201 protein-coding genes, 4 tRNA genes, 1 other RNA gene, 2 pseudogenes and 1 riboswitch (1 of these 209 cut by a window edge) are annotated in these 230,686 nt (G+C 44.7%); of the genes and pseudogenes, 113 read left to right on the top strand and 95 right to left on the bottom strand.

Features of this window, described 5'->3' with window-relative positions:
* From AAA942_RS18715 to purN, 3 genes are all read left to right on the top strand, one after another.
* On the top strand, positions 1 to 1,216 hold the 3' portion of the coding sequence (locus AAA942_RS18715) for a glucosamine-6-phosphate isomerase (protein ID WP_338221829.1). 1,112 nt of this gene lie to the left of the window's left edge; the window shows 1,216 of its 2,328 coding nt (coding positions 1,113-2,328); its start codon lies beyond the left edge, outside the window; it ends in the stop codon at positions 1,214 to 1,216.
* 61 nt (positions 1,217 to 1,277) lie between these two features.
* Positions 1,278 to 2,141: an ROK family protein gene (locus AAA942_RS18710; RefSeq protein ID WP_338221828.1), complete on the top strand. Its 864-nt coding sequence runs from the start codon at positions 1,278 to 1,280 to the stop codon at positions 2,139 to 2,141.
* A gap of 113 nt (positions 2,142 to 2,254) precedes the next feature.
* Positions 2,255 to 2,812, top strand: a complete 558-nt coding sequence (gene purN, locus AAA942_RS18705) for a phosphoribosylglycinamide formyltransferase (RefSeq protein WP_338221827.1) — start codon at positions 2,255 to 2,257, stop codon at positions 2,810 to 2,812.
* Between the two features lie 28 nt (positions 2,813 to 2,840).
* Here purN and AAA942_RS18700 read toward each other — a convergent pair whose 3' ends face one another.
* From AAA942_RS18700 to AAA942_RS18690, 3 genes are all read right to left on the bottom strand, one after another.
* Complete coding sequence (locus AAA942_RS18700) at positions 2,841 to 4,112, bottom strand: serine hydrolase domain-containing protein (RefSeq protein ID WP_338221826.1); 1,272 nt, start codon at positions 4,110 to 4,112, stop codon at positions 2,841 to 2,843.
* A gap of 91 nt (positions 4,113 to 4,203) precedes the next feature.
* A complete protein-coding gene (locus AAA942_RS18695; RefSeq protein WP_338221965.1) occupies positions 4,204 to 5,703 on the bottom strand; it encodes a S1C family serine protease in 1,500 nt (499 codons plus the stop codon).
* A gap of 161 nt (positions 5,704 to 5,864) precedes the next feature.
* Positions 5,865 to 6,293, bottom strand: a complete 429-nt coding sequence (locus AAA942_RS18690; RefSeq protein ID WP_338221825.1) for an Hsp20/alpha crystallin family protein — start codon at positions 6,291 to 6,293, stop codon at positions 5,865 to 5,867.
* A gap of 197 nt (positions 6,294 to 6,490) precedes the next feature.
* On the opposite strand from AAA942_RS18690, the gene AAA942_RS18685 reads away from it, so the two are divergent.
* Complete coding sequence (locus tag AAA942_RS18685; RefSeq protein WP_338221824.1) at positions 6,491 to 9,007, top strand: mechanosensitive ion channel family protein; 2,517 nt, start codon at positions 6,491 to 6,493, stop codon at positions 9,005 to 9,007.
* A gap of 9 nt (positions 9,008 to 9,016) precedes the next feature.
* Here AAA942_RS18685 and AAA942_RS18680 read toward each other — a convergent pair whose 3' ends face one another.
* Complete coding sequence (locus AAA942_RS18680; RefSeq protein WP_338221823.1) at positions 9,017 to 9,208, bottom strand: cold-shock protein; 192 nt, start codon at positions 9,206 to 9,208, stop codon at positions 9,017 to 9,019.
* 88 nt (positions 9,209 to 9,296) lie between these two features.
* Between AAA942_RS18680 and AAA942_RS18675 the strand changes: the two genes are divergently transcribed.
* Complete coding sequence (locus tag AAA942_RS18675; RefSeq protein WP_338221822.1) at positions 9,297 to 9,788, top strand: SixA phosphatase family protein; 492 nt, start codon at positions 9,297 to 9,299, stop codon at positions 9,786 to 9,788.
* On the opposite strand, the gene AAA942_RS18670 is transcribed toward AAA942_RS18675, so the two are convergent.
* Entirely contained in the window at positions 9,785 to 10,507 is a 723-nt protein-coding gene (locus AAA942_RS18670; RefSeq protein ID WP_338221821.1) for an SDR family NAD(P)-dependent oxidoreductase, read from the bottom strand. The genes AAA942_RS18675 and AAA942_RS18670 overlap by 4 nt on opposite strands.
* Positions 10,508 to 10,785: 278 nt before the next feature.
* Between AAA942_RS18670 and AAA942_RS18665 the strand changes: the two genes are divergently transcribed.
* Positions 10,786 to 12,570 carry an aryl-sulfate sulfotransferase gene (locus tag AAA942_RS18665; protein ID WP_338221820.1) on the top strand — a complete coding sequence of 595 codons (1,785 nt, stop codon included), beginning with the start codon at positions 10,786 to 10,788 and terminating at the stop codon, positions 12,568 to 12,570.
* 119 nt (positions 12,571 to 12,689) lie between these two features.
* On the opposite strand, the gene hslU is transcribed toward AAA942_RS18665, so the two are convergent.
* The 6 genes from hslU to AAA942_RS18635 form a co-directional block, all read right to left on the bottom strand.
* A complete protein-coding gene (hslU, locus tag AAA942_RS18660) occupies positions 12,690 to 14,087 on the bottom strand; it encodes an ATP-dependent protease ATPase subunit HslU (protein WP_338221819.1) in 1,398 nt (465 codons plus the stop codon).
* 66 nt (positions 14,088 to 14,153) lie between these two features.
* Entirely contained in the window at positions 14,154 to 16,631 is a 2,478-nt protein-coding gene (gene lon / locus AAA942_RS18655; protein WP_338221818.1) for an endopeptidase La, read from the bottom strand.
* A gap of 140 nt (positions 16,632 to 16,771) precedes the next feature.
* Positions 16,772 to 18,829: a hypothetical protein gene (locus AAA942_RS18650; RefSeq protein ID WP_338221817.1), complete on the bottom strand. Its 2,058-nt coding sequence runs from the start codon at positions 18,827 to 18,829 to the stop codon at positions 16,772 to 16,774.
* A 3-nt stretch (positions 18,830 to 18,832) separates the two neighbouring features.
* A complete protein-coding gene (locus AAA942_RS18645; RefSeq protein ID WP_338221816.1) occupies positions 18,833 to 20,089 on the bottom strand; it encodes a hypothetical protein in 1,257 nt (418 codons plus the stop codon).
* Positions 20,090 to 20,484: 395 nt separating this feature from the next.
* Positions 20,485 to 21,798 (bottom strand): RIP metalloprotease RseP, encoded by a 1,314-nt coding sequence (gene rseP / locus AAA942_RS18640; RefSeq protein WP_338221815.1) that lies wholly within the window; start codon positions 21,796 to 21,798, stop codon positions 20,485 to 20,487.
* Positions 21,799 to 22,965, bottom strand: coding sequence for a 1-deoxy-D-xylulose-5-phosphate reductoisomerase (locus tag AAA942_RS18635; RefSeq protein WP_338221814.1), 1,167 nt, complete (start codon positions 22,963 to 22,965; stop codon positions 21,799 to 21,801).
* Between the two features lie 220 nt (positions 22,966 to 23,185).
* On the opposite strand from AAA942_RS18635, the gene AAA942_RS18630 reads away from it, so the two are divergent.
* The 4 genes from AAA942_RS18630 to AAA942_RS18620 all read left to right on the top strand — a co-directional run bounded on the left by AAA942_RS18630 (position 23,186) and on the right by AAA942_RS18620 (position 25,726).
* Entirely contained in the window at positions 23,186 to 24,625 is a 1,440-nt protein-coding gene (locus tag AAA942_RS18630; protein ID WP_338221813.1) for a S1C family serine protease, read from the top strand.
* A 35-nt stretch (positions 24,626 to 24,660) separates the two neighbouring features.
* On the top strand, positions 24,661 to 24,864 hold the full coding sequence (locus AAA942_RS20375) for a nucleotidyltransferase domain-containing protein (protein ID WP_445083356.1): 204 nt from the start codon (positions 24,661 to 24,663) through the stop codon (positions 24,862 to 24,864).
* A gap of 100 nt (positions 24,865 to 24,964) precedes the next feature.
* Positions 24,965 to 25,192, top strand: a complete 228-nt coding sequence (locus AAA942_RS18625; protein ID WP_338221812.1) for a HepT-like ribonuclease domain-containing protein — start codon at positions 24,965 to 24,967, stop codon at positions 25,190 to 25,192.
* A gap of 117 nt (positions 25,193 to 25,309) precedes the next feature.
* Positions 25,310 to 25,726: a nucleotidyltransferase substrate binding protein gene (locus AAA942_RS18620; protein WP_338221811.1), complete on the top strand. Its 417-nt coding sequence runs from the start codon at positions 25,310 to 25,312 to the stop codon at positions 25,724 to 25,726.
* A 244-nt stretch (positions 25,727 to 25,970) separates the two neighbouring features.
* Here the strand turns inward: AAA942_RS18620 and AAA942_RS18615 are convergent, their stop codons facing one another.
* Entirely contained in the window at positions 25,971 to 27,023 is a 1,053-nt protein-coding gene (locus AAA942_RS18615; protein ID WP_338221810.1) for a YncE family protein, read from the bottom strand.
* A complete protein-coding gene (locus tag AAA942_RS18610) occupies positions 27,020 to 28,993 on the bottom strand; it encodes a TonB-dependent receptor plug domain-containing protein (RefSeq protein WP_338221809.1) in 1,974 nt (657 codons plus the stop codon). Before AAA942_RS18610 ends, AAA942_RS18615 begins: the two co-directional genes overlap by 4 nt.
* Positions 28,993 to 29,233: riboswitch (cobalamin riboswitch) on the bottom strand. Its footprint overlaps the gene before it by 1 nt.
* Before the next feature lie 232 nt (positions 29,234 to 29,465).
* Here AAA942_RS18610 and AAA942_RS18605 point away from each other — a divergent pair.
* A complete protein-coding gene (locus tag AAA942_RS18605; protein ID WP_338221808.1) occupies positions 29,466 to 30,500 on the top strand; it encodes an ABC transporter substrate-binding protein in 1,035 nt (344 codons plus the stop codon).
* A 180-nt stretch (positions 30,501 to 30,680) separates the two neighbouring features.
* Here AAA942_RS18605 and AAA942_RS18600 read toward each other — a convergent pair whose 3' ends face one another.
* On the bottom strand, positions 30,681 to 31,055 hold the full coding sequence (locus AAA942_RS18600) for a hypothetical protein (protein ID WP_338221807.1): 375 nt from the start codon (positions 31,053 to 31,055) through the stop codon (positions 30,681 to 30,683).
* 215 nt (positions 31,056 to 31,270) lie between these two features.
* Here AAA942_RS18600 and AAA942_RS18595 point away from each other — a divergent pair, with 215 nt between their 5' ends.
* The 5 genes from AAA942_RS18595 to AAA942_RS18575 all read left to right on the top strand — a co-directional run bounded on the left by AAA942_RS18595 (position 31,271) and on the right by AAA942_RS18575 (position 37,251).
* Positions 31,271 to 32,290 (top strand): iron ABC transporter permease, encoded by a 1,020-nt coding sequence (locus tag AAA942_RS18595; protein ID WP_338221806.1) that lies wholly within the window; start codon positions 31,271 to 31,273, stop codon positions 32,288 to 32,290.
* 3 nt (positions 32,291 to 32,293) lie between these two features.
* Complete coding sequence (locus AAA942_RS18590) at positions 32,294 to 33,277, top strand: ABC transporter ATP-binding protein (protein ID WP_338221805.1); 984 nt, start codon at positions 32,294 to 32,296, stop codon at positions 33,275 to 33,277.
* Positions 33,278 to 33,292: 15 nt separating this feature from the next.
* Positions 33,293 to 33,937, top strand: coding sequence for a tetratricopeptide repeat protein (locus AAA942_RS18585; RefSeq protein WP_338221804.1), 645 nt, complete (start codon positions 33,293 to 33,295; stop codon positions 33,935 to 33,937).
* Positions 33,938 to 34,147: 210 nt separating this feature from the next.
* The gene (locus tag AAA942_RS18580; RefSeq protein WP_338221803.1) at positions 34,148 to 35,086 is read left to right on the top strand and encodes an alpha/beta hydrolase; all 939 of its coding nucleotides are present in this window, start codon (positions 34,148 to 34,150) and stop codon (positions 35,084 to 35,086) included.
* A gap of 119 nt (positions 35,087 to 35,205) precedes the next feature.
* Positions 35,206 to 37,251 carry a family 20 glycosylhydrolase gene (locus AAA942_RS18575; protein ID WP_338221802.1) on the top strand — a complete coding sequence of 682 codons (2,046 nt, stop codon included), beginning with the start codon at positions 35,206 to 35,208 and terminating at the stop codon, positions 37,249 to 37,251.
* Here the strand turns inward: AAA942_RS18575 and AAA942_RS18570 are convergent, their stop codons facing one another.
* The 4 genes from AAA942_RS18570 to AAA942_RS18555 all read right to left on the bottom strand — a co-directional run bounded on the left by AAA942_RS18570 (position 37,252) and on the right by AAA942_RS18555 (position 43,548).
* The gene (locus AAA942_RS18570; RefSeq protein WP_338221801.1) at positions 37,252 to 37,725 is read right to left on the bottom strand and encodes an acyl-CoA thioesterase; all 474 of its coding nucleotides are present in this window, start codon (positions 37,723 to 37,725) and stop codon (positions 37,252 to 37,254) included.
* 126 nt (positions 37,726 to 37,851) lie between these two features.
* Positions 37,852 to 40,614 carry a TonB-dependent receptor gene (locus AAA942_RS18565; RefSeq protein WP_338221800.1) on the bottom strand — a complete coding sequence of 921 codons (2,763 nt, stop codon included), beginning with the start codon at positions 40,612 to 40,614 and terminating at the stop codon, positions 37,852 to 37,854.
* Between the two features lie 18 nt (positions 40,615 to 40,632).
* Positions 40,633 to 41,724, bottom strand: coding sequence for a phytase (locus tag AAA942_RS18560; protein WP_338221799.1), 1,092 nt, complete (start codon positions 41,722 to 41,724; stop codon positions 40,633 to 40,635).
* Positions 41,725 to 41,916: 192 nt separating this feature from the next.
* Complete coding sequence (locus AAA942_RS18555; RefSeq protein WP_338221798.1) at positions 41,917 to 43,548, bottom strand: tetratricopeptide repeat protein; 1,632 nt, start codon at positions 43,546 to 43,548, stop codon at positions 41,917 to 41,919.
* A gap of 339 nt (positions 43,549 to 43,887) precedes the next feature.
* Between AAA942_RS18555 and AAA942_RS18550 the strand changes: the two genes are divergently transcribed.
* From AAA942_RS18550 to AAA942_RS18540, 3 genes are all read left to right on the top strand, one after another.
* Positions 43,888 to 44,274 (top strand): heme-binding domain-containing protein, encoded by a 387-nt coding sequence (locus tag AAA942_RS18550; protein ID WP_338221797.1) that lies wholly within the window; start codon positions 43,888 to 43,890, stop codon positions 44,272 to 44,274.
* Position 44,275: 1 nt separating this feature from the next.
* A complete protein-coding gene (locus AAA942_RS18545) occupies positions 44,276 to 44,743 on the top strand; it encodes a heme-binding domain-containing protein (RefSeq protein ID WP_338221796.1) in 468 nt (155 codons plus the stop codon).
* 198 nt (positions 44,744 to 44,941) lie between these two features.
* Positions 44,942 to 46,003 (top strand): alkane 1-monooxygenase, encoded by a 1,062-nt coding sequence (locus AAA942_RS18540; protein ID WP_338221795.1) that lies wholly within the window; start codon positions 44,942 to 44,944, stop codon positions 46,001 to 46,003.
* On the opposite strand, the gene AAA942_RS18535 is transcribed toward AAA942_RS18540, so the two are convergent.
* The 3 genes from AAA942_RS18535 to AAA942_RS18525 all read right to left on the bottom strand — a co-directional run bounded on the left by AAA942_RS18535 (position 46,000) and on the right by AAA942_RS18525 (position 48,541).
* Positions 46,000 to 46,734, bottom strand: coding sequence for a class I SAM-dependent methyltransferase (locus AAA942_RS18535; RefSeq protein ID WP_338221794.1), 735 nt, complete (start codon positions 46,732 to 46,734; stop codon positions 46,000 to 46,002). The genes AAA942_RS18540 and AAA942_RS18535 overlap by 4 nt on opposite strands.
* Positions 46,735 to 46,813: 79 nt before the next feature.
* Positions 46,814 to 47,905: an endo-1,4-beta-xylanase gene (locus AAA942_RS18530; protein WP_338221793.1), complete on the bottom strand. Its 1,092-nt coding sequence runs from the start codon at positions 47,903 to 47,905 to the stop codon at positions 46,814 to 46,816.
* A 93-nt stretch (positions 47,906 to 47,998) separates the two neighbouring features.
* Positions 47,999 to 48,541, bottom strand: a complete 543-nt coding sequence (locus AAA942_RS18525) for a hypothetical protein (RefSeq protein WP_338221792.1) — start codon at positions 48,539 to 48,541, stop codon at positions 47,999 to 48,001.
* 151 nt (positions 48,542 to 48,692) lie between these two features.
* On the opposite strand from AAA942_RS18525, the gene AAA942_RS18520 reads away from it, so the two are divergent.
* The 10 genes from AAA942_RS18520 to AAA942_RS18475 all read left to right on the top strand — a co-directional run bounded on the left by AAA942_RS18520 (position 48,693) and on the right by AAA942_RS18475 (position 61,203).
* A complete protein-coding gene (locus AAA942_RS18520; RefSeq protein ID WP_338221791.1) occupies positions 48,693 to 49,271 on the top strand; it encodes a hypothetical protein in 579 nt (192 codons plus the stop codon).
* A gap of 79 nt (positions 49,272 to 49,350) precedes the next feature.
* Complete coding sequence (locus AAA942_RS18515) at positions 49,351 to 49,782, top strand: VOC family protein (RefSeq protein ID WP_338221790.1); 432 nt, start codon at positions 49,351 to 49,353, stop codon at positions 49,780 to 49,782.
* A 163-nt stretch (positions 49,783 to 49,945) separates the two neighbouring features.
* Positions 49,946 to 50,899: a carbon-nitrogen hydrolase family protein gene (locus tag AAA942_RS18510; protein WP_338221789.1), complete on the top strand. Its 954-nt coding sequence runs from the start codon at positions 49,946 to 49,948 to the stop codon at positions 50,897 to 50,899.
* A gap of 191 nt (positions 50,900 to 51,090) precedes the next feature.
* Positions 51,091 to 52,269, top strand: coding sequence for a hypothetical protein (locus tag AAA942_RS18505; RefSeq protein ID WP_338221788.1), 1,179 nt, complete (start codon positions 51,091 to 51,093; stop codon positions 52,267 to 52,269).
* 92 nt (positions 52,270 to 52,361) lie between these two features.
* Positions 52,362 to 52,976 carry a DUF4230 domain-containing protein gene (locus AAA942_RS18500; RefSeq protein ID WP_338221787.1) on the top strand — a complete coding sequence of 205 codons (615 nt, stop codon included), beginning with the start codon at positions 52,362 to 52,364 and terminating at the stop codon, positions 52,974 to 52,976.
* Positions 52,977 to 53,084: 108 nt separating this feature from the next.
* On the top strand, positions 53,085 to 56,060 hold the full coding sequence (locus AAA942_RS18495) for a type I restriction endonuclease subunit R (protein WP_338221786.1): 2,976 nt from the start codon (positions 53,085 to 53,087) through the stop codon (positions 56,058 to 56,060).
* Between the two features lie 264 nt (positions 56,061 to 56,324).
* Positions 56,325 to 56,720, top strand: coding sequence for a GxxExxY protein (locus AAA942_RS18490; RefSeq protein ID WP_338221785.1), 396 nt, complete (start codon positions 56,325 to 56,327; stop codon positions 56,718 to 56,720).
* 145 nt (positions 56,721 to 56,865) lie between these two features.
* Complete coding sequence (locus AAA942_RS18485) at positions 56,866 to 58,134, top strand: restriction endonuclease subunit S (protein ID WP_338221784.1); 1,269 nt, start codon at positions 56,866 to 56,868, stop codon at positions 58,132 to 58,134.
* Positions 58,135 to 58,159: 25 nt separating this feature from the next.
* Positions 58,160 to 59,782 carry a type I restriction-modification system subunit M gene (locus AAA942_RS18480; protein WP_338221783.1) on the top strand — a complete coding sequence of 541 codons (1,623 nt, stop codon included), beginning with the start codon at positions 58,160 to 58,162 and terminating at the stop codon, positions 59,780 to 59,782.
* 422 nt (positions 59,783 to 60,204) lie between these two features.
* Positions 60,205 to 61,203 (top strand): type II TA system antitoxin MqsA family protein, encoded by a 999-nt coding sequence (locus tag AAA942_RS18475; RefSeq protein ID WP_338221782.1) that lies wholly within the window; start codon positions 60,205 to 60,207, stop codon positions 61,201 to 61,203.
* A 326-nt stretch (positions 61,204 to 61,529) separates the two neighbouring features.
* Here the strand turns inward: AAA942_RS18475 and AAA942_RS18470 are convergent, their stop codons facing one another.
* Positions 61,530 to 62,900 (bottom strand): Gfo/Idh/MocA family protein, encoded by a 1,371-nt coding sequence (locus tag AAA942_RS18470; protein WP_338221781.1) that lies wholly within the window; start codon positions 62,898 to 62,900, stop codon positions 61,530 to 61,532.
* A 149-nt stretch (positions 62,901 to 63,049) separates the two neighbouring features.
* Between AAA942_RS18470 and AAA942_RS18465 the strand changes: the two genes are divergently transcribed.
* The 5 genes from AAA942_RS18465 (at position 63,050) to AAA942_RS18450 (ending at position 67,585) form a co-directional block, all read left to right on the top strand.
* The gene (locus tag AAA942_RS18465) at positions 63,050 to 63,907 is read left to right on the top strand and encodes a geranylgeranylglycerol-phosphate geranylgeranyltransferase (protein WP_338221780.1); all 858 of its coding nucleotides are present in this window, start codon (positions 63,050 to 63,052) and stop codon (positions 63,905 to 63,907) included.
* A 389-nt stretch (positions 63,908 to 64,296) separates the two neighbouring features.
* Positions 64,297 to 64,524 (top strand): type II toxin-antitoxin system RelE/ParE family toxin, encoded by a 228-nt coding sequence (locus AAA942_RS20370; RefSeq protein ID WP_445083358.1) that lies wholly within the window; start codon positions 64,297 to 64,299, stop codon positions 64,522 to 64,524.
* A 259-nt stretch (positions 64,525 to 64,783) separates the two neighbouring features.
* Complete coding sequence (proB, locus tag AAA942_RS18460; protein WP_338221779.1) at positions 64,784 to 65,866, top strand: glutamate 5-kinase; 1,083 nt, start codon at positions 64,784 to 64,786, stop codon at positions 65,864 to 65,866.
* The gene (locus tag AAA942_RS18455) at positions 65,859 to 67,100 is read left to right on the top strand and encodes a glutamate-5-semialdehyde dehydrogenase (RefSeq protein ID WP_338221778.1); all 1,242 of its coding nucleotides are present in this window, start codon (positions 65,859 to 65,861) and stop codon (positions 67,098 to 67,100) included. The genes proB and AAA942_RS18455 overlap by 8 nt, the downstream gene beginning before the upstream one ends.
* Before the next feature lie 71 nt (positions 67,101 to 67,171).
* Positions 67,172 to 67,585 (top strand): rhodanese-like domain-containing protein, encoded by a 414-nt coding sequence (locus AAA942_RS18450; protein WP_338221777.1) that lies wholly within the window; start codon positions 67,172 to 67,174, stop codon positions 67,583 to 67,585.
* Position 67,586: 1 nt separating this feature from the next.
* Here the strand turns inward: AAA942_RS18450 and AAA942_RS18445 are convergent, their stop codons facing one another.
* Both AAA942_RS18445 and AAA942_RS18440 read right to left on the bottom strand, forming a co-directional pair.
* Entirely contained in the window at positions 67,587 to 68,042 is a 456-nt protein-coding gene (locus tag AAA942_RS18445; RefSeq protein WP_338221776.1) for a hypothetical protein, read from the bottom strand.
* Between the two features lie 131 nt (positions 68,043 to 68,173).
* Positions 68,174 to 69,280: a Gfo/Idh/MocA family protein gene (locus AAA942_RS18440; protein WP_338221964.1), complete on the bottom strand. Its 1,107-nt coding sequence runs from the start codon at positions 69,278 to 69,280 to the stop codon at positions 68,174 to 68,176.
* 94 nt (positions 69,281 to 69,374) lie between these two features.
* Between AAA942_RS18440 and AAA942_RS18435 the strand changes: the two genes are divergently transcribed.
* Positions 69,375 to 69,827, top strand: coding sequence for a GlcG/HbpS family heme-binding protein (locus AAA942_RS18435; RefSeq protein WP_338221775.1), 453 nt, complete (start codon positions 69,375 to 69,377; stop codon positions 69,825 to 69,827).
* A gap of 218 nt (positions 69,828 to 70,045) precedes the next feature.
* Here AAA942_RS18435 and AAA942_RS18430 read toward each other — a convergent pair whose 3' ends face one another.
* On the bottom strand, positions 70,046 to 71,083 hold the full coding sequence (locus tag AAA942_RS18430) for a patatin-like phospholipase family protein (RefSeq protein ID WP_338221774.1): 1,038 nt from the start codon (positions 71,081 to 71,083) through the stop codon (positions 70,046 to 70,048).
* Positions 71,084 to 71,299: 216 nt separating this feature from the next.
* On the opposite strand from AAA942_RS18430, the gene AAA942_RS18425 reads away from it, so the two are divergent.
* From AAA942_RS18425 to AAA942_RS18410, 4 genes are all read left to right on the top strand, one after another.
* Positions 71,300 to 71,671, top strand: a complete 372-nt coding sequence (locus tag AAA942_RS18425; RefSeq protein ID WP_338221772.1) for a VOC family protein — start codon at positions 71,300 to 71,302, stop codon at positions 71,669 to 71,671.
* A gap of 77 nt (positions 71,672 to 71,748) precedes the next feature.
* Positions 71,749 to 72,900 carry a retropepsin-like aspartic protease gene (locus tag AAA942_RS18420; protein WP_338221771.1) on the top strand — a complete coding sequence of 384 codons (1,152 nt, stop codon included), beginning with the start codon at positions 71,749 to 71,751 and terminating at the stop codon, positions 72,898 to 72,900.
* Between the two features lie 57 nt (positions 72,901 to 72,957).
* Positions 72,958 to 73,755: a CHAD domain-containing protein gene (locus AAA942_RS18415; protein ID WP_338221770.1), complete on the top strand. Its 798-nt coding sequence runs from the start codon at positions 72,958 to 72,960 to the stop codon at positions 73,753 to 73,755.
* 11 nt (positions 73,756 to 73,766) lie between these two features.
* The gene (locus AAA942_RS18410; protein ID WP_338221769.1) at positions 73,767 to 74,732 is read left to right on the top strand and encodes an NAD(P)-dependent alcohol dehydrogenase; all 966 of its coding nucleotides are present in this window, start codon (positions 73,767 to 73,769) and stop codon (positions 74,730 to 74,732) included.
* Positions 74,733 to 74,755: 23 nt separating this feature from the next.
* Here AAA942_RS18410 and AAA942_RS18405 read toward each other — a convergent pair whose 3' ends face one another.
* The gene (locus AAA942_RS18405) at positions 74,756 to 76,423 is read right to left on the bottom strand and encodes a formate--tetrahydrofolate ligase (RefSeq protein ID WP_338221768.1); all 1,668 of its coding nucleotides are present in this window, start codon (positions 76,421 to 76,423) and stop codon (positions 74,756 to 74,758) included.
* Between the two features lie 205 nt (positions 76,424 to 76,628).
* On the bottom strand, positions 76,629 to 77,990 hold the full coding sequence (locus AAA942_RS18400; protein WP_338221767.1) for a M20/M25/M40 family metallo-hydrolase: 1,362 nt from the start codon (positions 77,988 to 77,990) through the stop codon (positions 76,629 to 76,631).
* Between the two features lie 248 nt (positions 77,991 to 78,238).
* Here AAA942_RS18400 and AAA942_RS18395 point away from each other — a divergent pair, with 248 nt between their 5' ends.
* From AAA942_RS18395 to AAA942_RS18380, 4 genes are all read left to right on the top strand, one after another.
* Positions 78,239 to 81,049: a PQQ-dependent sugar dehydrogenase gene (locus AAA942_RS18395; protein WP_338221766.1), complete on the top strand. Its 2,811-nt coding sequence runs from the start codon at positions 78,239 to 78,241 to the stop codon at positions 81,047 to 81,049.
* 200 nt (positions 81,050 to 81,249) lie between these two features.
* Positions 81,250 to 83,637, top strand: coding sequence for a DUF1549 domain-containing protein (locus tag AAA942_RS18390; RefSeq protein WP_338221963.1), 2,388 nt, complete (start codon positions 81,250 to 81,252; stop codon positions 83,635 to 83,637).
* 180 nt (positions 83,638 to 83,817) lie between these two features.
* Positions 83,818 to 85,245, top strand: a complete 1,428-nt coding sequence (locus tag AAA942_RS18385) for a DUF1501 domain-containing protein (protein ID WP_338221765.1) — start codon at positions 83,818 to 83,820, stop codon at positions 85,243 to 85,245.
* Between the two features lie 145 nt (positions 85,246 to 85,390).
* Positions 85,391 to 85,975 (top strand): YceI family protein, encoded by a 585-nt coding sequence (locus AAA942_RS18380; RefSeq protein ID WP_338221764.1) that lies wholly within the window; start codon positions 85,391 to 85,393, stop codon positions 85,973 to 85,975.
* 58 nt (positions 85,976 to 86,033) lie between these two features.
* Here the strand turns inward: AAA942_RS18380 and AAA942_RS18375 are convergent, their stop codons facing one another.
* A complete protein-coding gene (locus AAA942_RS18375) occupies positions 86,034 to 87,554 on the bottom strand; it encodes a Fic family protein (RefSeq protein WP_338221763.1) in 1,521 nt (506 codons plus the stop codon).
* Between the two features lie 287 nt (positions 87,555 to 87,841).
* Between AAA942_RS18375 and AAA942_RS18370 the strand changes: the two genes are divergently transcribed.
* Entirely contained in the window at positions 87,842 to 90,256 is a 2,415-nt protein-coding gene (locus AAA942_RS18370; protein WP_338221762.1) for a penicillin acylase family protein, read from the top strand.
* A gap of 5 nt (positions 90,257 to 90,261) precedes the next feature.
* Here AAA942_RS18370 and AAA942_RS18365 read toward each other — a convergent pair whose 3' ends face one another.
* Complete coding sequence (locus tag AAA942_RS18365) at positions 90,262 to 92,937, bottom strand: TonB-dependent receptor (RefSeq protein ID WP_338221761.1); 2,676 nt, start codon at positions 92,935 to 92,937, stop codon at positions 90,262 to 90,264.
* A 153-nt stretch (positions 92,938 to 93,090) separates the two neighbouring features.
* Positions 93,091 to 93,927: a GLPGLI family protein gene (locus AAA942_RS18360; protein WP_338221760.1), complete on the bottom strand. Its 837-nt coding sequence runs from the start codon at positions 93,925 to 93,927 to the stop codon at positions 93,091 to 93,093.
* Between the two features lie 118 nt (positions 93,928 to 94,045).
* On the opposite strand from AAA942_RS18360, the gene AAA942_RS18355 reads away from it, so the two are divergent.
* Positions 94,046 to 95,578: a sensor histidine kinase gene (locus AAA942_RS18355; protein WP_338221759.1), complete on the top strand. Its 1,533-nt coding sequence runs from the start codon at positions 94,046 to 94,048 to the stop codon at positions 95,576 to 95,578.
* Positions 95,575 to 96,255: a response regulator transcription factor gene (locus AAA942_RS18350; RefSeq protein ID WP_338221758.1), complete on the top strand. Its 681-nt coding sequence runs from the start codon at positions 95,575 to 95,577 to the stop codon at positions 96,253 to 96,255. Before AAA942_RS18355 ends, AAA942_RS18350 begins: the two co-directional genes overlap by 4 nt.
* A gap of 178 nt (positions 96,256 to 96,433) precedes the next feature.
* On the opposite strand, the gene AAA942_RS18345 is transcribed toward AAA942_RS18350, so the two are convergent.
* The 12 genes from AAA942_RS18345 to AAA942_RS18290 all read right to left on the bottom strand — a co-directional run bounded on the left by AAA942_RS18345 (position 96,434) and on the right by AAA942_RS18290 (position 109,689).
* Positions 96,434 to 97,159, bottom strand: coding sequence for a hypothetical protein (locus AAA942_RS18345; RefSeq protein WP_338221757.1), 726 nt, complete (start codon positions 97,157 to 97,159; stop codon positions 96,434 to 96,436).
* Between the two features lie 4 nt (positions 97,160 to 97,163).
* Positions 97,164 to 98,375: a hypothetical protein gene (locus AAA942_RS18340; protein ID WP_338221756.1), complete on the bottom strand. Its 1,212-nt coding sequence runs from the start codon at positions 98,373 to 98,375 to the stop codon at positions 97,164 to 97,166.
* 382 nt (positions 98,376 to 98,757) lie between these two features.
* Positions 98,758 to 100,167: a sulfatase gene (locus AAA942_RS18335; protein WP_338221755.1), complete on the bottom strand. Its 1,410-nt coding sequence runs from the start codon at positions 100,165 to 100,167 to the stop codon at positions 98,758 to 98,760.
* A 57-nt stretch (positions 100,168 to 100,224) separates the two neighbouring features.
* Positions 100,225 to 100,377 (bottom strand): hypothetical protein, encoded by a 153-nt coding sequence (locus AAA942_RS18330; protein WP_338221754.1) that lies wholly within the window; start codon positions 100,375 to 100,377, stop codon positions 100,225 to 100,227.
* 35 nt (positions 100,378 to 100,412) lie between these two features.
* Positions 100,413 to 101,108, bottom strand: a complete 696-nt coding sequence (locus AAA942_RS18325; protein WP_338221753.1) for a DUF2490 domain-containing protein — start codon at positions 101,106 to 101,108, stop codon at positions 100,413 to 100,415.
* Positions 101,109 to 101,133: 25 nt separating this feature from the next.
* Positions 101,134 to 101,913, bottom strand: a complete 780-nt coding sequence (locus AAA942_RS18320; RefSeq protein ID WP_338221752.1) for a carbonic anhydrase — start codon at positions 101,911 to 101,913, stop codon at positions 101,134 to 101,136.
* 252 nt (positions 101,914 to 102,165) lie between these two features.
* Positions 102,166 to 102,483 (bottom strand): hypothetical protein, encoded by a 318-nt coding sequence (locus AAA942_RS18315; RefSeq protein ID WP_338221751.1) that lies wholly within the window; start codon positions 102,481 to 102,483, stop codon positions 102,166 to 102,168.
* Between the two features lie 93 nt (positions 102,484 to 102,576).
* Positions 102,577 to 103,443: a sugar phosphate isomerase/epimerase family protein gene (locus AAA942_RS18310; RefSeq protein WP_338221750.1), complete on the bottom strand. Its 867-nt coding sequence runs from the start codon at positions 103,441 to 103,443 to the stop codon at positions 102,577 to 102,579.
* 105 nt (positions 103,444 to 103,548) lie between these two features.
* Positions 103,549 to 105,246, bottom strand: a complete 1,698-nt coding sequence (locus AAA942_RS18305) for a GMC family oxidoreductase (RefSeq protein ID WP_338221749.1) — start codon at positions 105,244 to 105,246, stop codon at positions 103,549 to 103,551.
* Between the two features lie 12 nt (positions 105,247 to 105,258).
* Positions 105,259 to 105,798, bottom strand: coding sequence for a gluconate 2-dehydrogenase subunit 3 family protein (locus tag AAA942_RS18300; RefSeq protein ID WP_338221748.1), 540 nt, complete (start codon positions 105,796 to 105,798; stop codon positions 105,259 to 105,261).
* 98 nt (positions 105,799 to 105,896) lie between these two features.
* A complete protein-coding gene (locus AAA942_RS18295) occupies positions 105,897 to 108,257 on the bottom strand; it encodes a patatin-like phospholipase family protein (protein WP_338221747.1) in 2,361 nt (786 codons plus the stop codon).
* A gap of 7 nt (positions 108,258 to 108,264) precedes the next feature.
* On the bottom strand, positions 108,265 to 109,689 hold the full coding sequence (locus AAA942_RS18290) for an amidohydrolase (RefSeq protein ID WP_338221746.1): 1,425 nt from the start codon (positions 109,687 to 109,689) through the stop codon (positions 108,265 to 108,267).
* A gap of 217 nt (positions 109,690 to 109,906) precedes the next feature.
* Here AAA942_RS18290 and AAA942_RS18285 point away from each other — a divergent pair, with 217 nt between their 5' ends.
* The 13 genes from AAA942_RS18285 to AAA942_RS18225 all read left to right on the top strand — a co-directional run bounded on the left by AAA942_RS18285 (position 109,907) and on the right by AAA942_RS18225 (position 124,945).
* Positions 109,907 to 110,890, top strand: coding sequence for a c-type cytochrome (locus AAA942_RS18285; protein ID WP_338221745.1), 984 nt, complete (start codon positions 109,907 to 109,909; stop codon positions 110,888 to 110,890).
* 184 nt (positions 110,891 to 111,074) lie between these two features.
* A complete protein-coding gene (locus AAA942_RS18280; RefSeq protein WP_338221744.1) occupies positions 111,075 to 112,748 on the top strand; it encodes a bifunctional metallophosphatase/5'-nucleotidase in 1,674 nt (557 codons plus the stop codon).
* Between the two features lie 153 nt (positions 112,749 to 112,901).
* Positions 112,902 to 114,983 carry an acylase gene (locus AAA942_RS18275; protein WP_338221743.1) on the top strand — a complete coding sequence of 694 codons (2,082 nt, stop codon included), beginning with the start codon at positions 112,902 to 112,904 and terminating at the stop codon, positions 114,981 to 114,983.
* A gap of 81 nt (positions 114,984 to 115,064) precedes the next feature.
* Positions 115,065 to 115,733: an N-acetylmuramoyl-L-alanine amidase gene (locus tag AAA942_RS18270; protein ID WP_338221742.1), complete on the top strand. Its 669-nt coding sequence runs from the start codon at positions 115,065 to 115,067 to the stop codon at positions 115,731 to 115,733.
* A 192-nt stretch (positions 115,734 to 115,925) separates the two neighbouring features.
* Positions 115,926 to 117,383 carry a glycoside hydrolase family 10 protein gene (locus tag AAA942_RS18265; protein ID WP_338221740.1) on the top strand — a complete coding sequence of 486 codons (1,458 nt, stop codon included), beginning with the start codon at positions 115,926 to 115,928 and terminating at the stop codon, positions 117,381 to 117,383.
* On the top strand, positions 117,380 to 117,859 hold the full coding sequence (locus AAA942_RS18260; protein WP_338221739.1) for a GNAT family N-acetyltransferase: 480 nt from the start codon (positions 117,380 to 117,382) through the stop codon (positions 117,857 to 117,859). The genes AAA942_RS18265 and AAA942_RS18260 overlap by 4 nt, the downstream gene beginning before the upstream one ends.
* A complete protein-coding gene (locus AAA942_RS18255; protein ID WP_338221738.1) occupies positions 117,856 to 119,118 on the top strand; it encodes an MFS transporter in 1,263 nt (420 codons plus the stop codon). Before AAA942_RS18260 ends, AAA942_RS18255 begins: the two co-directional genes overlap by 4 nt.
* A gap of 89 nt (positions 119,119 to 119,207) precedes the next feature.
* Positions 119,208 to 120,701, top strand: a complete 1,494-nt coding sequence (locus tag AAA942_RS18250) for a glycoside hydrolase family 3 protein (RefSeq protein WP_338221737.1) — start codon at positions 119,208 to 119,210, stop codon at positions 120,699 to 120,701.
* A 132-nt stretch (positions 120,702 to 120,833) separates the two neighbouring features.
* Positions 120,834 to 121,400, top strand: coding sequence for a hypothetical protein (locus tag AAA942_RS18245; RefSeq protein WP_338221736.1), 567 nt, complete (start codon positions 120,834 to 120,836; stop codon positions 121,398 to 121,400).
* A 66-nt stretch (positions 121,401 to 121,466) separates the two neighbouring features.
* Positions 121,467 to 121,766: a type II toxin-antitoxin system RelE/ParE family toxin gene (locus AAA942_RS18240; protein ID WP_338221735.1), complete on the top strand. Its 300-nt coding sequence runs from the start codon at positions 121,467 to 121,469 to the stop codon at positions 121,764 to 121,766.
* Entirely contained in the window at positions 121,767 to 122,048 is a 282-nt protein-coding gene (locus AAA942_RS18235) for an addiction module antidote protein (RefSeq protein ID WP_133556189.1), read from the top strand.
* Positions 122,049 to 122,223: 175 nt separating this feature from the next.
* Positions 122,224 to 123,708 (top strand): phage tail sheath family protein, encoded by a 1,485-nt coding sequence (locus tag AAA942_RS18230; protein ID WP_338221734.1) that lies wholly within the window; start codon positions 122,224 to 122,226, stop codon positions 123,706 to 123,708.
* Between the two features lie 127 nt (positions 123,709 to 123,835).
* Positions 123,836 to 124,945, top strand: a complete 1,110-nt coding sequence (locus AAA942_RS18225; protein ID WP_338221733.1) for a sterol desaturase family protein — start codon at positions 123,836 to 123,838, stop codon at positions 124,943 to 124,945.
* Positions 124,946 to 124,957: 12 nt separating this feature from the next.
* Here AAA942_RS18225 and AAA942_RS18220 read toward each other — a convergent pair whose 3' ends face one another.
* From AAA942_RS18220 to gndA, 3 genes are all read right to left on the bottom strand, one after another.
* On the bottom strand, positions 124,958 to 126,094 hold the full coding sequence (locus AAA942_RS18220) for an aldose epimerase family protein (RefSeq protein WP_338221732.1): 1,137 nt from the start codon (positions 126,092 to 126,094) through the stop codon (positions 124,958 to 124,960).
* 119 nt (positions 126,095 to 126,213) lie between these two features.
* Positions 126,214 to 127,581 (bottom strand): amidohydrolase family protein, encoded by a 1,368-nt coding sequence (locus AAA942_RS18215; RefSeq protein ID WP_338221731.1) that lies wholly within the window; start codon positions 127,579 to 127,581, stop codon positions 126,214 to 126,216.
* 194 nt (positions 127,582 to 127,775) lie between these two features.
* Positions 127,776 to 129,674 (bottom strand): NADP-dependent phosphogluconate dehydrogenase, encoded by a 1,899-nt coding sequence (gene gndA, locus AAA942_RS18210; protein WP_338221730.1) that lies wholly within the window; start codon positions 129,672 to 129,674, stop codon positions 127,776 to 127,778.
* Positions 129,675 to 129,842: 168 nt separating this feature from the next.
* Here gndA and AAA942_RS18205 point away from each other — a divergent pair, with 168 nt between their 5' ends.
* The gene (locus AAA942_RS18205; RefSeq protein WP_338221729.1) at positions 129,843 to 131,477 is read left to right on the top strand and encodes an ABC-F family ATP-binding cassette domain-containing protein; all 1,635 of its coding nucleotides are present in this window, start codon (positions 129,843 to 129,845) and stop codon (positions 131,475 to 131,477) included.
* Between the two features lie 109 nt (positions 131,478 to 131,586).
* On the opposite strand, the gene AAA942_RS18200 is transcribed toward AAA942_RS18205, so the two are convergent.
* From AAA942_RS18200 to rpsT, 11 genes are all read right to left on the bottom strand, one after another.
* Complete coding sequence (locus AAA942_RS18200; RefSeq protein ID WP_338221728.1) at positions 131,587 to 132,621, bottom strand: Gfo/Idh/MocA family protein; 1,035 nt, start codon at positions 132,619 to 132,621, stop codon at positions 131,587 to 131,589.
* 2 nt (positions 132,622 to 132,623) lie between these two features.
* On the bottom strand, positions 132,624 to 132,890 hold the full coding sequence (locus tag AAA942_RS20365) for a type II toxin-antitoxin system RelE family toxin (RefSeq protein WP_445083355.1): 267 nt from the start codon (positions 132,888 to 132,890) through the stop codon (positions 132,624 to 132,626).
* Entirely contained in the window at positions 132,887 to 133,087 is a 201-nt protein-coding gene (locus AAA942_RS18195) for a hypothetical protein (protein WP_338221727.1), read from the bottom strand. The genes AAA942_RS20365 and AAA942_RS18195 overlap by 4 nt, the downstream gene beginning before the upstream one ends.
* A 90-nt stretch (positions 133,088 to 133,177) precedes the next feature.
* Positions 133,178 to 133,924, bottom strand: coding sequence for a zinc-dependent peptidase (locus tag AAA942_RS18190; RefSeq protein WP_338221726.1), 747 nt, complete (start codon positions 133,922 to 133,924; stop codon positions 133,178 to 133,180).
* Positions 133,925 to 133,986: 62 nt separating this feature from the next.
* Entirely contained in the window at positions 133,987 to 135,552 is a 1,566-nt protein-coding gene (gene rny / locus AAA942_RS18185) for a ribonuclease Y (protein ID WP_338221725.1), read from the bottom strand.
* Positions 135,553 to 135,619: 67 nt separating this feature from the next.
* Positions 135,620 to 135,904 (bottom strand): cell division protein ZapA, encoded by a 285-nt coding sequence (locus AAA942_RS18180; RefSeq protein WP_338221724.1) that lies wholly within the window; start codon positions 135,902 to 135,904, stop codon positions 135,620 to 135,622.
* A gap of 1 nt (position 135,905) precedes the next feature.
* The gene (locus AAA942_RS18175; protein WP_338221723.1) at positions 135,906 to 136,190 is read right to left on the bottom strand and encodes a hypothetical protein; all 285 of its coding nucleotides are present in this window, start codon (positions 136,188 to 136,190) and stop codon (positions 135,906 to 135,908) included.
* 2 nt (positions 136,191 to 136,192) lie between these two features.
* A complete protein-coding gene (gene pheT / locus AAA942_RS18170) occupies positions 136,193 to 138,607 on the bottom strand; it encodes a phenylalanine--tRNA ligase subunit beta (protein ID WP_338221722.1) in 2,415 nt (804 codons plus the stop codon).
* A 103-nt stretch (positions 138,608 to 138,710) separates the two neighbouring features.
* Positions 138,711 to 139,328 carry a DUF1684 domain-containing protein gene (locus tag AAA942_RS18165; RefSeq protein ID WP_338221721.1) on the bottom strand — a complete coding sequence of 206 codons (618 nt, stop codon included), beginning with the start codon at positions 139,326 to 139,328 and terminating at the stop codon, positions 138,711 to 138,713.
* A 3-nt stretch (positions 139,329 to 139,331) separates the two neighbouring features.
* Positions 139,332 to 140,027, bottom strand: a complete 696-nt coding sequence (radC, locus tag AAA942_RS18160; RefSeq protein WP_338221720.1) for a RadC family protein — start codon at positions 140,025 to 140,027, stop codon at positions 139,332 to 139,334.
* A 99-nt stretch (positions 140,028 to 140,126) separates the two neighbouring features.
* Positions 140,127 to 140,381, bottom strand: a complete 255-nt coding sequence (rpsT, locus tag AAA942_RS18155; protein ID WP_338221719.1) for a 30S ribosomal protein S20 — start codon at positions 140,379 to 140,381, stop codon at positions 140,127 to 140,129.
* Between the two features lie 211 nt (positions 140,382 to 140,592).
* Here rpsT and AAA942_RS18150 point away from each other — a divergent pair, with 211 nt between their 5' ends.
* Positions 140,593 to 141,528: a zinc dependent phospholipase C family protein gene (locus tag AAA942_RS18150; RefSeq protein WP_338221718.1), complete on the top strand. Its 936-nt coding sequence runs from the start codon at positions 140,593 to 140,595 to the stop codon at positions 141,526 to 141,528.
* Between the two features lie 47 nt (positions 141,529 to 141,575).
* Positions 141,576 to 141,926 (top strand): four helix bundle protein, encoded by a 351-nt coding sequence (locus AAA942_RS18145; protein ID WP_338221717.1) that lies wholly within the window; start codon positions 141,576 to 141,578, stop codon positions 141,924 to 141,926.
* A 36-nt stretch (positions 141,927 to 141,962) separates the two neighbouring features.
* Here the strand turns inward: AAA942_RS18145 and AAA942_RS18140 are convergent, their stop codons facing one another.
* A complete protein-coding gene (locus AAA942_RS18140; protein ID WP_338221716.1) occupies positions 141,963 to 143,273 on the bottom strand; it encodes a pyridoxal phosphate-dependent aminotransferase in 1,311 nt (436 codons plus the stop codon).
* A 226-nt stretch (positions 143,274 to 143,499) separates the two neighbouring features.
* Here AAA942_RS18140 and AAA942_RS18135 point away from each other — a divergent pair, with 226 nt between their 5' ends.
* On the top strand, positions 143,500 to 144,732 hold the full coding sequence (locus tag AAA942_RS18135; RefSeq protein ID WP_338221715.1) for a metallophosphoesterase: 1,233 nt from the start codon (positions 143,500 to 143,502) through the stop codon (positions 144,730 to 144,732).
* A 112-nt stretch (positions 144,733 to 144,844) separates the two neighbouring features.
* Here the strand turns inward: AAA942_RS18135 and AAA942_RS18130 are convergent, their stop codons facing one another.
* The 4 genes from AAA942_RS18130 to ettA form a co-directional block, all read right to left on the bottom strand.
* The gene (locus AAA942_RS18130; RefSeq protein ID WP_338221714.1) at positions 144,845 to 145,018 is read right to left on the bottom strand and encodes a hypothetical protein; all 174 of its coding nucleotides are present in this window, start codon (positions 145,016 to 145,018) and stop codon (positions 144,845 to 144,847) included.
* A complete protein-coding gene (locus AAA942_RS18125; protein ID WP_338221713.1) occupies positions 145,015 to 145,419 on the bottom strand; it encodes a hypothetical protein in 405 nt (134 codons plus the stop codon). The genes AAA942_RS18130 and AAA942_RS18125 overlap by 4 nt, the downstream gene beginning before the upstream one ends.
* 226 nt (positions 145,420 to 145,645) lie before the next feature.
* On the bottom strand, positions 145,646 to 145,843 hold the full coding sequence (locus AAA942_RS18120; RefSeq protein WP_338221712.1) for a hypothetical protein: 198 nt from the start codon (positions 145,841 to 145,843) through the stop codon (positions 145,646 to 145,648).
* A 121-nt stretch (positions 145,844 to 145,964) separates the two neighbouring features.
* Positions 145,965 to 147,644 (bottom strand): energy-dependent translational throttle protein EttA, encoded by a 1,680-nt coding sequence (ettA, locus tag AAA942_RS18115; protein ID WP_338221711.1) that lies wholly within the window; start codon positions 147,642 to 147,644, stop codon positions 145,965 to 145,967.
* 131 nt (positions 147,645 to 147,775) lie between these two features.
* Here ettA and AAA942_RS18110 point away from each other — a divergent pair, with 131 nt between their 5' ends.
* Both AAA942_RS18110 and AAA942_RS18105 read left to right on the top strand, forming a co-directional pair.
* Positions 147,776 to 149,023 carry a DUF349 domain-containing protein gene (locus AAA942_RS18110; RefSeq protein ID WP_338221710.1) on the top strand — a complete coding sequence of 416 codons (1,248 nt, stop codon included), beginning with the start codon at positions 147,776 to 147,778 and terminating at the stop codon, positions 149,021 to 149,023.
* A 74-nt stretch (positions 149,024 to 149,097) separates the two neighbouring features.
* Entirely contained in the window at positions 149,098 to 149,319 is a 222-nt protein-coding gene (locus AAA942_RS18105) for a DUF2795 domain-containing protein (RefSeq protein WP_026952747.1), read from the top strand.
* Positions 149,320 to 149,375: 56 nt separating this feature from the next.
* On the opposite strand, the gene AAA942_RS18100 is transcribed toward AAA942_RS18105, so the two are convergent.
* The 5 genes from AAA942_RS18100 to queA form a co-directional block, all read right to left on the bottom strand.
* Complete coding sequence (locus AAA942_RS18100; protein ID WP_338221709.1) at positions 149,376 to 150,104, bottom strand: LytR/AlgR family response regulator transcription factor; 729 nt, start codon at positions 150,102 to 150,104, stop codon at positions 149,376 to 149,378.
* A gap of 16 nt (positions 150,105 to 150,120) precedes the next feature.
* Positions 150,121 to 151,155, bottom strand: coding sequence for a sensor histidine kinase (locus AAA942_RS18095; RefSeq protein ID WP_338221708.1), 1,035 nt, complete (start codon positions 151,153 to 151,155; stop codon positions 150,121 to 150,123).
* A gap of 33 nt (positions 151,156 to 151,188) precedes the next feature.
* The gene (locus AAA942_RS18090; RefSeq protein ID WP_338221707.1) at positions 151,189 to 152,034 is read right to left on the bottom strand and encodes a LiaF transmembrane domain-containing protein; all 846 of its coding nucleotides are present in this window, start codon (positions 152,032 to 152,034) and stop codon (positions 151,189 to 151,191) included.
* Between the two features lie 126 nt (positions 152,035 to 152,160).
* Positions 152,161 to 152,841, bottom strand: coding sequence for a 2-C-methyl-D-erythritol 4-phosphate cytidylyltransferase (locus AAA942_RS18085; RefSeq protein ID WP_338221706.1), 681 nt, complete (start codon positions 152,839 to 152,841; stop codon positions 152,161 to 152,163).
* A 78-nt stretch (positions 152,842 to 152,919) separates the two neighbouring features.
* The gene (queA, locus tag AAA942_RS18080; protein WP_338221705.1) at positions 152,920 to 153,969 is read right to left on the bottom strand and encodes a tRNA preQ1(34) S-adenosylmethionine ribosyltransferase-isomerase QueA; all 1,050 of its coding nucleotides are present in this window, start codon (positions 153,967 to 153,969) and stop codon (positions 152,920 to 152,922) included.
* Between the two features lie 248 nt (positions 153,970 to 154,217).
* Between queA and AAA942_RS18075 the strand changes: the two genes are divergently transcribed.
* Positions 154,218 to 155,465 carry an ABC transporter permease gene (locus AAA942_RS18075; protein WP_338221704.1) on the top strand — a complete coding sequence of 416 codons (1,248 nt, stop codon included), beginning with the start codon at positions 154,218 to 154,220 and terminating at the stop codon, positions 155,463 to 155,465.
* A 46-nt stretch (positions 155,466 to 155,511) separates the two neighbouring features.
* Here AAA942_RS18075 and recA read toward each other — a convergent pair whose 3' ends face one another.
* A complete protein-coding gene (gene recA, locus AAA942_RS18070) occupies positions 155,512 to 156,540 on the bottom strand; it encodes a recombinase RecA (RefSeq protein WP_338221703.1) in 1,029 nt (342 codons plus the stop codon).
* 153 nt (positions 156,541 to 156,693) lie between these two features.
* Between recA and AAA942_RS18065 the strand changes: the two genes are divergently transcribed.
* From AAA942_RS18065 to AAA942_RS18025, 9 genes are all read left to right on the top strand, one after another.
* On the top strand, positions 156,694 to 157,500 hold the full coding sequence (locus AAA942_RS18065) for a DUF3108 domain-containing protein (protein WP_338221702.1): 807 nt from the start codon (positions 156,694 to 156,696) through the stop codon (positions 157,498 to 157,500).
* A 146-nt stretch (positions 157,501 to 157,646) separates the two neighbouring features.
* Complete coding sequence (locus tag AAA942_RS18060) at positions 157,647 to 158,336, top strand: response regulator transcription factor (RefSeq protein WP_338221701.1); 690 nt, start codon at positions 157,647 to 157,649, stop codon at positions 158,334 to 158,336.
* Positions 158,337 to 158,339: 3 nt separating this feature from the next.
* Positions 158,340 to 159,422, top strand: a complete 1,083-nt coding sequence (locus tag AAA942_RS18055; protein WP_338221700.1) for a sensor histidine kinase — start codon at positions 158,340 to 158,342, stop codon at positions 159,420 to 159,422.
* A gap of 75 nt (positions 159,423 to 159,497) precedes the next feature.
* The gene (locus AAA942_RS18050) at positions 159,498 to 160,208 is read left to right on the top strand and encodes an RluA family pseudouridine synthase (RefSeq protein WP_338221699.1); all 711 of its coding nucleotides are present in this window, start codon (positions 159,498 to 159,500) and stop codon (positions 160,206 to 160,208) included.
* Between the two features lie 180 nt (positions 160,209 to 160,388).
* Positions 160,389 to 160,832 carry a 50S ribosomal protein L13 gene (gene rplM / locus AAA942_RS18045; RefSeq protein ID WP_338221698.1) on the top strand — a complete coding sequence of 148 codons (444 nt, stop codon included), beginning with the start codon at positions 160,389 to 160,391 and terminating at the stop codon, positions 160,830 to 160,832.
* 10 nt (positions 160,833 to 160,842) lie between these two features.
* Positions 160,843 to 161,229 (top strand): 30S ribosomal protein S9, encoded by a 387-nt coding sequence (gene rpsI / locus AAA942_RS18040; protein ID WP_187176960.1) that lies wholly within the window; start codon positions 160,843 to 160,845, stop codon positions 161,227 to 161,229.
* 38 nt (positions 161,230 to 161,267) lie between these two features.
* On the top strand, positions 161,268 to 162,029 hold the full coding sequence (gene rpsB / locus AAA942_RS18035; protein WP_338221697.1) for a 30S ribosomal protein S2: 762 nt from the start codon (positions 161,268 to 161,270) through the stop codon (positions 162,027 to 162,029).
* A 183-nt stretch (positions 162,030 to 162,212) separates the two neighbouring features.
* Complete coding sequence (tsf, locus tag AAA942_RS18030) at positions 162,213 to 163,043, top strand: translation elongation factor Ts (protein ID WP_338221696.1); 831 nt, start codon at positions 162,213 to 162,215, stop codon at positions 163,041 to 163,043.
* 128 nt (positions 163,044 to 163,171) lie between these two features.
* Positions 163,172 to 163,588 carry a hypothetical protein gene (locus AAA942_RS18025; RefSeq protein ID WP_338221695.1) on the top strand — a complete coding sequence of 139 codons (417 nt, stop codon included), beginning with the start codon at positions 163,172 to 163,174 and terminating at the stop codon, positions 163,586 to 163,588.
* A gap of 96 nt (positions 163,589 to 163,684) precedes the next feature.
* Here the strand turns inward: AAA942_RS18025 and AAA942_RS18020 are convergent, their stop codons facing one another.
* Positions 163,685 to 164,974, bottom strand: coding sequence for an aminopeptidase P family protein (locus AAA942_RS18020; protein WP_338221694.1), 1,290 nt, complete (start codon positions 164,972 to 164,974; stop codon positions 163,685 to 163,687).
* Positions 164,975 to 165,085: 111 nt separating this feature from the next.
* Between AAA942_RS18020 and AAA942_RS18015 the strand changes: the two genes are divergently transcribed.
* From AAA942_RS18015 to AAA942_RS18000, 4 genes are read left to right on the top strand one after another with little or no spacing between them, the layout of a single operon-like run.
* Complete coding sequence (locus tag AAA942_RS18015; protein WP_338221693.1) at positions 165,086 to 166,315, top strand: M16 family metallopeptidase; 1,230 nt, start codon at positions 165,086 to 165,088, stop codon at positions 166,313 to 166,315.
* A gap of 3 nt (positions 166,316 to 166,318) precedes the next feature.
* On the top strand, positions 166,319 to 166,966 hold the full coding sequence (locus AAA942_RS18010) for an O-methyltransferase (protein WP_338221692.1): 648 nt from the start codon (positions 166,319 to 166,321) through the stop codon (positions 166,964 to 166,966).
* 59 nt (positions 166,967 to 167,025) lie between these two features.
* Complete coding sequence (locus AAA942_RS18005; RefSeq protein ID WP_338221691.1) at positions 167,026 to 168,603, top strand: LysM peptidoglycan-binding domain-containing protein; 1,578 nt, start codon at positions 167,026 to 167,028, stop codon at positions 168,601 to 168,603.
* Positions 168,604 to 168,625: 22 nt separating this feature from the next.
* Positions 168,626 to 169,618, top strand: coding sequence for a DUF3078 domain-containing protein (locus AAA942_RS18000; protein ID WP_445083354.1), 993 nt, complete (start codon positions 168,626 to 168,628; stop codon positions 169,616 to 169,618).
* Here the strand turns inward: AAA942_RS18000 and AAA942_RS17995 are convergent.
* Both AAA942_RS17995 and AAA942_RS17990 read right to left on the bottom strand, forming a co-directional pair.
* A complete protein-coding gene (locus AAA942_RS17995) occupies positions 169,615 to 170,061 on the bottom strand; it encodes a hypothetical protein (RefSeq protein ID WP_338221690.1) in 447 nt (148 codons plus the stop codon). The genes AAA942_RS18000 and AAA942_RS17995 overlap by 4 nt on opposite strands.
* Before the next feature lie 125 nt (positions 170,062 to 170,186).
* Positions 170,187 to 171,329 (bottom strand): DNA polymerase III subunit gamma/tau, encoded by a 1,143-nt coding sequence (locus tag AAA942_RS17990; RefSeq protein ID WP_338221689.1) that lies wholly within the window; start codon positions 171,327 to 171,329, stop codon positions 170,187 to 170,189.
* A gap of 246 nt (positions 171,330 to 171,575) precedes the next feature.
* Here AAA942_RS17990 and ssrA point away from each other — a divergent pair.
* Positions 171,576 to 171,977: a transfer-messenger RNA gene (ssrA, locus tag AAA942_RS17985) on the top strand.
* A gap of 122 nt (positions 171,978 to 172,099) precedes the next feature.
* On the top strand, positions 172,100 to 172,453 hold the full coding sequence (locus AAA942_RS17980) for a hypothetical protein (RefSeq protein ID WP_338221688.1): 354 nt from the start codon (positions 172,100 to 172,102) through the stop codon (positions 172,451 to 172,453).
* Positions 172,454 to 172,468: 15 nt separating this feature from the next.
* On the opposite strand, the gene AAA942_RS17975 is transcribed toward AAA942_RS17980, so the two are convergent.
* Both AAA942_RS17975 and AAA942_RS17970 read right to left on the bottom strand, forming a co-directional pair.
* Positions 172,469 to 173,164 carry an ABC transporter ATP-binding protein gene (locus AAA942_RS17975; RefSeq protein WP_338221687.1) on the bottom strand — a complete coding sequence of 232 codons (696 nt, stop codon included), beginning with the start codon at positions 173,162 to 173,164 and terminating at the stop codon, positions 172,469 to 172,471.
* Positions 173,161 to 174,654, bottom strand: a complete 1,494-nt coding sequence (locus tag AAA942_RS17970) for a DUF5687 family protein (RefSeq protein ID WP_338221686.1) — start codon at positions 174,652 to 174,654, stop codon at positions 173,161 to 173,163. The genes AAA942_RS17975 and AAA942_RS17970 overlap by 4 nt, the downstream gene beginning before the upstream one ends.
* A gap of 88 nt (positions 174,655 to 174,742) precedes the next feature.
* On the opposite strand from AAA942_RS17970, the gene AAA942_RS17965 reads away from it, so the two are divergent.
* On the top strand, positions 174,743 to 175,474 hold the full coding sequence (locus AAA942_RS17965) for a nitroreductase family protein (RefSeq protein ID WP_338221685.1): 732 nt from the start codon (positions 174,743 to 174,745) through the stop codon (positions 175,472 to 175,474).
* 13 nt (positions 175,475 to 175,487) lie between these two features.
* On the opposite strand, the gene AAA942_RS17960 is transcribed toward AAA942_RS17965, so the two are convergent.
* Positions 175,488 to 175,919, bottom strand: a complete 432-nt coding sequence (locus tag AAA942_RS17960; protein WP_338221684.1) for a VOC family protein — start codon at positions 175,917 to 175,919, stop codon at positions 175,488 to 175,490.
* Positions 175,920 to 176,029: 110 nt separating this feature from the next.
* Positions 176,030 to 177,673, bottom strand: a complete 1,644-nt coding sequence (locus AAA942_RS17955) for a S41 family peptidase (RefSeq protein WP_338221683.1) — start codon at positions 177,671 to 177,673, stop codon at positions 176,030 to 176,032.
* Between the two features lie 158 nt (positions 177,674 to 177,831).
* Between AAA942_RS17955 and AAA942_RS17950 the strand changes: the two genes are divergently transcribed.
* The 5 genes from AAA942_RS17950 (at position 177,832) to AAA942_RS17930 (ending at position 182,750) form a co-directional block, all read left to right on the top strand.
* A complete protein-coding gene (locus AAA942_RS17950; protein WP_338221682.1) occupies positions 177,832 to 178,590 on the top strand; it encodes a hemerythrin domain-containing protein in 759 nt (252 codons plus the stop codon).
* Positions 178,590 to 179,003: a Holliday junction resolvase RuvX gene (ruvX, locus tag AAA942_RS17945; protein WP_338221681.1), complete on the top strand. Its 414-nt coding sequence runs from the start codon at positions 178,590 to 178,592 to the stop codon at positions 179,001 to 179,003. Before AAA942_RS17950 ends, ruvX begins: the two co-directional genes overlap by 1 nt.
* Positions 179,000 to 179,554, top strand: coding sequence for a peptide deformylase (gene def, locus AAA942_RS17940; protein WP_338221680.1), 555 nt, complete (start codon positions 179,000 to 179,002; stop codon positions 179,552 to 179,554). The genes ruvX and def overlap by 4 nt, the downstream gene beginning before the upstream one ends.
* Complete coding sequence (locus AAA942_RS17935) at positions 179,554 to 180,354, top strand: amidohydrolase (protein WP_338221679.1); 801 nt, start codon at positions 179,554 to 179,556, stop codon at positions 180,352 to 180,354. Before def ends, AAA942_RS17935 begins: the two co-directional genes overlap by 1 nt.
* 167 nt (positions 180,355 to 180,521) lie before the next feature.
* Positions 180,522 to 182,750, top strand: coding sequence for an NADP-dependent isocitrate dehydrogenase (locus AAA942_RS17930; protein ID WP_338221678.1), 2,229 nt, complete (start codon positions 180,522 to 180,524; stop codon positions 182,748 to 182,750).
* A gap of 84 nt (positions 182,751 to 182,834) precedes the next feature.
* Here the strand turns inward: AAA942_RS17930 and AAA942_RS17925 are convergent, their stop codons facing one another.
* Positions 182,835 to 183,764 (bottom strand): S1 family peptidase, encoded by a 930-nt coding sequence (locus AAA942_RS17925; protein WP_338221677.1) that lies wholly within the window; start codon positions 183,762 to 183,764, stop codon positions 182,835 to 182,837.
* Positions 183,765 to 183,961: 197 nt separating this feature from the next.
* Here AAA942_RS17925 and gap point away from each other — a divergent pair, with 197 nt between their 5' ends.
* A complete protein-coding gene (gap, locus tag AAA942_RS17920; protein ID WP_338221676.1) occupies positions 183,962 to 184,966 on the top strand; it encodes a type I glyceraldehyde-3-phosphate dehydrogenase in 1,005 nt (334 codons plus the stop codon).
* A 101-nt stretch (positions 184,967 to 185,067) separates the two neighbouring features.
* Positions 185,068 to 185,688, top strand: coding sequence for an LON peptidase substrate-binding domain-containing protein (locus AAA942_RS17915; RefSeq protein ID WP_338221675.1), 621 nt, complete (start codon positions 185,068 to 185,070; stop codon positions 185,686 to 185,688).
* A 43-nt stretch (positions 185,689 to 185,731) separates the two neighbouring features.
* On the opposite strand, the gene AAA942_RS17910 is transcribed toward AAA942_RS17915, so the two are convergent.
* The 4 genes from AAA942_RS17910 to AAA942_RS17895 all read right to left on the bottom strand — a co-directional run bounded on the left by AAA942_RS17910 (position 185,732) and on the right by AAA942_RS17895 (position 186,218).
* Positions 185,732 to 185,804 (bottom strand) — tRNA-Lys (locus AAA942_RS17910).
* Between the two features lie 42 nt (positions 185,805 to 185,846).
* Positions 185,847 to 185,920: transfer RNA gene (locus AAA942_RS17905), tRNA-Arg, on the bottom strand.
* A 27-nt stretch (positions 185,921 to 185,947) separates the two neighbouring features.
* Positions 185,948 to 186,021, bottom strand: a tRNA-Pro gene (locus tag AAA942_RS17900).
* Positions 186,022 to 186,145: 124 nt separating this feature from the next.
* A tRNA-Lys gene (locus AAA942_RS17895) sits at positions 186,146 to 186,218 on the bottom strand.
* Between the two features lie 144 nt (positions 186,219 to 186,362).
* Here AAA942_RS17895 and AAA942_RS17890 point away from each other — a divergent pair.
* Positions 186,363 to 187,031, top strand: a complete 669-nt coding sequence (locus AAA942_RS17890; protein WP_338221674.1) for an SH3 domain-containing protein — start codon at positions 186,363 to 186,365, stop codon at positions 187,029 to 187,031.
* A 118-nt stretch (positions 187,032 to 187,149) separates the two neighbouring features.
* Here AAA942_RS17890 and AAA942_RS17885 read toward each other — a convergent pair whose 3' ends face one another.
* From AAA942_RS17885 to AAA942_RS17870, 4 genes are all read right to left on the bottom strand, one after another.
* Positions 187,150 to 187,893, bottom strand: a complete 744-nt coding sequence (locus AAA942_RS17885; protein ID WP_338221673.1) for a 3-keto-disaccharide hydrolase — start codon at positions 187,891 to 187,893, stop codon at positions 187,150 to 187,152.
* Between the two features lie 4 nt (positions 187,894 to 187,897).
* The gene (locus AAA942_RS17880) at positions 187,898 to 188,323 is read right to left on the bottom strand and encodes a c-type cytochrome (protein WP_338221672.1); all 426 of its coding nucleotides are present in this window, start codon (positions 188,321 to 188,323) and stop codon (positions 187,898 to 187,900) included.
* A gap of 26 nt (positions 188,324 to 188,349) precedes the next feature.
* On the bottom strand, positions 188,350 to 189,402 hold the full coding sequence (locus AAA942_RS17875; protein WP_338221671.1) for a sugar phosphate isomerase/epimerase family protein: 1,053 nt from the start codon (positions 189,400 to 189,402) through the stop codon (positions 188,350 to 188,352).
* A 98-nt stretch (positions 189,403 to 189,500) separates the two neighbouring features.
* A complete protein-coding gene (locus AAA942_RS17870) occupies positions 189,501 to 190,670 on the bottom strand; it encodes a Gfo/Idh/MocA family protein (protein WP_338221670.1) in 1,170 nt (389 codons plus the stop codon).
* A 247-nt stretch (positions 190,671 to 190,917) separates the two neighbouring features.
* Here AAA942_RS17870 and AAA942_RS17865 point away from each other — a divergent pair, with 247 nt between their 5' ends.
* The 4 genes from AAA942_RS17865 to AAA942_RS17850 are packed head-to-tail and all read left to right on the top strand — an operon-like array spanning position 190,918 to position 195,312.
* Positions 190,918 to 192,153: a nucleoside permease gene (locus AAA942_RS17865; RefSeq protein ID WP_338221669.1), complete on the top strand. Its 1,236-nt coding sequence runs from the start codon at positions 190,918 to 190,920 to the stop codon at positions 192,151 to 192,153.
* Between the two features lie 2 nt (positions 192,154 to 192,155).
* Positions 192,156 to 193,028 (top strand): hydroxypyruvate isomerase family protein, encoded by an 873-nt coding sequence (locus AAA942_RS17860; protein WP_338221668.1) that lies wholly within the window; start codon positions 192,156 to 192,158, stop codon positions 193,026 to 193,028.
* Between the two features lie 28 nt (positions 193,029 to 193,056).
* A complete protein-coding gene (locus tag AAA942_RS17855; RefSeq protein WP_338221667.1) occupies positions 193,057 to 194,736 on the top strand; it encodes a GMC family oxidoreductase in 1,680 nt (559 codons plus the stop codon).
* A 21-nt stretch (positions 194,737 to 194,757) separates the two neighbouring features.
* Positions 194,758 to 195,312: a gluconate 2-dehydrogenase subunit 3 family protein gene (locus tag AAA942_RS17850; protein ID WP_338221666.1), complete on the top strand. Its 555-nt coding sequence runs from the start codon at positions 194,758 to 194,760 to the stop codon at positions 195,310 to 195,312.
* Positions 195,313 to 195,529: 217 nt separating this feature from the next.
* On the opposite strand, the gene AAA942_RS17845 is transcribed toward AAA942_RS17850, so the two are convergent.
* Positions 195,530 to 196,180 carry an MCP four helix bundle domain-containing protein gene (locus AAA942_RS17845; RefSeq protein WP_338221665.1) on the bottom strand — a complete coding sequence of 217 codons (651 nt, stop codon included), beginning with the start codon at positions 196,178 to 196,180 and terminating at the stop codon, positions 195,530 to 195,532.
* Positions 196,181 to 196,276: 96 nt separating this feature from the next.
* Positions 196,277 to 197,143, bottom strand: a complete 867-nt coding sequence (locus AAA942_RS17840; RefSeq protein WP_338221664.1) for a glycoside hydrolase family 16 protein — start codon at positions 197,141 to 197,143, stop codon at positions 196,277 to 196,279.
* A 68-nt stretch (positions 197,144 to 197,211) separates the two neighbouring features.
* Between AAA942_RS17840 and AAA942_RS17835 the strand changes: the two genes are divergently transcribed.
* Positions 197,212 to 198,375 (top strand): homogentisate 1,2-dioxygenase, encoded by a 1,164-nt coding sequence (locus tag AAA942_RS17835; protein ID WP_338221663.1) that lies wholly within the window; start codon positions 197,212 to 197,214, stop codon positions 198,373 to 198,375.
* Between the two features lie 38 nt (positions 198,376 to 198,413).
* On the opposite strand, the gene AAA942_RS17830 is transcribed toward AAA942_RS17835, so the two are convergent.
* Together AAA942_RS17830 and pafA are read right to left on the bottom strand one after the other, a co-directional pair.
* Positions 198,414 to 198,824 carry a transposase gene (locus tag AAA942_RS17830; protein WP_338221662.1) on the bottom strand — a complete coding sequence of 137 codons (411 nt, stop codon included), beginning with the start codon at positions 198,822 to 198,824 and terminating at the stop codon, positions 198,414 to 198,416.
* A gap of 215 nt (positions 198,825 to 199,039) precedes the next feature.
* Positions 199,040 to 200,677 carry an alkaline phosphatase PafA gene (gene pafA / locus AAA942_RS17825; protein ID WP_338221661.1) on the bottom strand — a complete coding sequence of 546 codons (1,638 nt, stop codon included), beginning with the start codon at positions 200,675 to 200,677 and terminating at the stop codon, positions 199,040 to 199,042.
* A 139-nt stretch (positions 200,678 to 200,816) separates the two neighbouring features.
* Between pafA and AAA942_RS17820 the strand changes: the two genes are divergently transcribed.
* The 9 genes from AAA942_RS17820 (at position 200,817) to AAA942_RS17780 (ending at position 210,587) form a co-directional block, all read left to right on the top strand.
* Positions 200,817 to 202,520 (top strand): hypothetical protein, encoded by a 1,704-nt coding sequence (locus AAA942_RS17820; protein WP_338221660.1) that lies wholly within the window; start codon positions 200,817 to 200,819, stop codon positions 202,518 to 202,520.
* A 111-nt stretch (positions 202,521 to 202,631) separates the two neighbouring features.
* Entirely contained in the window at positions 202,632 to 204,464 is a 1,833-nt protein-coding gene (locus AAA942_RS17815; RefSeq protein ID WP_338221659.1) for an ABC transporter ATP-binding protein, read from the top strand.
* A gap of 28 nt (positions 204,465 to 204,492) precedes the next feature.
* Positions 204,493 to 204,861, top strand: a complete 369-nt coding sequence (locus tag AAA942_RS17810) for a hypothetical protein (RefSeq protein ID WP_338221658.1) — start codon at positions 204,493 to 204,495, stop codon at positions 204,859 to 204,861.
* A 68-nt stretch (positions 204,862 to 204,929) separates the two neighbouring features.
* Positions 204,930 to 206,468, top strand: a complete 1,539-nt coding sequence (locus tag AAA942_RS17805) for a YifB family Mg chelatase-like AAA ATPase (RefSeq protein ID WP_338221657.1) — start codon at positions 204,930 to 204,932, stop codon at positions 206,466 to 206,468.
* 58 nt (positions 206,469 to 206,526) lie between these two features.
* Positions 206,527 to 207,015 (top strand): IS200/IS605 family transposase, encoded by a 489-nt coding sequence (gene tnpA, locus AAA942_RS17800; protein WP_338221656.1) that lies wholly within the window; start codon positions 206,527 to 206,529, stop codon positions 207,013 to 207,015.
* A gap of 230 nt (positions 207,016 to 207,245) precedes the next feature.
* Positions 207,246 to 207,545 (top strand): GIY-YIG nuclease family protein, encoded by a 300-nt coding sequence (locus AAA942_RS17795; protein ID WP_338221655.1) that lies wholly within the window; start codon positions 207,246 to 207,248, stop codon positions 207,543 to 207,545.
* Between the two features lie 312 nt (positions 207,546 to 207,857).
* Entirely contained in the window at positions 207,858 to 208,727 is an 870-nt protein-coding gene (locus AAA942_RS17790; RefSeq protein WP_338221654.1) for a restriction endonuclease, read from the top strand.
* 27 nt (positions 208,728 to 208,754) lie between these two features.
* Complete coding sequence (locus tag AAA942_RS17785; RefSeq protein WP_338221653.1) at positions 208,755 to 209,066, top strand: HNH endonuclease signature motif containing protein; 312 nt, start codon at positions 208,755 to 208,757, stop codon at positions 209,064 to 209,066.
* A 192-nt stretch (positions 209,067 to 209,258) separates the two neighbouring features.
* A complete protein-coding gene (locus AAA942_RS17780) occupies positions 209,259 to 210,587 on the top strand; it encodes a Zn-dependent hydrolase (RefSeq protein ID WP_338221652.1) in 1,329 nt (442 codons plus the stop codon).
* Between the two features lie 43 nt (positions 210,588 to 210,630).
* On the opposite strand, the gene AAA942_RS17775 is transcribed toward AAA942_RS17780, so the two are convergent.
* Positions 210,631 to 211,035, bottom strand: a complete 405-nt coding sequence (locus AAA942_RS17775; RefSeq protein WP_338221651.1) for a DUF2784 domain-containing protein — start codon at positions 211,033 to 211,035, stop codon at positions 210,631 to 210,633.
* Positions 211,036 to 211,274: 239 nt separating this feature from the next.
* Between AAA942_RS17775 and AAA942_RS17770 the strand changes: the two genes are divergently transcribed.
* A complete protein-coding gene (locus AAA942_RS17770; RefSeq protein ID WP_338221650.1) occupies positions 211,275 to 212,063 on the top strand; it encodes a DUF3050 domain-containing protein in 789 nt (262 codons plus the stop codon).
* 26 nt (positions 212,064 to 212,089) lie between these two features.
* Here the strand turns inward: AAA942_RS17770 and AAA942_RS17765 are convergent, their stop codons facing one another.
* Both AAA942_RS17765 and AAA942_RS17760 read right to left on the bottom strand, forming a co-directional pair.
* Positions 212,090 to 213,280, bottom strand: coding sequence for a GTP-binding protein (locus AAA942_RS17765; protein ID WP_338221649.1), 1,191 nt, complete (start codon positions 213,278 to 213,280; stop codon positions 212,090 to 212,092).
* A 6-nt stretch (positions 213,281 to 213,286) separates the two neighbouring features.
* On the bottom strand, positions 213,287 to 213,736 hold the full coding sequence (locus AAA942_RS17760) for a hypothetical protein (protein WP_338221648.1): 450 nt from the start codon (positions 213,734 to 213,736) through the stop codon (positions 213,287 to 213,289).
* A gap of 104 nt (positions 213,737 to 213,840) precedes the next feature.
* Here AAA942_RS17760 and AAA942_RS17755 point away from each other — a divergent pair, with 104 nt between their 5' ends.
* From AAA942_RS17755 to AAA942_RS17725, 7 genes are all read left to right on the top strand, one after another.
* Entirely contained in the window at positions 213,841 to 214,539 is a 699-nt protein-coding gene (locus tag AAA942_RS17755) for an ABC transporter ATP-binding protein (protein WP_338221647.1), read from the top strand.
* Between the two features lie 381 nt (positions 214,540 to 214,920).
* Positions 214,921 to 216,324, top strand: a complete 1,404-nt coding sequence (locus AAA942_RS17750) for a DUF3526 domain-containing protein (protein WP_338221646.1) — start codon at positions 214,921 to 214,923, stop codon at positions 216,322 to 216,324.
* Positions 216,321 to 217,625 (top strand): hypothetical protein, encoded by a 1,305-nt coding sequence (locus tag AAA942_RS17745; RefSeq protein ID WP_338221645.1) that lies wholly within the window; start codon positions 216,321 to 216,323, stop codon positions 217,623 to 217,625. The genes AAA942_RS17750 and AAA942_RS17745 overlap by 4 nt, the downstream gene beginning before the upstream one ends.
* Before the next feature lie 17 nt (positions 217,626 to 217,642).
* Complete coding sequence (locus AAA942_RS17740) at positions 217,643 to 219,838, top strand: carbohydrate binding family 9 domain-containing protein (protein ID WP_338221644.1); 2,196 nt, start codon at positions 217,643 to 217,645, stop codon at positions 219,836 to 219,838.
* A gap of 141 nt (positions 219,839 to 219,979) precedes the next feature.
* Positions 219,980 to 220,711: a hypothetical protein gene (locus tag AAA942_RS17735; protein WP_338221643.1), complete on the top strand. Its 732-nt coding sequence runs from the start codon at positions 219,980 to 219,982 to the stop codon at positions 220,709 to 220,711.
* Between the two features lie 4 nt (positions 220,712 to 220,715).
* A complete protein-coding gene (locus tag AAA942_RS17730) occupies positions 220,716 to 222,191 on the top strand; it encodes a hypothetical protein (RefSeq protein ID WP_338221642.1) in 1,476 nt (491 codons plus the stop codon).
* 11 nt (positions 222,192 to 222,202) lie between these two features.
* Entirely contained in the window at positions 222,203 to 225,058 is a 2,856-nt protein-coding gene (locus AAA942_RS17725; protein ID WP_338221641.1) for a CHAT domain-containing protein, read from the top strand.
* Positions 225,059 to 225,125: 67 nt separating this feature from the next.
* Here AAA942_RS17725 and AAA942_RS17720 read toward each other — a convergent pair whose 3' ends face one another.
* The 4 genes from AAA942_RS17720 to AAA942_RS17705 form a co-directional block, all read right to left on the bottom strand.
* Positions 225,126 to 225,959: an MBL fold metallo-hydrolase gene (locus tag AAA942_RS17720; protein WP_338221640.1), complete on the bottom strand. Its 834-nt coding sequence runs from the start codon at positions 225,957 to 225,959 to the stop codon at positions 225,126 to 225,128.
* Positions 225,956 to 226,351 carry a PAS domain-containing protein gene (locus AAA942_RS17715; RefSeq protein WP_338221639.1) on the bottom strand — a complete coding sequence of 132 codons (396 nt, stop codon included), beginning with the start codon at positions 226,349 to 226,351 and terminating at the stop codon, positions 225,956 to 225,958. The genes AAA942_RS17720 and AAA942_RS17715 overlap by 4 nt, the downstream gene beginning before the upstream one ends.
* A 175-nt stretch (positions 226,352 to 226,526) precedes the next feature.
* Positions 226,527 to 227,852, bottom strand: coding sequence for an acetylxylan esterase (locus tag AAA942_RS17710; RefSeq protein ID WP_338221638.1), 1,326 nt, complete (start codon positions 227,850 to 227,852; stop codon positions 226,527 to 226,529).
* A 34-nt stretch (positions 227,853 to 227,886) separates the two neighbouring features.
* Positions 227,887 to 228,978, bottom strand: coding sequence for a 6-phosphofructokinase (locus AAA942_RS17705; RefSeq protein ID WP_338221637.1), 1,092 nt, complete (start codon positions 228,976 to 228,978; stop codon positions 227,887 to 227,889).
* A 191-nt stretch (positions 228,979 to 229,169) separates the two neighbouring features.
* Here AAA942_RS17705 and AAA942_RS17700 point away from each other — a divergent pair.
* Positions 229,170 to 230,120, top strand: a pseudogene (locus AAA942_RS17700) (polyphosphate kinase 2 family protein).
* 310 nt (positions 230,121 to 230,430) lie between these two features.
* On the opposite strand, the pseudogene AAA942_RS17695 reads toward AAA942_RS17700, so the two are convergent.
* Positions 230,431 to 230,686, bottom strand: a pseudogene (locus AAA942_RS17695) (IS256 family transposase, variant Zn-binding type); the annotation flags it as partial.

Here is a 230,686-nt window from a genome sequence, read left to right as displayed (position 1 = left end):
TAAATATACCCGTCTCATCCCGGGACTTTCCGAGGACACGGTAAATCAGGTAATGCAAAGTGTTGAGGCTAAGTTGAGCAAAGGCTTGGAAAAGGAGACTGATCAGGTTCTACTTCATACCGGCCCACATCATGACGATATTTCATTGGGCATTCTTCCCCATATCACCAATCAGCTCAGCGAACCTACTAACGAAGCCCATTTTTCAGTTCTAACCTCAGGGTTTACAGCTGTGACCAATACTTTTGTCATTGACACCCTGATCTATACCCGCAAACTTTTGGATGAGGGTAAGATTCAAATGGTAAACTATGAGGACTTTTTCCAAATCGGATATAGTCTGAAGACTGACAAAGATGTCTACCACTACCTGACCAACGTGGCCTCAGAAAATGCAGATGCCAGAAGAAGAGGCCTTTCTCACAGAGTAGTTCGCGCCTTGGTAATCATCTGGTCCATCAAAAACAAAGCTCAACTGAGGGAGACGATCAATGATGTAATCAGTATCCTCAGAAACTCTTACGATGGGGAGAAAAACCCATCTAAGATTCAAACCCTCAAAGGAATGATCCGGGAGTTTGAAGAGGAATTGGTCTGGGGATATTTTGGGGTACAGGTGAAAAATGTACACCACCTAAGACTTGGATTCTATACAGGTGACATCTTCACTGAGCAGCCGGACAAAAATCGGGATGTGGAACCGATCGTGGAAATGTTCAGAAAAGTAAAGCCTACAAAGATTAGTTTAACACTCGATCCAGAAGGTTCTGGCCCAGACACCCACTACAAAGTACTTCAAGCCACTGCGGCGGCGGTGAAAAAATGGGGAGAGGAGCACGATACAAGTAAATTGAGAATCATTGGATATCGGAATGTTTGGTTCAAGTTTGAGCCTCATGAGGCCAATGTCATCGTACCAGTGTCCCTAGGAGATATGTCAGTAATGGAAGACTCATTCACCAATTGCTACCTGAGCCAGGTCAATGCTTCATTCCCAAGCTATTCTCACAATGGGAAATTCAGTACTGTCGCTAAAAGAACTTGGGTAGGCCAGCTCAATGACATTCAGCTTTTGCTGGGCAAAAACTATTTCTATATGCATGAAAGAGCCAAAGTACGAGCAAGCCACGGGTTGATTTTCTTTAGAGATATGAGCGTGGATGAGTTTTTGGCGACAGCAAGAGAATTGGAAAAATCCATCGAAGGAATGCTTTAAGTTTAGCATCTTCTCCGATTGAAAATTTAAAATAAATAAACCTATTAAATAACCTAAGCCTATGGGAAAGGCCATTCTGGGATTGGATATTGGAGGCACCGGAATCAAGGGAGGTGTCTTAGTCGACGGACATCTCGAAGATATACGGTCGATCCCTACTCCCGCTATGGAGAGCAAGGAGTATATCTTGGAGACAATAGCAGCCTTCATCCAATCCTACGAATCCTATGACCTAATGGGAATCGGAGTGGGTATTCCCGGACTGGTAGAGACAGAGTCCGGAATAGTGGTTGGACTTTCTAACATTCCTTCATTTCAACATGTGGAGTTGAAAAAATTCCTTACTGAACGATTCAGCCTTCCAGTATTTGTAAACAACGATGCCAACTGCTTTGCGATTGGCGTACACAAATTTGGCGTGGGAAGACCATTCAAAAATCTGGTAGGCATCACCTTGGGAACTGGTACAGGAGGTGGAATCGTAATAAACGGTCACTTGTATTCGGGTGTAAATTCCGCCGCTGGCGAATGGTGTAGTGCTCCTTATCTTGACAACAACTACGAGTATTATTGCAGCGGCAAGTTTTTTCTGAATTTCTACTCCAGCAAACCCAAAGCCCTAGCCAAAAGAGCTATTTCAGGCGATCCTGTGGCAATAAAAGCTTTTGAGGAGTTTGGCGCCCATCTTGGCGAATTGCTCAAAATGATCTTATATTCTTTGGCTCCGGAAGCGATTGTTCTAGGCGGATCTATCCGAAAATCCTATCCCCTGTTCAAAAAATCCATGTACCGTTCACTGGAATCTTTTGCCTATCCTACTGTACTTGAGAATTTAAAGATTCTTATTTCTGAATTGGACGAAACGGCCATTCATGGTGCTGTGGCATTGGTAGACGTGGAAGAAGACTTGGTAAAAGTTTCTTAACAAAAGATTTTGTCTTTTTATCAGTTGAAAAGTCTCCTTTTGCTTTCCCTTTAAAAAAATACGACTGGGTTAGCTAAATCAGTTATTTTTGGACCAATCTTCATTCATCACCTGTGATTCGACTGGCTATACTTGCATCCGGAAGCGGAACCAACGCTGAGAAAATAATGGAATATTTTAAGAACTCTTTCAAAGGAAAAGTGGCCTTAGTAGCTTCCAACAACCCGGACGCTTATGTCTTGGAGCGAGCAAAAAAATTCAAGGTTCCAACTTTCACTTTTTCAAAAAAAGAGATGGATGCTGGGCTTTTGGAAGAAAAACTCAAACAGGAAAAAATCGATTGGGTGATTCTCGCAGGCTTTCTTTTAAAAATTCCCGAAAGCCTCATTCGCTCTTTCCCGGATCGAATTGTCAACATCCACCCTGCCCTATTGCCCAAATATGGAGGAAAAGGCATGTATGGGGCTCACGTACACCAAGCGGTAAAAGAAGCCGGAGACAAAGAAACCGGGATTACCATCCATTTGGTAAATGAACACTACGATGAGGGGAAGATCATTTTTCAGGCTGCAACCTCAGTCAGCGAGGAAGACACCCCTGAAACTATCGCTGAAAAAGTTCATGCTTTGGAGCACAGGTTTTTCCCCCAAGTGATTGACAGCCTTCTTTGATTGATCTTTTCTCGGATTTTTGCCAGAATTATTCCACAAGGGTAAAAACCATCTGTCTGAACTTCCAGCCAGTCTCATCCCCATTTCCAGCTCCTGAGGTTTGCTTGAAGATCAAGCCAATGAGTTTCTCTTGGGGTGCTGCAAAATATTGAGTATTGAAATAGCCACCCCAATCAAAAGTACCGAGGCTACCAATCCCTCCAACTTGCACTCCTTTGGCATCCACCAGTCCAAAGGCCAAGCCATAATCTTTTCCTCCATCACCCAAGAGATCGCCCACCTGATTGGTCATGATGGTCTCGATGGTGGTTGGGCTCAGGATTCTTTTTCCATTGTAGATTCCTCCATTGAGATACATCTGAAGGAATTTGGCATAATCTTCCACTGTACTTGACAAGCCTGCACCTCCTGAGAAAAAGGCCTTTGCCCCGGTTTTGGGATAATCCGGGTCGTAGAAAGTCACTGGAAAGGACACCCATTGATTGTCTTTTCGGGTGTGGACCGTCACCAATCTCGGGGCTTGGGCTTCATTCAAATAAAACCGCGTATCATTCATTCCCAAAGGATCAAAAATCCGCTCTTTCAAAAAGACATCGAAGGGCATTCCTGAAATGATTTCGACCAAATATCCCAAGACATCCAAGCCTTCGCTATAGGTATACTTGGCTCCAGGCTCATGATGCAAAGGCAGTTTGGCCAGCCTCTTTACACTTTCACCGATAGTGACATTTTCTGTAGTGAATAAGTCAACTACTCCAGCCTTGTGATAAATCATCTTCATCCGTTCATCTCCATCAATGACCCCGTACCCAAGACCGGAGGTGTGGGTCAAAAGGTGTCTGATGGTAATTTCCTTCGAGCTTGGTTTGGTGGTGTAGGTAGTATCTCCGTAGCGAAAGTTCTGCAGAACCTGCGGGTTTTTGAATTCCGAAATGAATTTGGAGATCGGATCATCCAGTCGGAACTTTCCCTCTTCCCACAATATCATCACGGCAGTAGAAGTAATTGCCTTTGTCTGTGAGGCAATTCGGAAAATGGAATTTTTCTCCATTTTTTTCCCAAAAGCCATATCAGAAAGCCCCTTGGCTTCGTGATAGACGATCTTTCCATCCTTGACTACCATAGCCACCAAGCCCGGAACTTGCTGTCTGGAAACCGCTTCCTCGAGCATAGCATCAAGTTTATTTATTCTCTCTTTGGAAATTCCTGTTAATGAATTATTTCCTGCCGGACTCAAGATTTGAGCTTGGAGAGGATTCAGGAGAAATACGAGCAGGATAATTGCAAGGATTGGTTTCATGTTTTGAGTTTTGCTATCCATGAAAATAGCAAAAAGGTGCAACAAAAAAGCCGGCAAATCAGATTTGCCGGCTCCAAGCTGATAAGTTCTTCTAGTTCAGCTCCAATTCGAAATAATATTCGGTTCCATCCGGGAACATACCCAAGACAACGATCTCTTCTCCCTGATGATCAGAAAGGAAGTCGATCAGCTCCTGAGCATTGTTGATTCTTGAGCGACCATTGTCCGCGATCACTGAAGTAATAATGAATCCATTTCTTGCTCCTGCCCTTCTCCAATCTTCATTGCCATTCATTTTAATCACAGCACCTCCGGAGATATTAAGCTGCTCTTTCTGGCTCTCTTTGAGATCTTCAAATTGAACTCCTTCAAAGGCATAGGATTTAGGAACTTCACGCTTGATGATATTGGTGTCACCGGAGAAATTTTTCAAAGTTGCAGTGACTTTTTTGGTCTTGCCGTCACGGATGTATTCTACCTCAACCTGATCACCAGGTCTCTTTCGAGCTACCATTTCCTGAAGCATGGCCACATTATTTACTTGGCGACCATCAACGGCAATGATAATATCTCCTTCTTGAAGGCCTGCTTCCTTTCCGGCAGAGTTCTCATTCACACCACCGATGTAAACCCCCTGCTCCACAGGGAAAGTTTTATTCAGTAGATCGGCCAACTCAGGAGAAACACTTTGGATATTGACTCCCAAAAGGCCTCTTTGAACTGCCCCATATTTCATCAGGTCATCCATTACCTTTTTCACCAAAGTACTTGGCACTGCGAAAGAATACCCTGAAAATGTACCTGTGCGAGTTGCAATCGCCGTATTGATCCCAATTAGTTCACCGGCAAGGTTAACCAAAGCTCCTCCTGAGTTTCCGGGATTAACCACCGCGTCTGTTTGAAGAAATGATTCGATTTGAAGATTGTTTTCAACCCCCTGAAGGATCCCAATATTTCTGGCTTTAGCCGAAATGATTCCCGCAGTCACGGTAGAGTTCAAATCAAAGGGATTTCCGACTGCAAGTACCCATTCTCCAATACTGGTTTGATCAGAATCACCAAACCGTACAAATGGAAGATTATTGGCGTCTATTTTCAGCAGCGCCAAATCAGTAGTCGGATCTGTTCCTACCAATGTAGCCTCATATCGCTTATTGTTTTCCAGAGAAATGTCAATTTTGGTAGCCCCATCGATCACGTGATTGTTGGTGACAATGTAGCCATCCGGAGAAATGATCACTCCTGAACCTGAACTCATGGGCATAGCCCCGCCTGGATTCTGTCTTTCCCTTGGGTCAGGGAAACCAAAGAATTCCTGAATAGGATCTCTTCCAGTTCTCGGAGTATAGGCAATCTGGCTTTTGACATGGACAACGGCTGGAGTCACCACTTGGGCTGCAGCTACGAAATTGATCCCATCCGGGACGGTGAAATTTTCCCCACCCAAGAGATTCACGAAACTGGCCTGCTGCTTTTCGTCAAATGAAGAAGCACTCTGTGGCTTCAAAAGAAAATTAACCCCTGCCAAGGCGACTACTCCACCTATCAGGGCCGCCATAAGCATACCTAGGAAGAATTGTCTCTTACTCATATATTTTGCTGTCATAGTTTTAATTTTGTTTGAAGTACAATCTAAGACTCAAAAAACGAACCTTAGGATACGATAGCCTTCCAAATTAACAAGAATTAACCGCATCCGCGAGTCCTACTGTATCAACAAAAAAAGAAAGAGTGGGTTTTCCCACTCTTTAATTATTTGACCTCAATGGAGGCCCTTTTTACCACCTTTTCCTTTTTCGGCAAGGTGATCTTTAGAAGACCATCTTCGTAGCTTGCTTCTACTTCATTCTCCTTAACATCTTCTGGGATGAAGAAAGATTTGACAAAAGAACCAAACTGAGTCTGTACACTATGAAAGTTTTTTCCTTCTTTCTTTTCTTCCATCTTTCTCTCTCCGGATATGGTCAGTTTACCATCCAAAAGATCGATTTTGAAATCCTGTTTCTTCACTCCTGGAACAGCCACGTGGATTTCATAGGACTTTTCATCTTCTGCTATATCTACAGCCGGATTAAATTGCCGCAAAGCAGAACCAAAAGAGTCATTGAAGAATCGATCGAGCATTCCGCTGAATGTCACGGGAAGCTGAGGGTCCAATTGATTGTTTCTTACGAGTTTCATAATTGTTGTTGGTTTTGCGTTCGTACATGTACTCCAACAAATTTGTACCAAGCCGAATTTCCAGTCATTTTGTCCTGTTTTTAGCCTTTTTTCTTATAGAAAAAGTCATTTTGTCTTATTTGATCAACCACTAATTCTCAGGAGTTCATCTTGATTTGAAGTGGAAATCCTTATTTTTACCTACAAACCACCCCAATATGCGTGCACTCGTTCGGGCGATCTGTCTGTTTTTCTGTTTGGTTCCATTCTATTCTTTTGGTCAAACCGAAGAAAGCGCCTCTATCATTGACACTCTTTTAGTCTCCAAAACGGATAGTCTCTTTTTAAATACAACCTCAGACACACTGAAAGTCACAGAACAGGGAAACCGCCTTCCGGGGTTGGATGAATTGACTAAAAAAGGGAAAATACTTACCATTCAATCCAATCAGATCAAGCTAGAACTCCAAAAACCATTGGATACAATCGGCATTGCCTCTGAACTGGAGGAGATAGATCTGGTTATAAGCAGTCTCGAAGAGCGGACAATAGATAATTCATTCAACTATAATTTTCGCTACATAAGTACTTTGAGCAGAATTTTAGAAAAGACGGAAGAACACAACTTAAATCTTGACAATACCATACAAGCAAGACTCAACCGTCTTACAGAAATAGACAGTATTTTAAGGGTATTTAGAAATGACCCTGTTTTACGGCTAAAGGTCAGAGACTCTCTATTGATTCCCAGATATACAAAAGAGATTGTCAATTTGAAATTAAACCTGAATAAGCTTGATAGCACGCTGTTCAAGCAAATCGTTCAGGCTGCCCGGATCCAGTCCGATTTGAGTTATCAGCACGTTAAAATTCAGGACTTAAAACAAAATCTGACTCAAAGACAAAAAAGACTAGAGGCCAATTTGTTTACCAAGCAAATCAATTACCTGTGGGAGGACCCTAAAATCCCGAACCCCAAATCAATATTTCAGATAACTCTGGAATCTTTTCGGATCAATTCAGTGGTGCTGAATCGTGAAATGAGAGGTCAGAGAATCAATTTCATTATTTCATTGATATTCTTTACAGCTTTGTTTGTTTGGATTATCAGCATTTTAAAGAAGTTGAAAAATCAAGAATCAGAGGGGGAGTTTTTTCTGAATCGGATGCGATTTCTGCCCAAATCTCCTTTCGCAGCCACCATGATCTTTGCCTTGCCGATATTGTATTTACTATTTGAGGCAGGCTCCATCACTTTCCTCTCCCTTGTTTTGTTTTTGTTGGTCTGCTTTTCCTCTGTGCTCATTTTTAAGTTTTATTCCACCCCAATCAGGATAAAATGGATAGGATTGGTACTGATCCTGATTTTCTTCACCCTTAGCAATTTGTACTTCGAAATGCTCTATCAAGAGCGAATGTATCTCTTGATCGGCAGCATTTTGGTCTTGTTGATCTATGGCAAGTACGGTTCATTTAGATTTTCTTCAGAGATAAATGATGAAATGAGATTCGTAAACATTGTGAGGAGAATCTCCATTTTTTTCCTCGTTTTGGGCATAATCGCCAACATTTTTGGGAGATATAGCCTGGCAAAAATCTTCAGTGTTTCTGGTTTGGTAAGTTTTACTTCGGCCGTGTCCTTATTCTTTTTTGTCCGGATCACCATGGAAATTACCTATCTTCTCCTGGAGGGAAAAAAGAAGCATAATCCCCTGGATATCATTCTCAATTTTGAGGAGCTACAAAAGAGAATGAAAAGCTTTATTTCTGTTTTGGCAATAACAGGATGGACTATTATCCTTCTGCACCATTTGACCGTCTATGAGTATTTCAAGGAGGTTTTGATCGAATTCATGAATACTCCGAGGACATTAGGAGATTCTAGTTTTACTTTTTCCAGCATATTCCTATTCATTGGCGTTCTATTTCTTTCATCTGTTTTGGCAAACAATATTGCTTTCTTTTTTGCCCAAAAAGACCAAACCAACTCAACCAGTAGAACCAAAAAACTGGGTAGTAGTGTACTAATTATCCGACTGGGAGTGTTAGGCCTGGGTTTTTTCATTGCGGCGACAGCAGCCAAAATCCCCTTGGACAAAATCACCATCGTGTTGGGAGCTCTTTCTGTAGGTATAGGCTTTGGCTTGCAGACCATCATCAACAATTTGGTATCTGGGGTCATTTTAGCTTTCGAACGCCCCATCCAAATCGGAGATGATATTGAAGTTGGCACGTTGACAGGAAAAGTTAAAGAAGTCGGAATCCGAGCCAGCAAAATCCTGGCTTATGATGGTTCGGAGATCATCGTCCCCAATGGTGACCTGCTTTCCCAAAGTTTGATCAACTGGACGCTATCTGATAAGCGGAGACGAATCGAACTTATTATCGGAGTCGCTTATCAGTCCCAAATGGATAAGGTACAGACTCTAATCCAGGAGGTACTGGACAAGGCCAGAATTCTGAAGTTTCCTCCTCCAAAAATTTTCATGCAAAACTTCGGTGAAAGCTCGGTGGATTTTCGGGTGCTTTTTTGGGTCGAATCCATGGACATTTATCTGGATGTCCGAAATGAAGTCATGAATGCCATTTTTGAGATTTTCCTGAAAAACGGGATCGAAATTCCCTATCCCAAAAGAGACCTGTACCTCAAGGAGCTTCCCAAATCGGAACATAAACCGTTTAAAAACGAAAAATCCCCGGAAGCGGATTCCGAGGATTCTGACACACAAACGTAACGTGTATGCTTAGGCCTTTTTGACGTTGATGGCGTTGGGTCCTTTTTTACCATCTTTGACGTCGTAGGTCACCTTGTCGTTTTGGGCAACTTTGTCAACCAACCCGGTAGCGTGTACAAACACGTCACCCTGAGTTTCGTCGTCAACGATAAAGCCGAAACCTTTGGCTTCATTGTAAAATTTTACTGTTCCGGTAAACATAATGAATTGTGATAAATTGTAATTGAAAGTGCTTTAAAAGTAAATATTTGATCGAGAAAAACAAAATAATCGTCTTTTTTCAGCCGTTATGAAAAAATTTATTCTGATTAGACATGGAAAGTCCGCTTGGGGTCAACCTTTTTTGGAAGATCACGATCGCCCTTTGGCAGAAAGAGGATTAAGGGATGCCCCAAAAATGGCCCAAAGACTCAAGAAAAAAAGAGTTTACCCTGATCTAATACTCAGCTCTTCGGCCTTGCGAGCCCTGGAAACAGCCAAAATCACAGCCCAAGAACTGGAATATCCAGAAAAAGAAATCAAGGCGGACCCGCATCTCTATCACGCCAGTCCGAATTCGATCCTGAAAATCCTGAGAATGCAACCGGATTCTGTAAACACACTTTTTCTTTTTGGTCACAATCCGGGCCTCAATGAGCTTGTAGCGTATTTAGGAGGGAAAATAGAGAATCTGCCCACTTCCGGCCAATTTGGATTTTATCTGGATGCGGAATCCTGGGAAGAACTCAAGCCTCAAAAGGTGAAAGTTTGGTTTGTAGATTTCCCAAAAAGAAAATCTTAGAAATCTCTTACATCCTGGACCACTTCTTCAAACCGTTCAGGATGGGCTATCAAGAGCTGAATTTTCAAGGCTACCTCCTCAGGAGTACTGAGTTTATGACTTGCCTTATAGTCTACAAATCTATCCAGGGCAGGAAAATCATCCGATTGCGCTCCTCGAATCTCAGCCTGCATCTCAGTATCCACTATTCCCGGAGCCAAAGAATAAACCTTAAAGCCATGACTCTTTAGTTCCTCTTGAGCCACTTTGGAAAACATGGCCAATCCAGCTTTGCTGCTGCAATACTCCGACCAGCCGGAGAGAGGCTTGTGTGCTGCCCCAGAACTGATATTTACCACAATTTTTTCGCCTTTTGCTCTACTGTAAGCTTTCACAAATCCATCGGTAATCATCATTGGGGCCAGGAGATTCAGGTTCATGGCACGTTGAATTCCTTTTGGATGAAGCTTGCCGACCGGCTTCACCTCTCCAATCCACCCGGCATTGTTGATGAGGATATGCCTATCAAAGGTACCCTTTGGAAAAAAACCGGGAATTTTAGCCTCTAATGCTCCTAGGTCACTTAGATCCAAGGATATCTCTAGCAAGTTTTCTTGATGTATTTCAAGGGGAGTTCTTGAAATAGCCACAATCTGATGATCCCTGAGATTTAAAAATTGATCCAAGATTGCTTTACCAAGGCCTTTTGAATGCCCGGTTAAAATTAAGAGAGTTTTCATAGTAATTCTTTATACTAACGGTTGAACCTAGAATTGAATTTTCGGCTTTCCATGGATCATTAAAAATCCAACGAGAATAAGTCAATTGGATTCTTTTAAAAGCATCCGGAATAATAAAGCTTATTGGTCAAGCTTCAGACTCTTCATTTAATAAATAATCTTTTTTTTGTTCGACACCCCCGATTTTTGAATATTGGACCCATATTGAAGAATACTTAATTCCTGTGAAACCAGAATATTAAACACCTTTGGAAATTTAGAATTAGTACTTGTAAACCATGAGATTGAAATACAGCTACCTCACCCTCATCCTTTTAGTTTTTTCCCTTGGATGTGAAGAAGACGAAGATTTTATCCCAACGCCGGGAGTTATTTACTCTTCTTCGGATGCCATCAATCGTTTCACCGAACTTGAGGAAGCTGGCATTTTAGTCCTCAACACTAATTTCAAAGATGACATTTACCAACTCATATTGGAAAACGGCGACACGCTCAAGCTGGACGCCCGAATTGTCAATGAATATCAATTGAAGGCAGAAGAATGGACCACCCAGATCAAATTCCAAGACGGAACTATAGGCAACGCTCCTTCTTTGGGAAACTCGCTGGACATCTTGCCGGAAAATATTCAACTAAATCCAAGTGGATTTGGACCCCTCAGCGCAAAAGTAGGTATTTCTATGCCTGTTAAAGGAAAATTCAAATTCCGTGTGATCGGTAAAAATGGACCAAGATCTGACATTGGATTTTCCCCTGCCACTTTTGCCAAAGATCATCAGCTGGATGTATTTGGCCTTTATGGAAATCATGAAAACACTCTGGAAATAAGCTTTTTGGATAACCTTGGCAAGGAAAGGATCAAGAAATCATTAATACTCAAAACAGACCCACTTCCCGAAAAGCTTCCTCTCATTGAAATCGATGTAGCTAAAAGAGAGGAAATGGAAGGTGACCTGACCTTGGTCAGTTATCGTGGTCTTGGGATTCCTTTCATGCCATTTATTATGGATTCATTTGGTGATTTCAGATGGTATTTGGACTTTTCAGAACATCCGGTACTCAGCAGAATGTCTTTCGGGTGCGGCATCGAAAGACTAAAAAACGGGAACCTATACTTCGGTGATGACACAATTCATGAGGTATTTGAATTAGATTTTCATGGGAATGTGGTGAAATCATGGAAGTTTGAAGGCTACACCTTCCACCACAATGTCATTGAGAAGCCCAATGGCAATTTACTGGTAGCTGCATCCAAGAATACTAGTCAGCACCTCAATGGGAAAACCACAATCAATGACATTATTTTGGAGCTAGACCGGACAAGTGGCCAAATCGTAAAAGAATGGGATCTAAAACAATGTCTGGATGAAAACCGCATAGTTTGGATGAATAACTTGGGCAATGCGGTAGTCAACTGGCTCCATAACAATGGTCTATACTACGATGAAAACGACGACTCGATCATCATCACAGCCAGATTCCAAGGAGCCATGAAAATCACTTCAGACAATCGCCTGAAGTGGATCCTTGCTCCACATTTGGATTGGGGAAAAGATAGAAACGGGATAGATTTGACGACCAAGCTTCTCCAGCCATTGGACCAAAACAATCAGCCCATTACCGATTTGGATGTGTTGGAGGGTAGGACTAATCACCCGGAATTTGAATGGGCTTGGTATCCACATGCCCCTTTGGTCAAATCAAGAGGAGTTTTCATGTTTTTTGACAACGGAGATACACGAAACTATGCCAAATCGGAGTTTTACAGCCGGGCAGTGGAGTATAGGATAGATGAAGAAAACATGACCGTAAAGCAGGTTTGGCAATATGGAAAGGAAAGAGAGATTGAGACCTATTCCCGAATCCAATCCGATGTGGATTTCCTTCCCAACAAAAACAATGTTTTATTTATTCCTGGCTGGAATGTAGACAATGGCGGAAAATTCGGAGGGAAAGTCGTTGAAATAGACTACACTTCCCGAGAGGTAGTTTTTGAAGCTAAAATCTCACCTTCCTCCGGTCAACAAGCCTTGCATCGGGCAGAAAAAATCAGTTTCTATTAGGATGTCCATTCCACCAAATCCGGTCAAATGAGGGATTTGGTCATTTGAAAAAAAGGGCTTTTTCTTGAGAAAAAGCCCTTTTTTGGGTAATAAACAACAATCCCAATTCCACCCTTTGGTTAAAGGATATACTGAGAAAGATCTCTGTTTTTCACTAGCGTACTCAATCTGTCATGAACCATCTCCTTGGTAACCATGATTCTGGAATTGGGTTCTATCGTATCCGGTACCTCAAAGAGAAAATCATTCAACAGGTGGCTCATGACCGTATGCAGTCTTCTCGCTCCGATATTTTCCACTTCCTGATTGATCAAAAAGGCCAATCGGGCTATTTCCTCAATAGCTTCATCATTAAACTCCAAAGAAACCTGCTCTGCCTCAAAAAGGGCTTGATATTGCTTGGTCAAGGCATTTTTGGGTTCCCTGAGGATTCTCGAAAAATCCTCTTGAGTCAGGCTACTGAGCTCTACACGAATTGGAAATCGTCCCTGAAGTTCTGGAATCAAGTCCGATGGCTTGCTCACATGAAATGCCCCCGCAGCTATAAACAGGACGTGATCGGTATTGACCACCCCGTATTTGGTATTCACAGCAGAGCCTTCGACAATAGGCAACAAATCCCGCTGCACTCCCTCTCTACTTACATCGGGACCTCCCCCGTTTTTTCCGGACTTTGAAGCGATTTTATCGATTTCGTCGATGAAAATAATCCCGTTGTTCTCGGCAAGCTTGATCGCTTCTTCTTTGACTTCATCAAAATCCACCAATTTGGCTGTCTCCTCTTCCAAAAGCACCTTTCTGGCTTCAGCAATGCTGAGTTTTCGCTTCTTGGTCTTTTTAGGCATCATCCCGGAAATCATGTCCTGAAGTCCTGCCATGCTGGCATCATCAATCATTCCATTGCCAATCATCCCTATACCTACAGGAGCACTGGCTTTGACATTGATTTCAATCTTGCGGTCATCAAGTTCACCGTTTCGGAGTTTTTCCCTGAATCTCTCCCGAGTCCGCTCATTGAGCTCCTCGTCTGAGCTGGGTTCAGCATTAAGATCTGGAGCAACAGGCATGTTGCGAGTAAAGCCCGGGCTCTTCACAGGAGGAATCAAAATGTCCAGGATAATTTCCTCCACTGCTTCTGCGGCTTTGATTTTTACTGCCTCGTTTTTAACCTCACGCACTAAGTGAACAGATTGCTCAACCAAGTCGCGAACCATGCTCTCCACATCTCTACCTACATAGCCCACTTCTGTAAACTTGGAAGCTTCTACCTTGGTGAATGGTGCCTGAGCTACTTTGGCCAATCTGCGGGCGATTTCAGTCTTACCTACCCCGGTGCTTCCAATCATAAGGATATTGTTTGGTACGATATCCTTTTGAATTTCCGATTTCACCATCATCCTACGGATTCTATTCCGGAGAGCAATGGCAACATTTCTTTTTGCGTCTTTTTGACCTATGATGTATTTATCCAATTCCCCGACTATCTGCCGAGGGGTGAGTGAATCAATTGAATTCATGCTAAAATGGTTAAGTTGAAAGGCTTGGTCAGCCTTATGCACTAAATCTTTCCCAAAGGACTTCCTTTAATCCTTGGACTTATTTTCATCAGTGAAAGTAAACTTCATTGGCTTATCCACTTTGGATTTGGTCAAAGCTACTTCCAATACCTCTCCCACTCGATCCACAAAATGGAAAGTGATTCCTTTTACATATTGAGGATCGATTTCTTCGATATCCCTTTTGTTCTTTTTGCAAAGAATAATTTCCTTGATCCCGGCTCTTTTTGCCGCCAGAATCTTTTCCTTGATCCCACCAACTGGCATTACTTTACCGATCAGACTGATCTCACCGGTCATGGCGACTTTTGCTTTCACCTTTCTTTGGGTGTAGACGGAGGCCATGGCTGTGAGCATGGTGATCCCTGCTGAAGGTCCGTCTTTGGGCACTGCACCAGCAGGCACATGGATATGCAGGTCGTATTGATCAAATACCCGATGGTCAATTCCCAAGGTTTCAGCCTTGGACTTAAGATAGGAAAGGGCCGTCATAGCCGACTCCTTCATCACATCTCCCAATTGACCAGAAAGGGTCAATTTACCCCGACCCTTGCTGAGACTGGATTCAATGAAAAGAATCTCTCCACCCACACTAGTCCAGGCTAGCCCGGTTACCACCCCTGCTTCGCTGTTGTCCTGATAGCTTTCTTTGTCAAAAATCTCAGACCCGAGGATTTTTCTTACTGCCTCAGGAGTGATTTTGTGATCGTACTCCTCTTCCATGGCAATGGATTTGGCGATGTTTCGGACTACTTTCCCAATGGCTCTTTCCAGATTTCTAACTCCGGATTCACGAGTGTAGTCTTCGATTATTTTTGTCAGCGCTGCTTTTTCAATGGAAATATCCCTGGACTTCAAGCCGTGTTCTTTTCGCTGCTTGGGGACCAAATGTCTTTTGGCAATTTCCAACTTTTCCTCGATGGTATAGCCGGTGACTTCGATGATCTCCATCCGGTCTCTCAGAGCAGGCTGAATGGTATCCAGGGAATTGGCAGTAGCGATGAAGAGCACCTTACTCAAGTCGTATTCTACCTCCAGGTAATTGTCCAAGAAGGCGAAATTTTGCTCGGGATCCAGAACTTCAAGAAAGGCAGAAGAAGGGTCACCTCTGAAATCGGAAGAAAGTTTGTCTATCTCATCCAGCACAAATACGGGATTGGAGATTTTTACTTTCTTCATATTCTGGATGATTTTTCCAGGCATCGCACCCACATAGGTCTTGCGGTGTCCTCGGATTTCTGCCTCATCATGAAGTCCACCGAGCGACATACGAATGTATTTTCTTCCCAAAGCCGCTGCAATGGATTTTCCCAGAGAGGTTTTTCCTACCCCTGGAGGTCCATAAAGGCAAAGGATAGGTCCTTTAAGATCGTTTTTCAGCTTGAGTACAGCAAGATATTCGATGATTCGGTCTTTGACTTTTTCCAAACCAAAGTGATCTGCATCTAAAATTGCCCGGGCATGCTTCAGGTCAAAATTATCCTGGGTGAATTCATTCCAAGGCAGTTCGACCATCGTCTCGGCATAATTGAGCGCGATGGGATACTCGGCTGCTGATGGGTTGATCCGCAGGATTTTATCCAGCTCTTTTTCAAAGTGCTTTTTTACTTCAGCAGGCCAGTTTTTTTGGGCCCCTCTGACTCTCAGGTCTTCCACCTCTTTCTCCGGACCTTCTTCTCCCAACTCAGTTTGCAGCACCTTCATCTGCTGACGCAGGAAGTAATCCCTCTGCTGCTGATCAATATCGGTATGGACTTTCTTCTGGATTTCCGACTTCAATTCCAACATTTGGATATCCTTCATCATGAATTCCAAAAGCAAAGTGGCTCGCTCCACCCCATCATTTATCTCCAGCAGACGCTGCTTGGATTCTACGGGGGCATTGATGTTAGACGAAAGAAAATGAGTCAGGAAAGGCGTATTATCAATATTGTCCAATGCCACCTGGGCTTCTCTTGGGATTTCCGGATTCAGATGGAGAATCTTGGTTGCTGCTTCTTTTAGAGATTCCTCCAGTGCTTTGATTTTCTTGGAATTCTTTGGGAAATTTTCCTCCAAATAATCCACTTTGGCTACAAAGTAGGGATCATCAGAAAGGGTTTCTTTGATCTGAAAGCGCTTTTTCCCCTGAATAATTATAGTAGTATTTCCATCAGGAAGGACAATCATCTTGATGATTTTAGCCAAAGTACCCACATGATAGATATCCTCCCAGGACGGATCGTCATTGTTGGGATTGATTTGTGCGCAGACACCAATCAGTTTGTTCCCCTTGTAGGCTTTCTTGACTAGACGTATAGATCGCTGCCGTCCAACAGTGATGGGAATCACCACTCCAGGAAAAAGCACCGTGTTGCGGACAGAAAGTATAGGAATCTCCTCGACATAGGATTCGCTACCCGGGTCTTGCTCTTCTTCATCTGTAATCAGTTGAATCAGATCTCCTTCGGCGGCAAAATCACCATTCATCAGGTTTTGGAAAATATTAGTTTCGTATTGGCTCATAAAGACAGGATGACAGACAAGCTGTCGGTGTATAGCTAAAATAAGAGAAGAACCCTCAAATAACGAAGGTTCTTCTGTAAGGTTCAAGGTCAGTGCCAAAAGAGAAGCGGGTCAAAATGGCAGGTCATCCCTATTTCGATTTAATAGAAATAGTTCGGATCAAACTCCACAATGCCTCCAAATCCAAAATAATAAAATTTGTCCCCCACCTGGAATCCTCCATATTGTGGGGCATACCCATAGCGTTCATTCCAAAAGGATGGAGTTTCAATTTGCCAGGTATCCATGTTTACCACAGTCCAAAAATACTCCGATTTGAAATAGACCTGATTGCCAATTCTCACTGACTGATTAGCCCAAGAGCCAAAGGTCTGGTTTTCGAAGAATTGGATCAGTTCCCACTCCCATTTGGTTTTATTGAACTGAAAAATCCCGGTTCCATACCTAGTGGTCTGATCAAACGCGACATAAGAAGCTGAGTAAATCTCGTTGTTCCTTTCAAAGGAAGTGTAAAAGTTAAATACCCCGTCGTGTTGACTTAAGCTTGGCAGCTTTTTCCAAAGGTTTGTTTTCAGATCAAATAGATAGCGCTGAATGTCACCGTCATAGCCTGTATTTATCTCTATTCTATCACCTTGGTAATAGAGTTGGCCCTGATTATAGACGATGGATTGAAAGGAATTATCCTCGCTGGGAATGGAAGGAAGTTTTCTGACTTGTTTGGTTGCTGGATCAAAGGAGAAGAAAAGCTTTTCACTGGAAGTCTCCTCAGTAGCTTGGGTGGCAAAGTAAACTTTCCCCTCTGCTGCTATGGCAAACATTCTTGATGGATTTCTGGAAGAAATTGGTATCTGAGCCACCAATTTCATAGAGGAAACACTTGGATCTATTTCATAAATCCCTGCCGATGAAATCCAATACCCTTTGTTGCCCAGGGAGACGGTCCTGCCATCATGTCCATAAAAAAAATCCTCAAAAAGAATAATAGGAATCCCCGGAGCAGTCCAAGTAATGGAAAATGCATTTTCACTCCTCTTTCCTCCGTTGGTTAGATAGAGAAGCGTCTCCCGCCTACCTGGATTTTCTCCATTGAATTCAAAGGAAATCTCCATTTCATTAGATTTCAAAGAATTCACTTGATACCTAAATATTCCCGGAGAAAACTCAAGGCTGTTAAAATCAATAGAAAAAGGATTGAAATTCTCACCTTTTAGCGTAAAAGAACCCGAGAAACCGTTGAATGTAGTTTTTTGGTCAGGATAAATGACCGTTTCTTTCAACGCCAAGAGGTTGTTCATCAGGTAGGAATTCCCCCTGATGATCAGTTCGAGGGAAGGATTTAGCTCTGTAAATAGTGCATTTAATCCCACTTTGATTTCCTGATCGCCATTACCCTTGACATCCAAGAGATAGGTTTCTCCCTTCTGATTCTTATACTTCACCTGAACCGAATTATCCTGAAGGTACTTTCCTTTGATCACCAGGTCTTCGGTATATCCCAAGCTAGCACCTTGCTCAAGAAGAATTTCCGGCGCTTTGAAAGAGAAAATTTGCTGAACTTTCAAGACTTTTCCGGCTACACTGAGTTCCACCTCAAGGGTTTGAGCCAATCCTTCACCGGACGGGAAGGTCAGACCTCTTGGAATGATCACCTCGAAAAATTGATCCTCCACCCTTCCGATCGGGGCAATGACCTCTTGGATTTTGGCAGCGTACTTGTTTTCTACTTTGGATAGATTTCTTGCAAAAACTCTCAGCGTATCTCCAAAATAGACTTCATTGGGTACTTCGATCCGCTCAAAAATAAATCCTTCGGATCCCTGACTGGTAAAACTGTAGGGTTTCGAATACACGGTCCCTTCGCTCGTACGTAGAAAAGCAGATACATAGATCGTCTCCCCAACTCGCATGGAATGGGTGGCCTTTAGCTTAAACTCCTTTTGCGGCTTACCCGCTTCACTGACCCGGTCCGAATTGCTTAAGGTAAGGTTAATCGTATTTCCATAGACGAATCCGTATTCCAAAATATCATCTGATCCATAATCCAAAATACTCGCCGAAAACTCCGCTCCCGTGGCATCCACTAATTGAACGAGCGCCACTGTGAATCTCGGGTTGGTCCTTGGTGCCACTTCTTCTTCAGAGCAGGCGATTCCCAGCAGGGAAATAAACAGAAAAGCAAAAATTCTTGATTTCATGGCTTAAAATTCGATTCCAAACTGAACGGATAATCTTTGACGGGCATATTCTGAACTTCGGTTGATCAGGCTGAATTGATAATACCCACCTTGAGAAGTCCATTCCAATTCAGTAAAAAATCGACCTTTGCCCTTCAACTGAAAATTAGACCCCAACTTGAGACCAGGAATGAATTTGGGATTAAGTGGATTAGTAATCGACTGCTCCGAAATTCTGATTTCATTTCTCGAAAGCAATTCTTCATCCACGATTCCTCCACTCGTGGTTACCTTCCCCAACCACAAGCCGGCAGACAAACCAGCATAAATTTCCACTTGACTTTGTTTTAGAATACTGTATTGAAAAGACCAAGGAATATAGACTGCCGTTTCCTTCAGCTGTTCTGATCCGGTCACAAGGACCGTGTTGTTAAAATAACTCGAAGCTAATTCGGTCTCAAAAAAAGAAAAGGCCACCCGAAGTTCTGTACTAAATCGGGGCAACACTCTCAGCTCGTGAAATCGGACTCCAACAAAACCGAAATAGCCCAGATGAGCGCCTAGCTGATTGGCCTGATCAATATAATTCTCTTCAGGACTAATGGAAAAGTAGGAAAAGCCACCCCCAAAAATTGGAGAAACCTGAACCAGAGGAATTTTACTCAAATGAAACTCAAAGCTTTGATTGCTGCATTGGAGGTATTCCTGAACTATTCGAACAAAGGATTGGTCTCCAAATGGGAGTTTGTCAATCTCAGAGTAGCGAACCACTCCACATTCTCCAGTTAGGAATTGTTTCAAAGTGGCAATATAGGGTTTGGCAAACCGTTTTACCGACCGATCGTTGATTATCACATCTTCATACTTGGCTTTCAGCTCCTCAAACCGGGATCCATTATCAAGAAAATACCTCCCACGATACTTACTGAGTTCTATAGCTCCAGAGACCATGACCTGTAGAAATATCAATTCTTCACCATCCGGCAAAACACGGGAATAGAATAATTGTCCGTTATCCAATCCAAAACCCTCCAATTCTCCAGGCGTGTAAGTCACTTGTTTTCCGTCCTTCTCAAAAATCACCTCTGCATAATTGGTCAAATTATAGCTTCTGACCACTCTTCCAAAGACCTTTTCGCCTGAGGCTAAAATAACAAAATCGGATTCTTGGGTGGTGCCCAATGGAATCGAAGACCAAAGCTCACCGGAAAAATTCTTCGTTTGTCCTTGAGCGGTAAAAAAAGCCAAGTAAACCAGCCCCAGTGCTAAAAACCTAATCATATTGCTGAATTTTGGTCCGATTTACAAAAGAAAAAGCTTACGTCAAACTAATTTTAAAAAATTTAGTTACCCTTTATAAAAATTAATTTTTTTACCCCTTTTTTAATTAAAATTCACCTTTGGGATTAAATCTTTTTTCCCTTGAAAAAAACAAAGCCCGGATAAACCGGGCTCTTCCCATTATAGGGTATTGATTTCTGAGGGAAATGCTTTGAATTTTATTATTTGTAAATTTGGTGCCATTAGCCTATTTAGAAGCACAAATGAACTATCAATTGTCAACTCTCGCTCTTCTTCTGTCTTCCGTCTTCGGTCTTCCAGCCCCAAATCAGGAAAATATTTGTCTACTGGCAGAATAGCGTATAATCAGATTTGTAAATCAGCATTTCTTGACTTTAGCTGAACAGCTTCAAAATATCATTGCCAATCGCGAATACCATTAAGGCCAGCAAAATGACCATGCCGACTTTCTGTGCATTCTCCAAAAACTTATCCGAAGGTGCTCTTCCAGATACCATTTCATAAAGCAAAAACATGACATGTCCCCCGTCTAATGCCGGAATTGGCAACAAGTTCATGAAGGCTAGGATCATGGAAATCAAACCCGTAATACTCCAGAATTTAACCCAATCCCACCGGTTACCATAAATTTTGGCCATTCCGATAGGACCACTGACATTCTTTGCAGATACCTCCCCGGTAAACATTTTGCCCAAAGCCTTGGCATTGACAATCACCACCCCAAAAGCCCGTGCAGTACCTTTGGAAAGAGCCTCTCCTATGCCATATTCTCTTCGGACAGGTTCGATAAGCGGGTTAGCTGCAATGCCTATGGTCCCTTCGGCAGATACAGGCACCATCAGGGTATCCATTCTTCCCGAAGAGGAAATTACCAATTCGGCTTCCTTATTTTTTACCTCAGCCAAAGCCGACTGAAGCTGGTCAAAGTAATTGATTACCAGACCATTGACAGCGATAATCTTATCTCCGGCCTCGATTCCTGCTGCCTTGGCAGCTCCATCCGGAGATACTTCCAACACATCAAACGGAAACCGGACAGCCACAAACTTGCTGAAGGCTTCTTCTGAATTGAAGGTATTGATGAATCCTCTTGGTATTTCAACTTTAAGTTTTTCGCCGTTTCGATCAACTGTGTAATATCCATTTTCGCTAAGCAAAGCAGATCCACTTGTCAATTCGGTGATACTTTGGTAAGGAACACCATTGATATCCAAAACTTTGTCTCCAGTCTGGAAACCGATCGCTTCTCCGTATTCATAGGCGACGATGCCATTTTGAATTACCTGATCTCTTGAAAAGTAGGTCTCACCATTTTTGTAAACCAAAACCACAAAAATGACAATTCCTGTAATCACATTGACGATAATCCCTCCCAACATCACGATCAATCGCTGCCAAGCTGGCTTGGATCGGAATTCCCAAGGTTGTGGCTCTGAGGCCATTTGGGCGGTATCCATCGACTCGTCCACCATTCCGGAGATTTTCACAAAACCTCCCAAAGGAATTGCTCCGATGGAATATTCCGTTTCTCCCCATTGGAATCCAGCGATTTTCGGAGGAAAACCGATGGAGAATTTTTCTACTCTCATGCCAAACATCTTGGCCGTAAGCAAGTGACCCAGCTCATGAAGGCCCACTAAGATCGACAATCCCAGGAGCAGCTGTCCCACCATAATTAAAGTTTCCATTTATACTTTTGACTTAATTAAATTTTCTGTAATCATTCTTGCCTCCGCGTCGCCTGCCACATAATCTTCCAGACTGGGATGAGCTACGAAAGAGGCCTTTGTTAAAGTTTCCTCGATCAAATCAGACATTTCCAAAAATCCCACCTCACGATTTAAAAACGCTGCCACGGCAATCTCATTGGCTGCATTGAGCACACAGGGAGCGTTTCCACCCTTGGCCAAAGCGTCAAAGGCCAGCTGAAGGTTCCGGAAAGTTTTCATATCCGGCTGCTCGAAGGTCAATTGGGGATATTTGGTAAAGTCAAATCGCTCAAAGTCACTCTTGAGTCGATGAGGATAGCTCAAGGCAAACTGAATAGGGATACGCATATCCGGCAGTCCAAGTTGTGCTTTGATCGACCCATCTTCAAACTGCACCAAAGAATGAATGATGCTCTGAGGATGGACTACGACTTCGATTTGTTCGGTTTTCAATCCAAAAAGCCATTTGGCTTCGATTACTTCCAAGCCCTTATTCATCAAAGAAGCAGAATCAATCGTGATTTTAGCACCCATATCCCAGTTGGGATGCTTGAGCGCCTGCTCTCGGGTGACGGTTTCCAAAAAGGCTCTGTCTTTTCCACGGAATGGACCTCCCGAGGCGGTCAAGATGATTTTCTCAATAGGATTATGAAATTCTCCAACCAAGCATTGGAAAATGGCTGAGTGCTCCGAATCCACAGGATAAATATTGACTCCGTTTTCTTTGGCTAAAGCAGTGATGATTTCTCCTGCTACGACCAGAGTTTCTTTATTGGCTAGCGCAATCTGCTTACCTGCTTTGATCGCATGCACAGTGGGAATCAAACCAGAATAGCCGACCAAAGCAGTCAAAACCACATCGATAGTTTCCATTTCCACTACTTGGGCAATTGCTTTTTGCCCGGCAAATACCTTAATATCGTGTGAAATCAGCGCCTCTTTTACTTTTGGATAGTTGGCCTCATTGCCAATCACCACAGCGTTGGGCTTAAACTCCAAGGCCTGAGCAATCAAAAGATCACAGTTGTTTTGGGCAGTAAGGACCTCCACTTCAAAATCTTCAGGATGCTGTCTGATCACATCCAGGGTTTGGGTACCTATACTTCCTGTACTGCCAAGAATGGCTATTCGTTTGGGTTGGGTCATTCAGAAAGACTTTGGGATCAAACAAAAACCTTCCGAATGCCGGAAGGTTCGATCCAAGACTGACAAAATTACCAAATGCAGGGAGTTTTCCTTGTACACTTCGTCACATTTTGCCGATTGGGACAATTTTTGATCCACTTAGGGCAGATTTAGGTCTTAAAAAATGTGAATGGAGAGTCCATCACCCAACCAAAATTCTGTGAATAAGTAAATGAATACCATGAACAACGCATTGAAATCATTTGCCATTCCTTTTGTCTCAGGCATCGCCGGGGCGGCACTTTGGATCGCAATTCAGACTCCGGAAAAGCAGGATTTAAGCCCCTCTTTTTCTCAATTTTATGAAATACCCACCCAAACGGCAAGTCAAACGGTCTCGTCCTCACTTGGGACTGACCCACCGATTTCCTTTATTGAAGCTTCACAAAACAGTACTGAATCAGTTGTTTTTATCAAAAACTTCAGCGGTACAGACTATCGTAGATACAGCATGTTTGATTATTTCTTCGGAACAGGCCCTACGCAGCAGGTCAGTACTGGTTCGGGAGTAATTATTTCAAAAGACGGCTACATCATCACCAACAATCACGTGATCGACCGGGCAGAAACCATCGAGGTGGTTCACCAAAAACGCACCTACAAAGCCAAACTGGTCGGAACTGATAAAAACACAGATATCGCGGTACTGAAAATCGAAGCCGAAAACCTTCCTGAAATCAAGCGGGGCTCCAGTCGCAATCTTCAAATCGGAGAATGGGTACTGGCAGTGGGGAACCCTTTCAACCTAACTTCGACCGTGACCGCAGGAATTGTATCAGCGAAAGAGCGTCAAATCAATATTCTTGGAGGTGACTTTCCTCTGGAAAGTTTCATCCAAACCGACGCCCCAATCAACCCAGGAAACTCCGGGGGTGCACTCGTGAATGTCAACGGAGAATTGGTCGGAATAAATACTGCGATACTTTCCCGCACCGGGTCTTACACCGGCTATGGTTTTGCTGTGCCGGTAGATGTGGCCATCAAAGTGGCCAATGACATGATCAAGTATGGTGAAGTACAAAAAGCCATTCCGGGTGTAGATGTGGTAGAAATCACTCCTGAACTCGCCGAGGAGATGAAGTTGAAAAGCCTGGACGGAGTGATCGTCACACATACCCTCAGAAACGGGGCAGCGGAAGTGGCCGGATTGCAAAAAAATGATGTCATCACCCGAATCGGGGACTGGAAAATTATGGGGAAAGGAAGTTTTGAAGAGGCACTATCCTATTATTATCCCGGAGATCAGCTCAACTTGGAATATACCCGGGATGGGGTGTCCAAAAACGCCTCTTTGACCCTTCAAAACCTGGAAGGAGGCACAGGCGTCATCAAGCGGGAATATTACTCTTCTGCACTGATAGGGGCAAGATTGGAGGCTGTGAATACCATCGAAAAAGACCGTCTCAAAATCCCTTATGGCGTCAAAATCAGTTCCTTGACCCGTGGCTATCTTCGGGATTTGGGATTCCGGGATGGATTTGTAATCACCCATGTCAATGAAATGCCTGCTAAAGACCCCAAGACCTTGGGAGAATATTTGGAAAAATTCAGCGGAAGACTCAAACTGGAAGGCGTAGCCCCAAATGGACAGCCTTTCATGCAAAGTTATAATGTGAGGTAATGAGGACTTTAAACCAATAAAGAGTATCTTCAACTATGGAATCGATCGCTTTAAATCTCGACGAGCTGGCAATACTCAAGAAAATATTATCCGAAAACGGAGTTTCGAAAGCATTTCTTTTTGGATCTGTAGTCACGAAAAACTTTGATCCCGACAAAAGCGATTTGGATATCTTAGTTGACTTGGAAGAAAAAGACCCTTTAAAACGAGGGGAAAAATTACTCTCTATTTGGGATTAAATTGAATTCGCCTTAGGTCGAAGGGTGGATTTGGTCACTCTTCAGTCAATAAAAAATCCAATCCTAAAAAAAGTGATTCATAATTCCAAAGTCCTTTGCTATGACCGAGAAGGAGAAAAAATGGATGCTTGACTTAATCAATGCTATTGGAAACATTAAAAATTTCATGGGAAAAAGCTCATTTGAGGATTATTTGAAGGATTTCAAAACCCAATCGGCAGTAGAAAGGCAACTAGGAATAATTGGAGAAGTCCTTTCAAAACTTAGAAATTCTGAATCGAAACTGATACTCAGTGAAAGCGAAAAAATAATCGGACTTAAAAACTGAATAATCCATGCGTATGATGGGATAGTTCAGTCAATTATCTGAAAGATCATTAAAAGCCATCTAACTTCTCTTAAAATGGAGGTTCAAAAATTTATCTAGTTAACACTTTGCAACCTGATGAAAACCCTACCCCAATCCTGCGAACAATGCCTCGAGCAGTTTTCCATTGCCCTGGAGGATTTGAAAATACATGTCGACCGAGCCAAAAAAATCGAATTGAATGAATCCCAATCCAGGGAATTGATCATTGAGTTTGAAGTAGCTCATGAGTTGGCCTTGAAGGTGATCTCAAAATTTTTCCAGAAAATGGGAAAAGGTCCGTTTTCCGGATCGAGAGATGCCACAGCTGAGGCTTTTCACGCCGAACTTATCGACGATGGCAAAGCTTGGCTGGACCTGGTCATCGACCGGATCAAATACAATCCTGTCTACGCCCTTGATAGTCAAAAGGACTTCTTGGAAAGAATCAAAAACAAGTACATCCACCTCTTCGAAAAGTTTGAAGAAACCATGGGCAAAAAGCTGGAAGAATAAAAAAAAGAGCTGCTTCAAATGAGGCAGCTCTTTTTGGTTGAAATTTTCCTCAGGTTTTTACCCTAAAAATTCAATTATTTCAAATCTTCTTTCTGGCGGATTGTAGCAGAAAAGCTTTCAGGTCAGGACAATAGTAATTTCATACCTATTCTGATTATTGCGACTGATTACGGAGACTCCCTACTCCCAGACCTCCAATCTCCCAAACTTCCTAACCTCCAATCTTCCATTCTTCCCAACTCCATTACCTCACTAAAATCCCCGACGGTCCTCTTCCCACTTCCATGGTTTTTACGACTGAACCGTCCTTTGAATAAATGGTCATCTCACCATTTCCTTGGAAGCCTTTGGAATTGGCTACATAGATTTCTTCCCGATCTTGATCATACCCGATTCCATAAAATCCTGTTCCCGTTTTCCAGCTTGGAATCAAAGTCGTATCAAAAATCGAAGTAACGGCAATTCCATCTTTGTAATCCGGCCATCCCGTGCTGGTTAAAATGTATATCCGGTCATCCTCTCCCAATGCAATCCGACTGGTTGCATTGGCAATATCCAGCTGGAGAAAGTTCTTCTTGGTCAGATTATCCAGGTGAAAAGACTGGAAATACACATTTTCAGCATCGTATGCATACACCCACAAATCGCCTCGCTGTTCAAAAAACTGAACTGGGGTTCCAGATACTTCAATCGTTTTGGTTATCGTTTCGGTATCCGCATCGATGATTTCGATTTTGCTTTCCTCCGAACTTGCCACAAACACATACTTTCCAAAAGCAAACAAATCCTCAGGCTTGTTAGAAACCTCGATTTTCTTTTTCACCGGACCTCCATCCAAACCGGAAACCACCGCCACATAGGAATCAGGAGTATTGAAACTGGCGTCATAAGGTCCATAATCTGAGATAAACAGCTTGCCCCGGGCTGTAGCCAAAGATCTTGGCTGATCCAAATCTCCAATCACAGATCCGGAGGATTTGAAATCTCCAGGATTGACGATCTCCACCTTTCCGGTATTGGCCACCAAATACAGGCGATCTTCTTCCAAGACCATATCCTCCAGCAAACCCGCATAAGGCCGGTTATTTTCTGCTTCAAAAATGTTTGGAGTCAGGGTCCCTGATGAAGGATCAAAGTGAAACACCTCCCCGTCATTGGCTCCAAAAGTACCTTCATTCATGAGGAGAATTCCAGTATCATACTTCCCAAGAGGACGCTCCTCGGTACCATTCTCACAAGAAAAAAGAAAGGCAATCAGGACCAAGGCCCATAGTTGGTTTTTAAATAAATACTTCATAGTAAAAGAGTTAGGTTAAGTTGATATGATCGACCGGGCATGGCCTGGAGGTAAAGCACTTGATAGTCCCGATCCAGCAGGTTGAGCACCTGAAAGCTGATCGGGATTTGGAATTTTTTAAAGTTGAGCTGGGAAAAAGAAAGCCCCGCATTCCAGAGTTGGTAGCCATCCAAGACTCGGGCATTGCCGGTGCCGATGGAGCGAGGCCCCACATAAAAAGTGGAAAGATTGAAGGAAAACCCGCTTCGCTGCGCCTCTAAGCTCCCGTTGGCCTGATGCTCGGGTGTGTAGGGAAGTTGCTGGGGATTTTGAGCATCGGAGGTGAGATCCAGGGCTTTAGAAAAGGCATAACTTCCTCGGGCTTCCCAGTTCCATCGACCGGATTTCCAGGCTAATTTCCCTTGATACTCCAAGCCCTGATTTTGTACTTCCCGAATATTCCGCGGACTCCAAATGTTCCCTTGAGGCAGCCAGATAATCCAATTATCCACCTGCATTCGATAGTAAGTCAGACTTTGCTCCCATGAAAAACCCCCTTTTTTGATCCAGTTTAAGCCCATTTCTCCATTCAAACTTTTCTCGGGTAGCAGGTCGGGGTTTCCTCCCGGATTCCAAAAGCGGTCATTCAGCGTGGGTACTTTAAACCCTTTTCCCACAGAGGCTTTGAGCAAAAACTGATGGTTTGCTTTTTCCAAAATCAAAAAATCCATCCCCAATCCCGGAAGAAAAGGTTCAATCTGATCCTGGTAGGCCAACTGACGGAAATTCGCAGAAAGTGAAAGTCGATCACTTGCCTCCCACTTGGCACTTTGATACAACTCGAGTCGCTGGTCGGTGGCCGAATAGGTACTCAGATCACCTTTGGCAAAAGTCCCTCTTAGGCCGAGTTTAAAAGTCCAGTTTTCAATTTTTTGGATATCCCAGTCGGTAGCCAATAGGAATTGACGGGTGCGATTTTCGCTTCCGTTAAAGGTAAGTTGGTCGGCCACCCAACCTGCTTTGACATTCCAAATCGACCCTTCCCCAAAACGGAAATAGTCCAGTACAGCACGCCAACTTTGATCTTGTTGGGTGTCCTGAGTGGCCGAACCCATCACCGGCTGAATCTGTCGATCAGCGCGATTCCACCAAAAGGAGGCTTTCAGCTGACTTTTTTCTGAAAGATTCCAAGCCAAATCCTGCACCCATCCGACTTGCTCGGTTTGGGCATTTTCAGCTCGGATTTCCGGAGTTCCGGGCCTGGAAAGGTCTCGGAAAGGAAAATCATTGACTGCAAACTGTCGATAAACCTTGGTTTGAGAGCTAAAGTTTTTTCCAGAAAACCCAGTAGAAATCATAGAATTGCTCAGTCCAAAACTTCCAAATGTCTGACTCAATCGCCCTTTGAAGCCTTGACCAAATCGAGCCTTGGTGCCTAAATGCACACTGCCACCGATGGCCTCATTGCCAAAAAGTGCCCCCGAACTCCCAAAATGGACCTCTGCCTGATCGATGGCCTGGATAGGCAAAAGGCTAAGGTCACTTTGACCTAGAGATATGCTATTGATGGGGAGGCCATTCCAAAAAACGGCCGTATGCCCTGCCGAAGTCCCGCGGAAGGAAGGAGAAGCCAGCATCCCAGCCCCATATTGACGGACAAAAACAGGTGACTTTTCCTGAAGCAAATCGCCCAAGGAGCGGGCAGAATAAGCCTCCAACTCCTTTTTTTCGAAGGAAATCACTTTTTGCCCTTGAGCAAACCGGTCCAAGGCAGGCGCATACACCGCCACCTCAGCCAAAGCCACCGTGTCCTGTGAGGCAGACATGCCAAACAGCGAAAACACCAAAAACACCAAGGTCATATCCGATCGAATAGGTTTAGTCCAATCGATTCGGCCTTGAGAGAAATTAAGAAAGAAATGAAAGGTTTCACCACCGACTAAGTCGGCTGAGAAATCGACACGTCTTCTTCGCTTTTCCTCCGAAAGCACAGAATCAGCTGATCAAGGCAGGTCTCCTGGCTCATCTGACTTTTGCCGGCCTTCTCTCCCGTCCCGATAGCTTTCGGGAGCGGAAAATGGCTAAGTGGTGCAAAAGTACTTCCCCATGTTTCCAAGGGGCAGACTTACAGTTGCGGGGACAGCTCCGGTTTTGCACCGGATTCCCTTTTAATCCCAAGCTCCAACCCAAAATCAAGAGTTGGTTTGAGAACCAAAATCAATTCAAAGTAAAGCGATTTTTATTCGGAAGAAAACCTTCCCGATGTTAAATATTTTGGAAAGCAGGGAAAATGGCGTTTACCTTGGTGAAAAATTTCGCCCATCGAAGGAGATGAAAAGCCCCCTTTCAAAATTTACTTCATCTTATTTTCCAGCGCCTTACCTCCTTTTTTTGGGTTTGGTGTTTTTTGTTTTTTCCTGCGAAAAGAAATCGGAAACTGCTCTGGAAAAAAATTTAGTTCCCTTGGAGTTTGCCAAAGGGTTTGAACTGTTTCGAGGGGAAAATTTCTGGGAAATCCATGTCACCCAAGCCTACATCGGTGCGGAAAAAACCTACCGGTATTTGGTTTTGGAAGAAGGCACCGAAGTCGAAAAAAGCGGTTTTGATGCCGTCGTTCAACTGCCGATTTCCAAGGTGATTTTGACCTCGACCACGCAGGTTCCTCACCTCGATATGTTGGGTGATACGGATAAATTGATTGGCTTTCCACAGACCGATTTGATCTCATCTGTTGCTGCCCGTGCCCGAATAGATGCAGGAAAAATTACCGATTTAGGCAATGGACCTTCGGCCAATCCAGAGATGGTCATCGACCTGCAACCGGACTGGATTATGATTTCGACATTAGGCGAAGATTTGCGCTACTTGGATCTCTTTGCCCAAGCGAATATACCAGCCCTGATCAATGGAGAATATGTGGAGCAAAATCCATTGGGAAGAGCCGAATGGATCAAGTTTACTGGGATTTTGCTAGGAAAATATGAAGAAGCTGTTGCGGAATTTGAGAAAATAAAAACCGCCTATCAGGAAGCTGAAAAATTAGCCGCTCAAATCACTGCTGACAATCAACCCAAAGTCCTTAGCGGGGTGATGTATCAGGACATTTGGTACGCACCGGGCGCCGAAAGTTGGGGTGCGCAAATCCTCCAAAATGCAGGCGGAGACTATGTATTCTCTGACCAAACGGGTTCTGGGAGCTTGCAACTCAACTATGAATTCGTACTTGATCGGGCAGCGGAAGCCGAAGTGTGGATTGGTTCGGCAGACTTTCCTGATGTGAAAACCATGGGAAGCAGCGAACCTCGATATCAAAACTTTCAGGCTTGGAAAAGTGGTCAGGTCTATACTTACACCGCCAAAATAGGGGCGTCGGGAGGCTTGGAATACTTCGAACTCGGCTATGTCCGTCCAGATCTGATTCTCAAAGACCTGATCAAAATCCTCCATCCGGAACTTTTGCCGGAGTATGAGTTATATTTTTATCAGAAGTTGGAGTAAGAGCATAGAAAAATGTAAAAATCATGTGATTCAGAAATTAAGACTTCGGGGTTCTTTTGAGTCTTTTTTTTCTAAAGTGCTCTAAAATCTCCTCATTAGTAAGTTTGACCAATTCCTTAGAAATTCTTTCGCGCTCCTGACGCATGAATTTCACTGCATTGAATGATTTATCAGCTGTTTTCATATTTTCCAAACTCTTGGCGACCTTATTTCTAACTGTTTGTATCCCAATTTAACATTTACTGAATTATAACCTCTAATTCTTTGAATATTAACAATATGCTTAAAGTTCCAACTAACCAAGAAATCAGCGTGGTTTACTGTAGCGATTGCAATATGAAGACAATCCGCAAAACTTGTTTTTCCAACGACATTCTCTGAAATATAGGTTCTCGCCAGGTCGATCATTTCCTCAGTCAGGACTAAAAATTCTGAATTAATCGAATTAAAGATGGATTGCAGATTTCTCACTTTTTCAGGAGCATTTTCAAGTTCTTCTATTATGATTTCAGAGTATAATCCTACAAACTCATGGTTTTTTATTCTATCAAACAAAGGAATGGTATGCGAGGAAAACTCAACATCGAAATAGCCTCATAAACTGATGTATCTAAATAAAGTCTTTGTTTCACATCATAATTTACGATTTTTAGATCGACATCTTAATCCTTTTGAGGTTCTAGATTTCAAAAGGATTGACTCTATTATATTCGCAGAGGTTCGTGTCTGTCCATCAGCAAAGTCTTCACAAACCTCTCAAAACCAAACAAATGTCCCATCGCTCCTATCTCTTCCCGATTTCCATTCTTCTCCTCGGACTGAGCTTGCTGCTCAATCTGAGCTTGGGATCGGTTTGGATTCCCTTCGGAGAGATTCTGAGTGGATTGATTTCGGGTGATTGGGCAAAAACGTCATGGGAGCAAATTATCCTCAACTACCGCCTTCCCAAGGCTCTGGTGGCCATTTTTGCCGGAATCGGGCTGAGCTTGAGCGGCTTGCAGATGCAAACCTTTTTCAGAAATCCACTTGCCGGACCCTTTGTTTTGGGGATAAGTTCCGGGGCTGGATTGGGGGTGGCAATATTGATGTTGGCCGGATCAGCATTGGGATTTGCCTTGAGTGGAATCAACTCCTGGGCCATTGCGACTGCAGGGATTTTGGGGGCTGGATTGGTGCTTTCAGGAGTGAGCTTGGTGGCTTGGCGAGTAAAGGACAGCATGACTTTGCTTATCGTCGGACTGATGTTTGGAAGTGCGGTTTCGGCGGTGGTTTCGATCTTGTCTTTTTTCTCAGGAGCTGAAGCTCTGAAGCTTTACACGGTTTGGTCGATGGGAAGCTTGGGTGCTTTAGGATGGACACAGGTTTCGATTTTGGGGATCCTGATTGCCATAGGGAGTTTGCCGGTTTTTCTTTCCATCAAGTCCTATAATGCTTTGCTTTTGGGAGAAAACTACGCCCGAAGCATGGGTATCCGAACCGGACAAATGCGCTGGGTGATGATCCTAAGCACGGGGATTTTGGCAGGGGGAATCACCGCATTTTGCGGACCGATCGCCTTTTTGGGTATTGCGGTGCCTCATTTGGCAAGGATGGTTTGGAAGAGTTCGGATCATCGAATTTTGTTTCCGGGTTCGGCTTTGATGGGAGCGATTTTGCTATTGCTTTGTGATGCGGTGGGGCAATTACCAGGTTTGGCCAGCACTTTACCCATCAATGCGGTCACCTCTCTAGTTGGTGCTCCCTTGGTGATTTCTCTGATTTTGAAAAGAAACTTCAGCAAAGACTTTTGAGCCATGTCTCCAAGACCTCATGTACCAATCCTGAAAGGAAAAGACCTACAACTCGGGTATCTCAAAAACGGCAAGCGCCGAGAAGTATTATCTCGACTTGATTTTGAGCTTTTTGTTGGAGAAATGACCTGCCTCCTCGGTCCAAATGGAGTAGGCAAATCCACCTTGATCAAGGCAATTTTGGGACAAATCCAACCCTGGGAAGGCTCCCTGATGCTGGAAGGTAAGCCGATTTCAAGTTTCAGCCCGGAAAACCTAGCCCGAAAGATGGCTGTGGTCTTGACAGAACCCATTTTCCCGGGAAATATGACGGTCAGAGAACTGGTGGCTTTGGGTAGAATTCCATATACCGGCTGGATGGGGAAACTAACCGATGAAGATAAGAATGTAGTGGAAAAAGCCATCGAGCTTACCAAAATCGCCTACCTGAAAGATGAAAGACTCAGCGAAATCAGCGATGGCCAACGCCAAAAGGCAATGATCGCTAGAGCAATCGCGCAAGATGCAGACCTGATTATCTTGGATGAGCCCACAGCCCATCTTGATCTGGTCAACCGATTTGAAATCATGACCTTACTGAGGGATATAGCCATTGAGCAAAAAAAGGCCGTTTTGGTCGTGACGCATGATCTGGAAATCGCCATTGAGACTGCAGATCGGTTTTGGCTCTTGACCTGCGGAAATCCCCTTCAAAGTGGCAGCCCTGAAGATCTGATTCTTTCCGGAGAAATCAATCAACTTTTACCTTCCAAAAGAATTCAGTTCAGCCCAAAAAGAGGAAGGATGGAAATACGGGAATCCTTCGAGGATATTTTCATTTCAGGCCCGGAAGATTGGGTATATTGGGTAAGGAAAGGATTAAGCAAGGCAGGGATTCAAGCTGTACAGGATAAAATTCTAGTCCAAGTTGATCCCTTCCGTATTACCTTAGGAGACAAAACCTTTCAAAAGGTGGAAGAACTGATCAGTGACTTGAAATCAACGTAAGAACAAACTTTTTTCATGGACCAAAACGAACTTTTCAAAAACTATCTGGAGGGAAAGCTAAGTCAAGAAGACAAAATCATTCTTGAAAAGCTTCTTGCAGAAAATCCAAGCCATAAAGCTGAATGGGAAAAATTCAAAAAAAAGCAACTCCCCACAAAACGAGGTCGGTTCAAATCATGGGCAATTTCTTTTTTGATTGCTTTGGGAATTGTGGCTTTGGGAATTTCTCTGATTTATAGCCTGGCCACTCCTCCGGGCCCAAAACTATTTTCGGCCTACTATGAGCCTTTTGATCTTTCGACCTTGAAAATCTCTGAAGAGCATAAAGAGTTTGAAAAGGGAATGGACGCCTTCCGCAAAGAAAACTACGAAGAGGCTCTTCAAATCTTCGAAAAATTGGAAGAAAAAAGTACAGAGGCTGAGGTTATGTTTTCCATAGGACTTTGTCAGCTGGCTTTGGATCGTCCGGAGAAGGCTATTCCTATCCTAGACAGAATACCTGAGGAATCCCAGCTATTCAAGTCATCGGCTTGGTATATGGCTTTGGGATACCTGAAACTAAACAAACTCCAGGAAGCAAAAACCCATTTGAGCATTGCCTCAGAAGACAACTCTGAGATTTCGGATCAGGCCAAAGTGATTTTAGCGAAAATCAAATGATTTTGGGTTGATGGTGATTGAGGGAGAATTTCTTCAATTCAAACCAAAAACTAATTCACCCTAACCATTTTTTGCTTTCTCCAAAAAGCATTTTCTCCTTTTGCATTTTGGAAAAACCCTTCATTTCAAATCCCCAAAATCAAAAAACACCCTGACTTTTCCCCACAAAACCAATATCTTACTCCATTCAAACCCAAAAAACCTAAACCTATGCACAAACTGATCAAATCAGGCTTTATCGCCTTTACGCTGGTAGTTTCCAGTCAAGTTTTCGCCCAAGACGGCACCATCTACCCACTCGAAAATCCCGCAGAACCCAATGCCATCCTTCTCGGCACAGGCGGAGTAGAAAACCAACCTGCTCCCGAAACCTGGTTCCGCCAATGGGGCGATCCCATGGCTCGGAATATCTCCACGGCGACTTTGACTCCTTTCCTCCCCGAACCCGGAAAAGCAAACGGTACTGCAGTGATCGTGGCACCGGGAGGCGGATTCAGCTGGCTATCCATGGGAAATGAAGGCTGGGAAGTTGCCGAAGCGCTCGCCAAACAAGGAATTGCAGCCTTTGTATTGAAATACCGACTCAACCCTACCCCTCCATCTCTCGAGGACTTCTCAGCTTGGATGAATCGGCCTAGACCTACCCCCCCTGCACCACCCGCTTCCGGAGGATCAGGATCAGCCACTCCTGCACCCCGACCTCCACAGCGCGACCTCTCCAATCAATTGGAAGATGCCGAAGCCGCCTACGCCATGATCATAAATCGGGCTCAGGAATGGGGAGTGGACATCAACCGAATTGGGATGATTGGATTTTCGGCTGGAGCTGGATTGACTATGCATGCCACCTTGAATTCCAAAACGATGAAACTGGCCTTTATCGGCCCGATCTATGGAGGAATGGGTCCGGTAGAAGTGCCTGCCGATGCACCACCAATGTTCAACGTGATTGCCACGGATGATTTCCTCTACAATGGCCAAGCTGGGATCATCGAATCTTGGTACAAAGCAGGCAGGCCGGTTGAGTTTCATCTATACCAAAACGGAGGTCACGGCTTCGGACTCGGCAACCCCAACCGCACCAGCAACCGCTGGTTTGATGCCTTTATGCATTGGTTGGATGTGAATCAATTTTTGGTCAAGAAATAGCCCAAATCTGGCTTTTTCAATTGAAATGAGTCTGGACTGAGCAAACCATTTTCAATTCCAAAAAAAGAAAACACCAACTTGATTTGCATTCCTCATTTGGTAAAGGAAATCTCAAAACCATGAAAAAACTGTCCATCTATTTTCTGATCGGTTTACTTGGAATGACCCTGAATGCCTGTAGCTCTCCGGAAAAAAAACCAGCTCAATTTGAACTCCTTCCAAGTCCAAAGGAAATCACCATCTCAGGACAGTCTTCCTTGGACTTGGTAGAAGTCAAAGCATCTTTTGATCAGGCAAAAACAGCAATGATTGAGCAGGATGATTTGGAAGGGATAGAAATGATTTCGTTCAAATACACCTTGGATTCCGGCCTGAAGGAAGAAGGGTATCTGCTTGAAATCACAGCTAAGGAAATCTTGATTGAGGCACCCAGTGATGCAGGACTTTGGTATGGCCTTATGACTCTAGGACAACTAATCGAGGATGCCCGAGATCAGAATGCGGATTTGCCTTTGGTGAAAATCAAAGACGAACCCGCTTTGGATTACCGTGCCGTTCATCTGGATGTAAAGCACCATTTGGAGAAAAAGGAATACTATTTCGAATTGATGGATCGATTGGCCGCGCAAAAAATCAATGCAGTCATCGTGGAGATCGAGGACAAACTCAAATATGAACTGCAACCCAAAGTGGGTTCTTCGGATGCCCTTACGATAGCGGAGTGGAAAGAATTGAGTGATTATGCCTTAGCCAGACATATCCGCATCAGCCCTTTGGTTCAGGGCTTGGGTCATGCATCCTTTATCCTAAAGCATCCGGAATACATCCCGCTTCGTGATGATCCGGAGAGTGATTGGGCTTTCAATCCGCTGAATGAAGATACTTACCGGGTCCAGTTTGACCTGTACGAAGACGCTTTGAAAGCTTTTCCTCATGCCAATTACCTGCATGTGGGCGGAGATGAGGTGCATACCACGGGGAGAAATTCAGGAAAATCCCCGCTGGAACTCCAACTCATCTGGCTAAACCGGGTAAGCGAATACGCTTCGAATAAAGGATTAACTCCTATTTTCTGGGACGATATGCCTTTGAAAAACGCGGAAGTCTACCGCTCCATTTATGACCGAAAGTTGACCCAAGCCCAAGTGGATAGTATCTGGTCAGCCAATGAATCCAAGCTAAACAGGTACATTGAATTATTTCCGAAAAACTGCATCTACATGCGCTGGAACTACGATATGCCGGAGTCTCCAGGAAATAATCGGGCAATTCAATGGTTTACCGACAATGGACTAAAAGTAATGGGTGCCACAGCCGGACAAACCCGCTGGAACCTGATGCCCCAAGATCAAAGTAACACGAATAACATCCGTGATTTTGCGCTGATTTCCATCCGAAACAAAGCAGATGGCCTTCTCCTTACCCTTTGGGATGATGATTCACCTCATTTCGAATTGTACCAAAGAGGAATTGCCATCTTTGCAGAATACACTTGGGCGGGTGAAAAACGAAGTTCGGACCAATTACACCAAGCCTATCGTCAGCGGGCTTTCGGACCCGCATTGGCCTCGGCTGAGCACGAATTCATCAATGCTTTGGAAGGACCTGTGGCCGAATGGAAAAATATGCTTCTGGATAAGGGCCGGGACAGAAATCGCCTTAGAAAACTGGAAAATCCTATCGAGGAGGCTGTGATTCCTTTTCCTGATTTGGATTCGGCCGGAAATTGGTCTGAAATCATCCAAAGCAAAATTCAATTGGCCCAAACCAATCTGGAAAAAGTAGATACCATTCTAAAGCAAATCAGTCAAGCCAAAAAGTCGGCAGTAAGAAACACCTATCAACTGGAAGTCTATGAGCAGGTAGCTCAGGTGGTTCAATTTTCCAATCGTGCTATCCTGACTTTGGCGGAATTGGATGAACCCAGTGGAGAAAAGCGGGATGTCGCCCTTTCCAAATTAAAGGAAATGGAAGCAGAGTGGGCTACCCTGCTAGCCAATGTAGAGGAAGTCTATGGCAAAACCCGCCAACTCAACAAACCGGAAGATTATACCTTAGATCAGGATCACCATGTGCATTTGGCCAATCAGGCTCTCAACTTCAGGGATTGGCAGTTTTATGTGGAGGGCTTGTTTTTGGAGAAGGTAAAACGGGAATTGAGATAATCATTCGTTAAAAAAAGGACGCATCTCTTCGTGAATTTCCTCCCGAAGTGTTTTGAGTTTGAGGGCGTATTCTTCCAATTTCTTTTCCTGATCGGTTTTTGGGACCCATGGCTTGACCTTTTTTGGATTTCCGTTTTCATCAACCGAGACAAAAATGATGATGCAGTGCGTCTTTTTTTCGAATTTCTTTTGCTCAAAACTTCTGGAATAGACCTCCACCATGATGTGAATACTGGAGCTGCCCGTGTATATGACCTGTGAATCGATCTTTATGACCTCCCCGATTCCAATGGGCTTGTAAAAACGGATTCCTCCTACGTAGACCGTGACGCAGTAACTCTCGGCCCAGTTTCTGGCACAGGTATAGGCCGCCTGATCGATCCATTTCATCACGGTGCCTCCATGGACTTTTCCCCCAAAGTTTACATCTCCGGGTTCGCTGATAAACTGAAAGGTGGTTTTGTTGGAGGCCATAGGATCAAAGAAAGGGTTTAAAAATCCAAGATAGGGAAATCCGATGAAGTCCATAAACCCCTTAATTCAAAAAAAAACTGTCCTCTCCATTCGGAAAGGACAGTTGAAAGGCCCCAAGGATTGGGGTTAATTAAATAAGTCAAATTTCAATCCGAAATTAAATCGGGCATTGTAATATTCGGCCTGCATGGTTCGGGCCTGAATACCCTGATAGTAGCGTAGAGGCTGATTGGTAAGGTTGTTGCCTTCCACAAAGAAACGCCACTTTGGAGTAAAGGCATAGGAGGCATTTACATCCAGAAAGGTCTGCTGATCATAGTATCGATCCTCGAAACCCTCTCCTCCCAGCTCGTCCAGATAGTCAGAGGCATAGTTGAGCGAGACTCTCACTACTAGTCGCTTGTTTTCATAAGAAAGGGAAGCATTAAACATATTGCCTGCTGTGCCGGGGAGCTCCAGGTCTTCTCCTTCCCGACCTTCGATTCCTTCGGTAGAGGAGGCAGTATAGGTATAGTTGAGGTAGATCCCGAAGTTTTTCAAAAACTGTCGTTGAAATGAGGCTTCCAAGCCGTAAACAGTAGCCGTACCGCCATTTTCGGGTCGGGAATACTGCAGGTCACTTCCAAAAACCGGATCATCAAACCCTTGAGTGGTGATGGTATAGACAAAACTGTCTATATCCTTGTAGAATCCTCCGAAGGAAAACAAACCCACATTGTCATAGTAGCGCTCAGCCATCAGGTCGAAATTCATCGATGTGGAAGGCTTCAGGTTGGGATTTCCACGTTCCAGTTCTTGATCTTCAATACTGAAAGCCGCATAAGGGACCAAATCGAAGTAATTGGGTCTTGCAAGGGTATTGGTCCAGGCAAATCTCAGTACGGTATTTGAGTTGGGATCATACTTGAAGTGAACACCTGGCATCAGGTTGGTGTAGCTTTGATCTCCAGAGGTAGAGGAGATTTCTTCATTGTCAATATCAAAGATATTTCCGGTGTAGTCAATGGCCGTGTGCTCTAGTCTCAACCCTGCAATAGCCGAGAACTTTTCCGAAAACTGGTGGTCAGCCATCACATATGCTCCAGAAATTCGCTCAGTAGCCACATAATTACCCGGGGCATATTCTTCCGGAAGGTCAGACTCTTCAAATAGCCCCCCATTTCTCAAATCCAGTCCGCCGAGAAATTCCGGAGTAGCAAATGTCCCTACGGCATATTGTGAACCTGCCAGGTAATTGGGATCGGAATAATTTCTATTGGGCACGGCTCCAAGGGTGGCTCCAAAAGCATCTTCATCCACGGGTTCATACTCGAAGAAATTATTGGCTCTCTCCTTATCCTTGCCCCGGTATCGAAGACCAAACTGGAGAATCCCCTTGTTGGAATATGGAAGCTTAAAATCCAGGCGGGCGTTCAAATCCTGATCAAAAGTGTAGCTATACTGCTCTGAAATCCCATTAAATCCAATAGCCAGATTGTCTGAAGGATTGGACAGAATAGCCAAAGGCTGCTCTGGATTGGATACGTCTACCGTCACATTCTGCCCTGAAGATCTGTAGGAAATGTAGCGCTCATTGGGCCGCTCCTCGGATGCTTTGGCATAGGTCACATTCCAGTCCATTTTCAGCCTGTTGAACAAGTGATCTCCACCCAATGTGGCATTGTAAACCCGTTGATCTTCCAATCGGGTAGCCTTGATTCGGTCGTTGTCCAGTCCACCTTTGGTCTGAAATTCTACCCTTCCGAACGTCTGATACCTACCCGGAGACACTTCAGTGAATTCCCCGTCGTCAAAAGAGTCGTCAAGTCTGCCCACTCTCATCCTAAATCGATTTTCCCAGTCATCCCTATGATTGTACATCCCGGAAAGAAATAGGTTGTGATTGGCGTTAATCTGATAGTCAAAGGCCAAGTTGACCGACCTTCTTACTCGCTGAACCAAGTATTTTCGGATATCAAATTCTTCCAAAACAGCACCTTCATCAGAATCATACCAAACTGCCTCCACATTGTCTGATCCGAAGGTGTGGTTATTGTAGGAGGCGGACAAGACGACACCAAGCTTATCCTTGGCAAACCGGTCACCCAAAATGAAAGCCCCGGTCCAGATGGGTTTATCTGTAAGAAGATTGACCCCGGAAGCTGCTGTACCGGATACCCGGAGTCCGTTTGGAGTCTGTCGGGTAACCAGATTGACAGATCCTCCAATCGCGTCTGCATCCATATTGGGAAGGACAGCTTTGTTTACTTCTATGGTTTGAATCATGTCCGAGGGAATCAAATCCATTTGGATATTCCGGTTGTCTCCTTCTGCTGAGGGAATTCTTTCCCCGTTTAGGGTCACTGAATTCAGCTGGGGTGCCAAGCCACGGATAATGATATTTCTGGCCTCGCCCTGATCATTTTGCATAGTAATCCCGGGAATCCGCTTCAATGCATCTCCGATATTGGCATCGGGAAATCGTCCGATTTGATCAGAAGACACGATGTTGGTAATGTTGGGATTGTTTTTCTGCTGATTCAGGGCCTTGGCCTGTCCTTTTAGCCTATCCCCAAAGACCACAAATTCCGCACTTTCCAAAGTGGCTTGGTTCATGGTGAAATTCAAAACGGCCGTCTCCCCGTCTTTGATCGTTACTTCTTGGGTGAGGGATTCGTAGCCCAAGTAGGAAACCTGAACTTGGTAGATCCCGGATTCCAGGTTTGTCAGGGCAAAATCCCCCTTTTGATTGGTGATGGTCCCTATGGAGGTCCCTTCCAGGACTATATTTGCTCCCGGAAGTGAGAGCTTATCTCCATCGATTACTTTTCCTTTGAGAACTCCCTGAGCCCATGCCGCAGCTGAGCCGAAGAGCAAGAAAACAAGCGTGAATACTAGATACTTTTTCATATAGAAATGGATTAGAAATTACTTGGATTGGGGTTGAAGGATGACCTGCTCCAGGTCCTCCCATCGGTAGATCTGGAAAGTTTTGTCGTCAGACATGGCTATAAAAAGTCCTCTGGGGAAATCTGCTCCCAAAGCCACTGAGGTGACCTCAGACCCGTCGCTGGATTGGGTGCTTACCGGTATGGCTGTGATCAAGGGGTGATTATGAGGTCCTTCAGGCGTACCTTGTCTGGGAAAAACCCGGAAAAGATTGGCCTGCTGATCCGAAATCAGGATGTAGCCTTCTATTTCTGAAGTTTTGTAAATGGAAATCCCCTCGTGATCCTCTTTGAATCCCTCTATGCCAAAGAGCGCCAGCTCTTCATTGCCCATTTCCGGCTCTGCATGATATTTTCTGATTCCTACCCCTTCATCGGAGTAGTAGATATAGCCCAACTCTGCATCTACGGCAATGGCTTCGATTTCATTTTTTCCGGAATACTGTCCAAACTGCCTGACCAGCTGAAGATCAAGTACTCCCTGGGCAGATACTACTTCGTACTGCCATAAATAAGAACCATCAGTTGGTCCGTTTTTTCTGCCGGCAATGATGTACGTTTTTCCGCTTTTGGGACTGGTATATACTGCCACTCCCATCAGGTCCCGATATTCCGGGCCGGTCTCTCCTTTAAAAATTTCAATACCCGGAGCTCGCAGTTCCCTCATCTCTGGAAGGGTGAAAAAACGCAGTCTTGAGGTGAGTCGCTCTCCGGTAACTGCAAAATCCACGGTATCCGATCCTAAGGAAAGGCGGTATCCAATGTCCACGTTGTTGGGCCGGAGGATGTCCCTTCTGACTAGCGAATCAATAATTTTCCCTCTGAGGTCATAGACGTACAAGGCCCCGATGGAATCCTTGTCTGTCCCCACAATTAAACTTTGCGAAGGATCGTTGGGATTGATCCAAATGGCAGGATCGTCCGAATCGTACAGGACGGGATCGGTGATATAAACGGGTTGGAGCGTAGTCAGAGAATCTGTTTTGGACTCTTCTTTATCCGTTTGAGGAGATTGGCAGGCTAAGGCTGCAAGGCCCAAAAGAAAATAAAGCGGGGTAATTTTTTTACGCATAATTGGCTGGTTAAAATCTCATTGCAAGATTAGCCCAAGCCCAATCACCAGACTAGTTTTCCATGTTATCAATTGAGCAACAAGGCTGAAAACCACCGTTAACAAAACTTCTACAAAAAGTAAAAAACAAAACTCAACCTATTGATTTTCAATACTTTTTACCGTGTTAAAAAGAGATTAACAAATCGTGAATCATATACAAAGCAGGAATTGCTGGAGGCTGGTTCCTTTTTCCAGATTGAGTTTTTTCCGAAGTCTGTAACGGGATATTCTGAGGCTGTCCTGAGAGATCCCAAGTGTAGACGCTATTTCTTTTGAATTGAGATTCATCCGCATCAAGCTGGCAAGCTTCAGTTCGCCAGGAGTGAGTTCTTGCCCATTCTCATTGAGTTTTTTGAAAAAATCCTGATGCACTTTTTCGAAACTTGATTTGAACTCCTCCCAGTCAGTATCCTGAGAGAAATTATAATCAATCTGCTTGATCAGGTTTCGGATTTTCTTTTTCTGGTCTTTGGGATCCTCCTCGAGGACTTTCTTCAATCGATCCTGTATGCTCATCAGCATTTGATTTTTTTCCAGGACATGGAGGGTCTGAGCAGTCACTGCCTTGGATTGGGCCTCTACTTCTGCTGCCATTCTAGCTTCCAGCAGATTGATGTTTTCTTTTTCCGTGGCTATCAGGCGCTCCTTGATTTCCAAGAGTTCGTTTTGACGGCTAAGGAGTTCTTTTCCGTTTTTAAGTTTGAGCTTTTGCCGATTGAATATGGTCCAGGTGAGAGAAATCAAGGTAAGGATAGTGAAGATCAGCAACCACCTGATTCTTGATTCTGAATGGCTCACCTCTTTGAGATGGTTGATTTGGGCAATTTTTTGATTTACCTCGTATTGAGCTTCTTTAAGGGCCAATTGGCGGGCTGTTTCTTCAGAAAACAACTGTTCGCTGACCTGGCGAGCCTCCTCCAAATACGAAAACCCCTCCTCATACCTTCCTGCCAATGCACTTACTTTGGCCAAATCTACCAAAGCACTGCGGAGTTGATAATTGTTGTTTTGCCTTTGACTCAGTTCCAAAGCCTGGGATGAAAACCAAACAGCTGAATCCAGCTTTCCCGATTTCCGGAATACATCTCCGAGATTGTTCAAGTTGCCGATTAGAGAGGTGCTGTCACCGACTAGCAGATTATATTGGTAGGATAATCGAAAGTATCGGTAGGCTGAATCATACATTTCCCGGTCCTCATAGATGCTTCCGATATTTTCCATAACAAAGGCCAATTCCCCGGGCGTTCCTCCTTTTCGGTATCCCTCAAAAGCTTGGTTTTGGTACTCCAATGCAAGCGAATAGTTCCCCATCTTCTCATGCATCGCCCCAATATAGGCTTTGGTCTCTGAGATTCCCCGATGTTCCACTAGGCTTTCGTAGATTTCCAGCGCAGCCTCGTGTCTTTGTAGGGCTTCTTCAGGACTTTTGATCTTGTAGTAGAGCTTGCCCAAGAGGTTATGGCTTGAAGCAATGCACTGCGAACACTCATTTTTCCTAAATAGGACTTCCGCTTCGTACAAAGGTCCCAATGCTTCCTCATAAAGGCCCAACTGATAGAGCAGCTTGCCTTTGACCATCAAGCCTTTCCCATACGCTATACCTGAGAGATCAGATTGCTCTCTTTCCCATGCGGTAATTTGACGGTAGGCTTCTTCGGGATTGTTGGATAGGAAGCGTTCTGCCTGACTCAGGTCCAGACTAGCTTTGGAATCTTGACCTTTTGCCCAAGACCCAAACATACAGCTGAAAATCAATAAAATCCATGTCTTTTTCCTGTTCATTCTCAAAACTCCCCAAACGCTGTGAATTCAATGTTAACTCATGGTTTTGTTTTGATGAAAAACCTATTCCATGCAAAGGGTAGAACCTAAGCGATTTTCAAAGAGAAAAGCCGATGTTTAATCTTTTCTTTTGACCAAAGCCCTCTTCTTTCGAACGAATTTCATCATGATGGGAGTCTTGAGTTGATGGATTGGTCTATAAAATTTGACGATTGGTACCCAAAAAAACATGTATTGATCTAGTGCTCTTCCGAATTATTATTTGGCAAAAATACCATCTAATCCAATTTTGTATATTTATTAGACTCAAAAACAAACAAAAAACTTCCTAAAGCACCTATGAAAAAACTATCCTTTATCCCCGCATTGGCTGTGACGGCTCTGCTCTTTCTTCAGGCAAATCCAAAACCTGAGGCTGACACCTTGATTTCTCTACACCCTGAAGCTCCAGCTCTGCCATCCGAAGTAAAGGCAATCGTACAAAATAAATGCTATGGCTGCCACAATGCCGACTCCAAAAATGAAAAAGGAAAAGCCAAGCTGGATTGGGATGCTCTAGAAGCTGCTAAAAAGTCCAAAGCCTTGGCCACGATGGGCAAAATCACAGAGACCCTCGAGGCTGGTGATATGCCCCCTGCCCGTTTTCTGGAAAACAATCCGGACAAAAAACTAACCGATGAGGAGGTAGCCACTTTGATGTCTTGGAGTCAGGGAAAAAAGAAATAAGATGAAGGCCAGAACCTATCTCTTGGGCGGTTTGATTCTCATTTTGGGAGCAATCCAGCTGATTCCCAATGATCTTCCAGAAGTGCAAAGCACAAATCCCGGGGACATTTTTGTCAGCGGATTATTGGATGATGGCATGCATCAGATACTCAAATACACCTGCTACGATTGTCACAGTAATGAAACTGCCTACCCTTGGTATTCCCATGTGGCTCCTTTCTCCTGGCTGGTAGCCAAGGATGTAAGAGAAGGAAGGGATGAGCTCAACTTTTCTCTTTGGGCGGAGTATGACATGATGGAAAAGCTGAAAAAACTCGATGATATTTCCATCGAGGTCGGTGAAGGAGAAATGCCCATGGAAATCTACACGGTAATTCATCCCGGAGCCAAGTTAAATACCGAACAGGTAAAAGAGATAGTAGCCTGGGCCGAGAATGCCATGGATATCGTAGCCGAAGAGGAAGAATAAAGCAATCCGATCAAAAAATCTAAAGGAGCTGTATCATAACACGTTTAGTTGTCAACCTGAGCGGAATCGAAGGCCGTTTCCAGTTATCTGGAACACATTTCGATCTCGAGCCTCTCGTCTCTCAAGTACTCAATGTGACAAACTCTACTTTTGAGACAGCCCATTTCTTTTTTGATTGGTTTAGCTAAATTAGGCTCCATGAATCTCCGTGCTGCCAAATACCTCCTTGTCTACATCATCCCTTTGGTGGTGGCTTTCTCCCTTTGGTCGGCCAATGCCTGGTCTTATTCTGCCTTGATTTTTGTATTCGGCCTGATTCCTTTGGTTGAGCTTTTTACCCGTTCTTCCAGCAAAAATCTCGAAGCTTTGGAGGAAGAATTGGTCAAAAAGGACCGGGCCTACGATTGGATTCTCTATTTCTTGGTGCCGGTTCAGTATGCGATTCTGGCCTATTTCCTTTTTCAGATCAGTCAGGAAGGCCTTTCTATTTCCACCAAAATCGGAATGGCCTTAGCTTACGGGATGTCCTGCGGGGTCTTAGGCATCAATGCCGCACATGAACTGGGTCATAGGTCCACATGGTACGAGCAGTTGATGAGTAAAATGCTCCTGCTGACTACGCTCTACATGCATTTTTTCATTGAGCACAATCGGGGACATCACAGGAATGTAGCCACCGATGAGGACCCTGCATCCAGTCGGTTGGGAGAAAATGTCTATACTTTTTTTGTTAGGACCATCACCGGTAGCTACTTGTCTGCCTGGAAGTTGGAAAAAGAAAGGCTGGCTAAAAAATCAATCTCTTTTTGGTCACTGAAGAATGAAATGCTGAGATTTCAACTCATTCAATTAGTCTTGTTGGGCGCTATTTGGTTTGCTTTTGGTTGGGAAACTCTTCTCTTCTTTGGACTGGGAGCCCTGGTAGGAATTCTGCTTTTGGAAACGGTCAACTACATCGAGCATTATGGTCTGCGGAGGGAAAAGAAAAACGGGCACTATGAAAGGACTTTGCCCATTCACTCTTGGAATTCCAACCATCCCATAGGCCGAATGATATTACTCGAGCTGTCCCGACATTCGGACCACCACTACATCGCAAGTCGAAAATATCAAGTTCTCAGGCACCACGAAGAGAGTCCCCAAATGCCCACCGGCTATCCCGGAATGATGCTTTTAGCCTTAATTCCTCCGCTTTGGTTTCGCGTGATGAATGGAGAAATCCAACGATTCAATTCAAGTCTGGCACTGGAAAAATCCTAATCCACCCGCTCAAAAACCAAAAAATGCTGGATGCTGAGGAATTTCCCATTTTGGACTAATTTAAATCCATTGGCTTCCAGTTCCTTTTTTGCCTGGTTTACCGTCATTTTGTGAAGGGGCTTGATGGGAATCCAGTCATCTTCTCCCCGGTACTCGATCAAGATCAGTTTTCCCTTTGGCTTTAGTGCATTTCTGATCCCGGCAAGCATCTCTACTGGATACTCCAGCTCGTGGTAGACATCGACCAACAAGGCTACATCCACAGTGTTTTCAGGAAGGTTGGGCGAGGTTTCTGTTCCCATGATCGGTTCCACTTGGGGAAATCCCAATTCCTTGCTTTTGGTGGTCAGGTATTGAATGGCTGCATCCTGAATCTCCACTGCATACACCTTCCCTTCCGGCACTCTTGGAGCTATCCGAAAAGTAAAATACCCGGAACCAGCGCCTATATCGGCAACCACACTGTTGGCCTGAACGGGTAAGTTATCAATGGCTTTGGAAACATTCTCTTCCTTTTCCCTACTGGATCGTTCCAGCCAGGACATGCCCTCAAAACCCATCACAAAGGATATTTCTCTCCCCATATACACTTTTCCAATCCCATCAAAGCTGGCGTTTTTATAGGAGTAGACTCCCTCATTATTTCCGTTCTTGACAGAGGATTGGCCTGAACAGGAAATTGCCCATAACCCTAGAGAAAGGAAAAGTGAAAATCTATTTATTGGTTTCATAAAGCCTAAACCCGGATTTTGGGGAAGCTGTTTTAATCCCAAAACAGAGAATTAAACTCAGTAAATTCTCAAGCCCCCCTTAATCCTCAATAAATCCCTTTTTCAAGCCCTTCTCCCGATCAAATAGCAAGGGATAATTTGTCCTGCCTCGCACAGGCCAGTTGTTGAGCCAGCTGCTGCCATCATGCAATCCCCAAAAAGTAACCCTCGAGATTTTATCTCCGTGCTTTTTAAACAAAGCAAACAAAGAGGTGTATCGCGCGACCAATTCCTGCTCCACTTGGTGAGAAATTCCTCCCTTGTAGGGATTCCATTCTTCGGACTCGGCAAAATTGATGGACAAATCTGCCCCCTCCACATCCGAGGGCCTCGGGAGCACATCCACATCCAACTCGGTGATATGGACCTCAAAACCGGCCTCGTGAATATCCAAAATGGCCTGCTCGATTAGATCCAAACTGGGAAAATTCAACCGATAATGACCCTGCATGCCGATCCCGTCAATTCGAACACCTTTGGCTTTCAATGTCTTGGCCATATCCAAAATGGCTTTTCTCTTTTCCGGTTTCCAGACATTGTAATCGTTGTAAATTAGCTGAGCTTCCGGATCGATTTCATAAGCCTTGCGAAAGGCTCGCTCGATATAGTCCTCCCCGATTAGATTATACCAATGGGTTTTTCTCCATCGGCCATCGTCTTCAAAAGCCTCATTGACCACATCCCAGGCATCAATCCGTCCTTTATACCTTCCTACCAAGGTAGAAATATGGTTCTCCATGCGATTCAGGAGATTTTCCCTGTCCAAAAACTTCCCCTCACTGTCTTTAAAAACCCAATCCGGAGTCTGCTGATGCCACACCAAAGTATGGCCTACAATAAAAGCATCCATATTTTCACCCATTTCCACAAAGGCATCCCCAAAATCAAAGCGGTACTCCCCCTCTTTTGGGTGAACCGGCCCCCACTTGAGCCCATTTTCTGAGGTGATCGAACTGAAATGTAGCAGAAGCAAAGAGTCTGCCCCCTTTTCTGACCCATTGACCTGCCGCATATTGAGAGCCGCTCCGATGTAAAAATCATTTTCAAAATGATCTTTTATCCCCTGCGCTTTTGAGATTTGGCAGGAAAACAAAAAGACAAACGGCAGTAGGAAATGGAGCAGGTTTTTCATGTAGGAATATAAAAAAACCTTCCTCAAATAAGAGCAGGTTTTCCATCAACAGTCTTTAGCACCTGTTGCCGGAGAACATCTTTTTTCACTTCCTTAATCTTTGCCTCCACTTCCCTTGAATTGATCCTCTTTGTAGGCAAAAAGGACATTGAAGGTAGTCAGAGAGCCATAGCATCGGGTAATGTACTGCTGTAGCCCTACCCTGTCTTCGTCATCCAGTTTGGGATGGTTGTTGATGTTTTGCTCGAGGACTCGGAGCTTTTCGCGGACCATCACAATCTTGTGAAAAAAAGTCTCAATAGGAATCTCCTTACTCTGCAGGCTTTTATCATAGGGCTCGATGACCAGGGTACCGCCCATCCATTTTCCGCCCAAAGGAACCAAGGGAGCCCTTTCCGAGGTCGCCAAAAGGGCTTCCCGAATAGCTTTTTCTACGTCCTTCATCGTGAGCATGGGAAAGTCGGGTACTTTGGCTTCCTCCACGGTAAAGCCTTCGTAGTCCCGTGCGAGGGTTTTTACCTCTTCGATGGAGGAAAAGTAAATCTTGTAATAGCTGGCATCCACAGATACAATGACCCCGGATCCAAATTTGGGGTGACCTATCCGGCTTCCCACCCCCAGTTCACTTGCTGACATAGATTCAAAAGTTTGTTGTTACGAAAATAAAAATAGCAGAAGGATTCCCAAGAATTCACTCCAAATTCAATAGCTGGAAGGCTGTAACAATTTGCTGATTTTTGCATCAATGGGTTATGCTTCCTATTTTTCTTTCCAACCCAAAACGCTTATGAAATCATTCTTTGTCCAGGGCATCTCTGCCTTTCTTGGTTTTACCTTTTGGGGTGCCGGGATGGTCAAATTATACGAAGGGCACAACTTTATCCAGTGGATCGGACCACCTTGGTTGGTGGAGCGATTGGCTGAGTTTGATTTGGGGCTTTATGCACAGTTTATTGCATTGTGCCAAATCATCATCGGATTCATGCTCATCACTACCCGATACAAACTCCTCGGCGGAATCATGCTTATCCCGATGATTTTAAACATTCTAATGGTTACCATCTCCCAAAATTGGAGAGGAACTCCCTATGTCTTGGCAGTCTTGTTACTTCTTAATGGAATTTTGCTTTGGCAGTACCGTGATTATTTCAAGCCTATCGTTCAGGAAGAACCCATGAAAAACCCTAGCCGAAAAGCGCCAGCCAGAGCCTGGCAAGGGCATTTGGTCTGGTTGGCAGGATTGGGGCTTTGCTTGGGCTCCATTTCCGTTTCCTATTTTCAACCAACTTTTGCTTTTATCTTGGCTGCCTTGGGTTTGATTTTGGGGATTCTTTCCATGCGGGTGGATAGAATCTTCAAAACCTAAAGAAGCTCGCTTTATTTTTTCCCCATTCCATACCCAAAAACCTTAACTTTTACGCTTTCTTTCCCTAAACCCGAATACGATGAAATTTTATCCTTACCTCAATTTTGACGGCACCGCAGAGGAAGCCATGCGATTTTATCAATCCGTACTCGGTGGAGAATTCGAAGGCCCAATAGGCTACTTTGGAGAAATCCCCGGCATGGAAATTCCCGAAACCGAAAAGAGCCGAGTCATGCATGCCTCTCTTCGGATCAACGATCAGGTCAAAATCATGGCCAGCGACACCAGCCCAAGCATGGGGCATCACTGGGTGAAAGGCAATCACAATTACATCTCCATTGATGCTCCCAGCAAAGAAGAAGGAGAAAGATACTTTCGGGAACTTTCCCAAGGAGGAAGAGTAGAAATGGAGTACCAAAAAACCTTCTGGGGAGCTTATTTCGGCAGCTTTGAAGATCGCTTTGGAATCAGCTGGATGGTTAATTACGATCTGAAATCAGGAGAGGAATGATTCCTTGAAAAGTCTGAAAACCTTTAAATACATCAACAGCCAAGAATCAATTACCTAATTGGCTGGAAGACCGAAGACCGAAGCAGAATTAAATTAAGCAAGTTGGTTGCCTTGATCAGTCTAAATTTCTTCCCACGAGAAATCACCTTTATTTATCAATAGTATGTCAGCCCATAAACTAACAGTCGCTTTAGCCCAAATAGCCCCGGTGTGGTTGGATAAAAATGCCTCCTTGAACAAGGTCCTCGAATCGATGAGTGGAGCAGCCTCTCAGGGAGCCGAACTGATTGTATTCGGAGAAGGGCTAGTGCCCGGATATCCCTGGTGGCTCAGCATCACGCATGCCTCTGCATGGGACGACCTAGTCCAAAAAGAAATCCATGCTCATTATGCCCGAAATGCCGTGCAGATTGAAAAAGGCGACCTGAAATCCATCCAAGAAGCCGCCAAGAAGCATCAATTGGCTGTGTATTTAGGAATCATAGAGCGGCCGACGAACCGTGGCGGGCACAGCCTGTATTGCTCTCTGGTCTACATCAATCCTCAAGGGGAAATCTGCTCCGTCCATCGAAAACTCCAACCCACCTACGACGAACGCTTGACCTGGTCTCCTGGAGACGGCCATGGACTTCGGGTACATCCGCTGAAGGCTTTCACGGTTGGAGGACTGAATTGCTGGGAAAATTGGATGCCACTTGCTCGAACGGCTTTGTATGGCTTGGGAGAAAATCTCCATGTGGCTGTTTGGCCGGGAGCTGTCCGAAACACGGAAAATATCACCCGAATGATCGCTCAGGAAAGCAGGTCTTTTGTGATTTCCGTGTCCAGTCTGATGAGAAAAAGTGATTTCCTGCCCGATACACCTCATCTAGATGTGATTTTGGAAAATTGCCCGGAAGTGCTGGCTAATGGAGGAAGTTGCATTGCCGGACCGGATGGCAAATGGATTTTGGAACCGGTGGCGGATCAGGAAGGACTTTTGTATCAAACGATGGATTTTAATCGGGTGCTGGAAGAGCGACAAAACTTCGATCCGGTAGGCCACTATTCCCGACCGGATGTGCTTCAGCTTTCGGTGAATCGGGAGAGGCAAAGTTCGGTAGGGTACAGTGAATAGATAAGTCCCTCTATCCTGAAAGTGAGGAGAGTTTTTTCCTTACTTTTCACAAAATCGAAGGAAAAACCAACCTTCTACCACCCTAAATGAGCTAACAATTAGGAAAAAGTGACTTTTTTTCAGGAAAGTAGGAAGCGGTATCTGCCAAAATCCGGTAACTTTTATCTTATCAATTCTTTTACCCAATCACCATGGCTGCTTCTATTTCCGATTCCGAGTTTTCCATTACCCGAGGAGGATTGCTTTACAGGCTGCTGATAAAAATCGGAATCATCCGTCCCGAAAAGAAATCTGCAGGTGCCCAGATCATTTTTTTCATCGGGCTTTGCTATTTACCCTTGTTATTATTGTCTCTTTGGGAGGGCTATCATTGGGATAGCGGGATCGATGTCCCGTTTTTGAAGGAATTTGCCACGGCTATTCGCTTTCTCCTCGTAATCCCTCTGCTGATCATTGCTGAAGCGATTGTGGACAAACGAGTGAAGCTCACCTTGGGACAATTTGAGCGCTCAGGCATGATTACTTCGGAAAACAGAACCAAATTTGAATCCAGTAAGATCCAAGCGGATCAATGGACCGAATCAATCTGGGCAGATGTGGTGATTATTCTGCTTATTGTCCTCAATCTGCTGATAAAAAATAAAATCAACACCGTAGACCTGACTACCTGGGCATTCCCCTACGCAGAGGATCCATACCGGCATTCCCTTGCCGGCAATTGGGCGGCCTTTGTCAGTTTTCCGGTTTTTCAGTTTATTCTTTGGAGATGGATTTGGCGCTGGGTGATCTGGAGCCGAATGCTGAGGATGATCTCCCGTGCAGATTTGTCCATTATTCCGACCCATCCCGACCGCTCGGGGGGATTGGGTTTTCTTGGAGAACCACCCATGCCCTTCAGCATCTTCACTTTGGGACTAAGCTTGCTATTTTCAGCAATTCTGGCCGAGCGGGTGATTTTCCAGGGGCTTTTTCTGCAGGATCATTATGGAGTGATTATCCTCTTTGCTCTGATTTGTATTTTGATCAATCTGCTTCCTCTTCACTCCTTTATCCAGCCTCTGAATGCCGCACGGATCAAAGGAATCTATACCTATCATGCCCTGATTGCCAGGCATCACAGGGCCTTTGACCGGAAATGGATTCAGGATAAAGACCAAGCTCAGGAAGAGATCCTGGGCAGTCCGGATGCTTCATCGGCAGCAGATATTCAGGCCGTGTATGAGGCGGTGAAAAAAATGACCGTCTTTCCTTTTGATCTCAAAACCATGGCTGCCACCTTGGGGATCGTTCTATTTCCTCTTCTTTTCGTTTTTGCCTTGCAGATTCCACTTGCCGAGGTACTGAAAAAACTGATAGGAATTCTTTTCTAGCCTTTTGACAAACGAATCCAAAAACCCGGTAAAAAGAAAAGAGAATTGGATACTAGTCCGCTTTTCTCCAATTTTCTGAAAAATTGATCGGTATGAAGAGTTCGCTTTTTAAAATCCTCCTTTTAGTCGCTTTTATGATGGGCGTCTTCTTCCTTTTTCGGCGAAGTGAGGAAAGAAAAGAGCTCGAAGCCAACTCAGCCCTCATTCAGCAGCAGGTGGAGCAGGTGGGCAAACTCATCGTGACTGAGGGCAACTATGCCAAAATCTTCAGCTACCGCAATTCCCAAGGGCTGTTCTATAATCTGCTCAGCTCAGACAAAAAGGCCCTGATTCTGGTCAACGCCAAAGCCACCGTGGAATATGACCTCAGAAAAATCAGCACCGAAGTAGATCCCAAGACCAAATCCCTTCGGATCAAAAACCTCCCCGATCCGGTACTCAATATCTATCCCGATATCGAATACTATGACGTGACCCAAGGGTATTTCAACCCCTTCAGCGCTCAGGACTACAACAAAATCAAGCAATCCGTCACCGCCCAAATCCGCGCCCAAGTCGAAAAATCCGACCTAATGAAAAACTCCCAACAGCGCCTTCTCGAAGAGCTCACCCGCCTCTATGTCCTGACTCAATCCCTAGGCTGGACCCTGGTCTACGAGGAGCAGGTGATTGGGAATGAGGGGGAGCTGGAGAGGTTGGGGAAATAAAAATACTGAGCTCTCGGATAAAAATCCCGCTCTTGTCCAAAAAATGAGGTTTCTTAATTAAGAAATTCTTTATTTAGGGAGTACATTTTCTAAACCGATTTTTTTCAAATGAGTCCAGGAGTCAGTGAATCAGAAATAGAATACGGCCTAATCGGAAGGCTTCAAGACCTCAAGTACACCTACCGAAAAGATATCCGTGACCGCAAGGCCTTGGAGCTGAATTTTAGAAAAAAGTTTGAAGCACTGAATAAGGTCAGTCTAACGGATTCGGAGTTTGAGCGATTGAAAGACAAAATCATCCAACCGGATGTTTTCCTTGCCTCCAAACTACTTCGCCAAAAAAACGACTTTATCCGGGAGGACGGAACTCCCTTGGCTTTTACCTTGGTCAATATCAAAGACTGGTGCAAAAACGAATTTGAAGTCATCAATCAGCTTCGGGTCAATTCCCAAAACAGCAGCCATCGTTACGACGTGCTGTTGCTGATCAATGGAATACCGGTCGTTCAGATTGAACTGAAAACCCTCCAAATCAGCCCCAGAAGGGCTATGCAGCAAATCGTGGATTATAAAAGTGATCCCGGCAATGGCTACACCAATTCACTGCTTTGCTTTGTCCAGTTGTTTGTGGTAAGCAACCGTAAAGAGACCTACTACTTCACGAACAATAAGAATCAGCACTTTATTTTCAACGCCGACGAGCAATACCTGCCCGTCTACCAATGGGCGAAACCAGACAACAAAAAGGTAACGAACATCGACGACTTTGCGGAAGAGTTTCTGGCCAAGTGCAAACTGGCCGAAATGATCAGCAAATACATGGTCTTGGTCGAAGTGGAGCAAAAGCTCCTCATTATGCGGCCTTATCAAATCTATGCTGTCAAAGCCATCCTCAATTCCATAACCGAAAATCGTGGAAATGGCTATATATGGCATACCACAGGTTCTGGAAAAACGCTCACTTCATTCAAAGCTTCCACCTTACTCAAGGACAATCCCGATATTGCCAAATGCCTTTTCGTAGTGGACAGGAAGGACTTGGACCGACAAACGCGGGAGGAGTTCAACCGCTTTCAGAAAGACTGCGTCGAGGAAAATACGCATACCAGTACCTTGGTTCGCAGGATGCTTTCGGATGATCATGCGAATAAGGTCATAGTCACCACCATCCAAAAATTGGGATTGGCGCTTGACCCCAACAATCCCAAAAACTACAAGGAAAAGCTGGCGCCACTGAGTAAAAAGCGATTGGTCTTTATCTTCGATGAATGCCACCGCTCCCAGTTTGGGGATAATCACAAGGCCATCAAGGAGTTTTTCCCGCATGCCCAACTCTTTGGATTTACCGGCACGCCGATTTTTGAAGAAAATGCCAATTACAAGCAAATCGACGGAACAGTGGGAAGCTACGTGACCACGAAGGATATTTTCCAAAACGAACTGCCCAAATACACCATTACCAATGCCATCGAGGATCAGAATGTCCTCCGGTTCCATGTGGATTATTTCAAGAGGGATGGGAAAAATCTCCCCACCGTCAATGACCCGGCAACCAAACAGGCCATCATTGAAGCGATACTTGAAAAACACGAATCAGCCACTAATTTCCGAAAATTCAATGCCTTTCTGGCGACCAACTCGATCAATGATGCCATCGAGTACTATCACCTATTCAAAGCCATTCAAGTGCAACGATTGGCGACGAATGAAGATTACCGACCATTAAATATCGCCTGTGTATTTTCCCCTCCGGCAGAAGGAAACAAGGATGTGCAGCAGATTCAGGAAGATCTTCCCACCGAAAAAGCTGACAACCAAATCGCTCCCGAGGAGAAAAAACTGGCGCTCAAAGGCATCATCAACGACTACAACGAGCAATACGGCACGAATCACTCCATCGGGGAATTTGATAAATACTACCAGGACGTACAGCAACGGATCAAAGACCAAAAGTATCCCAATTCCGATGTACCCCATTCCAAAAAAATCGACTTGGTAATCGTCGTGGATATGCTCCTGACAGGCTTTGATTCCAAATACCTGAATACCCTCTACGTGGACAAAAACCTCAAGCATCATGGTTTGATTCAGGCCTTCTCCCGCACAAATCGGATTCTCAACGGAAGCAAGCCGCATGGTCAGGTAATGGATTTCCGCGGTCAGCAGAAAAATGTGGAAGATGCCATTGCCCTCTTTTCAGGGGGTGACATGGACAAAGCCAAAGAAATCTGGCTGGCGGAACCCGCTCCCAAAGTCTTTGAGAAATTTGGAAAAGCCTTGGAAGAGCTCACTAATTTAATGAAGTCCCATGGTGTAGAATGCAAGGCGGAAGAAGTAGCCAACCTTAAGGGAGATATCGCCCGGGCCCAGTTTATCGAGAAGTTCAAGGAGGTGCAGCGGCTCAAAACCCAACTGGATCAATACACCGACCTGACTCCTGAAATCAAGGAGCAAATCGAAAGCACACTGCCGGAGGAAGAGCTACGATCCTTCAAATCCGCTTATCTGGAAACTGCCAAACGACTCAAGGGTAAACAGGACGAAGGAAGCGAAACAACTCCTCCGGAGGTCGATGCTTTGGATTTCAATTTAGTGCTTTTCGCTTCGGCAGTGGTCGACTACGACTACATCATGAACCTTATCGCCAAGTACACGCAGAACAAGCCTTCCAAGCAGAAGATGACCCGGGAGCAACTGATCAACCTACTCAGCTCGAGTGCCAATCTGATGGAGGAACGGGAGGATATCACCGAGTATATCAATAGCCTGCAAGTCGGCAAGGGTCTAAATGTAGAAGAAATCAAAGCCGGGTACGAGCGCTTCAAAAAGGAGAAATCCGAAAAAGCGCTTAGGGCGATCGCCAAGGCCCACGGGCTGGACTTCGAAGCTTTGCAGGACTTTGTCTCAGCTATTCTTAACCGAATGATATTCGATGGGGATCAGCTGAGCGAACTCCTAGCACCGCTCGAACTAGGCTGGAAAGACCGCACCAAAAAAGAACTGGCCCTAATGGAACAACTGGGTCCTTATCTCAAAAAACTGGCCCATGGCCGTGAAATATCTGGATTAGCAGCGTATGAATAAGTGTCTGAACCATGATCAAGAAGGATTCTAGGATTACCTTGATGAATAAAAGGCTTCCCCTCAGAAAAATCAAGCAATCAAGAGAATCCCAAAAATCAAGGTTCAGACACCATAAACTGGCCCATGGCCGTGAAATATCTGGATTAGCAGCGTATGAGTAAGTGTCTGAACCATGATCAAGAAGGATTCTAGGATTACCTAGATCAGAAAATGGAATTCAATCACAAAAATCAAGTAAATCAACAAAATCAAGATTTTGACAAAATGGAATACCAAGAACTCACGCACAAGATCATTGGAGCTGCCATGGAAGTCCATAGATTATTAGGAAATGGATTTCAGGAAGTCATTTACCAGCGAGCTTTGGCTATTGAACTTGGGGAAAGAAATATAGAATTCATCCGAGAACAGGAAATGAGCATCCACTACAAAGGTCATGATATCGGCACTCGAAGAGTGGACTTTTTTGTAGAAGATAAAATCATGGTGGAAATCAAAGCCATAATCAATCTCGAAGACGTCCATTTGGCACAAGCAATGAATTACTTGGAAGCCTATAATTTGGAAATTGGCTTGCTGATTAATTTTGGATCAAAGTCCATGCAATTTAAGCGAGTGCATAATAACAAGGTCTTGAACCGTGATAGTAAAAAGTCTTGAACCATGATGAAGAAGGATTTTAGGATTACCTTGATGAATAAAAGGCATCCCCTCAGAAAAATCAAGCAATCAAGAGAATCCCAAAAATCAAGGTTCAGACACCATAAACTGGCCCATGGCCGTGAAATATCTGGATTAGCAGCGTATGAGTAAAGTAAATAGAAAAGGACTGACCCCAAATTTGAGATTTCCTGAATTTCTTTCGGAACCGGGATGGGATTTACCAGAATTAGAAGAAATCTCTGATCGAATTCAGGAAAAAGCTGGAGATTCTGAACTTGAAACTATAAGTATCTCCGCAGGAATAGGCTTTGTGTCTCAAAAGGAGAAGTTTAGCAGAGATATTTCAGGACAGCAATACAAAAACTATATAAAGCTAAAGAAAGGAGAATTCGCCTATAATAAAGGAAACTCGAAAAAATTTCCACAAGGGTGTATTTACAAGTTAAAGGAGTTTAATGAAGGAGCAGCACCAAATTCATTTATCTGTTTTCGATTTAAACCAATTGTGGTTCCTGATTTTTATCAAGGCTACTTTGAAAGCAATTTTCATGGGAAACAGCTTACCAAATACATAACAAGTGGTGCCCGAATGGATGGACTTTTAAATATTAGTCCTGACAACTTTTTCAAAATAATTCTTCCAACACCATCCAAAAAAGAAGAACAACAAAAAATCGCCGATTGTCTTTCTTCTTTGGATGAGTTGATTCAGGCGGAGACGGAGCGCTTGGACGCCCTCCAAGCCCATAAAAAAGGCTTGATGCAGCAACTCTTCCCTGCCGAAGGCGAAACCGTCCCCAAACTCCGATTCCCTGAATTTCAGGATAGCGGGGAGTGGGTGGAGAGGGAGTTAGGCGAAATAACAAGCTATGTTGATTACAGAGGCAAAACTCCACCTAAAAGCGAAAGTGGTGCTTTCTTGGTAACAGCTAAAAATATAAGGAATGGATATATTGATTACGAGGTTTCTAAAGAATATATACCATTACAAGCCTATGAAAATGTAATGAGTCGGGGTAAACCAAAAATGGGGGATGTGCTAATAACAACAGAAGCTCCATTAGGGAATGTGGCGACTATAGATGTTGAAGAAATTGCACTTGCTCAGCGTGTTATTAAATTCAGAGGAAAAAAAAACATTTTAGAAAATCCTTTTTTAAAACAAACATTTTTGAGCCCCTATTTTCAAAAAAAATTAGAGAAAAATTCTACTGGAAGTACAGCAAAAGGAATAAAAGGAAGTGTGCTAAGAAAATTAATAATTCTTTTTCCTTCACCTAAAGAGCAACAATATATTAGTTTATGTCTATCAACTCTGGATCAACAAATCTATGAACAAGAAAAGAAAATAGAATCCCTTAAATCCCATAAAAAAGGATTGCTACAGCATTTATTTCCTCAATTAGATTAAGCCCAAGCCGACCTAAGTACCCCCCATGACCAAACAAGACCAAAATCAATTAGGAAAAACCCTTTGGGATATTGCCGATCAGCTTCGCGGAGCAATGAATGCGGATGACTTCCGGGATTACATGCTTTCCTTTCTCTTCTTGCGCTACCTGTCTGACAATTACGAAACAGCCGCTAAAAAGGAATTGGGAACAGACTATCCTAGTTTGCCTGCAGACGATCTTCGGACCCCCCTGAAAGTTTGGTACGAAGCCAATCCCCGGGATGTGACAGAATTCGAAGGCCTGATGCGTCGAAAAATCCACTACGTGGTCGAGCCACAGTTCCTCTGGTCCCATATAGCAGAACTGGCAAGAAAACAAGACCCTGACTTGCTCAGTACTTTAGAAAAAGGATTTAAATACATCGAAAACCAATCCTTTGACAGCGCCTTCCAAGGACTATTCTCCGAGATCAACTTGTACTCGGAAAAACTTGGTAAAAACCATACTGAGCGGAATGAACGCCTTTGCGGGATCATTCAGAAGATTTCCGAAGGCATTTCCCAGTTTTCCACTTCCGCAGATACCCTAGGTGATGCTTATGAATACCTGATTGGACAGTTTGCTTCCGGTTCGGGAAAGAAAGCCGGAGAATTCTATACCCCACAGCAGGTTTCTACCATCCTCTCGGAGATTGTGGTATTGGATAGCCAAGACCCTGCTTCCGGGAAAAAATCCAAGATCAACAAGGTGCTGGATTTTGCCTGTGGTTCAGGTTCCTTGCTCCTAAACGTACGCCGCCACATGGGAAAAAACGGCATCGGCAAAATCTACGGGCAGGAAAAGAACATCACTACCTACAACCTTGCCCGGATGAACATGCTCCTTCACGGAGTCAAAGACACCGAGTTTGAAATCTTCCATGGGGACACCCTGACCAACGATTGGGCTATCTTAAATGAAGAAAACCCAAGCAAGAAAATAGAGTTTGACGCCATCGTCGCCAATCCACCCTTTAGCTACCGTTGGGAGCCTAAGGATTCCTTGGCGGAGAATTTTCGATTTAAGAATTACGGCTTGGCTCCGAAGTCGGCAGCGGATTTTGCCTTTTTGCTTCATGGATTTCACTTCCTAAGTATGGAAGGAACCATGGCGATTATCCTTCCACATGGGGTTTTATTCCGGGGAGGAGCCGAAGAACGCATCAGAACCAAATTGCTGAAAGACGGACATATCGATACCGTCATCGGACTTCCTGCTAATTTGTTTTTCTCAACTGGGATACCGGTTTGTATTTTAGTACTTAAGCGCTGCAAGCGATTTGAAGACGTGCTTTTTATCAATGCTGCCGAGCATTACGAAAAAGGAAAGCGGCAAAACGTCTTGAGAGAAGGCGAAGACGGTGAACCAAACGACATCCGAAAAATCGTTGAAACCTATCAATTCCGAAAGGAAGAGGAACAATACTCCCGACGGGTTTCCATGGAAGAAATCGAGAAAAACGACTGGAATCTAAATATCTCCCGCTACGTCAGCACCACCCAAGCTGAGGAAATCATAGATCTGGAAGAAGTCAATGAAAGACTCATTGCGATTGGTAAAAGAGCTACCGAAGCTAGAGAGAAGCATAATCAATTTTTAAGGGAGTTGGGGTTGAGAGAGATTTAAACTTTAAAGGTTAATATTTTTAAAATAATTTGCTTTTTAGAACTTTAACGTGATATCTTTGCCGAACGACAACGCAAAAAGAGAGGAAGTTGAAAGCTTTCTTAGAAGCTTCAGGGAGAAAAAAAAGACGTTCGAAATTACTTTTATCGATCGTCCCAAGAACAAACAAGCTTTGCTTGACCTTGAGCTCCGAGCCATCGATCGAGAAAAATTCATCCACCAATTAAAGGTTGAGGATTTTTACAGAGGCCCAATCCCTGAGGATTGGTATGGAAGTAAGGAAATGTGGGAATTTGGAAAAGAAATAAAAGGGCATGAAGTCTATATCAAAATTTGCTTGGGTCCGCCAAATTCCAATGTGATATGCATTTCCTTTCATATCGCAGAGTACAAAATGACCTATCCTTTTAAACCCACTTAAGATGAATAGCCCAATTACCGGAAAACCAATGAAAGTCCATTCGGAGGTTCAGACATTGAATTTTCGAAAGGAGGAATTTCAAGTGAGACAGCGATTTTATCTCTGTGAAGACAGTGGTGAGCGATTTACTACTACCGATCTAGACGAGCTGAATCTTGACCTCGTCTATAATCTGTATAGGGCTAAGCATCGGATCCCAACTCCTGAAGAAATTAAAGAGACCCGGGAGAAGTATGGAATTTCAGCCATTAAAATGAGTGAGATCTTGGGTTTTGGACAAAATAGCTATGGTCTATATGAGCGAGGTGAAATTCCAAACTTATCTAATGCCAAATTACTAAAGCTGGCTTCAGATTTAGAAAGTTTCTATCAATTAGTGAATGATTGGGAAACTCAGGAGTTCAGGCAAAAGGAAAACTTGCTAAGCAAAATTGAACGCCTAATTAATGAGGAAAAACAAGGGTTTGATTATCTGGAACACTATCTAATTCAAGAGCAATCAATGAATGAATTGACTGGATTTAGAAAACCTTCGTTGACTAAATTCAAAGAAATGGTTGTTTATTTTTCTCATCAAATTCCTTCCTACAAGACCAAGATGAATAAGCTTCTGTTTTATGCAGATTTCCTGTTTTTCAAAGATTTCGGAAAAAGCATAAGCGGGCTAAAATATAAAGCTATTCCCTATGGACCAGTACCAAACATGTACGAGACGATTTTTGAAAACTTAGCAATTACAGATACAATTGATATTTTTTTCGAGCCTAAAGAAAATGGAAGCAGGAAAGAAAAGTTAGTGGGGCGAAGCGACAGGCCATTTAATCCGGATTTATTTAATCCAAACGAATTGAGTTGCCTGGAAAAAATTGTTCTAAGGTTTAAAGATGTGTCTCCAAGGGAAATTGTAGAAATAAGCCATTATGAGCCAGCTTGGTTGGAAAATGAAAAAAATAGAGACTTTATTTCTTATGAATTTGCGATTGATTTAAAGGCACTTTAATTCCGGTTCCCTGACTGAGTGTAGAATAAGCGTTTGACTAGAGGATTGGAAAAGATGAGGAGGTGAAGCTTTTTCTCTTGAATAGGATTGGGCTAAAGCCCACATATCACTAATCATCCCCTCTTTCCTCCCGCTAAAGCAGGAGGCAATTCATAGCTTTTGAATGAATAATTTTTGCTAATTCCTAAACTGGGAATAACCTAAACCTCCTCTCTGCGTTCTCTGCGCGGTGAATAAAAAAATCCCGCGAAGCCTTAGCCCCGCGGGATAAATCATAAATCCGAAATCAAATATCCGAAACTTGTACTGAGCTTATCGAAGTATCGCTAAGCTCCTCTCCCAATCACCGCCAAAGGAATATCCGTCAGGTCCTGAACCTTGATCGGTTTGCCTTGCTCGATGGACTTACGGGCGGCGATGCCTACAAGGCAGGACATGGCCCCGTCCCGGCTTCCCGCAGACTGTCTCCATGGATCAGGCGCATTGGTGTCCAAGAATAGTTTATCCTTTAGTCGGGTATCTCCTCCCCCATGACCTCCTCCTCCCTGAGGTACAGTGATGAGGTAACGCTCACCGAAGTTTTTCACTAGGACGATTTCGTCTTCGTTTTTCTCATCCCAAGGCTGTCTTTCTTTAATCCAGGCTTCCAGTCGGCCTTTGGTGCCGTTGAAGGCAATTCGATAGCCTTCGTAGGGAGAATAGGTGGTAAGCGAGTAGCTGACCTGCACCTTGTTTTTGTACTTGATCTGCACGGCCATCTTGTCGTAGATATCGATGCTTTCGCGGAATACACAGCCATCCCGATGGTAGCCGTCGTACTTTTCGTTGTCCACATAGAGCTTGGTGAGATGATCGCTTTTGGTGATGTCCCAGTAGAAATCGCATTTGTTGGCATGAGGACAGCCCCGGCAGGTCGTGGATCGGAAGGGACCGTTTTTCCCATAAAACTCCAAGGAACCATAGGCAAACACCTCCTCCGGATCGGAATCCAGCCACCAGTTGAGCAGGTCAAAGTGATGCGTGGACTTGTGCACCAGCAGAGTACCTCCAAACTCCCGGTGTCCATGCCATCTGCGGAAATAGTCCGCCCCATGAGACGTGTCCAAGTACCAGTGGAAATCCACCGAAGTGATATCCCCGATCTCTCCGGCACGGAGGAGTTCATAGAGCTTTTGGCGATGGGGTGAGTAGCGGTAGTTGAAGGTGACGATCAGCTTTTTACCCGACTTGCGCTCGGCATCGAGGATGGCCTGCATCTTTTGCTCGTCGGTAGTCATGGGCTTTTCGGAGATCACATTCATCCCCGCCATTAGCCCTTTGACAATAAATTCATGATGCGTGCTGTCCATGGTGGTCACAATCAGCACGTCAGGCTTGGTTTCGCTCAGCATCTTATCAGTATCCAGGAAAGTAGGACAGCTCACTCCCATGTAGGATTTGCCATAGGCCAAGCGGCCCTCATTCTTATCTGCCAAACCCACAAATTCTATTTGATTTTGATAAGCACGGACCACTTCTCTTCCCCACATGGCAAGTCCCCGAACACCGGTACCAACGAGGGCCAATTTCATTTTTTCTCCGGGCCGATCAAAAATCGAAAGGGCCTGAGCTACCGGATGAATAAACATCGAGCCGGCCAATGCTCCTCCTGTCTTGGCTATGAAATCTCTTCTGGACTGAAGCAGTTTACTTTTCATGGTCTTTGAGTTTTATTGTGATTTCAATTTAGGAAATTGAAAAAAGGAAGGAATAAAATTTTACGGAATCGATTTTCCTTTTCCAGAAAAGGCAAAAAATCCCCCTCGGCTAAGTTTTTCATCTATTTTTACACCCAAGAAATCCAAAGATGGAACGGACACTCTCAGTACGGGGACTTTTCAGAATCAGCAGACCGATCAATCTGCTCTTGGTAGCATTTGCTCAGGGGATGACTGCCTATTTTCTGGTGGAAACCAACGCGCAAGGTCTGCCCGTCCTTCAGGATTACCGATTGTACCTTTTGATTTTGTCTACGGTCATTATCACCGCAGCTGGCTATATGATCAATGACTATTACGATGTCAAAATCGATTATGTCAACCGACCCCATGAAGTGGTTGTAGGCAAAGTCATCAAACGAAGGGTGGTCTTGGTGCTCCATACTGTATTCAACTTTACTGCCATAGGATTGGGCTATCTGATTGCCCCGAGAATGGCCTTGATCAATTTCTTCGCAGCTTTTTTGCTTTGGCTGTATAGCAATCGGCTGAAGCGCGAACCCTTCATCGGGAATCTGACCGTGGCCTTTCTGACCGGACTGGCGATCTATTTGGTGGCGTTTTACTACCAGAAAAATGAGCTTTTAGTATTTACCTATTCCATGTTTGCTTTTTTCTTAAATCTGATCCGGGAAATCATCAAGGACATCGAGGACCGTCCCGGAGACCGCAAGCATGGCTGCAGGACCTTGCCTATTGTAATTGGCTTTCGCAAAACCAAACAGGTCATCTTTGCCATTGCTATCACATTTGTAGGAGCAATTTTGACTGTGACTTTCCAAATCAACAATTCCCACCTATTCGTGTTTTTTGGGGTTTTGGGGATAGTCTTCTGCTTATTTATGTGGAAGGTCTATCGCTCTGACCGAAAAAATCACTTCACCCAACTCTCCGCTTGGGCTAAAATCCTGATGCTGATGGGGACAATGAGTATGGCTTTTCTTTGATTTGAAATTTTAGGTTTGAGATTTGAAATCGAAGATGGTAAGGATTCTCTTTAATCCTATCACGCGAATAGTTAAATTTGATTTAAACAAAGATTAAAGATTATGGGTGCGCTACAACTTAAATCAGACCTTCAAAAGATCATAGAACGAATTGACAATGAACAACTTTTGCAAACAGTCTATGATTTCCTTAAGCAACGAGAGAATTCAAAGGAAGGCGAATTCTGGAAATCCTTAACAAAGGAGCAAAAAAAGGAAATCTATCTTTCCTACGAAGAATCTGAGGATGACGAAAATTTGATCGCCTGGGAGAATTTAAAGAAAAAGTACTGATGGAAGTCTTTGTCACTCCAAGGGCTGAAAAAAATTTTGATTCCATCATGGAGTAAATTAAAAAGAATTGGGGCGATAATTCTGCAAAAGAATTTATTCAAAAAGCGGATGAGTTTTTTAAAATTCTGAAGGTCCAACCTCTGATTGGCCAAGTGGAAATAGACGATATCCGAGGATTCCAACTTTCACCCCAAACAAGAATTCTTTACCGAATCAGGGGAAGTAAAATCATCATCTTGTCATTTTTTGACGTTAGAAAAAATCCAAAGAAAAAGTTTAGATGAAGTGGTTGGATAGATCCAAAATCCTGATGCTGATGGGAACAATGAGTATGGCTTTTCTTTGATTTAGGATTTAGGATTGGGGATTTACGACATCTCGAGGAACTCCAACCATTTATCTCAGCGCGAAGCGCTTTATTTCGATTGTATTTCCATCTTATTTCCACCCTATTTCAAGCTAATTTTCATTCCTCGACTCAAAAACCATTTTTTTTAGCAACTCCGCACCGAATCCCTTACTTTCATGCAAATTTTCTAACAAATGCTGGATTCCAAAGTAGCGGTGATCAAAATCGGGTCCAATGTCTTGACTCAATCCAACGGTATTCCTGACCTAGACCGAATGGCTCATTTGGTGGCCCAAATCCAAGGATTGATTGCCAAAGGAAAGAAAATTGTACTCGTGAGTTCAGGAGCAGTGGCCTTTGGTCGAGAGTCCATCGCTTTGCCTGAAAAACTCAACCCTGTCTTCAAAAAGCAGATTTGGGCAGCCACAGGACAGATCAAGCTGATCAACCAATACCAAGATCTCTTTGGAAAACTCGGACAGCCCGTCGCACAGATTCTTGTCACCAAAGAGGATTTTCGGGATCGAAAGCATTTTCTCAACATGAAGAACTGCCTCGAGGCTTTGCTTCAGCAGGGCATTTTGCCCATTGTAAACGAGAATGACACGGTGACCATCACCGAGCTGATGTTTACCGACAATGACGAACTAGCCAGCCTGACCGCCGCCATGCTCAATGCTGACACGCTACTACTGCTCACCAATGTGGATGGTATCTTTACCGGGCCTCCTTATGAGCCCGATTCAGAGCTCATCGAGCGCGTCTCCTCTTCTATGCCGGAGATGACCCAATACATTTCTGCCACCAAGTCTTCCTTTGGCCGGGGTGGGATGCTGACCAAATATGCTATGGCCAAAAAGTCTGCAGATTTGGGCATCCAAGTAATCATCGCCAACGGGAAAAAGGAAGGAGTCCTGGAGGAATTTGCCAAGAAAAGTCTCCGATGCACATGGTTTGAACCCAAAAAGGTAAAACAGGCCGCAAAAAAATGGCTGGCCCACGGTGCCCAATACTACAAAGGCGAAGTCTTCATCAATGAGGGAGCAAAATCCTCGCTCAGTTCTTCAGTCATCCGCAGCTTGCTTCCCGTTGGGATTATCAGAATTGAAGGAGAGTTTTCCAAAGGAGATATTCTTTTGGTCCGTGATGAAAACGGGAGGAAATTAGGCCTTGGCAGAGCAGAATACTCTTCCAAATTGGCACTCGAAAGAATAGGCTTAAAAAACCAAAAAGCCCTGATCCACTACGATTACCTTTACCTCTTTGACCATGAGTGAATACCGTTCCATTTTTGAATCCGTCCAAAAAAACAGCCGAAAACTGATTCATTTGGAAGATGCACAGATTCGGGCGATCCTTTCCGATTTGGCTGAATTGGCCGAGGAAAAGACTCCTTTTTTGCTCTCGGAAAACCAAAAAGATCTCGATCGCATGGATTCGGAAAACCCCATGTATGATCGTCTTCTTCTCACCGATACCAGAATCAAGGGAATTGCGAATGAAATCAGACAAGTAGCCGATTTGGAAAGTCCTTTGGGAATTGTTTTGGAAAAGAAAAGCCTGGAAAACGGACTGGAATTGACCAAGATTTCCGTGCCATTGGGAGTGATCGGGATTATCTACGAGGCTAGACCCAATGTGACTTTTGATGTATTTTCACTCGCTTTGAAGTCAGGAAACGGATTGGTTTTGAAAGGGGGATCGGATGCAGACTTTTCCAATCGGGCCATCATGAGCTTGATCCATGAGGTGATGGGAAAGCACGGGTTTCCCAAAGAAGCTTTTCAACTTTTGCCCCCTGACCGAAAGGCCACCCAAGCCTTGCTGGAAGCGGTGGAAATGGTAGATGTGATTATCCCAAGAGGATCCCAAGGTCTGATAGATTTTGTCAGGCAAAATGCCAAAGTACCTGTCATCGAGACCGGAGCGGGAATCGTCCATACCTACGTGGACGAAACGGCTGATTTGGAAAAGGCCAAGGCTATCCTCTTCAATGCAAAAACCCGACGGCCCAGTGTCTGCAATTCGCTGGACTGCATGATTGTCCACCAAAACCAACTTCCAAACCTGGAAAGCCTAATCCTACCGATGCTCAATCATGGGGTGCAGGTTTTTGCAGATTTTCAGGCCATGGCTTCCCTGCCATCTCATCCTCAAATCCAAGCTGCCGAAAAGGAACATTTCGGAACGGAGTTTCTCAGCCTCAAATTGGCAATCAAAACCGTCTCCAATTTGGATGAGGCTTTGGACCATATCGTCCGATACTCTTCCAAGCATTCGGAAGCTATCCTTTCTGAAAGCAAGGAAAACACTGCCCGATTCCTCAGGGAGGTGGATGCAGCTGCTGTCTACGCCAATGCTTCCACGGCTTTTACGGATGGGAATCAATTCGGTCTTGGGGCGGAAATTGGTATTTCTACCCAAAAACTTCACGCACGGGGCCCCATGGCACTGCGCGAATTGACCAGCTACAAATGGCTGATCCAAGGTCAGGGACAAGTCAGAAGTTAAACCGGCCTTTGTGCCCTAAATCACCAAAAATGATCGGGCGTTCATCCTAGCTTTGTGTCAAATCTTATCTTATGAAATATCTGTCCGCCCTCATTTTGGCCTCTTTGATTCTGTTTTCTTCTTGCTCTGGCGAAAAAACAAAGCAAGAAACAGCCGTTTCCAGCACCAAAGCAGAAGTGATCAATCTCAACCCCAAGGACTTTCAGGAAAAAAGCTCAAATGGGATCATTTTGGATGTGAGAACTCCCGGAGAGATCGACCAAGGGAAGATTGCCAATGCCGTAGAACTTGACTTTTACCAATCGGACTTCCTGTCCAAGGCTTTGGAATATCCCAAGGATCAGGAAATCTACCTTTACTGCGCTGTGGGCGCACGAAGTCTGGAAGCAGCAAGAATGCTCAGTCAGCAAGGCTTTACCAAGGTCTACCACCTTCAGGGTGGCATACAGGCTTGGTATCAAAGCGGTCTTCCGATTGCTCAATAACTCAATACACGTCCAAAATCAGGTAGCGAACGCCTGCATGCTCAAAAGCGTCACCGGTCTTTTTCCCTTTCATCGAGGAAAAAATCGGAGCCTTGTTAGATATTCCGTAGAGGCATTGACCATTGACCTCAACCAATTCCACTGAGGTAGAGATAAAAAAGTTCCGCTGATCGGTGATGACCACTGCTCCAAGTTGGACTTGGTCATTTTCCACATCCGCATCAATATTTTCCAAAACCCGAAGTTCATTTTTCAAAAAAGTCAGCTCCTTTTCCATTCTCACCAGCATTTCATTCCGTTCAGCACCTCCCCGATGCTCTTGGCTGGCTATTTCCGAATGATCCGTGATTTCGTTTCTGAGGGTTAATACCTCTTTTTCAAAATCATCGATGGTCAACTGCTGCTTGATCATGCAGGCATGGAGAATACTGGGCTTGGCGATTCGGGTCGTAGTCATGGGATTCTTGTTTTCAACTTCTCAATACTACTCCCAAATCATGGGAAGAAATATGATGAAAGTCAGGCAAAAAGATGATTTGAGAAAAAGATGGGAAACTGCCAAAAGGCAAGGGAATCCCAAGGAATTTTCTATCCGATTTTTACCTGTTTTCCGGTTTGGGCACTTTTCAAAATGGCCTCTACTATACGTATATCCCTCAATCCTTCTTCTCCGGGTACTGGCATGGGTAGCTTGTTCAAAATCGCCAAGGAATCCTGATCCATTTGATTGGCTTGCTGCCAAGGCACCTCATAGGGGAAGTTGATTTCACCAAATGGACTTTTACCTTTTATTCCAGAGTAGCCGGAGAAAGGAGCCATTTCGAGTTTTCCATTTGCCCCTGTGACATGAAGGTGGTTGACATTTTCGGCAAAGGAGGTTTTTATCCATCCACTCACTCCATTAGGAAACTCCAACTCAGCCTCCACAATTTCTCCCAGCCCATCCTTGTAGATTTCCGGTCTTTCAGTCCATACTTTAGCTGATTTGACTGCGATTGGCTCCATTTGGGTACCCAATCTCGCACCTTGAATGGAATACACTCCCATATCGTAAATCACTCCTCCTCCCATTTCTCGCTTTTGTTTCCAGTGATCTGTTCGGTTTTCCCGATACCCGGCCGCACAGGCCACAGATTGGATTTCACCGAGCTTTCCACTTCTGATAAGCTGAACATAGGTCTTGGTATTGGGCTCATGCTGACAGCGGTACCCGATGGAAAGGCTGACACCATGAGACTTGCAGGCATCAATCATGGCTTGGCAATCCTCTGCTGTCACAGCCATGGGTTTTTCGCACCAAACCTGTTTTTTGGCAGCTGCGGCACGCTCCACATATTCTCGGTGCATGGAAGGTGGCAAGACCACGTAGACCACATCGATATCCGGATTGTCCTTGATGGAGTCAAAGTTTTCGTAGTTGTAAATATTCTTTTCGGGGATGTTGTATTTGGTTTTCCAAAGTTCTGCTTTGGAGGGAGTGCCGGTGACAATCCCAGCCAAATAGCAATTTTGGGTCATCTGCAAAGCCGGGGCAAGAAGATCCGTGCTGTAATAGCCCAAGCCAACCAGTGCGATACCCAGTTTTTTTCGCCGCGGGAATAGGTTCCCAGCCAATAGTCCGGAAGGCTGGATCAAGCCTAGCCCTCCGAGTAATCCTAATGCTTTCAAAGAATCACGTCTGCTGATCATGTCAATTTGATTTGAAGGTTTGAGATGGATAGCCCTTTTTCAAGGAAAAAAAATCCTCCTAAAAATTAGGTATTTTTAAGCTAAACCAAACCAAATCGCCATGAAATCCACGCTTTTAATTCTTTTTACCCTGATCTCATTCGGAGTAATCGGACAGACTAAACCCTACCTTACACTTGCCGATGCCGAGAGGATGTATGAATCGGCTGCCGCCAAAGCAAAAGCTGAAGACTGGAATGTGGTCATTGCCATTCTGGATGATGGGGGACATCCCATCCTGCTCAAAAAAATGGATGGAGTACAGATCGGATCTGTGGAAGTCGCCTTAGCCAAAGCCAAATCTGCCGTCTTTTTCAAGCGATCCACCAAGGTATTTGAAGATGCCATGAAAGGGGAAGGAGGAAGCCGTATTGCTACTTTGCCCAATGCAGTCGGCGTGGAAGGTGGGCTTCCAATTTTCAAAGACGGTGTGATTGTAGGCTCCATTGGGGTTTCGGGAGTGACTTCCGCTCAGGATGGTATCATCGCGCAGGCAGGGGTCCAAGGGTATTGAGAAGTAATGCCCAAAAAAAGAGGTTTTCTAATAAATCGTGTCATTGTCAGCCTGATCATTCAATCTGGAGACTCTCGTCTCTCAAGTACTACCAATAACGGATTGATTTTAAAGGCCAGAAATTTAGTCAGTCCGAGCGGAGTCGAGGACCTTTCGACTCCGCTCAAGGTGACAAAGACTGTAACCAACTATACTTTAGAGACAGCCTCTTTAGGAGTTTAAGCAAATTTGATCAGCTTTTGAGCGATTTCATTCAGCTTTTCTTCAAAAGCCATCACGGATAATTTTCCATCCTCCTCTAGGGCTTTGAGATTCCCGAGGTCAGCCTTGTCCATGTCCGAGCTGGCATTGATGATTTTGGGCTCTATACGATAATAGTCTTCGGAGTTTTTACCGGAAAGCGTCCCATAAATTTTCGCCAGCTGATAATCAACTGTCTCGGAGTTTCCACTCATCATAATGTCAATCAAGGGCTGAATCCACTTCAACACACCGGCATCTTTAAACTCCGAAAAATGATAGGGCTTCTTGATCGAACCTGTTCCCAAGGACACGATCATCATATCCTTTGCACTGGGTTTGGTGGGCTTTTCCTCATCATTCAGAATTTTCTTAAAGTCCAATTTCCTGCATTCTGAATAGGCACACAAAGCAGGATTATTGGCAAAAACCCCACCATCAATCAGTGTATGAGGCGTGCCAAAAACTGAGTAAATATGTGCGGGCTCAAAATAAGTAGGTGCTGCAGAGGTGGCCCTAGCGACATCCTTGAAATGAAAATCATGAATGTTGCTTTGTGCATCTATGCTTGTGAAAAAATGAGCCTTACGATTTCGGATGTCATAGCTGGTCACCAGACAAGGCTTTTTGGACTGGCTGAGTTTGATATCTCCGAAGTAGTTTTTCAGTGCCGTGTCCAAGGCATCAGCAGAGTATCGCTCATCATTGAGTCCGCTGAGACTTTTAAGCTTACGGCCCAGACTGACATCAAATATCTCATCTCCCTGATCCAAGTAGAGATCCAAGGCATCTTTGGCTGAAAAGCGATAGCCCCCATTCTCATCGGGGCATAGCATGATCAAACCTAAAATACCTCCGGTACTGGTCCCGGCCATAAAATCGAAATACTCCCCGATTTTGGCATCCGGATTTTTGGTCAATTCCTGGATGCGATGCTCCAGGTGAGTCAGGATGGTGCCGGGAAGAATACCCCGGATTCCTCCTCCGTCAATGGATAAAATTCTGACTTTTTTCATGTGTTAAGTATGGGTTGGTTAAAGAATCTTTTTTCCCAATCTGATAGGGAAGCATCTCTAAGAGCTGATTGCTTATGGTCAATATTTGACTTGATTTCCTAAAAATCAGGTTTAAAAATGCTTTCAAAAATTAACTTTTAATATCCTTAATTCCAATTGATTACCTATTTTGAAGAAAGTTTTATCCTAAATCCCAACACCTAAACTCCCTTTAATATGTCCCTCGGTGCCTTTTCGATCAGCCTTTCCGTCAAAAACCTAGATGCTTCCAGAGCCTTTTATGAAACACTTGGCTTCACTGTTTTTGGTGGATCAATGGAAATGAACTACCTCATCATGAAAAACGGGGATGCCTTAGTAGGGCTTTTCCACGGGATGTTTGAGAAAAACATGCTCACATTCAATCCAGGATGGGACCAAAATGCCCAAAACCTCAATTCCTTTGAAGACGTAAGGGAAATACAAAAGAGAATCAAGGAAGCGGGCATCCCACTTGCACAGGAAGCCAATGAATCCTCTGTCGGCCCTGCAAGCTTGTTGATTTTTGACCCGGATGGCAATCCGATTTTGATCGATCAGCATCGATAATCTGCACTGCTCCTTTTGATATTTGATCAAGCCATTGGGCTTTATTTCATTTCAAACTGAATGACCTTTTGTAGATTATGAAAATTAAAATAATCTCTTTCCTGGCTTTTCTGGCAGAAGTATTCTTATCCTTTTCCGCATTAGGAGTTCAGCTGGACTCCGTCTCCACTTTTCCTTTTAATCTTGACAATAAACTCCTTGTCTTCACGGGCAAAATGAACGGAGTTGAAACCCAGTTTGCCTTTGATACCGGAGCAGCCATGGGACTGGCAAACAGCCTGAGCAAGCCAGCCGGCAGGCTCAAAATGAAAGGAAAAAAGATCAAAATGAGGGATTCCAATCGTCAGGTCAAGAAAGTCCGAACCGGACTTACGGATGAGATTCAAATAGGTGATTTTAAATTTGAAAAGGTCCGAAGTCTAGTCAATGACATGAATCTGCTTTACTGCTTGGATTTCTATCTTTTGGGCTCAAACATCATCAAAAGACTCAATTGGGAGATTGATTTTGACGCGATGCAAGTACGTGTTTCTAGTAAGCCCTTTCCTGTGCAATCAGAAGATTTGATTTTTCCGGTGACTTATTCAAATAACCGTCCTTTTGTCAAAATGGAATTCTTGGGCCAAGAATTTGACCGGATTCTGATGGATTTTGGCTACACCAAAGTGATGGACTTTGATGACAAGGAAGAAGCTATCCGGGATTTTTTGGCAAAAAAAGACAGCTTAGGACTCAGTAACCCAAAAATCACCACATCCATGGGGGCTTTGGGTTCGGATACCTACTCTGCGCGTACCATCCTCGTGGACAGTCTAAAACTGGGGAATTTATACCTCTCAAAAATCCCCGTGGATTTTGAAAAAACTTCCGGATCAAAGATTGGATTGGAATTTTTCAGAGCTTTAAGCTCCAAAACCATCATCAACAACTCTGACGCTACTTATGCCCTGAGGCTGCGAGAAAGCCCGGAATTCGAAAAATATACTAACCTTGGGGTGTTTTACACTGACGGAAAACTTATCGTACGAGGAAAACCAATTGGCCTAACTCCGGATGATGGTCAAATCGAAATCGGAGAAGAAATACTCAGTATTGACGGAAAGAAAGCCTCTGATTTCTCCTCAGAATGTGACTTTCTTGAATGGTCATTCTCCAGAACTCCCGATCAATTGGAAATTGTCAAGCTGGATGGTACCCGCTTGGTTTTCCCGAAATTAGAGCTCAGGTAATGCCCGATTTCTTGTCTTCAGCCCCTGACATTCAGTCCAAAAAGGTTATCTTATGATATGCCAGTCCCAAAAGCAACTTTGGATTCTATCCGGGATTATTTTTACAAAAGACAGACTTCCCTTAGCTTTATGTTCCGGTATTCCCGGAGAAAATTCAGTCAGGCAGCCTTTCATCGGTTTCGGGTTGAGATCAAGAAATTAAAGGCATTGATCGCCCTATTGGAGGAGGAATCGGCCGATTTTTCAAAGAAAAAAGTCTACCCCCCGATCAGAAAGCTCTATTCACAAGCCGGACGCGTGCGGGAGCTACAAATCGAAAAAGAGTTGATTCATTCCCAAACTGAGTCTGGAAAGCTCCCCGGTTTTTTCCTTAGACTTCAAGGTGAAATCCAGAAGGAAAGAGAGGCTTTTTTTACAATTCGAACATGGAAAAGCCGAAAGAAAGCAGAGGCCAGTCTCCAAAAAATAGCCAAAGCCATCGGAAACCTGAATGAAATAAATCAAGTGGAAATCCTTCAAAAGAATAAGAGCAAAATTGAAAATTTGGTCAAAAAAGGCATTCAACCCAACAATGCGCATGAGCTGCGGATCCAGCTCAAGCTCATGAAAAATATCCGGGAAATAGTGGGACTGCCTACTCTTCCTCCAAATGGTCCTGAAGAACAGCTGATGAAACTCTTGGGAGACTGGCATGACCTGGAGGTCTTAGTCCAAAGAATGAATCATTCCCCATGGGGGAAAGAACTCCCGGCTGCTGAAAAAAAACACCTGAGCAAAATAATCCAAATTCTCGATTTCCAAAAATCAAACCTGCTGACAGAGATTCAGTTGAAAACTCCTGCCCTACTCATCTAAACCAACACAAAATGAAAGCCTGCCTCCGCCGAAATTATGGTCCACCCGAGACCTTTCAAGTCATCGAAATCCCAAAGCCAAAGCCCAAACCGAATGAAGTTTTGGTCAAAGTCATGGCCTCCACGATCAACCGAACGGATAACGGTGTATCCACCGGTAAACCCTACGCCATTCGGGCTTTTTCAGGACTCTTTTCCCCAAAAATCCAAGTCACTGGGACTGATTTTGCTGGAATCGTGGAAGAGGTAGGTGCTGAGGTAAGGGACTTTCACGTCGGAGACCGAGTTTGGGGATTTGAAGATAATGGAGCCGGAACTCATGCGGAATATCTGGCCTACCCTGTGTCCAAAGCTATTCTGAAAATGCCTGATGAGATGGACTTTGCCACGATGGTCGCTTGTGCCGAAGGAGCGCACTATGCCATCAATTTCATCAAAAAGGTGGACTTGAAGCCTGAAATGAAGGTCTTGGTGATTGGTGGCACTGGGGCTATTGGTTCCGCTGCCATTCAGATTTTGAAGGCTATGGAGGTACGGGTTACTGCGGTTTGCTTTGAGGAAGATGTGGAAAAAGTAAACCAACTCGGGCCTGACCGGGTCATAGGATTGGAAAAGGAAGATTTCACCCAGGATAGTGCAGCTTATGACTTTGTCTTCGACTCAGTAGGAAAAAGCCGATTTTCAATCTGCAAACCCGTGCTGAAGGAAAATGGTGTCTACATCTCCTCAGAACTCGGACCCAATTGGGAAAACTTGGGATTGGCGCTCAAGGGGATGTTTTCTAAGGGCAAAAGGGTAATTTTCCCATTGCCCTTGGATATTCTGGACAGCCTGAAAACCATGCAGAAACTCGTGGAAGAGGGTAAATTCAAACCATTGATCGATGATCATAGGTATACTTTGGATAATGTCCTCGAGGGCTTTGCTTATGTAGCTTCAGGGAAAAAGAAAGGAAATGTGATTTTGGACCTTTCCTGATATCGTATACTGGTTCGGGGTTTTTAAAACAAACCGGATATTTTCCCATCTCCGTCAATATTGACCGCCTCAGCAGAAGGAATCTCAGGTAGTCCTGGCATTCTAAGGATTTCGCCAGCTATCGGAATGATAAATCCTGCTCCCGCGGCAATTTCAAATTCACGGATCGTAATCTTGAAATCCTTGGGTCTTCCGATCAGCTTTTCATTGTCACTGATGCTCTTTTGGGTTTTTGCAATACAGACAGGAAGCTTTGAATAGCCGAGTTTCTCGATTTTTTTAAGCTGCTTTTTGGCCAGCGTCGAATACTCCACTCCTGAAGCTCCATAAATGGTCTTCGCTACTTTTTCTACCTTTTCCTCTACCGAATCATCTAATGAATACGTGGGAGAAAAGGGGGTATTTGCCTTATCTGCCGCCTCTACTACCAATCTCCCCAAGTCCTTGCACCCTTCGCCTCCATGGGCCCAACCTTCACTTAAAGCTGCGGAAACACCCTGTTTTTTGCAATAATTCAAAATCAGCTCCTTCTCGGCATTGGAATCCGAGCTAAACACATTCACTGCCACTACTACCGGAATCCCAAAGCTTCCCAGGCTATCCAAATGATGCTGCAGATTGGGCAATCCCCATTCCAAGGCATCCACATCCGGGTACCTGAGATCTTTGAGGGGCTTACCACCATGATACTTCAGTGCACGGATAGTCACTACGAGTACCACTGCATTGGGAGACAATCCAGCTTCCCTCGATTTGATATTAAAAAACTTTTCTGCACCCAGATCCGATCCAAAACCAGCCTCCGTCACCACATAGTCCCCTAGACCTAATCCCATTTTGGTTGCCAAAATGGAATTGGTACCCTGCGCGATATTGGCAAAAGGACCACCGTGAATAATCGCCGGATTGTGACCCAAAGTTTGAACCAAATTGGGCATAATTGCATCCTTCATCAGGGTAGCCATGGCACCTTGAGCATTGAGATCGCCAGCAAAAACCGGTGAACCATCAAATCGATTCCCGATGTAGATTTGTGCAAATCGAGCTTTCAGATCTTCTAAATCCTTGCTCATACAAAGAATCGCCATGATCTCTGATGCAGCGGTGATATTGAAGCCTGTTTCTCGCGGTATTCCACCATTTTTTCCACCCAAACCTACCACCATATTTCGCAATGCCCGGTCATTCATATCCATGGCCCGCTTCCAGAGAACCGTGCGGGGATCGATACCGAGATTTCGGGTTTTGCTTTGGATATTGTTGTCCATCAGGGCCGAAAGGAGATTATTGGCCTTTTCGATCGCATGAAAATCACCGGTAAAGTGAAGATTGATGTCCTCCATTGGAATGACTTGGGACCACCCGCCACCGGCTGCGCCTCCTTTGATACCAAATACGGGCCCCAAACTCGGCTCTCGGATGACCGCGATCGAAGATTTCCCCAATCGATTCAGCCCATCGTTGAGACCAATGGTGACAGTAGTTTTGCCTTCTCCGGCAGGAGTGGGCGTAATAGCAGTGACTAGAATCAGCTTGCCTTGCTTTGCCTTCTCCTCATTGATCAGATCAAGCGGGAGTTTGGCTTTGTATTTTCCGTAAAATTCAAGTTGATCGGAAGAGATTCCGATTTTCTTAGCAACCTGCTGTATCGGCTGAGGATTCACCAAATTGGCGATCTGAAGGTCATTCATGGGTGTATATTTTTTCTAAAAGAAGCAGAAAAGGAAAGGGAAAATGGTGACCAATCTTACCAAAAAGACTGATTGATGTCAGGTATAGAAGAAGAATTCTCGATCGGACGCTTTGACTATTAAAAAGAGTAAGTTACCGGATTGAGAATATCCGAATTCCGAAACTTGTACTCAGCGTAGTCGAAGTATCTGAGATCCGAAACAATTAAATCCCTTCCTGCTCGATCAGATATACCAATGTAGCCATGGCAGCCGCACCCAACTCCAATTCCCGCTGATCGACTGCCTCAAAGACATCCGCTTCGGTATGATGGTAGTAAAAATACCGTTGCGAATCCGGCTTAAGCCCGATCAAAATCGGCCCCTGATCCCGAAGCGGACCAATATCAGCACCTCCACCTGGTCTATCCAAGCTCCAAAGCTGATAGGGTCGGAGCAAATCTGCCCAAGAAGTCAACTTACCTCGCTGTGCCTCTGTCCCACTTGAAGAAAAACCAATCGGCAAAAATCCTCCCGAATCCGACTCCAAGGCCGCGATATGCTTTTCTCCTTTTTCCTTGGCTACCCGGGCATATTCCTGACCGCCACGAAGTCCGTTTTCCTCATTCATCCACATCACTGCACGGATGGTACGCTTGGGTTTCCAGCCCAATTCCTTGTATAACCTCAGCACCTCAATTGCCTGCATGCAACCCGCCCCGTCATCGTGGGCACCTTCTCCCACATCCCAGGAATCCAGGTGTCCGCCCACAGCGATGATTTCCTCAGGTTTTTCGGTGCCGCGAATTTCCCCTATCACGTTGTAAGAAAGCTTCTCGGTTTTCATTTCCCCATGGGATTCGAGATATACTTTCAGGTCTTTTTGATCTGCAAGCAGTTGGCTTAGCAATTCCGCATCGGCCGTGCTGATCGCCAAAGCCGGGATTTTTGGAAAATCAGGATTGTAGCGCTGATTGCCGGTGTGGGGAATATCATTGACCGTATTGCTCAGTGAGCGGACCAAGGTGCCGATGGCCCCTAGTTTGGAAGCTTCTGCCGCACCTGAGCTACGCTGCGCATTGGCACCGCCATAAGCTTGAAAGGTATCGATTAGCTTGGGATCCATGGGCCCGTTGAAAAAGACAATTTTTCCTTTCACTTTCTCGCCCATTTCTCTGAGCTGAGGGATATTTTTCACTTCTACCACCTCCCCGACAATCCCATTTGGTCCGGTTCCTTGTGTATTCCCCAAAGCCAAAGCATTCAACTCCACTGTGCCGTGCTTTTCGGAATTGACGATTTTGACCACATCCTTTCCGCCTCTTTCCCAATGGGGGACCATCACCGGCTGCAAATAGACGGTATCAAACTCATAGCTTTCCATGAGTTGCTTGGTCCATTCCACAGCTGCAGCGGCCACGGGAGAACCTGCGAGTCGGTTGCCCACGACCTTGCAGAGGTAGCGGAGATTTTCATAGGTATGTCCGGAGGAAAGCTCGGCATCGTAGATTTTTCGGAGATTGGATTCGTGGTTTTGACCGAATGCGAGAGCCGGCACAAAGGCTAAGGCAAGGAGAAATTTCTTCATGTGATAGGTACTTTTTTCAAAAAATAGAAAAAGGAAAATTGTCCTGAAAAAGAATTTGACCAATGGTTGTTTTTCTTTCAGGTTTCTTTCTGGACTTTCTTTAGAAAAAAGCGGCTTTAATCCAAATAATCAATCCGTTTCATCGCTCGCTTATCCCCAAAATTTACCGAAACAGCAAGAGCGTTTGGTATTTACCCACCTTTTGTCCAACATTGAGACAATAGAAAAATTTCCTTTACCTGAAACCTATGCGAAACAATTTACCCTTGAGACCTTTTTGGGCCTTGCTGATGGGATTAGTAGTTTTTGCCTGCAAAACTGACCCATCTGACGATCCCTCCATCAAACCCGAGGACAACCGCTTCACCAAAGTCGTCCTGACCGAAGGCATGGATGAACCCATGGAAATGACCTTTCTTCCTGGCAATCGGGTCCTTTTCGTTGAGCGAAAAGGCGGGGTGAAAATCTTGGATGAAAACACCGGAGAAGTCACTTTGGCCGCTACCATCCCAGTCAACACCAAATATACCAACAAAGCCGGAGTCACCCGCGAAGCGGAAGAAGGCCTGATGGGTGTGATTGCCCACCCAGACTACGCCAAAAACAACTGGATCTATATGTACTACGCCGATCCAACTGACACGAAGCATGTCTTGGCCCGATGGGAACTCAAAGGCAATGAGTTGGTCGAATCCTCCAAAAAGATTGTCCTCGAAGTCCCCACTCAGCGCGAAGAGTGCTGCCACACCGGAGGCGGGATGGTCTTCGATGCAGAAGGAAACCTGTACCTGACCGTGGGCAACAATACGGTCAATCCAAGAGAAGGCTCTTCCAACTTGGACGAAAGACCGGGAATGGAAAACTCCGATGATCAGCGTGCCCCCGGAAATACCAATGACCTGAGAGGTAAAATCCTCAGAATCCATCCCGAGGATGACGGAACTTACACGATTCCAGAAGGCAACCTTTTCCCTCCTGGTACAGAAAAAACCCGTCCTGAAATCTACACCATGGGTCATAGAAACCCATGGAGACCGACTTTGGACAGCAAGACAGGCTACCTCTACTGGGGTGAAGTAGGACCGGATGCTTCTGTGGATTCCATTTGGGGACCCAAAGGATATGACGAGTTCAACCAAGCCAAAGGCCCTGGATTCTTCGGCTGGCCGTATTTTATCGGGGACAATTTCCCCTACAACCGTCACAACCATGCAGACAGCAGCTACGGCGCACCTTACGATGTCAATGCACCTGTCAACGAATCGGTGAACAATACCGGTTTGCGCGAGCTGCCGACTCCAGTGGTACCGGCGATGATTTACTATCCCTATGGTACCTCTGAAAAATTCCCTGAATTGGGAAGCTCAGGACGAAGTGCGACTGGTGGCCCGGTTTTCCGCAAAGCAGATTTCAAAAAAGATGCGCCTTATGTGTTCCCAGCCTACTACGAAGGCAAATGGCTGATCGTAGACTTTATGCGAGGCTGGATCTTCGCAGTCACCATGGATAAAAATGGGGACTACCAAAGCATGGAGCGATTCCTACCTGCTGAAACCTTCAGCTCGGCAATCGATATGGACTTCGGGCCGGATGGTTCGCTGTATATCTTGGAGTACGGTTCGGCTTGGTTCCGTGGCAATGCCAATTCCAGACTGATCAAAATCCAATATAACCGAGGAAACCGTAAGCCCAATGTGAGTGCAGTGGCAGACAAAACAGCCGGTGCAACACCTTTGACGGTCAATTTCTCTTCCGAAGGCACCAATGACTTTGACGATTACGATCAAGGAAACCTGAGCTACGAATGGAAAATCACCAATGGCTCGGGTTTCAACCAAACCCTTACTGAGGCAAATCCAAGCTTTACATTTAGCGAAGCTGGCACCTATCAAGTCATGCTAACCGTCACCGACACCAAAGGCGAGACTAATTCGGCTTCACTGGAAGTCACCGCCGGAAATGAACCTCCGGTGGTCAGCATCGACTTCGGAGGACTCAATCGAAGCTTCTGGTTTGGAGACAAGGAGTTGGCCTACAGCATTTCAGTAAGTGATCAAGAAGACGGTGGTTCCGCAGATGGAAAAATCAAGCCTGAAGAGGTAGCGGTCACCTTTGACTATGTGCCTGCAGGTTTTGATCCAATCGAGGTCGCTTCCAAGCAAAGTGGAGTAGAAAGTGCCGCCATTTTGAACTTGGGCAAAAACCTGATCGAGCAGAGCGACTGCAAATCCTGTCATCAATTCGCCGAAAAATCCATCGGGCCAAGCTACCAAGCTGTGGCTGAGAAATATCCGAATTCGGAGGAAAACACCAAGTACCTCGTAGGCAAAATCATCAATGGTGGAGCCGGAGTTTGGGGTGACCATGCCATGAGCGCCCACCCATCCCTAAGCGAGGCCGACGCCAAGCGCATGGTAGATTACATCTTGGCGATGGACGATGTGCAGGCCAATATCGCTTCGCTTCCGCTGAGCGGAAAAGTGGATGCTGTGATTCCTGAAGGAGAAAATGGGCAGGGCAGCTTCTTGCTAAGAGCCTCTTATTCTGACAAAGGAGGGAACTCCATCGGTTCATTGAACGGAGTGGATTTTGTGGCTTTGAAAAGTCCATTTGTTGATCCACAGACTTCTGTTGATCGTAAAGGTGTCCAACTCCTGACTACTCCTCGAGTCAGCTTCCTGATGGCAGGTGACAACTCCCATTTTGCCTTGAAGGGAATCGATCTCACAGGAATCCAGCAAATCGAAGTCTTGGCAGCGGTCACTGAGCGAAACGGAGGCATTGGTGGAGCTGTGGAAATTCGTTTGGGTTCTCCGACCGGGGAAGTTCTTGGAACTTCCGAGAAAATTGGCAGAAAAGATGGCGGAGGATTCCGACCCCCTCAAGGAGTGAGCATGCAGGAATGGGTTCGTATGAATGCCAACCGCGCAAAGGTTCAAATCAAACCCACCTCAGGGGTACAGGATCTCTATTTCATCTTCAAAAATTCAGAAGCCAAAGGAGATCAAGTCTTGATGGGGATCAATGAAATTGAATTTAAAAATAAAGTAGAAGAGTAAAAGTTGTTAATCACCCCCAAAAGCCCCGAATCGTGAGTTCGGGGCTTTTTTTATTTAATTCTTTTTCGCTCTAAATAATTAAAGGTCAGGACAGAAAATTTAATTCAAAGCCTTATCTTTTTCGAGCTTAACCTCGTTTCATGATTTCTACTTTGCTCCATGACCAAGTTACTTTATTCCCATTTCATCCAGTTCTTGGAATGGGATTTTCACTTCTGGAAAATGGTTTTTGGTTAAGTCAACTTTTCGGCAGACTTCACCCCATGCTGGTTCATTTTCCAATAGCCTTGCTTTTGGTGGCAGCCGTGATGGAGCTGTTTACATTGAAAAATTCCCATCATTCATTTCGCTCCGGCATCCGCTTTTTGGTCGTTTTGGGAGCTATTTCCGCAGTTCTTTCTGCCGCACTGGGCTGGCTTTTGGCAGAAAATGAAGGCATCACAGGAAGTACTCTCGATCTGCATCGGATTATTGGCTTGATCAGTGCAGGACTGAGCGTTTTTCTTTTGGTTTTGCTGCGCAAAAGTGAACTCAATCCCTCGACTTCTTCGATCAAAACCTACAGATTCGTCCTATTTCTCAGCAGTATTGGAGTTGGAGCAGCTGGCCATTTCGGAGCTGCATTGACCCATGGAGAAAATTATTTGACCGAGGTATTCCTTCAAAACTCGGAGCAGGAAGCGCCTCAATCCTTGACTGTGGATCTGGCCAATTTTACTTCCGAGCTTTCACCGGAAAAAGAAATCCAACTCATAACCAATGTCCGGTCAGTCCTCGCCCACAACTGCTATAAGTGCCACTCAGGGGCTAAAATCGAAGGAGACTTGCGATTAGATGAAAAGGAATTTGTATTTGCAGGAGGCGAAAATGGTCCCATCATCATCCCAGGAAATCCAGATCAAAGCGAATTAATCCGTCGGATTTCCCTCTCCAAAAACCACAAAGACGTGATGCCTGAAAAGGGCAAACTACTCAACAAGGAAGAAATACAATTGCTTACACTTTGGGTGGAAAAAGGCGCACCTTGGCCCGATGGAGTAGCTCAGCAGTCCGTGTATCGGGTGGCCGCTTTGGCACCTCGTAAACCCAAGCTTCCTCCAACCAAACCGGGATTGGAAAATCCAATTGACCGTTGGGTAGATCAGTATTTTCAGGAAAACCAACTCTCTTGGAATACCCCTGTGGATGATCGGACCTTTCTACGAAGAACGTCTCTTGATATTATTGGGCTTTTGCCTTCTCCACAGGACTTAGCGGCTTTTCAGGCAGACACCAATCCCAACAAACGAGAAATCTGGATTCAAAATCTACTCGGTCGAACTGATGATTACAGCCAGCATTGGCTAACATTTTGGAACGATGCTTTGCGAAATGACTACACCGGGACGGGCTACATCACCCGTGGTCGTTTTGCCATCACGGATTGGCTTTACACCTCGATTCGGGACAATAAGCCCTATGATCAGTTTGTTAAAGAACTAATCAACCCCAACGAAAAATCCAAAGGCTTTATCGAAGGTATCCGCTGGCGAGGGACCGTCAATGCCTCTCAACGTACCGAAATGCAAGCCGCCCAAAATGTGGGGCAGGTTTTGCTGGGCTTGAATCTAAAATGTGCCTCCTGTCACGACAGCTTTATCAGTGACTGGAAACTGGAGCAGGCTTATGCTTTTGCCAATATTTTTGCAGATTCCACTCTGGAAGTAAGCCGCTGCGAGCAGCCTACCGGCAAACTAGCCCAAACCAAAATCCTTTGGGAGGAACTCGGAGAAATTGATTCCCTAGCCACCAAAGCAGAGAAACTCCGCCAACTTGCCGACCAACTTGTCCAACCTGCCAACGGGAGGATGTACCGCACGGTAGTCAACCGAATCTGGAAACAGCTGATGGGCCGAGGCATGGTAGAACCGGTGGATGAAATGGACAATGAACCTTGGAGTCAGGATTTGCTGGATTGGTTGGCCGTGGATTTCGTGGAAAATGGCTATGACCTCAAGCGACTGATCTATCAGATTACTACTTCAAAAATCTACCAAAGTCCTTCAGTTGCTGTATCCTCTGCCGAAAAGTTGATGGCAGAAGACTTCAAATTCCAAGGAGTTATTCGTCGTCGAATCACGGCAGAGCAGTTTTCAGATGCTGTCGCTGAAATTTCTGCCCCACTTTTTGATTCAGTCGAAATCAAATTCCGTCCCTACCAGCTGATCCCCGAAGCGAAAACCAATCTAAGTTTTGCCAGAGCATCTTTGGTAGCTAACAATGAATTTCTAAAAGCACTCGGTCGTCCAAATCGGGAAATCGTCTCCACGAGCCGAGACTCCCAGGCGAGTTTGCTCCAAGCCCTGGAACTCAGCAATGGAGAGAAACTCAACAAGGCTTTGGTTAAAGGAGGCGAAAAATGGGCAGAGACATTCTCAGATCCGGTGATTCTGACGGAAAATCTCTACGCCAAAGCCCTGCTCCGAAAACCAAGTCCCCAAGAACTGGAAGTTGCCCAAAAAGCTTTGGGACCCAAACCTAGTCCAGATGCGGTACAGGATTTACTTTGGGCTGTTTTCCTCTTACCTGAATTTCAATTGATTTATTGATGAAATTATCTTAGACCTATACTACAGGACCAATTGTGAAATTCCTCTTTTTTCCTTGGACGGAAGACATAAGACGGAAGAAAACCCTTCGGTCTTCGGTCATCGGTCTTCCAGCCCACAATGTTAAAGAGGACTACAAATTTCTGAATTTTGCAGATAGTTAATAAAGAACTATAGCCTATGAAAACCTTACATACCCGACGCGACTTCCTCAAGAAAACCAGTGTGGCAGCCATAGCCACCATGGGCATGGGCGCGCCATTGGCTGGTCTGCTTTCCTCCTGCGAAAGCAAAATCCCTACGACGGCTGACTCGGTGATTTTACTTTTCATGGCTGGTGGAATGGCACACACCGAGACTTTTGATCCAAAGAAATTCACCCCCTTCCGAAAGGGAATGGAAGCAAAGGAGGTTTTGAGCACTTTCCCTTCGATTCCGACAAAATTGGATGGCATTTTCTTCTCGGAAGGCTTGGAAAACATCGCCTCAGTCATGGACAAAGGCACCTTGATCCGGTCTTATCAAGCGGCTGACTTGGGACACATCCTCCATACTCGGCATCAATACCATTTTCATACCTGCTACGAACCTCCTCAATCCGTAGTCGTTCCGCATTTGGGAAGCTGGATTGCCAAGGAAAAAGGACCGCTCAATCCGGTCATCCCTCCCTTTATCAATATCGGTCAAAATTTCTCCGTTGGAGAAGGCGAAGAATTGAAAGCCTTTCACTCTGCCGGATTTTTAGGTTCTGAGTTTGGACCTTTTCTGATTCCCGACCCTTCTGCCGGATTGGAAGCAGTGAGACCGCCTGTGGGGATGGATTACAAGCGTTTCGAAGGAAGAAATCAATTGTACAACGACCTAGTCGCTGCCAGTCCGATGGGAGAATTTGGCTCGGATTACCAAAAAGAATCTTTGAAAAGATCTATGGAACAGGCCTACATGTTGCTCAATTCTCCCGAGGCAAAGGCCTTTGACCTTAGTCAGGAACCCAAGGAAAGCTATGAGCGATACAATACCGGAAAGTTTGGCTTGGGCTGTCTTTTGGCCAAAAGGCTAGTGGACCAAGGGGCCCGCTACATCACCGTGACCACGGAGTATGTGCCGTTTTTCGGTTGGGATACCCATGACAATGGGCACACACGACTCAAAGACATGAAGAAAATGATCGATGCTCCCATCGCCCAGCTCATCAAAGACTTGGACCAAAGTGGAAAGCTAGACCGAACGATGGTCATCGTGGCCAGCGAATTCAGCAGAGATATGCTGACCGAGGGAAGACCGGATCTGAAAGTCCAAGACCAAGTGGAAGTACCCGATATCATCGAGGACATGAAAAACTACGGAATGCATCGGCATTTCACGGATGGTTGCTCGATTCTGGTGTTTGGAGGAGGAATCAAGCGGGGACATGTTTTTGGCAAAACTGCGGATGAAAGACCCTGTAAAACCATCAATAATCCCATCAAAATTGACAGCATCCATCAGACCATTTATCATGCATTAGGAATTCCTCCGGACAAAAACTACGAGATCGAAAAGCGGCCTTTTTACACCACTCCCGATGGACAAGGAAAGGTGGAATTTGGACTTTTGTCAAAAGCTTAGATTTCAAACCACAACCCCCCTGTTTTTTGCCTTTAATCAGATTCCCCAAACCTTGAGCTTTGGGGACGTTAAACATTTTGAGGTAAAAGAAGTCTAGAGCTTAAAACCTCATCTAACCATTTTATCAAACCAAACCTTACACAACATGAAATTGATTACCACGCTTCTCCTAAGTCTTGCAGCTGTTTTTTCGCTGACCGAAAATCCTGCTCCTGCCACCGTCAACAAAGCTGAAAGCCAAGTTCGCTGGGAAGCTTCCAAAGTCACCGGTACTCATTGGGGCTATGTGCCCATCAAAAACGCGAATCTCGATGTAGCAGGAGGTAAAATCACCGGTGGTTCCTTCGATATGGACATGGTCAACCTGACTGTGGAAGATTTAACTGATGAAAAGTCTAAAGGCAACCTGACCAATCACTTGAAGTCTGATGATTTCTTCTCCGTGGAAAAATTCAACACCTCCACCTTCAAAATCACCGAAGCAAAGTCCAGCAACGGAACTGACTACACCATTTCGGGAACTTTGACCATCAAAGGAATCAGCCAACCCATTTCTTTTCCTGCGAAAGTAACCATGGCAGGTGGAAAAATGACAGCAACCGGCCAAATCACGTTTGACCGCACCAAGTATGACATCAAATTCCGCTCAGGCAACTTCTTCGAAAACCTAGGCGACCGAATGATCTATGACGAGGTGAAACTTGACGTGAAATTGGTCGCATCTGTTTGATCGGATTGAAAAATCGGAATAGTTAAAAATTAGGCCTGGACGCAAATCCAGGCCTTTTTTAGTTTTCTACCAAACTCGCCAAAAACTCGGAAAACGGACGAATATTTTGATCTGTACTGGCGGACTCCAAAGCACTCATGTATTCTTCCCTGCGCGTCACCGGCACAATCGTCCAGGGATAGCCTCCCGAAGCCATCAGTAGATTCATCAAGAATCGGGCAATCCGACCATTTCCATCCACATAGGGATGAATATAGACAAAGGCAAAATGACCCAATACGGCTCTGACTGCCGCGCTTTTTTCGGATGAAAGCAAGTCAAAATACACTGGCATCAGGTCCCTCACCTGCTCGTGAGAAGGGGGCACATGCTTGGATCGGCGGATAAATACCAACTGATTTCGATAGCCCGCAAGGTCCGAAGCTCGGATAATCCCTGCTTCCACACTCGGCGCAAACAGCTCCCGATACCAAGTTCGATGGGCCTTTTCGGCTACCTGACCCGATTCTACTCCGGAGAGCACTTCTTCCAAGGCCTTTTTGACCGATTGGAATGCCTGCCAATAGCCTCTTGCTGCCATCGCATCCCGATGCTGCCGATCTGCCTCGTGCAGCTCCGGCTGCCAACTCCCGGCTTTGATCCGCTCAATCAAATCCGCGGAAACACGATAGCCCTCGATCGACAGGGAATTGTATGCATCATTGACGAAGAGCTCACTGACCCGCTGCAGGTAGGCCGATGAATCCCGGGGAAGACCCGGTTCGGATGGAAAAATCTCCAAAACTGTCTCCCGAATGCTCATCCACATCAGCTGAAGCCGATTGACATGAGGCAAAACCTGTCTCGAAGGTATCAGCAGCGTACTCGGACTGGCAAATGGGTCCTGCTCACTCACCGCGTAGCCCACACTTCGCATCCCTGCTAAAATATCATCCGCAATCGCATCCCGTCCGATATTCCGAAATGCTCCCGCCAATCGGCCCGCCACCACGCTATGTCCCCCATCCAGCAGCCTCCGGAGCAAATCCGTGCCATCCCGAAAAGTACCCAAGACGGCTCTGGCATCCACCGGATTATTTCGAAAAAAAGGCTCTGGGCAGTAAATCATCGCAGATTCCAAGGTAAACAAGCGAAGGCCATGAGGATCAATCACCAGCTCTTCATTCTCAGCAATTCGCGCACGCGTCTCAAAGATGGAGGTATCATGAGGAAGGGAAGTGGTCTGATTTCTGGCACTTGGAGCACGCACCAAAAGCTGTCTTGGCACGGTCAGATTACCTGCATGGAGGATGACTGACTGCTCCGGAGAAAGGCTCCACTCCTGCCCAAATCGCTCATTGAGGTAGGCTGCACAGAAATACCAGAAGGAAGTATACCAGGAAGTACTCTCTCCTGCCGGTTCATCAGGTCGGGTCGGGATATACCATCCCCTCATCACCTCCTTCAAAAAACCCGACCTGACCAAGCGCTCCCGATGGGTGCGGCTAAGATCGGATGATTTGACGGCGATCTTTTCTACTTCCTGAAGGTCTTTGAGTATCGTCAGAGAGTTAGCAAGTCTTTCGGAAATCGTGGCCATTACCTTTCAAATTTATTCAAAGGTAATTTAGCTTTTACGGTTTTACAACTTTTAGCTTATATTGTTATATTAATTTTAGCTTTTAATGCTTTATTATTTTTAGCTTTTACTGAATTTTAAACCAATCCCCACCCTGAAATGGAATAGAAAATCTAGCCTTTGCGAATTTTGAAGGTGTCACAGAAAAAGAAAACGACGCTTATATCTCTACTTTTCAAGTATCCTTTTCCTTGGATGGCTTTGCACTTTTCCCATTAATTTCAAAATTGAAAGAAAACCACCACCCCATGAATCACAGAAATCACCTGCTTTCCTTTGCGGTTGCTTTTCTTTTTTTCTCCTGCTCTGAAAAAAAAGAAACCAGCCTCCCTCACCTCCAAGCCGAGGTCGAAGTCATTCGGGATGAAAACGGGATCAATCATATTTTCGCCCAAAATGAAGAAGACCTGTTCTTCATGCAGGGCTACTTAGCAGCCAAAGACCGACTTTTTCAATTTGAAATCTGGAGAAGGCAAGCCACTGGAACGATGGCAGAAATCCTCGGCGAACGGGAATTGGAGCGGGATAAGGGTGTCCGGCTTTTTAAATTTCGAGGAAAAAAAGAAGCCGAACTTCGACATTACCATCCCCGGGGAGTGGAAATCGTGGATGCTTTCGTGTCAGGTGTCAATGCCTACATCACAGAAGCTAACGCCAATCCTGAAACCCTCCCGATTGAATTTCAAATGCTGGGTATCCAGCCCCAACCTTGGACTTGGGAAGTGGTGATCTCGCGGCATCAGGGACTTTTAGAGAATGTCGCCGATGAGTTAACTATCAGCCGGGTAGTAAGTAAAATCGGTCCTGAAGCTGCCGAGAAGCTTTACTTTTTTCACCCCAACAAACCCAATTTGAATCTGGATCCGGAAATCCCTGAAGAACTTCTTTTCAAAGATATTTTAGCGCCCTATCAGGCTTTTCGAGGTCGTGTAGAATTCCAGCCGGAAGACCTTTTGCCCGAATTCCGGGGAAAAGAAAAAGAGGTAGAATTAGCTTTAGCTGAGCTTCAGGTGGAGATGAAAACCACCTTGGAAACGGATGCATTTGCTCAAGGATCCAATAATTGGGTGCTCAGCGGCACCAAGACCGTGAGCGGATTTCCTTATATGGCCAATGATCCCCACCGATTGCAAGCTGCTCCTTCGCTCCGCTATTGGGTGCACCTGAATGCACCGGGTTGGAATGTGGTCGGAGGTGGTGAACCTGTCATTCCGGGCGTCTCTATCGGTCACAATGAGTACGGGGCTTGGGGCTTGACGATTTTCTCCACAGACAATGAAGACCTTCGCGTGTATGATATCCATCCTGAAAACCCATTCCAATACCGCTATAAGGGCGAATGGCTGGAGATGAGCAAAATCATGGATACGATCAAAGTCAAAGGTCAAGGAAACCGCTTAGTATCCCACTATTACACGATTCATGGACCGGTAACCTTCATCGATGAAGAATTGAACAAGGCCGTAGCAGTTCAATGCGCTTGGCTGGAACCGGGTTCGGCCCCTTATCTCGCCAGTCTGAAAATGGACCAATCCCAAAACTGGGAGGAATTCCGTGATGCCTGCACCTACAATTATATACCAGCCGAAAATATGGTTTGGGCAGATCGGGAAGGAAATATCGGTTGGCAGGCCACGGGAATAGCTCCTGTTCGGAAGGGGTTTTCCGGTCTCGTACCTACGATGGGTGATGGCCGATACGAATGGGAGGGCTATTTGCCGATAGCAGACCGACCTCATGCCTTCAATCCCGAATCGGGTTTTATTTCCACCGCCAACCAAAATGTGGCCCCTTCCGATTATCCTTTTCCGGAAGCACTCGGCTACGAATGGGCAGATAATTTCCGCGGAGAACGGATCAAAGAAGTCTTGAGTCAGGACAAAAAGTTCAGCTTGGAAGAAATGGGCGCTTTACAGAATGACTATTTGGCTTTGCCCGCCAGAAAGCTTGTTCCCTTTTTGGAAAGACTGACCCTGGAAAGCGGTCGTGCCGACTCCCTTCGAAAGGCTTTGCTTTCTTGGGATTACATTTTAGCCACGGAATCCGTCGAGGCGGGTGTCTATGTGATGTGGGAACGAGAGTTGAGGAAAAAAGCCGTTGAAATCGCCGTTCCTGAAAATGTACGAAGCTTGGTAGGAAGTATAGCAATGACGCGGGTCATCGAATGGGTGAGCAATCCTTCCCTGATTTTCAGCTCCAATCCTGAGCAATCCAGAGACGCTTGGCTGGCAGAATCCTTTTCAGTGGCTATTTCAGCGCTGGAAAAGAAACTCGGCCCGAATCCTCAAAACTGGCTATACGGTCAAAAAGACTACAAGCATGCTTTGATTTACCACCCTTTGGGCAGAATCGTGTCCGAGGAGTGGCAGGCCAAATTGAATGCAGGCCCTTTACCACGAGGTGGATATAGCTACACACCGGGTGCCAATGCCTATGGAGACAACAATACCTCTGGGGCTTCCTTCCGGATTTTGGTGGATACGGAAGATTGGGAAAAGACCCGAGGCATCAATACCCCGGGCCAATCCGGCAATCCCGAAAGTCCTTTCTACAAAAACCTCTTTCCGGTCTGGGCAAAAGATGAATTTGTATCCATCCCCTATTCCAAGGAATCGGTGAAAAGTAAGGCAGCTGAGGTTCAGGTCTTTTCTCTCGGAAAATAACCGACTTACAAATCAAACTTCACCGTCAGCAAGCCATACCTAGGCTGGACGAGGTAGGAAAAGGTGCTGATCAGGTTTTCGTTGAAGCTGTCTCTGCGGATGGATCGGGTATCCAGAATATTCCAAACGGACAATTTGAACTCCCAAGGGCTCTTTTTCCCCTGATAAATCAAGAAAGCATTCAGAAAATCGAAGTCGCTTTGGGTAGATACCGCCTTGTTCAGGTAAGTATTGTAAGTATAATCCGCTTTTAGCTTCAGCCCTTTCACAATGTCCAGATCGATTTCCACCTTGGGGCTATGTGTGGTAAAGGTGTTTTCAATCGGTCCAGAAGTGTAACTATTGGTGGTGAAGGAATAGCCCAGGTCTACCTCCAAGACCTTAAAGAAAGTCGTGGTCAGTTTGGTGTCGTAAGTTTGGGAAAATTGCTGATTCTGAGTGAGTCTTTCGTCCAAAATCAAATTGGTGGAAAAGGCATTCCACTGCCCCCCTACTTCGAATTTGAGCTTATTCAGGGACTTGTCCATTCGCAAATCTCCATTCAGGGTTTCGTTGACCGGTTCAATATTTACCAAGGAAAGCAGGCGATTAATCCCCGAGAAATCCGTGGTGCCGGTGATCTCATCTCGCTTTCGGCTGTAATTCAGATTACCGAATACAGTCAAACCTGAAAACATATCGAAGTGCGTATAGCTCAGGCTGTGATTGGTAAAAATCCCATTATCCAGTGCCCGATTTCCCTGAAAAATCGCATTGTAATCCTGCAGGACAAAGCCTTGAGCCAGTTTTTGGATATCCATAAAGTTGGCTTCTGTCTGGTATCGATAGGTCAGGGATCGGTTGGATTTCACATTCCATTTGGCATAAAGGCCGGGCAAAGCGAGGATTTTGTCATAGTTCAGCTCATTGGCAAACTGCTGATCTCTCCAGGCATACCGGTGCAAGTAAACAGAGGGGCTGATGATCCATTTTTTCCATTTGGTCTTCCAAGTCATCCCCAAGTACAAGTCCTGAAGTCCAAACTCATTCGCATTGTCAAACTCTCCAAATTCAGCCTGTGAGTTTTCTTGACTGAGACTTCCATCTAGGGTTTGGGCTAGATTTTGGTAGCCCAGTGTCCAATTCAGATGGTTGGTCGGATTCAGGATGTAGTAGTAATTGAAGGCTCCTTCCAGGGTCTGAGTGGTGATTTCCTGATTTTGGAAAAAGCGGTAAGATTCCCGGTCGCCTATCGGATACAGTCCCAGTAAAGGTTTCAAATTGGTCTGTAGATCGAAGAGTGGGTCGTTGAACTTGCGTTCGACATTGAATTCCGCAGAAAAGACATGCTGCTCACTCGGGGCATGGAAATAATCCAGCCGATGCTGCCAACTGTAAGGGTCTCTGGAATTGATGGCTCCGATGTTTTGGACATTTTCCCCGAAAATGGAATTCAGCAGATTGCTGTTATCGATGGAAGATAATTTGCCAAAAAAGCTGTATTTCAGATAGGTTTCTTCTTTGGGAGTGAAGGTCAGGGAATATTTCCCGAGACCGGATTTATTCTCTACCCGGCTAGCAGAGTTGAGGATTTCCTGGGTATTTTCCTCGGCATTCAGATAGGTTCTCAGTGAGCTGCTTCCCAGTTGATTGTCGGAGGCCGAGGCAATCAGGAAGCCAGAGTGTCTCCATTTTTTACTCGGAGAAAAGTTGAAATTCAAGGCTCCTAAGTGGGTTTTCAGATCAAAAGCATTGGTTCTGCTGGCCAATGGGATTCCCAAATCCTCACTGCTCATCTGAACCCGGGAACCTGCTCTCCCACCCAATCCTGCCATTCCTCCGCTAAATCGGAAATAATCCTGCAGCGTGAAGGTCTGCTCTCCCACATTATTGCTACCGCCGATCAGGTTCACATTGAGTTTGGGGGCGTAGTAGAAGGTATTGGCATGACCCAAATACCGCTCCTGAGGTCCTGCCCCTGCCGTCAAGTCTCCAAAGACCATATTCTTTTTCCCTTCCTTCAGCTGGATATTCAGGGCTAAAGTTTCGTCATTGTCCAAGCCCCGAACAGGGGAAATCTCATTGAAATTTTTCAAGACCTGCACCCGATCCACGGCATTGGCAGGAAGGTTTTTGGTTGCCAGCTTGGTGTCTCCGTCAAAGAAGGTTTTCCCGTCCACAAGCACTTTGTCCACTTTTTTGCCCTGAACTTTCACCTCTCCATTTTCATCCACCTGAAATCCCGGAAGCTTTTCCAGCACATCTTCCAGCTTCCGCTCATTTCCCGTGGTAAAGGCATCCGTCTTGTAAGTCAGCGTGTCTCCCTTCATGGTGACGGGAAGCTCGGACACCACTTCGACCAAGCCCAACTCCGTATCGGCCTGCTCCAGGACAATCAGCATGGGCTTTTCGGAATCCCATTCCTTGATTGCCATTTCAAACTGTCGAAATCCGACGAAAGAAACCCGAAGCAAGTATTCATTGCCCGGGGCCAAGGTGATTTTGAATCTTCCCTCGTCATTGGATATCCCAAAGCCACCGATCTTTTGGGTGCTTTGGTTGATCGCCACCACATTGGCATAGGGAATCGGGCGATTGAGTGAGTCTAGGACTTGCCCAATCAGGGGCTTGCTTTGGCCGAAGGTCGAAAAAGCATATCCCAGAAAAAAGGCAAAGAGAATCAGTCTTTTGGAAAAAAGCATGTTGGTTTAGTCTTATGAAGTGGTAAAGTTGGAAGGTTGGAAAGTTGGAAAGATGCTTTGACTCTGTAAATCCTCCGGCAAATCGAGAATGGAAAGGATTATGACTTTACTAAGCCCGACATCGGACATCGGTCAACCGACATCGGACTTACATCAATTCCCAATCCGTATTGTAAATTGATTTCCGTCTCCGGACTTGCCTTGATAGCGGTTCATCATCTGCTTCATGCCTTCTTCCTGAACCGCCCGAAATTCTTCCCTCGTCACTTCCTTGCCCCGCTTGGGACGGACGATAGCCACCGGTTCGGCAGATGGATTCAGCTCGATTTTTTGGCAAATGAGCGTTCTCCCTGAGTTTTGCACTTCCAAAATCAGCCCTGGCAATCCAAAAAGATTTTCCGGTCCATGTGGAACGGGGATTTCTGGTGTAAACCACGCCGTCACCTGAATAGTATCCTTCACATTTTCCATTTCGGTCATTCCTGTGGAAAAGCGCTGAGAATCTACGATTCGTGTATAGGTTGCTTTTTGAGCGGTATAGTCCCCGATTTTTTTGGTTTCTCCGGTGAGTTCCCATTCAGCAGGCTCTAGGCCATCTTTGACCAAAAATTCCTTTCCCATCATTTCCTGCTCCTGTTCGTAGGTTTGCTCGGCGATATTTTTGTACAAAACCCGATCCTGACTGCCCTGATTGATCACGATCTGCATGCCGCCGGAGGAAGCTGTAGCCGGACCTCCGCCGAGGCTTTCGACCTGCTTCCAGTTGGACTCGATGGGGTTGAATGAAAGCACATACTCTCGCTCCATCTGCTTTTTGAGCTGGGCTTGGATTTCGGCCATTTGCTCGGGCGCCATTTGGGAGGAGTCCATTTCAAATTTGAAGGAAGAGGTAGACTTATAATAAGCCCGGCCGGTAAGACCTTGGGCCAAACTGGTGGTGACTGCTGCGGTCATCATCAAGAGTGTCCCGAAAAGAAATTTGAGTTTCATAGCTACGTGTTTTTTTACTTTGCAAATCAAATAAAGCACTTTCAAACACACCGTTAAGTACTGTTAACGAGTGTTAATCCGGGTTTTTCGCAGAAAAATATCCTCCTACCTTCGTAAAGTGAAAAAGCTGGAATTCAAACGGATCGGGATTTTAATCGGAGTGACTTTGCTCATCGCCATCGGGATGCAGACCTGGAGAATTGTATCTCAATTTGAATTGATCCAAACCCAACTACAAAGTGATATTCAGGAAAGTCTGGACCATTCGGTAGAAAATTACTTTGCAGACCTGGCCAAAACGGATGTGATTGCTCTGACGGATATTCCTGAAAGAGGTGATGAAGTATCCGACAGTCTGACCACCTTCACTCAAATTCGGGTCAACAAAGTAGACAGTGTAGACGGGCTTATCAATCGGGTCGCCAGAAGTCAACGAATATTTGAAACGATTCAGGATGGAGAAAAGGCAGGATTTGATTCTATTTTTTGGAAAAACCTTGAAAATGACTCCAGTTCCGGCTTAGTCCTGCTCGATTCCTCCCGAAGAATCGCATTGGATGAAAAAAACAGACTTCAGGTATTTTTTGGAAAAGATCAAGCAGACAGCATCAATAAACTGAAGATTTTCACCAGCAAAATCATCATCTCGATCACCCGGGACAGTTTGGATTTTGACAGAATCAATGCCTTTCTATTCAAGGAACTGGATCGGCGAGGAATTGACATCAACTACCGGCTGTACCAGCTTTCCGGTAAGGCAAAAGAAGACAGTCTCCTGCTCAGTTCTAAGGAAAAGATGCCTTTTCAGGTGACTTCCAGATCTACTTTTCTGCCTCCCGGACAAATTCTGGAAATGCATTTTGAGAATACCGCTTTGACCATTTTGAAAAGAGGCATGACTGAAATTGTGATTTCACTGGGGTTTTTGGCCATTATTGCCTACGCGTTTTACTACCTCTATCAGACGATCAAAAACCAAAAGGAAATCGCTGAAATCAAGCAGGACCTGATCGGAAATATCACCCACGAATTCAAAACCCCCATCGCCACAACCCTCTCGGCTATCGAAGGAATTGAAGTCTTCAATCCCGAAAATGATCAGGAAAAAACCAAGCGGTACTTGGGCATCTCCAAATCCCAAATGCTCAAACTGAACCAGATGGTGGAAAAACTGCTGGAAACAGCCACACTGGATTCCGATCAATTGGTCATGAAAAAGGAGGCCATCGAGCCCGAGCCTATGCTGAGGCAATTGGTGCAGAAGTTCCAGACCTTGGCTCCGGAAAAGCAATTCGACCTGATTCTCCCTGCCAACCCACAACCAATTTTCGCAGATCCCTTCCATTTCGAAAATGTAATTTCCAACCTGCTCGACAACGCTATTAAATACGGTGGAGACTCAATCCGAATCTGCTTGGATCAAAACGGCTTGCATAAAATCCGCATTCACGACAATGGCGGAAATATCAGTCCGGAACAAAAAGAGCGGGTTTTTGAGCAGTTTTACCGCATTCCCAAAGGAGACATCCACGATGTGAAAGGGTTTGGAATCGGATTGTACTACGTGAAAAAGATCTTAGAAAAGCACGAGGGACGGATCGAACTGGAAACCGGAAAGAAATCGACCACCTTTATCACCTATTGGCCATGAGCAAAATCAACGTACTGCTTGCCGAGGATGAACTGGCTCTTGGCATGATCATTCAGGAAAGTCTGGAGAGCCGGGATTTTAAGGTCAGACTGTGTGAAAACGGACAGAAAGCTTGGGAAAGCTACCAATCCCAAAAGCCAGATATCTTGGTCTTGGATGTGATGATGCCGAAAAAGGACGGATTTTCCCTTGCTGCCGAAATCCGCAAAATCGATTCCCACACCCCGATCATTTTCCTGACTTCGAAAAGCCAAACCGAAGACGTGGTCAAAGGCTTTGGACTCGGGGCCAATGACTATGTGCGCAAGCCTTTCAGCATGGAGGAACTTATCGTGCGGATCAAAGCGCATTTGGATCGACTCCGAACCCGGCAGAATCAAAGTGACTGGATTGCAGTGGGCAAGTATGAATTTCATCCCACTCGCCAACTTCTCAAATTCGATGACACTGAGACTCCCCTAACAGCCCGGGAAAGCCAACTGCTCCAGATGCTTTTGGAAAATGCTAATGACATCACCGATCGCACGCTGATTCTGAATCAGATCTGGGGTTCGGACGACTTTTTCAATGCCCGCAGCATGGATGTTTTTATCACCAAGCTTCGAAAAAAGCTGCAAGACGACCCGGAAATTCAGATTCTGAATGTGAGGGGATATGGGTTTAAGCTGGTTTGTTGAAACTTTTTCGGATTACAAATCCAACGATAGGAAATTCGAGATTGCAAATCTCGAATAGCGGATTGGTGTGTTGATATTCGAACTTTTCCAAAGTTTCGAACTTTGGAAAAGTTGACCCCAAACAAAAAAGACCTGAAACCAAGGAGGCTTCAGGTCTTCCTGATTATAATATTGGAGATCAATCTTTCTCTTTTTTCAGCCCGAGAGAATAATATAGCCCTAGCCTTGTCGATTGAATTCGCCTTTGAAAATTATAACTCTGACCATAAAGCTCATAATCCGTACTGATCGATCGACTCATATTTTCAGATCTGAAGAGTGTCAATCCAAAGCGTTTATACTCCATCGATATCCCATACTGATAGTTCATGTAGAAGGGATTGGGGATTGTTTCCACAGCATTAATTACATCCAGAATTTCCTGAGTCCAGTCTATTCCCTGAGGCACTTCGAGTTTGAAGGGCTCAAAATCCTGTATTGACCAGACCGGTACTGCTGCTAATTCCAAAATTAATTTGAATTGATTCTTCTTGACAAGGACATAGCTTATTCCCACCGGGAATTCGAAATTGTAGGTGGTAGTAAGCCCTCCTTTTGTGATAATGGGGCTATGTTTAGGAAATGATTCAGATGTATATCTTGCAAGCAAAGAAAGGTAAGATCTATAATATTGAACACCAAAGCTGGAACGAAATCGCTCAGAAAGAGCCCATTCAATTTTAAAGGATGGTATCAAAAAATAATCTCCCTTTTCGGTTTGCTCAAAAACAGAAACTGAATCAATTTGAACTACTGAATTGCTAAACGAGTATTCTCTCCCAGTGGCAATCCCAAATTTTAGGTTTTGCCCCAAGGCTTCAAGGTTTAATCCAAGAAACAATAACATCAATATTCTAATCTTCATGTGATTAGTCTATCCTTAGAACAAAATCTATCTGACCTGTCGTATACATTTTAGCGTCAGCACCTGTAGCATCATTACAATATTCTACAGGAGTCATGCCTAAATACTCATCGTTGTCAGAGGTAACTACGGTTTCTGTCCTAGTGTACTCGATCCCTGTTATTGGGTCCTTGTAGTTTACTTCCTGCTCATCTGTCACAGAGTCACCCGGATCATACTCATACCATTGTATTGTCATAGTCTGAGAATAATCCAATTTTACCCAATTAAAAATCTCTAAGTTACTAGGAAAAACCCACTCGGTCTTGCAATTAAATACACTACAATCTTTCCACTTACTCCGATCTACTTTTGGAATAAATTTTTTTATCTGGGCCAAATTTGATTGACTTGATCCGGTAAAGACGATAAAGAAAACTTCCGGCGCACCATCTGCCCAGTTTGAAGCTTCATTCAACCATCCCATCGTGGTAAATCTTACCCGGTCTATTCTTTCCCAATTGGAATTTAAATCGCGGTCACAACCAGTGGAACCACCCACGCCCCCAGGAGGATTGTCAATTAAACCACCACCACCACAGTAGTAATCCGTATAAAAGTAATAGTCATTTGTCCCATCGCTGAAATAAGGAGTAGCACTCTGCAGACAGGCATCTCCACTTTGGATTCGGGCTGCAGGATTTTTGGGAACTTTGACCAATCGCTCATTTTGGCTAATTACCAGCACAGGTATATCAGGTACAATTCGGGTATCATATTCTGAAACCGACCCATCTTCGGAAATCATGGGAACGAAAGGATTTGCTTCTAAATCCTGTTCGGGAGCTATATAGAGCACAGGAATCCCTTCTTCAATCTCAGAAAAATCAATCAGCCGCTCTTCTGGTCCTCTTAAGGCCACCTGCATCAGCGGATCAAATTCCAAGGAAGGCTCTGTCGTCCTAAAGTTGGATTGACTTCCAAACAAAGCCTCCTCAAAGGTGATGGACTTTGAATTGGGTCCGCCAAGTGATTCACCCTTGGTCGTGTAATACAGAAAGTTCAAATCTCCGTCAAACTGGTCTTGGATGTTTTCCGAGACAAACTTTCGAATAGATTCCTCCTGCAACCCGTTGCCTAATGCAGCAGCAAATCTCAAACCTGGATCTTTGGGATTAATACCCAATTTCTCCGCTTGAGCTTCTAATGCCAGTTGGGAATCAGGTACAGATTCCATCTCGCTACAGGAAAAAAGCAGCAAACCGGACACGATGACAGGAAAGACCTTTTTTCCCGCTTTTACAAAATCCCATTCTCCTTTGAATGGGGGGGGGGGTAGTTGTTAACATAAAACTTAAAATTAGTTGTTATAAAATAATTACTACAATTAAAAAAACTTACCTGAAAACGAACAAATATTTTGATAGAAAATCTTGAAATTAGTTGATTGTTTTTTCTATGTCCAAATCTGTAAAATTAAATTTTTCTTTTTTTACCAAGAATTACTTTTTATTCTTAAAAGTTTTGAGCATCCACGGATTAAAGGAAAGTATGGCTTAAACGACCCGGAAATCCAGATTCTGAATGTGCGGGGGTATGGGTTTAAGTTGGTGTGTTGATTACTTCTCTTGCGGCATCCTCGCCCCAGTCTCCCTCCACCAGTTTTCCAGCTTAGTCTTGAGTTCCGATACAACAAAGGGCAACTGATTGGCTAGGTTGGTTTGCTCCTTGGGGTCATTGGCCAGGTCATACAGCTCCACTCCGTCCCCGTCGAAAAAATAAATCAGCTTATAATCTCCCGACCGGACGATCGAGTAAGGCAAAACGTCCGGAGTACGGTAATGCGGAAAATGCCAAAACAAATCACGGGGGACCACAGAATTCTCTTCAAGCAACAATGGCTTCAAACTCACTCCGTCGCCGACTGCCGAATTGTCTCCCAAAAAATCCAAAATAGTAGGAATCCAGTCCATGGTGATAATCGGAGTGTCGACAATCGTACCTGCAGGGATCTTATTCAGCCAAGACACGATCGTAGGCACCCGAATGCCTCCTTCGTAGGGATAGCCTTTGAAGGACCGCAGGCCCAGATTGACCGTCACCGGATTTTCGGGATTCCCAATCAGGCCGCCATTGTCAGAGGTAAAGATGATCAGGGTCTTTTCCCGCAGTCCCAACTGCTCCAATTCAGCCAGAACCTTTCCTACATTTTGATCAAGGTTTTCGACCAAGGCCGCGTAGGTCGGATTTCTTTGTACTCCGGCTTCTTTGCTTTTGTACTTTTCTACCAAATCCTCCGGCCCCATGATCGGAGTATGCACCGCATAGGGCGCCCAGTGGATAAAAAACGGATTTTGTTTATTTCCCTTCAAAAAGCCAACGATCTCATCCCCTTCCCTATCGGTCAAAAACTCGCCTTTCTTTCTCGGAAGTACATTTTTAAGCATATAGTCCGGATTTCCATTGGGAGATAGATAGGGATCAAAATAGCTGGGAGGCTGTCCCAAGTCATTGCCACCGATATTGATCTGAAACCCCTGATCTTCGGGAAGATAGCCCTCTTCTCCCAGATGCCATTTGCCCACGTGTAGGGTGCGGTATCCCAGCTGAAGTAGGCGTTCGGGAAGGGTGATTTCTTCCAAAGGCAAAAAGCCCTGAATCTTAGGAGTCTTCAGGGGCTTATCCTCAAAGACTTCGTATTCCCCGGGATTTCCGGAGGTGGAATAGCCTTGAAATTTGGCTCGAATCCAGTCAGTGATCCCCAGTCGGGCCGGATATTTCCCGGTAAGCAATGCGGCTCGGGTCGGGGAGCAAATAGCCGCTGCGGCGTAGGATTGGATGAATCGCATTCCCTCTGCTGCTAGCCCGTCAAGATTGGGGGTTTCATAAAAGTCGCTCCCAAAAACGCCCAGATCTGTGGCTCCCAAATCGTCTACATGGATCAGGAGGATATTGATTTTTTCCCTTCCTTGAGCAAAAGCTTGAAGAGAAAAAAGAATTAAACAGATAATTATCAGGTTTTTACTCATTTCGAACCAGATTAACAGAGGATTTATAGGTAAGATAAAATCATTTAATTAAAAAATTCAGCCATTGCCGATGAAGTGTCCGTTGATATCAGTGTTGTTTTCAAAGTAAGGTTTATTCAGTTTAGTCCCAAAAGTCAGGGGAATTCGGGAAGACAGGCCAAGGTCTTCCCGAGCCTCTGCACCATAGTTCGAAAAGATGCAAAATTTCATAAAAAAAGCCCGAAATGTTCGGGCTTTTTACTTTTTCAAAAACTATGATGAAGGCTCAATTGCAATTGACCTTTACTCCATTGACTGGTGGTCTGATTCATCCAACCTGTCTGCAGGCGCAGATTATCACGAATTCCATATCCAAGACCCAAATAAGTTCGGTTTCGGTCAAATCGCTCCACTTCCCTTCCTCCTCCGATATCGGTTTGCCCGTTGATGAAGATTTCATTGTACAAAGCTAGATAAAGGACACTTTTCTTCAACTCGGTACCATTCAAAGGTACATTGACAAAAAGGTTGTACCGATAGCGGGTACGAAAATCTTGGTTCTCTACCCATCGCTGTTCGTATCGAAATCGATGAGTCAGGATGAATCTCCCTCCTACCTTTTGAGGCAGTAGGACTTCCTGATAAATCCGATTTTCCGGAACAGCATTCCTCCCCTCACCAAACTCCCCGGAGGAAATGAATGCATAGCCTAGGGTGAACATCACATTGGCATTTTGTGGACGGTAGGTAAATCCTGTCCTCAGCAGTAACTGTTCTTGGTCACCCCCCAAATCCCAGTATCGAAACTGGTAATCCCCCTGAATACCAAAGCCTTTATTCCCTATTTTTTTGGTAAAGAAATACATATACCAAGCTCCCAGCTGATCCTCATCCGGTCCGGACTGAGCCCAGGCAGGCATAGCCATAAGAGCAAAGAAAAACAGAATTACTACTTTTTTCATTGGATTCATTTAGTCTTTCATCTGCTTATTTGCTGGCCAATGAAGCATTGAAAGCCGGCAAGGAGGTGATGGTTTCCTCGATAAAATTCACATATCCCGTTTGCAAATCATAAACCGCTCCAACAATTAGGATATCCTCCCCGTCAAATTTTCTACTGAGTACAGGTTCCAATCCTCTCAGCATTTTGACTTGTTCGATTACGTTTTCCTTAATGGCTACATCAAGAACCTCTTTGGCTGGAAGGTTTTGTGCTTTGGCCCGAAGAGATGCGGGTTTGATGGAATTGATCAGGGTAACTACGTGACCCGGAGGATTGGCTGGCAGCTTCATGGCTGCATCCACTGCTCCACAGGACTGATGGCCAAGTACTACGATGAGCCGGGTTTTCAAGACTTCCACGGCATATTCTATTGTCCCAAAGGATGCTTCAGCCATCACCTGACCCGCAGTACGGGTGATAAACAAATCCCCCACCCCTTGGTCGAAGATGATCTCATTGGGTACACGGCTATCTGCACAACCAATGATTATGGCAAATGGCGCCTGACCAGCTTCTGTGTTCTTCAGGTCCTGATCGGTTTGCCTAGGATTGATACTCTTATCTTCCGCAAAGCGACGATTTCCGTAGATCAGCTTTTTTAGTCCATATACCGGATCAGCATAGGCACTGTCACGGTCTGCGAAATATTGGTTTTTCTCCAAATTGAGGAATTTTTCTACAGAAGGAGAAATTACCTGTCCTGACAAAAGGCCCGGAGAAAAGGAAAGGAAGGCAAGAATTATATAAATAAGTTTAGTTTTCATGATGTTGTTTTTTTGGAAAAGGCCATACCTCACCTGTTCATTGATGATTTTTTCACACAATGATTTTCCCTTCAAGAGAAATTTCCTCTTTAGGAGCACAAGCCAAGAAAATGACCAGCTAAGATTTTTTGATGATGTGTTGTGGAGAACCTATCTTTTCTGATAGGCCCAGAAACCTTAGAATGAACAGATTACCAAAGAAACCTCTGTAGAAACAGACTAGAATCTTTGAAATCAATCCAAGGATAAAAATCAGCTCAATTCGGGAGGGAAATCTATACTAAACAAGAAACCACTTTGTTCTTGAATTTGCCCAAATACATGATTTTGAGATTGGAGCCTACTCAAACTTTCAAGTTGGATAAAGTCAAATTCAATAAAAAACTTAGTCTTTTCGCTTTTGTCAGTCCGCTCTTCTTCCACCTCCAAGATCTCTACGATATTCCATCCGTAGTAATCATCTACCCAATCCAAGGCACTCAAGGTATTCACCACAGGTGCAAGGAGAATGATAAAAATAAATAAAGAGGATAATAAGCGCATTTTAGACACGATATCCCTTAGAACCATCCCAAAAAGTTTTGGTTTGGAAATTCATAAAATATTTTTGGTTTATCCTCAAATAATCCTGAAAACCATCCCTTTGAAACCATAAGAACTAACTCAATACCTTAGACTCTTTAGATAGGCTATACTTTTTGGTAAGGCTTCCAGCTCATGGTCACTTTCATCTTCGATAAACATGTGCTTAATGCCGATTTTATTGGCTTCTCGGAGAATCGCCGGAAAATCCAATTCCCCTTCACCTAGGGGAACATCATTTTCTGGGCCGGTCAAGCCAGTCATATCTTTAGGAGCCCCTTTCCGGAAATCCTTCAAGTGAAGTGACACCCATCTTTTTCCATATTTTTTCAAAAGCGCTGCCGGATCACCTCCTCCAAAATGGGTCCACATCACGTCCATTTGCAGAGACACGTACTTGGGGTCAGTATTTTCCACCAAGTAATCAAACAAGGTCCCATTGCCATAAGGCTGAAACTCGTAGCCATGCACATGGTATTTGAAAGTAATTCCGTTGTCTCTGAGCACTTTTCCCCCTTCATTAAATGCCTTGATTGCCCGATCTGCATCGGCTTTGGAAAATTGCCCCGTCTTGTGCGGAATCCAAGCACACATCACATATTTTGCGCCTAAGGCTTTGGCTCGATCGGCTACTGCCTGAGGGTCAGATTCCAACTGCTCGAAGCCCGTACCAGTCGAAGGAATCGAAATCCCTCTATCTGCAAGCATCTTCTTGAAATCCTCCACACTCACCCCTTGAGGTGCTCCTCCTTCAAACTCGGTGAAGCCCATTTGTTGGATGATATCCAGTGCTTCAGGAACGCCATTTTTCCATTGATTTCGGAAAGTGTAAGAAGCAAAGCCGAGGGGCACCTGAAGCATAGGGTCACCCTTTTTCTGGGCATGAGCTTCAGAAGGAGTAATGATCCAAGCAAATGCGAGGATAACTAGTAGAATTGTCTTCTTCATAGGTTTTTTGGGTAAATATTTCCCACAGATTTCACAGACTTACACAGATTTTCACTGATCTGTGTAAATCTGTGATTTCTATCTGTGCTTATCTGTGGGATTGGTTTACAAATTCAATTTATTCAACTCCTCCACCGCATAATTGGCAGCTCGGGCAGTCAAGGTCATAAAGGTCAGAGTAGGATTCTGAGTGCTTGCACTGGTCATACATGCCCCATCGGTCACGAATACGTTTTTGCAGGCATGCAGCTGATTGTATTTGTTGAGCAAGGATGTCTTGGGATCATTTCCCATGCGCACGCCACCCATCTCGTGGATGTCCGAACCCGGGGGTGAACCCCGATCGACCACATTGATATTTTTGAAGCCCATGCGCTCGTACATTTCCGACTGCTGCTCCACAAAATCCCGGGTCATCTTGTCATCGTTTTCTTTCCACTCCACTGACATGATGATTTTGGGAATGCCGTATTTGTCTTTTTCCTCCGTGGAAAGCCGCATGTGATTGGACTCCTCGGGTACCATTTCCCCCTGCATCCAAGCTGACATGCCCCAAAGGCCATATTTCGGATTGAGCAAGCTGTCACGAAGCGCATCTCCGATCAGTTCCCCATTTCCGCCCAATTGACGGCTGGCTGACATCCCGATGGCATAGCCACGGAGGAAATCCGTCTCCTGCCGATAGACATTACGGAATCTGGGTACATAAGCATGGCCTGGATTTCTTCCATCATTGAACTTGTCCAAAAAGCCTTCAAATGTCGCATAGCCACTTCCCCGGTAATTGTGACAAGTAATGAATTTCCCCATCAGTCCATTGTCATTTCCAAGACCATTGGGGAATCGGGAAGACTTGGAATTGAGCAAAATCGCATTGGAATTGATCGTAGAGGCATTCACAAAAATGATTTTTGCATAAAACTCAATCGCCTCTTTAGTGTGTCGGTCGATGATTCTCACACCCACTGCCTTACCTTTTTGCTCATCGTAAAGAATGGATTCTACTACTGAATCCGGTCGAATGGTCAGATTTCCGGTTTTTTCCGCCCAAGGCAGTGTGGAGGCATTGGCAGAGAAATAACCTCCGTACACGCAGCCCCGGTTACACATATTTTGGTTCATGCACTTATTCCGACCTTGATCTTTGTGAATCTGCTGAGGATCGGTCAGGTGGGCACAGCGGCCTTGGACTAGGTGACGGTCCGAACCATAGAGTTCCTTCAGCTTTTCCTTGTAGTACTGCTCCACACAGCTCAACTCGAATCCTGGCTGCACTACCTGATCTGGAAGTACATCCAATCCATCCCGACTGCCAGCAAAACCCACGAAAGTCTCCACGTAAGTATACCAAGGCTCCATGTCCTTGTAGCGAATCGGCCAATCAACTGCATACCCATCGCGTGCCGGTCCCTCCCAGTCGAAGTCTGACCATCTCTGCGTACCTCTAGCCCAAAGCAAAGACTTGCCTCCCACATGGTATCCTCGAAACCAGCGAAAAGGTTTCTCCTCAATGTAGGGCTGCTCATCTTCAGCCAAGGCCCAATGCATGGTCTCTTCTCTTCGCCAATTGGCCGCTCCGACCCCAGAACGCTTGTCTATGGGCACTACTCCCCGAAATTCAAATTCCCAGGGGGCTTTGGAGGCTGTAGGGTAATCTTCTATATGCCTAACCATTCGGCCCCTTTCCAGAACAAGTGTCTTAAGTCCTTTTTCACAAAGTTCTTTGGCAGCCCAGCCACCGGATGCACCCGAACCAATCACAATAGCATCGTAGGTGCGTTTATCTTTTGAATCTTGTAGCATGTCGTAATGAGTTTAAGCCTTGGAAGCAGGTACATCCACACATCCATGGTAATAGCCGGGAGCTACTTGGTAATCCCGATAGTTGACCATGACTTCTTTCACAGTAGTAAAGCCCATGATTGTATTGGATCGCATCAGACTGTAAAATTTTTCTTCCTCCTCTACCTCAGAGTCTTTGAGTGACAATAAGCTTTTCTCTTTTTCCTCTCGGGAAAAATCCAAAAAGCCAGCTTTCTCCAAAGATCTCAATTGGGCCTTGATCAAGTCCTGATCTTCTTTTTCGTAGCACTTTTCAAAAAGCTTGATCAAAAACTGATCTGTCCCTGTGCTAAGAGCTCCTATAGGTTTTGCATCTGAATTTGGCAAAATAGGAGGCAAACCCTCTGGAATAAAAGTATCTGCAATGGAGGCGATCAATTGCTCCTCCTCGAAAGAGAAAAAGCCCGCATGGGTCAGGCGGTCAACGATTTGCCATTTCCAGTCTGCAAAGACCAATCCAGCGATCCCTGCGACAGAACCTCCGATGATTTTCAGTGATTTGCGTCTATCCATAGTTTGGGTATTTTGGGTAAATACACAGGGTAAGATAGACGATTTTGGAAAAGCTTAAGCGGAATTTTCCAAGAATTCCATCAGCGGGAAATGATGTATTACCTATCCGAGTAATTCAAAGACAATCCGATAGATATGTAGCTTCGAATGACCTTATCTCTTGAATTACTGGATATCCCAATGGTAATAGGCCCCAAAATGGAATTGTAGCTCAAGTCAGCACCATAGCCCAGGTATTTTTCATCCTGAAATATCTCGTTTAACCAATCCTCATCTGACAAAGGATATTGACTACTGTATCCCAACCAATTCAATCCCATTCTAAAATAGACCTTTTTTATCGGAACTACCTGAAGGTCAGCTCCTAGTTTCAAAAAGTTGGAAGTCTGGACTTCTCCATAGTTCAATCCCCAAAACGGCGTATCCTCCAACCTTACACGCTGATACCCTCCGATAAAATATTCCTGATAGGATTTATTGAAATCCTGATTGGAAAAGATCAAGCCGCTTGAGACGGAAGGATGAAATTGGAATTTTGGACTTATCTGAAAAAACTTGGAATATCTCAAATTGAGCCTAGCATAAGGATCGGGGACCAAACTCTGGATAACCTCTTCAAAGATTGCAGCAGGAATTCTCACCGGATCTCCACCAATATCTACAGTCACAGAGTCAGTACCTTGAATAAAATTCACGCCTAACCAATCCTTCATATTGATGCCTATTTCCATCAAACCTTCTGCTCCTTTGGTCGGAAAGTTTCGGTCATTTTGGGAATTTCTGTAATAGCGAATTCTCAATCCCAAATACCTCTGGTAGGCATTTTTAAGTTCATCAGAAATAATGCTACCAAACCTAAACTTGGAAACAATATTTTCACCGTAAGCACCGAAGGTAAATGATTCTTTCAGAGAAGAGGTGGAAATCAACTGAGTTTCAATCCGGGTTTCTTTGGATCTGGTGATTTCCCGTTCTTTCCCTTCTTCATAAAAAGGGATTTCTTGATTCAAGTAATTTGCCCTTAGGTTAAAGGCAAATTTTTTCTCATTGCCGATGTATTTGTAATGGTCAAATCTGAATTTTGGATACTGACTGATATCAACCAAAAAGATGGATCGGGAAGATCGTCCGATCAATTCCCTGGCTGTGAAATTCAACAAAATCCCCGCTGAAAACTGGTTGTCATAATGGACCGCGGTACTTAATAATTGCTTAGGTTTTTCTTTTACTCTGATCTGCAAAGAGTAGGTGTCAGACTCTGCGGGCACCAGTTTGTAATCCACCTTATAAAAACCATTCACTCCAAAAATCCGATTGATTCCTTCCTCCAGTTGGTCCCGAGTGACTTCTTGATTTGGCTGAAGATTGAGTTTAGAAAGGATAAGGCTTGTTGGAAAAATTTCATTTCCAGTCACCTGAATCTCGGTAAATCGAATAGGAAGGGCCTCCAAGCCGATGCCCGAACTACGCGAGTTAATCCCCAAACTATCCGCAAGTTGTTTGAATTTTGGAAAGAAAATTTCCCCCGTTTTATCCCCGATTTTCAGGATGGAGTCAAAATCTCCGAAGCTTGCAGTGCCATAAGGTCCCAAATCGGGCTTGATATAGATATCCGTAAGGGCAATATTTTCGCTGGTTTTTCCAAGAGATTGAGCCATTGCAAGTTGCATCAATATAGCTCCGAATCCCTCCAACTTTTCAGCCTTGATAAAATCCTCATCACTGACATTCACACCGATGACAATATCGGCTCCTAACCCTTTGGCCACATCTACTGGGAAATTATTCACTACCCCACCATCTACTACCACAGTAGAATCCAATTGAAACGCGGTAAAGGCAGTTGGGATCGCAATACTCGACCTTAATGCATCGTGAAGGTACCCTCGGTCAAATACAATTGGTTCTCCCGTTCCGATATCCGTCGCTATACATCGAAACGGAATCGGGAATTCATCAAAATTGGCATATTTCCTTGCTGGCCAAGTATAATATTGCAGCACCTCGGAAAGCATCTGCCCTTCAATCAAACCGGAAGGCAAACCTATTTTCCCATTTCGAAAGGGTAACTCCACCAAATACCGGTTGTAATACTCTTTCTCTTCAAAAGCAATGGTTTCAAACCCAACCCGATTGGAAATAATCAGATCCCAATCTATCGATCGGATGATTTCCTCTATTTCATCAGGACTATACCCCATGGCATAGAGACCTCCTACCACAGAACCCATGCTGGTACCAACTACAAAATCAGGACGGACTCCGGCTTTCTCCATAGCTCGGATTACACCCACATGTGCCATTCCCTTGGCTCCCCCTCCGCTCAGTACCAATCCGATTTTTGTTTTTCTCGGAGGATCGTTGCTATTCTGGAAAGCAAAAACCTCACCCCAACTACCTAATAGTGAACAGAATATTCCAAGGATTATCGGGAGATATCGAACAGTTGATACTTTCAAGAGCAGCTTATTTTCTGTAATCCAAAGGTGCATTTCGATCTCCTACCAGTGCCTTGTAGGTGAAATCAGCACCTCTCCTGCGATTGAGCTCCTTTAGAGCTGTTTGGGTCACTGAGGGATTTTGGAAAATATCCATAGCTGTCAGCGTGAGGGTTTTTGCGGCAACAAGCATCCCTTTTTGACCGATGCTCATCCCTCCTGCGGCTACAGCCTGCCAAGTATGTGCCGACGTGCCAGGTACCCAAGTCGCAGCACCCAATCCTACAGTAGGTACCAGCCAGCTGATATCACCCACATCAGTGGAGCCTCCGCCTCCTTTTTCCTCGACCACAAAGGGAGCAATTTTGGTGGCATCGTCAGGAAAGGCTTTTACCCCTGAGGGAAAAGTCTTGATGATGTCCTCTGCAAAATTTCTTTCTTCGGGAGTGTAAGTTACGCCGCCCACAAGTTCCAGATTTTTATGCATGATTCGGGCCAAGGTCTCATTGGGAAGAAGGTTGTAAACTCCATTGATGATCTCATACTCCATTCGGGTCTGCGTACCCAAAGCAGCTCCTTCGGCCGCTTTGACCATTCGGTCAAAAATCTCTTTCACCACCTGAGCATCGGGATGCCTTACGTAATGATAGGACTCAGCAAAAGCAGGTACCACGTTTGGTGCCTCGCCTCCACGGGTGATGACATAATGCATCCGGGTCTCCATAGGTACGTGCTCACGCATCAGATTGACCATAAAATTCATGGATTCGACTGCATCCAAGGCAGATTTCCCTCGCTCAGGAGCAGCAGCAGCATGGGAAGCTTCACCATAGAATCTGAATTTGGTGGAGATATTGGCCAAAGAAGAGGTGGCTCCTGCCGCATTCTGAGAGCTGGGGTGCCAGTGAAGCATCGCATCTACATCTGAGATAAGGCCTGCTCTGGCCATATAGACTTTTCCGCCTCCGCCTTCTTCTGCAGGAGTTCCATACACTCGGATAGTACCCGAGATTTGATTGGCTTTCATCCACTCCATCACAGTAATGCCAGCTGCCACAGAAGCTGCCCCGAAAAGATGGTGTCCACAAGCGTGTCCTGCCCCACCTTCCACTACCGGTTCACGGAAAGGAACAGCTTTTTGAGATACACCAGGCAGGGCATCAAATTCCGCCATAATACCAATAACAGGTTTTCCAGAACCGTATTCCGCCACAAAAGCAGTGGGAATGTCGGCTACTCCTGCCTCTATCTTGAATCCTGCATCGCTTAGGGTTTTTTGAAGCAAAGCGGAGCTATTGGTCTCCAGGTAGCCCAATTCAGGATTGGCCCAGATCTGTCTGGCTATATCTCCGTAAAAGTCTGCTTTGGAGTCCAGCTTACTCAATACCTCATTTTGCTGACCCATTGCAGGTATGGATAGGATCAGAAATACAACTAGAAGGAGCTTATTCATTGGATTGATGGTTTGTTGGCAGTGAAAATAGAAAGTCTTTTCTCACAGAGGAAGAAAAATTCCAATCTGTTTTTCAGATTGCAATAGGGAATTTGGATGAATTGAATCAATCCAAGAAAAAAAATAACTATTCAGCTATTATTCAAAATTTTTCACCAGTGATTCCTCAATTCAAAAATTATAATTCTAACTTTTTGATACCCAACCTTTAAGCACTATGAATAAAATTTTGAAAATTACAGCCTACCTTCTTGGGGCTATTGTTTTACTATTACTCTGCGGGGTAGCCTTTCTTCAGTTAGCCTTCCCAAAAGTAGACCCGGCGCCAGAACTCGCCATCGAATACACTCCAGACCGGATCGAGCGGGGGTCTTACCTAGCCAATCACGTAGCTGTTTGCATGGATTGTCATTCCAAGCGTGACTTTTCCCTTTTCTCCGGACCTCCAACTCTCGGAACCTTGGGTGCAGGGGGCGACCGATTTGACCACAGTATGGGATTGCCGGGTGTTTTTTATGCCAAAAACATCACCCCTTTTGGAATTTCAGACTACACCGATGGTGAACTATACCGGTTGATCACTACAGGAGTCACCAATGATGGCCGGGCCATGTTTCCGCTGATGCCTTATATGTATTATGGAAAAATGGATCCGGAGGACATTTATGACATCATCGCCTATATCCGCTCCATCCCGTCCGTGGAAACCGAAATCCCAGACTCTGAGGCAGATTTTCCTGTAAACCTGATTCTGAGAACTATGCCCCAAAATGCAGAGATGGTGACCAAACCTGATCCTAAAGATCAGATTACCTACGGAGGCTATTTGGTGAATGCTTCCGGGTGCATTGAGTGTCATACACGAATGACTCCTCAGGGGGTAATTAATCATGAATTTGCATTTTCTGGGGGAAGAGATTTTCCTTTCCCCGATGGCTCGTTGGTAACCAGCTCCAATATTACTCCTGACCCGGAAACCGGGATTGGAAACTGGACAGAAGAGATGTTCATTCAGCGTTTTAAACAATACACCGATTCCACCTATGTCTTGTCAAAAGTCAATCCCGGCGAATTCAACTCCATCATGCCTTGGACCATGTATGCAGGAATGAAAGACGAGGATCTAAAGGCTATCTATGCTTATCTTCAAACCATCCCAGCTATGAAGAATGAAGTTGTAAAGTTTACCGCTGCCAATTGATTTTTGATCTTTTGATTTGACCTTGGATAGAGGGTCTCAGTTGTCTGGGGTCCTTTTTTTGCCTTTGTGACACCTGTCACCAAATTTTTGAAGGCTTAAACTCTATTTTTCGAAAGATTTTGGGGAAATATTCCCTTAATCGGAAATCACAAAATCCTTTACATAAGCCCTGAATTACCAATTCATGAAATCCTCAAGAAGAAAATTCATCGCTCAGTTGAGTGCTTTGGGAGCTACCACCGGACTTGCCGGAATAGCTTCTGCCTCCGCTAAGACTGAAAAATCTCCCAAAGAAATCCCCTCCTCTTTTACAGTTTCCATATTACAAACCACAGATGTCCACTGCCAGATTCATCCCCATGATGAGTTGTTTTGGGAAAATGGAAAATCTGTATTTCGGAAGACTGGGGGATATGCTCACATGAAGACTTTTGTGGAGAAACTCCGCAAGGAAAGTGAACACAGTTTTCTGATTGATACTGGGGATATGTTTCAGGGTTCGGAACTATCCGTTAAAACCACCGGCGAGGCCATGGTGCCCCTGCTTAATGAAATGGGCTATGACCTGTATCTCCCGGGCAATTGGGAAGTGATCTACTACAAAAAAGCCATGCAGCATCTTCTTGGATCTCTTTATGCTCCAAAAGTATGCGCCAATATGTACCATGATCTGGGTGATGGAAAAAAGGGTGAACTCATTTTCCCTCCTTACCACATCTGGACTGTCAATGGAGTAAAAATCGGGTTCTTGGGTTATACCGACCATTTGGTGCCCATCCGACAATCCCCCAACTACAGCAAAGGAATCATCTATACCAAACCTGAAGAAAACCTGGCTCACTACGTGGATGTGCTGAGAAATCAGGAAAAATGTGCTTTTGTGGCCATTATTGCCCATCTGGGTCTATCCCAGCAGCTGCATTTGGCCAACCTTCCAGCCTGCGAAGGTGTGGACTACATTCTGGGCGGAGATACCCACGAGCGGGTCAGAAAACCCATTCAATCTAAGTATGCCAAAGTAGTGGAGCCCGGAGCTTTTGGCTCTTTTGTAGGAAAACTGGAATTGAAAATCGAAAACGGAAAAGTGGTCAGTGACCGATATGACCTTTTGGAAGTTGATGCGGTAAGAAATGCTCCCGACAAAAAGATGACCGAATTGATTGCTCAAAATGAGCAGCCTTTCCAAGAGGACATTTACCAGATTGCAGGATACAGCACAGTACCGCTTTACCGCTATTTTGTGATCGAAAACCCAATCGACACCATGATACTTGATGCCATCAATTGGCAAGTACCTGAAGTGGATATAGTGCTTTCCAACGGGTTTAGATTTTGTCCACCAAGATCTACTCCAGACCAAACCGGAAATATCCCCATCACGAATGGATATATTTTCGATATGCTTCCAGTAGACAGCACCATCAGAACAGGTAAAGTCAACGGCGAACAAATCAAAAACTGGCTGGAAAAAGAATTGAATAATGTATTCGCAGCGGATGCATCGAAGCGATTTGGAGGATGGGTCATCAAATTCCGTGGAATGGAGGTTAAGTTCAATGCTTTCGGAGAAGAAGGGAAAAGAGTGCAATCAGCCTTAGTCCATGGACAGCCTTTAGACCCAAATCGGGTTTACAAAATATGCGCTTGCGAAAGAGATGGAGACCCGGATGATATGCTTTGCCGATTCAGAGGAGTGATGGATACAGAAAACACAGAATACACCCTTCACCAGGCAGTAAAAAATTACTTAGCGGAAAACTCTCCTGTCACCCCAACACCACCCAATTCTGCCGTAGCGCTCGATGCTCCGGCCACCTTGCTGACTCAGGTGAGTGGAGTGGATTATGAGTTCAGATAATTCAATTGCTAGATTCTTAAAAAGGAGAAAAGTGGTTGATCACCCCCAGAAAGCCGACGAAAGTCGGCTTTCGCTGTTTAAAAAAAGAGGAAACCTACAAAACTTGGTTAATCCTTTAGCTCCTCTTATATTTTGAAATTATAGTCGCCTCTGATGAAAAAGTCTTTTCCTTTTGCCTTAATTATCCTGCTTTTCTTTTCCTGCCAAAGAGTATTGAAACCCTCAGGCTGGGACACCACACAAATCGAAATCGCAAGAGATGAATTTGGAGTGCCTCATATTTTTGGAAAAAAGGACGCTGATGTAGCCTATGGCTTGGCTTGGGCTCATGCGGAAGATGACTTTGAAACTATTCAAAAAACTGTCTTAGCTGGAAAAGCATTGGCAGGAAGGGTGTTTGGGGAGCAAGGAGCGGGAGTTGATTTTTTTGTCCATTTACTCGAAACCAAGGAAATCGCCAAGGAAAAATATGAAACCACCTTTTCTCCGGAATTCAAAAAAGTCCTTGAAGGATACGCTGCTGGCTTAAACGATTACGCCTTGGCTCATCCTGAAGAAGTCCTATATGGCCCGGCTTTCCCCATCAATCCCAAAGAGATTCTTTCCGCCTATATTCTTTCGCTCGCGCAAATGTCCGGAGCTGATCGAGCTGTTCAGCAAATTGTAAACGGGAAGGTTGATTTGATCCCTATGGATTCCAATCCTAAAGGTTCAAATGCAATAGCAATTCATTCCTCCAGAACGGATTCTGGGAAAACTTTCCTCGCCATCAATTCCCATCAGCCACTCGAGGGACCAGTGGCCTGGTATGAAGCGCATTTGCAATCTGAAGAGGGATGGAATATCCTGGGAGGATTGTTCCCTGGAGGATCGATGATTTTCCACGGCGTAAATGAACATCTGGGCTGGGCGCATACGGTGAATTTTCCTGACTTTTTGGACCTATACCAACTCGAAATGAATCCGGAAGATGAGGACGAATATCTAGTCGATGGGGAGTGGCTGGAACTGGAATCCAAGTATGTCTGGCTAAAGGTGAGACTTTGGGATTGGATCACTTTACCAGTTCCCAAAAAAGTTTGGAAAAGCATTTATGGGCCAACATTGGTCACGGAGCAAGGCGCTTTTTCCATACGTTTTGGGGCTTTGCAACGAGTAGGTGCTCCAGAACAATGGTGGAGAATGAACAAGGCAAAGAATTTCGCCGAATGGGAATCAGCAATGAACACCATGCAGCTCACCAATTTCAACACGGTCTATGCAGATCGTTATGATACGATTTTCTATGTGAGCAATGGACTTTTGCCGAAGCGATCTCCAGGTTTTGACTATTCAGGAACTGTCCCAGGAAATACGAAAAAGACGCTTTGGACGGAATTTCATACATTTTCAGAACTACCTCAGCAGGTGAATCCCCCTTCAGGCTATCTATTCAACACTAATCATTCCCCTTTCAAGGCAAGTTCCTATACCGACAATCTTCATCCTGAAGATTATCCCACAGAGATGGGGTATATCCTCCGGGACAATAACCGCTCCATGAGATTCCGGGAATTGATGCCGGACACTGGAAGGATAAGCTATGAAGAATTCAAGCGGATCAAATTTGACCAGACCTTACCTAAAAAACTTGATTTCCGAACGGATATGGAGGTTTTGTTCCAATTGGTCACTTTGAAATACCCAGAACTTTCTGAACAGATTAAAACCCTGGCTACTTGGGATAAATCAGCAGGAGTGGAAAGTGAAGGCGCGGCTCTATTTGCCTTTATCTATTACTATTGGTGGGATGAATTTGCCAAAACCGGCAGAAGCTTTGAAACCGTTTTGACCGAGGAAGAGGCTATTCAGGGAATTCAGGCTGCTAAAACTCATTTTGAAACACACTTTGGAAAGTCTTTGGTGCCCCTTGGAGAATATCAAAAATTGGTAAGAGGAGATAAAGCCCTACCCCTCTGGGGAATTGACGATGTAATCGCAGCGATGCGCTCTACTCCATGGGAAAACGGAATGCGAAAAGGGGCTCAGGGAGAATCCTATATCATGATGGTAAAGTTTGGAGATGGACTGCCGGAGATAGAAACCATAAATGTCTACGGTGCAAGCAATCGACCAGAAAGTCCTCACTATTCTGACCAAATGGAATATTTTCTCAATCGGAAACTTAAGCCGATGAGCTTGGATAAGGAAACCGTCCTTAAATCTGCCAAGAGAATCTATAGGCCCGGGGATTAATTTTTGGCTTGATTTCTCTGATTCCCTCCCTTTTTCTGGCTAGTTTAGTGCAAAGAATACTGTCTTTCCTACCCCAGAACTATGAAGTGTCTATTTCCCAAAATCTTACTTGGAGTTTTTGCCCTAGCTATATTTTCCTGTAGTCCCAAAGCTACTTTCAGGATCATCGACAAACCAATTACCTGGAATGCGGAACGGGAACAACTTTCCCTTCAATACCTCAAAGACAGGCATGGGTTAAGCAAGACGACTGCTTCTATTGATCCACAGATGGTGGTGGTTCATTGGACAGCAATCAGCACCATTGAAGTCACTTTTGATGTATTCAATCCTTCAACTTTGGGAGGACGTGCGGATTTGACTGGAGCAAGTAATTTGAATGTATCCAGTCAGTTTTTGATTGATCGGGACGGGACAATTTTTAGACTTTTGCCCGATACCACCTTCGCTCGGCATGTTATTGGCTTGAATTATTTAGCAATTGGGATTGAAAATATCGGCAGCGATGATATGCCTTTAACCAAAGCCCAACTCAAAGCAAACGAACAACTTATTCGTCATTTAAAAAGAAAATATCCCATCGACTACGTGATCGGACACCACGAATACCAAAACTTTCAGGGCACAGATCTTTGGAAAGAAACTGACCCGAATTACAGAACTGTCAAAACAGATCCGGGGGATGAATTCATGAACAAATTGAGAAAAAACCTTTCCGACCTCAACCTTAAACCTGTACCCAAGCTTTAAATTTCCATGCGTTTTAACTCCAGATGGGTTCTTTGGACCCTGTATTGCTTACTTTTTTTAGCCAGTTGCAAGTCGCAAAAACCTTCCTCAACTCCTACCTCCAAACCTAATGGTGCGGTAACAGGAGCCCCAAAAACAGGAGAAACTTTACCAACCAAAACTCTTCCTCAACCTCCAGTAGCTTTAAAGCCTTTGAGCTACAGATTGCCAGATATCCCCAGGGAATTCAGGGGAGTTTGGATCGCTACGGTAGCGAATATCGATTGGCCAATCTCCTCCACAGCTTCCTGGGAAACCCAAAAAAAGGAGTTTACGGACCTTTTGGATTATTACAAAAACCTGAATTTTAACGCAGTTATCGTTCAGGTTCGGACTTCTGGTGATGCATTTTATCCCAGCCGCTATGCCCCTTGGTCCAAATATCTCACAGGGCAACAAGGAAAAGCGCCCTCCACTTCTGAAAATCCTTTGACTTGGATGATCAAGGAAACCCATGACCGTGGACTTGAATTTCATGCCTGGCTGAATCCTTACCGGGCCACCATGGATTTGAAAACCGAAGAGCTGAGCAAAGAACATGACTTTTATACCCATAGAAATTGGATGCTGAAGTATGGCACCAAGTGGTACTATGATCCGGGTTTGCCGGAGGTAAAAACTCATCTGCTCAATGTGATCGGTGAAATAGTAGACAATTACGATATCGATGCCATCCACTTCGACGATTATTTTTATCCTTATCGGGAACCCAAGCTGGAATTTCCAGACAAGGCCTCCTTTGACAAATACAAAAAGCCGGGCCAAAGCCGGGACGATTGGAGAAGGCAAAATGTGAATGAGTTAATCTTTGCCCTTAACCAAACTATCAAAAGCAAAAAGCCTTGGGTTCAGTTTGGAATTTCCCCTTTCGGAGTCTGGAGAAATCAGGACAAGGATCCAAAAGGCTCTCCAACCCGTGCAGGACAAACCAATTACGATGACCTTTTTGCCGACGTCTTGCTTTGGATGAAAAATGGCTGGATAGACTACCTAATTCCCCAGCTCTATTGGAGCATGGAACATCCTTTGGCTTCCTATCGCAAATTAGCTGATTGGTGGTCCAATAACAGCTATGGAGTCAACGTCTACATCGGGAATGGCCCATACAAAATCCGGGAAGATTCGGATGCCGCCTGGAAAAATCCGGGAGAAATCAACACCCAAGTCAACTACACTCGAACCCTGCCTCAGATTCACGGAAACGCCTATTTTTCTGCCAAATCCATTTATCAGAAAAATAGGGACATCGCCGATTTGCTGAAAAAAGAGGTGTACAACGAACCCACTCTTCCCCCTTCTTTCCAACCCAAAAGTCCAGCAATCATAGAGATTCCTGTAGTTTTTGATGTGAAAACTGACACGCAGAAAACCCAGATCAGCTTGGAAAAACCACTTGATCCGGCGATTCGCTTTGCGATGGTTCAGGGAGGAAATGACTTGAATACCCTACATGACGCTACCATCCACACCGCTTGGGTAGGTGGATCAAGAGTGCGATATTTAGAAGTGCCAAGTTTAAACACTGAATTTCTAGCTATCCGATGGATTGACCATTATGGCCGGATTGTTCAGACTCAGGTATTTCAAACCCCAAAATCCACCCGCCCATGAAAGACATGCTCGTAAGACTGATGGAACTGCCAGAAACCTGGGCTCTTGAAGCCAAGCTTCTGGAAAAAGAAAACATCGTCATTCGTAAAGCTATCGCCCCAGAAAAGCACCTGCTTACAGAATGGGTCAACGAGCAATTTGGAGCCTATTGGAAATCTGAGGTGGAAGTGGCTTTCTCCCGGCAGCCTGTCTCTTGCTGGATCGCCCAACGCGGAAATGAGGTTCTGGGCTTTGCTTGCTATGAAAGCACCGCACGGAATTTCTTTGGACCTACTGGCACCAAAGAATCTGAAAGGGGAAAAGGAATCGGGAAAATTCTCCTGATCAAAGCCCTGGAGTCTCTCAAAGAAATGGGCTATGCCTATGCCATCATCGGAGGTGTGGGACCGATTGAATTTTATGAAAAAACCGTGGGAGCCAAAGTAATCGAAGGTTCCGAGCGCAGCATTTACCAAAATCTACTTCGTAAACCATGACCCAAAACAAAACCAAATCCCCTTGGGTCTGGGTACCCTCGCTTTACCTCACCGAGTCCATGCCCTACGTGGTCATCATTACGGTCTCTGTGATCATGTACAAAAACTTAGGCATATCCAATGCCGATATTGGTTTATACACCTCCTTTCTTTACTTGCCATGGGTGATCAAACCCATCTGGAGCCCGATTTTGGAGCTTTTTGGCAATAAGAAAAAATGGTTTCTCAGCATGCAACTCATCCTTTCACTGGTCTTTTTGGGAGTTGGGTTAACGACTGGATTGGATCAGTTCTTTGTTGTGACTTTAGCTTTTTTCTGGATGGGTGCATTCGCCTCAGCTACCAATGACATTGCTTCGGATGGACTTTACCTCATTGCCTTAGACCCGGGGGAGCAAAGCTTTTTTGTTGGATTGAGAAGTACCTTTTACCGGGTTGGGATGATCACCGGACAAGGACTGATCGTCATCCTAGCTGGGTTTCTGGAAGAAAAATTTGGAGATCCTACCCAGGCTTGGTCCTGGACTATGATCGGAGTTAGTGGACTCATGCTTCTCCTTACAGGCTTTAATTATCTGGCTACTCCCCAAGTGGTCGAGGAGCGAGTGGCAAAGGAAGACCAACCTAGCTTTGGGAAGGTATTTACAACCTTTTTTACCAAGAAAAATATCGGCCTCTCCTTAGGTTTCGTCCTGCTTTATCGATTGGGAGAATCCCAATTGGTAAAGATGGCCTCTCCATTTTTCTTGGATGAAAGAGTGGATGGTGGTTTGGGCTTGAGTACTACTGAAGTCGGATTTATTTATGGTACTCTTGGCGTAATTGCTCTGCTATTGGGAGGAATCCTAGGCGGTATCGCGATCTCCAGAGATGGCTTAGGCCGTTGGATGATGCCGATGGCCTTTGCGATCAACGCCCCAAACATTGGCTATATTCTCCTTTCTTGGCAACAGCCAGATTCAATCACCTTTGCCGCTACGGTGGTTACTATTGAGCAGTTTGGCTACGGCTTTGGCTTTGCTGCCTATATGATCTTCCTGATTTTCTTGGCAGAAGGAGCATTTAAAACTGCCCATTATGCCTTGGCAACTGGGTTTATGGCTATGGGAATGATGCTACCCGGCATGCTCAGTGGCTACATGCAGCAGTGGTTGGGTTATCCGGGTTTCTTCGTCTGGGTAGTGATCGCTACGATTCCTGGATTCGCGATGGCTTATTTGGCTAAGTATCCGAGGGAATTTGGGAAAAAAGCTTCTTGATTTACGAGTTACGAATTACGATTTACGAGGTGGTGAAATGAGTTGACGTTACTTTACCACCTCCAACCTTACAACCATCTAATTTTCCAATGCAGAAATCCCAAAAAATAGCCCAATGCTTCTCGCCTGCGGCGTTTATTCACGACACGGAGAAAAACTACCAAGCCATCGAAACGCTAATTCGGGAGCAGGAAATCGGAGGGCTGACTTTTTTCCATAGCAGGCATTCCGCCGCAGCCAACTTTGAAAAGCGGGCTGAGGTGCTGGATGTCAGTGGGACTTTTGAAAAAATGATCGGGCTGATCAACCGTTACCAAGCAATTTCCAAAATTCCTCTCCTCATCAGCATCGATGGGGAATACGGCTTGGCCATGCGAATTGAAAAAACGCCTCAATATCCTTTTGCGATTACCTTGGGAGCTTTGAAAAAAGATGCTGAAAAATGGGTGGAGGAAGTTGGTTTTCGAATGGGAAAAGACATGAAGCGTTCCGGAATTCACCTCAATCTTGCTCCTTGTGCCGATGTCAACACCAATCCAAACAACCCGGTGATAGGCTATCGGTCTTTCGGTGATAATGCTAAAAAAGTAGCCAAACTTTCCTTTGCTGCCTATTCAGGGATGAAAAGGGCAGGAATCGGAGCATGCTTGAAGCACTTTCCGGGCCATGGAGATACGGAAACTGATTCTCATTTGGGCTTACCCATTTTGCACAAATCCAAAGCCCAACTACAAGTAGAGGAACTTCTCCCTTTCCAATATGGAATCGATCGGGGTGTGGAAATGATCATGGTGGGACACTTGGCTGTGCCTGCACTGACTGGGGGAAAGGAAATTCCGGCAAGCATAAGCCGCGAACTGATCACCGATTTGCTCAAGGGGGAAATGGGTTTTAAAGGGCTCGTAATCTCTGATGCGCTGAATATGAAAGCAGTGGCCAAGCATTTTCCCGAGCCAGGAATGCTGGAAAGGGAGGCATTTCATGCCGGCAATGACATCCTTTGCTTTTCAGATCATGTGAAAGAGGGAATTGAGAAAATTTCCCAAAATGCATCAGAGGAGGAAGTGGATGCGGTTTTTGAAAAAATCATGGATTTGAAGAAGCGCTTGGGCGTGATGGACTTTAAGCCTATTCGAGTTCCTTCTTTCGATTGGGAAAGTCATTCCCAACTGCAAATTGAATTGGCAGAAAACTACGTTTCAGTGATTTCTGGAGAGATCAATCAAGCAGAACTCAAGGCTTTAGCAAAAGTCGAAAAACTGGGATACCGGGAATATTTCACTCAAAACCCAAGTGTTTTTTCCCAGCAACTTAAGCTGGATTTTTCTCCAGTCGAACAGGCAGATAAAGTGATTTTAGCCGTTTTTGTCCCAAGTCATAAGCCCTTGAATCAATTTGGGATGGATCAAGCTGTGCTGGATGAAATCCAAGAATTGGCGAAAACCAAGTCTTGCATTTTGATTCATTTTGGAAATCCACTGGCGCTAAAGCATTTAGGAAAACTGGAAGATTTTGAAGCGGTGATTTGTGCCTATCAGGGATTTGAGGAGGTGCAGGAAATTGTTAATGCTCTTTTTGGTTAATTGGAAAAGTATTAGGTACTGAACGCAGCTATGAAATAATAATGCTGGTTTATTTTATCAGAAATCCATTAAATATTTCAAGTCATTTAGGAAGGATTATGCAAAATAAATAATTGATTATAACCAACTAAATTGAAAAAAATCATAAAAATAGAACGGTTGGGTAATGGGAAATCAAAAGTTAACTTCAGTTTTCCTTTATCTCTCTTTGATTTTTTTTTATTAGTTCTCGGGATTAGTATGATTGTTCTTACTTACATAAGTTGGAAAGAAAGCTATTCCTTGACAACAAATATTCTGGTTAGTGTTCCAGGATTTTTTGGTCTATTGTTGGTGGGCACATTTATCGAACTTGCTGCTCTAAATTTCAGGACATTAACCGTCAATCACCAAACTGGAACTGTTGTACTCAATTTTTTATTCAAAAAATCAAAAATTCAGATTAAAGATGTGAGCTTCGTTTTGGTGAGGAAAGAATTAGTCAAAGGAATTTTAAACTCTAATGGTTTTATAAAAAACCCAGACTCAATTAAGAACTCAATCTACCTTATAATGAAAAAGGGAAGATCAATTAAACTCATTGGATTAAAGGGTGTACATATCAATAATCAGAATTCAGTAAGCGAAATGAATAACCTAGGAAAGCGTTCAGCAAATGAGATTGGAAGCTTACTATCAGTGAAAGTCTTGAGTGAGTGAAACAATCCAAGATTATGAAATCCAAAAAGAACTTTTAATCCTGTATCCAAGTGATTACATTTACGTATGTTTCTTCTGGAGAAAACCTCAGAATTCGACAAGTGGCTTAAAAAACTGAATGACAGGAAAGCCAAAGCTAAAATCCTCTTGAGGCTACAACGAGTAGAAGCAGGGAACTTAGGAGATGTCTCTTCCGTCGGCGAAGGAATCGAAGAATTTCGGATCCATTATGGTCCGGGTTACAGAATTTACTTTCGGAGACAGGGAGAAAAAATCATACTCTTACTTGTGGGTGGGGATAAGAGTTCACAGGAATCCGACATCAAAAAAGCAAAAGCTCTCTGGAATCAATACAAAGAAAACTAAATGGATACCACAAAATTTGACATTGCCGAGTACCTCGATGATGAGGAGATGGTTCAGGAATACCTGAATACTGTACTCGAAGAAGGAAATGCCCAAGAAATCATCGTTGCTCTTGGCCATGTGGCAAAGGCGATAGGAATGTCCCGCATTGCTGAACAAACCGGACTCAGCCGTCCAAGCCTGTACAAAGCCCTTTCCCCAGACTCCAAACCTCAATTTGAAACCATTTTAAAAGTAATCCGGGCGATCGGGGAAAACTTCCAATTAAAGGCTAGCTTGTAATTTTTTCATACCTAATCAGGTTTTTTTGAATTGGCGACTAAAAATGACAAAACCTTCCAAGGAGGTTCATTATTAGGAAAACATTACCATTTAGGATCAATTAAACAAAGACTTTTTCACTGGGATATTTAACCTTATATTAAGGTCTTTTGCTCATTCTTCCCTACTCCATCAAATGTCCAAAATCTATAAAACTCCAGATGTATATGTAGAGGAAATCAGCTCTTTCCCTCCTTCTGTAGCCCAAGTTGAAACGGCTATTCCAGCCTTTGTCGGGTATACTGAAAAAGCAGAAAAAAATGGGAGATCCTTACTCAACCAACCCACAAAGGTTCATTCCTTTTTAGAATTCCAAGACTATTTCGGTGGGGATTATATTTCCAAATTTCTTCTGGTTCCCAAAATCCCTCAAGATCCCAGCCCTATCAGAATCGGAAATCAGGACTTTAGCCTCCAACTTAAACCTAACCAAAGAGCTTACCTTTTTCGGGCTGTTTCGGATTTCTTTTCTAATGGAGGAAAGGCCTGCTATGTGGTTTCTGTAGGAACTTATGGGGAAAAGGATCAAGTGCCAATTTCAAAAGAGGGACTTTTGGGAATTACTTCTTCGAGGAATTCAAGCCCAAAAGGATTAAAAGCATTAATGGACCTTCGGGAACCCAGCATTTTGGTGATTCCGGATGCGGTGGCATTGGGCAGCCAGAGCACCGAGGTGTATCAGGAAATGCTCAAACATTGTCATGAACATGGAAATCGGTTCTCGATTTTTGATCTTCACAATGGATTTGAAGAAATGAATCCAAGAGGAGATTGTATTAATGAATTCCGAAATGGAATTGGAAATTCAAACCTTAGTCTAGGATCTGCTTATTACCCTTGGTTGGATCGACCTGAAAACCAACTTTCCTTGAATTTTTCCAATCTTGACCCTCAGATTAAGCTTTCAGAAATTCTATTAGAAGAGAATGCACTGGAGGTTTTGAATTCCAATTTATCAATCGAAAAGGATCTGCATTTGGGCTTGTTGAATACCAGTCCTACCTATAAGCATATCCTTAAAGCGATGGGTAAAATCCTAAAGCCCTCCCCTATTTCGGGTGCGATAGCCGGAGTATTTTCCAGAGTGGATTTAACTCGAGGAGTTTGGAAAGCTCCTGCAAATGTAGCCCTAAATGGATTTGAAAAGCCATGTGTTTCTATTTCCACAAATCAGCAGCAAGATCTAAATGTTGATTCTACTTCAGGAAAATCCATAAATTCCATCCGACATTTTCAGGGAAAAGGCCTTCTGGTTTGGGGTGCCAGGACGCTTGCAGGCAATGACAATGAATGGAGGTATATCCCCGTCAAAAGAACCTATTTGATGGTCAGAGAATCCATACACTCAAGCCTGAACTCTTTCGTCTTCGAACCTAATGATGCCAATACTTGGGCTAGAATACGAGCAATGGTAGAAAATTTTCTGACCTACCTTTGGAGAAGTGGAGCTTTTCAGGGAATCAAACCCGATCAGGCTTTTTTTGTCCGAATGGGATTAGGGCAAACCATGACTTCTCAGGATATTTTAGAAGGAAAAGGAATTATAGAAATCGGAATGGCCTTAGTCAAGCCAGCAGAATTTATCTTGCTAAAATTGAATTTGGCTTTTCAAGAGGCTTGAATACAATCAGTCCAAGTTCACTTTAATTCAAATTCTTATTTCCTTTAGTATTTCTCTAGATTGAGAAAGAATAAGCCTTGATAAAGCGAGAAGGATAGAAGGCATTTCTATAGAAGAGTAAGCTGACATGGATTTCAAAACAGAGAATGCAAGGTTAAAAATTGGAGAAGGAAAGATCAGCGGATATTTATCCATTTTTATTGGAGTTTGTTCCTTTTTGTTTACCGTCTGCCTGTATTTCCCCAATGTTTTAACGACTTCAGAATTTCGTCATTTGTACACTGAAGGATTTGTGGAAGCATTTATCCTTTCTCTTTTGGTATTGGGAATTGGTTTTGCCTTATCCAGTTTTATCCTTCGTAAAAAAGCGGATATCGCAGCGATAGGATTGGGATTTCTATTGTCCACCATCCTTCTATTTTACCTATTCCCGGGACAAACTTCAGAAGTTTCAACTCTTTTCACCATCGGATTGGATTGGCTGGTATTGGACATTTTCTTTACCTCAGCCATTTTTATTCCGCTTGAATTATTTCTTCCTAAGCGTCTTGACCAGACCAAATTCCACTCGGAATGGAGAACAGATTTGGCTTATTTTATTTATAGTCATTTATTGGTTCAAATCCTTGGGATCATAATCCGAACACCTGCAGCAGTTTCTTTTTCGGGTTTGCCGATTGCTGAAATCCAAAGTAAAATCTCTGCTATAGCCTTTCCGCTCCAATTATTTTTAGCCCTTTTCATCACCGACCTTTTTCAATGGACCATTCATTTTCTTTTCCATAAAGTCCCTTTTCTTTGGAGGTTTCATGCCATACATCACTCGATAAAGGAAATCGATTGGCTGGCTGGATCAAGAATTCACCTAATCGATCTGATTGTAGTCAGGTCTTTCACCTTTATCCCAATTTATGTATTGGGGTTTAGCAATGCTGTATTTCTGACATACTTGGTTTGGGTATCCATTCAGGCAGTTTTGGCACACTCCAATACGCGAATAAATTTTGGTTTTTTGAAATACATCTTCGTCACACCACAATACCATCATTGGCATCATTCAGCTGAAGCGGAATACTACGATAGGAATTTTGCCATCCACTTTCCATTTATTGACATGATCTTTGGGACCTATTTGAACAAAGGAGATGAATGGCCCAGTAAAACCGGATTGAATGATCCTGAAATGCCAAAGGGAATTTTGAAGCAAACTATTCATCCCTTCAAAGTGAATAAATAGGAGGATGAGATATTATTTCTCCACCGAAAACTTATACTCAATCTTATGCTCGTATTTCTCCCCGGGATTTAAGATCGGGCTTGGGAAGTTTTCATGATTGATGGCATCAGGCCAATTTTGGGATTCGAGGCAGAATCCCCAGTGCTTGTCATAAGTCTTGCCATCTGCTCCGGCAAAATTGGCCAAGAAATTTGCCGTGTAAAACTGCACCCCCGCATTATTGGAATACATATCCATCACCCTTCCGGATTCCGGATGCTTAACCCGTACAAAGTGCTTCATTTCCGGTGTTCTTTCCATCTTCATGACCATATTGTGGTCAAAGCCGCCGACATTAGCTGCAATTTGATCGCCTAGGATTTTTGGAGTTCTGAAGTCAAAAGGAGTTCCTGTCACATCTTTCACCTCCCCGGTTGGGATCAATTCCTCATCTACAGGAGTATAATAATCTGCCCAAAATTGGAATTCATGATCCAGAATATCCCGCTTGATTCCCCCTAGGTTAAAATAGGTATGGTTAGTCAGGTTGAGAATGGTCTTTTTGTCCGTGGTACTTTCAAAACGGATTCTCAAGGTATTGTCTGTGGTCAACTCCATCCAAAGTGTAGTTTGCAGATTGCCGGGATATCCTTCTTCTCCATCCACACTGAGATAGGTCATTTTTACTCCTAAGGTTGAGTCACTCGAATAAGTCTCTGCATCCCAAACTTTCTTATTAAATCCTTCTACTCCTCCATGAAGGTGGTTGTCTCCATTGGTTTTAGCCAAGGTATATTTTGTGCCATCCAGAGTAAACTCAGCATTGGCAATCCGATTCGCAACCCTACCGGCGGTAGCTCCAAAGAATGGGTTTGGCTTGGTCAGGTATTCTTCAACCGTATCCAAAGTCAATGTGATATTTTCCATATTCCCGTTTTTATCGGGAGCTATAATTTTTGAAATCAATCCACCATAGTTGGACATTTCTACTTGCATGGTGCCATTGTCTAGGACATAATGATAAACTGGCTTTCCATTATGTTCAGCCACTTGTTCTGCTTTGATCATAAGATTGATTTCTTCTTTAATAGGTTCTTGGGTTTGTTTTTGTGAGCAGGCAAAAGCTAGTGAAAGGATAGCAGCTGTGCCTAGGATTAAGGCGTATTTCATGGGGTGTTTATTGCAAAATTGAAAGATTTTAAAATTGGAAAATTAGAGAACGTCCAATTCCGGTTTAAAGAGATTGAAGTTCAAAATCTCCTCGTAAATCGTACTTCGTAACTCGAAATTTATTGCCTAAGGTACTTCTGCCGAATCAAATTCAACTGCAATTGCAACTCATCTCTTTGGATGAATTTTCCCTGAATCATGATCGCTTGAGGCTTTTGCATAGTAGTCAAATCTTCCAAAGGATTCTTCTGTACCATCACAAATTCAGCAGCAGCACCTGGCTTCAGGACTCCCCATTCCCCACTTTCCTCAAAATAATCTGCACAGTTCACCGAACCCGTTTTCAAAATCTCATAATTCGACATTCCGGCTTTTGACATGGACTCGATTTCTCTGTGAATAGAAAATCCAGGAACGTTGAAGACTTGCGGAGAATCCGAACTCATGATCATCGGCACACCGGCTTTGTGAAGGTCAAGGAAAAGTTTTTGTCTGAATTCCAGGTAAGGCTTGACCTTAACCTCCGCCAAAACACCATCCGCTTCCAACTTGGATTTGGTATTGTACCATTGCGTGGTCAGCTGTCCCGGCAAGTAAAACATCTCAGGCTGCTGGCGCAATTCATAGGCAGGTTGGTAGCCAAAGTAGCGTTCAAACAAAGTCAGAGTGGGCGCAATCCAGGTTTTATTTTCCAAGCAAAGTTGAATCAATGCATCAAGTTTGGCTTGATCTACCTGACCCACCAAATTCATATTGAATGGGCCTGAAACTGTCGGGTCAATGGTTGTTCCATCCGGAAGCATTGCCTCCAAGAACCCATCGATGTGCTCGACAGAACGGTAGCCATTTTTCACCGAAGTCACCAAGCCCACATCCAGAGAAACATGTCCTCCATAATAGATTCCGGCTTTTTTTGCTTCATCAGCTATCGCCAGAAACTTAGGATCATCCAGACCGGGATGAAGTTTCAGATGATCATATCCAGCAGCTTTTTGATCCCTTACCATTTTTCTACCTGAATCAGGATCAGCTACAGAAGTTCCATTTAGCGATGGCCCTGAAATAAACATTCGAGGACCTGTTAATTCTCCTGCCTCAACTCGCTTCTTTAATTCCAAATGGGATTCATGGCCTAGCATACTTCGGATCCTTAGCACTCCGTTAGCCAGATACATCCACAAAACCTCCTCTTGAAAAACGGGGCCGAATTGCTCTGGATTGGGAAGATGCGCATGAAATTCTGCCAATCCCGGGAAAATATACATCCCTCTTCCATCCAATGAGCGAATACCCGCAACGGTAATTTCATCCTCAGGTGCAATTTCCATGATCACTCCATCCTTGACGTAAATCGAATGATCCTCAAGGACCTGATCATCCTGCATGGTGATGATATTCACATGATTGATGACCAATTCCTGTGCTTCTGAAGGAACCAAAAAAGTACAGGTCAAAAGGAGGAGGAGAAGGATTTTAAAAGGTTTCATAAGCGTTGGTGGTTAATGCAAAACTTAATTTCGCCCTTTCCCAATTGGAAACCAATCCGATGGTGGATTTTTTGTTTTTCGGCAAAGTCAGAAAGGCTCACAGATAACACAGATTTACACGGAAAATGAATCTGTAGATATCTGTGCCATCTGTCAGAAACAAAAAAGGACTGGAAAATTCCAGCCCTTCTGATTTATGAATTCCATTGCGTGTGGTAAAACTTCCCGCTTGGATCGTCTTTTCGCTGGTAGGTATGTGCTCCAAAATAATCTCGCTGTGCTTGAATCACTGATGCGGAAGACTCTGAGGTGATTCTTCCTAGAAGGTAATTGATTCCAGCACTCATTACAGGTAAGGCAAAGCCATGAGTCAAGCCCAAACCAACCAATTCCGCCAAGGCTTTTCTCCCTGAAATTACCTGCTCCTTAACGCCTTTCATTTCAAAGAAAGAATGGGCATCAGAATAGTTGGAAGAAATATTTTCCATCAAGCCTGATCGGATAATACATCCATTGGTCCAGATTCTGGAGATTTCATTGAAGTTCAATTTCCAATCCTTGGTATCCGAAACTGTTTTCATAAGTCTAAAACCAACTTCATGATTGATGATTCTGGCCAAAGAATAAGCTGCTTTGATTTTTGGAAGCCAGGAATCTAAGGAACCTTCTACTTTTTGGAATTCATGATGGAAAGTCTTTGAAAATGCCACTCGCATGGCTTTCTCTCCCGAAACTCCGCGGGCATTCACCGCTTCAGCCAGTGGACTATAAGGAATTCCATATTCCAAAGCGGTTGTCAAAGACCAAGCACCAGTTCCCTTTTGTCCGGCTTGATCCAGGATTTTATCTAATAGCAATTCTCCGTTTTCCTTGAAAAGGAGCAAATTTGCAGTGATCTCGAGCAGGAAGGATTTCAATTCTCCCTTTCCCCAATCAGAGAAAATTTCAGAAACCTGTTCTGCACTCAGGCCAAATCCAAATCGCAACAAATGCGTCAATTCAGCCAAAACCTGCATCTCCCCGTACTCAATGGAATTGTGTACCATCTTGATGAAATGACCTGAGCCTCCCGGGCCAACATAGGTCACGCAAGGCTTTCCGTCTTTATCTTTGGCAGAGATTCTTCCCAAGAAATCCTCCACCTTGGCGTAGCCTTCGGCATTTCCACCCGGCATGATGGACGGACCTTTTCTCGCTCCTTCCTCTCCTCCGGAAACTCCCATAGGCAAAAAGTGCATGTCGACTTCCTTCATTCGATCCACCCGTCTTTCAGAATCTTTGTAAAAGGAATTACCCCCATCGATGACCAGATCGTCTTTATCCAAAATCGGAATCAACGTATCCAACTGCGCATCAATAGCAGCGCCGGCAGGAATCATCATTAAAATGCGACGGGGTTTCTCTAAAGAATCCACGAACTTTTGCAAGTCCTCGAAGGCAAGCATGTTTGAAAACTCCGGGTTTTCATCTACGACTTTCTGAGCAATTCCTTCTTCTTTTCCTGCCACAAATCGGTTGTAAAGTGATACAGGAACGCCCTTTTCGGCCAAATTGAGTGCAAGGCTTTTACCCATCACACCCATTCCGATCACTCCCATTTTCATTTTCATAGGTTGAGATTTTAAGTAGTTAAGGGAATTCTCCAGCATCTCTTCCGGAGCCCCTGAAATATCCAATAAATAACCCTCCAAAGGTTTTTCCCAAACAGCAATTTGGGAATCCAACATGCCGGCCTTCATGTAATGATTCCTTCGCGCCAACATTCGCTCCCAGATCAAATCCCTTTCTCCGGTCAAATGAATCCAGCGTAGATTTTCTGATACCGAAAGCTTTTCTCTGTATGTATTTTTCAAAGCGGAGCAAGCCAAAACTGCTCCTCCCTTAGTTTCCGAATTTAACAATTGATCTGCCAAAGCCTGAAGCCAAGGCTGCCTGTCCTCATCGTTAAGGGGATGACCAGCACTCATTTTGGCGATGTTTTCAGCAGGGTGAAAATGATCGGCATCAAAAAAGGGAAGTCTGAGCCTTTCGGCCAATAAAGTCCCCAGCGTGGTTTTTCCTGTACCGGAGACCCCGGTGACGATTACAAGCATGGGGCGAAGGTAACTTTTTTGCGATCAACAGACAACGGCCGACAGTCCACCGAATTAAGAATAAGCATCCCTCGGTGGACTGTCGACTCCGGTCCATGGACTAATTTTCCAATCTTCCAATTTTTCAATCCTCAAATCCCTACCTTTGCGCCTTCAATTCCAAGATTCATGATTTCAGTAGATAACGTGTCCGTCATGCATGGCGGTTCTCCGCTTTTCAGCAACATCACTTTCAACATCAACGAAAGCGACAAAATCGCCTTGATGGGTAAAAATGGAGCTGGGAAATCCACTTTGCTCAAAATTATTGCTGGTCAAACCAAACCTACTTCTGGTGCAGTAGCCGCACCCAAAGGCTATGTTGTCGCATACCTTCCACAGCATCTCTTGACTGCGGATGATTGCAGTGTCATGGAAGAGACGTCCAAGGCTTTTGCAAGCTATTTGGGAATGAAGGCTGAAATTGACCGAATCAATGAAGAATTGACAGTACGTACGGATTACGAATCCGAAGAGTATTACAAGTTGATCGAACAAGTCTCCGAATTGAGTGAGAAATTTTATGCCATCGAAGAGGTCAACTATGAAGCTGAGGTGGAAAAAGTACTGCTGGGTCTGGGTTTTGTTCGTGAGGATTTTCAGCGGGCTACTTCAGAGTTTTCCGGAGGCTGGAGGATGCGTATCGAGCTCGCCAAAATCTTGCTCCAAAAGCCCGATCTAATTCTACTGGATGAGCCTACCAATCACCTGGATATCGAATCCATCCAATGGCTGGAGGACTTTTTGATGAATAAAGCCAAAGCAGTAGTGGTTATCTCCCACGACCGTGCCTTCGTGGACAACATTACCACTCGAACGATCGAGGTGACCATGGGTCGAATCTATGACTACAAAGCGAAGTATAGCCATTACCTTGAGCTAAGAAAAGAAAGACGAGAACAGCAACAAAAACACTACGAGGAGCAGCAGCGCCAAATCGCAGATATTCAAGAATTCATCGATCGTTTCAAAGGAACTTACTCGAAGACCCTTCAGGTCCAGTCTCGAGTGAAAATGCTCGAGAAAATGGAAATCATCGAAGTGGATGAGGTGGATACTTCCGCTTTGAAACTTCGCTTTCCGCCCTCGCCGCGATCTGGAAAATATCCGGTAATCGTCGATGAAATGAGTAAAAGCTATGGGTCTCATGTGGTCTTCAAAGACGCCTCCATGACCATCGAGCAGGGGCAAAAAGTAGCCTTTGTAGGGAAAAACGGAGAAGGAAAATCCACCATGATCAAAGCCATCATGGGAGAGATTGACTTTCAGGGAAAATGTGAGCTGGGTCACAATGCCATGATTGGCTATTTCGCCCAAAATCAGGCTTCCCTTTTGGATGAGAGCCTGACCATTTTCGAAACCATAGACTATATCGCGGTGGGTGAAATCCGAACCAAAATCAAGGATATTTTGGGTGCCTTCATGTTTAAAGGAGATGACATCAACAAAAAGGTCAAAGTGCTTTCCGGTGGTGAAAAGACACGTCTAGCGATGATCAAACTTTTGCTTGAGCCCGTCAACCTTTTGATTCTTGATGAACCGACCAACCACTTGGACATGAAGACCAAAGACATCATCAAGGATGCGCTGAAGGCCTTTGATGGCACTTTGATTCTGGTTTCTCATGACCGGGACTTCTTGGATGGACTGGCCACCAAAGTATTTGAATTTGGAAACAAGCGAGTAAAAGAGCATTTCGAAGACATCAATGGATTCTTGAGAAACAAGAAATTGGAGAATTTGAGAGAAGTGGAGAGAAAGTAGGCAGTGGGCAGTTTCCAGTAAGCAGGGCCCGTCGGAAATTTGAAGGTTAAAAGTATAAAGTCAGAAAGCCGAAATTCTGTGCTCATCTGAGCCATCTGTGAGAAATCATTTATTCCTCAAAAGGAAACCTGACCATCCTCTCTTCCAAACTGGACTGATAAATAGCCCGAATGAGTTCCAGAGATTTTCTTGATTTGGGACCATCCACTTCAGGTTGTTTTCCGCTTTCAATTGAATCCAAAAAATCCTTCCATTGAGCTGCATGCAGCTCAAAGCCAATTGCATTCGGATCGGAAGCGCCTGAAGCACTGATTTTCTCAGTTTTCTCAAGAGGACTTTCTTTTCCTCTCACATTCCAAGCCACCAATTTCCCTGCTTCTAAAATGGCACTTCCTTCTGTCCCGTAAATCTCCAAGCGCTCAGAATATCCGGGATAAAGTGAGGTTCCTGCAGTGATTGTTCCTATGGCTCCTGATTTGAAATTGACCAAAGCAGCACCCAAATCTTCTCCTTCAATCGGATACAGTACCGTTTTGATTTTCCCAAAGACCGAGTCTACCTCACCCATCACCTCCAAAAGTAAGTCAAGGGTATGGATCGCCTGATTGATCAAAGCTCCACCCCCATCGCATTTCAAGGTCCCTTTCCACTGACTGGAGGAGTAATACTCAGGGGATCGAAACCAATTGATTGCCGCATTTCCCATCAACAATCTGCCAAATTCCCCTTGTCTAACTGCACCGATGAGTTTTTGAAAATCGGTGGAAAATCGATTTTGAAAAACTACGCCCAACTTTACTTTATTTTCCTCGGCGGACTTGATCAATTGGTCTGCTCGCTCAAGAGTCACCTCAATGGGCTTCTCTATAAACACATGCTTCCCAGCCTCGATGGCTTTCAGAGCAGGCTCTAAATGCATACCGCTAGGGGTACAGATACAGATCACCGAAAGCCCAGTCAACCTGATAAACTCATCCCAATCGCTGAATACCGGAACTGAAAATTTTCTTTGGGCTTTTTCGGCACTTTCTTGATTAGGATTGAACAGTCCGATCAATTCAGCATTCGGCAGGCTTTCAATAGCCTGCGCATGTTTGACCGCAATGGCGCCTGTTCCGATTATTCCTATTTTTTTTTGCTGCACTTTTAAGGGAAAATTGAATAAATGTCTTTTCGATGGGCGATTCGGGCGAAAGTAACTGTTTCACCATCAAGGAATATCCCAACTCTATAATTACCAAGCCGAACCCGAAAGGCATCTTTAAAACCTACCAACTTTTTCAAACCAGAAAGCTCTTTAATTGAACCCACTTGCTCTGTTTTTTGAATTAGGTCTTTGATGCTGCGGAGGACCTTTTTATCATGAATTTTTCGGAGATCCTTTTCAAAAGCTTCTAAAAATAAAACTTTCAAAGCCCTTCAAATATCTTATCAATATTGTCTTTAGAAACATGCTTTGTTTTATCAACTTCTTTCATCATTTCTGAAAGACCTAAATCAAGTTTTTCCTCCACGCTCAACTTTTTGGAGGAAATACCTTCCTTCTTAAGATACCTTTGGATTTTCTCCAATTCTTCCTTTGATTTTGGAGTGATTACAATTGATTCCATTTTTTATACTTTTTTGGCAGGTAACCTCATCACTTATTTGCAATTATTCAATGTACTTTAAACCAAATTTACTAAAAACCCAATTAATTATTAACCCATCAAAACCAAAGGATCTTGCCTAAGCAGCTGCACGAGAGACTGATAAAGCTGAGCATGGTACTCTTTGAATTCCCGGCTTCTTTCGAAGAAGTTCTCTAGGGCTACTGCAAAAAACTCATGTTCGTTTAAGCCAGCACTTTCTCTGAAAAAAGTACCTTGGCCACTCTTCACTTTTGCGAGTTCCCCGGGAACCCATTTAGAGTACTCTTTCCAAGCTTGGGGGCTGAATTCCCTTTCCCCGTCATTCTGAATCCAATTGGCCAATTTCAACGCATGGGCTACCTCATGGATTCCAAGGTTGATCCCATCCGATTTGTCTGCCAAACCTTCTAAAAAGCAACGCCAAGAAATTACAATCAAGCCATGCTTGGGATTAACCTCTCCCCGATGATAAATCTTGTTGATCGTACTGTAATAGGTATTGGGATAAACCAAAATGGTGTGAAAGTGTGCGAGTCTGAGACTTTTCCAACCAAAAACCACCATGGTGATCGTAGCTCCGATCAGCAACTCCATCTCAGAAGTCACCTCTTCCAATCCTCCTCTTCCCAAAAATCTCTTGCTGGACAAAATAGTCTCCAAACGGGAAATAAACTCCCTTTTGTGGGGATTCTTCAGCTGAGAAAAATAGTAAAAGTGCTGCTCCAAAAATCGCACTTCTTCCAAAGAAACTTTTCTGGGAAAAAGCCTCCATCTAGCCTCATTGATCAAGTCAATGAAAAGGTGAGTTCCAAACATATTCTAACAAAAATGGCAATCACCTAAGGTAATTGCCATTTCTTGGATATGCAATCAAATGATTATCGAGCGTAATTGACAGCTCTCATCTCACGGATTACAGTGATTTTGATCTGTCCTGGATATTGCATTTCTTTTTCGATTTTCTGTGAAATATCAAAGGAAAGCTTGCTGGCAGTCTGATCATCCACATGGTCTGCATCCACCAAAATTCTGAGCTCACGTCCTGCCTGCATTGCAAAGCACTTGTTGACCCCATCAAATCCCAAAGCCAAATCCTCCAACTCCTTCAATCGCTTGATGTAGCTGTCCATGATTTCCCTTCGGGCGCCAGGTCTGGAACCTGAGATCGCATCCGAAGCCTGTACAATCGGTGAAATCATAGAGGTCATCTCGATCTCATCGTGGTGAGCTCCGATGGCATTGCAGATTTCAGGATGCTCCTTGTATCGCTTTGCCAATTCCATTCCGAGAATAGCGTGAGGCAATTCCTGTTCCTCGGGCCATACTTTTCCGATATCGTGGAGAAGACCAGCCCTTTTGGCCAGCTTGGCATTGAGCCCCATTTCTGCAGCCATGGTAGCGGCAAGCTTGGCTACTTCTCTGGAGTGCTGCAGGAGGTTCTGTCCATAGGAAGAGCGGAATCTCATCCGACCGACCATCTTGATCAGCTCGGGATGGAGACCGTGGATTCCGAGATCGATACAGGTCCGTTCTCCGATCTCTACGATTTCCTCTTCGATGTTTTTCTCGGTTTTGGCAACTACTTCCTCGATGCGGGCGGGGTGAATCCTTCCGTCCTGAACCAATCGATGAAGAGAAAGTCTGGCAATTTCCCGTCTCACCGGATCAAATCCGGAGATGATGATTGCCTCTGGGGTATCGTCTACCACGATTTCTACACCCGTAGCTGCTTCCAAAGTCCGGATATTTCTGCCTTCCCTACCGATGATTTTTCCTTTGATGTCGTCGCTTTCGATGTTGAAAACGGACACGCAGTTTTCTACAGCGTGCTCGGTTGCTGTTCTTTGAATAGTATCCAAAACAATCTTTTTGGCCTGCTTGGTAGCGGTAAGCTTAGCCTCGTCGAGGATATCCTTCATCTGGGATGAAGCTTTGGTTCGAGCCTCCTCGGTCAGCATTTGCACCAACTGTTCTTTGGCTTCTTCACGGGTAAGTCCTGCTATTTTCTCCAAGTCTGCGATACGCTGATTGGTCACCCGATCGAGTTCCTCTTTTTTAACCTGTACGGCATGAAGTTGGGCATTGAGATTTTCTTTTTTGCTGTCCAGTTCAGCTTCTTTTCTCTTGACTTGCTCCTGCTCTTTGGCAACTTGCTGCTGTAGTTGCTTGACCTTGTTCTCATTGGTGATGATGATGTTTTTCTTGTTGCTCATCTCCTCATCAAACTCAGCCTTCATTTTCAGGAATTTCTCTTTTGCTTCGAGTATCCTGTCCTTTTTGATTGACTCGGCATTCAATTCTGCCTCCCGAATCATGGATTTGACTCTTTCTTTGGTCTCCTCCTCAAGTTTTGCATGTTTATTCTTGATGAAAAATCCCGCCAAAGCGGCACCCCCGCCGAGCCCCGCCAGGGCTGCAAGGATGATAAATAGTACGTCTGCCATAGGGTTATTTATATATTGGATTCCCTACCGGCCCAAAGAATTGCAAGAAAGGAGTGGGTGTCAATAATTAGACTGCTTTGCTAAGCAAAGCTGAAATATGGGATAGACTCCGCTGAATGTGCTCGGAGTCTTCTGCATTGACTTCGTTGGTTTCAAGAGATTCTACCATACAATCGAAGGCTACCATAGCCATTAAGTCGGTCGTATCATCCAGGCCAAACTCCGCCTTATATTTCCTCAATTTTTCATTAATCAGTTTTCCGGCATGCCGAATTTTCGCCTCGTCTTCAGGCTTGACTCGCATGGGATATTCCCTGTCTCCGATTTTCACTCTGATTGCCAGCGTCTCCATTTCATTCGGACAGATAGGTGATCAAATGATCTATTTCTTGTATATAATTATTGATTAAGTCACTCATTTCGGTGGCATCCTCAGGACTCACCGGTCGGTTATCCACAATGTTACTAATTTTAATCTTATTTTTAAAATGATGGATTTCCTGCTCTTTTTCCTGAATTTCTCCTTCCAGCAAAGAAAGACGGGCTTTTAATTCCTGATTTTCAGCAGACAAAGCCTCGATTTTTTTCCCTGCCTGCACGGCCAGTTTTTCCAGTTTTTGCAGTTCCTCGTGTATCATTTTCAGCTTCTGATGACAGCCCCCACTTGTTCCTGAAAGGCTTGGATCAATTTACTCATTGTTTTGTCAATTACCTTGTCCGTCAGTGTATTTTCCTGATCCTGCAGGATAAAGCTCAGGGCATAGGCTTTTTTGCCGAAATCAATCTTTTCTCCTTGGTATACATCAAAAGCACCGATCCTTCTCAAGAGTTTTCCTCCTGCTTTTTCGGCTACCGATTTGACCTGATCATAGGTGACGGACTTGTCGATGACCAAGGAAAGGTCTCTTCGTACCTCCGGAAACTTGGAGATTTCCTGATAGCGCTTGAGTCCGGATGCTTTCTTGCAAAGTAAATCCCAGTTCAAATCGGCATACCAAACCTCTTGCCTCACTTCTGCCAGCTTGAGTAATTTCTCATCCACCAAGCCCAAGGTAGCCACCACTTTTTCACCCAACTTCAACTCCAACCCATATGCAAATGGCAAAGACTCAACTGGGGTCACATCGCCAACTTGCACATTGAGCTTTTCGAGGATTCTTTCCACTGTGGCATACAAATCTGCGAAACCGAATGGCTTTGCAGGCTCTATCCAGCTTTCTGCAGAACGATTTCCTGAATGAAAAATTGCCAATCTTCTGCCTTCCTGATAGCCTTCGGATGTTTTTTGGTAAACCGTTCCAAATTCAAAGCCTTTCAGATCGGTCTGTCTTCGGTTGATGTTGTGCGCCATGACCTCAAGGCCTGAGAAAAGCAAAGTCTGCCGCATGACCCCCAAGTCCTCGCTCAGTTTATTGTAGATTTCTACATTAAGGGCAGAATCCAAAAAGCCGGATTTCTCTGCGTATTGAGGCTTGGTCAACGAATTGGTAATCAGTTCGAAGTAGCCATTCCCAGCCAGCATTTCAGAAAGCCGATACTGCAGCTTGTTCAAATCCTTTACCGGATGCTCTGCCAGATAGTCCGTGGAGAGGTTTTCGGCAAGAGCAACCTGCTGGAAACCATGAATTCTGAGAATTTCCTCGATGATATCTGCTTCCCGGGTTACATCCACTCGATAAGGCTTCACAATCGCTGTAAACCCTTCTTCAGTCTCATTTTCCACCCGAATATCCAGACTTTCCAGAATGGATTTTGCCTCCTTGGGATCAATGACTTTTCCGATCAGGCGATTGATACGGGCATAGGCGACTTCCACTTCAAAGTCCTGAACTGGGTTAGGATAGAGGTCGATGATTTCTGAGGCGACTTTTCCACCCGCGATTTCCTGAAGCAAGGCGGCAGCTCGTTTCAACGCATAAACCGGCATATTGGGATCGGTACCCCGCTCAAAACGAAAAGAGGCATCGGTTTTCAATCCGTGATATTGCGAACCTTTTCGGATCACATCAGGTGAGAAATAGGCAGACTCAAGGAAAATAGCGGTCGTCTGATCACTCACCCCGGATCCTTTACCGCCGAAAATCCCGGCTATGCACATTCCTCCATCCGCATCACAAATCATCAATTCCTCTCCGGAAAGCTTCCGCTCCTTTTCATCCAAAGTGACAAATGGAGCTCCCTTGGTGAGTTTTTTCACAATGACTTTGCCTCCGGAAATTTTATCCGCATCAAATGCATGCAAAGGCTGTCCGAGATCGTGAAGGATAAAGTTGGTGATGTCCACCACATTGTTGATCGGCTCCAAGTCCAATGCGCGGAGGAAATTCTGTAACCATTGCGGAGAAGGGCCCACTTTCAGGTCAGTGATGACCAAGCCGGCATACCTGGGACAATCCATAGCATCTTCCACCTCCACCGAGATGGAAGGACCGGATGACTCTATAGGAAGCTCTTTTTCCTCGGGTAGACAGATCGGACGATGAAGGAGAGCTTGCAAATCACGGGCTACTCCCAAGTGGGAGGCGGCGTCCGCGCGATTGGGAGTCAACCCAATTTCCAAAACGGAATCATTTTCCACTTGGAAATATTCGGAAGCTGGAGTGCCGTTTGGTAAGTCCGTGTCCAAGACCATAATTCCTGCATGGGAAGTACCGATCCCAATTTCATCTTCGGCACAGATCATTCCTTCGGATACCTGTCCTCGGATTTTGGCCTTTTTGATTTCAAAAGGCTCTCCATTGGTCGGGTATAATTTCGCCCCGACTGTAGCGACCAACACTTTTTGTCCAGCTGCTACATTGGAAGCTCCGCAGACGATGTGTGAAGGAGCGTCTGCACCAATGTCCACAGTGGTAATGCTCAGCTTATCGGCATCTGGGTGCTTTTCGCAGGTCAAAACCTCTCCGATGACTATCCCTTCCAATCCTCCGGAAATAGACTGAAATTCTTCCACAGCCTCCACTTCCAGGCCAGACTGGGTAAGTAATGCCGCTATTTCCTCTGGACTTTCAGTGAGTTGAATGTATTTTTTGAGTCGATTAATCGAAATTTTCATAAGCCTATTAATTCGGAACCTTTCCCGACGGGTTAACAAAAAAGGTGCACTGGCACCTTTTTGGACTAATTCACAAATTTAGAAGAATTGCAGGAGGGCGGGATTATTTATCGTAATTTTTCTCTCCTGCTTCAATGGCTATGGTCAGCAGGTTTTCTTTGGGGGGTAACGGGCAAGCATAGTCCGGATTGTAGGCACAGTAGGGATTGTAGGCTAAATTAAAATCAATGGTGATGCTGTTTTTCCCATCCTGGCGGACATTGAGGTAGCGCCCTCCTCCATAAGTCTCCCTCCCACTTGTCTCATCTGCAAAGGCCAAAAAGAAATTCCGCATGTCACTTTCACTTACTGACTGTAGGAGCAGCAGCTTGTTCGTTTTGCCTCCCAGTTCAAACTCCGCGAAGGAATGCTCGATATACCGCTCTGTGGAGCCGTCAGTCATGGGCACTTGTCGGACTTTCTTGTTTTCAATCGGAATTAGCCTTGCTTTTACCTTGTATTCTGGATTGATTCCGTAAAAGGTCAAGGTTTGGAGGTTCCGCTTTTGGTCCTCGGTTAGGGGAGATTCCACATTGAAGCGGAGGTATTTAAACTGACGCTCACGCTCCTTTTCTATTTTTTCCACATAGGCTTCAGGACTCTCCGCCGCGGTAAACATGTAAGCTATGGCTGAGATCACCACAATCCCGACCACAAGAAGTATAATCTGGTTAGTTTTCATCAATCAAAGTATGCCTTCATCGGCGAAGCTAAAATAGCCATGATCGGAGTAAATCAAATGGTCAACCACTGCCAAATCCAAATCTCTTCCGATTCTGACCAATCGCTCGGTCAGTCTTTTGTCCTGCTCTGAGGGCGTGGTAGACCCACTTGGATGATTGTGAACGAGAATGATGGACTGGGCCATATGCTCCATGGCTATTTTAAAGACCATTTTGGGGTCGACCACAGTCCCTGCTGTGCCTCCCTGACTGATCAACTGCTTTTTGATGACATGGTTGGACCGGGTCAGCAAAATGAGGTAAAAATATTCCACTACCTCATCATACAACTCAGGTCTCATCAAGTCGTAGGCATCTTTTGAAGAGGAGATTTTGTATTTGACAGGAGGCTCCTGATCTTTTCTTCTGCGACCCAGCTCCAATGCACTGACTATGGAAATAGCCTTAGCCTCTCCTATGCCTTTGAATTTCATCAGGTCTTTGACCGAAAGCCTGGCTAGCGTAGAAAGGTCATGATTGACATTGCGGAGAATCATCCGAGAGAGGTCGACAGCACTCATCGTTCTGGTTCCTGACCCGATTAAAATTGCGATGAGCTCTGCATCGGTCAAAGCAGATTTCCCTTTGAGCAGGAGCTTTTCTCTTGGCCGATCCTCTTCAGCCAGCTCAGAGATCTTTGTGGATAAGTATTGATCCATAGGTATTTATTAAAAAGTGAAATGAAAATTAGTTAGAAAAAGGGATAAAAAAAACCCCGGGGTAATCCCGAGGTTTTGCATGCAAAATGATACCAATGATTAAGCTATCGCGTTAACGAATTTAGCCAATTTAGATTTCTTGTTGCTGGCGTTGTTCTTGTGAATCACGTTCTTCTTGGCCAGTTTATCCAGCATAGAAGACACCTTCTTGTAAAGCTCCATTGCTTCTACTTTGTCGGTAGCAGCCTTAAGCCTTTTGATGAAAGTTCTTGTGGTCTTAGCCTGATATCTGTTTCTCAAACGCTTAGCTTCGTTGGCACGAATTCTTTTCAGAGCTGATTTGTGATTTGCCATATCTCGTTTTTAAATAAATTCTTTACGATCCCCTATTCCGAATTGGAGTGCAAAGTTATTGTAAATTATTAATTCTGCCAAAGGAATTTAAAACATTCATTCGGGACTGGGTTTCTTTTTCTAAAGATGCTTCGGAAAAACATGGAATTCAGAAGCGCAAAGATACATTTTTTCGAAACCATCAAACGAAATGTTTTGACTAAATTCAGGTATGAAAATTTTTATTCTTCAAGCCATTCTTTTTGGATTCAACTTTTTGCTTCCTCCCTTTTGGGGATTTTACGCTCATTCTCTGATCAACAGGCAAGCGGTTTTTTCTCTGCCTCCCGAAATGATGGTTCTTTATAAAACCGAATTGGAATTTATTACCGAAAAGGCGGTCAACCCGGACCGAAGAAGATATGCGGTAGAGGGTGAGGCTGAGAAACACTACATCGATCTGGATCATTACGGAGACAGTGCGTTGTTTATTCTTCCAAAATATTGGCCTGAAGCGATTCAGAAATTCCCTGAAGATTCACTCCGAGCGCATGGGATAGGCCCTTGGGCTGCCTATTTGACCTTTGTGAGTCTGACTAAGGCGATGGAGCAAAAAAACAAAGCAGCCATTCTCAGGCTCTCCGCTGACCTAGGTCATTACTTGGGGGATCTGAATGTCCCTCTCCATACCACCAAAAACTACAACGGTCAGCTTACCGGTCAGGAAGGCATTCACGGGTTTTGGGAAAGTCGAGTTCCTGAGTTGTTGGCCAAAGATTACACCTTTTGGGTGGGAAAAGCTGAATACGTAGAAAAGCCACAGCTGGCCATTTGGGATGCAGTAGCAAATGCTCATCTCAAGGTCGACAGTGTCCTGCAAACAGAACGGGAACTATCCTCCCAATTTCCCCAAGATCAAAAATATAGCTACGAAGAGCGGAATGGGCTGACCGTGCGCGTCTACTCCAGAGAATTCACTGAAGCTTATGCCATGGCCTTGGATGGCATGGTGGAGCGGCAAATGCGAAAATCGATTAAGATGATTGCTGATTTTTGGTATACAGCCTGGATCAATGCCGGACAGCCGGATTTGAGCACTTTGGGACAGTCTGTACTGGAAGTTGAAAAATTTGACAAAGATCCGAAGCTGAAAGTTAGAGATCATTGAAATCAGAAGTATGAAGTAAGAATTCTGAACTAGCTCCAAAAAACATTATGGATAAGGACCTAAAAACAAGAACAAAGAAGTTTGCCCTAGAAATTATAAAGCTTGTGTCAGAGCTGCCAAAAACTATCTCCGGATTCGAACTTGGTAAGCAGTTGATTAGGTCTGGGACTTCAGTGGGAGCGAACTATAGATCTTCTCAGCGAGGGCGTTCACGCGCTGAGTTTATTTCTAAACTTTCGATAGCTCAAGAAGAAGCTTATGAGTCGGTATTTTGGCTAGAGCTAATTTTAGAATCAGAGATTTTGACCCCCGAACGAGTAAATCCCTGTCTGAAAGAGGCCAATGAGCTTACCTCAATATTTACAACCATGGTAATCAATGCCAAAAGAAACTCTTAGCCAAAGTTTCAGCTTTCTGATTTCAGCTTTCTCACTTTAGCTTTTCGACTTCAAATACTGCTCAATCGCTTTCCCCAGCCTCTTGAAAGTATCCTTAAACACTTCCTCCTTTTCCTCCAGCAAAGTCACGCGAAAACCACGCAGATCAGAACAAAACGAAGAAATAGGAACCACGCAAATCTGCTCGGCAGCCAGTAAATAGTACACAAATCGCTTATCCAAGGGCATAGCAGGATCATCAAGCCAAGAATCCAGCAGGGTTTGAATTCGGGAATCCTTGATCTCCAGCTTTTGCTCAGGGTGAAGCAGGGCTTCATCAAAAACGATGGTATTGTAAAAGGCTCCTTGGGTAGGATTGAATTTGATCCCTTGGATCTCTCCCAGAATCTCAGTCATCCACTCACTTCTTTTCCCGATCTCAACATTGGCTTCTTGACGATAAGCATGATACTCGGGATGGCTCATGATCTTGGGAATAGCCAGTTGGGGTAAAATCGTGGAGCAGACCTCAATCATTTTTGCATTTTCCAAGGTCTGACAAAGCTTAGAAAACTCTTTCGAAGCCTCACGATTGTAAAATTCCATCCAACCACAGCGAGCTCCAGGCCAAGGGAACTCCTTTGAAATCCCCTTTAAGGAAATTGCCGGTCGATTCCCGATGACTTCTGCCAATGCCACGGCTTCTATTCCATTATAGGTGATGTTTTGGTAAATCTCGTCCGCGATCAAAAGGAGATTGAACTCTTCGGCGATTTTCACAAAACCTTCCAAGACTTCCTTGGGATAGACCATCCCGGTTGGATTGTCCGGATTGATGATCAGAATACCTACTATGGATGGATTGTATCTGACTTTCAAATGCAAGTCTTCCATGTCCGGAAGCCATTGATTGTCCGGGTCGAGCTTATAGGTGATAGGAGCGGTATTCGCATGCGCTGCCTCAGCAGAACTATGGGTAGAATAAGCAGGAGATGGACCAATAATCCGTGCTGTGGGTACCAAAAACTGGTACAACTTGGCAATCGCATCCCCCAAACCGTTGAAAAACAAAATATCCTCAGCAGAAATCTGGGTTCCTCCTTTGTCATTGTTGAGTTTTGCCAAATACTTCCGGGTTTCCAAAACTCCCTTGGAATCGGCATAGCCATAGGTTTTGTCCTCCTTGAGCAAATCAGCAATGATCCCCTTCATCCAATCCGGCACATGATTGCTTTTTTGGATAGGATCACCAATGTTTTCCCAAGTAATAGGAAAACCTAAGGATTCGATTTGCCGGGCTTTTTTGACGATTCCACGGATTTCGTAGGAAAGCTCTTCAGCTCCGGGTCTCAGGAGTAGCTGTCTCATAGGTCAATAGGCTGGTTGGGAAAAATTTCCGGCACAAAGAAAGGGAAAAGGCAATTGAAATTTCAGGAACAGCCAAAAAAGCCTTCTTTTGAATTGGCTATCAATCAGGCTTCCCGGATTTGATTGAACCTTCTGGCATGAATTGAAAGATTCCAACTTGATTTTGCCTTTCCCGTTTTGGTAATTTAAACCCTTTAAACCACGAAATACCAATAATCCCTCTCCCGTGACTAGCATTTTGATCCGATTAATTCTATTTATCCTCTTTCTCGGCCTGATTGATTGGTATTCCTTTCAGGCCTTCAAAACAGGCTTTCCTTCCCAAACATGGATTAAATATGCCTTTTGGGGATTTTCCATGCTGGTCTATCTATTCGTGGGCTATGTGTTTTTGACCTTCGACCGGAGCTCGATGAATCTGATTTTTGGCCGGATGGTTTCTCTTTTGATCCTTTCCCTCATTCCCAAGCTGATCATCCTCGCTTTTCTTTTTGGAGAAGATATTTTGAGGTTTCTCTCTGGAGCCTTTCAGTCCTTAGCTGGGGGCAGAGAAGGAGACTTTTTGCCAGAAAGAAGGAAAATGATCAGCCAAACGGCATTGATCCTTGCGGCCGTACCCTTCCTTGGGATTTTGCATGGTGTGTTGATCGGGAAATATCGGTATCGCGTGATGAAGCATACTTTGGAATTCGACGATCTGCCTGAGGAATTTGACCGATTTACGATCACCCAGATTTCGGATATCCATTCCGGAAGCTTTGATGATAAAAAGAAACTGGAATACGGGATCGACTTGATCAATCAGCAGAACTCGGATGTGATTCTGTTTACCGGAGATTTGGTCAACAATCAGGCAGCGGAAATGGAACCTTGGATCGAGACCTTCCGAAAGCTAAATGCTCCAATGGGAAAATACTCTATTCTTGGCAACCATGACTACGGCGATTACTTGGCTTGGCCAAGTCGCGAGGCTAAGGTGCAGAACATGCAGCGGCTTTTCCAAGTCCACGAAGAAGTGGGCTTCAAGCTTCTTCGAAATGAAAGCCTTCCTATCAAAAAAGGAAATGCGAGTATCGATCTGATCGGGGTGGAAAACTGGGGGAAAGGCTTTGCACAATATGGCGATCTAGCCAAAGCTGCAAGCAATCTTAAGGAAAAAAGCTTCAAAATCCTGATGAGTCATGATCCTTCGCATTTTGACGAGCAGGTGAAAAATTTCTCTCAATTTATTCATTTGACACTGAGTGGGCATACCCATGGGATGCAGTTTGGGATCGAGATCCCCGGCTGGGTCAAATGGAGTCCGGCTTCCTTCCGCTATCCCAAATGGGCTGGATTATATGAGGAAATGGGACGATACTTGCATGTGAACCGTGGCTTTGGATTCTTGGCTTTTCCGGGGCGGGTCGGAATTTGGCCGGAGATTACGGTTCTGGAGTTGAGGAGGAAAAAGGGTTAATCCAAAGTTTTAAAAAGCCATAAAGTCAAAAGCTTGTATTTATAATACACAATAGCTTGTATTATTAATACAAGCTTTTCAAACCAATTGATTATCAATAGTATAGATAAAATTATTTCTTCCTTTTCCTCATCCCCTCCACAAAAAAAGCGATAGCTCCCCAGGCTATCACCACTCCCAAAACCCAATTTGGCATCGGAAAAAGGTCCAAGTATTTTACCAAGAGGATCACTAGGATCAATCCGAAAGGTATCCCGTAAAGTCGATCGATAATTTTCTTACTCATTTTCTTTTCAATAGATATCTCGTGTGACCGTTGGAATAGCCAAAAATCAGCGTGTCGCCTGAAAAGCCATAACGATTAGTCCGACTTCCTTCACTGGTGTTCATTTCCAGGATTTGGTTATTGATGGTTTTCCATTGGAAAGTTGGAATGGCCGAATAGTCAATGGGAGCATTTACACCGAGTCTTTTAGCATCATCTCTCAAGAACTGTGGATCAATGATCCATTTCCCATCTCTTGTGAAAGTTTCGATGTAGCTCTTTCCGTAAAACTCATCTTTGACGATTTCTCCATTTTCGTCTTTTGAAAAAAGCATCGTCCATTTCCCAACCAAGCGGGGGTCTCGCTCTGCTTTTTGAATAAAGAAGAGAAAAAAGATTAAACTGAGGATCTCAAGTTTCACAACTTAATCATTCGAATTTTTTTGCCTTTTTCCACTGCTGAACTACGCCTACCCCGAATCAGATACAATATAAAAACATCGAAACCATAATGGGATTCGGATAATTTTTGCCTTCAGGCACAAGTCCACTGTGCCACCACGAAAATCCACCAATTAACAGGGAAGAAATGAACAGAACTGTGTAAGCGATTAAAAGACTTCTATCTTTTTTTTCCATAGAATCAACCTACTCCTTCCCTTTTTTAAGTCCACTCAAAACCATTCCAGCTTGCCCGATTATCAATAAGACCATAGCAATTGCTGTGAAATTAGGAACCTTATTCCGTCCTTCCATCCAAAAACCAGATTGCCAAAGAGATAGACCACCAATCAATAAGGCAATCAAGATCATGGAAAGATGGAAATAGAGTCGACGCTTGCTCATTCTGAAAAACTAATTTTAGAGTAATAACTCAAAATCTTGATAGAAAAACAAAGCCTCTCGAAGATTTCTCCTCGAGAGGCGTTATTTCAGCTTTCTGATTTTAGCCTTCTGACTTCAAAGCTTACTTCAGATTTTTATACCGAATTCGCTTCGGTGTCACATCACCCAACCTTTTCTTCTTGTTCTCTTCGTAGTCAGAGAAGTTGCCTTCAAACCAATACACCTGAGAATCCCCTTCAAAAGCCAAAATATGCGTACAGATACGATCCAGGAACCAACGGTCGTGGGAGATAATCACTGCACAGCCACCGAAGTTTTCCAAAGCTTCTTCCAAGGCCCGAAGTGTATTCACATCCAAGTCGTTGGTCGGTTCGTCCAAAAGCAGCAAGTTTCCGCCTTCTTTCAGCATCATGGCCAGGTGAACCCGGTTACGCTCACCGCCTGAGAGTACCCCAACTTTCTTTTCCTGATCCGCTCCGGCAAAGTTGAACTTGGAGACATAAGCTCTGGAATTCACTTCTTTATTTCCAAGCTTCATGTGTTCATTCCCACCCGAAATGATCTGGTACACCGTCTTGTTCGGATCCAAGGAGTCGTGCTCTTGATCTACATAGGAAAGCTGTACGGTCTCCCCCACTTCAAAATTTCCGGAATCGGGCTTTTCCTGTCCGGTGATCAACTTAAACAAAGTGGTTTTCCCCGCACCGTTCGGACCGATGATTCCCACGATCCCACCTTGGGGTAGAGAGAAACTCAGATTTTCAAAAAGCAATTTGTCCCCGTAGGCTTTAGAGACATGGTTTGCCTCGATGACTTTGGCTCCCAATCTCGGCCCAGGAGGGATAAATAATTCCAGCTTTGCCTCTTTTTCTTTTGCCTCCTCGCCCACTAGCTTATCGTAGGCATTCAAACGGGCCTTACCCTTGGACTGTCGGGCTTTGGGAGACATTCGTATCCATTCTAGTTCCCGCTCCAAGGTCTTCTGACGCTTGGATTCGGTTTTTTCTTCCTGCTTCAATCGGTTTTGCTTTTGCTCCAGCCAAGAAGAATAATTTCCTTTCCATGGAATCCCTTCTCCCCGATCCAATTCCAAAATCCAACCGGCCACATTATCCAGGAAGTATCGGTCGTGGGTCACAGCAATGACGGTCCCCTTATAATTTTGCAAGTGCTGCTCCAGCCAATGCACCGATTCTGCATCAAGGTGGTTGGTGGGTTCGTCCAACAAAAGAACATCCGGCTCCTGAAGCAAAAGTCGACATAGCGCGACCCGTCTTTTTTCCCCACCAGAAAGGTTAGCCACATTGGCTTCTGCCGGGGGAAGACGAAGGGCATCCATAGCCTTGTCAAGCATGACATCCAGTTCCCAGGCATTGGCTGCATCGAGTTTTTCCTGGACTTCTCCCTGCCGCTCGATGAGTTTATTCATCGCATCCGGATCGTCCATCAGAGCGGGATCCATGAATTTTTCATTGATTTCTTCAAATTCCTTCAGCAGATTAACCGTGTCTGCTACAGCTTCCTCGACCACTTCTTTTACGGTTTTGGTTGGATCGAGCTTGGGTTCTTGCTCCAGCATCCCGACGGTATAGCCCGGAGACCAAACCACTTCCCCGAGGAAGTCCTTGTCTATCCCGGCAATGATTCGGAGCAGGGAAGATTTCCCAGAGCCGTTGAGTCCGAGGACGCCTATTTTGGCTCCATAGAAAAATGAGAGGTAAATATCTTTGAGAACTTTCTTTTGTGGCGGGTAAACTTTGGATACCCCTGCCATGGAAAAGATGATTTTTTCTGCGCTCATAGGTGTCTTTTCAGCTTTTTGGATCTAAGTGGGCAAAGATGGCAAAAATATCCCTCTTTTAGGATTAATGAGGGGTAATTGGTTATTTTGCAAAAAATTGAAAACGACCACCTATAACCTATTGAATTGAGATGGATCATCCGTACGGATATATCAAAGACGGAAAAGTCTTTTTGAAGGGATTTTTGGGAAAGCCGGACCGCGAAATCGGAGAAGTGAAAGAAGACGAGGCATCCACCATCAGTTATTTTGAGGCGAGATTTGAGCAGGTCAAAGAAAAAGTCGAGAAGCTCAAAGCTGACATTCAGGAAAATCAAAACAAGGGTTCTTTTCTGATGAAGCTTATTCATCTCAGAGATTCCTTGTATGCGACCGATGCTTTGGGAGATTTTATCCCCTTGATTGAAGAGCTCAATCTGCAGGAAACCTACCTGAATGAGATCATTCAAGCCAATCGGACCAAAAACCTGGAAGTGAAGAAGGGCTTGATTCTGGAAGCTGAGGCGATGAAGAATGATACCGACTGGAAGGAAACTGCCGAGAAATTCAAAGACTTGAAGCTCCGTTGGATCAAGACTGGCCCAGTGGACAAAGAAATTCACGAAGAGATCGAGACCCAGTTCAACGAGGCGGTTCAGACCTTTTTTGAAAACAGAAGGCATTTCTTTGAAGGCTTGGCCCTTCAAGCGGAGGAAAACATCAAAGTCTACGAGGCTCTTGTAGTGCAAGCAAGGGAAGCGCACGACCTACCGGATGCCAAAATGGCTTTTGAAATCTCCAAGCGAATCCAAAAAGAATGGAAAGAAGCCGGAAAAGTCCCCGCTGAAAGAAGACAACCCCTGTGGGATGAATTTTCCAAGCTGAACAACCGGATTTTTTCCAGATTCAAGCGAACCATGAATCCCGGCCCTCAGATGCATCCTAGGGAGGTAGTTCGGAAAATCGAGCAGATGGTGGAAGAATTGAAAAAAATGGCCCACCAGCCCAGCAGTCGCGCTATCACCGAGCGGGCAAAAGCAATTCAGGAAGACTGGAAAAAACTCCCTCCAAGAAAACCCAAAGAAGCCAATCTGCCTGCCCGTTCCTACCAGTTTTTCATGGATATTGTATTCGAAAAAGCCTTTTTGGAAAGACTGGCCCATGGCAAGTATCCTGACTTTGATGACAAGCCCATCACCGATCAAAATCAAATCAAATCCGCCATTTTGAAGGATCTTTTGCACCGGGATCAAGGAGAATTGCAGACCATGCAGGAAAACTCCGACAACTTCCGCGTACAGACTCCTGACTTCGAAATGATGATGAGAAAAAAGCTTTCTGGACTGAAAAGAAAAGTGGATGTAAAAAATTATATCCTTAAGCAACTTTCTCCCAGATAATCAGTAGAACCTACATAATCAAAAATTTACTATTCTTGCATTCTTAAAATCCGGAACACCTTAAAATAAAACCTATGTACTGGACACTTGAACTTGCTTCCTACCTTGAGGACGCTCCCTGGCCAGCCACCAAAGATGAGCTTATTGACTATGCCATCCGATCTGGTGCCCCACTAGAAGTGGTAGAAAATCTCCAAGAACTCGAAGATGACGGAGAACCTTACGAAACCATCGAGGAGATCTGGCCTGACTACCCTACTAAGGACGACTTCTTCTTCAACGAAGACGAATACTGAAAAAAACCCTGCGAACGCAGGGTTTTCGTTTTTTAGGTTTTTTTTCAAGAAAAGAATCAAAGTCCCAAGACTTGGCGTAGTCGTGCATAGCCGGATTTGCTGACGGGAATTTTTTCACCAGACCTCATCTTGGCTAGATAGCTCTCCCGTTCATAAGGCTCAATTCCGGTGATTTCATTCAGATTAATCAGATAAGAACGATGAACACGGGCAAACTTCCCCTGGTCTAAACTATCCTCCAGCTGCTTCATTGTCATTTTTTTCAGAAACTTCCCCTCTTCCGTATGGATAGCTACATAATCATCCTCCGCTTCAAAAAACCGGACAGACTGGATAGGGATAATTTTGATATCATTTTTCACCCTGACCACCAGCCGGTTGCTTTTTTCCGCCAGAGATTGTAATCCGGAATCTTCATCGGAGCTCGGGTACCTCAACTGATTCAGTACACGCTCCATGGCTTGTTTGAAGCGCTCTTTGGAAAAAGGCTTAAGCAGGTAATCCAGGGCCTGAGCATCGAATGCCTTCAAAGCATACTGATCAAATGCTGTAGTGAACACAACCGCAGGAGCCTCATCTAGCAGTTCCAGCATCTCAAAGCCTGTAATCTTGGGCATCTGTATATCCAGAAAAATCAAATCAGGATGATGCTCTTGAATGGCTTTGAATCCGGAAAATCCATCCTGACACATTGCGACTACTTCGATCAGAGGATAATCCATCAGGTATTCTTTGACCAGTTCAGCAGCTAGTGGTTCGTCGTCTATGATAAGGGTCTTGATCATCAGATATTTTTTGACTTTAAAATATGGGTATTTTTAATGTGACTTGAAAAACTTCCTGCTGAACTGACTTTTGGAGCAAATCCTTCCGTCCAAAAATTAAAAATAGCCTTCTTTCCACCGAACTCAGCCCAAAGCCTGTTCCAGATTGGGTCGAGGCAGTAGGATCAAAGGGATTTTTCACCTCCAAAATCAGGTAATTCCCGTCCAGTTGGGCCCTAATTTCAATTTTCACTTCTCCGGCGACACCGTAGAGCCCATGCTTGATTGCGTTTTCGACCAAAGGTTGGATCATCAGCTGAGGGATTCGAATACTCTCTGTTCCCTCCCCGATATGAAAATCCACAATCAACCTGTGGCCAAAACGGATCCTTTCAATCTCCAGATACATTTTCAAGGTCTGAAGTTCTTCCCTCAGCTCTACTCGGGCCTGTAAATCTTTTCGTATTGTCCCCCTGAGAAAGTCTGACAACAAAAGAACCATTTCCCTTGCCCGCTGCGGCTGAGACACGACTAGAGAATTGATGGAATTTAGACTATTAAACAGAAAATGAGGCTGAAGCTGCTGACGGAGTTGGGTAAGTTCAGCCTCTTTGGCCAGTTCCAACATTTGGGATTCCCGTTTGTTGATTTCATCCTGCCGCTCCAGCTGAGAAACCGCCAAAGCCAACAAGGCCACCATCTGCTCCGCCATTCCCAACACAGTCCAACGAAGGTAAAGCTGTCCATTCAGCATCTCCCGATACGCGGAGTCTCCGACATACCAATCCAAAACCCATCGGTGAATCCAAACGGAAATAAAGCTTAGGCTGATCGGGAGAAAAAAGATAAGCCAAACATTTTTCCCTTTGGGAGAAATCAGGCTAAACACCCGATCCAAAATCAAAACCCCTCCCACAAACAAAAGGGCATAAAAAAAGGCATCTGCCCCTGCCAAAGAAGATTCAAGACCCCATTCAATCAATAAAAAGAGGCATCCCAAGAACCAGATGAGACCGGCTCCCGGGATGACCCATTTACCCAGATTGGGATTGGAAAAAGCGTTTAGTAGCAAGAATATGCGGTTTTAAATGACCGTTTAAGGTCGTTAAAAGGATTTGATTTCCAAACCTCCAAACAGGATCGTTCCTTTGAGCACAACGACTTTGGATGTATCCACTCCGCCTTCTCTGAAAAACCGCTTGTCCTCCAGGCCTGCGGCGATGTTGGTCACTTCTGTCCGGATATCCCAATGAGGTGGCACAAACAATTTGACTCCGCCAAAGATGATATCTACCTGAATGGTAATCACCCCGTTGAAATCCACTTGGGTCAAGTCCAGATCTGCCCCACCAAAGGCTGCAGTGATTTTTCCTCCCTGAAAGTTTTTGGACATAAATTTCCGATTGACCCCGCTGAAGATCGCATCGATGTTCAATCGGTCATGAAAAGAAGTCCCTGTGGTCCGTGTAAACCCAGAGCCGGAAAAAGAAGAATCATTTGAAGAAGTAGAAGACGTATTGCCGTTCTCATCGACTACTTTGGCATCCTCTACCGAGGAGCTTCCAAAGGAAGTTTTGGAATTTTTTGATTGCCAGTTTTGCCGAATATCATCGAGTACTTGCTTTTCTCTTCTCTTCTGAGTGATTAAATAGATACCTAGAACGATCAGACCAATTGGCCAGATATATTGCCCTAATCCAAAGTCAAATCCAAATTCATTTCGAAGAAGAAAATAACTGCCCAGGAAAAGCATCACCGCTCCAAAGAAGCTTCTGAATTCATGCTTGATCAGAGTAAATACACCTATGGCGATCAAAATCATCGGCCAGGATAGTACCCATCCGGGGATGAAAAAGCCGAGTTTTCGAAGAAGAAGGATTACACCTATCCCAAGGATAATGAATCCCACAGCGATGCTGCCGTCATTGTTTTTTTTGCTGAGTTGGTTCATGGTCTGTTTCGGTTTTGAATGATGGAACCAAAACTAGTATACCCCTCACCTCTATAAAACGGGCAATAGGTGGACTTTGGAATAAAGTCGGTAAAGCCCCCCAAAAAGTCGGTGAATCTGCAGAAGTCAGTCTTTTTTCTTCGAAATGAGAAACTCCGCGAATTCCATATCCTCAGGAGTGGTGATTTTGATATTTTCCGGATTACCGGCAATCAGGCTGACCTGCCAACCTTGATGTTCATAGACCGTGGCATCATCGGTAAACTCAGGGATTTCAGTGACCTGAAATGCCTTCAGTATCTTTTCAACCTGAAAAGTCTGTGGAGTCTGGACCAATCGATACCGCTGCCTTTCCCGAAAAGAACTCTTGCCATCATCTGAAAGCTTCCGGATAGAATCTTTCAATGCTACCACGGCCACAGCGCTTCCGGATTGATGGGCTACCTCAAAGCTTTCTTTGATCACTTCTTCTTTCACAAAAGGCCTTACCCCATCGTGAATGGCAACCAGCTGAGTTCCGGAAGTCAAAGCCTGTAGCCCATTTCGGACCGACTGAAACCGGGAATTCCCTCCTGCGACCACTCGATGGGGAATCTCAAACCGGTAGGTTTTGCAAAGGGAATCCCAAAAAGCAAAATCGTCAGCAGGCAAAACCAAAATCAAATCCGCTTCTGGGACAGCTTGATTATAAACCCCAAGGGTATGCATCAATACCGGCAATCCTCCAATGGGGAGGTACTGCTTGGAAACCGGACCGCCCATTCGGGTGCCCCTGCCTCCTGCTACTAAAATAGCCGCCTTTTTCATGGCTGGTAATTAGTGTTTGATGTGGTAAAAAAGAATAAGCTAAAGGATAAAAAAAAGCTCCTTTCGGAGCTTTTGAATTTAAAGGATAAGCATGGCGTCACCATAAGAGAAGAATCTGTACTTCTCTTTGATAGCTTCCTTGTATGCTTTCATGATCAGGTCATATCCTCCAAAGGCCGCTGCAGTCATCAGCAATGTAGACTCCGGCAAATGGAAGTTGGTGATCAGAGAGTTGGCAATTTTGAAATCGTAAGGCGGAATGATGAATTTGTCTGTCCATCCGGTAGAGGCCTTAAGTCTACCTCCTGCTGTCACGGAAGACTCAATGGTCTTCAGGGAGGTAGTACCCACAGCTACCACTCGCTTTTTGGCATCCAGTGCCTCATTGACCAATTCGACCGTCTTTTCCGGAATATTGTAGTTTTCTGAATCCATCTTATGCTTGGTCAGATCTTCTACATCTACCTGTCTAAAGGTACCCAAGCCTACGTGCAAGGTGATCGGAGTTACTTCCACCCCTTTCAATTCCAGCCTCTTAAGCAATTGAGGGGTAAAGTGAAGTCCTGCTGTAGGAGCAGCCACAGCACCGACATTTTTGGCAAAGACCGTCTGATACCGATCTCTGTCCTCTGGTTCAACCTTACGATCAATGATCTCCTTCAAAAGCGGGGTTTCACCTAGAGAATCGATGGTTTTTTCGAATTCTTCTGGAGTGCCGTCAAAAAGAAAGCGGATGGTTCTACCTCTGGAGGTCGTGTTATCGATCACCTCAGCGACCAAGTCGCTGTCTCCAAAATACAACTTGTTGCCTACACGGATTTTTCGTGCAGGATCTACCAATACATCCCAAAGCTTCAAGTCCGGATTCAATTCTCTCAGGAGAAAGACCTCAATTTGTGCCCCGGTTTTTTCTTTGTTTCCATACAGCCTGGCAGGGAAAACTTTGGTGTCATTGGTGACGAAAACATCACCATCACCAAAATACTCCAGGATATCCCTGAAGTTTTTGTGCTCAATCTGTCCGGTTTTTCTATGGACTACCATCAGCCGGGACTCATCCCTGTTTTCTGTAGGGTATAGAGCTATAAGTTTTTTAGGGACGTCAAATTTGAAATCTGATAATTTCATCTGTAGTTATTTGATTTTAATGGTCAAACCTGCTTTTACCAACAGGGGAAAAGAATTTCGAGCTGCTTTCCGAGAAAGTGGGATTTTCCCAATGTGCAAGGAACCATTCATACTCGATTTTCTAGGGTGCTTTTGATTGGATTCTCTTTAAATTTGCTTGGTTTTTGCTTTAAAAAGTGCAAAGTTAACAACAATAATGTCCAAATTCGCCTAACTTACCAAATTGTTTTAAACCAACTATTCATCGCATGCTGTTTTTCCGCCTCACCTGGGAAAGTTTCCGTTTTGCCATCAATGCCCTTCGTACCAATCTCACCCGGACTATCCTTTCCCTTTTGGGTGTAACGGTCGGGATTTTCGCCATCATTACCGTATTTACTCTGGTAGATTCATTAGAGACCAAAATCCGTTCCTCTTTTGCCTTCCTAGGCACTAATGTAATGCGAGTGGATCGTTTTCCTTTTGAGGGAGGTGGCCCCAACTTCCCATGGTGGAAATATTTCAGAAGGCCTACAGCTACCCTTTCCGAATACAGGTTTTTGGCAGATCGTATCAAAAATGCGCAAGGCGTGACTATTTCGGCTTCATCAAACACCACTATCCAAGCCGGAAGCAATGCATTTGAAGGCATGTCACTTACTGGGGTCGTGCATTCTTACCAAGAAGTGTATGAAATTGTCTTGGAAGAAGGACGGTACTTTTCCGAAGCGGAAATCGAAGCCTCCCGAAATTTGGCCATTGTAGGAAAGAAGATTGCAACTACACTTTTCCCCAATGAATCAGCTATTGGAAAAGAGGTCAAGATCAAAGGGATGAAATTTGTGGTGATCGGGATATTTGAAGAGGAAGGAGAAGGTTTTCTGGAGCTGCCTTCCAAAGACGAAGCTTGTCTGATACCTTATGGGGCTTTTTCCAAAATGTACTACACCGGCAGAAATGGCTTGGAACCTACCATAGCAGCAAAGGGAATGGCTGAAGATGTAGGGTTGGTAGCTTTGGAAAATGAAATGACCGGACTTCTACGTGCAAAGAGAGGCCTCAAACCAACTGAAGAAAATAATTTCTCCCTTAACAAGACTGAATTTATCCAGAATGCCATAGGATCCATTTTCGATGTGATTTCCGTTGCTGGTTGGGTGATTGGAGGGTTTTCCATTTTAGTGGGGGGATTTGGTATAGCCAATATCATGTTTGTCTCTGTGCGCGAAAGAACCAATATCATCGGCATTCAAAAGTCTCTCGGAGCCAGAAATTACTTCATTCTTTTCCAGTTTCTTTTTGAAGCGATTTTCCTTAGCCTTATAGGAGGAGGAACAGGAATCTTTCTGGTTTTCTTATTGAGCTTTATGCCTTTGGGTAGTTTGGACCTGATTCTTTCCTTCAAAAATATCGTGTTGGGATTGGGGGTATCCTCAGCCATCGGTGTAGTCGCGGGAATTGTGCCGGCGACCTTAGCCGCAAGGCTCGATCCAGTGGAAGCCATTCGAACTACTTAAATAAAAGGAGGCCTTGAGGCCTCCTTTTTTAATTATTTACTATCGATTAGTCTTCCAAATCAACTGTAGGTTCGGTAGGCAAAAGCCCTGAGGCTGCTTTTATTTTTCCCTCCAATTCTTCCATCAATTCGGGATTGTCCAGAAGCAGGTTTTTCACCGAATCCCGACCCTGCCCAAGCTTTTCACCATTGTAGCTAAACCAAGAACCGGCCTTTTTGATAATATCCAACTCCACCCCCAAGTCGATGATTTCCCCAACTTTGGAAATGCCCTGACCATACATGATATCAAATTCCACCACTTTGAATGGTGGGGCCACTTTGTTTTTCACCACTTTCACGCGGGTTCTGTTTCCGAGCACATTGTCTGCGCTTTCCTTGATTTGACCTACTCGACGGATATCCAAGCGCACAGAGGCGTAGAATTTGAGCGCATTACCCCCTGTGGTCGTCTCCGGGTTACCAAACATGACTCCAATTTTTTCCCGAAGCTGATTGATGAAAATACACGCGCATCCAGTCTTATTGATCGCTCCGGTGAGCTTTCTAAGTGCTTGGGACATCAGTCGGGCCTGAAGCCCCATTTTACTGTCACCCATTTCTCCTTCGAGTTCTCCTTTTGGCACCAAGGCAGCCACTGAGTCTATCACTATAATGTCAATAGCACCAGAACGAATGAGGTGTTCGGCGATTTCAAGCGCTTGTTCTCCATTATCCGGCTGAGAAATGAGGAGATTTTCAGTGTCTATACCCAGCTTCTCTGCATAACTTTTGTCAAATGCATGCTCTGCATCGATGAATGCAGCCAGTCCTCCGGCTTTTTGGGCTTCAGCGATACAGTGCATGGTCAGCGTAGTTTTACCTGAGGATTCAGGACCGTAGATTTCGATGACTCTTCCCCGGGGAATCCCACCTACACCCAAAGCCATATCAAGCCCCAACGAACCGGTAGAAATGGCGGGGACTTCCAGGACTTTGTTATCACTCAGCTTCATTACGGTGCCTTTACCGTAGGCCTTTTCGAGTTTATCGATGGTCAGCTGTAGTGCTTTTAGTTTTTCTGCGTTATTACTCATGAGTTAGAAAAGATGAAAATTAAAGATTGGAAATTTACCAAATACCCAAGCATTAGCAATGGAAAGCCCGGATTGTTTTCGATTGCCAAATTTGTACATTTAATTTATCCGAAAAGCTCTATTTTTCGTTTAGAAAAACAAAACCTGAAGATTTTGTCAGTTATTGTCAGAAAATCCATGATTCGCTCGGTTCTCTTCCTTTTGGGAATCCTTCTTTTTTTCCATTTCCCTACCTCAGCCCAATCCAATAAGGCCTTCACGTTTGGAGAAGAGTTGACCTTTGAAGTGAGCTATGGATGGCTGGAACTTGCAGAAGCCAAACTTCAGGTGGCCAAGCGGGCAGTGCAGGAAGGATCAAGAGCCCATTATAAAATCGATGCCTATGGGAAAACCAAAGGCGCCGCCACTATTTTCGGGAAAGTGAATGACAACTGGGGAACCCACCTGGATACAGGCAGCCTTCTCCCTTCACTTTCTTATAGGCACATCGAAGAAGGTAAATACCGGAAGCATGAAAAGGTCTATTTTGATCAGGAAAAGAAGTTGGCCAAAATGGAACTCTATGATAAAGAGAACAAAAACCTGAAAGAGGTGAAGGAATTTAACCTACCCGGTAAAGTTCAGGATTTGGTCAGCGGATTCTATTATTTGAGGACGATGGACCTTTCCCATCTTCGAAAAGGAGAATCCATCACCATCACAGGATTTTTCGATAAAGAAATATATAACCTAAAATTAATATACGAGGGCAAAGAGGAGATCGACACCAATCTTGGCAAACAAGAAACCTTCGTTTTTTCTCCCCAAATCCCCAAAAACAAACTTTTCAGAGGTGAATACCCAGTAAAAGTATGGGTAACCACAGATCAGAATAAAATCCCGGTGAAAATCAAAGCCAATCTTTTCATCGGTTCATTGAATATTGATATCGCCGAAGCGAAAGGGCTCCGGTCCATGTAATATTTTCTTAATTTTTGAATAACGTCCGCTTAACTTTCGGGAAACCTTAAGCCCAAAAACCCATTCAAAAAGCTGGTCAGCCAATGATTGTTTGGTTAAAATGAGGGATTATTGATTAATTTTAACCGAACCTTAAAACCATCTCCATGAGCGAGAAGCAGAAGATCAAAGTTTTGGTCGTCGATGATGAACCGGATATCGTTGAAATTCTAAAATACAATCTCCAAAAAGAGGGGTACGAAGTAGCCACAGCAGAAGACGGAATCAAAGCGGTAAAGACAGCCGTCAAATTCCAGCCTGATGTCATTTTGCTGGACATCATGATGCCCGGTCAAGACGGAGTGGAAACTTGCCTGCAGATCCGTCAGATTCCCGAGCTTAAAAATGCTTTCGTCATCTTCCTTACCGCCCGGATGGAGGAATACTCAGAAGTAGCGGCCTTCGATGTGGGAGCGGATGATTACATTACCAAGCCTATTAAGCCCCGGGCGTTGATGAGCCGGATTGCGGCCTTGTTTCGAAGAGAATCGAAAAAGGAACAGGAGGTATCCCAAATCAAAATTAGAGACCTCGTTATCGACCGGGGCAGTTACACCATAAACAAATCAGGGAAAACCATCACCCTGCCCAAGAAAGAATTTGAATTGTTGTATTTCCTTGCCAAAAACCCTAATATGGTCTTTAGCCGGGATGAGCTCCTTCAAAACATCTGGGGTTCGGATGTTTTTGTTTTGGCCAGGACTGTGGATGTACATATCCGAAAAGTCCGGGAGAAAATCGGAGAAGACTACATCACTACGGTAAAAGGCGTAGGATACAAATTCGACTTGGGATAACACATGCTGACCAACTCCAGGGGGATAGCACTTATTTTGGCAATAGCCATTGCTGCTTTGACGACGGCTTTCCTTTCCCTCATGGGCGAGAGTACGATCACTTATATGCTGGTGGCAGGTGCTTTGATTTTTTCCATTGCTTACTTACTCATCAACATCACCTTGGAGTTTCTTATCTTTAGAGAAATAGGAAACATTTACACCCTTTTGGAGAAAATTCAAAAAAAGGATCTCTCCGATATTCAGGACAAATCTTTCCGCTCATCCCTCTCCCCGCTTCGCAAAATCAACTCGGTAATCAACTCTTACGCCATCGCCAGGCAAAAGGAAATCGAGACCCTGACCAAGAATGCGGAATTCAGAAGGGAATTCATCGCCGATATATCCCATGAGCTCAAGACTCCTATTTTCGCCACGCAAGGATATATTCACACCCTTCTCGATGGGGCAATAGAAGACAAACACGTCCGGATGAAATTCCTGAAGAGAGCGGCCAAAAGCCTGGACTCCCTCGATGTGTTGGTTCAGGACCTGCTTACCCTCAATCAGATGGAGAGTGGAGTCATCAAGTTTTCATTTTCAGATTTTGACCTTCGGGAACTCATCGATGAGGTTATCGAAGAGCTGGAGCACAAAGCTTCCAAGCGGGAGGTGAAGATCAAATGGGAATACGACCCGGAAAGAAAGTACATCACTCATGCCGATCGACCAAAAATCTATCGGGTCTGCCAAAACTTGATTTTTAACGCCATCAAATACAATCACCACGGAGGAGAAGTGCAGATAGGACTTAAGCCCGGCAAAAACACCTTACAGGTAGAAATCAAAGATGATGGACAGGGTATCCCCCCAGAAGACCTCAAGCGCATTTTTGAGCGATTTTATAGAGTAGAGAAAAGCCGAAACAAAAAAGAAGGCGGCACCGGATTGGGACTGGCTATTGTCAAGCACATCCTGGAGGGGCACAAGAGCAAAATATCTGTAAGCTCTACGGTCGGAAAGGGATCAATTTTCAGTTTCTCATTGCCCATGGTCAAGCTTGCAGAACAGGAAGATTTGGCCAAGTCTGCTACATCCAAACAGTAAATAAGACGGGTCCTTTTTTTCATCCTATCTTTTGACTTACCTTTGCCCCTTCTTTGAAGAGGCGCAGGAAAATCCATGAAGAAAGTAGACTTTCAAAACCTTATTCTGTTTGAAAACGAGGATTACCTGGTAATCAACAAGCCACCATACCTGTCGAGCTTAGACGACCGGCACGAGGCGCAAAACATCCTGGACCTAGCCAAGGCATACACCGCCGATTCTCAACTGTGCCATAGATTGGATAAGGAAACCTCCGGATGTCTGGTGATTGCCAAAAATCCGGAGGCCTACAGGCACTTGGCCATGCAGTTTGAAAATAGGGAGGTAGAAAAAGTCTATCATGCAGTCATCGAAGGAATCAAGGACTTCCGGCAGGAGCTGGTAGACAGAAACCTAGTCGCGACAAACAAAGGCATCGCTAAAGTCAGTAAAGAAGGTAAGCCAGCGCAGACCGTATTCAGCACGCTGAAAACCTATTATGCGCACACCTTAGTGGAGTGTAAACCCATCACGGGTCGATTACACCAAATTCGCGTGCATTTAGCCTACCTAAAAGCTCCGATTTGCGGAGACACCTTATATGGTGGCAAGCCTTTGTACCTTTCTTCACTCAAGCGCCGCTTCAATCTCAAAAAAGACACGGAGGAGCTACCCATTATGCAGCGGGTTTCACTTCACGCCTATTCAATTGAATTTCTAGGCATGGGCGGAAAGCCCATTAAAGTCTCTGCTCCTTATCCTAAAGATTTTCAGGTTTTGGTCCATCAGTTGGAAAAAAATGCCTGAGAAACAACAGAGTCCTGAAATCAAAAAAACCGAGGAATATTCGGGATTTTGGACCTAAACCCATGAAAATTAGGAATAAGGATTGGAAATAGTTTGCATAAAAAACAAAATGCATCTATCTTTGTGTCCCTTTTTGGGGTCGATAATTAAATAACAAGCTAAAAATTAAACAGTTACACAGTGGATACTCTGAGCTATAAAACCATCTCAGCCAACAATTCCACCGTAGAAAAGCAGTGGGTCGTCGTAGACGCGCAAGCTGCGATTCTTGGAAGATTGGCGAGTGAGGTTGCGAAAATCTTGAGAGGAAAGACGAAGCCTAGCTTCACTCCTAACGTGGATTGCGGTGACAATGTCATTGTAATCAACGCAGACAAGGTACGATTGACGGGTGACAAGTGGGATGCCAAAGTCTATGTGCGTCACACTGGATACCCAGGTGGACAGCGAATTTCCACCCCAAGAATCCTGAAGCAAAAGTCTTCAGCGATTTTGGTGGAAAAAGCAGTTCGAGGCATGCTGCCTAAGAACAGATTGGGAAGAAAATTGTACGGTAACCTGTACGTATATGAAGGTGCTGAGCATCCTCATGCGGCACAGCAGCCAAAAAACATCACCCTTTAATCGCTAAATCATGGAAATGATCAACACAATCGGTAGAAGAAAAACATCCGTAGCCAGAATCTACATGACTCCAGGCAACGGTAAAATCACCGTAAACAACAAGGCTATTGAAGTGTACTTCCCGTTTGATTTGCACCAGATTGTAGTTAAGCAGCCTCTTGCCCTTGTAGGGGTAGAAGGCAACTACGACGTCAACATCAATGTAGACGGTGGTGGAATCAAAGGACAAGCTGAGGCAGCCCGTATGGCTATCTCCAGAGCTTTGTGCGAGTTTGACGCAGAGCACAGAGGTCCTTTGAAAAAAGAAGGCTTCCTGACCCGTGACCCTAGAATGGTCGAGCGTAAGAAGCCAGGACGTAGAAAAGCAAGAAGAAGATTCCAGTTCTCCAAGCGTTAATCGGAACGATCTTCATTCCATAGAAAACAATTTTATTCATGTCAAAAATCGAATACAAAGACTTACTGGATGCTGGTGTTCACTTCGGACACTTGACGAGAAAGTGGGATCCAAGAATGGCTCCATATATCTTCATGGAGAAAAACGGTATCCACATTATCGACCTCAACAAAACGCTTGCTTGCCTCGAAGAAGCATCCAACGCAATCAAGCAAATTGTACGTTCCGGCAAAAAAGTGATGTTTGTCGCTACGAAAAAACAAGCCAAAGACCTGGTAGCAGCAGAAGCTCAGCGTCTCAATATGCCTTACGTGACCGAAAGATGGTTGGGCGGTATGTTGACCAACTTCGCTACCATCAGAAAATCTCTTAAGAAGATGTCTTCTTTGGAGAAAATGATGAAGGAAGATTCTTACAAGAACTTGGCTAAGAAAGAGCGTCTGATGGTAAGCCGTCAGAAAGACAAAATGGAAAGTGTACTCGGCGGTATCGCTGACCTGAGCAGACTTCCTGCAGCTCTTTTCGTAGTAGATATCAAAAGAGAACACATCGCCATCGCAGAAGCACAAAAATTGGGTATCCCGGTTTTCGCTTTGGTAGATACCAACTCCAATCCTAACGAGGTGGACTTCCCAATTCCTGCAAATGACGATGCATTCAAGTCTGTTTCTTTGTTGGTAAAAGCTTTCGGAGCAGCCATCGAAGAAGGTCTTTCCGAAAGAAAGAAAGACAAGGACGAAGCCAAACTTTCTGAAGAGGAAGAGGCAAAAAGAGCAGTGGACGCAGAAACTCAAGAGTAATCCACACCGATTTGAAATAAATAAAATTGAACATCCGGCCCAGGCCGATGTTCAATTTTTTTGTTTTTACTCTTTCCCCGGGTGAGAAGCTTAACCCAGAGGAAATATTCCCCGGTCCCCTGTTTTGTAACTTGGACCGGCAATCACAGAAATTTATTAATCGCTAGATAAACTGATCACAACATGGCAATTACTGCACAAGACGTAAACAAACTGAGACAAATGACCGGTGCCGGTATGATGGACTGCAAAAAAGCTTTGACAGAAGCTGAAGGTGACTTCGAAAAAGCAGTAGACATCCTCAGAAAAAAAGGTCAAAAAGTATCTGCTTCCAGAGCAGACCGCGAGACCAAAGAAGGCGTAGTAGTAACCCGAGTAGCCGAAAACGGCGCAAAAGGAATCCTTCTTTCCCTGACTTGCGAGACTGACTTTGTGGCTAAAAACGAAGAATTCGGTGCTTTCGCAAATACTTTGATCGATATGGCTGTGGCCAACAATGCTTCTTCCAAAGAAGATATCCTTGCCCTACCTTTCGAAAACATCACCGTAGCTGAGAAAATCGTAGAAATGACCGGTAAAATCGGTGAGAAAATCGAAATCTCTCACTACGAAGTCATCTCTGCTGAGAAAGTCGTTCCTTATATCCACTCCAATGGCAAATTGGGTGTATTGGTAGGATTGGTCAACGCATCAGGTGCTGATGTAGAAGATGCCGGAAAAGACGTAGCCATGCAGATTGCAGCTATGAATCCGGTAGCCGTAGACAAGGACGGTGTAGATGCTTCCATGATCGAAAGAGAAATCGAAATCGGTAAGGAGCAGGCTAGAGCTGAAGGCAAGCCGGAAGAGATGTTGGAAAAAATCGCTATGGGTAAGCTTCAGAAGTTCTACAAGGAAAACACCTTGTTGAGCCAACAATTCGTAAAAGACAACTCAAAGTCTATCGCTCAATACCTTGACGGTGTAAGCAAAGGCTTGACTGTAAATACTTTCAAGAGAATTTCTATCGGGTAATTATCCCAATTAAACTTCTTACAAAAAACCCTCTCGGAGCGATCTGAGAGGTTTTTTTTATGATATAATTTGTGTTTTTTAACATTTATCGTAATTTTAATAACTTAAATAGTTAAAATAATTGGATAATGGATAAAATTGAGAGAAAGGCATTTACAAAAAACTTCTTAGAGGCGATTGAACATCTAAAAGAGAAAAATCTTATCAAAACTGATAGAGATTTAGAATTAAAAGCAGGAATAAGATCGCAAAGAGTAACTGGGATGAGATCTTATCTGGAAAAAAATAATGGAAAGGCATATTACGCAACTCCAGATCAAATAAAAAAACTAAATGAATTATTTAATGTCAGTTTAGAATTTATTTATAAAGGGATTTACCCAATAATTGAAGGAAAAAAGGATATCACTATTGCGCCAGAAAGAGTTTCGGAAAACTACCAAACTATCTCTAAAGTCATGGAAGAAATTAATTTTTTAAAAGAGAAAATAGATTTCTTAAATGAAAGGGTAGATTTTCTTTTTGAAAAACTTAAATCAAAATAAAAAACTCTCAAAATCGTTTCTTGGGAGTTCGGTAATTCGGTCAACAAACTTTTCCAAAGTTTCGAACTTTGGAAAATTTACCCCATCTGAATCTCCTTAAGAATTCATCAAGTCCTCAATCTCTTCCGCTTCTATCGGAATATTCCGCATCAGATCGAAATATCCCTCTTCCTGAACCACCACATTGTTTTCCAAGCGAATCCCAGACCCTTCCTCCGGAATATAGATCCCCGGCTCTACGGTGAATACCATTCCTACTTTGATCGGAAAATGCATGGTACCCACATCGTGCACATCCAATCCCAAATGATGGGAAGTCCCGTGCATAAAGTACTTTTTGTAGGCTGGCCAATTCGGATCCTGATTTTTGATATCCGTCTGATCGATCAATCCCAGTCCGACCAACTCCGATTGCATGATCAGGCCGACTTCCCGGTGATAGTCCTGAATAGTCACTCCAGGACGAAGCATGGAAGCGGCTTGTCTTTTGACCCGCAAAACAGCATCATAGACCTGTCGTTGCCTTTTGGTGAATCTTCCGCTCACAGGAATAGTTCGGGTCATGTCTGCATTGTAATTCCCATACTCCGCACCGACATCCAGCAACAACAATTCCCCGGCATTGCAGGCTTTGTTGTTTTCGATATAGTGCAAAACACAGGCAGATGGACCTGAAGCGATGATTGGCTCGTAAGCAAAACCCCGGCTTCTGTTGCGCACAAATTCATGAATAAATTCCGCCTCGATTTCATATTCAGTCACTCCGGGTTTGACAAAAGACAGAATCCTGCGAAAGCCTTTCTCGGTGATATCACAGGCGATTTGCATCTGATCAATCTCCTCCTGTTCCTTGACTCCCCGGAGTTCGTGCATGATCGGGGCTGCCCGCTCATATTCATGAAGAGGAAACTTTTCCTTACAAGCTTTGATAAACCTCGCATCCCGGGTCTCCACCACGACTCCGGCACGAAGATGCTCGTTGGTATTCAGGTAAATCCGATCCGAAAGTGCCATTACTGAGTTGAAGATCTGATCAAAGGCAGACAACCATTGGATATTTTTGATCCCGGAGGCAGCCTCAGCTTCTTCTTTGGTGTATTTGTGGCCTTCCCAGACGGCGATATGTTCATTAGTTTCTCTGAGAAAAAGTACCTCTCTCCATGCAGGATTCGGACAATCAGGCGCGATCAACAAAATGGTCTCCTCCTGATCGATACCACAGAGATAAAAGAGGTCATTGTTTTGCCGAAATTTCATCGTGCCATCCGCGTTAGTGGGCAAGATGTCGTTGGAATTGAAGATGGCCACTGAATTTTTCGCCAGTTTGGCTGCGAGCTTAGCCCGGTTGCGGATATAAAGTTCTTTGGGAAGAGGTTGATATTTCATAGTCAAATTGATCTCAGGGCAAGTTAATAAAACCTGTCTATCCTCGGAATCAAATTCAGAGATAGCCCGTTTCAAGTTAAATTTGTACTTTCCAAAAAGGATTAGCGCAGCATGCAATTGAATATAAAAGAGCTACCCAACGGGATTCGGATAGTTCACCAACAAGTCACTCACACCCGTTTGGTTCATTGCGGATTCATTCTCAATATTGGCAGCCGAGATGAAGATAAAGAGCAGGAAGGACTTGCCCATTTTTGGGAACACATGGCTTTCAAGGGCACTCATAAGCGAAAGACTTTTCACATTATCAACCGACTTGAATCTCTCGGGGGAGAACTTAACGCCTACACGACCAAGGAGAAGGTTTGCTTTTACGCTTCCGTGTTGAAAGATCATTATCCAAAAGCTGCCGAATTACTGTTTGATATTACGTTCAATTCCACTTTTCCCGAAAAACAAATCGAAAAAGAGCGCCAAGTGATCTTGGAAGAAATGGCCATGTATCGGGACTCACCGGATGACTCCATTCAGGATGACTTGGATGCACTCGTCTTTGCCAATCATGCCTTGGGAAGAAATATCCTAGGCACCGAAGAGACCGTGGGGCGATTTTCCCAACAGGATTTCTTTGATTTCATTTCCACTCATTTGGACACCTCACAGCTGGTTTTCTCTGCAGTGGGAAATATTTCCTTTGAAAAAGCCCTTAAGGCAATCGAAGGCCCACTGAAAGAAATCCAAACCAGACGGACCCTTTATGTCAGAAATGGATTTCACACCTACCAACCCCAAATCAAAACCGTCCGAAGGGAGGTTTCCCAATCCCTCTGTGCCATAGGTAGGCCGGCCTACTCTCAGCATGACCCCAATCGGTACAAGCTCTTTCTGCTCAACAACATCCTGGGAGGTCCAAGCATGAACAGCAGATTGAACCTTTCCCTTCGCGAAAATTATGGCTATGTCTACAGCATCGAATCCAGTTATCAGCCTTTTTCAGACACAGGATTCTTTGGGATTTATTTTGGGACGGAAGAAAAAACCCTGAAAAAATCCCAGGCTATTGTCCATCGGGAAATGCAAAAGCTCCGAACCAAAACCTTGGGAACCCTTCAGCTCCACATGGCCAAGGAACAGGCCATTGGACAGATGGCCATGGCCGAAGAAAACTATGCAGCCCTAATGCTTGTCTATGGCAAAAGCCTGATCGATCATGACAAAATTGATCCCTTGGAGCGGATTTTTGACCAAATCCGCTCTACTACAGCCACCGACCTACAGGAAATCGCCCAGGACATCTTCAATCCTGAGCAGTTGAGCGTACTCACTTATATCCCTTCTTGATCCATGGAATTCATCGACCCAGCCTTACTGGCTTATTGCGAGGTCCATACCAGCCCGGAAGATCCTCTTCTCCAGAAAATCACCCGGGAGACCCAAGCCAAAGTCCTGATGCCTCGCATGCTTTCCGGACATCTTCAAGGGAAGACTCTGGAGCTCTTTGCAAAAATGATCCGGGCTCAATCCATTCTGGAAATCGGTACCTATACCGGGTATTCGGGAATCTGCCTAGCTAGAGGCTTGAGCAAAGGTGGCAAACTGACTACGCTGGATATCAATGACGAACTGGAGCCCATGGTGCGGGGTTTTTTTGAAGAAAGTGGTCTCGCCCATCAAATCGACTACCGACTGGGCAATGCAAGGGAAATCATCCCTACCCTTTCGGGACCTTTTGACTTGGTTTTCATTGACGCGGACAAATACTACTATTCTGAGTATTTCGACTTGGTGATTGACAAAGTCAGTCCGGGAGGGATTATTTTGGCTGACAATGTTCTTTGGTCAGGGAAGGTAGTACAGGAAGAAGGAAAAAAGGTAGACAAGGATACCCAAGCTTTGCTTGACTTCAACCGGAAAGTCCAAGAGGATTCCCGGGTCGAAAATGTACTTTTACCTCTTAGAGACGGGATTCTGATGGCAAGAAAACTGGATTAGGACAAAATGGGAATCATTTTTGCTATTTGGGGCAATAGCAATTGATTTTCCTGAATACCATGACCATAAGACTACCCAGCTTACTCTTTTTGACCTTTTTCAGCACTTTGGGAGCACTCTGGGCCCAAATCCCCCAGGTTCCGAGTGAGATGGAATTTGCAGACCTCATCGTTCGAATCAATCCCCAAGCCAAACGGGAAATTCAACTGGATGTGGATGCGCTATATCGTAACCCTACCTACTTCAAGCTCAAAAATGACCGGGTTAATCTTTTCATGCCCATTGTGGAAAGAGAACTTCGCAAGCAAGGAGTGCCTGATGACCTGAAATACCTGGTAATCCAGGAAAGCGGATTGATTGCAGATGCTGTCTCTACTTCCAATGCGGTAGGATTTTGGCAATTTAAGAAGGGAACAGCAGAAGAAGTGGGCCTAAGAGTGGATGGACAGATCGATGAAAGAAAAAATATTGTCACTTCCACTCAAGGCGCGGCCAAATACCTCAAAAAGCATCAGGCTGTACTGGACAACTGGATGACTGCACTCGTCTCTTATCAGATGGGACTTGGTGGAGCCAAATCCTACTTCGGAAATCAATATTCGGGTAAAAAAGTCATCGAAGTAGACCGAAATTCCCATTGGTATTTCAAAAAGTATCTGGCCCATAAAGTTGCCTATGAAGGGCAAATCTCGGTTTTTGCTTCCAATCAGCGCCTAGCCGAAGTGCAGATTCAAGGTCCCGCTACATTTAGCACCTTAGCCAAAAGATTTGGTGTCAGCGAAGATCATCTTAAAGAATACAATAAGTGGGCTGTCAATGGAAAAGTACCGGCAGGTAGTCACACCCTTTTCTATATCGCTGCAGGATCTCTACCAATAGAGCCTGCTATAGTGACAACCCCGGAAAAGAAGAGCTCCACTTCCACTTCCACCTCCTCAAGTGCGGTTTCGGCTGTCTACAAGCAAGCTGACTCTTATCCCCGAATCAGCGGCAACACTACCCAAGCCAACAAACCCAATCAAATCAAAGTCAATGACCTCGACGGAGTGCAAGCAGGTACTGCTACTACCCAAAGTCAATTTGCAGACCGAGTGGGATTGAGGGAGAAAAAACTCAGAAAACTCAATGACCTGGAGCCGGGAGCAAGAATTGAAACCGGGAAGTATTACTATACCGAAAAGAAAAAGGCCAAAGCCGATGTGGAAACCCATATCGTACAGCCGGGGGAAACGCTTTGGAGCATTTCACAGAAATACGGAATTCGATTGGCTTCCCTTAAGGCAAAAAACAGAATCCGCAGTGACCGGGAGCTTAAGGCAGGAATGGTTCTGCAGCTTCAGGAGCCCAGAAAACGGGGAGAGGAAATTCAAATCGTTCCTCTGAAAAACTCTACCCCTACACCACGAACTGTAATCGCACAGGACAACACACCTACCCCAGCTCCGTCCCCATCTGCTCCAAAACAAGAACAGAAACCATCTTCCAGCCCAAGCTACCACATAGTCAATCAGGGAGAAACGCTATTTGCCATTTCAAGAAAGTATGGAATCACAGTAGAACAGCTGAAGTCTTGGAACAACATCGGCAGCAACAACCTCATCTCCATCGGTCAGAAATTGGTTATCTTCCAGCCCTGATTCAGCCTGTTACCTCAAGTAAATGCGACGTTTCCTCCTATTTTTCAGTGTGTTTTTTGGCTTGCTGATCCAGACTTCCATGGGTCAGGATCGGATTATAGTTCCGGATACAGTTTTGATCAACGGAGACACCTTGGTGATGCTGGGCGATTCCATTTTGATAGAGGAGCCGGAAAAAGAGATCTTTTGGTCTACCGGCGGAAATTATAACCTGAATATCCAGCAAGTGACCTTGAGCAATTGGGCCGCAGGGGGTGCCAGTTCTTTTGCGCTAAACTCCGGAGTATCCCTCTTTGCCAATTACAAAAAAGACAAAAAAGTCTGGGATACGCAGTTGAATATCAATCTGGGTTTCAACAGGCAAAATGATCGGGCTTTTGAAACCAGAAAAACCAACGATAACTTCGTTTTTTCGAGTAACTACGGAAGGGAATTATCCGAAAAATACTTCCTCTCTACCCAACTGGATGCCCGAACTCAATTGCTCACCGGGTATAAGTACAGCCGTCCTGCGGGAAGTGAATCCGAAATCAGAACCAAAATCTCGGATTTACTCTCTCCTGGCTACATTCAGTCCTCAACCGGTCTGAATTATCGAAGGACCTTCGAGGACAAAAGCAGCCTTTCCCTTATCGTTTCTCCTTTTACCGGTCGATTCACCATCGTGCTGAATGACTCACTTAGTAATGCTGGTGCTTTTGGGGTGACTCCCGGAGAAAATGTGCGTGCGGAAGCGGGGATGTCATTTGCAACCCGTATAGCAGATTTCAGGCTTATGGAAAATGTGACCTGGAGAGCCAACCTTAACCTTTTTTCCAATTATGAGCGCTTTGGGAATATGGTGGTCAACTTTAATTCCGATATCCGATTAAAGGTCAACAAGTATATCTCCACCCGGATTGAGACGGTACTTATCTATGATGAAGAGGTTTTTATCAAACAGGACGATGGAAGCAGCAAGCAGGCGGTGCAATTCCAAAACCTGATTAATTTCGGCGTTTCACTCGATTTTTAGAAATCTACATCCAGTCCAAACTTCCGCTGAAGCTCTATCAGGGCAGGATACTTTTTCATCAAGTGCAGGAGCTTGTCACTGTCTGTATATAGCTTTCCACTATGATCATCTTCTTCCTCCTTGATATGAACTCCAATGGTAAATCCGTTGGCACCGGTCAATTTCCGGATCAAGCCCACCAAGTCAGGCTTCATTTTATTGGCAATCTCTTCCTGCATATGCCCGGAGACTTCGAGTCTGACTTCACCCGAGATCAATTTTATTTCTTGGTCCAAGATCGTCTGCTCAAACTTACGTTCGGCCTGTCGAAAGTGATTTCTGATTTCAGGCAGACAAGAATCAAGCAGGTCTTGGGTCAGAGTTTTTGATTCCTTAGGCTCCTCTACTATTACTTCTTTTTCAGCAGATTTGGGAGCCTCGGCTTCCTTTGCCTTTTTATCCACCAACTGCTTGGTCTGGCTCAGACTGACAGGAATAGAGATGGTGGACTTTACAGGAGATTTTTTCTCCAGTATTGGAGTTGAGCTGGAAAGAGGAATAGGTTCCGCAGAAATCTCCGAGGGATTAGTTAACCTTTTTTTTTTAGCTCATCAGCCAAAGTAGCTATGCGAAAAGCATGGGGAAGTTTTGCCATCTTCATCAAGGCCAATTCCACATGAAGGCGTTGGTTTTTGCTGGTTCGGTAGTGGATATCACACTGATTGGCAAGATTGAGTGCGGAGATCAAAAAGGATAAAGAAGCCTGTTGAGTCTGCTGAAGGTAGCGCTCCTTGGCGGAATCTGATACTTGCAGAAGGTCAATGGTTGCTTCATCTTTTACCACCAAGAGGTCCCTAAAGTGCTCACTCAGGCCAACGATAAAGTTATGTCCATCAAAGCCTTTTTTCAGAATCTCATCAAAAATCAAAAGAACCGAAGAAATGTCTTCAGCTACCAAAGCATCCACTACCCTGAAATAATAATCGTAATCCAGAATATTAAGATTGGCGATAGTCTCTTGGTAAGTCACCTTTTTCCCCGCAGAATAGGTGACAATCAGGTCAAAAATCGACAGGGCATCCCGTAGAGCCCCATCGGCTTTGGTAGCAATCAATCGAAGGGCCTCTTCTTCGTAATCGACACTTTCTTTCTCGGCGATGTACTGAAGGTGATCGGCAATGTGCTTGATCTGAATTCGGTTGAAGTCAAAAATCTGACAGCGGGAAAGAATGGTCGGGATGATTTTGTGCTTTTCCGTAGTAGCCAAGATGAAGATGGCATACTTAGGCGGCTCTTCCAAAGTCTTCAAAAAAGCATTGAAGGCCTGGGTAGAAAGCATGTGCACCTCATCAATGATATACACCTTGTATTGACCTTTTTGAGGAGCGTAGCGCACTTGCTCTACCAGATTCCGGATGTCATCTACGGAGTTGTTGGATGCGGCATCCAGTTCATAAATATTGAAAGAAGCGTTGTTTTGGAAAGAAACGCAGGAATCACAAGTTCCGCAAGCTTCGTAGTCTTTGGTGAGATTCTCACAGTTGATGGTCTTGGCCAAAATACGGGCACAGGTAGTTTTTCCCACCCCTCTTGGTCCACAGAAAAGAAAAGCCTGGGCAAGGTGGTTGTTTTTGATTGCATTCTGTAGTGTGGTAGTAATATGCTGCTGCCCCACCACACTCTTGAAATCTGCTGGTCTGTATTTTCTTGCCGAAACGACGAAATTTTCCATCGCTGCAAGATATAAAAAAGTGGATACTCAGGAAGGGAGAAAAACGAGCTATGGTAAAGTTTTTCAGTAATTGATTGATTTTTAAACGGATTGGAAAATTGAAAAATTGGAAGACTGGAAAATTGAAAAAGTCGAAAAGTGATAAGGCTGTAAAATTATGGCTGGAGTTCTCCAAAATATCGTAAATCGAAAATCGTAAATCGAAAATGAACGAATTTCCTTCTACTTTTGTCTTCCCTACACAATGGGGCTGACCGGTTTTGACAGTAAGTGTAAAGATCGGGCTCGCATGCAGGCTGGAGTATGTACGGCCTTGAAAGATTCATACGAACGATAAATGGCGAAACTTCTTACGCCATGGCTGCCTAATCTCTCCTAACTAGGACAGATCGCTTAAAGGGTTGAGTCGCGAGAGTGATTCCCCGGCCACATCTCCCCACTCGCCGTCTGATCCGGGTGGATTCGAGGTGTCGACTTGATCGGACTGCTGCTTGTGATGCGATTAAGCAAGCTTAAGGCCAATCGATAAGCCAAGTTCAGGTGTGTCACCCAGCATAATTTGGTCGAAAACCCAACCGGTGACTAAGCATGTAGACGGTACGGTGTTTCCTTATCTGGACGCGAGTTCGAATCTCGCCAGCTCCACAAAAAATCCCTTCAGCACAAACTGAAGGGATTTTTTGTTTTTTTCTCAAAACTTGTTTCCTTGACATGAAGTTTCACTTTTCTGCTAATGTCAATTTTCTCTTACGATGCTGAGTAATAGCCCAATGAAAAAGCTGCTCCCCCTTTTTTTGTTTATTGTCGGCTGTAATATCATTCCTCCGGAACCCTCAGATTACACCATAGAAGAGGTCAATGTAATTGGCGGTCCAGTGCTCTCTGTTCAGGACAGCGTCGGCTTGCTATTGACAGTAAGAGGGCTTCCTCCTACCAATGCATGGAAAATGGTGTGGGAAGTCAATGGACAGGATGTATTTACCCAAGATGTCTCAGGAAAGCCCGGCACTTTTTCTCTCACTAAAAAGTATCGGGGAACTCAGACTGGAGAATATTTTTTCAAAGGATGCATTCAATCCAAAACCAGAAGAATTTGTGATGAGACCGCCTTCTTTCTCCAATAGGAAAAGAAAATCTCCTTATCCTGTAAAATAGGCCTCCAACTCACTCATCATGGCTTCTTTTTCCCTCAGGTCACGGATGATTTTTCCCTTTTCGAGCAAAACAATCCGGTCACAGATCTCTGTCACATGATTCAGGTCATGGCTGGAGATCAAAAAGGTTCTTCTGGAATTTTCAGTTTCTCTGAGGACCAGTTTCTTCAATCGAATCTGAGAACTCGGATCCAGATTTTCGAAAGGTTCATCCAAAAACACCACATCAGGATTACCCATGAGTGCTGCAGCTATGCCGACTTTCTTGAGGTTTCCTTTGGATAGGTCTCGGATGTATTTCTTTTTACCTAATACTTCATCATTGAATAGCTCCACAAACTTCTCCAAATGCAGCCTTAAGTCAGCCTCGGACATCCCGTAGATTTTTCTCAAAGACTCAAAATACTCGTCTGGAGTCAGATAGGACAAGAGCATGTGCTCGTCCAGATAGGCTCCTACTTTGGCTTTCCAAGATTCTGTTTTGGCCACATCCTCCCCATTGATGGTGACCTTGCCACTGGTAGCTCTTACCAAGTCAAGCATGATTCGGAAAAGTGTCGTCTTCCCGGCACCATTGTTTCCCACTAGGCCAAAACATTGACCAGAAGGGATTTCCAGATTTTCGACATCCAAAACGACGGCATCTTTGTATTGCTTTTTCAGCTGGTTTACAGTAATCATAATTCTTGACGGAATGAAGATGAAATTTCGTAACGGTTATTGAGCACTCTATTGATATTGACTTGGGACAAGGGTTTGAAAGCCACCATCCCAATCAGTCCGATGACTCCTAGCGCGATCACCCCGGCTACTTCATTGAAAAGAAAAAATACCGGCAGATAGATCGCATAAGGAAAAATAAACATCGGGATAAACATCAGCCACTGTGCCGCACCCATGCCTTCGTAGTTAAACATGGCCCCTTTGTTTAAATCCATCGGCTTGGGCTTCCAGAGGGAAAAGTAAATGATGACATGCATCAACACGCCGATATTGAATAAGAAGCAGCACAGATGCAAAAGCAGAAACTGCAAGCCAAAAAAGGCGTAAGGAATCGAGGCCAGAAAGCAAATAAAAGAGGTGCCGATAAAGAGCAGGTATTTCCCTCTGATCAGCGATTCAATCCCATTCTTTTTGCTGATATAAAAATCAAAATTGGAGGAATTCCAACTGAGAAAAACCTGGGCATATTGGAGCATAAAGATACCGGTAATGAAAACTCCAACGAAGATAAATATCCAGTGGAGGCCGCTTCCCTCCTCAGTGGCATATTGGGGGTTTTTGTAGAAAATCAATCCATACAGCAGGAAAAACCCAGCCAACATCAGGTATGTCCTGCTCTTTTTGTGCCGGATGATGAGCTTCCACTCCAAATTGGCCAACTCTCCCGCCAAACCGAATCGGGAGAAAAAGCCGATACTTTGATTGACAAATCGGACATCTTCTTCTTCCGTCAAATCTTCTAGGTAGGCATTGGCCACATAAAATTTGAAGCAAAGCACATAGGACCCCACAGAAAAAGCCAAAATGGCAAGAAATGGAAGAGGACTCAGCAAAGCTAAATCAAACACCGGCTTCATGATTTCACCCAAATTAAACCAACCCATATAGCTGGAGCCTGTCCCCAACAGCAAGACTGCCATCACAGAAATCAGCCCAATCATGCTGTCATCAAAACGCTGCTTGAACCAAAGCATAAACCAATGCAAAGTCCAGCTGGTGAGCAAAATGGAACCTAACCAGGTAATTACCCCTTGCCAACCGTATTCACCGCCTACTACTTCCAAAGAAAAAGGAAGGAAAAGCAAAAGAGCGATCAGAGAAAGTGGGGAAATAAAGGACCTGAAAAGGAGAATATGAACGATTCGTTTTTTCCCGATAGGCAAATGAAGAAGACTTTCTAGGTCTACCACCGGCAATTTTTGGATAAAATACCGATACATGAACTCGGCCAGAAAGAAGTAAATCAGATAGCTGTTGAGTACTTCAAGAGGATTTTGGCCTTCAGCCAACTGCTCAATTATCCGCTTGAGCAGGAATCCGGCTGCAAAAACGTAGCTAAGGAGAAGCAGGGCCAGAAATCCCATGAATAGATTCATCAGGAGACTTTTGGCGAAAGAAGTGGACCGGACACTTTTCAGAAACTGCAGTCGAATAAGGGTAAAAAACATAGGCTTTTGTCTGGAGTTTTTTAATGCTTGACCAAAATAGACCCAAACCTTTTAATTTTTAAAATAAATTTGACCTCAAAAAGGATAAATGAGGAATAAACTACAGGAATTAGGATTTTTTGAAGCGGTGGAGCAGAGACGATCAGTACGAATCTTCGATCAGACTGCTCCTTTTGACCATTCGATTGTCCAAAAATGCCTCGAGGCGGCGATCCTTTCCCCCAACAGCTCCAACCTGCAGCTCTATAACTTTGTCCGTGTACCGGAAACCTCCCCCCTCAAGAACCAACTGGCCAAGCTTTGTATGGGACAAAAAGCAGCCACTACCGCCCGGGAATTGGTCGTGGTGGTAACCCGAAGAGACCTTTGGAAATCCCACGCCAAAGCCAATTATGATTACATCAAGAAATCATACGAAGGCAAGCCGGACAAAAAGCAGAAACAGGCATTGAGCTATTATGACAAATTGATCCCCAAGCTGTATTCCTACTACCCCGGCTGGTCATTAATCAAAAAGCTAATCGCTTGGTGGGTGGGGCTAAAAAGACCCATGGTGCGGGAAGTGGGTGAAACGGAGGTTCGGATTTCTGTTCACAAAAGCGCTTCTTTGGCCGCAATGACCTTTATGCTCGGGATGAAAGCCTCCGGCTACGACACCTGCCCCATGGAGGGACATGACTCCAAGCGGGTGAAAAAGCTGCTCAATCTCCCCTCTTCCTCAGAGATATGCATGATTATCGGCTGTGGAAAAGGCCTTCCTGAAGGGGTTTATGGTGAGAGGTTCCGAGTTCCTACTGTTGAATTGATCAAAGAGAGCTAGGAAAATAATCTATTTAAAAATCATCATTGATCTCGATCCAGTATCCATCCGGGTCTTGGATATAGATCTGCTTGATACCATCCACCCGGTTGGTGATTTCTCCTTTTACCCCTGCCCAACTTTCGAAAGGATAATTTCTTGCTTTCATATTGGCTACGAAAGCTGCCATATCAGGAATGCTAAAGCACAAGTGATTGGTTTTTGACTTTTCTTTCGGATGATTTGCCGCTTCGATCAAATGTAAAGAAGCCCCTCCCCCGATGTCGTACCAAGCATGCAACCCATCCTTGAAAGGTTCTTCGATTTCCTTGAGCGCAAGTACATTCTGATAGAAATCCATGCTTCGTTTCAATTCTGTCACATGGACGGCAATGTGATTCACTTTAATTTGGGCTAAAGAAGTCATAGCAAACGTCAAGAATAAACAGGTAAAAAGGGTTTTCATGGTTTTCTGGGTTGGATGATTAATGATAGCCAATTTCTTCTCAAAATGAAAAAGCCAGCCATTTCTTTCAATGGCTGGCTTAATTTTAATTTATTTTTTATGAGAAAACTCTATTCTTCTTTCAGGTCAGTAGCCATTGCAATTCGATCTGCTTCATCAAAAAGATTGATCGCCCGCATATAGACTTCATTGATATCATTGACCACTTTGTAGAAGGCATTGTCATCAAATATCTGACGACCCAAATGAGCTTTGACCAATAACCTCAGATATTCCTTAGAGTTGTTAAAATCCTTGGCATCAAAATCCACTTTATTTTTCTTGCCAAACTCGGTCAACTCCATCAGCATAGCATCACTGACTTTATATTGGGTATAATACTCATCCAATGACATAGAAGTAAAGCTATCCTTATTCTTGCCATAGAAATCCAAGATAAACTCTCTTGAGGAGTCCGAATTGAATAAACGGGTCACATAGGCACTGTTCATGGTGGTGTCCAATGGCACGAAGTAGTCTGGCATGATCCCTCCACCTCCGTAGACTAATCGGCCTTTTTTGGTTTCGTATTTTAGACTGTCATTGAACTTGATGCTGTCTGCAGAGAAAAACTCTCCATGCTCATACCGATCCATCCAGTCTTTCTCGTAAGCCTCGTAATCTGAGCTGTAGGGCTTTTGAATAGATCTTCCTGAGGGGGTGAAATACCGAGCAATGGTCAATCGCAATTCAGCTCCATCCGACAAGTCAATCGGCATTTGCACAAGACCTTTTCCAAAAGATCTTCTACCAACAATCAGTCCCCGATCATTGTCCTGAATAGCTCCAGCCAAAATCTCTGACGCCGATGCAGAACCCTCATTGATCAACACGATCACAGAGCCCTCCTCAAACATACCCGGCTTGAAAGCAAAAGCCTTCTGACTGTATTGAGATACTTTTCCTTCTTGTGAAACAATCAAATCACGATCTCCCAATAATTCGTCGGCCATATTGATAGCAGCACCCATATATCCTCCCGGATTTCCCTGAAGGTCTATGATCAGCTTCTTCATACCTTTCGCTTGGAGGTCACTAACTGACTTTCTAAATTCTTCATAGGTGGTGGCAGCAAACCGGGTTACTTTAATGTACCCAATTTCATCATTGACCATATAAGCAGCAGGAATACTGTATTGCGGGATTTTATCCCGGGTGATCTCGTAGGTGATCAGGTCCGGATTATTCTTTCGCTTGATATCCACCACCACTTTCGAGCCTCTTGGGCCTCTCAGGTAGTTAAATACATCCCGGTTGGTAATACCGATACCTGCGACATTTTTCCCATCCACGGAAATAATCTGATCTCCGGACTGGATTCCCAAAGCTTCGGATGGACCTCCTGTAAGCGGAGCCACTACATAGATGGTATCTCGGATGATACCAAATTCAACCCCTATCCCATCAAACTCCCCTTCCAGTTGTGATTGGGCAAGAGAAGCATCGCGGGCAGGAATATAGCTAGAGTGCGGATCCAGGTGTTCGAGCATCTTGTTGATACCGAATTCCACCAGCTCGTTGGTATTGACGCTGTCTACATAGTCCCTATTTATGTATGTCATAATCTCCTGTAGCTTGTAAAGTGCTGCTCTGAGATCATTTTGATTGCCTTTGGGTTCGGCAAAAGTCGCCCCGATCCATATTCCGGCAGAAATAGCCAAGGCCAAAAGTATGGGCAATCTGATTTGGGCTTTTGAATTTTTAGTCTCGCTCACGTGATTTATTGTTATCTCCTCTAAGTAACTCAAACTACAAGAAAATCATTTGAGTTTAAAATGGATTTTAGATAAAATTAACGATTCATTATACGATAGGAAAAGATAAAGGTCTGAATACCCCAACTTTTTCCCTCAAAAAAAATTAATTTTGTGCAATGAAGTTAAATCCCGGATTTGAAAAAAATTCTGTTGGTGAACTAGTTTCCGAGAACTATGTTTTCGCTGCTGTTTTGCACTACTTTGGGATCAGCTTTTATCAATACCCCACTGATTCTCTGGAAAAAGTCTGCCGCAAGCACAAAGTAAATCCCCAGCAACTGGTGGCAGAATTGGAAGCTTGGGCAGAACAAAAGGACCCTTCCGTTGAAGATCTCTACCTGAATCCCATCGAGCTTCTTGTCGCTTATTTAAAAAAGAAACATTACTATTTCGTCAGACAAGAACTTCCTTTTCTATCCAACATGGTCTCCGGAATCACCGCTGACTCCAAGTATGTATCTTTGATGGCAGACTTGAAAATCATGTTCCCCATGTTTGTGGAAGACTTCATTCATCACATCCATGAGGAAGAAAGTCGGATGTTTAAGCGGATTGAGCTACTTCAGGACATCGAAGATGGAAACTTCAGAACTCAAGATGCTTTGGTGATTTTGGAAAAAGATCCTATTCGGCTGCTTGCCGATCAACATGAAATCCACGACGACGAAATGCAGGGAATCCGACAGCTGACCAAGGATTATTTCCTCGACGAGGATGCCCCGCTGACCATGAGAGTGCTTTACCATGAGTTGCAGAATTTTGAAAAGGAACTGTCCATCCACGCCAAAATCGAGGATGAACTCCTATTCCCCAAAGCTGTTCAGCTGGAAGTAGAGGCACTCAGAAAAATCCGCAAACAAATCCAAACCAACTGATGGCAAGAATCCTCGCCATTGATTTGGGAACCAAGCGCACCGGAATTGCTGTTACTGATCCGCTGCAGATTACCGCAAATCCTTTGGAGACAATAGACACGGCTCAATTAATCCCTTTCCTGAAAGCCTACTTTACCAAAGAGGAAGTAGACACCCTGGTTTTAGGACTTCCTATCCGGCTCAACGGGCAGGACAACGAAATGACTCCAAAGGTCAGAAGTTTGAAATCAGAACTTGAGCGTGTTTTTCCGGAGAAAAAAACAGTATTGATCGACGAGCGATTTACTTCCAAAATGGCCATGCAAAGCATGATAGCCATGGGAAGCAAGAAAAAAGACAGAAAAGAAAAGGCCGGCAACCTGGACAAGGTCTCTGCCGCCATCATTCTTCAATCCTATTTAGAAAGACAATGATTTACCCGATAGTTGCTTATGGCAACCCGATATTGAAAAAAGAAGCTGAGGACATTGCCGAAGGCACCGACATCTCCAAGCTGATCCAGGACATGTATGCCACCATGGACCATGCCAATGGGGTGGGTCTGGCTGCTCCTCAGATTAACCAAGGAATACGCCTTTTTGTCATCGACAGTACACTCATGCTGGACGAAAATGACGAAGAAAAGGGAATCCGAAAAGCATTCATCAACCCCATCATCCTGGATGAATATGGGGATAATTATGGTTTTGAAGAAGGCTGTCTAAGTATCCCTGATGTACGGGCGGAAATCATCCGGCCTGAAAAATTGACCATAGAGTATTTCGACGAAAACTGGAACCTGCAGGAAGAAGAATTCTCCGGAATGACCGCCCGAGTAATTCAGCATGAGTACGATCATTTGGAGGGAATTCTTTTTGTGGATTACCTGAAAGGTTTGAAAAAAAGGCTCATCCAATCCAAACTGATTGATGTAAGCAAGGGTAAAATTTCCACGGATTACCGCATGATTTACCCCCTTCGCTAATGGAAAAAAGCCCCGAGATAAAGATTGCACTCGTACAGACAGATTTGCATTGGCTGGACAAAACCGCCAATCTGGCGATGCTGGAAGAGAAAATCTGGGAGTTGAAGGGGCGATGCGATTTAATTGTACTTCCGGAAATGTTTCCAAGCGGATTTACCATGGAGGCACAGAAGCTGGCCGAGCCTATGAACCTTCACATCCACAAATGGATGAAGCAGATGGCAGCCCAAACCGGGGCAGTGATCACAGGAAGTGCAATCATCAGCGAAGGAGGACACTTTTTCAATAGGCTTCTGTGGGTATGCCCGGATGGCCACACCGAGCATTACGACAAGCGCCATCTCTTTAGAATGGCAGATGAGGAAAAGACTTTTTCCCCCGGAAAGCAACTTCCGATTTTTACCCTGAAAGGTTGGAATTTTTGCCCTCAGATATGCTACGATCTCAGATTCCCTGTATGGGCGAGAAACGGTTGGGAAGATGGAATTGCGGGCTACGATGTACTATTTTACGTAGCATCCTGGCCAGCAGCAAGAGTAAGTGCCTGGGACGCCCTGCTCCCAGCAAGAGCGATCGAAAATCTTGCTTATTCCTTTGGAGTGAATCGAATCGGAACTGACGGAAATGGCATCCAATACAATGGTCACAGCGCAGTTTTTGACTTTAAAGGGGGAAAAATCCTAAACCTGGAAGAGGAAGAGTCCATCCAAACCATCTCTCTCAATTTCAAGGATTTGGAAGATTACCGAACCAAATTTCCCGCTTGGCAGGATGCAGATTCTTTTCAGATCACCAAATAAACCCGGAAGAACGGCCTTAACTCTCCTTGAAAGGCAGTTTGAAACCACCCCAATTTTTGTATTTTAGCCCTCCAATTTAGCTCTGTCCTTATTTTTCCCCAGCCGAAGAACCAAGTTTTCGGACCAAAAAAAGACAGACATAAATCCTTCACCACTAGATGAAACCTATGAGTCACTCACCCAAAATTCTCTACACTCTGACCGACGAAGCTCCAGCGCTAGCTACTTATTCCTTACTCCCAATCGTTCAGGCATTTACCCACTCAGCAGGCATAGAGGTGGAAACAAGAGACATCTCACTTTCCGGAAGAATCATTGCTAATTTTCCTGAGTTTTTAAAACCGGAACAACAAATCGGAGATGCCTTGGCAGAATTGGGGCAGATTGCTACTACTCCTGAAGCCAATATTGTCAAGTTGCCCAATATCTCTGCCTCTGTTCCGCAGCTGAAAGCAGCCATCAAGGAATTGCAGGAAAAGGGGTACGCTTTACCCGACTATCCCGAAGAGCCTAAAAACGAGGAAGAAAAATCGATTAAAGCAAAATACGATAAGATCAAAGGATCTGCAGTAAACCCAGTACTTCGCGAAGGCAACTCGGATCGACGAGCTCCCTTGGCAGTAAAAAACTACGCCAAGAAACATCCTCATTCTATGGGAAAATGGGCAGCAGATTCCCAAACCCATGTAGATAGCATGAGCTCAGGAGACTTTTACGGAAGCGAAAAGTCGATCACCTTATCCTCTCCTACTACAGTTTCCATTGAACTTAGCGGTAAAGACGGAAAGAAAGAAATACTCAAATCAGGACTCAAGCTTCAGGCAGGAGAAGTCATTGATGCGGCTACATTAAGTGTATCCCAGCTCAAGACATTCCTAAAAAAAGCAAAAGCCGACGCTAAGGAAAAGGGCATTCTTTTCTCCCTCCATATGAAAGCCACCATGATGAAGGTTTCCGATCCTATCATCTTTGGTCATGCGGTACGGGTATTTTTCGAGCCGGTTTTCACCAAACATGCAGAAACGCTCAAATCCATTGGAGTAGACGTCAATAATGGCTTTGGAGACCTTTTAGCCAACTTGGATAAGCTTTCCGAAGAAAAAAAGAGCAAGATTCTTGCAGACATTGATGCTTGCTATTCAGATAGTCCTGACTTGGCAATGGTCAATTCGGACAAAGGAATTACAAATCTCCACGTACCCAGCGATGTGATCATCGATGCCTCTATGCCTGCTATGATCCGAACTTCCGGTAGAATGTGGAACAAGGAGGGGAAACTTCAGGATACCAAAGCAGTAATTCCAGACCGCAGCTATGCCGGAGTCTATCAGACTGTGATTGATTTTTGTAAGAAAAACGGGGCTTTTGACCCGGCCACCATGGGTTCTGTACCCAATGTGGGCTTAATGGCACAGAAAGCCGAAGAGTACGGATCACACGACAAAACCTTCGAAATTCCTTTTGCCGGCACGGTAAACGTGATAGATGCTGAAGGAAAAGTTCTTCTTTCCCATGAAGTCGAAGCCGGAGATATCTGGAGAATGTGTCAGACCAAGGACGCCCCTATTCAAGACTGGGTAAAACTTGCGGTGACCCGAGCGAGACTATCTCAAACTCCTGCTGTTTTCTGGCTGGATAAAAACCGGGCTCATGACCGGGAATTGATCAAGAAAGTGGAGCAATACTTGCCAAACCATGACACCAAAGGGCTGGAAATCCACATCATGTCTCCTATGGAAGCCACCCAATTTTCTTGCGAAAGAATTGTGGAAGGAAAGGATACCATCTCCGTGACCGGAAACGTGCTAAGAGACTACCTGACTGACTTGTTTCCCATTCTGGAAGTGGGCACTTCTGCCAAGATGCTCTCCATCGTTCCGTTGATGAATGGAGGCGGCTTGTTTGAAACCGGTGCGGGGGGATCAGCTCCGAAGCATGTGGAGCAATTTGTCACCGAAGGCCACTTACGCTGGGATTCTCTTGGCGAATTCCTCGCTTTGGCAGTTTCTCTGGAGCATTTGGGCGAAACCTTTGGAAACGCACAAGCCAAGCTTTTGGGAGCAACTTTGGACAAAGCCACCGGAAGATGGCTGGAAGAGGACAAATCTCCTGCTCGAGTGGTGGGAAAGCTGGACAACCGAGGCGGTCATTTCTACTTGGCCATGTATTGGGCTGAGGAATTGGCCAAGCAAACCGAGGATCCTTCATTAGCAGCGAAGTTTGCTCCGATAGCTAAAGCAATGGCTCAAAACGAAGAAAAAATCGTCGCAGAATACAATGGCTCCCAAGGAAAGTCGGTAGATATAGGAGGCTATTACAGACCCGATGAGGCCAAGACTTCTGTCGCTATGAGGCCGAGTCAAACCTTTAATGAAATTCTTGCTCAATTGGTATAAAAGAGTAAAGCCGGGTTTTTAACTCGGCTTTTTCATTCCAACTTTTCCAAAGTTCTAAACTTTGGAAAAGTTTAGACTAAACGACTAAGCGAGATGATATTTCACTCCTTGCTGATCCATAAATTCCTTGATGGCGGAGACATGAATACATTCTCCAAGATGGATGAAGGAGTAATCATTCACTTTTTTCGATTTGCCGTGTGCTACGATTTCTTTCTCCTCAATATCAAATCCCAAATGAAGATGCTTGGTCCGGCTTTGCATCCCGACTACTGTGCCTTCGGAATCAAATAGCGGTCCCCCACTTTGCCCTCGGAGCCCGGGCGTACTCATTTCAATACCATAGACTTTTCCGGTCTTATCCCCCAAGAAGCGGGTAACCATCCCTTCCAAAGGGAAACGTGGAGATCGGGGCTGACCGGCTTGTGTCCATTCCAACTGATCTTTGGCCAAGTTAAGTTGAAAATTATTGAACTCAGGAAAAGGAAAACCCAGCCGACAAAGCATCTGACCGGGTTGGACCTGCTGATGGTCTTTCAAAAACCTGGGGAATTGAGTTACTCCCAATTTTTCAAAACCCTCGATTTTGATCAAGGACAAATCATATTCCGGATGATTGACAAAGCGTATATTTTGGATTTTATCTACACAATCCACAAAGGTGATCCGCATTTCGGCTGTTTTAGAATCATCCAGTCCCAATTTATTGGCCACAGTTTTGGCCAATTGGGAAGACAGTCCTCTGCTTTCGCTTTGATATTGATGGAATTTCTTATTGATCATGTCCGCTTGTGCAACCCATTGGGCCACATGCTTACACGTTAAGGCCCAGCCCTCCTCATTGACAAAAAACAGAGTTGCAGCCCCTCTTTGAGCTTTTTGACTTCCAAAATTTCTGGAAATGGAATGAATAGCACGGGTAAAACCCGCGACTTCCTGAATCGCTTTGACAAACATAAACTTAGTGAATATGAATGCTGAAATTAGGGAAAAGAGGTAATTTCTAACTGCCATCGGAACAAAAGAAAAATTTTCAAACCCGAAATCGTTTGAATTTCAAATCCACAGCCATTGGTAATTCAGAGGACATTAGAAGTTTGGGGAGACCATTTATTTGTAATAACTTAGGCTGTCATTCAGGAGATTTTGGGCCAAGCTGCCCCCTGAAGAAGTTTTTAAATTCAAACCTATACTCAAAATAATAATAGCTTATGAGCAAAATTAAAGTAGGAATCAACGGATTCGGAAGAATCGGCCGCTTGGCATTCCGTGTGGCCACAGAAAGAGAAGACATTCAGGTAGTAGGCATCAATGACTTGATTGATGTAGACTACATGGCGTATATGCTAAAATATGACTCTACCCATGGTCAATTCAAGGGTACAGTAGAAGTAAAGGATGGAAATCTGGTAGTCAACGGAAACAGCATCCGAGTGACTTCTGAGAAAAACCCTGCCAACCTAAAGTGGGGAGACATCGGGGCAGATTATATTATCGAATCTACTGGTATCTTCTTGACCAAAGAGACTGCTCAGGCCCATATCGATGCCGGAGCGAAAAAAGTGATTATGTCTGCGCCTTCCAAGGACGACACACCAATGTTTGTCATGGGAGTGAATGAGCATACCTATACCCCAGACATGACTTTTGTGTCCAATGCTTCTTGTACGACCAACTGCCTGGCTCCAATTGCCAAAGTACTCCACGACAACTGGGGTATTGAAGAAGGATTGATGACTACTGTGCATGCGACAACCGCTACCCAGAAGACCGTAGATGGACCTTCTGCCAAGGATTGGAGAGGTGGACGTGGCGCTGGACAGAATATCATCCCGTCCTCTACGGGTGCCGCCAAAGCCGTAGGAAAAGTAATCCCTGAATTGAATGGTAAGCTTACAGGTATGGCATTCCGTGTACCTACACCGGATGTGTCTGTTGTGGATTTGACAGTAAGACTTAAAAAGCCAGCCAAATACGCTGAAATCTGCGCTAAAATGAAGGAAGTGTCTGAGACATCCATGAAGGGAGTTTTGGGCTACACTGAAGATGCCGTAGTATCCAATGACTTCATCGGCGATCCTAGAACCTCCATCTTTGATGCTGAGGCAGGAATTCAGCTTTCGGACACCTTTGTGAAGGTGGTTTCTTGGTATGACAACGAGTGGGGATATTCCAACAAGGTAATTGACTTGCTCGCTTACATCGCTAAAAAATAATAGTAAAGCCCCGGAAAATATCCCGGGGCTTTTTTTTGACTACTTCTAAAAAGGCAACCAAAGCATTATTTTAGAGTTACAAAGAAAATCCGCTATAGAGCATGTATCTCCCATTCTTCCCACTCAAGCTAGTTGCCTTTCCTGATGAGGAAGTGAATTTGCACATCTTCGAACCTAGGTACAGGCAGCTCATGGGGGACGTAGAGTCTCAAAAAATTAACTTTGGTATTTGCACATACACCAATCAGCTTTCCGGATACGGCACAGAAGTAAAGTTGATCCGAGTTCATAAAAGGTATGAGGATGGAAGAATGGATATTCAGACTCTAGGCCTACGCCCATTTAGGATTTTGTCCTTTGACAATCCTATGCCCGGTAAACTTTATTCTGGAGGAGAGATTGAGTTTTTGCCCAATGACCCCAGAATCAGCCAAGTGACGCATCATGAGTTTATTTTTTATCTCAAAGAAATCCTTCATCTTTTAAATTACCCAAATGTCTTTGACCCCAAAACAGTCACATCTTTTACTTTTGCTCATAAAGTAGGCTTAAAGCTGGAAGAAGAGCTGGAGCTTTTTAAGATGTCATCCGAAAACGAAAGAGCTGAATATCTCATTCATCATTTCAAGAGGATGATTCCGGTAATCAAGGCAGTAGAGCAAGCCAAGGAAAAAATCAAACAGAATGGCCATTTCAAACATCTGGACCCACTCAACTTCTAAAAAAAAAGCCAATCTATCCGATTGGCTTTTTTTTGATCTTCTGTGATCCCGCTGGGGCTCGAACCCAGGACCCTAACATTAAAAGTGTTATGCTCTACCAGCTGAGCTACGGAATCAAAATAAAAAGCGGAGATCTTCCGCTTCTATTTTCTTTAAAGTGATCCTGTCAGGACTCGAACCTGAAACCTACTGCTTAGAAGGCAGTTGCTCTATCCAGTTGAGCTACAGGACCTGGATACTATTTCTAGTATAAATTAAGTCGGGGTGGCAGGATTCGAACCTACGACCTCCACATCCCAAATGTGGCGCGATACCGGGCTACGCTACACCCCGAAACTTTCTAACTCCTTGTGAGTCTTGGTACTCTTCTGTGATCCCGCTGGGGCTTCCCGAAATCGAGGCTCTCGCCTCTCATCGGGACAGGCTTCTCACCCGTTGACCCTGTTGTGATCATTTGTGATCCCGCTGGGGCTCGAACCCAGGACCCTAACATTAAAAGTGTTATGCTCTACCAGCTGAGCTACGGAATCTTAAATCTTCCAAATCCGGGGTTTGGCCTTGCTTTTTGCTAGATCATTGCCGTAATTGGACTGCAAATTTATGACTCTGATCTTTAAATGCCAAGTACCAATTCAATCTTTCTAGCAAAACTTTCTATATTTTTTTTATTGCTTTTGCAAACAATTCATTGTCAGGCCGATACCCCCCAGCTTTTGGTAGCAGATTCTTTGTTTGAAAACAAAAGCTACAAGGAAGCCATGGAAATTTACAGGAGTAATTTCCAAAATGGCATCTATTCTCCCTCCATGTTGCTCAAAATGGCCTTTATTTCGGAAGGAATTGGCGACAAGGAAAACGCCGCTCTTTACCTGAGTAAATATTACGACCTTAACCCCAACCCACAGACCATATCCAAAATCAAGGATCTCACAGGGCAGACCGTAATCGAAGGGTATGAAGTAAGTGACGGGATGAGGTTTCTGGTTTTTCTCGTGGGCTATCAGGAGATTATTGTAGGACTTTTGGCTTTGGCCTTGCTTGTCTCATTCATTCTCCTATGGTCCAATCGAAGCAATCTGACAGAAGCCAGGTTTTTCTGGCCATCTATTACACTGATCATTTTACTTTTCCTCTTCAACAATTTTTTCAAAGCACCAAAAACCGGCCTAGTCACAGGAAGTCCTACCTACATTGTCACTAAGCCCAGTGCGGGAGGAGAACTCATCGAGCGGGTAGAACCTGGTCACCGAGTCAAAATCAAATCCTCAAAGGACGTTTGGTACGAGGTGGAATGGAAAGAGCAAACAGCCTACATCAAAAAGGAGAATGTCACCCGGTATTGAATTGCTTCCAAATCTTATTTGGAAAAAACAACCGATGAGCACGGGAAAGAAATAAAGCATTTAGTCAACGCTTGATAAAATATCAAAAAAAAATGCCCGGGTTCTCCGGGCATTTGGTTTACAACTTTTTGATCAGGATGTTTCGGTAGTGCACTACATCTCCGTGGTCTTGAAGTGCAATTTTGCCCTTCTTGTATTTTCCGAATCCGGGCATGTCCTTGAATTTGCTTTTGGCAATCAATTCCTCCCATTCAGGTGTCCAAAGGGTGGTTTTAACTACAGCTACTCCATTGAGGCGAAGTTCGAGATTTCCCTGATCGACAATGATCTCCGCTGTATTCCACTCTCCGGCTGGCTTCACTGTCTCTTCGCTGCTAACGATCAGATCGTAAAGATCTCCTGCTCTATGACTGATGATCTTGGCGTCGGGGTGGCCTTCATTATCCAAAACCTGCATTTCAGGCCCGGTCTGCCAAGGGTAGTCGTATTCAGGTGATTCATGGACCAGGAAAATAATACCACTGTTCCCATTGGGAGCAATTTTCCAATCGCATTTGAAATGGAAGTTTTCAAACTCCTCGGTAGTAATAATATCACCACCGTCTCCAGTTTGCCAGCCATCTTTGTTGGCGGCATCCAGAAAAAGTTCTCCATTTTCAATCTTCCAGGCTTTCCCCACTTCTCCTCCGCCGTATTTGGACCAGCCATTGAAGGTCTGACCGTCAAAAAGAGGTATCCATTCCTCAGCAGGTGCTGCTGCAGTCTCTTCGCTTGTGGTACTTTCTGCTTCATCGGATTTGGGTGACGCACAAGATGCTAGCATCCCTACCAAAGCCAATCCTGCCCAATAACTTTTCTTCATTTTCTTATTTTTTTAACAACAATACGTATCGCACCATATCCTTGGCATCTTCTTCACTAAGTCCCGGATGTGCAGGCATAGGCACCTCTCCCCAAACGCCTACGCCACCCTGAATTACTTTTTGAGCAAGCATAGTTACGTTCTCTTCGGTGCTTTCATATTTGGCAGCTACCTCTGCGTAAGAAGGGCCTACGATTTTTCTTTCCACCATATGGCATGAGGTACAATCGGACCCTTTTACTTTTTCCAAGCCCTTGATGTAAATCGGGTCATTGGCGTACTTCTCTTCCAAGCTCACCTCTTTGGCAGGAGCTGGGGCTGCTACCTCCGCTGTCTCACTGCTTGATGATGCTTTCTCTCCTCCCCCACATGCAAAGGTAATCGCGGCTAATGCCAGCAGACCTAGATTTACTTTTTTTGCAATTTTCATTTTGTTACGTGTATAAATAAAGTGAATTAAATTCCTAAAACTTTTCTGTTGAAGACCTCGTCAGCACCGGTCCCGGCAAAATCATCAAAGGCTTTTTCGGTCACCCGGATGATATGTCCTTGAATAAACGGAGCACCTTCTGCTGCACCCTGCTCAGGATGCTTGATGGCACACTCCCATTCCAAAACGGCCCATCCGCTGTAATCGTACTGCGAAAGTTTGCTAAATATTCCCGCAAAATCAACCTGCCCATCCCCTAGGGATCTAAATCTTCCGGCTCTTTCTACCCAGCCCTGAAAACCTCCATAGACTCCCTGCTTTCCTGTCGGATTGAATTCTGCATCCTTTACATGGAACATTTTGATTCGCTCATGATAGAAATCAATAAACTGTAGGTAATCTAGGCATTGAAGCACAAAGTGGGAAGGATCATATAGAATATTGGCCCGCTTGTGACCGCCTAATTTTTCCAAAAACATCTCAAAAGTGATCCCGTCATGGAGATCCTCTCCCGGGTGCAGCTCATAGCATACATCCACTCCCACCTCATCGAAAGCATCCAAAATAGGCTTCCAACGCTTTGCCAATTCGGTAAAGCCGGTATCTACCAATCCTGCCGGACGCTGAGGCCAAGGATACACTGTGTGCCACATCAAGGCTCCGCTGAAAGTAGCATGGGCATTGAGACCTAGGTTAGCAGAGGCTTTCGCCGCATATTTGAGCTGCTGGGTAGCCCACTCAGACTTTCCTTTCAAGTCTCCCTTCAAATTTGCCGGAGCAAAGCCGTCAAATAGTTCATTATAAGCAGGGTGAACGGCTACCAATTGCCCCTGAAGGTGGGTAGAAAGCTCAGTGATAACCATGCCGCTGTCTTCCACGATTCCGGCGATTTCATCTGCATACGTTTTGCTTTCTGCTGCTTTTTGCAAATCTATCATTCTCCCGTCCCAAGAAGGGATCTGCACCCCTTTATAGCCGAGGTCGGCCATGTATTCACAAATATTTTTTAGGTTGTTGAAAGGGGCTTTGTCATCGGCAAACTGTGCCAAGAATATAGCCGGTCCTTTGATCGTTTTCATATCAGGTTCACTTTATTTTTTTGAGTTCTGTTTATTGATTTTTATGATTAGGCAGAAAAGGTCTTAGCCTGTCTGGTGACAAAATACTAAACGGTGGCCTATTTCTCTACCACAAATGGAGTCCATTTTTGATCAGATTCGTTGCTTTTCAGTACCAAATCGATAAAGGCCATTCCTCGAATGCCATCCTCGATACCCGGATAGTCTTCCCATTCCCAATTCGGCTTTTGCCCTGCACGGTCTGCGTAAATGCAGCGGGCAAAATTTCGGTAATGATTAGCAAAGGCCTCAATGTATCCTTCAGGATGCCCTGCCGGAGTTCGGGTATTTTCCTGAGCCAAAGAGCCCAGGTAACCTGTTCCAGCACGGAAAATTCTGGCAGGCTCATTTGGAAATCGTACGGTCAATGAATTATTGAGCTCCTGCTCCCACTCCAAGCCTCCTTTTTGTCCGTAAACCCGGACTTTGAGGTTGTTTTCACAGCCTGTATCCGTCTGAGAAGCCATCAACACCCCAGATGCACCATTTTCAAAGCCAAGCAAAACCACTCCGTCGTCATCAATCGGCCTTCCTGGGATCTTAATATACAGGTCTGCGCAAATTTTAGTCACCTTGAGGCCCGTGATGTATTCTGCCATATTGAAGGCATGGGTACCGATATCTCCCATACAGCCCGCTTGTCCATTTCGGGCCGGGTCTGTCCTCCACTCGGCTTGTTTGTTGTTTTCAGTTTCCAAAAGCTTGTACAACCAACCTTGGGGATATTCTACATAGACTTTTCGGACCTCTCCAATCTCCCCGTTCATGACCATCTGCTTGGCCTGCTTGATCATAGGGTATCCCGTATAGGTATGGGTGAGAAGAAATCTCCGGTCAGAATTTTTCACTATGGGATAAAGCGCTTTGGCTTCGGCATAATTGAGCGTCAACGGCTTATCCAAAGCCACATGAAATCCATGCTCCAGAGCTTTGACAGTTGGGTCAAAATGAACATTGTTCGGAGTCACAATGGCTACCACATCCATTCGCTGATCCTCGGGAAGCTCTGCCTCTTTTTGAAACATTTCACCGTAGCTTCCATAGACTCGGGAAGGGTCTATCATTAGTTCCTCTCCTCTTTGTCTGGATTTTTCAGGATTGGAGCTAAAAGCTCCACATACCATTTCAAACATCCCATCCATCAGGGCTCCGTTGAGATGAATGGCTCCAATGAATGATCCTGGGCCGCCTCCCACTAGACCTAGTTTGAGTTTTCTTGCCGTTGACATAGTCAATAGTTTAGTTTAAAGGTTATTTTGAGTTGTGTTATTTAAAACTGGAATTTCGGGTATTCTCAGCCCTGTTTGGCTAATTTCTGATCAATAGCTTCATGGGTTTATGAATGGCTTGACAAAACTTTCCGATCCTTTTCTTCAGAATCTGGAAACAGATGCTTAAAATACAGCAAAAAGCCCAAAATTTAAATCTGAAAGCAGAAAACCACTTTTTCTTCGAAAAAATCCCCTCTCATCGCCTATGAACCCAATGACCAAATTTCGCCTGTCACTTATGATGTTTTTGGAGTTTTTTGTCTGGGGTTCTTGGTATGTCACCATGGGTACATTTTTGGGAAATAATTTAAAATCAGCCGATCAGGAGATTTCCTTGGCTTTTTCCACCCAATCATTCGGTGCCATCATCGCTCCCTTTATCGTCGGACTGATTGCTGACCGGTATTTTCATGCTCAAAGAATTTTAGGCGCAATTCATCTTTTAGGGGCTGGCTTGATGTACTCGCTCTACAGCTCCACGGATTTTTCCGGCTTTTTCCCGGTTCTTTTGGCTTACATGATTTTGTTTATGCCTACCCTTGCCTTAGTCAATTCCATTTCCTTCAATCAGATGAAAGATCCGGCCAAGGAGTTTTCCATAGTCCGGGTTTGGGGGACCATAGGATGGATAGCTTCCGGTCTTTTGATTTCTACTTTAGGATGGGATAGTGTTGCCGGATTAGCTGATGGGATGCTCAAAAACACCTGGTTGATGGCAAGCTTGGTTTCTTTGGCATTGGGCATTTACAGCTTTACCCTTCCTGCTACCCCGCCTAGGGCTCAGGCCCAGGGTGAGTTTAAGCTTTCAGAAGCTTTGGGATTGGATGCCTTGGCCCTTCTCAAACATCGAAACTTTGCCATTTTCTTCTTGTCTTCGATTTTGATCTGTATTCCGCTTGCGTTCTATTATCAGAATGCCAGTCCCTTCTTGACAGAGATCGGGGTAGAGAATTCCACTGGAAAAATGACCATTGGCCAGGTTTCGGAAGTTTTGTTTATGCTAGCCTTGCCTTTGTTTTTCTCCAGATTTGGCATTAAAAAGACCCTGATCGTGGCCATGCTGGCTTGGGCGATCCGCTATTTGTTTTTCGCTTTTGGGGATGCTGACTCTGGCGTGTGGATGCTTTTGGTAGGGATAGCCCTGCATGGAGTTTGTTATGATTTCTTTTTCGTAAGCGGACAGATTTATACCGATGCTCACGCCGGACATCGATTTAAATCCTCCGCGCAGGGCCTCATCACCTTGGCCACGTATGGAGTGGGCATGCTGATCGGTTTTTGGGCAGCCGGTCAAATCTCTAATCATTTCCTCGATGGCTCAGGAAAACATGACTGGACATCGATTTGGTTGATTCCTGCTGGTATTTCCGTTTTGGTTTTACTATTTTTCATTTCTTTTTTCAAAAAGGAAAAAATCAAACCTATTACTAACCCAAACTAACCATGGATTTTGATTCCGGAAGACGATCTCTCGTGAAAAAACTGGCTTTTGGCGGTGCCGCGCTGGGGTCACTCTCCTCTTTTGAATGGAAAGAGGAAAAACTCCCCACCTTGAAAGGAAATATCAATCATGGCGTATGCGCCTGGTCCATGAGACCCCTGTCTCTCGAAGAGCTCTGTGTAGGGATCAAAACTGTCGGCGTACAGGCTATCGACCTAGTTGGCCCGAATAACTGGGCTACCCTTCAGAAGCACGGCATCCACTGCTCCATGTGCAACGGCGCGGAGCTAGGTATACCAGACGGCTTCAATGATCCGAAATTCCACGATCAGTTGGAAAAAAACTACAAGGAAGTCATCCCTCTGGTAGCAAAAAACGGGTACAAAAACCTGATTGCCTTTTCCGGCAACCGGAGGGGAATGGATGATGAAACCGGTTTGAAAAATTGCGAAGCAGGAATAAAGAGAATATTGGCCGATGCCGAAAAACACGGAGTCATCATTCAAATGGAACTACTCAACAGCCGCGTGGATCATAAAGACTACATGTGCGATAAGTCCGCATGGGGAGTAGAGCTATGCAAGCGGATTTCGAGTGACAACTTTAAGCTTCTTTTTGACATCTACCATATGCAGATAGACGAGGGTGACATCATCCGGACTATCCGCAATAACCATCAGTACTTCGGTCATTACCATACTGCCGGCAATCCCGGAAGAAATGATCTGGATGAATCTCAGGAAATATATTATCCGCCCATCATGCAAGCCATTGTGGATTCTGGGTTTAAGGGGTATGTTTCTCATGAATTCATCCCCAAAGGACAAGATAAAATCGCTGCACTGGGACATGCCGTGCAGGTTTGTGACGTTTAAGAAAATTAATTAACCAAATACCATACTTATGGCAAATGAGAAATATGACGCAATCGTAGTTGGGTCAGGGATTAGCGGCGGTTGGGCCGCAAAAGAGCTGACGGAGAAGGGGCTGAAAGTATTGCTCCTGGAGAGAGGCCCGATGGTTGAGCATGTGAAGGATTATAAAACAGCCACACTACCCCCATGGGAAATCCCGCATAGAGGACGCCGAACTCAGGAAATGTTGGAAAACCATCCCAACCTGAGAAGAGACTACGTACTCAATGAACTTAATCTGGATTGGTGGGCTCACGAAAGCGACTCTCCCTATGTGGAAGAGAAGCCCTTCACCTGGTTTAGAGGCTATCAGGTAGGTGGCCGATCTTTGCTTTGGGGCCGTCAGTCCTATCGATGGGCTAATGTGGATTTTGAAGCAAATGCCAAAGAAGGTATAGCTGTGGACTGGCCTATCCGATACAATGATTTGGCTCCTTGGTATAGCTATGTGGAAAAATTCATAGGCGTATCCGGATCCAAAGACGGATTGGAGATTCTTCCCGATGGAGAGTTTCAAACCCCTGTTCCTATGAACTGTGTGGAAAAAGATGCCGCAGAAAAAATCAAAGCCCACTATGCCGGTGCAAGAACTTGGACCATAGGTCGTCCAGCCAACAATACCGATCCCTTGCCTGGCAGATCGGGCTGTCAATATCGAAACAAGTGCTCCTTAGGTTGTCCTTTTGGAGGATATTTCAGTACTCAGTCGTCCACTTATCCTGCCGCTTTGGCTACAGGAAACCTTACCCTGAGACCTTGGTCTATTGTAAGAAGACTGATCTATGACAAAGACACCCAAAAGGCTACTGGAGTAGAGGTCTTGGATGCGGAAACCAATCAGACTTATGAATTTGATGCAAAAATCATCTTCCTCTGCGCTTCTGCCTTCAACTCCACAGCAATTTTGATGCGTTCCGCTACCGATATCTGGCCAGGAGGATTGGGTTCAAGTTCCGGAGAATTGGGGCATAACGTCATGGACCACCACTTCCGCTGCGGTGCCAACGGACAAATGGAAGGCTATGAGGACAAGTATTACTTTGGCAGAAGACCTACCGGACTTTATATCCCCCGATTCAGAAACATCAATGGAGACAAGAGAGATTATCTGAGAGGATTTGGCTATCAGGGAGGTGCCAGCCGTAGTGGCTGGTCCAGAGATGTGGCTGAATTAGGCTTTGGAGCTCCGATGAAAGAAGCCTTGACCGAACCGGGACCTTGGAGTGCCGGATTTACAGCCTTCGGTGAAATTCTTCCTTATCATGAAAATCAAATCCGATTAAGCGATACGGTGAAAGACAAGTGGGGAATGGAAGCCCTGGTCATGAACGCAGAGATCAAGGACAACGAGCTGAAAATGCGTCAGGACATGATGAATGACATGGCTGAGATGCTGGAAGTAGCCGGATTCAAAAATGTAAGAACCTTTGATGCGGGATATACCTTCGGCCAAGGCATCCACGAGATGGGCACGGCCCGGATGGGAAGAGATCCAAAAACCTCTGTACTCAATGGGAACAATCAGGTTTGGGAAGCCAAAAACGTATTCGTCACAGATGGCGCTTGCATGACTTCTGCCGCAGCCCAAAACCCCTCCCTCACCTACATGGCACTGACTGCAAGAGCTGCGAATTTTGCTGTGGAAGAATTGAAAAGACAAAACCTCTAATCGATAAAAGCTATGACAGTAATGAACAGAAGAGATGCACTAAAAAGCGTCGCACTGATGATGGGGGGTACGATGATCGGTGCCACCGCAATCCTGACAGGATGCGCTCCCGAAAATCAAATCAAAGATCTGAACTTCAGCCCTGAAGATTTAGCCTTTCTGGATGAAATCGGAGAAACCATTATTCCTACTACAGATACTCCCGGCGCCAAGGCTACCAAAATCGGTGAATTCATGCAGATGATGGTTAAGGATACCTATGATGCCGAGCAGCAGCAAGCCTTCATCGATGGACTGAACACCATACGTAAGGAATTCAAAGCAGAAAAAGGCAGTGACTTTATTCAGGCCAGTGCAGAAGATCGCCTAGCTTACTTAAATGGTCTTCAGGAACAATTCAAAAACAGTGGGGAAGAGCGCAAGCCGATCATTATCAATATGCTTCGCGACCTGACTGTCCTGGGATATTTCACCTCAGAAATCGGGGCATCCCAAGCTCTGCGATATGTGGAAGTTCCCGGCCGGTATGACGGCTGCATTGATTACCAAAAAGGTGACAAAGCCTGGGCGATTTAATCCCAAAAACAAAACGAGGATGTCTCAAAAGTAAAGTTTGTCACATTGAGCGAAGTCGAAATGTCGTCCAGAAAGCTGGTAATGGCCTTCGACTCCTGTCACCCTGAGCGAAGTCGAAGGGTCAGGCTGACAACGAAACGATTTTTGAGGCAACCTCTTTTTATGGTAACTCAATTTTTTAGGAAAAAGCAAGAATAACCTTTTGACTGTATTAAGGTTAAATCATTCCTTCATTTCTCCTGACCGGGCGGAAAAGGAACAAAAACATCACCACCACCAAAATAATCAAAATGGCCACCTCAAATTGGGCCCATATTTGAGATCGGTTGATCAAAGTCTTGGCTTTGGTAATGATCCTTTCCCCTTCTTGAAGCTGAATATTGCTGAGGTTGTCCAAATCCTTCCGAGCATCGCTGATTTTTTTGTCATAGATTCTGACCTGAGCTCTGTTTACCCCTGAGGAATCGGAATAGAGCAGTTCATAGCTTTTGATATTAAGGTCTTGAGTGATGATTTTTTTGAAATCATTTAAATACGTTGCCTCTTCAGGGGTCAATTTGGTTTGCTCAAATTCTGTAACCACTTCCAGAATCTGAGCCTCATAGGTTGAAATCTCATTGATGACTTTGGAATAGTCATATTCCACATCGCAGTGATCGATCAGTTTCTGGATTTGGAAAAGTTTTTCAGAAATTCCAAAAATGTAACTTTCCACGACTAGGCGGTCATTGTAAACTTCTGTAAAGGTTGTGCTTATATTTTTGAATGATTGTCTTTCCAGAAGATTTTTAGCATAGAGCATCAAAAGCAGAACACTGATGATAATGAAGGCTCTGATCTTCCTTCTTTTGGTATAGGAATCTTGCATGAGGTAAGTAATGCTAACAATGAAACTTGGTCTAATTAACGGACAAAAGGAAACATTCCAAAAAATTTCGGACAAATACCTCCAAGTGCGCCAAGTTTATTGCCCTTTCGGCATTTGATCATAGACTCGCACATAATCGATTTCCATTCGCTGAGGCCAAATATCAGGATCCACACCTTTCTGTCCACCCCAGTTTCCTCCCACTGCAATATTCAGAATCAGATGAAAAGGCTGATCAAAGGGCCACTCCTGATAGTCTCCACCTGTGTTTTCAAAAGTAAAATACCGCTCTCCGTCTTTGTAGAAATCAATTTTTTCGGCAGTCCAATCGATGGCATACACGTGAAACTCCGAATTAAAATCAGGCACATTCACCTGAGCTCCTTTATGGGTGTTTTTGGTATGGTTGAAAGCTGCAGTATGAACCGTGCCATGAACTGTACCTGGATCATAGCCTACGTGTTCCATAATGTCAATTTCTCCGTTTTTTGGCCATCCTCCATGGCGATTTTCCTCAGCCAGCATCCAGATCGCGGGCCAGGTACCTACACCTTCAGGAAGCTTGGCCCTGACTTCAATGTATCCATATTGCCAGGCGGCCTTGCCTTTGGTGACTAAGCGGGCCGAGCTGTATCCTTTGGCAAAGGAAGAATCCTGCTTGGCCTCGATGATCAATACCCCGTTTTCCACTCGGGCGTTGGAAGGGTTGGCTTCGGTGTAAAATTGCAACTCATTATTTCCCCATCCATGGTCTCCTACATTGTAGCCCCACTTTTCAGGATCTGGAAGTCCATTTTGATCAAATTCATCTGACCAAAGCAGAGTAGCTCCTGTCTGAGCTATTGTCGGAAAAAAGATTACTGAGAATAATGGAATGAGGATCAGAACCCAAGTTTTTTGGATGGTCGGGATAGTTCCAGCAAAACTTTCTAAGCTGTAGCCCAGTTGATCAAAAGAGTACATGAGAAGATGAATAGGTCTTTGAGATAAGTGCTAAATTAGCATGCAAAAGCGAATATAAACCCAAAATCATGGCATACTACTTCAGATTAGGAAAAATTCCCCCCAAGCGACATACCCAATTCAGGCAGCCTGACGGCAGTCTTTACAAAGAAGAATTGGTGAGTTCAAAAGGCTTTTCCGGTATCTATTCCAACCTGTATCATATATACAATCCCAACGAAGTCAAATCCATTGGCACTCCCAAACCCTATAAATGGGAACCTGCAGAGGCCTACGGACTCAATCAGACCCATCTCAAGACTTCAGGTGTAGAGATCACCGGAGAGGACTACCTGAGTGCCCGAAGGATGCTGATGATGAACAATGACGTCATGATGGGAATCTGCTCGCCCAAGCAGCGGAAAATGGAATACTACTTCAAAAATGCCGATGGGGACGAGTTGATTTACATCCACGACGGAGAGGGAGTATTGTACTCTCAATTTGGAAAGCTGGAAGTGAAAAAAGGGGACTATGTGGTCATTCCAAGAACCACGATTTATCGATTTGAATTTGCAGAAGAAGGACCTCTCCGCCTATTGGTCATCGAATCCCATGGCCCAATCGAAACGGTAAAGCGTTACCGAAACGAGGTGGGACAATTATTGGAGCACTCCCCCTATTGCGAAAGAGATATAAGACCTCCTCATGAGCTCCATATCGAAGATCAAAAGGGCGATTACTTAGTCCAAATTAAAAAACAGGGCATGCTTCACCAATATCACTATGGGCACAGCCCCTTGGATATCGTGGGCTGGGATGGTTACCTTTACCCTTATGCGCTTTCCATTCATGATTTCGAGCCGATCACCGGACGAATTCATCAGCCGCCTCCGGTGCATCAGACTTTTCAGGCTTGGGGATTTGTAATTTGCTCCTTTGTTCCTCGCTTGTTTGATTATCATCCTTTGGCTATACCTGCCCCTTACAACCACAGCAATATTGACTCGGATGAGGTGCTCTATTATGCAGAAGGTGAATTTATGAGCCGAAAAGGCATAGACCGAGGATCATTCACCATACACATGGGAGGACTTCCTCACGGACCCCATCCCGGAACAGTCGAGAAATCCATCGGAGCTAAAGAAACCAAAGAGTATGCAGTCATGCTTGATACCTTCAAGCCTCTGATGCTGACCAAAGATGCACTGAGTTTTGTGGATGAAAATTACCCGATGAGCTGGACTGAATAAGTAATTGAAGCCTCTGGAACAGCCTCCAGGGGCTTTTTTTACATCCCCAAAAATTTCATCTCTTCTTCCAGTGACACTTCCTGATGGATGAGTTCTTGGCGCATAATTCCACTTTTCTCGGTAGAAAGACGAGTAGCACTCACAGAATGCACATGAAACTCTTCCTCCCAATCCAGATTCACATCCATTTTGCTTTCTTTCAAAGAGTCCTGAATTTTGGATTGAATCTTCTTTAAAACCTCCTTGGCAGATAGAGAATCTGATAAATTGATCAAAAGATGGATGTGCTCAGGCAAAATATGGTAAGCACAGGGCTGATCGCAATTTTCTGATAAAAACCCCTCCAGTCCTTCCTTGATTCCTTTCTTCAATTTACCCACCAAAAGCGGTTCTCTTTGGCGGGTATAAAAAACAAGATGAATCCAGATTTTTGAGGATGAATAGCTCATATTTAAAAATGAATAGCTCAAATTAATCAACTTCCTGAAAAAAATCCAAGCACAAAAACCAGCGAATGCAGAGAAAACCTAAGTTTTATTCAATAGAAATCGAGTCTTAAGACAAGTTCAGGAATCAATACCAATTCAAGATGATTTGAAGGCTTGTTGAACGATCGCCAAAAAAATCCCGGGTTTTGTACCCGGGATCAAATGCTTCTCTTCAGTTATTTTCCATCGACAATCTCCTTGATCGGCTGCCCTGTGGCTCCATTCGGAAATTTGATTTTCAACAATACCGACAAGGTAGGTGCTATATCCGTGACTGTGGTATAGGTGGAACTTGTACCCGGCTTGATTCCCCAGCCATAGAAGGCAATGGGCACGTGGGTATCGTAAGTATACCCTGAGCCATGTGTAGTTCCCCTTTGACCACCGGCAAGCCAAGCCGGCTCCAAGACTAAAAGGACATCCCCAGAGGCTTTGTGATTGAATCCCATCTGAAGCAAGTGCTTGCTTCCGAAATTATACTCCATTGTCTTGAGATCAGCAGCAGTGTATGCTTCCTTCACTCCCTTGAATCTCAGAGAATAGTCGGCGATTTCCCGCTGCATGAGCTCAAAATCCATGTTTTTTTCTCTTGCCAAGTCCTTATTAAGAAAAACCTGTTCGTTGGAAAAATTCAGGATCCAGTTACCATCTCCATATTTGGCCTGAGCAAAGCCTCGGAGCTGTCCCAAAATAAGTCCGGTATTGAAGTTGCCAGCAGGAACTTTTTCGCTGACCATGTAGCTCGGCACTTCGGCCACAGCATGATCTGCGGAGATAAAGACCAGATATTGCCCTTTGCCGATTTTCTGATCCAAGTAGTCAAAAAATGCTGCCAAATCCTTGTCCAGTCTGAGGTAATTGTCTTCCACTTCTACAGAAGAAGGACCAAATCGATGACCGATGTAATCCGGACTGGAAAAGCTCACTGCCAGCAAATCAGTCACTCCTCTTTGCCCCAGCTTTTCTCCTTCTATCGCCGCATAGGCAAAATCCAAAGTCAGACTATTTCCATAAGGAGTGGAGGCGATGAGGCCGTAGTCCCCATTATTCTTTCTCAAAGAATCCAGAGCGTAAGGGAATGTGGGAGTATTTTTTCCAATAAAAGGAGCCTCAAAATCATTGTTGTCAGGAAGAGAATTGACGTAGGACTCAATCGGATACAAGGTATTCCAAGTCTGTCCTAAGTAGTAATCGGGTCTTTTCTTCGCATTGAAATCAGCCGCCCATTGTGGTAAAGACTGATGGTAATAAGTTGAGGTCATCCACTCCCCATTGTCGCTGTCGTACCAATAGGCATCTCCGGTATGTCCTGCAGGCAGGCTTGCCCCACGGTCTTTGATGGCTATTCCTACGACTTTGGATCTTTTGGCAGTAGAAAAACGAAGTTCGTCCGAAATGGTGGTAGAAAGTAGGTTTCTGGGGCTGATTTGCCCATTTCCCGGAGTACCGCCTACATGGGTAACCGTACTGTCCTCTGCACAATATATCGCCCTGTTCAGCTGCCGCACATACCAGTTATTGGCGATAATTCCATGGGTAGCAGGGGTGGTACCGGTGTAGACAGAGGCATGTCCCGGCCCGGTGTAGGTAGGGATGTAATTGTAATGCCCGTTGGTCATCATAAATCCCTGCTCGGTAAATCGCTTAAAACCTCCCTCACCAAATCTGTCTCCAAAGCGATACAGGTACTCTTGTCTCATTTGGTCTACAATGATTCCTACCACTAATTTGGGTTGATTGTCAGGTTGTTGGGCTGAAGCAGAAAGTGTAAATAGACTCACTGCAAAAAATACTGCCAAGATCTTTCTTACCATTTCTTGTTGTTTTTTGCCAAAGATAAAGATATCTCCTTTTAGGCAGGTTAAAACTTTGTTAAGGTCATTTTAGTAGGAGGAAAAGGACAAAGCCAAGGCCTGATGAAAAATCTTCGGATTCTTTTTTAGCTTTAAGGCCATGCAAAAAAAAGTAACTCTTCGCTTTCTGACCCCGTCTATTTTGGCTTTGGGCATTTTACTGGTTTCCTTTCAGGCTTTTTCTCAGGGCTCCTATGTGCCTTACGACAGAGATTATTACCACAAAATCGAACGATACGAAATCCTTCAGGGTCAAAATAATCCCTTTTTCAACACGGGATTCAAACCCTACCGAAGAGATATCATTGCCGGGTTTTTGGACAGTTTGGCTTCAAATCCTGAAGTGATCCGTTCCAAAGCAGATCAATTCAATTTGGACTACCTGAGTCAGGACAACTGGGAATTCTCTGATCGGAATATTCCAGAATCCAAAAAACCTTTCCTGAAGAAATTGTATCAAAGACCAGGAGATTTTGCCCATTACAACTCAGAGGAGTTTGATATTCATCTCAGCCCAGTCATCTATCTCAGCGGAGGCACAGAGACAGACAACAATCAAAATCCTGCCCGACTAGCCAGAGGGGTGGTTTTGAGGGGTTCGGTAGATCAAAAGGTGGGCTTTTTTACCTATTTCACCACTTCGGAAGTATTTTTTCCCTCTTGGGTCAAAGACTACACGGAATACAACGGGGCTGTTCCCGGAGAGGGTTTTTGGAAAGAATATCAGGATAATGGCTACAGCTATTTTTCTGCCTTGGGCCATGTATCCTTTCAGATCACCAAGCATATTGAAGTACAGGTGGGACACGATCGGAATTTTGCCGGGGAGGGATATCGCTCTTTCCAGATTTCGGATTTCTCCAACCCCTATATGTTTGTCAAATTCAATACAAAAGTCTGGAAGTTTCAGCTGACCAATATCTGGTCCCAAATGACCGCAGATGTATTTTATGACAGAGGCCGACCCACGGATGGAAGATATCCCCAAAAGTATTTTTCCTACAACCGCATGGGATTCAATGTGGGCAAAAAAATCAATCTGGGCTGGTTTGCCTCTGTAATGACAGACAAGATCAATTTCAACTACTTCAATCCCCTAGTGATGGTGCGATGGGTGGAGCAGCAGCTAGGTACACCGGACAAAGTCATGCTGGGAATAGACGGAAAGTGGATGGTCACTCCCGGATTGCAGCTGTATGGGCAGTTTGCTTTGGATGAATTTGTCTTCACGGAGTTTTTCGAGATTGACGGAGACGGATCAAAGCGAAACAAATACGGCGCCCAGGCTGGATTGAAATACATCAATGCACTGAACATCAGCAACCTGGATTTTCAGCTGGAATGGAATCAGGCCAGGCCCTATACTTTTCAGGAGAAGGTGGACTATCAATCCTATTCCAACTGGCGCACGCCACTTACTCATCCTCGGGGTGCCAATTTCAGAGAATTTGTTGGAATCCTCCGCTATCAGCCTCTTCCCCGGCTGGATTTGAATCTCACAGGCATGTATCAGCTTTTCGGAGCGGATGAAAACCCAGAAACCAACTGGGGCGGAGATGTGCTGAAAAACAGACTGGAAGGCAGCCCAACCGGCCTCTTTGGTAATTTTATCGGTCAGGGAGTGGAAAATCAGGTTGTCCAGACCAATTTTAACGCTTCCTATATGTTGAAGCACAACTTCTTTGTGGACTTTTCCCACACCTATAGAAGAAGGACGGCTCAAGACCTCAACGCACCTCAGGCCAGTAATTTCCTGCAGTTTGCCTTCCGGTGGAATTTCACCAGACCGGATTTCAATTACTGATGGTCGATCCAAGATCTGCATTTAAGGTCATCTTGAGGCTGGAAGGGTCTGAGAAGTCTTCCCTCCGCTAATTTTCCGTAACTTGCGGCCCAAATAATTTCGTCCTTTTAGATGAACACCTACTTTCGGATCCTTTCCTATGCCCGGCCCTTTGGCAGGTTTGTTCCGATCTATATTTTCTACGCCTTTTTGGCGATTGTCTTTGGCCTGCTCAATTTCACCCTGCTCAAGCCGCTCTTCGATGTCATCTTTGAGCAGGTAGAGCCGGCATCTTTGGAAAAATACCGCAGTCTGGGCCCTTTCAGCCTTTCGGTAGACTACTTCACTTCCCTGTTTTATCACCGATTTCTGCTGGTTCAGGACGCCTACGGCAAATTCGGCACCTTGGTCTTTGTCTGCATCATCATTGTCATTTCCGTCTTCCTTTCCAATCTCTTCACCTACTTATCCGGAGTGGTTTTGGCCAAAGTAAGAGCCACAGTGATTCGAGGCATGCGCATGGACATCTTCCAAAAAGTCAATCGCCTCCACTTGGGCTACTTTTCCAATGAGCGCAAAGGAGACCTGATGTCCAAAATGACCAATGATGTGCAGGAGGTAGAAAACACCATTGTCCAGTCCCTGAGGGTGGTATTCCGGGAACCTGCCACCATCATTCTGTATTTTGCAGTGCTATTTTTCATGTCGGTCAAGCTGACCCTTTTCACCATTCTGATTATCCCTATTTCCGGAGCCATTATAGGTGGAATCACCAAACGCCTGAAAAAAAGGGCCATTCAAAGCCAGCAATCTCTTGGGAGAATTGTGAATATTCTGGATGAAACCCTAGGGGGCATGCGGGTCATCAAGGCCTTCAATGCCGAGCGGTTTACGGAGGATAAATTTGACGGAGAAAACGACTATTACTCCCGGGTCAATGTGAGTATGGCCCGAAAAAACGAGCTGGCCTCTCCCATTTCCCAATTTCTCGGAGTCAGCGTGGTAGCAGGAATTCTGGTCTATGGAGGCAGTCTTGTCCTGAGCGGAGAATCTAGCCTGAGCGCATCGGACTTTATCACCTACATCATCATTTTCACCCAAGTCCTCAATCCGGCCAAGGAAATCTCCCGTGCCGTGAGCAGCATTCAAAGAGGGATAGCCTCAGCCGAGCGAATCTTTGAAGTGGTGGACACTCCTGAGCTGATCAACTCCCCGGCCAACCCTAAAAAGCTAAAGACCTTTGAAAAAGAAATTGAATTCCACGAGGTCAGCTTTGCCTATCAGGATCAGTTGGTTTTGGAAAAGATCAGTTTTCGCTTGGAAAAAGGAAAAACTATTGCCTTGGTGGGGCCTTCAGGTGGAGGCAAGTCCACCTTGGCGGATCTGGTTCCCCGATTTTATGATCCCACCTCTGGGCAGATCACCTTGGACGGAACTGACATCCGGGAGTATTCCACTTCCGAACTGAGAAACCTGATGGGCATCGTCACTCAGGAATCCATCCTGTTTAATGATACGGTTTACAACAACATAGCCTTTGGAATCGAAGAGGCCACTGAGGAGCAGGTGATCGCAGCCGCCCAAATTGCCAATGCGCATTCCTTTATTTCCCAGCTCGAAAACGGCTACCAAACCAATATCGGAGACCGGGGTTCCAAGCTATCCGGAGGACAAAGGCAACGATTGAGCATTGCCCGGGCAGTATTGAAAAACCCACCTATTCTGATCCTGGACGAAGCTACTTCGGCATTGGATTCCGAATCAGAGCAGTTGGTACAAGAGGCTTTGACCAAACTGATGACCAACCGTACCACCTTGGTCATCGCTCACCGTCTGAGTACTATCCAGCATGCGGATGAGATTTTGGTCATCGAAAAAGGCAAAATCGTCCAGCAAGGCACCCACATAGAACTGATGCAGAGAGAAGGGCTTTACCAAAAGCTTTCCAGTATTCAATCCGTTTGAGTAAATTGGAAAAATTTAATTTTGACCTATGAAAAAGCTTTCATTATATCTCCAACTGGCTCTGCTGGTATTCTTTCTGGTTTTCTTGCTCTTCTTCATCTTCTTTGATACGCTGGGAGCTACCTTCAATATGGACCCGATCACTCCCGAATCTATGGTCAAGGTGTTTTTGACCGGATTGATTGTATTCTTGGCTGTGTGGGGAGCTACTGCCATGCATACCAGCAGTCAAGACTCTACCATCAAAAAGATGCAGAATGAAATGAATGGATTGAAGGCAAAAATCTACGATTTTGAGCATCCCAAGTCTGAGGAACCCAAGAAAACCATCCCTCAAAAAAACCAGGAAGACCCTAGCGGGACCATCAAGCCCCGCCAAAATTTTACGGATCAATAAAGATTTAATTTTCGCAAAGTTTTATATTAAGGAAGCCAAATCGGTTTCCTTTTTTATTTGAAAAAGCTATGGTTGCAAAAACTTTTGGAAGCGCCGTCTCAGGAGTAGACGCAAATCTGATCACCATCGAAGTCAATGTAGGACAGGGCACCAGTTTCTTTATGGTAGGTCTTCCCGACTCAGCCGTAAAGGAATCCCAGCAGCGGGTAGAATCTGCCCTGAAGTATTTCAACTACCGCATGCCCCGGCAAAAGGTGGTGATCAATCTCGCTCCTGCAGATATCCGAAAAGAGGGATCAGCCTACGATCTACCCATCGCCATGGGGATCTTGCAGGCTTCAGAGCAGGTGAGTTTTCCGGAACTGGAGCGCTATGTGATTATGGGCGAGCTTTCACTGGATGGTAATCTCCGCCCGATCAAAGGAGTCCTTCCCATTGCCATCGAGGCGAGGAAGAGAGGATTCAAAGGCTTTATTCTTCCCTTGGAAAATGCCAAAGAAGCCTCTATCGTGAATAACATCGACATCATCGGTGTGGAGACTTTGGATCAGGCTGTGGATTTCCTTCAGGGCAATTTGGACATCGAGCCCTTGGTCACCGATACCCGGGAGATTTTTTATCATTCTCTGGACGAAAACGAATTTGACTTTGCCGATGTGCAAGGTCAGGAAAATATCAAGCGGGCCATGGAAATCGCCGCAGCGGGAGGACATAACGTGATCATGATCGGCCCTCCCGGAGCGGGGAAAACTATGCTCGCCAAGCGCCTGCCTTCCATCTTGCCTCCGCTTTCCCTACAGGAAGCTTTGGAGACGACAAAGATCCATTCCGTAGCGGGTAAACTGGGACGCAATGCCTCTCTCCTAGCCCAAAGACCTTTCCGTAGCCCTCACCATACCATCTCTGACGTAGCCTTGGTGGGCGGAGGAGGTAATCCCCAACCCGGGGAAATCTCCCTTGCCCACAATGGGGTCTTGTTTCTGGACGAACTCCCAGAATTCAAACGCACAGTCCTCGAAGTCATGCGTCAACCCCTCGAAGAGCGAAAGGTCACCATCTCCCGGGCGAAGGTCTCGGTGGACTATCCGGCCAACTTTATGCTGATCGCCAGCATGAATCCATGCCCTTGTGGCTACTACAATCACCCGGAAAAGGAATGTGTCTGTGGACCTGGAATCGTGCAGCGCTACCTCAACAAGGTGAGCGGTCCCCTACTCGACCGGATTGACCTGCATGTGGAAGTGACTCCGGTGAAGTTTGACGAAATGACCTCCACCCGCAAGGCAGAATCCAGCAAAGCTATCCGGGAGCGGGTGATTCAGGGGAGAGAAAAGCAGAAAGATCGCTTCCAAAACAATCCCGAAGTCTACTGCAATGCGATGATGCCTTCGCACATGGTCAAAGAAGTCTGTCAAATCAATGAGGCTGGAAAAGCCCTGCTAAAAACCGCCATGGAACGACTCGGCCTCTCCGCCCGAGCCTACGACCGCATCCTCAAAGTCGCCCGCACCATCGCCGATATTGCCGGAAGTGAGGCCATCAAAGTCGAGCACCTAGCCGAAGCAATTCAGTATAGAAGTTTGGACAGAGAAGGTTGGGCGGGGTGAGGAGTATGGAATGAATGATTATAAAAAAAGTGAAAGTGGAAAAACAACTTTTTGAATTATGGCAAACACATATACTCAAATTCACATTCAAGTGGTTTTTACTGTTCAAAATCGCGATTGCATCATTCAAGAAACTTGGAAAAATGAGCTATATAAATATATCTCAGGGATTATAAATAACCACAACCATAAAGTCCTTGCGATAAATGGAATGCCTGATCATGTCCACATTCTTATCGGGATGAGGCCAACTCAATCGCTTTCGGAATTGATGCAAGATGTAAAAGGAGACAGCTCAAAATGGATCAACCAAAAGAAGTTTACTAAAGGGAAGTTTTCATGGCAGGAAGGATTTGGGGCCTTCAGCTACAGCAAATCTCATATAAATCAAGTTATTGATTATATCAAAAATCAGGAGGAGCATCACAAAAAATGGAGCTTTTTGGAAGAATATAGGACCCTGTTAGAGAAATTCGAAGTAGAATTTGACCAGCGTTATATTTTTCGGGAAGTGGATTATGGCAACGATATATTCCAACAGCAGTAAGTGCCGTTAGGCACAGGATGTGGGTAGAATAGGCTCAAACCAAAAATATCCCGTCCCGGATGGGACGGAAGAAGAGGTCCGCTCATATTCTACCAATATTCTGTCCCTAAAGGGACTAATGAAAACCTAAGCAGTGGAGCTGAATGTAATTTGAATTTTTTTCTGCCTTGAAATTCTATCAAGAAGGGTGGACGGGGTGATTAATCAGGAATAAAACTTAAAATTAAGGGATGAAACAAATCTACAAGATAACCTACCCTACCAATAAAATCTATATCGGAAAAGACAGTGTGGGAAGCCATAGATATTTTGGCAGTCCTGATTTGTATTTAATCAATAAAGATTTCGAAAACCTACCAAAAGAAGTTCGAATGGATTATACCGTACGTAAAGAAATATTGTGGGAATCTGAAACCGCGACAGAAAGAGAATTGGCAGAAAAAGAGATTGAATTCATTCGAAAATACCAGTCTAATAACCCCGAAATCGGATATAACCAATGGCCAAGATTTAAAACTGATCAAAAATGAAATTCGGTAAACCGATAAAAATTTTCCTAATAGATGGGGATCCAAATGGGCGAATGAGTGATAATTCAAATAGCAAGTGCCGCTAGGCACTGGAGGTGGGTAGAAAAGATTCAAGCCAAAATATCCCGTCCCGAATGGGACGGAAGAAGGGAGGCGGTATCTTACATACTACCAATATTCTGTCCCTAAAGGGACTAATGAAAACCTAAGTAGTGGGGCTGAATGTAATTTGGAATTCTTTTCTAGTTGGAAATTCAATCGAAAAGGATGGACGGGAAGAATAATTAGGAATTAAAAATTTAAAATTGAATAATGAGAAAAAGAAAAAGTCAAGCTGAGTTTGTAAAATGGTTTGGTCCTGTCTTGGACGCCCTTCGTGAACTAGGGAATACTGGAAAGCCAAAAGAGGTATGTGAAAAGATAGCTGAAAAAGAGAACTTGACAGAGGATTTTTTGGATCAGACTTTAAAATCAGGGACAAATAGATTTGAAAATCAAGTCGCTTGGGCAAGACAATATTTGATTTGGGAAGGACTCCTTGACTCAAGTGTTAGGGGAACTTGGAAACTGACTGAAAGAGGAAGAAATACCAATTTGGATTATGCTGCTGCCCATAAACTATTTTTGAAATGGGTTGAAATCAATCAAAAGGCCAGAAAAACGAAAACCAAGGAAGAAATAATTGAGGACCAAGAAGAGGATTCACCAGAAACTATTGAAATTCCTGCCGAGGCCAACCTGCTTTCAGTATTAAAATCTTTATCCCCTAAGGGATTTGAAAATATTTGTAAAGAGCTATTGAGAGAACACAATTTTGAAAAAGTGGAGGTAACTGGTAAGTCACATGATGGAGGAATCGATGGCTACGGGGTTTTGGAAATCAATCCATTTGTAAGTTTTAAAGTCATCTTCCAATGTAAACGTTACGAGGGCTCAGTTTCTAGGTCACAAGTGGGAGATTTTAGAAATTCAATGTTAGGAAGAGCCGAAAAAGGGATAATTCTGACCACTGGTACTTTCACAAAAGAAGCTGAAAAAGAGGCAAACAGGGAAGGGGCACCACCTATTGAACTTGTTGACGGAAATAAACTCGTTCAAATGTTTGAAAAGGTACAATTGGGTTTAAAACCCAAAACTGTATATGAGATTGATCTGAATTATTTCGAAAAATTCAAGGAATAGAATGTTGAAAAAATAAGGGTCTATCAAATGCCTAACCGCTGGGGAATTCCAAAAGAGGTAGAAGAATTAGTGAAGGCAAGGGATTTAGCCTGCGTTTATTGCGGAGTTTCTTTTCAGGATTCCGATGGTTCTCCCAGATCAAAACCCTCTTGGGAGCATATAATCAATGATATTCGGATTAATGGCCCAGAGAATATTGCTTTGTTTTGTCGCTCCTGCAATGCTAGCAAGGGAGCTAAAGAATTAGAGGTTTGGCTATTGAGCAGCTTTTGCCAAAAAAAGGGAATAAGCAATTCGACTTTAGCTCCTGTGGTTTTGAATTATGTGAAAAGAAAATAATCCCCACCTAAGCGTTGCTTGCTTCTACGCTTTTTTAATTCCAGAATACTTTGATTCAAAATTACCCTTTCATAGATTTTAGGAGGAGCCAATTTCACCAGCGAACTCCCCTACCGAGTAAATCCTCTTTTTTACACAAATCACTTTTCTCCCCAAAAATCCCTAACTTCTTGCGCCACCAATTCTTACCCCATGAGTCGTAGATCATTTTTAAAGAAAACCGCTTTGGCGAGTTTAGGCTTCACAGCCCTTGGCTTGCCGGTCCTCGAAGCAAATCCCTTTTTCGCCAATCTCCCAAAAGTCAATCGACAACGCATCGTGGACCGCATCGCAGAACTGGCCAAATTTGGTCAGGATGAGCGAGGGCATGGATTCCGTGTGGCTTACACTACTGGAGATGTGGAGGGGAGAAAATGGTTTATGGGCTTGATGGAAAAAGCTGGTTTGAATCCAAGCATCGATGCCGGAGGAAATATCATCGGGAGAAGGAAAGGGAAAAATCCCAGCTTGAAACCCATCGGCTTCGGTTCGCATATCGATATGGTCCCGGATGGGGGTAATTATGACGGGACTTTGGGAAGTTTGGCGGCTCTGGAAGTGATTGAAATCCTGAATGAAAATAAGATCACAACCGAGCATCCACTTGAGGTAATCATCTTTGCCAATGAGGAAGGAGGCCTGATCGGCAGTAAGGCTATGGTCGGAAAACTCACTCCCGAAGGTCTAAAGCAAATCAGCCAAAGTGGCCTCGAGATGGCAGAAGGAATCCGCACCATAGGCGGAAATCCCGAGGACATCAAAAGCGCCGAGCGGAAAAAAGGCGAGGTCCATGCCTGGCTGGAATTGCATATCGAGCAGGGAGGAATCTTGGACGCCGAAGGCCTGCAAATCGGAGTGGTAGAGGGAATTGTGGGGATATTGGATGTGGAAGTCCTAGTGGAAGGTTTTGCCAACCATGCCGGGACCACCCCCATGAAACTAAGAAAAGATGCCATGCTTGCCGCTTCCAAACTTACCGTTGCAGTGAATGAAATCGTCACGTCCATCCCCGGCAATCAGGTGGGAACGGTCGGAAAAGTCGAAGCCCATCCCGGAGCCTACAATGTCGTTCCGGGAAAAGTGATTCTAGGATTGGAAATTCGGGATTTGTCCTTTGACAAAATCGAAGACATTCTTGGACAAATCGAAAGGAAAGCCAAAGAAATCGCCGCAGAAACCCAAACCAGCATCTCCTTTCGTCGGGAACCCAGCTTCAATCTTCCCGCTCTGACAGACTCTTCTTTGCAGCAAAAAATCAATGCGGCAGCCCTTGCTCTTGGACTTTCTACCAAACAAATGCAAAGTGGAGCGGGTCATGATTCTCAGCAAATGGCCCTGATTGCTCCCGTGGGGATGATCTTTGTCCCAAGTGTGGGAGGCATCAGTCATTCTTATAATGAATTTACCAAAGCCGAGGACATGGAAAATGGGGCAAATGTGCTCCTCCACACCATCCTGGCAGTGGATCAAGAAAAGAGCTAATGAGAATATTTGATTTTCTTTGCCGATTATCTGAATCCTTACTTCAATTCATTTTTCTCAAGGTTTTTTTCCAATTCACCCAAATCGACATCCCAAAGGCCAAAAGTGTTAAGCCCAGTGTCCCGCCATCTACCCATTTTTGATCAGGCTTCCAGCCAAAGATCCGGTCGAGCAGGTAGCTGATATAGGAGTTGGGCAGGTTTGGAGTGCCGAGTTTCTCCAAGACTTGCCAGTGCCAATCCGTCAAAGGGCAATATCCCCAACCATACCAAATGCCCAAAAATCCCCAAGAGAGTAGAGTCAGACTTATGGTGATCAAATGTGCTTTTCGTGTTTTTCTCCAAATCCATCCAAATAGATTAAAAAGGATGAGGGCAGAATGAAAAACCAAAAAGAGCCAATCGGCCAGGTAGAGCTGAAAATCTGCGAAGACGATGGAAAGCACCATGAGGTAGGTTTTGTGTCAAGATAGAAAAGTCTGATTAAGTCTTGAACTGAAATGATCTCCAAAAACCCTCAAAAAATAATACCGAGGGGAAAATACTGTCCGGGTTTAGGATGCAATCGCAATCGAAAAACAAACTCATTGCACGTAAAGTTGGCAATAAACCAACCCATATCGGCTCTAAAGGCCAATCCAAACTCGATTCTTTATCGTAAATCACCCGTAAAAAAGCATAATAACCCATGAATCAGATTGAGTTCATAGAAAATGAAATTCTAGACCTAAGAAATCAACTCAAAAACCACCCCATGTTCGAACAGCTCCGTCAAATTGCAGATGTGCGGACTTTCATGGAAAATCACGTCTATGCGGTTTGGGATTTCATGTCTCTCCTTAAGGCTCTTCAGCTAAAAATTACGACCGTGCAAACCCCATGGATACCAGCTCCAAATGCCAGTTTGGCTAGATTCATCAATGAGATCGTTCACGGAGAAGAAAGTGACCTCAATGAACTGGGAGAGGCAAAAAGCCACTTTGAAATGTACCTCGAGGCGATGGATCAGCTAGAAGCTAATACTGAAGATATCCGACATCTGATAAAGCAAATTCAGTCAGGCCAACCTGTATCCAATGCTTTGGATGAATTAGGGATTGACTCCAAGGTCAAAGACTTTGTCAATTACACCTTTTCCGTCATCGAAACTGGCCAGACACATAAAATAGCCTCCGCCTTCACTTTTGGCAGAGAGGACTTGATTCCGGATATGTTTTTAGAGATTTTGAAAAAATCGGATGCGGAAAATACCCGCTACACCAAGCTAAACTACTATCTGCAGCGACACATCGAGCTGGATGGAGATGAGCATGGACCGCTGTCTCTGAAATTGATTGCAGAGCTTTGTGGGTCAGACCAAGGCAAATGGGACCAAGTCCTCGAAGTGGCTAAAGAGGCTCTTGAGAAAAGAATTGGGCTTTGGGATGCCATCCATGAATTGATTTTGGAGAAAAATACCCAAATGGCTGACTTTTAAGGGTCAGCCATTTTTCTTTTTTCAAATCAAAAAGGCCAGGGATCCTGGATTTTGGCACCTTTTGCCAGAAGATCCAACTCCCGGTCAGTCATCAGACAGGCTGTCAATTCAAATGTGATTTTACCTACTTCGGGGTATTGCCCGATGAGAACCAGCTCATTCAACCGATCCCCAAAGCGCTTGTCCCATCGGGATTCAATCCACTTTTGGTTGTCCAAGTAGGAAGCATAGCGAATCCGCTGTTGGAAAGGCATGGAAGCCCACCACGCGCCCGTAGGTTCGGCCTTGAGACTCCCTCCAGCCTGGGACCAAGAAATGGCTTCATCCATTCGTGAACCGATATAAAATAGCCCCTTACTCCGGATAATCGAAGCCGGCCATTCTGACTGAATATAATTCCAAAAGCGCTGAGGGTGGAAGGGTCTTTTGTCCCGAAACACAAAGCTGCTGATCCCGTATTCCTCAGTTTCCGGAGTATGCTCTTTTTCCAACTCTTCCATCCATGCAGCTGATGCGGACTCCAAGGCCTCATCATAAAGCCCCGTGTTTAGGATTTTATCCAAAGGAGCCTTCCCCTTTTCGGTACGAATGACCTGTGCACGGGGATTGAGCTTACGGAGAATCGCCTCCAGTTCCTCGGCTTGTTCGGCCGCTACCAAGTCACATTTATTCAGTAAAATCACATTGGCAAACTCAATTTGATCCGTGAGTAGATTGACAATGGAACGGGTATCCTCGGGATCGTCATTCATCTTTCGGGTCCATACGGTATCCCCACTCCCAAAGTCCTTCGGAAAGTTAAACGCATCCACCACAGTCACTAAGGTATCCAGCTGACTCACATCACCCAGAATGGCCTTACCGTGCTCGTCCACGAAAGTGAAAGTTTGTGCCACGGGCAAGGGTTCTGATATCCCTGAGCTTTCGATCAGCAGGTAGTCAAACCTTCCCTCTCTGGCCAGCTTGCCTACTTCCTCCATAAGGTCTTCCCTCAAGGTGCAGCAGATACAGCCATTGCTCATTTCTACCAGTTTTTCCTCAGTTCGGGATAGGGTATTTCCCTGCTGAATGACTTGTGCATCCACATTGATTTCGCCCATGTCATTGACGATGACGGCTACTTTCATACCCTCTTTATTATGCAGGACATGGTTGAGCAGAGTGGTTTTTCCGGCTCCCAAAAAGCCGCTCAATACAGTTACAGGTAGTTTTTTCATAATCGCTCAGATAATAGTGGCATTTCGGATGATGAAGGTCATTTCTTCTACATCTGTGGCATTTAGATCAAGAATTCCTCTGACCTCCACGATTTGATCGACTTTCATTCGGGGAGGTTTGGCTTTGAGGTAGACCACTGCGACAGATTCAGGTCCTGCAGCTCCGCAAAAGAAGCATTCGGCCATGGGATACTTGGATAGGATGAGGGTTTGATTGGATTGAAGATCCAAGGGAATGTAAAAGCCCTTCAAAACGACCTCTTTCCCTTTCAGGACTTTCAGCTCCTCGGTAAACTCCGGGTAGAAAAAATAAAGCCCGAAATCCCGGTTAAGCTTTTCTTTGAAAGGCACCTGCTGAAACAGTGCCCATAAATCTTTCTTGGGCAAGGTTTGGCTTTGGGCAGCTCCCACCGACAGCAAGAAGAAAACCAAGAAAAAGCGCTGGAAAAGTTGCATTTGTGTAAATTTTGCAACAAAGTTGCGAAAAATGTGATCAAATCTCATTCCGATTCAGATTTTTTTGCAACTTTATTGCGTTTTCACTTCACAACTAGTCATTCATGCTTGAAATTCAGGGAGTAACCAAAAAATTCAAACAGCATACGGCTGTCCATCAGCTTTCTCTCACTGTACCAGAAGGGGAAGTTTTCGCCCTATTGGGTCCCAATGGTGCTGGCAAAACCACTACTCTAAATATGATCTTGGGATTCGAAAAACCGGATGAAGGAAGCATTTCTGTGGATGGATACACCGTCACAGAAAACTTAAAAGAAGTTCGCAAAAGGCTGGCTTTTATTCCCGAAAACGTCCAACTCTATCCTCATCTCTCTGGGAAAGAAAACCTGGCTTATTTCTCTCAGTTGGCAGGGATCAATTACTCTCAAGATCAGCTCAAGAGCCTTTTGCTCGAAGCAGGCCTTCAGGAGAAAGCCCATGACTCGCCCATATCAACTTACTCCAAAGGTATGCGCCAAAAGGTAGGGGTGGCTATTGCCTATTCCAAGAAGGCAAAACTCCTGCTTTTGGATGAACCGGCTAGTGGATTGGACCCGCTTTCCAGTGCAGAATTATCCCAATTGGTTCGGAAAGTGGCCTCGCAAGGTGCCACTGTTTTGATGGTATCCCATGATCTTTTTCGGGTAAAAGAGACGGCCGACCGGGTGGGGATTTTCAAGAATGGAGAACTGAAAAAAATTGTCAAAGCCAGCGAGGTCACTGCCAATGACCTCGAGCTTATCTATCAAGGTATCGTCGAATAACCATGAAACCGAGCCTGTCAGCAACAGGTAGAGATTCCATTTTGCCTTAAGAAAAATCCTACTCAGATGAAATCGAGCCTGCCTGAGGCAGAGAGCCAGACGAAAGCGACACACAGAGGGAGGATTATAATCCATGCGAGATTCTCCCGAATCGAGTTCGGGACAAGCTATCTGACCAAGGAAAAACAAATTATAAACAGATGAAATCGAGCATGACTAAAAAGTCACACACTGGAATGATTATAAGACTTGCGAGATTCCATGTGGCCTTTAAAAATCAAATTATAATCACATGAAATGCCCATGAGAAAATGATTCTCACACAGATGAATAATTATAAAGGGCATTCCATGTGGCAAATGAAAATCAAATTATAATCACATGAAATCAATCCTATCTACCGAATGGAAAAACCTCCTCCGAACGCCGGGGATGGTTTTTGTCTTACTCGTACTTGCGGCGGCCCTTGGATTCACTGCTTGGGCTGGTCTGGAGGAGTATCGGGTAGTAGCCCGGATGGAGTCAGAAGCCAAGACCCATCTCCGTCAGCAATGGGAATCCATGGGTCCGAGCAATCCGCACTCTGCTGCACACTACGGAACCTATGTTTTCAAGAAAAATCATGCGCTCACGGCTTTTGATGAAGGAGTGAATGGCTATGTGGGAAGAACCCTCTACCTGGAAGGCCACCGGCAAAACGAACTGGTGCAAAGCGATGCAGCTCAGGGAGACCTTCTTTCCCGTTTTGGGAAGCTACGGCCTGCTTTGATCCTTCAAATCATCCTCCCTCTTTTGCTGCTGCTTTTTGCCTTCCAATCCGTGCGGGGCGAGCGGGATGCCGACCGATTACGGCTGTTGCTGGTACAGGGAGTGCCCTATTCTCAGATTCTCTATGGCAAACTTTGGAGTCTTTGGATTCCGGGAATGGGCTATGTTTTGCTCACATTGGGAATTCAGATGGGGTTATTGGGTTTCTCTACCCCCCTTCTGGCAAGGGCTTTTCTTTTGATTCTGGGTTATGGACTTTTTTATTGGATAGTGATTGGCCTGGCACTTTGGCTGAGTTCGAAAACGACCAAATCCTACACCGCACTTTCTTGGCTTCTCGGAATCTGGATTGTATGGGTCATTTTCTATCCCAAAGTCACCTATTCCGTGGCAGGGATTCTATATCCTTTGCCGGATCGTGTTGGATTTGCAGAAAGCATGAAAGCCGACCGCAGTGCACTGCTTGACGGGCACAATCCCGAAGAGGAAGCCCTAAAATCCCTCGAAGACAGTGTGCTTCAGGCCTACGGAGTTACTTCCAAGGAAGACCTTCCGATCAATTTCGACGGATTGCTGATGCAAGCAGACGAAGAATTTGGCAACCAGGTCTGGGATAAGCATTTCGGAGAACTCTACGAGCAGATGCAAAAGCAAAAAAGCTGGGTACAATGGGCCTCCCTTCCCAATCCTTTTGGAAATCTTCAGAGTCTGAGCATGGGGGCTGCCGGCACCGACAATTTTCATCAGGTGGATTTTCTGCAGGAGGCCGAGGATTACCGCCGGGTTTTCATCCGCACGCTCAACGAGCGGCATGCCTACGGAGGTTCGCGTACAGGAGATTGGGGATACAAAGAAGATCAGGCGTTTTTCAATTCCATCGCGGACTTTCAGTATACGGAACCCTCATTCTCTGACCTGATCCGTCAACAGATTCCTTCTTTGTTATTGCTTTTTGCCTGGATCGGCCTATTGGCAGTAGGAATCGTCCGAGTTCAACCTAAAATCTCTGCCCTATGAAGCTGAATCAAGCGATTCATTGGGAATGGAAAAGTATTCTTTCCTCCCCATTCCTGAAAAGCATCCTTGTCGTATTTCTATTGGCCTCTGTCTATGGCATGTACAAGGGACGACAAGTTTATTTGCACCAAAATGAGGTCTTGGCCCAACTTCAATCGGAATCAGAAAAAGAAATAGAAGCGGCGCTGAAGTTATATCAATCCGGCAAAACTAGTCCGGAAGATCGGCCTTGGCTAGATATCCAAAACCCATTCTATGCTTATTGGGGTTACCTGAAGCCTTTAGTAGGATTGAACCCAAGTCCTTTAATGGTTTTCTCGGTAGGGCAAGCCGAATCTTTTCCATTTTTCAAGCGTGTCTGGATTAACAGTTCTCCTTACGACCATGACTTGGCACCTGAGATCAGCAATCCAGAACGGATTTCCTTGGGCAGTCTGGACTTTGGACTGATGTGGATTTACTTACTCCCTCTGGTTCTTATTGCCTGCACGATGAGGATAGGAAGTTTTGAGCGGGAAGTACAGCTCCACAAGCTGATCGAGACGCTGGAGAATGGAAAAAATTGGAAAATTCAGCGATTTATAGCATTGGCTATTTTCTTTTTGATCCTACTTGGCCTTCTTCTTTTGATCGGCTGGGGCTTGGGCGAATTGAATGCTACTGTGGCAGAAATCGGGACCATGGGATTTTGGACAAGCCTTTATCTTCTCTTTTGGCTGGTATTGTTGTATTTCTTATCCGAATTACGTCTTTATCAGACCGGGCAGGCTTTGGTCTTCTTTTTGGCTTGGATTCTTTTTGCCCTGATCATCCCTGGAGCTATCCAGCAGGCGGTGGCTTTGCAGTTTCCCAATTCATTGTCTCTGGACATGATTGATGCCAAACGAACCGGGAGAACAGAAATCTATGAACAGGAATTTGAAACGACCAAAATAAAAGTTCTTGAAAATTATCCGGAATTGGACAGGGACCTTCCGGATAGTTTGAGGACCGCAAGTGCCCTGGAAGGGATCTATATGACAGCTTACCGGGAATATCTTTCGGAAGTAACTCAAAACCTCGATTCTATCCAATCCGAAAAAATTTCCCTTTCCCGAGCGTGGTTTCCTTTGAATCCCGTGTCTTTTTTCCATCACCGGATGAGTCACCTATCCCGTACGGACTATGATGCTTACCAGCAATTCAAGGAAAAAATCACTCAAAAAGCCGAACAGCTTCAACACAGGATTTTCTCCCAAGAGTGGGAGGGAGTCATTGTAGACGAGGAGATATTTCTTGAGACCAGAAAAGCTCTGGAATGAAAAAATTGAGTAAACATTTGGCAGCAATCCTCATAGGATTGACATTTCCTTTTTCCAATCTCCTGGCGCAAAACGCTGAAAACTTTCCTCCGCCAGAAGTAGCACCTGTCATGCAAGCGTCTAAGGCAAAGGGAAAAATTACTCTGGACGGCAAACTGGATGAGGAGGATTGGAAGCAGGCATCTGAATATGGGGACTTTTTCATGCTGGAACCTCGACAGGGAGGGAAAGTAGAATTTCCCACACAAGTACGAATTCTTTTTGACGAAAATAACCTATATATCGGGGCATTCTGTGCCGATTCCTTGGGAAAAAAAGGCATTCGAGTTCAGGATCTTCGGAGGGATTTCCGGTTTGGAGAAAATGACATTTTTCTGGTGCAGCTCGACCCTCAGCAACTGAAGCGCTTTGCAGTGAGCTTTCAGTCGACCCCCTTGGGGAATCAACGGGATGCACAAATTTTTGACGATAGTCTTATCGACAACGATTGGGATGCTTTGTGGAGAGTCCGAACCTCCTTAGCGGACTCAGGCTACTATGTCGAAATGGCGATTCCATTCAAAAGTCTACGCTACACAGAGTCCGATGATCCTACCTGGGGAATTACTTTGGCAAGATTGGCGCGAAGGAAATACGAGTTTTCTGTTACTCCTGCCATTCCGCAGGCATTTACTCCGTATCGAATGACCTATGCTGCCGATTTGAAAGGATTGGAACTCCCTCCCCCTTCCGTCAACATCCGCATCCAACCCTACGGTTTGGCTCAGGTCAATAGGCCAGTAGATAATCAGGGAGTATCTACCCAATCTACGGAATGGAAAGCCGGTGGTGAAGTTAAGTGGGCCATGTCCCCGAGTTCGGTTCTCGATTTGACCTTCAATACAGACTTTGCGCAGGCAGATGTGGACCGGGCAGTCAACAACCTGACCCGATTCAATGTCTTTTTCCCGGAAAGGAGACAGTTTTTCCTGGAAAATAACGGAGTCTATGCCGGAGCGGATAATGAAGACATCCGGCCCTTTTTCAGCCGAACTATTGGATTATCCAACTCCCAATTCAATGCTGATCCAGTGCCCATTGATGCAGGGGTACGATTCACAGACAGAAATCAGGAACGAAGCCTCGCCGGACTCTATGTTCATCAACGAGCTACCCCCTTTCAGTCAGCGGTCAATTTTGGGGTGGCCCGCTATCTCAAAAACTACGGAGAGCAAAACAACATCGGCGTGATGCTGACTCAAAGAATCGACGAAGCTGATCCGGAGAATGGACGACTCCAACAGTCCAATACCACCGTCACCGTAGATGGATTTATCCGTCCCAAAGATGAATTGACAATCAGCTATTTGGTCTCAGGTTCCCGCCAGAACAACTCAGACAGCATGGGTGTAGCCGCCTCTTTTTTTGCAGGATATACGCCCAATAATCTTTACGCCGGATGGCTTACCCGATATGTGGATCAAAAATATCATCCTGGAATGGGCTTTGTCTTTGCCCAAAATGTCATCTATCACAATCCCGGAGGCTATTACATTTGGAGGCCTGCCACGGGTTGGCTATCCAAATGGGTGCGAAGGGCTGACCCCGGTTTTTTTGTAAACTGGTACCAAACAGCCTCCACACTAGCCACTCAAGAATTCAGCGTGGACATTTTTCCAATTTACATTTTTACCAAAACCAATGGCCTGATTACCTACACCGTCACTCCTACTTGGCAAAACTTTGATTTTTCCTTTGATATCCTAGGTCAAACTATTCTGGAGGGTCAATACGAATTTGTCAGGCATAAATTTGTGTACCGAACAGACCAATCTAAAAAACTATCCCTTAACTCTGAGTTCACAACAGGAAGCTACTACGACGGCAGTCTCAATTCTTTGACACTGGGTGGCCGAGTCGCTCCCAGTCCCTATTTTGCTTTGGATTTTAGTGTGGAGCACAATGATTTCAGAGATTTTGGGGAAAATAGAGCAGATTTCACTGCCGACCTTTGGACTGCCGGAATTCGTTTGGCCGCCAATCCCCGTCTTCAGCTTTCGGGCTTTTACCAATACAATTCCCTAACTAAAAGCGCCAGGATCAATGTTCGAGGAAGCTGGGAGTTCGCACCTCTCAGCTTCCTTTTCTTGGTATTCAATGAAAGTAGCTTCCAGGAAAGCCCGGTCAACAACCAGTCTTTGATTTCAAAAATCACTTACCTGAAGCAGTTTTAGCTTCTTTTACATGCTGCTTTTTAAAAGATACTTTTCGTCTTAGCCGGAATGACGTCCATTTATTCTAAGGAATAGGGCATTTGTCGTATAGCATTTTTTTTACCCGTGATGGATTTTTAAGTCTCAATAAAAACCATCGCCATGAAACGACTTGCACTGATTCTCATCTGTCTTTTTTCCTTCATTTCTCTCCAAGCCCAAGTCTCCGAAAAAGAACTTTCGGGAGTGGAATTTCTCCAAATGGATGACGGAAAAGGTGGGACTATTTATGGATTTACCCTCGGGGATAAAATGATCGGCCCCAATTACCATGTCCATCCTGACGGAACAAAATTCTATACTTATTTCAACCTCGAAGGAAAAGCTGAGCTGGTTCAAATCATGGAAGTACCGTACTCCGGACAGCTTTTTCTCGCTGAAATGGTCAATGGTAATCTGAACGGAAACGCCTTTCAGATGGTGGGGAAAAATCTGGATTGGGCCAGAGTGTACAAAGACGGTGAACCCCGGAAGAATGCAGATACCGAATACCTTGGTAAACTTTCCAATCGACCTAACTGCGTCGGAAACTGCATCGACGCTTTTGGAATCTATCAGACTTCCGGAAAGCAGCTGGCTATGGGCTTTTTCAAAAAAGAAAGTCCAAGTACTCCCATCATCCACACCTTCCCAAGCGGCAGCATGTATTTAGGCTCTATGGACGGCTGGGACCGCGAAGGTTTTGGGAAATACAGCTACGCCAACGATGGTTCTGTCTATATCGGTATGTGGAAAAAGAACATGCGGGAGGGCTTGGGCTTTTGGTTCAACAAGGACGGGTCCATCCGAAAAAAGGGCTACTTCAAAAAGGATGAGGTAATCCGTAACATGTAAGCCCATGAGAGCGATTCTATTTTTCGCCCTTGGTCTGGTGGCATGCTCTCTTCAGGCTCAGGATCTCCACCAATGGTATGAAAGAAATAATTTGGGGATAGAGTTCAACTCCGATCAAAGCCAAGTCCTTGTCGTAGGCCATGACCGGGTGACCCTTTGGGATACCTCCACCGAACAGGTAGTGCAAAATTTCCCCTTGACTTTTGACGGACAGCCGATTGCATTCAGCGACTTCAAATTTATCGATGCTGCTCCGGACCTGAGTGAGTTTGTGTTTCAGGTGAAAAACTCCTATCGAAGATTTGTGATGGAAATTGGAGACAAAGAGCTCTTTCCCGACTTCCAAAACCACCAAGTCAAGCAAATCCTCGGATACGATACCCGGGGTTGGATGGTCTTTTTTTCGGAGGGACAGTACCAGGGATTTTTTCGGGTGAAGCAGGAAGGGAACGTCTCCAATATTCAGTTTTTGTCCAAGGAGTATATTAACAAAGCTTCCATCAGCAACGACCACCGCTATATCTATTTCACCCGGGATCAGACCTTCAGGTATCTGGATATCGGGGAAATGATCCCTAAACCGGCCGTAGATACCGAGCTTCCGGGAAATGCCTTCTGGAAAGATGAACACCTTCCCCCGGGAATGGTGACCCTGTATGCATGGGATAGCAAGGCCCCTGATGGAAAACAAGTCGAATGGAGATACTTCATCGAGCCGGGAAAAGGAGAAGGCAAACGTCTGAAAGGCAACGCAGCCCAGTCTTATTTCCCGGAGGAAAGCTTTTGCGGAAATTTTCCTTTCTCTACGTATGGAGCTACGAAGGACCAGGTGTGGATTCTATATTTTGCTGAAAAAGACGCAGACCGGGCAAAGCCTGTATTCCAGCATTATTTAGCAAAAAAGACAAGGACTTCCTGCGAAAAAACAGGAACCATTTCCTTCTCCGAATCCAAGTCCGCCTATCTGGCTAAAAAGGATGAAAAACGGAATAATTATCTCGAGGAAGAAAAGGCCAGAAAAGAGCAGGAAAAAGCTCTGAAACCCTCTTGGTATGCTGAATACATCTCCAAGTTTGTCAACCTTCCCCCCACCTATCAGCTCAACTACGAGACCATCGCCGGTGTGGACGTGACCAATCTGGACTTTGTACGTACGGAACAGTTCAGAATCGGTAATCCTCAGGAAATGGCCATCGGACGAATCTGCAACTGCTCCAATGGCAACAAGACAGTCCTTCGTGTATCCCGCTATCAGTCCAACGGCATGGACAGACAGGCTTTTTTTGTTTTCACTTATGATCCTTCAGGAAATGAGCTAAGCCTACAGAAGATCGCCGAAACCCAAAAGTACAATGGCAATTTCCCTGTCCTTTCCTTTTTCACGATCCAAAGTCAGGGCGATAGCTGGACGGCAGATGTGACAGTAAAGTATCCCAATGGCCGAGAGAAAAAGGAATGGTTTAGCGGCAATTGCCAGTAAATCCTGAAAAGATGAAAAAACTGTTATTTCTACTTCTTTTTTCGGCCTTTGGACTAGGTCAGACCAAGGCACAGGGAGGGCCCGATTATTTATCCCTGATCCAAAACTTCAAATCCGGAATGGAAGCCAGAAATGCGCTGACCATGAAGACCAATTCAGAGCAGCTGATCAAGTATTTCAACGATGATTATGCAGGCTATGCACTCAACGGCTACTTCTTGCTCTGCCGAGGTCAAAACCTGGAGGCAAAGAAACAACTGGACGTCATGTACCAGCTCAATCCTACCGATGCTGCCTCAAACAGTCTCCTTTCGCTCTATTATTTTTTGGCCGGGAATACAGCCGAAGCCAAAAAGCATCTTTCTTGGGGCTTTCAGTTGGCCACATTTCCTGAATACAAGCAAGAAGTCATCCATGACGCAGAAGTCGCTATGGAAATGGCTTCCCGAGCTGAGCTTCCCAATTATATTTCTTTGGTAAATCAAGTAGCTGCAGAGACCCCATTGGATATCCAGACAGCCCAGGCTTTTTCTGCCTGTATTGGCCCCATGATGCAGGGACAATCCTGTCCACAACTCGATCAGGCTGTCGGTCGACTGAATCTGAAAAAGCCATTCAATCCCAATATCGAATTGATGGCTACTTTCCTCAAATCAGTCAATGCCTATCAGCAAGCCAACTATATCCAAGCCAGAGAGGGATTGGATCGGTATCTGCAAAAGTCAGAGGCAAATAAACAAGAACAGGCCTTTTTCAGATCTTTGGCTTTCCAGTACAAAGGCAATCTCCTTTTTGTCAACTACGACTATCAGTCCGCCTTACTGAATATTCGACGTGCAGTAGCCGAAATTAGAAATCTGTCTGTCCCCACCTCCTCGGAAGCCACCTATCTCTACTATCAGATCATGTATGAAACTCAGCTCAAGCTGGAGGAAGAAAGTTTGCAGAGTTCCTATAATCTCCTCGCGCTAGCTGATAAAATCGATAATGATCTCTATCGGGCCCATGCCCAAAACAATATAGGGAAATACTTTTTGTACAGTGCCGTTCCTGCCGAAAGAGCGCGGGCTGCAGAGTTTATTCTTTCTGCTTTGCGTCTGTCTGAAAGGGGTGGCTTTACCGACTTGGAAAATACCGTCAGAGGAAATTATGTCATTGTACTATGGCAGCAGGGCAAAAAAGCCGAGGCCAAGGAAAATTCCGATCGGCTCTACTCAAGCTACATGAAGTCCGGCCAGTACAATATGGCCGAAATCACGGCGAGCAATCTGGGCTTTTTTTACTACTATGACCAAGACTACCGCTCTGCAGCCAATTACTTCAAAAAAGCTGTGGACCTAACCGAAAGCGTAAGGAAAAACCTCAGTCCGGAGCAGAGGCTTACCCTAATGAATCAGCGTAGCGAGGCCTATATCGGACTGGTCATGGCGTATCAGAAGTTGGGGGATAGCAAGGCGCTTTTTGCGGCGCAAGATGACAATCGGGGCAGATTTCTTCGGGACAGATTGAGTCCCAATGCCCAGCCGGCAACGATTGAGGAAGCACAAGCTCTGTTGGGTCCACAGGATCTTTTGCTTTACTACACCCTTACAGGTCCGGGAGAAATCATCATCAATGCGATCACCAAAAATTCAGCTCAGGCTTTTTACAATTACCCTATTGATGACTGGATCGGGCTGAAAAAAAACTTTACTGACCGAGCCAAGCGAATTCCTCCTTCCTACAATAGCTTCATGCAGGACTATTCCAATGACATTGTAGATGGGAATTTTATCACCTATGCCAGCAAGGAGCAAAGTTTCAGGGAGGATGATTTCAAGACCATCGTAGAGTGGACCCGGGAGCTGTTCAAAGAAGAGGACCCCAAGCTGGACCCGGTGCGCAATGCCTTTTTGAAGCATTGGTATCGATTTACCTTGGAGCCTGTGGCCCAGCTGCTTGCCACCTACCCTAATCTGATCATTGGAGCCAGCAATGAGTTGAACTACCTGCCATTTGAAGCTTTTATCAATCGGCAAAACCAATATCTGATCGAGACGCACAATGTCCGGTATATCCCCTCGGTGAGTGTCTGGAAAATCCTGAAAAACCGTACCTACTCATCCAATAGAAAACCAGCCTTGGTTATGGGTGGAGCAATCTATCAACCGAGCGGCAATGTCAAAGGCACAGCGAGAGGGATCAATGATTTCTACGCCATCTCGGAGTCTCTCAGCGAGAAAATTTCAAGGAGTGACTTCAATTTCAAAAAGGAACTGCAATCCATGGGCTTTGGTGGAGCGGATTACCTGCAGGGAACTCTCGATGAGGTCACTTTTGTGGGTACACTCAGCCCGGACGTAAAGGTGGTAACGGGCATGAACATGAAGGAAAGCTACCTCAAGCAGCTCAGCAATAGCGGAGAACTGAAAAACTATAAAATGGTGATGTTGTCCACCCATGGGTTTACAGTGGACATTATCCCGGAATTGAGCGGGGTGATGATGAGTCAACCCAATGAAGGAGACGGCAATGAGGATACCTTTCTCCTATCTCCAGAGATCGCCCGGCTTCAACTTCAGGCAGATTTGGCCATTCTCAGTGCCTGTGATACCGGTCTTGGAGCACTCGTAGGTGGGGAAGGAATTAACGGACTCAATTCATCTTTTCTGCTTGCTGGTGCAAACCGAACCCTGCTGTCTCTTTGGCCGGTAAATGACTTCAGTACCTCCCTCACCATGAAAAACTTGTTCAAAAGGGTGATAGTAGATGGGGAAGATCCCTTTATTTCTCTCAATTTGATCAAAAGAGCCTTGGCCAAGGGAGAAGGCGGGGAGGTCTTTAAGCACCCAAAATATTGGGCTCCTTTTCTGCTCAATGGAATTTAGACTCTTGGGGACTTGCGAAAAGAAATTGTCACAAAACCGAGCGAATGATTAAAAAATAGGCCCTTTTCTAAATTTCAAATTCATCACCCTCTGTGCATAGGAAGACTTCAAAATCCAGTTTTTGATTTCTCAATGAAGTATGGAGAATATGCTCCAGCTGATGATCTGAATGCATCGGTTCATGGTGAAAAATGGCTAGTTTTTTGACTTTGCACATTTTTCCAAAAGCCACCGCATCTCTCACCGAACTATGCCCCCAACCGATTTTAGTCGCATATTCTTTGGCATTGTAAGAGCCATCATGAAGAAGAAGATCAGCAGAATTGGCTATTTCAAATCCACTGGTCCATTCCGGATCATTGGGAAAATTGGCTGAGCCCAAGCTCAACTCATGGTCTGGCATATAAGCCAATACCCCCTTTCCATCAGATATCCGATACCCAAGAGTAGGTCCGGGATGACAGACATATTCACTGTGGATTTTTAGAGCCCCAAACTCAAAATTGTCGTAGCCCAATTCATGAATAATGGGATGGTTGGGTAGCTCACTGAACATCACCGGAAATAGCGGAGGAGAAAAGTATCTCCTCAGGCGATTGAGCAAGGATTCTTTTCCCGAGCTGGGCCCCCAAATGTGCACCGTGACATCCGGGTTGTAGAGCGGTTGGAAAAAACCCAAACCCATCATGTGATCGATATGTAGATGGGTCAGCAAAATGTGGATTTCCTTTACTTGAGGATTCAGATATTTTCCCAACCGCTGAATTCCAGATCCTGCGTCCAGGATGATAAAAGTATCCCCATGGGTGATTTGCACGCAGGAGGTGTTTCCACCGTAGACCATAGTTTCCGGCCCCGGAGCAGGAAGTGAACCTCGGCATCCCCAGATTTTTACTTTCATTGCAGTTGGGTTTTCCAAAAGATGGCCATAGCACCGGAATATCGATTGGATCGACCGATCACGGGGACGGCTGTCACGGAGATCAAAATCCGCTCACCTTTGAGATTATTGATATAGAAAGATCCACTTGCAGGAATTTGATTGGTAAGGGTCTTTACCAAAGGCAATCCTTCAGGTGGAAGCGGATTTCCTTCCTCATCAATAGGCCGGAATATAGTCGCCCATTCTTCCAGTCTCATGCCCCCTGTCTCGCTGAATCGTAATCCGAAAATTTCCTCGGCAGGCTCATTGTAAAAGAGAAGATTACCTTCTGTATCGACAATAAATACAGGCATACTCAAGCTATCTGCAAATTGCCGAGCCAATATCAATTCTAAGGGTTGTGCAGGCATATAAGAAAAAGTTGTAGGGTTTATTGAACCTTTTAATTTAAAAAATAAAATAGCAGGATTTTCATTTTTTTTGGCCTAAAATTCTCCGATTTTATCCGATTCTGTATTTTTTCAAGATAAATCATTCGAATTCAAGAAAAAGGAATCGAATGGATTCCTTTTTCCCAACTACCGATTATCGATTTTTTAGCTTTTCAAAAAGCCAATTATCCGCCTTGATTCCCTGCTCAGGAAAGGTCCAATGGCCGGTTTCAGGAATCACAAAGACCTCTTTGGGAGCTTTGATTTGATTGTATGCGGAATAGTAGGATGTGGGCGGACAGGTATCGTCATTGTATCCCCAGGAGTAAAATCCGGGAGTTTTTAAAATCCGGGCAAAATTGACTACATCATAGTAAGCCAAAGTTTCAATGGCTTTTGGGAAATTATAGTACTTCTGATTGGCCGGTGCCAAAATATGCGGCCATCCTCCTGCCCTTCCCTCCAAGTATCCTGTCATATCACTCAAGGCAGGATAATAGGACACTAGGTATTTGATCCGCGAATCCAAAGCAGCAGTGATAATAGCCAATGCTCCTCCCTGACTTCCACCCTGTACGGCAAGATTTTCGCCATCGTACTGGGGTAATGAAGCCAGAAAATCCACAGCCTGAACAGCTCCTAAATACACTCTTCGATAGTAGTAGATATCCTTGTCCTGCACATTTAAATTCCAATAACCATTCAAAGCCCCGCTTCCCAGATTGCCATATACTTCTGGAGCCATATCTATGGGTATTCCGTGAATTCCAATCTGCAAAACGATGGCTCCACGGGCGGCTTTGGCAATATCCCCAGAATAGGGCCTGATTCCAGCTCCAGGCACCTGCAAGATTGCTGGAAACTTGCCCTCTCCCTTTGGAATGGTCAAAACCCCATAGATTCTACTGTTTCTTACATTTTGGAAATTGACGTGATAGACATCCACTGTTTCTGTACTTCTTTCGGGGATGTGGATCATTTTAGGATCCATGGGGACTTTGGCCAATTCCTCTTTCCCGGCCGCCCAAAAAACTTCAAAATCATCCGGCATCGCTACGGTAGGCTGGATTTTTTCCGGTTCAAATGCGGCAGTTCCCAGCCCTCGGTATTCTTTTCCATCCAGTGTGGCAAAGACTTCACAGCGCAAAAATCCCGGTTTATTCATCCCTTCTACAGAAATCAAAGCCTGTCCATCCTCCAGTCTCAGGCTGCCTTCCAGAATTGGGTCCATCTTTTCCTCTTTGACAAAAAAACGGACATTCTCTACCGGTACAGGTCTACCTGATTGGGTGACACTGACCGCAAAATCCACTTTTTCCCCGACTTGGTATTGCCAGTTTTCCCGACTTGGAGAGACGGATATGTCCAAATATTGCCGGGCTATTTGGGCAATTCCTTCAGGAGCTAAAAGAAAAAAAAGCAGGAGAAACGGAACCCAGTTGAACTGGTGTCTGGTCCGAAAGGGAGGAAATTGATTCATGGGGAAGAATTTTGATTTTTAGGAATATAGAAATTTAGTCTCCAAAGGAAATACCGAGCCCTTTGGCGGCTTGAACAAGGGTACCTTTTGGGTTGACAAAATTGTAATCGCTGATGGCTTCCTTGATCGGAACCGAAGTGAAATCATTGTTTTGGAGGACCACCAAGTGGCCAAATTTCCCTTCCAAAGCCAATTCCATCGCTTTCACTCCAAAGACAGAAGCGATGACCCGGTCAAAAGCTACCGGCGTCCCACCTCTTTGAGTATGTCCTAAAACAGTCTCTCGCACATCGGCTTCCAATCCTGCCTCTTTCAATTGCTCGCTCAAAGTAAAGCAAACCCCACCGAGGCGTACAGCATGCCTCCCCAATTCCCCTAGAGTAGCAGTGACAGTTCCGTCTTTGGCGGTGGCACCTTCTGCAATCACGATGTTGACAAAGCCCCGACCGTTGTTGTAGCGACTTCGGATTTTTTCCAAGACTTTATTGAGATCATAGGGGATTTCGGGAATCAAACAGATTTCCGCCCCACCGGCAATGGCCGTGTAAAGAGCGATCCAACCGGCATTTCTGCCCATCACCTCCATGATCATCACCCGGTGATGGCTGTTGGCCGTGGTGACCAGTCGGTCAAAGGAATCCGTGGCTGTCTGTACCGCCGTCTGAAAACCAAAGGTAAAATCTGTACTGGACAGGTCATTATCAATGGTTTTGGGAACTCCTACCACCGGCATTCCCTGCTCAAACATCGCCTGAGAAATCGCCTGCGAGCCATCTCCCCCGATATTGATTACCACATCGAAGCCTTTGGATTTGAGTCGATCCACCAGCCAGGGGATTCTGTTGACCGTTCGGATGGATCCGTCCGGCTGTTTCTCAGGAAAGCTCATGGGATTGCCCTTGTTGGTAGTCCCCAAGATGGTCCCCCCGGTGACATGAATTCCAGAAACAGTCTTTTCATCCAGCCGGATCAACCGGGTAGGCTCCTCCATCAGGCCATTGAGAGCTTCATAGCTTCCCCAGACCTCCCAGTCTTTCTCCTGAGATGCTCTTTTCACAATACCCCGGATTACTGCATTCAGCCCCGGACAATCTCCACCTCCTGTGGCAACTAAAATCTTTTTCATTTTTGTTTGTTTTACCTTCAAAAATCTAATCGATAAGAAAGAGAAAGGGTTACAATCCTCACCGAATATTGGATATCGGCTTTTCTTGATGTAATTTATCCTTATTCCAAAAAGATAAAAATCATTGAAGGACAAACCTTGGCTTTGAAAACTCAGAATATAAATGGGGAATCCTTCTTTTTTAAGAAACTATGATAAAAGAGGAAAAACTAACCGCAGAGGCACTCAAAAAAATGAGTGATGAGGAAATTATCCGTAGAGCCAAAAAGTTGGCTAAAAGATATTGTGTTGGAAATGGAAAAGACTTCAAGCTGAAGGGTTTTTCTACCCAGCCCAAAATGGAACTTGGACCCGAGGATAAACCCTTGGTCAAAGAAGCTCTCGACCAAGGAATCCAGGAATTGACCCGATTACAAGAAGTCCTCTATGCGCAAGACAGATGGTCCTTGTTAGTGATTTTCCAGGCTATGGACGCTGCAGGAAAAGACGGAGCGATCAAGCATGTCCTTTCTGGCGTGAACCCACAAGGATGCCAAGTGACTTCTTTCAAAGCTCCAAGTGCGGAAGAACTGGATCATGATTTCCTCTGGAGATGCCTCAAGGAACTCCCCGAACGAGGCCGCATCGGTATTTTCAATCGCTCTTACTACGAAGAAGTGCTTGTGGTACGGGTGCACGAGGCCATTTTGAAAAGTCAGAAACTCCCACAAAAACTCATCACCAAAAAAATCTGGGATCAAAGACTGGAAGACATCCGGAATTTTGAAAAATACCTGAACCGTAACGGTACTAAAGTCATTAAAATCTTCCTTCATGTCTCTCCAGAGGAGCAAAAACAGCGGTTTTTGGACAGAATTGAGGACAAAAACAAAAACTGGAAATTCAGCACAAGTGACATCAAGGAAAGAGGACATTAGGATGACTACATGAAAGCTTACGAAAAAGCAATCCGAGAAACCTCTACCAAAGACTCCCCTTGGTACGTGATTCCTGCAGATAATAAGTCTTATGCGAGAATTGCCGTGGCATCAGCCATCATTTCGGCCTTGGATGGGCTTGACCTTCAGTATCCTTCAGTAAGTGAGGAAAAAGTAGCCGAACTTCAGCAAATCAAAAGTCAATTACTGTCCGGAGAAAGCTGATTCTCCATTTTAGCCCATAAAAAAAACTTGCTCTTCCATATAGAAAGAGCAAGTTTTTGATTTTTGAACCTGTATTGCGGATTCCAATCATTAGGAAGGACGACCTTTCAAGCTCTTAGGTAAATGTGGTAATGTGGTCAAAAATAGTTGGTGACTTTGATCGAAAAATTTCATAACATGCCGCGCAGGTTTGAAGAGGACGTAAGCTCTGCTGAGGAGCAACTTACCAGCAATAGAATCTGCCAAGTGGAATGAAGGGGCTTCGTTTTTCGGAGCCCTTTTTTCATGCTTCATTCTTCTTGTTCTATGGCTAAGAAAACCTTTTTCTTCCGGAGTTTTTGAAGTATAGATACCACCTCAGAAAGCTTTTTCTGTTTCCAGTCGACAGACCTCGGTGGATATTCAAATTGGTTTTTAAATGTCCGAAAAATGACTCCAGCCCGTTGGTGGATTTTGGAATCCTTGGATTATCCAGGTAGGCAAAAAGGTTGGGCAAGGCGCTTTTCAAAACCGAGAAGGAACGTCTCAACAGTTTGTGTTTATACCAAAACTTTCCCGTAATGGGA

It is taken from the genome of Algoriphagus sp. oki45 (assembly GCF_036245605.1).
GTDB lineage: Bacteria > Bacteroidota > Bacteroidia > Cytophagales > Cyclobacteriaceae > Algoriphagus.
This window is presented reverse-complemented; position numbering and strand designations above follow the sequence as displayed.

Coding starts and splice junctions, on each gene's coding strand:
- AAA942_RS18545 (WP_338221796.1), top strand. CDS start 44,276: ATGAAGGCCAGAACCTATCTCTTGGGCGGTTTGATTCTCATTTTGGGA.
- AAA942_RS18130 (WP_338221714.1), bottom strand. CDS start 145,018: ATGAGTAAGAAAATTATCGATCGACTTTACGGGATACCTTTCGGATTG.
- recA (WP_338221703.1), bottom strand. CDS start 156,540: ATGAGTAATAACGCAGAAAAACTAAAAGCACTACAGCTGACCATCGAT.
- AAA942_RS18485 (WP_338221784.1), top strand. CDS start 56,866: ATGAGTAAAGTAAATAGAAAAGGACTGACCCCAAATTTGAGATTTCCT.
- AAA942_RS17835 (WP_338221663.1), top strand. CDS start 197,212: ATGGCATACTACTTCAGATTAGGAAAAATTCCCCCCAAGCGACATACC.
- AAA942_RS18675 (WP_338221822.1), top strand. CDS start 9,297: ATGAAAAAATTTATTCTGATTAGACATGGAAAGTCCGCTTGGGGTCAA.
- AAA942_RS17790 (WP_338221654.1), top strand. CDS start 207,858: ATGAGAAAAAGAAAAAGTCAAGCTGAGTTTGTAAAATGGTTTGGTCCT.
- AAA942_RS18625 (WP_338221812.1), top strand. CDS start 24,965: ATGACCGAGAAGGAGAAAAAATGGATGCTTGACTTAATCAATGCTATT.
- AAA942_RS18165 (WP_338221721.1), bottom strand. CDS start 139,328: ATGAAAACTAACCAGATTATACTTCTTGTGGTCGGGATTGTGGTGATC.
- AAA942_RS18350 (WP_338221758.1), top strand. CDS start 95,575: ATGAGCAAAATCAACGTACTGCTTGCCGAGGATGAACTGGCTCTTGGC.
- AAA942_RS17860 (WP_338221668.1), top strand. CDS start 192,156: ATGGATTTTGATTCCGGAAGACGATCTCTCGTGAAAAAACTGGCTTTT.
- AAA942_RS17990 (WP_338221689.1), bottom strand. CDS start 171,329: ATGGAAAATTTCGTCGTTTCGGCAAGAAAATACAGACCAGCAGATTTC.
- AAA942_RS18180 (WP_338221724.1), bottom strand. CDS start 135,904: ATGGAGACGCTGGCAATCAGAGTGAAAATCGGAGACAGGGAATATCCC.
- AAA942_RS18450 (WP_338221777.1), top strand. CDS start 67,172: ATGAAATATCTGTCCGCCCTCATTTTGGCCTCTTTGATTCTGTTTTCT.
- AAA942_RS18240 (WP_338221735.1), top strand. CDS start 121,467: ATGTTTCTTCTGGAGAAAACCTCAGAATTCGACAAGTGGCTTAAAAAA.
- hslU (WP_338221819.1), bottom strand. CDS start 14,087: ATGAATTCAATTGATTCACTCACCCCTCGGCAGATAGTCGGGGAATTG.
- AAA942_RS18470 (WP_338221781.1), bottom strand. CDS start 62,900: ATGAAAAGTAAACTGCTTCAGTCCAGAAGAGATTTCATAGCCAAGACA.
- AAA942_RS17720 (WP_338221640.1), bottom strand. CDS start 225,959: ATGAAAGTAAAAATCTGGGGATGCCGAGGTTCACTTCCTGCTCCGGGG.
- AAA942_RS17845 (WP_338221665.1), bottom strand. CDS start 196,180: ATGCAAGATTCCTATACCAAAAGAAGGAAGATCAGAGCCTTCATTATC.
- AAA942_RS17815 (WP_338221659.1), top strand. CDS start 202,632: ATGAACACCTACTTTCGGATCCTTTCCTATGCCCGGCCCTTTGGCAGG.
- AAA942_RS18700 (WP_338221826.1), bottom strand. CDS start 4,112: ATGAAACCAATCCTTGCAATTATCCTGCTCGTATTTCTCCTGAATCCT.
- AAA942_RS18005 (WP_338221691.1), top strand. CDS start 167,026: ATGACCATAAGACTACCCAGCTTACTCTTTTTGACCTTTTTCAGCACT.
- AAA942_RS17930 (WP_338221678.1), top strand. CDS start 180,522: ATGAGTCACTCACCCAAAATTCTCTACACTCTGACCGACGAAGCTCCA.
- AAA942_RS18535 (WP_338221794.1), bottom strand. CDS start 46,734: ATGAAACCAATAAATAGATTTTCACTTTTCCTTTCTCTAGGGTTATGG.
- AAA942_RS18305 (WP_338221749.1), bottom strand. CDS start 105,246: ATGCTACAAGATTCAAAAGATAAACGCACCTACGATGCTATTGTGATT.
- AAA942_RS17780 (WP_338221652.1), top strand. CDS start 209,259: ATGAGTCGTAGATCATTTTTAAAGAAAACCGCTTTGGCGAGTTTAGGC.
- AAA942_RS18645 (WP_338221816.1), bottom strand. CDS start 20,089: ATGATTAGGTTTTTAGCACTGGGGCTGGTTTACTTGGCTTTTTTTACC.
- proB (WP_338221779.1), top strand. CDS start 64,784: ATGCTGGATTCCAAAGTAGCGGTGATCAAAATCGGGTCCAATGTCTTG.
- AAA942_RS18480 (WP_338221783.1), top strand. CDS start 58,160: ATGACCAAACAAGACCAAAATCAATTAGGAAAAACCCTTTGGGATATT.
- AAA942_RS17870 (WP_338221670.1), bottom strand. CDS start 190,670: ATGTCAACGGCAAGAAAACTCAAACTAGGTCTAGTGGGAGGCGGCCCA.
- AAA942_RS18340 (WP_338221756.1), bottom strand. CDS start 98,375: ATGGAATCTGTACCTGATTCCCAACTGGCATTAGAAGCTCAAGCGGAG.
- AAA942_RS17850 (WP_338221666.1), top strand. CDS start 194,758: ATGAACAGAAGAGATGCACTAAAAAGCGTCGCACTGATGATGGGGGGT.
- AAA942_RS18495 (WP_338221786.1), top strand. CDS start 53,085: ATGAGTCCAGGAGTCAGTGAATCAGAAATAGAATACGGCCTAATCGGA.
- AAA942_RS18220 (WP_338221732.1), bottom strand. CDS start 126,094: ATGAAATACGCCTTAATCCTAGGCACAGCTGCTATCCTTTCACTAGCT.
- AAA942_RS18360 (WP_338221760.1), bottom strand. CDS start 93,927: ATGAAACTCAAATTTCTTTTCGGGACACTCTTGATGATGACCGCAGCA.
- AAA942_RS18330 (WP_338221754.1), bottom strand. CDS start 100,377: ATGAAATTTTGCATCTTTTCGAACTATGGTGCAGAGGCTCGGGAAGAC.
- AAA942_RS18415 (WP_338221770.1), top strand. CDS start 72,958: ATGCCAGTCCCAAAAGCAACTTTGGATTCTATCCGGGATTATTTTTAC.
- AAA942_RS18230 (WP_338221734.1), top strand. CDS start 122,224: ATGTCCAAAATCTATAAAACTCCAGATGTATATGTAGAGGAAATCAGC.
- AAA942_RS17715 (WP_338221639.1), bottom strand. CDS start 226,351: ATGCCTGCACAACCCTTAGAATTGATATTGGCTCGGCAATTTGCAGAT.
- AAA942_RS18620 (WP_338221811.1), top strand. CDS start 25,310: ATGAAAACCCTACCCCAATCCTGCGAACAATGCCTCGAGCAGTTTTCC.
- AAA942_RS18275 (WP_338221743.1), top strand. CDS start 112,902: ATGAAAAAGTCTTTTCCTTTTGCCTTAATTATCCTGCTTTTCTTTTCC.
- AAA942_RS18590 (WP_338221805.1), top strand. CDS start 32,294: ATGTCTCCAAGACCTCATGTACCAATCCTGAAAGGAAAAGACCTACAA.
- AAA942_RS18320 (WP_338221752.1), bottom strand. CDS start 101,913: ATGAAAACTAAACTTATTTATATAATTCTTGCCTTCCTTTCCTTTTCT.
- AAA942_RS20375 (WP_445083356.1), top strand. CDS start 24,661: ATGGAATCGATCGCTTTAAATCTCGACGAGCTGGCAATACTCAAGAAA.
- AAA942_RS17965 (WP_338221685.1), top strand. CDS start 174,743: ATGAGGAATAAACTACAGGAATTAGGATTTTTTGAAGCGGTGGAGCAG.
- AAA942_RS17795 (WP_338221655.1), top strand. CDS start 207,246: ATGAAACAAATCTACAAGATAACCTACCCTACCAATAAAATCTATATC.
- AAA942_RS18110 (WP_338221710.1), top strand. CDS start 147,776: ATGGATCATCCGTACGGATATATCAAAGACGGAAAAGTCTTTTTGAAG.
- AAA942_RS18055 (WP_338221700.1), top strand. CDS start 158,340: ATGCTGACCAACTCCAGGGGGATAGCACTTATTTTGGCAATAGCCATT.
- AAA942_RS17765 (WP_338221649.1), bottom strand. CDS start 213,280: ATGAAAAAACTACCTGTAACTGTATTGAGCGGCTTTTTGGGAGCCGGA.
- AAA942_RS18385 (WP_338221765.1), top strand. CDS start 83,818: ATGAAAACCTTACATACCCGACGCGACTTCCTCAAGAAAACCAGTGTG.
- AAA942_RS17820 (WP_338221660.1), top strand. CDS start 200,817: ATGCAAAAAAAAGTAACTCTTCGCTTTCTGACCCCGTCTATTTTGGCT.
- AAA942_RS18555 (WP_338221798.1), bottom strand. CDS start 43,548: ATGAACAGGAAAAAGACATGGATTTTATTGATTTTCAGCTGTATGTTT.
- AAA942_RS18520 (WP_338221791.1), top strand. CDS start 48,693: ATGAAATCATTCTTTGTCCAGGGCATCTCTGCCTTTCTTGGTTTTACC.
- AAA942_RS18395 (WP_338221766.1), top strand. CDS start 78,239: ATGCGAAACAATTTACCCTTGAGACCTTTTTGGGCCTTGCTGATGGGA.
- AAA942_RS18505 (WP_338221788.1), top strand. CDS start 51,091: ATGGCTGCTTCTATTTCCGATTCCGAGTTTTCCATTACCCGAGGAGGA.
- AAA942_RS18430 (WP_338221774.1), bottom strand. CDS start 71,083: ATGAAAAAAGTCAGAATTTTATCCATTGACGGAGGAGGAATCCGGGGT.
- AAA942_RS17810 (WP_338221658.1), top strand. CDS start 204,493: ATGAAAAAGCTTTCATTATATCTCCAACTGGCTCTGCTGGTATTCTTT.
- AAA942_RS18405 (WP_338221768.1), bottom strand. CDS start 76,423: ATGAATGACCTTCAGATCGCCAATTTGGTGAATCCTCAGCCGATACAG.
- AAA942_RS17805 (WP_338221657.1), top strand. CDS start 204,930: ATGGTTGCAAAAACTTTTGGAAGCGCCGTCTCAGGAGTAGACGCAAAT.
- ettA (WP_338221711.1), bottom strand. CDS start 147,644: ATGAGCGCAGAAAAAATCATCTTTTCCATGGCAGGGGTATCCAAAGTT.
- AAA942_RS18310 (WP_338221750.1), bottom strand. CDS start 103,443: ATGAAGAAGACAATTCTACTAGTTATCCTCGCATTTGCTTGGATCATT.
- AAA942_RS18150 (WP_338221718.1), top strand. CDS start 140,593: ATGAAAATTTTTATTCTTCAAGCCATTCTTTTTGGATTCAACTTTTTG.
- pheT (WP_338221722.1), bottom strand. CDS start 138,607: ATGAAAATTTCGATTAATCGACTCAAAAAATACATTCAACTCACTGAA.
- AAA942_RS18100 (WP_338221709.1), bottom strand. CDS start 150,104: ATGATCAAGACCCTTATCATAGACGACGAACCACTAGCTGCTGAACTG.
- AAA942_RS17705 (WP_338221637.1), bottom strand. CDS start 228,978: ATGAAAAAGATTTTAGTTGCCACAGGAGGTGGAGATTGTCCGGGGCTG.
- queA (WP_338221705.1), bottom strand. CDS start 153,969: ATGAAATTATCAGATTTCAAATTTGACGTCCCTAAAAAACTTATAGCT.
- AAA942_RS18010 (WP_338221692.1), top strand. CDS start 166,319: ATGGAATTCATCGACCCAGCCTTACTGGCTTATTGCGAGGTCCATACC.
- AAA942_RS17735 (WP_338221643.1), top strand. CDS start 219,980: ATGAAACGACTTGCACTGATTCTCATCTGTCTTTTTTCCTTCATTTCT.
- AAA942_RS18315 (WP_338221751.1), bottom strand. CDS start 102,483: ATGGTTCTAAGGGATATCGTGTCTAAAATGCGCTTATTATCCTCTTTA.
- AAA942_RS17865 (WP_338221669.1), top strand. CDS start 190,918: ATGAACCCAATGACCAAATTTCGCCTGTCACTTATGATGTTTTTGGAG.
- gap (WP_338221676.1), top strand. CDS start 183,962: ATGAGCAAAATTAAAGTAGGAATCAACGGATTCGGAAGAATCGGCCGC.
- def (WP_338221680.1), top strand. CDS start 179,000: ATGATTTACCCGATAGTTGCTTATGGCAACCCGATATTGAAAAAAGAA.
- AAA942_RS18235 (WP_133556189.1), top strand. CDS start 121,767: ATGGATACCACAAAATTTGACATTGCCGAGTACCTCGATGATGAGGAG.
- AAA942_RS18670 (WP_338221821.1), bottom strand. CDS start 10,507: ATGAAAACTCTCTTAATTTTAACCGGGCATTCAAAAGGCCTTGGTAAA.
- AAA942_RS17975 (WP_338221687.1), bottom strand. CDS start 173,164: ATGATTACTGTAAACCAGCTGAAAAAGCAATACAAAGATGCCGTCGTT.
- AAA942_RS18270 (WP_338221742.1), top strand. CDS start 115,065: ATGAAGTGTCTATTTCCCAAAATCTTACTTGGAGTTTTTGCCCTAGCT.
- AAA942_RS18685 (WP_338221824.1), top strand. CDS start 6,491: ATGCGTGCACTCGTTCGGGCGATCTGTCTGTTTTTCTGTTTGGTTCCA.
- gndA (WP_338221730.1), bottom strand. CDS start 129,674: ATGCTTGTAATCGTCACCGGGGTCTCCGGTACAGGAAAAACCACGCTG.
- rpsI (WP_187176960.1), top strand. CDS start 160,843: ATGGAAATGATCAACACAATCGGTAGAAGAAAAACATCCGTAGCCAGA.
- AAA942_RS18490 (WP_338221785.1), top strand. CDS start 56,325: ATGGAATACCAAGAACTCACGCACAAGATCATTGGAGCTGCCATGGAA.
- AAA942_RS17730 (WP_338221642.1), top strand. CDS start 220,716: ATGAGAGCGATTCTATTTTTCGCCCTTGGTCTGGTGGCATGCTCTCTT.
- AAA942_RS17775 (WP_338221651.1), bottom strand. CDS start 211,035: ATGGTGCTTTCCATCGTCTTCGCAGATTTTCAGCTCTACCTGGCCGAT.
- AAA942_RS18525 (WP_338221792.1), bottom strand. CDS start 48,541: ATGTCAGCAAGTGAACTGGGGGTGGGAAGCCGGATAGGTCACCCCAAA.
- AAA942_RS18420 (WP_338221771.1), top strand. CDS start 71,749: ATGAAAATTAAAATAATCTCTTTCCTGGCTTTTCTGGCAGAAGTATTC.
- rny (WP_338221725.1), bottom strand. CDS start 135,552: ATGGCAGACGTACTATTTATCATCCTTGCAGCCCTGGCGGGGCTCGGC.
- AAA942_RS18085 (WP_338221706.1), bottom strand. CDS start 152,841: ATGAAAAAGGCGGCTATTTTAGTAGCAGGAGGCAGGGGCACCCGAATG.
- AAA942_RS18515 (WP_338221790.1), top strand. CDS start 49,351: ATGAAATTTTATCCTTACCTCAATTTTGACGGCACCGCAGAGGAAGCC.
- AAA942_RS18510 (WP_338221789.1), top strand. CDS start 49,946: ATGTCAGCCCATAAACTAACAGTCGCTTTAGCCCAAATAGCCCCGGTG.
- AAA942_RS18205 (WP_338221729.1), top strand. CDS start 129,843: ATGATTTCAGTAGATAACGTGTCCGTCATGCATGGCGGTTCTCCGCTT.
- AAA942_RS18500 (WP_338221787.1), top strand. CDS start 52,362: ATGAAGAGTTCGCTTTTTAAAATCCTCCTTTTAGTCGCTTTTATGATG.
- rpsT (WP_338221719.1), bottom strand. CDS start 140,381: ATGGCAAATCACAAATCAGCTCTGAAAAGAATTCGTGCCAACGAAGCT.
- AAA942_RS18530 (WP_338221793.1), bottom strand. CDS start 47,905: ATGAAAAACCTGCTCCATTTCCTACTGCCGTTTGTCTTTTTGTTTTCC.
- AAA942_RS18595 (WP_338221806.1), top strand. CDS start 31,271: ATGTCCCATCGCTCCTATCTCTTCCCGATTTCCATTCTTCTCCTCGGA.
- AAA942_RS17750 (WP_338221646.1), top strand. CDS start 214,921: ATGAAATCAATCCTATCTACCGAATGGAAAAACCTCCTCCGAACGCCG.
- AAA942_RS17755 (WP_338221647.1), top strand. CDS start 213,841: ATGCTTGAAATTCAGGGAGTAACCAAAAAATTCAAACAGCATACGGCT.
- AAA942_RS17760 (WP_338221648.1), bottom strand. CDS start 213,736: ATGCAACTTTTCCAGCGCTTTTTCTTGGTTTTCTTCTTGCTGTCGGTG.
- tsf (WP_338221696.1), top strand. CDS start 162,213: ATGGCAATTACTGCACAAGACGTAAACAAACTGAGACAAATGACCGGT.
- AAA942_RS18580 (WP_338221803.1), top strand. CDS start 34,148: ATGCACAAACTGATCAAATCAGGCTTTATCGCCTTTACGCTGGTAGTT.
- AAA942_RS17770 (WP_338221650.1), top strand. CDS start 211,275: ATGAATCAGATTGAGTTCATAGAAAATGAAATTCTAGACCTAAGAAAT.
- AAA942_RS17840 (WP_338221664.1), bottom strand. CDS start 197,143: ATGTACTCTTTTGATCAACTGGGCTACAGCTTAGAAAGTTTTGCTGGA.
- AAA942_RS18105 (WP_026952747.1), top strand. CDS start 149,098: ATGTACTGGACACTTGAACTTGCTTCCTACCTTGAGGACGCTCCCTGG.
- AAA942_RS18280 (WP_338221744.1), top strand. CDS start 111,075: ATGAAATCCTCAAGAAGAAAATTCATCGCTCAGTTGAGTGCTTTGGGA.
- AAA942_RS18145 (WP_338221717.1), top strand. CDS start 141,576: ATGGATAAGGACCTAAAAACAAGAACAAAGAAGTTTGCCCTAGAAATT.
- AAA942_RS18015 (WP_338221693.1), top strand. CDS start 165,086: ATGCAATTGAATATAAAAGAGCTACCCAACGGGATTCGGATAGTTCAC.
- AAA942_RS17915 (WP_338221675.1), top strand. CDS start 185,068: ATGTATCTCCCATTCTTCCCACTCAAGCTAGTTGCCTTTCCTGATGAG.
- AAA942_RS18650 (WP_338221817.1), bottom strand. CDS start 18,829: ATGAAATCAAGAATTTTTGCTTTTCTGTTTATTTCCCTGCTGGGAATC.
- AAA942_RS18475 (WP_338221782.1), top strand. CDS start 60,205: ATGAATAGCCCAATTACCGGAAAACCAATGAAAGTCCATTCGGAGGTT.
- AAA942_RS18695 (WP_338221965.1), bottom strand. CDS start 5,703: ATGAGTAAGAGACAATTCTTCCTAGGTATGCTTATGGCGGCCCTGATA.
- AAA942_RS18260 (WP_338221739.1), top strand. CDS start 117,380: ATGAAAGACATGCTCGTAAGACTGATGGAACTGCCAGAAACCTGGGCT.
- AAA942_RS18290 (WP_338221746.1), bottom strand. CDS start 109,689: ATGAATAAGCTCCTTCTAGTTGTATTTCTGATCCTATCCATACCTGCA.
- AAA942_RS18690 (WP_338221825.1), bottom strand. CDS start 6,293: ATGAAACTCGTAAGAAACAATCAATTGGACCCTCAGCTTCCCGTGACA.
- AAA942_RS18250 (WP_338221737.1), top strand. CDS start 119,208: ATGCAGAAATCCCAAAAAATAGCCCAATGCTTCTCGCCTGCGGCGTTT.
- AAA942_RS18630 (WP_338221813.1), top strand. CDS start 23,186: ATGAACAACGCATTGAAATCATTTGCCATTCCTTTTGTCTCAGGCATC.
- AAA942_RS18075 (WP_338221704.1), top strand. CDS start 154,218: ATGCTGTTTTTCCGCCTCACCTGGGAAAGTTTCCGTTTTGCCATCAAT.
- AAA942_RS18000 (WP_445083354.1), top strand. CDS start 168,626: ATGCGACGTTTCCTCCTATTTTTCAGTGTGTTTTTTGGCTTGCTGATC.
- AAA942_RS18585 (WP_338221804.1), top strand. CDS start 33,293: ATGGACCAAAACGAACTTTTCAAAAACTATCTGGAGGGAAAGCTAAGT.
- AAA942_RS18680 (WP_338221823.1), bottom strand. CDS start 9,208: ATGTTTACCGGAACAGTAAAATTTTACAATGAAGCCAAAGGTTTCGGC.
- AAA942_RS18195 (WP_338221727.1), bottom strand. CDS start 133,087: ATGGAATCAATTGTAATCACTCCAAAATCAAAGGAAGAATTGGAGAAA.
- AAA942_RS17710 (WP_338221638.1), bottom strand. CDS start 227,852: ATGAATCAATTTCCTCCCTTTCGGACCAGACACCAGTTCAACTGGGTT.
- AAA942_RS18175 (WP_338221723.1), bottom strand. CDS start 136,190: ATGATACACGAGGAACTGCAAAAACTGGAAAAACTGGCCGTGCAGGCA.
- rseP (WP_338221815.1), bottom strand. CDS start 21,798: ATGGAAACTTTAATTATGGTGGGACAGCTGCTCCTGGGATTGTCGATC.
- AAA942_RS18025 (WP_338221695.1), top strand. CDS start 163,172: ATGGATAAAATTGAGAGAAAGGCATTTACAAAAAACTTCTTAGAGGCG.
- AAA942_RS17830 (WP_338221662.1), bottom strand. CDS start 198,824: ATGAGCTATTCATCCTCAAAAATCTGGATTCATCTTGTTTTTTATACC.
- AAA942_RS18020 (WP_338221694.1), bottom strand. CDS start 164,974: ATGAAATATCAACCTCTTCCCAAAGAACTTTATATCCGCAACCGGGCT.
- AAA942_RS17935 (WP_338221679.1), top strand. CDS start 179,554: ATGGAAAAAAGCCCCGAGATAAAGATTGCACTCGTACAGACAGATTTG.
- ruvX (WP_338221681.1), top strand. CDS start 178,590: ATGGCAAGAATCCTCGCCATTGATTTGGGAACCAAGCGCACCGGAATT.
- AAA942_RS18540 (WP_338221795.1), top strand. CDS start 44,942: ATGAATCTCCGTGCTGCCAAATACCTCCTTGTCTACATCATCCCTTTG.
- AAA942_RS18140 (WP_338221716.1), bottom strand. CDS start 143,273: ATGAGACAGCTACTCCTGAGACCCGGAGCTGAAGAGCTTTCCTACGAA.
- AAA942_RS18560 (WP_338221799.1), bottom strand. CDS start 41,724: ATGCGTAAAAAAATTACCCCGCTTTATTTTCTTTTGGGCCTTGCAGCC.
- AAA942_RS17980 (WP_338221688.1), top strand. CDS start 172,100: ATGAAAAAGCTGCTCCCCCTTTTTTTGTTTATTGTCGGCTGTAATATC.
- AAA942_RS17875 (WP_338221671.1), bottom strand. CDS start 189,402: ATGAAAACGATCAAAGGACCGGCTATATTCTTGGCACAGTTTGCCGAT.
- AAA942_RS17785 (WP_338221653.1), top strand. CDS start 208,755: ATGCCTAACCGCTGGGGAATTCCAAAAGAGGTAGAAGAATTAGTGAAG.
- AAA942_RS18090 (WP_338221707.1), bottom strand. CDS start 152,034: ATGAACCAACTCAGCAAAAAAAACAATGACGGCAGCATCGCTGTGGGA.
- AAA942_RS17880 (WP_338221672.1), bottom strand. CDS start 188,323: ATGAAAATTGCAAAAAAAGTAAATCTAGGTCTGCTGGCATTAGCCGCG.
- AAA942_RS18455 (WP_338221778.1), top strand. CDS start 65,859: ATGAGTGAATACCGTTCCATTTTTGAATCCGTCCAAAAAAACAGCCGA.
- AAA942_RS17925 (WP_338221677.1), bottom strand. CDS start 183,764: ATGGCAGTTAGAAATTACCTCTTTTCCCTAATTTCAGCATTCATATTC.
- tnpA (WP_338221656.1), top strand. CDS start 206,527: ATGGCAAACACATATACTCAAATTCACATTCAAGTGGTTTTTACTGTT.
- AAA942_RS18190 (WP_338221726.1), bottom strand. CDS start 133,924: ATGTTTGGAACTCACCTTTTCATTGACTTGATCAATGAGGCTAGATGG.
- AAA942_RS17725 (WP_338221641.1), top strand. CDS start 222,203: ATGAAAAAACTGTTATTTCTACTTCTTTTTTCGGCCTTTGGACTAGGT.
- AAA942_RS18255 (WP_338221738.1), top strand. CDS start 117,856: ATGACCCAAAACAAAACCAAATCCCCTTGGGTCTGGGTACCCTCGCTT.
- AAA942_RS18335 (WP_338221755.1), bottom strand. CDS start 100,167: ATGAGTAAAAACCTGATAATTATCTGTTTAATTCTTTTTTCTCTTCAA.
- AAA942_RS17885 (WP_338221673.1), bottom strand. CDS start 187,893: ATGAAGAAAAGTTATTGGGCAGGATTGGCTTTGGTAGGGATGCTAGCA.
- AAA942_RS18390 (WP_338221963.1), top strand. CDS start 81,250: ATGGGATTTTCACTTCTGGAAAATGGTTTTTGGTTAAGTCAACTTTTC.
- AAA942_RS18050 (WP_338221699.1), top strand. CDS start 159,498: ATGAAGAAAGTAGACTTTCAAAACCTTATTCTGTTTGAAAACGAGGAT.
- lon (WP_338221818.1), bottom strand. CDS start 16,631: ATGAGCCAATACGAAACTAATATTTTCCAAAACCTGATGAATGGTGAT.
- AAA942_RS18550 (WP_338221797.1), top strand. CDS start 43,888: ATGAAAAAACTATCCTTTATCCCCGCATTGGCTGTGACGGCTCTGCTC.
- AAA942_RS18575 (WP_338221802.1), top strand. CDS start 35,206: ATGAAAAAACTGTCCATCTATTTTCTGATCGGTTTACTTGGAATGACC.
- rpsB (WP_338221697.1), top strand. CDS start 161,268: ATGTCAAAAATCGAATACAAAGACTTACTGGATGCTGGTGTTCACTTC.
- pafA (WP_338221661.1), bottom strand. CDS start 200,677: ATGGTAAGAAAGATCTTGGCAGTATTTTTTGCAGTGAGTCTATTTACA.
- AAA942_RS17960 (WP_338221684.1), bottom strand. CDS start 175,919: ATGAAAACCCTTTTTACCTGTTTATTCTTGACGTTTGCTATGACTTCT.
- AAA942_RS17745 (WP_338221645.1), top strand. CDS start 216,321: ATGAAGCTGAATCAAGCGATTCATTGGGAATGGAAAAGTATTCTTTCC.
- AAA942_RS18215 (WP_338221731.1), bottom strand. CDS start 127,581: ATGAAACCTTTTAAAATCCTTCTCCTCCTCCTTTTGACCTGTACTTTT.
- AAA942_RS18285 (WP_338221745.1), top strand. CDS start 109,907: ATGAATAAAATTTTGAAAATTACAGCCTACCTTCTTGGGGCTATTGTT.
- AAA942_RS18120 (WP_338221712.1), bottom strand. CDS start 145,843: ATGAGCAAGCGTCGACTCTATTTCCATCTTTCCATGATCTTGATTGCC.
- AAA942_RS18410 (WP_338221769.1), top strand. CDS start 73,767: ATGAAAGCCTGCCTCCGCCGAAATTATGGTCCACCCGAGACCTTTCAA.
- AAA942_RS18465 (WP_338221780.1), top strand. CDS start 63,050: ATGGAACGGACACTCTCAGTACGGGGACTTTTCAGAATCAGCAGACCG.
- AAA942_RS17855 (WP_338221667.1), top strand. CDS start 193,057: ATGGCAAATGAGAAATATGACGCAATCGTAGTTGGGTCAGGGATTAGC.
- AAA942_RS18615 (WP_338221810.1), bottom strand. CDS start 27,023: ATGAAGTATTTATTTAAAAACCAACTATGGGCCTTGGTCCTGATTGCC.
- AAA942_RS18380 (WP_338221764.1), top strand. CDS start 85,391: ATGAAATTGATTACCACGCTTCTCCTAAGTCTTGCAGCTGTTTTTTCG.
- AAA942_RS17970 (WP_338221686.1), bottom strand. CDS start 174,654: ATGTTTTTTACCCTTATTCGACTGCAGTTTCTGAAAAGTGTCCGGTCC.
- AAA942_RS18710 (WP_338221828.1), top strand. CDS start 1,278: ATGGGAAAGGCCATTCTGGGATTGGATATTGGAGGCACCGGAATCAAG.
- AAA942_RS18365 (WP_338221761.1), bottom strand. CDS start 92,937: ATGCTTTTTTCCAAAAGACTGATTCTCTTTGCCTTTTTTCTGGGATAT.
- AAA942_RS18300 (WP_338221748.1), bottom strand. CDS start 105,798: ATGGATAGACGCAAATCACTGAAAATCATCGGAGGTTCTGTCGCAGGG.
- AAA942_RS18565 (WP_338221800.1), bottom strand. CDS start 40,614: ATGAAAAAGTATCTAGTATTCACGCTTGTTTTCTTGCTCTTCGGCTCA.
- AAA942_RS18325 (WP_338221753.1), bottom strand. CDS start 101,108: ATGAAAAAAGTAGTAATTCTGTTTTTCTTTGCTCTTATGGCTATGCCT.
- AAA942_RS18425 (WP_338221772.1), top strand. CDS start 71,300: ATGTCCCTCGGTGCCTTTTCGATCAGCCTTTCCGTCAAAAACCTAGAT.
- AAA942_RS18345 (WP_338221757.1), bottom strand. CDS start 97,159: ATGAAGATTAGAATATTGATGTTATTGTTTCTTGGATTAAACCTTGAA.
- AAA942_RS18375 (WP_338221763.1), bottom strand. CDS start 87,554: ATGGCCACGATTTCCGAAAGACTTGCTAACTCTCTGACGATACTCAAA.
- radC (WP_338221720.1), bottom strand. CDS start 140,027: ATGGATCAATACTTATCCACAAAGATCTCTGAGCTGGCTGAAGAGGAT.
- AAA942_RS18665 (WP_338221820.1), top strand. CDS start 10,786: ATGAGATTGAAATACAGCTACCTCACCCTCATCCTTTTAGTTTTTTCC.
- AAA942_RS18445 (WP_338221776.1), bottom strand. CDS start 68,042: ATGACTACGACCCGAATCGCCAAGCCCAGTATTCTCCATGCCTGCATG.
- AAA942_RS18635 (WP_338221814.1), bottom strand. CDS start 22,965: ATGACCCAACCCAAACGAATAGCCATTCTTGGCAGTACAGGAAGTATA.
- AAA942_RS18225 (WP_338221733.1), top strand. CDS start 123,836: ATGGATTTCAAAACAGAGAATGCAAGGTTAAAAATTGGAGAAGGAAAG.
- AAA942_RS18060 (WP_338221701.1), top strand. CDS start 157,647: ATGAGCGAGAAGCAGAAGATCAAAGTTTTGGTCGTCGATGATGAACCG.
- AAA942_RS17950 (WP_338221682.1), top strand. CDS start 177,832: ATGAAGTTAAATCCCGGATTTGAAAAAAATTCTGTTGGTGAACTAGTT.
- AAA942_RS18570 (WP_338221801.1), bottom strand. CDS start 37,725: ATGGCCTCCAACAAAACCACCTTTCAGTTTATCAGCGAACCCGGAGAT.
- AAA942_RS18435 (WP_338221775.1), top strand. CDS start 69,375: ATGAAATCCACGCTTTTAATTCTTTTTACCCTGATCTCATTCGGAGTA.
- AAA942_RS18370 (WP_338221762.1), top strand. CDS start 87,842: ATGAATCACAGAAATCACCTGCTTTCCTTTGCGGTTGCTTTTCTTTTT.
- AAA942_RS18400 (WP_338221767.1), bottom strand. CDS start 77,990: ATGAAGAAATTTCTCCTTGCCTTAGCCTTTGTGCCGGCTCTCGCATTC.